The organism is Pseudomonas sp. GT1P32, assembly GCF_054897805.1.
The window spans coordinates 1755001-1982479 of sequence record NZ_CM142704.1 but is presented as its reverse complement, the minus strand read 5'-3'; the positions used below and the strand labels follow the sequence as shown (position 1 = coordinate 1982479).

The window sequence follows — 227479 nt, the reverse complement described above, 5'->3', positions numbered from 1 at the left end:
TTGTCGACCTGAAGTACGTGGACTCTTTCGGCAAGACCGACAAGTGCAATGTCAGTGGTGTGAGTACCGGCCCGACCGGAGGTGACGGCGCTGCGCCGAACGCCTTTAGCGGTAACGAAAACTACGCCTGCTACGCCGGTGGCTACTCGGCCTTTTCCGGTGGTGGTGCAACGACTGAGGACCGTGGCGCCGTTTACCTGACGATGAAAACCACTTTTTGATTCAACACTGATTTGCTCAATGCAAGCAGGAGAATAACAAGATGAAATTCGCAAAAACCGTGTTGGCCGCTTCGCTGGCCATGGTCCTGGCCGCTCAGGCACAGGCCGCTGTTTCAACCCAGGACGCTGCCAAGTTGGGCAGCAGCCTGACCCTGGTGGGCGCCGAAAAGGCCGGGAACGCTGATGGTTCCATCCCCGCCTACGACGGTGGCTTGACCACGCCGCCGGCCAGTTTCAAATCCGGTGACAGCATGCGCCCGGATCCGTATGCCAGTGAAAAACCGTTGCTGGTCATCGACGGCAAAAACGTCGATCAGTACAAGGGTTTGCTCAGTGCCACCACGGTGGAACTGGCCAAGCGTTTCCCGACTTACCGTGTCGACGTATACCCGACCCACCGCACCGTTTCGCTGCCAAAAGCCATCCTCGATAACGGCGTGAAGAATGCCAGCGGCGCCAAGTCCCTCGAAGGCGGTCTGGCCATCGATAACGTGCTGCCGGGCGTGCCGTTCCCGATCCCGCAATCGGGCAGCGAAGCGATGTGGAACTTCCTGCTGCGCTATCAAGGCGTGAGCATCAACTCCAAGTACGACTCCTGGAACGTTGACTCCGCCGGCGTACCGAGCCTGGCCACCACAGGGCTGGCATTCATCTCCTACCCGATCTACGAAAACCTGGCGCAGCCGATCAGCAGCGCCGACGTGTACTACCAGATGAAGCTGTCGTACACCGGCCCTGCACGCCGGGCCGGTGAAGCGGTGATGCTCAAGGACGCCGCCAACCCGCTGCAGCAACCGCGTCGCGCCTGGCAGTACCTGCCGGGTCAGCGTCGGGTCAAACTGGCACCGAACCTGGCCTACGACACGCCTAACCCAGGCACCGCCGGCGCGGGCACCTACGACGATGTTTTCGTGTTCAACGGCGCGCTGGACCGTTACGACTGGAAGCTGGTGGGCAAGCAGGAAATGATTGTGCCGTACAACACCTACAAGCTGACCTACGCCCAGGATCCGAAGTCGCTGACCACCGCCAATCACCTGGCACCGGACTTCGTGCGCTGGGAAAAACACCGCGTCTGGGTGGTGGAGGGCAACCTCAAGGCCGGCTCCCGCCATATTTATCAGAAGCGCCGCTTCTACCTTGATGAAGACAGCTGGACCGCTCTGGCCTCGGATCAATACGACGCTCGTGGTCAGTTGTACCGTGGCTCCTTCGCCTTCCTCAGCCAGAGCTACGACAAGCAGGTCCCGGACTCCACGCCCTTCATGATTTACGACCTGGTCGGTGGTTCCTACAACATCAACGGCGTGGTCGGGCCTTATGGCGGCATCAAGTACATCGATCCGCTTTCCAAGGCCCAATGGTCTTCGGAATCCCTGGCCGGCAGCGGCATTCGCTAAGCCAACCGCAAAAAAGCGCCTACAAGGTCCACCGCTCACAAGGCGGTGGACCGTGCGCCGACGGCGTGGGCGCCAGGTTTTCCGAAGAGGACGCGGTATGTGTTCGTATAAGAATTATTTGCAGGTGGCGTTTGGCGTTGTGCTCGGCCTGTTGCAGGGCGTCACCCTTGCGGCTGATTACGTCGATGTGCTGGACCTGCCCGCCAGGGTCAGTGCCTTGGCCATCAACAGTCCGTTGTCCGGCATGGCTCGCGCCGGTGAGCGCGTGATCGCCGTCGGTCAGCGTGGCCATATTCTGTTTTCCGATGATGCCGGCAAGCACTGGCAGCAGGCAGCGGTGCCGGTCAGTGCCGATCTCACGGCGGTGAATTTTCCGACCACCACCCAAGGTTGGGCGGTGGGTAACGACGGTGTGGTGCTGCACAGCAGCGACGCCGGCGCGACCTGGCAAAAGCAGCTCGACGGCCGCCAGATCGGCGCCTTGCTGGTCAAGCATTACGCGGCATTGGCCAGTGCCGAACCGGGCAATGAACAATGGCCGTTGCTGGTTGCCGAAGGCCAGCGGTTGATCGAGCAGGGCGCAGACAAACCGCTGCTCGACACATGGTTTGCCAACGACAAAGTCGGTTATGTGGTCGGCGTGTTCAACCTGATCTTGCGCACCGAGGACGGTGGCCAGAGCTGGACGCCATTTCAGGACCGCACAGACAACCCGCAAGGTTTCCACCTCAACGCCATCGCTTCCACCGGCGACGCGTTGTACATCGCCGGCGAACAAGGCCTGTTGCTCAAATGGGATGACAACACCCAGCGCTTTACCGCTGTGCCGACGCCGTATCAAGGCAGCTTTTTCGGCGTGCTCGGCAAGCCAGGCGAAGCGCTCGTCTATGGCCTGCGCGGCAACGTCCTGCGCAGCACCGATGGCGGCCAAAACTGGACGGCACTCGATACCGGCCTGCACGTCAGCATCACCGCTGGCCTGATCGATGCCCGTGGCGATTACCGCCTGTTCACCCAGGGTGGGCAGATGCTGGTCAGCCAGGGCACGGGCGCGCAATTGCACCTGCTGCGCCAACCGGTGCCGACCCCGGTCGCCGGCGTTACCCAGTCCGCCGCTGGTGCGTTGGTGGTCGCGGGCAGCCGTGGCGCCCAGACGCTAGCCCTCGAACCCTAAGAGCGAGAACCCAGACATGGGCAATATCAAACAAGACGCCATGCCGGTAATCCGCGACCTGCGGGATTTCGACCAGCACTCCGGCAACCTCCTCGAACGGTGGGTGTTCAACTATCGGCCGCTGTTCATGCTGCTGATGGCACTGGCCACCGTGGTGTTGGGTTTCATGGCCGTGACACGCCTGGAGCTGCGCCCAAGCTTCGAAAAAATGATTCCGCAGAGCCAGCCGTACATCCAGAACTTCCTGGAAAACCGCCAGTCGCTGCGTGGCCTGGGCAACTCGGTGCGCGTGGTGGTCGAGAACACCCAGGGTGATATTTTCGACCCCGCTTACCTCGACGTACTCAAACAGGTCAACGACCAGCTGTTCCTCACCGAAGGCGTCGACCGCGCGTGGATGAAATCCCTGTGGAGCCCGGCGGTGCGCTGGACCGAAGTCACCGAGGATGGTTTCCAGGGTGGCCCGGTGATGCCCGATACCTATTCCGGTCAGCCTGAACAAATCGAGCAACTGCGCCAGAACATCTCCCGCGCCGGTCTGGTCGGCAGCCTGGTGGCCAGCGACTTCAAGTCGAGCATGCTGATCGTGCCGCTGCTGGACAAAGCCGCCGCCGGTGGTCAGCCCATCAACTATCACGCGTTCTCGCAGATGCTCGAAGAGCAGTTGCGCGACAAGATCGAATTCGCCGGCGACAGCACGGCGCGCAAATCCGGGGAAGAGGGCAAGGGCCAATACAAGGTTCGGGTAATCGGCTTCGCCAAACTGATGGGCGACCTGATCGATGGCCTGATTCAGGTGATGATGTTTTTCGGCCTGGCGGTCATCACTTCGCTGGCGATCATCTATGCCTACACCCGTTGTGTGCGCAGCACGTTGCTGGTGGTCGGCTGCTCGCTGATTGCGGTGGTCTGGCAACTGGGTATCGTCGCCTGGCTCGGTTATGCCATCGACCCGTACTCGGTGCTGGTGCCGTTTTTGATCTTCGCCATTGGTGTGTCCCACGCCGCCCAGAAGATGAACGGCATCATGCAGGACATCGCCCGAGGCACTCACAAACTGATCGCCGCGCGCTATACCTTCCGCCGCTTGTTCATCGCCGGCGTCACCGCGTTGCTGGCCGACGCCGTGGGTTTCGCGGTGCTGATGCTGATCGACATTCCGGTGATCCAGGACCTTGCGATCACCGCCAGCATCGGCGTCGCCGTGCTGATCTTCACCTCGCTGTTGCTGATGCCGGTGGCGCTGTCCTATGTCGGTGTTGGCGCCAAGGCTGCCGAACGCGCGCTGAAAATCGACACCCGTGCCGAACACCACAAGGGCTTCGGCAAACTCTGGGACCTGCTCGACCGCTTCACCACCGCCAAGTGGGCGACCGGCGCAGTATTGGTCGCCGTGTTGATGGGCATCGGCGGCTTCATGGTCAGCCTCAACCTGAAGATCGGCGATCTCGAAAGCGGTGCGCCGGAGCTGCGTGCCGACTCGCGCTACAACCGCGACAACGCCTACATCACCCAGCATTACGCGCTGTCCAGCGACCTGTTTGCGGTGATGATCAAGACTGCGCCGGAAGGCTGCCTGAACTACAAGACGCTGGTCCTTGCCGATCGTTTGGCCTGGGAGCTGCAACAGTATCCAGGCGTGCAGGCGACGACCTCGCTGGTCAACGCCGTGCGGCAGATCACTGCCGGCACCTATGAAGGAAACCCCAAGCTCAACAGCATCCAGCGCAACCAGGACGTGCTCAACTACGCCGCGCAGCAGGCCTCGGTCAACTCGCCCGAGCTGTTCAACAACAACTGCTCGCTGATGCCGGTGATCACGTTCCTCAAGGATCACAAGGCTGAAACGCTGGACGCGGTGGTGGCGATTGCCGACAAGTTCGCCAAGGAAAACAGCACCGAAGATCGTCAGTTTCTGTTGGCGGCCGGCAGCGCCGGCATCGAAGCGGCGACCAACATCGTCGTGCGCGAAGCCAATCGCACCATGTTGCTATACGTCTACGCGGCGGTGACGCTGTTTTGCCTGATCACCTTCCGCAGCTGGCGCGCCACGCTGGTGGCGCTGTTGCCGCTGGTGCTGACCTCGATCCTTTGCGAAGCGCTGATGGTCGCCATGGGTATCGGCGTAAAGGTTGCGACTTTGCCGGTGATCGCCCTCGGCGTGGGCATCGGCGTTGACTACGCCTTGTACCTGCTCAGCGTGCAACTGCACTTCCAGCGCCAGGGCTTGCCGCTGTCCCAGGCCTACCGCAATGCGGTGTCCTTCACCGGCCGGGTGGTCGGGCTGGTGGGCATCACCCTGGCGGCTGGCGTGGTGTGTTGGGTCTGGTCGCCGATCAAGTTCCAGGCCGACATGGGCATCCTGCTGACCTTCATGTTCCTGTGGAACATGCTGGGTGCGCTGGTGCTGATTCCTGCCCTGTCTTATTTCCTGTTGCGCGAACGGGCGCTGGCGCCCGGTCCTGTTGCGCAAGCCGACAACACCGAAATCTCTCAACGTCCCGGCATGCCCCATGCCCTGACCACTTCCGAGTAAGCCAACGATGTCTGATTACAAAGCTCCTTTGCGTGACATGCACTTCGTACTCAACGAGGTTTTCCAGGTGTCCCGGTTGTGGGCGAAATTGCCGGGCCTGGCCGAGGTGATCGATGAAGAAACGGTCGCCGCGATCCTCGAAGAGGCCGGCAAGATCAGCGCCGAAGTAATCGCACCGCTGAACCGCAGCAGTGATGAACAAGGCTGCACCTGGAGCAATGGCTCGGTGACGGCACCGGATGGTTTTGCCGCCGCCTACAAGGCTTTTGCCGAAGGTGGCTGGGTGGGCGTAGGTGGCGAACCGCGGTTCGGTGGCATGGGCATGCCCAAGACCATTTCGGCCCAGGTCGAAGAGATGGTCAATTCGGCGAGTCTGTCCTTCGGCCTTTACCCGATGCTGACGGCCGGCGCGTGCCTGTCGATCAATGCTCACGCCAGCGAAGTACTGAAAGCCACCTACTTGCCGAACCTGTACGACGGCACCTGGACCGGCTCGATGTGCCTGACCGAAGCGCATGCCGGCACCGACCTGGGCCTGATTCGCACCCGTGCCGAACCTCAGGCCGACGGCAGTTTCAAGATCAGCGGCAGCAAGATATTCATCACCGGCGGTGAGCACGACCTGACCGAAAACATCATTCACCTGGTACTGGCGCGCTTGCCGGATGCACCGGCGGGACCGAAAGGCATTTCGCTGTTCCTGGTGCCCAAGATGCTGGTCAATGCCGATGGCTCGCTGGGCGAGCGCAACTCGCTGTCCTGCGGTTCCATCGAGCACAAGATGGGCATCAAGGCCTCCGCCACGTGCGTGATGAACTTTGACGGTGCCACCGGCTGGATCGTCGACGCACCGAACAAAGGGTTGGCGGCGATGTTCACCATGATGAATTACGAACGTCTGGGCGTGGGTATTCAGGGCCTGGCGCAAGGCGAGCGCTCGTACCAGAACGCCGTCGAATACGCCCGTGACCGTCTGCAAAGCCGTTCACCGACGGGCGCGCAGAACAAGGACAACGCCGCCGATCCGATCATCGTTCACCCGGATGTACGCCGGATGCTGTTGACGATGAAGGCCTTGAACGAAGGCGGGCGGGCGTTTTCCAGCTACGTGGCCCTGCAACTGGATACCGCCAAGTACAGCGATGACGAGGCCGCCAGCAACCGCGCCCAGGAACTGGTGTCGCTTCTGACCCCTGTGGCCAAGGCGTTCCTCACCGACATGGGGCTGGAAACCACCGTGCATGGCCAGCAGATCTTCGGCGGCCATGGCTACATCCGCGAATGGGGCCAGGAGCAATTGGTTCGCGATGTGCGTATCACCCAGATCTACGAAGGCACCAACGGTATCCAGTCACTGGACCTGGCCGGGCGCAAAATCGTCGGCAGCGGCGGGGCGCTCTACCGGCTGTTCGCTTCGGAAATCCGCAACTTTACCGCCAATGCCTGCGCTGACCTTGGCGAGTTCACCAGACCGTTGAACGCCGCCGTCGACACCCTCGACGAACTGACCGCATGGCTGCTGGACCGAGCCCAGAACAACCCGAATGAAATCGGCGCGGCTTCGGTCGAATACCTGCACGTGTTCGGCTACACCGCGTACGCCTACATGTGGGCGCGAATGGCCAAAGCCGCCATGAGCACGCATTCCAAGGACGCTTTCTATACCAGCAAACTGGCCACTGCGCGCTTCTACTTCGCCCGTCTGCTGCCACGCATCCACTCGTTGAGCGCGTCGGCCAAGGCTGGCAGCGAATGCCTCTATAAATTGGATGCAGAGCAGTTCTGAGCCCACGTAAAAAAGGACCGGGAACCACAACCATGATGGCGACAAAAATAATTCCGCCCGCCGACGGCGCCTACGCCTATCCCTTGCTGATCAAGCAATTGTTGTTGTCCGGCGTGCGCTACGAGCCGGGCCGGGAAATCGTGTATGCCGACAAGCTGCGCTACAGCTACCAGACGCTCAACCAGCGGATTCGCAAGCTGGCCAACGCCTTGACCGCTGCCGGCGTCAAGGCCGGGGACACGGTGGCCCTGCTTGACTGGGATAGCCATCGCTACCTGGAATGTTTCTTTGCCGTGCCGATGATCGGCGCGGTGCTGCACACCGTGAACATCCGTCTTTCGCCGGACCAGGTGCTCTTCACCATGAACCATGCCGAGGACGACCTGGTGCTCGTGCATGACGATTTCCTGCCTCTGCTCGAACAGATTCAGGGACAGCTCAACACCGTCAAAGGTTACTTGCAGCTTACGGACGACACAGCCACTCCCACGTCGCTACCGGTGCTGGGGGAATATGAAAACCTGTTGGCCGGGGCCGAAGACCAGTACGACTTTCCCGATTTCGATGAAAACTCGGTGGCGACCCTTTTCTACACCACGGGCACCACTGGCGACCCTAAAGGCGTGTATTTCACCCACCGCCAATTGGTCTTGCACACCTTGAATGCCGTGGGCACTTTGGGCGTCTACCAGGGGTTGCCGCTGCTGCGCTCCGATGATGTCTACATGCCGATCACACCGATGTTTCATGTGCATGCCTGGGGTGTGCCCTATGTCGCCACCCTGATGGGAATCAAGCAGGTGTACCCTGGCCGCTACGAGCCCAACAGCCTGGTCAGGCTGTATCGAGAGGAGAAGGTCACGTTCTCCCACTGTGTGCCGACCATTCTGCAAATGATCCTGAACTGCGAGGAAGCGCAACGGACTCGTTTTGATGGCTGGAAAATGCTCCTGGGCGGCAGTGCGCTGACCTTGGGCATCGCCAGTGAAGCAAGTGCCAAAGGTATTCAGGTACACAGCGGTTACGGCATGTCGGAAACCTGCCCGTTGCTGTGCCTGACTTACCTGCGTGACGAAGACCTCGCACAATCCACGCAAGCCCAACTGGCTACCCGCATCAAGACTGGAACAACTGTGCCGATGGTCGACCTGAAAATCATCGATGCCAGTGGCAATGACGTTGCCCATGACGGAGAGTCCCTGGGCGAGATCGTGGTGCGCGCGCCTTGGCTGACCCAAGGCTATTTGAAGGAGCCCGAAAAGGGTGCAGAGCTTTGGCACAACGGCTGGCTGCACACCGGCGACATGGCCTCCATCGACCCTTTAGGAGGGGTGGAAATCAAAGATCGAATCAAGGATGTCATCAAGACGGGCGGGGAGTGGATCAGCTCGCTGGAACTGGAAAGCCTGATCAGCGAACACTCGGCCGTCATGTCGGTCGCGGTCGTGGGCATTGCGGACGAGCAATGGGGCGAACGACCGATGGCGCTGGTGGTGTGCGAGCCTGGGCAATATCTCGACCGCAAGATGCTGGAGGTGCACCTGCAAGGGTTTGTCGAGCGTGGCCGTATCAATAAATGGGCGATCCCCAAGCGGTTCAGATTCGTCGCCGAGATCCCTAAAACCAGCGTCGGGAAGATCAACAAGAAGCTCATCCGGGAAAGCGAATCGAGCTGAAAGGCGCGGCGGATGCTACGTCAACCCTGACCACTGATCGCGAGGTCCGCTGTTTCATATCCGTCAAAGGGGATCATGCATCCAGATGCTTGATCCCTTTTTTCGTTTCAGGTCTGTGTAAGCGTCGCGGCGATGTCGTTAACTCTGTCGCACTAGCTCAGGGCAAGTAGCCAGCAGCCTGGACGAGGTGGTTGTCCTGCCCGGCAACGATGAGGTGCATTGGCACATGGGGTTGCTCATCAACAACGGAAGTGACCTCAAACCCACCCACTACCAGCGGCTGTCGTTCACACATTTCGGTCGACTCTCCCGCCAGTTTTTTCGCCATTTTCGCGTGGTTCGCTGCGATTTCGTTGAGAGTTGACACGTTACATCTCCGGGTAAAAGACCCAGCGCATGGCTGGCGTCCATAAGTATTGATTGATTGGCCGCTACGTCAGAATTCCGTCGTTCCGGGGCGGCTACGGCCTCGTTTGCAAAGCCTGCGCCAGATGTTGTTACAATTTCTTGACGGGTGTTTTCAGGCGACGAATGGTGGTCGGTTACTGGTTATGAATCGGGCGTAAACTGGCAGGGCTACTTCATCAAAAGGAGCCGCAATAATGATTGCCGACCGAATGACCGCACAGACGTCCGCGGACAAAGCTGTCTGGGATCAATATTTCTGCGCTGCGCTGATTGCGGAAAGCAATCTGACGGCGCCGGTTGTAGGAGGGGCCACTCATGACGACAGGCAGAATCTGTTGATTGAAAGAGCCAAGGCGCTCGCCGACAAAATGATGGATACGCGCCAGTGAACGGAAACACATGCCTGTTCAATACCTCGGCCCAACCTTTTCAGGTTGGGCTTTTTCATGCCTGTCTCAACCCGACGTGAACCCAGTCCCGAACACCCCCGCGATTTTGTAGGAGCCAGGCTTGCCGGCGAAGGCGTCCGCCAGATCGCCATCGCCAGCAAGCCGGCTCCTACAGGTTTGGCGTGAACCCCCAATCCCCGAGCACACCCGCGATCCGTAGGAGCCGGCTTGCTGGCGATAGCGTCCGCAAGATCGCCATCGCCGGCAAGCCGGGCTCCTACAGGTTTGGCGTGAACCCCAATCCCGAATCCCCCCGCGATTTTGTAGGAGCCGGCTTGCCGGCGATGGCGTCCGCCAGATCGCCATCGCCAGCAAGCCGGCTCCTACAGGTTTGGCGTGAACCCCCAATCCCGGACACCCCCGTGATTTTGTAGGAGCCAGGCTTGCCGGCGAAGGCGTCCGCCAGACCGCCATCGCCAGCAAGCCGGCTCCTACAGGTTTGGCGCGAACCCCAGTCCCGGACACCCCCGCGATTTTGTAGGAGCCAGGCTTGCCGGCGATAGCGTCCGCAAGATCGCCATCGCCGGCAAGCCGGGCTCTTACAGGCTTGGCGTGCCCCGCAAATGTGGGTGAGGTCTTATATTTCTAAAAGATATAAATAGATAATTATATATTCCTTTTAATGTTGTTCCGGGAGGTGCACTTTGGGCGCCTGCACATCCGTTCGGATGCGTTCGACATCACACAGGAAGCCGCATCATGACCATCAAAGCGATCAACGTTCGCAACCAGTTCAAGGGTGTCATCAAGGAAATCGTCGAAGGCGAAGTGGTCTCGGAAATCGATGTGCAAACCGCTTCCGGGATCGTCACCTCGGTGATTACCACCCGCTCGGTGCGTGACCTCGAATTGAGGGTGGGCAGCGAAGTCATCGCCTTCGTCAAATCCACCGAGGTCTCGATTGCCAAGCTCTGAATCGACTTTCAAGAAAACGACAGGCCCTGGCTCGCGCGGATCAGGTCATAGGCCTTGCGCGCGATCAGGTTGGCGGTGTTAGGCCGGATCCACAGGTAGTAAGTGACATCCGGCAGTCGCGGCAATCCATCATTTTCACCCAGCACACGCATGTCCGGGCCGAGCATTTCCATGCTTCGGGGGGTGACCCCCAGCCCCGCGCGCGTCGCCGCTTTAATGCCGATCAGGTTCGACGCCAGATACGCCTGGCGCCAGGGAATGTTCGCGCGTTCCAGTGCTTCCAGCGCATAGCGCCGATAGATGCTTGGCTCATCCACGAGAATCAGCGGCAAGGGTTCGCCGGGGTTGTGCAGGTATTGCGCCGAGCAAATCCACCACACCGGCGAGGTGCGCAAGGCAAAGCCTTCGAGGTTCGGGTCTTCGCGAGTGGAAATCACCATGTCGACCTTGCCCCGGTGCAGATCTTCCATCAGGAACGGACTGCGACCGACGTCGATCTCCAGACGCAAGCGCGGGGCTGAGCGAGCGATGTGGCTGAGGATCGGCGGCAGGATGGTGTCGGCGATGTCATGGGGCGAGCCGATGCGCAATACGCCGCTCAAGCTGCTTTCACGCAGGGAACTCAAGGCTTCGTCGTTGAGCGAGAGCATTTGCCGTGCGTGACGCAGCAACTGCAGTCCGGCTTCCGTCAGTTGTTTTTGCCGCCCGCGTTTCTCGAACAGATTCACCCCGACCTGTTGCTCCAGGCGTTGCATGTGTTGGGTGACCGACGATTGCGTGCGGTCCAGTTGCGCGCCGGCCTCGGCAAAACTGTGGTGATCCACCACCGCAATGAAAGTGCGCAGCAATTCGAGATCAAGCGTGGGCAGGGTCGACATGGACGTTTCCAGGGCTGTTTTTACATCACGAGTTTAAACATAAGCATAAAGAATGTTTATGTGTTTTTGCTGAGAGATTTAGAGATATAGGGTTAATGCTCAGTAAATATTGGGGTTATAGCCAATTCGGTATTCAGGCTTAAACGCCAAGTTATAACGATATTAGATATTTGAATTTCCGTTACGCCAACGCTGTACCTAGGATCCCCCACATCAGGTCGGGGGACGCCGATCATCCATGAGGGGGAAAAACCATGTTGTTCGAGCGCACACCTGTAAAACGAATATTGCCTGTGATGTTGGGCGCCCTGGTCTCACTGGCTGCCAGCACGGCTGCCCAGGCTGACGCGACGCTGGACAAGATCGAGCAGCGTCATGCGCTGGCGGTCGGCGTGCTGTTGTCGGGCGGTCCGTTTGGCGGGATTGATCCGGCCACCCAGAAGCCGCGCGGTTTGAACGTCGAACTCGCTCAGGAACTGGGTCGCCAGTTGGGCGCTGAAGTGGAACTGGTGCCTGTCTTGCCGGCCAACCGCGTGCAGTTTTTGCAGCAGGGCAAAGTCGATTTGCTGATCGCCAATATGGAATGGACGGCGGAACGCGGTGAGATTCTCGGTTTTGTGCCGACGCCGTTTTACCGGGTCGGCGGCACCGCTGCGGTGCTAAAGGACAGCAAGATCAGCCGTTGGGAAGACCTCAAGGGGCAGCCGGTCTGCACCTCGCAAGGCAGCAGCTACGTCAAGCCGCTCACCGAGTTGGGCGTCGAGATCAAGGCCTTCAAGAGCTCGTCGGAATCCTTGCTGGCACTGCGTGGCAATAACTGCGTCGCCGCAGTGCACGACGCCACGCTGGTTAATCCGTTGATCGCCGACAGTGCCGAATGGAAAGACTACCGGGCGATCACCCCGGAACTGAACCCGGCGCCTTCGGTGATCTGGACCCGTCGCGGTGAAAGCGACACCCAGGCCAGGCTCGACCCGATCATCAAGGAACTGCACCGCAGCGGCTGGCTGATCGAGGCGCAGACCCGCAACCACATCACGCCCGCGTCACCGGCGCTGGTCGAGTTGCAAAAGAAGTTTCAGGCCAACGGCGCCTGATTCACCTCATCGTCTTCAATACGCCGGCGCATTGCGCGACGGCTGTTCAAGGTAGTCGCGCATGAATCGCTATTTTTCCGTAAAAAACCTGTCCTCGCTGTGCCTGGCCGGTGCTGTCGTGTTGGGCGCGAACCTGGCTCAAGCCGATGCCACGCTGGACAAGATCGAGCAGCGCCACGCCATCAGTGTCGGGGTGATTCTCAGCGGGCCGCCGTTCGGCACCATCGACCCGAAGACCGGCGAGCACTTGGGCTACAACGTCGAACTGGCCAAAGGCGTTGCCAAGGCCTTGGGTGTCGAAGCCAACACTGTTTCGGTCCTGGCGCCGAACCGCGTGCAGTTTTTGCAGCAGGGCAAGGTCGACATCCTGATCGCCAACATGCAGTTCACCGACGAGCGCGCCGAGATCCTCGATTACGTGCCCACACCTTATGAAGAGGTGGGCGGCGCGGCGTTGATTCGCAAAGGCTCGGGCGTTACCCAATGGGCCGACCTCAAGGGCAAGCCGGTGTGCGTGTCCCAGGGCAGCAACTTCATCAAGCCGTTGCAGGAAACCTACGGTGCCGAGATCAAGGCATTCCGCAGCCAGTCCGAGTCGTTGTTGTCGCTGCGCGGCAATGGCTGCGTGGCGGCGGTGCATGTCAGCCCGACCATGCATGCGTTGTTGAGCGATGCCGAGTGGGCCGGTTATGAAATCCCGCTGCCGGGTGATTTGATCCCCTCCAACTCGGTGATCTGGTTGCGCAAGGGTGAGCAGGATACCCAGGCGAAACTCGACGCCATCGTGCGCGACTGGCACCGCAGTGGCTGGCTGATCGAGCTGGGCGAACGCACCGGCATGGCGCCGTCTCAGGCCCTGCGCGACTTGCACGAAAAATATCGCAACGCTGCGCCACTGGCGGTGCTTCCGTGAGTCTGTTCGCAGACTTGCAGCAACTGCTCGGCGCCGGCCATGTGCAGAGCAGCGAAGAGGCCGCGCCATACCTGACCGATAAACAGGGCCGTTACGTCGGTCAGGTCATTGCCGCCGTGCACCCGGCCAATACCGAAGAAGTCGCGGCAGTGGTCCGCGCCTGCGTGGCCGCCGATACACCCGTGGTGGTGCAGGGCGGCAACACTGGCCTGATGGGCGGCGCCACCCCGGACGCCAGCGGCCGTGCGGTGTTGCTGTTGCTGGATCGCTTGAATCGGGTGCGCGCCGTGGACACCGACAACGACACGCTGACCGTCGAAGCCGGCTGCATTCTGCAAAACGTGCAGGACGCCGCCCGTAAGGCCGGTCGCCTGTTTCCCCTGAGTCTGGGCGCCGAAGGCAGTTGCACCATTGGTGGCAATCTCGGCACCAATGCCGGCGGTACCGCCGTGTTGCGCTACGGCAATACCCGCGAGCTGACGCTGGGGCTGGAAGTGGTGACCGCCGAGGGTGAAATCTGGAATGGCCTGCGCGGTCTGCGCAAGGACAACACCGGTTACGACCTGCGCGACCTGTACATCGGCAGTGAAGGCACCCTCGGCATTATCACCGCCGCCACGCTGAAACTGTTCCCGCTGCCCAAGGCACAAGCCACGGCGTTGCTGGCCTTCGACTCGCTGTCGCAGGCGGTGCAATTCCTGTCCCATGCCCGCGCCGGGTTTGGCGCCAGCCTCACGGCTTTCGAACTGCTCAGTGCCGATTGCCTGGCGCTGCTGCGCGAGCAATTTCCCGAGGGACCGCAACCTTTTCTCGGTGTCAGCCAACCCTGGTTCGCGTTGCTGGAACTCTCGGATAACCACAGCGAAACTCACGCCCGCGATGCCTTTGAAGCGGTGCTTGGCGATGCGTTCGAAAAGGATTTGCTGGCCAATGCGCTGATCGCCGAAAGCCTCGCGCAAAGTGAAGCGCTGTGGCTGTTGCGCGAAAACATGAGCGAGGCGCAGAAACGTGCCGGCCGCAACATGAAGCACGACATCTCGGTGCCGATTTCCCAGGTCGTGGCGTTCGTCAGCCACACCGATGCCCTGTTGCAGGCGCACTTTCCCGGTGTCCGGCATTTCACCTTCGGCCATCTGGGCGACGGCAACCTGCATTACAACGTCGCTCATCCGCTGGATTCGACGGTGGATGCGCACATGGCGAACTACGCGGCGCTCAGCCTGCAGGTTCACGACAGCGCCCATGCCCACGGCGGCTCGATCAGCGCCGAACACGGCATCGGCCAACGCAAGCTGGGCCTGCTGGATCGCTACAAAAGCCCGGTGGAGCTGGATCTGATGCATCGCATCAAGCAAGCGCTGGACCCGAAAAACCTGCTCAACCCGGGCAAGGTCGTGGAGGTGATCCAGCCATGACGCTCAACCTTTCCAAGCGTGTACAGCGTGTGTCCTTGTCGGCCAACGCCGCCGCCAAATCCCGCGCTACCGAGTTGCGCGAAGCCGGTCGTGACATTCTCGACCTGACCACCGGCGAGCCGGATTTCGATACCCCCGAACACATCAAGCAGGCGGCTTATGCCGCCATCGCCGCCGGTGCCACCAAGTACACGCCGACGCCGGGCGTGAAAGCCTTGCGGGTTGCTGTGCAGCGCAAGCTCCAGCGCGAAAACGCTCTGGAGTATTCGCTGCCCTCCATCGTGATTGCCAACGGTGCCAAGCAGATCATTTTCAACGCCTTTGCCGCGACCCTCGACGAGGGCGATGAAGTGTTGGTGCCCACGCCGTACTGGCCTTCGTTTCCGGACAGCGTACGTTTCAACGGTGGCGAGCCAGTGTTTATCGAATGCGGGCTGGAGCAGGGCTGCAAGCTGACAGCCGCGCAACTGGAGCAACACATCGGCGAGCGCACGAGCTGGTTGATCCTCAACGGCCCCGGCAATCCCAGCGGCGCGGTCTACAGCGCGGCCGAGTTGCAGGCGCTCGCCGAGGTGCTGCGCCGTCATCCGCAGGTGTTGATCCTGCTGGATGAACTCTATGAGCACATTCGTTTCGACGGTCAGCCGCCGCAGAGCCTGTTGAATGTCGCGCCGGATCTGCAAGCGCGCTGCCTGTTGGTCGGCGGTGTGTCCAAGACCTACGCGATGACGGGGTGGCGCATCGGTTTCGGTGCCGGGCCACAGCTGCTGACCAGCGCGATGGCCGTCGTGCAGTCGCAATCGACTTCCGGGGCTTCCTCGGTGGGGCAAGCGGCCGCATTGGCGGCCTTTGACGGAGGACTGGATTTCCTGCCCGAGCACGTTGCGGCTTATCAACTGAGAAGGGATGTGTTGGTGAGCACGTTGCGCGACGTAGACGGTCTCGAAGTGCTTGAGCCACAGGGCGGCTTCTTTGTGTTTGTGCGCTGCGCCGGTTTGCTGGGGCGTTATCGTCCTGACGGCGTGCGCCTGAACAGCGACGCCGACGTCGTCGAGTATTTGCTGGAGGAGGGCGTGGCCGGGGTGGCGGGCAGTGCTTATGGATTGTCGCCGTGGTTTCGCCTGTCCATCGCCACCGCGACCGACAGCGTGGCTGAAGCCGGACGCCGCATCGCCTGGGCCTGCGCGCAACTGCGGGGTACGGCATGAGTCACTGGCTGGAGCTTTTCGTCCATTGGGCCGCCGGATTCGGCCTGAACTACAGCTTTCTGCTGGACGCCTACCAACGCGGCACCCTGGTGCAGGGTGCGCTGACCACGGTGCTGTTGTGCCTGTTTACCATCGTCGGCAGTTTGCTCGCCGGCGTGGGATTGGCGGCGATGCTGACGTCGGGCAAACCGTGGCTGGCGAAACCGGCGCGGGTGTTCGTCGAAGTCACCCGCAACACGCCGACGCTGGTGCAACTGTATTGCGCCTTCCTGGTGCTGAACATGTTGCTGACCCAGGCCGTCGGCGCGGCGAACCCGCTGACGCCGTTCGCCTGGGTGGTGATTGTGATTTCGCTGCACAAGGGCGCATTCCATGCCGAAGCCTTGCGTGCCGGCATCGAGGCGGTGCCGAGCGTGACGCTGGAAGCGGCCAGTTCCCTGGCGTTCAACGCTCGGCAGTTGTTGTGGAACGTGCAGCTGCCGCTGGCCTTGCGCTTCGCCTTGCCATCGCTGATCAACAACCTTATCGACCTGGTGAAAATGACCACCGTCGCCTCGGCGATTGCCGTGGGCGATATCACCTACGCGTCGATCATGATCTGGACCCAGAGCGATAACGTGCTGGAACTGATGATCCTGATTCTGAGCTTTTTCGGTCTGCTGAGTTTTATCGTCAATTGTGTGGGGCGCTACCTGGAAGCGCGCCTGAGGATGCCCGGCTATGGCCATTGAATCGTCCGTCACCGCGCCGGTGACCTGGCCACGGCGGCACGTCGGCAAATTGTTGCTGCTGATCTTCATCGTGCTCGGGCTGCTGTGGTTTGCCCCGCAAAGCCCGGTGCTGAAGGCTCTGCTGCAATGGTCGCCAGCCCTGGCCGTGGGCTTCGGGCAAAACATTCTGATCAGTCTGGTCGCCATTGCGCTGGGTTCGGTGCTGGGGTTGCTGGTGGGCGCACTGGCGTTGTCGCCGCTGCGCCTGATGCGTTTCCCGGCACGGATCTGGGTGCAAATTTTCCGCAATGCGCCGTGGCTGGTGCTGATCTATTTCACCACCTATGTGTTCCCGTTCGAGATCAAGATCGGCAGCGCCTACGTCTCGTTCCCCGACTGGGTCAAGGTGACCATTGGCCTGGCCTTGCCGGCAAGTGCCAACGTCGCGGAAATCTTCCGTGGCGCCATTGCTTCGATTCCGAGCACACAGTGGGAAGCGGCCCGTTCGCTGGCGTTCACGCGTGGGCAGATTTTCCGCTCGATCATCCTGCCGCAGTGCTTCAAACGCATGTTGCCGCCGTGGATGAACCTGTATGCGGTGATCACCATGGGCACGGCGCTGGCCTCGCTGGTGGGTGTGCATGACGTGATCGACACCGCGCAGATCGCCAGCAACACCGTAAACATGACCGGCTTCACCGTGGTGATTTACCTGAGCCTGCTGGTGCTGTTCTTCGCTTATTGCTACCCGATTTCCCGTCTCACCCAACGCCTGGAGCGACGTTATGCCTTCTACTGAAACCGTCGCCGAGCCTCTGGTCAGCCTGCGCGATCTGCACCTGTCGTTCGCCAATAATCCGGTGCTCAAAGGCATCGACCTCGACGTTCATCGTGGGCAGGCGGTGTCGATCATCGGCCCCTCCGGTTCCGGCAAGTCGACCATCCTGCGCTGCATCACCGGGTTGTTGCAGCCCCAGCGCGGCAGCATCCGCGTCGGCGCCACCGAGGTGCACACGCTGACGCAGGAAGCCCAGCGCATCGAATTGCGCAAGCGCGTCGGGTTTGTCTTTCAGCAGTACAACCTGTTCCCGCATTTGTCGGTGCTGGAGAACCTGGTGATTGCGCCGCGCAAGGTGTTGGGGCGCAGCCGCATCGAGGCCGAAAAAGAAGCGCGTGCCCTGTTGGCGAAAGTGCGCATGGAGCACAAGGCCGATGCCTATCCGGGGCAACTGTCCGGCGGCCAGCAGCAGCGGGTAGCGATTGCCCGGGCATTGGCGATGCGCCCGGAATTGATCCTGTTCGATGAAGTGACCTCGGCCCTTGACCCGGAAACCGTCGGCGAAGTGCTGACGGTGATTCGCGAGCTGACCGAAGAGGGCATGACCTGCGTGCTGGTCACCCATGAAATGCGCTTCGCCGAAGAGATCAGCGACATCGTCTACTTCACCGAAAACGGCGTGATCGTCGAGCACGGCAGCGCCGCACAGATTTTCCAGCACCCGAGCAGCGAGCGCACCCAGGAATTCCTGCGTCATGCCTTGGGTGATCCGGGACGCCGTCCCGCCGTTGCCAACGATCCGTATCTGCTGACCAACCTGGGTCGCTACAGCCTGTCCGTCTAAAACCGAGGAGCCTGTCCATGAGTACCGAAAACCGTGCCGCCGTCATCGAGGATTTCCTGAAGAAAATCCGCGTCATCAACCAACGTGGCGTCGACCGCGCCGCGCTGGTGGAAATCGTCTCCCTGCTCGAAACCCTGGCCGAGCGCCGGGATCTGTTCAATTTCGACGCGTTTCCCGCGCCAGTGCCGGGGCAGGGCAGCACCGCGTTTCGCTACCGTCTGAATGACGACGGCGACACGCCGACGCTGTACCTGAACTCGTTGTTGCCGGGCAAAAGTACGCTCCCGCACAACCACGAAACCTGGGCGATCATCAGCGCCGTCGAAGGCCAGGAGATCAACTACGTTTACGGTCGCGATGACGAAGGCAGCGAGCCGGGTTTCACCACCTTGCACCTGCAAAAGGAAGTGATCGTGCAACCCGGCACGTCGATTTCGTTTCTCGGTGAAGACCTGCACGGCATTCGCGTTGAAGGCGAGAGTGCAACCTTGCATTTCCATCTCTACGGCTTGCCGCTGGAATCGCTCAACGGTCGTTATGGCGTCGAAGCGGACGGGCGCATTCTCAATTACAACGCCTCGCAAATGGCGCCGTCGATCAAGGCCTACGCATGATCGATTTGTACTACTGGCCGACCGGAAACGGTTTGAAGATCGGCATCCTGCTTGAAGAACTCGGGCTGGATTACCGGGTGGTGCCGATCAACATCCGCGAGGGCGAGCAGAAGCAGGTGGCGTTCCAGCGGATCAGCGCCAATGGGCGGATTCCGGCGATTGTCGACCATGCACCCGAGGGTTTGGGCGAACCGCTGAACCTGTTCGAATCCGGCGCCATTCTCAATTACCTGGCCGACAAGGCTGGGCGTTTTCTGCCGTCGGCCGGCAGCGTCGAGCGGCAGAAAGTCCAGGAATGGCTGTTCTGGCAGGTGGGGCATATCACGCCGTACCTGAGTCAGTTGCAGGTGTTCAAGGAGAAGGCGCCGCAACCGATTCCGTTCGCCCTCGACCTCCTCAGTGCAGAAGCGACGCGGCTGTATCGGGTGCTGGATACGCGTCTGGCTGACGTGCCGTATGTGGCGGGCGAGTACTCCATTGCCGACATGGCGATTTTTCCGTGGATTCAGCCGCAACGTCAGGGCCAGGACCTGGCGGACTTTCCGCACATCCACGCCTGGCGCGAACGTCTCAAGGCACGGCCGGCGATTCAACGTGCGTATGCGAAGGGCCGCGACGTGGCGGCCAATGAGCGCTCTCTGGCGCTTCAATAATTTCTTTTTCAAGCGGGACTTCCATGAGCCAGACCGTAACCCCAGGGCAATTGCAACAGTGGCTGTTCGACGGGCAGGAAATCGCCCTGTTTGATGTGCGCGAACACGGCCAGTATGGCGAGGCCCATCTGTTTTTCGGGGTCAATCTGCCCTACAGCCGACTGGAACTGGAGGTTCGGCGTCTGGCGCCGAATCCTCAGGTGCGGCTGGTGATCTATGACCAGAATGGCGGCGATGTCGCCACGCGTTCTGCCCAGCGTCTTCAGGCGTTGGGGTATGAGCGCGTGCACGTTCTCGAGGGTGGCGCCGATGGCTGGCAGGCTGCCGGTTATCAGCTGTTTGCCGGCGTGCATGTGCCGTCCAAGGCGTTCGGCGAATTGGTGGAGGAGGCCAGCCACACGCCGCATGTCACCGCGCAGCAGTTGGCCGATTGGCAAGCCCGTGGCGAGCCGCTGGTGGTACTGGACGGCCGGCCGTTCGATGAATACCGCAAGATGACCATCCCCGGTTCCGTGTGCTGCCCGAATGGTGAGCTGGGTTATCGCATCCATGATCTGGTGCCGGATGACACCACGCCAATCGTGGTCAATTGCGCCGGTCGGACCCGCAGCATTATCGGCGCGCAAACGCTGATCAACCTGGGGTTGAAGAATCCGGTCTACGCGTTGGAGAACGGTACTCAGGGCTGGTACCTGGAAGATTTTCAGCTGGAACACGGCAGCAGCCGTCGTTATGCCGATGCCGTGTCTGTTACACCCTTGGCCGCACAGCGTGTGGCCGCTGCCAGACTGGCGGAACTGGCCGGGGTGAAAACCGTTATGGCCCAGCAAGTCGCGCAGTGGGCCGAAGAGGTGGGGCGCAGTCTGTTTCTGTGCGACGTGCGCACTGCCGAGGAGTTTGCCGCTGGCAGTCTGACCGGTGCACAACACACGCCGGGCGGGCAGTTGATTCAGTCCACCGACCTGTATGTCGGTGTGCGTCAGGCACGGTTGGTGCTGATCGACAGCGATGGCGTGCGTGCGCCGATTGTCGCCAGTTGGCTGCGGCAGTTGGGGCATGAGGCGTATGTGCTTGAAGGTGGCGTGAGCAGCGGTCTGGCGTTGCCCGAGACCGAAGTTACCGCCTATGAGGCGTTGCCATCAATCTCGGTGCAGGCACTGTCCGACGCGTTGAAGGACGCCGCCGTCGCGCTGATCGATTTGCGTCCGAGCATGACCTTTCGCAAGGGCCATATTGCCGGCTCTCGCTGGTCGATCCGTTCACTGTTGGCGACACACGTAGCGGGCGAGCTGCGTCCTTTGGTGCTGCTGGCCGATGATCCGCGGCTGGCGGCGTTCGCTGCGCAGGAATTGCCCGAAGCCCAGCGCGTGCAAGTGCGACTGCTGGACGGCGGACTCGCTGCGTGGCGTGCGGCGGGTTTCGCGGTGCAAGAAAGTCCGGACACACCGGCCAATGAACAATGCATCGATTTCCTGTTCTTCACCCATGATCGGCACTCCGGCAACAAGGACGCGGCGCGGCAGTACCTGGCCTGGGAAATCGGCTTGCTGGCGCAGATGAGCGACGACGAGATTGCCAGTCTCAAACCGCTGCAGCCTCCAGCAACCGAGGACGCGCGGGTACGCACACGTCTGGTCCATTCGGCACGCACGGAGCAGGGCAGTGGCGGTCGTTCGGTCAACGTGCCGGTCACCCGTCTGAGCACGGTGCTGTTCGACAACCTCGCGCAAATGCGTGACGCCCGTGCCCGCCGTGACACCGAGCGGGTGTTGAGTTACGGCGCGCGCGGCAATCCAACCGCGTTCGCCCTCGAAGACCTGGTCACCGAACTGGAAGGCGGTTATCGCACGCGTCTGTTCGGCACCGGGCTGGCGGCGGTCGCACAGACGTTTCTGGCCTACCTGCGCCCCGGCGATCATGTGCTGATCACCGATGCGGTGTACGCACCGGTGCGGCGTCTGGCCCGGGAGTTTCTTGAACCGTTCGGCATCCAGGTCAGCTACTTCGCACCGGACGGCAGCGACTTGCAGGCGCAACTGCAAGCCAACACCAAAATGGTCTACACCGAAGTCCCGGGTTCCTTGCTGTACGAACTCTGCGACTTGCCGGCCATCGCCGCCCTGTGCAAACCGCGAGGCATTCTGCTGACCGTCGACAACACCTGGGGCTCGGGTTACCTGTACCGACCGCTGACCCTCGGCGCGGACATCTCGATCATGGCGCTGACCAAGTACCTGTGCGGCCACAGCGATGTGGTCATGGGCAGCGTCTGCGTCCGCGAAGATGCCTGGCAACCGCTGGCCTCCATGAGTGACACCTTTGGCGTCACCGTCAGCCCGGATGACGCTTATCTGGTATTGCGCGGCGCACGAACCCTGGCGCCGAGGCTGGAGGTGCATGAGCGCCAGGCGCTGGAAATCGCCCATTGGCTGCAAGCGCAACCGCAGGTGAAACGGGTATTCCATCCGGCCTTGCCCGACCATCCGGGCCACGACTTGTGGCAACGGGACTTCAAGGGCAGCAACGGCTTGCTGTCCTTTGAGCTGAACGAGGCGGACGCCGCTTATGTCGAGCGCTTCATTGACGCGTTACAGCTGTTCGGATTGGGCGCTTCCTGGGGCGGTTTCGAAAGTCTGATCACCGTGGCCGACACCCAGGATCGCCAGAGTGCGGCGGACCGTTCATTGAATCCGGTGCTGCGCTTGCACATCGGACTGGAGGATGTCGAGGCGTTGATTGAGGATCTGCAACGTGGTTTCGCTGCGATATCATGAAGACTCAACGCACGGCTGAGTCTTCAGCACAGCGCCGGATCATCGGCCACCGGAAAGAACCGAATCATGCAAGACCGTACCTATCAACTGCTGGAAGTCGCCAACGGCAAACCGATCAAGCTCTGGACCGAAGGCGTTCCGGTAGAAAACGAAGCCAGGCAGCAATTGATCAACACCGCGAAGATGCCGTTCATCTTCAAGCACTTGGCGGTGATGCCCGACGTGCACCTGGGCAAGGGCTCGACCATCGGCAGTGTGATTCCTACCGTGGGCGCGATCATCCCGGCCGCTGTCGGGGTGGATATTGGCTGCGGCATGATCGCCGCGCGTACGTCGCTGACCGCCACTGATTTGCCGGACAACCTGCATGGCTTGCGTTGCGCGATCGAAAAAGCGGTGCCCCATGGGCGCACCGTTGGTCGAGGCGTGCGGGACAAAGGTGCCTGGGACAGTGTTCCGAAACAGGCCGATCATGCCTGGGCTGCCTTGAACCCACGGTTCAAGGCGATCACCGACAAATACCCGAAACTCGCCAGCACCAACAATCGAGGGCACTTGGGCACGCTGGGCAGCGGCAACCATTTCATTGAGGTGTGCCTGGATGAGGCCAATCGGGTCTGGTTCATGCTGCACAGCGGCTCACGCGGGGTTGGCAACGCCATTGGCTGCCTGTTCATTCAACTGGCCCAGGCCGACATGCGCCAGCACATCGCCAATTTGCCGGACCGTGACCTGGCTTACTTCGAAGAAGGCAGCCGGCATTTTGATGATTACGTTGAAGCCGTCGGTTGGGCCCAGGATTTCGCCAGGCAGAACCGTGCATTGATGATGCAATCGGTGATTCAGGCGGCACGGAAAGTGATCGGCAAGCCGTTCGACGTCGCCCTGGAGGCGGTGAACTGCCACCACAACTACGTGCAGAAAGAACGGCATTTTGGTCAGGAAATCCTGGTCACCCGCAAAGGCGCGGTGTCGGCGCAGAAGGGGGAGCTGGGGATCATTCCGGGATCGATGGGCGCGAAAAGTTTCATCGTTCGCGGGCTCGGCAACGAGCAATCGTTCTGCTCCTGTAGCCACGGCGCTGGCCGCACCATGAGCCGTACCAAAGCGAAAAGCCTGTTCACCGTCGAAGATCAGATCCGCGCCACCGCCCACGTCGAGTGCCGCAAGGATGCGGCGGTGATCGATGAAATACCGATGGCCTACAAAGACATCGACCGCGTGATGCACGCCCAACGCGAGCTGGTGGAAGTGCTGCATACCTTGCGTCAGGTGGTGTGCGTGAAGGGTTAGACGCGACCGCTACCGGTACTTGATCACGATCCCTTTGAGTTTGCGTCCTTCAATGGTTCTTACATCACGAGCCCACAGCGGCCCGTTGACATAAGCGCCCATCGGTTGGATATGGTCGTAGACCACCACCACGGCATCGCCACCGAGCTTGGCTGACTCGTCCCGAAGTTTTCCTTCTACCTGGCTGATCGGGGGGGCGGGATCAACGCTGGCATCGATCAGCACTTCACCCAATCGAATGTGCGGGCGAAGGGGTTCGGTACGCAACACCACGACTTCACTGGCCAGCGTCGGCGCGGGATGCTCGACACCCACATAGGCAGTGGTCTGGGCATCGACCGTGGCGCAACCACTCAACGCCAGCAGGGTTCCGGCGAGTGCTGTCGCCAGCAGCGATATTTTCAAACGGGTGGACCAGAGCGCGTCATGGGCAGGCATGGTGGGTTCCTCCGAAGGTTCTGCTGCGAGGCGGGGTGGCCTGTTGACGGTAGCAGACGGTCCGAGAGTGTCCAGAACGCCCAGCCTTTTCAAGTTGGGCGTTTGCTTGCCGGTAAAGTCACTGATCTTTTTCGCAATTGACCATCCACGACACGCCAAACCGGTCGACCAGCATCCCGAAACGTGCGGCCCAGAAGGTCGCTTCCAGGGGCATTTGCACGTTGCCGTCTTCCGCCAATGCGTTGAAGACCCGTTCTGCCTCGGCAATGCTGTCGACGTTCAGCGAGACTGAACAACCGGCCATGTCATCCGAGGGGCGATCAGGTGTGGTATCCGACCCCATGATCGCCTGATCGCCCACCGACAGGCGGGTATGAATAATCAGGTTGTGCAGGTCCGCCGCAAAGTGCTCGCGCGCCGGGCTTTCACCGAAGGTCATCATGACGTCGAGCTGGCCTTGAAGGGCCTGGGCATAGAAAGTGAACGCGGCTTTACAGTCGCCGTTGAAGATGAGGTAGGGATTGATTTTCATTGTTTGCTCCCGTTGCCAACAGACGGACGTGGGTTTTCCTGTAGGAGCGAGCCTGCTCGCGATGGTTTCCAGAACGCCGCGTTTATCCAGACAGCACGCGTTAGCGTTGGCGCCCATCGTCGGAACGCCGCCCGGATCAAGCTCGCTCCTACAACGGCATCAGCAAAGCGTTAGAGGTGGTGATTGGCAAGAATTGTTTAGATGGTTTTTCTATTGAACCGCAACGGTTTATCGCTCGCCGCCATTAGGCCACTGCGCGTGGCACCGAGGGCCGCAGCAAACGCTCGATGGCCCCACCCACGAGGTTTTCAAGCATTTCGTCCCGCTCGTGTTCATCCAGCGCCTGGTTCGCCAGCCAGCTAGGTGCGCTGTTGAGCAAGTTGGCGATGGCATGCCCGGCGGCCTGTTGCGCCTGTTCACTGAGACGGGGTTTGGTCCCGAGCAGCAACAGCAATTTGCGTTCGTACTGTTCGCGCAACTGCCGAACGCGCGCCTGCTGTTCGTCATTCAGGCAGCCGCTGTCGCGTTCCACCAGACGAAAATGCCAGGGCATTTCCTGATGCAGATTCAAATGCGCGCGGATCAGGCTGTTGAGCCTGTCGCGTTTGGCCGGAGACTTTTGCTCGATGCGCCCCAGGGTTGCCAACAGCTCTTCGTAGAACTCCTCGATCAGGTCGAGCAGCAAGTGCTGTTTGCTGGGGTAATGGTGATACAACGAACCCGGGGAAAGCCCCAGGCACGTCGCGAGCTCACGCATGCCGACCTGACCGAAACCCTTGCTGGCAAACAGCTCCAGCACCTTGTCGCGGTACTCGGCGAAACGTGAGCAACGCTCAGGCATAGGCATGGAAGCCACGCCCCGTTTTGCGTCCCAGATAACCGGCGGCGACCATTTCCTTGAGCAGTGGCGCGGGGCGGTATTTGCTGTCGTTGAAACCGTCGTAGAAGGCTTCAAGAATCGCCAGCACGGTGTCCAGGCCGATCAGGTCGGCCAGTGCCAGCGGGCCGATGGGCTGGTTGCAACCCAGGCGCATCCCGGCGTCGATGTCTTCGGCGCTGGCCAGGCCTTCCTGAAACACCAGGATCGCTTCGTTGATCATCGGCACCAGAATCCGGTTGACCACAAAACCCGGACGGTTACCGGCGGTGATCGCGGTTTTGCCCAGGGTGGTCGCCATGTCCAGCGCCAGGGCGTGGGTTGCGTCGCTGGTTTGCAGGCCTCGAATCACTTCGATCAGGCCCATCACCGGCACCGGATTGAAGAAGTGCAGGCCGATGAAGCGTTCAGGCTGGCTGACGCTGGCGGCAAGCTGGGTGATCGACAGTGACGACGTATTGGAGGCGATCACACACTCGGCGCTGACCTGCGCGGCGATTTGTTGCAGCACGCGCAGTTTCAGGTCGAGGTTTTCGGTGGCGGCTTCGATCACCAGTTGCACGTTGTGCAAGCTACTGTAGTCGGTGCTGGTGCAGATCTTGTCGAGGGCGGCGAGCTTTTGAGCTTCTGTCAGCGTGTCCTTGGCAACTTGCCGATCGAGGTTTTTGCCGACGGTCGCAACAGCCTTTTGCAGTGCGCTCTCGGAGATATCGATCAAGGTCACGTTGAACCCTGCCTGGGCGCAGACTTGTGCAATGCCGTTGCCCATGGTGCCTGCGCCGATCACGCCAATGTTTTGCAGATTCATCTACACGTCCTTCCGGTCAAACCCCGCGATACCTTGGCCGCCACAGCGGCCGAAGGCGTACTATTGGCCGCGAGTCTAGAACCGGCGGGGCGGTTGTCCTATGCCGGAACTGTTCAACGGTGCTGGTGTTTTTTGCCATTCGAGTGATGGGGAGCGAAGCGTTCAGATGCGGGAAAAGGATTCGGTGGCCGCCTACTTTGTGCAGGCGATGATCCATGGGCTGGGGGACAATCCGCAGCGGCGGCGGGCTGCGCTGGAACAGGCAGGTATCGACCCGGCGTTGATCGAACAGCCCGTGTCGCGAGTGCCGGCCAGTGCGTTTGCCGCACTCTGGTTGATCCAGATCCGCGAGCTCGATGACGAGTTCTTCCGGCTCGACTCCCACGGTATGCCGCCGGGCAGCTTCGCCCTGATTTGCCGGGCCCTGATTCAGGAACCCGACCTGCACAAAGCCATGCGCCAGTGCCTGAACAACTTTGCCCTGTTCCTTCGCGATTTTCGCGGCACGCTGACGGTGCGCGGCAAACGTGCAGTCATCAGCCTGGATACCTGCGCGAAAAACGATGATGTTGCGCGTTTTGGCGAAGAGACTTTTCTGGTGCTGATGATCAGCCTGATGTGCTGGCTGGGTGGTCGGCGCATCCCCATCGACCGCGCGGACTTCCGCCATAAGCGCGTGTCCCTCAGCGATGACCGTTTGCTCTGGGGGCCTAACCTGACCTTCGGCGCTGAACGCACCGAAATCGAATTCGCCAGCCACTACCTGCGCTTGCCGGTGGTTCAGGACCTGGCCTCGCTGAAAGTGTTTCTGCGCACTGCGCCGCAATGGCTGGTGATCCGTTTCCGCAACCAGCATGGGCTCGCGTCGCAAGTTCACCAGCGTTTGCGCAACAGCCACTACAGCCAATGGCCGACCTTGCAGGCTTTTGCCCTGGAACAACACCTTAGCCCCAGCACCTTTCGCCGCAAGCTGGAGCGGGAAGGGTGTTCGTATCAGGAAATCAAAGACGAGGTGCGGCGCGGGGTTGCGTTTGAGCAATTGCGGCAGAGCAAGGCCAGCATCGGTGACATTGCCGAACAGTTGGGGTTTCAGGAGCCGAGTGCGTTTCACCGGGCGTTCAAGAAGTGGACGGGGGAGAGTCCAGGGCGATATCGAGCGCGGTTTTTGGAGCACGTGACGTCGGATCTGGATTGAGTTTTTGTCCAGTTTTTCCTTGTTGAATGTAGGAGGATTTTTCGCTTGTAGTCCCGTCTGTAGTCCCGAAATCTCTTGTGACGACAGCGCTTCAGCAGTGGATGACACAGGCTGTAGAGGTGCTGTATTTATTTGCTCCGGGTCGAATTTTTCAATGGATTGGAAAGGGCAATGGACAGCTTGATCAAGGACGTGATCCCGCTACTGCAGTATCTGCTTCCGGGGTTTTTAGCGGCGTGGATTTTTTACTCGCTCACGGCGTTCAAGCGCCCGGACACTTTTGGACAGATTGTCCAGGCACTGATTTTTACGTTTGTGATTCAGTCGCTGGTGGTCGGTTTGGAAGGACTGTTGCTACTGGCGGGAGAACGGTTTTTTTCGATCGGCGTGTGGGACAGGAAATCGGAGGCGTTATGGTCGGCTGTGATTGCGCTGGTGATGGGGTTTCTTTCCTGTCATATCGCTCATGGCGACAGGCTTCATGCGTTACTCAGGAAACTGAAAATAACTGCTAAAAAATCGTTCCCTTGCGAGTGGTACAGTGCTTTTTCATCGAGACCGGGTTTCGTGATATTGCATTTGATCGGAGGGAAACGTCTGTTTGGCTGGCCAGGCGAATGGCCATCGGAGCCTGCTAACGGACAATTCGTTCTGGAGTTCCCTCGCTGGATCGATAGCGACGGCAATCTGTTACCTGGTAGGGCAAAGGCCCTGGTTATTGATGTATCAAGAGTGAGTTGTGTCGAATTCGCAAAACAATAGGGTGATCAAATGTCATGCAAAGCGCCGACTGAAATGCCGCCTGAGCTGAGGCGGATGATGGAAGAGTGGGAAAATGGTGGTCCTCTTCCCCCCGGGCTGGTGTTCCCCATCGGGCCTTCACCTTTTCGAAAAGAAATGACGAAACCACGCAAGCGCAACCGATAAACATGCCAGCGGCCCTTTCCCGCGTCACCTCATTGCTCGATCAGGCCAGACGCGCCTTGCTCCTTGTCTGGGCTACTTCTCGCGGGTTGTTTCTGGGCCTGGTACTGGCGACCCTGATCGCAGGCGTACTCCCCGCATTGGCTGCCTGGCTGGGCCAACGCATCGTCGACGCGGTGGTTTTCGCCATGCAACTGCACGCGCAGCAGGGCAGTGCGCCGTTGTGGCCGGTGGTGCGTTACGTGCTGTTTGAAGCCGGCGTGCTCGCGTTGCTGTCCGGGACCCAGCGGGCGCTGTCGGTTCAGCAATCGCTGTTGCGAGTGCAGTTGGGGCAGAAGGTCAACACGATGATTCTGGAGAAAGCCCAGACGTTGTCGCTGGTGCAGTTCGAGAATTCCGAGTTCTACGACAAGCTGGTGCGGGTCCGGCGCGAAGCGTCGACCCGGCCGTTGGCGCTGGTGATGAAGTCGTTGGGGCTGATCCAGAACCTGATCGTGCTGATCAGTTTCGGCGTGTTGCTGGTGCATTTTTCGCCGTGGGCGCTGGTGTTGTTGGTGGTGGGTGCGTTGCCGGTATTTTTTGCCGAAGCACATTTTTCCGGGGACGCCTTCAGGCTGTTTACCCGTCGTGCGCCGGAGAGTCGGCAGCAGAACTACATCGAGACGCTGCTCTCCCACGAGGGTTACATCAAAGAGGTCAAGCTGTTCGGCTTCGCGCCACTGCTGTTGAAGCGTTATCGCGATACGTTCGCGCGTCTTTACGCTGAAGACCGTCGGCTGACCCTGCGCCGCGATGGCTGGGGTTTTGTCCTGGGCTTACTGGGCACGGGGGCGTTTTATCTGGCCTACGCGTGGGTGGTGGTCGACACCGTCCACGGCAGCATCACCCTCGGCCAGATGACCATGTACCTGGTGCTGTTCAAGCAAGGACAGACCGCAGTGAGCAGCAGCTTGAGCGCCATCAGTGGTCTTTACGAAGATGGACTGTATCTGTCCAGCCTCTATGAATACCTGGCTGAGCCCGTTGTGGCCGACTCCGGCAGCCTGACCGTAGGCGCGCTTCCCGGCGATGGTCTGCGGTTCGAAAACGTCGGGTTCAGCTATCCGGGCGCGAGCCGCGCGGCGCTGGAGGGCATCGATCTGCACCTCGTGCCGGGGCATAGCGTGGCGCTGGTGGGGGAGAACGGTTCGGGCAAGACCACGCTGATCAAGCTGCTGACCCGTCTGTACCGTCCCGATCAGGGGCGCATCCTGCTGGACGGCAGTGACTTGCAGGCGTGGGACGAAGATGCGCTGCGCCGGCGTATCGGCGTGATTTTCCAGGACTATATTCGCTACCAGTTCTCCGTGGGCGAGAACATCGGTGTCGGTGACACCCTGGCGTTCAACGATGAGCAGCGCTGGCAAGCCGCTGCCGCCGAGGGCATGGCCGCGCCTTTCATCGATCGTCTGGATCGCGGCTATGCCACCCAATTGGGCCGCTGGTTCGCCGGCGGCCAGGAACTGTCCGGTGGGCAATGGCAGAAGATTGCCTTGTCCCGTGCCTACATGCGCCGTGACGCCGATATCCTGATTCTGGATGAGCCGACCTCAGCTCTCGACCCGGCGGCGGAAGCGGCGGTGTTCGAGCATTTCAGCGAGCACACCGAAGGCCGCATGACGCTGTTGATTTCCCACCGTTTTTCCAGCGTGCGTAATGCCGACCACATCATCGTGCTGGATCAGGGGGCGATCCTTGAGCGCGGCGATCACGCCAGTCTGGTAGCCGCGGGCGGGCGTTACGCGCAATTGTTCACTTTGCAGGCGCGAGGTTATCGCTAAACGTCAGGAGTCTTGAGAACCGCGAGCCAGTGCCGGCCCGGCCATCTGCGGCGGTTTTGCTTTCATCAGGCCTTCAAGTGCCTGGCGATACTGGGTACCGCTCAAACTCATGCTGTTGTTGTGCGTACCGCCTGGCACCAGCAACAGGCGCTTGGGTTCGTTGGCGGCGTTGAACAACTGCTGGCTGAATCGCGAAGGCATGAATGTATCGGCCAGGCCATGCACGACCAGCAGCGGCATGTCGATGTCGACGATCTTGTCGATGGAATCGAATTTCTGCGACAGCAGCCAGCGCACCGGCAGCCATTTCACCGGCAGGTTACTTTCGGCCACTTGGGCCACGGCATCGCCCAGTGACGTGAACGTGGACTCGATCACCAGACCGCGCACCGGGACGGCGACATGGTTCTTTTTCGCCTGTGCGGCCAGGTCTGACGCGAGGTCGATGGCTACCGCACCGCCGAGGGAATGACCATAGATCAGGCGCTTGCTGGCGTCCGGTTGCATCGTGGTGAAGCGTTCCCAGGCGGCTCGCGCGTCTTCATACACGCTGGCTTCCGACGGCAGATCGCCTTTGCTCTGACCAAACCCGCGGTAGTCGATCGCCAGGACGGAATAGCCCATGGCGCGCAATTGTTCGATGCGAAACGCCTGGCCGGTGAGGTTCCACCGCACACCGTGCAAGTAGAGGATCGCAGGCGCATCACGACGAGCCGCCGGCCACCACCAGGCATGCAGGTTTTGCCCTTCCTTGAAACTGGCGGGCTGGATGTCGAATTCTTGAACGTCCTTCGGCAAACCGCGATACCAGCCCGCCGTGCCCGGCTCGATACGGAACAGCAGCTCGCGCTCGGTGTGCTCAAGCACGCCGCAACTCACCGGCAGGCCGACAATCAGCGCGGCCATGCACAGCAAGGGCAGCCAGCGTCGGCGCAGACGTGTGAGCAGGGAGGAGGGCATCGGATGGTCCGTCGGTAAAAAACTGAAGTCCGGTTTTTAACAGAAGCGTGTCGGCGGGGGGAACATTTTCGACAGCCGCTCACTATCCCCCTGTGGGAGCGAGCCTGCTCGCGAAGGCGGACTCACATTCAACATGGATGCCGGTTGACGTTCCGCTTTCGCGAGCAAGCTCGCTCCTACAGTGATTTGTGTTGCTCAAAATTGCAGATCAATCCACCCGCAACACAATCTTGCCAATGTGCTCGCCACCTTCCATCCGCGCATGCGCCTGTGCCGCCTCGGCCAACGGATAAACCTTGTCGATCATCGGCAGGCAACGCCCGGCAGCGAGCACCGGCCACACGTATTCGCGCAACTGCTCGGCAATCGAGGCTTTTTCTTCCACGGTGCGTGGGCGCAGCAACGAGCCCGTCACGATGGCGCGTTTGCTCATGATCGCCAACAGGTCGACGTCCTTGGCGTGGGCGCCGCCAAGAAAGCCCAGCATCACCAGTCGACCTTCCATGCCCAGCGCCGCGATGTTCGAATTCAGGTACGAGCCGCCCATGATATCGAGGATGACATTGACGCCTTTGCCGGCGGTTTTTTCCTGGATGACCTGGGCGAAATCCTGATCGCGATAGTTGATCGCTTCGGCGCCCAACGTACGGATCGCCGCGCACTTTTCCTCACTGCCCGCCGTGGCGAAGGCCTTGACGCCGAATTCGCGACACAGCATCAAGGCGGTCGTGCCGATGCCGCTGGTGCCGCCATGGATCAATGCGCGCTGACCTTTGCCAACGCCGCCCATGTCAAACAGGTTGGCCCACACGGTGAAGAAGGTTTCCGGGACCGCCGCCGCGTGCACCCAATCCATGCCTTGAGGAATCGGCAGCGTCTGGCCGGCCGGCGCGACGCAGTATTGTGCGTAACCGCCGCCGTTGGTCAGCGCGCAGACATTGTCGCCGACGATAAATTCGCTGACACCTTTGCCGACTGCCACCACTTCACCGGCCACTTCCAGACCCGGAATCGGGCTCATGCCGGGTTTCATCGGGTACTTGCCGGCACGTTGAATCACGTCGGGGCGATTGACCCCGGCAGCGTGCACGCGAATCAGTACTTCGCCCGGACCGACGATGGGCAGCGGTGCCTCGCGCGGCTTCAACACTTCGGGGCCGCCGGGTTCGGTGATTTCGATCAGGGTCATGGTGTGGGGCAGATTCATGTGAGTGTCCTGTCTGGAAATGTTCAGTAAGTGGGACCACATCAAGCCGTCGGTGACTCAGCTCAATACAGGTTGCAGCCGGTCGCGACGATTCAGCAAGCGCATGCCCTGTTCCAGCAGCAGGGCTATGACAATGGCGCCCGCTGCGAGGATGAACAACAGCGCGTGATGCCCACCGCTGGCGTTGAACAACGCCGAATACGCAAACCCGGCAATCGCCTGGAAGGTAGCGAACGATACGGTGGCGCGACTCCAGGCAATCTGCTGTTGATGATGGTTCGGGATCAGTTCGTGAACCCGGGCCAATGCCAGCGGCACGATGCCCGGCGGGAACGAGCCGAGGATCACCGCGAGCAAGGCCAGCGCGGTGAAAGCACTTGAAATCGACAGTAAACCGACCGCAACTGCCTGCACCACCAGTACCAGGCGAATGCTCAGCCGTGCGCCCAGTTTGTCAGCCAGAAAACCGTAACTCACCGGCCCGATAATCGCGCCGAGGCCGTACATCACCCAGATAAGAGCGCCAATGTGTGCGCCAGCCCCGAGCCCGCGGGCAACGTAATCCACCAGAAACACCATGGCGGGCACGAGTCCGGCAGCCATGAACGCGTATTGGGCGAACAACAGGTAAACGTTCGGGTCAGTCGGCATCGTCGAGGGTTCGGCGGACGGTACCGCGGTGGCCGCCTGTGTGGCTGACGGCCAACCGAACCAACTGGCGGCGGTCAGCACCAATGCCAGCGCACCGAGACCAAACCAGGTGTACTGCAAACCCAGGCTCAACAGCGGCGGCACAATCGTCCCCGAGCCGGCGATACCCAAACCGATGCCCAGAAAAATCGCACCACTGGCCAGCCCTCGGCGGGACGCCGGCACATGCGGCAGCACGGTTGCGGCCACCAACACCATGATCGCGCCGCCGGCGACGCCCGACAGCAAGCGCCAGCCGAAGAACCAGCTCACCGACAACGGAAAGCCACACGCGAAAAACGACAGCGTCACCGCCAGCATCATCAGGCGCAGGGCGCTTTTATTGGAGGTCCGACGGGCCAGCGGATGGCCGATCAGCGCACCAATCAGGTAACCCACCAGATTGGCGGCACCGAGGTACACCACATCGCTGGCTGAAAACCAGTGCGCCTGGATCAATGAGGGAATCAACGGCGTGTAGGCGAACCGCGCCAGGCCGATGCTGACCAGACTGGCGCAGAGACCGGCGAAAATCGGCAGCCAGATGGCGCTGCGCGGGGTGGTTGATGTGCTGGGCATGGGAGCCGTCCTCCAGGTTTATCTCTGGTGCCCAGTTTATTCAGATTCGTTGATGCAATAACGCAGCGATTTTGCGTTATGGTGATGCGTATATGCAGCAGTGGAGAATCGTATGAATTGGGATGACGCCAGGGTGTTTTTGGCCGTATGCCGGGAATCGACGTTACGTGGCGCGGCGCGGGTGCTGGGGGTCGATCAGGCCACCGTGGGGAGGCGGATCACGGCATTGGAGAAGTCCTTGAGTGCGACGCTGTTTCTGCGCACTTCGGAGGGATACGCGCTGACAGCTGTCGGTGAAGCGGCGTTGAAAGCCGTGGAGAAAATGGAGCACTCCGCACTGGAGATGCAGCGCCAGATTCAAGGGCTCGACGACCGGCTGACCGGTATCGTTCGGGTCAGCACCACGGACTCCATGGCCATCGACTTCCTGATCCCGGCGATTGCCCGCTTGCATGCACAGCACCCCGACGTGCGCGTGCAACTGGACGCCTCGACGAAGATCCTGAGCCTGTCGAAACGCGAAGCCGACATCGCCGTGCGCAACACCCGGCCAGACAACCCGGACCTGATCGCCCGGCGCATCGCGCGTTGGCCGGTGGGCCTGTTTGCGTCTCGGGATTATGTGGACACCCACGGCGTGCCGGTGCCGGGCTCGGCGTTCGAGGGGCATGATCTGGTGGTGTATCAGCCGTATTTGCAGAGCAACAAAGACATCACGCTGGCCTCGGAACCGTTGGGACGCGGGCGCATCGTTTCGAGCCTGAGCTCCAGTCTGCTGGTGCGCCGGGCGATTGCCGCGGGGATCGGGCTGGGGGAAATTCCGGTGTACATGGGGGAGCGCGACGGGCTGGTCAGGCTATGGCCGGAACGCACACGGCCGGTGCCGTACGACATATGGCTGGTGACGCACGAGGACTTGCGGCATACCGCGAGGGTGCGGGTGGTGATCGATGAGATTGTTGCAGGGTTTGCGGGGACGGGTGAGTAACGGCTGAAAGATCGCCACCTCGCTGCGCTCGACAGCTCCTACAGGTACACGCAAATCCCTGTAGGAGCTGTCGAGCGCAGCGAGGTGGCGATTACTTCACACAGGATTACGGCATTTCAGGCAATTCCTGAGGACGCAGGTCAAACACCAGCACTTCGGCATCCACGCCATTGCTCAGGGTCAGCAACTGTTCATCGCGAACCCGCACGCCATCGCCTTCCTGCAATTGCAGGCCGTTGAGTTCGACACTGCCGCGCGCCACATGCACGTAGGCATAACGATTGGCGGCCAGTTCCAGCGTGGCGCTTTCCTTGCCATCGATCAGGCCCGCATATACCCGCGCATCCTGGCGCACCTTCAGCGAACCGTTTTTCCCCTCGGGGGAGATGATCAGTTGCAGACGCCCGCGTTTCTTCTGTGTGCTGAAATGCTCTTGCTGATAGCGCGGTTTGGCGCCGCTGATATCCGGCACGATCCAGATTTGCAGGAAGTGCACGCCACGGGTCGCTGAGTGGTTGTACTCGCTGTGTGCCACGCCGCTGCCAGCACTCATCAGTTGCACGTCACCGGGGCGGATCACCGAACCGGTGCCCAGGGTGTCTTTGTGTTCCAGGGCGCCTTCAAGCACGTAGGAGAAAATCTCCATGTCGCGGTGCGGGTGCTGGCCAAAGCCTTTGCCGGCCGCGACGCGGTCATCGTTGATCACCAGCAGGTCGGAAAAACCCTGCTCTTTCGGGTTGCGGTAGTTGGCGAAGGAAAAGGTATGGAACGACTTCAACCAACCATGATTGGCCAAGCCGCGATCGGAAGCTTTGCGAAGGGTCAGCATGATGAAATCTCCTGTTGGGACGTTGATTCGTCCGAGTGAGGAGAAGGTTAATGTTTATCCTGTGGTGCAATAAGTAGATGGAAATTGAAATACTGTCCCGTTTGGATTGACAATAATAAGCAGGCTGATCCCGCCGCACTTGGCCATAATGCACAGCACAGTCTTCCTGCCGCGTACACAACTTTGTAGGAGCCGGCTTGCCGGCGATAGCGGTGTGTCAGTCGCTAACAATATCGGCTGATGTACCGCTATCGCCGGCAAGCCGGCTCCTACAGGGTTACGTGCACGGCCAGTCTTCTTTTTTGATTTCAGTGATTTTGAACCCATGAAAACCGTGGCAATGGTGCTGTTCCCTGATTTTCTCCTGCTCGACATGGCCGGGCCCATGGAGGTGTTTTCCATCGCCAATCGTTATCTGGACCCGGCCGAGCGTTACGTGTTGTCGACCATCGGCACCGAGCACGGCGCGTTGCGTGCCTCCAACGGTGTCAGCGTGCAGGCCGATGTGCACATCGATCAGGCGGATCAGGCATATGACCTGTTGCTGGTGCCGGGCGGCCCCGGGGCCTACAACGAAAAACACCCGCCGTTGCTCGGCTGGCTCAAAGGTGCGGTTAAACGCGCCGGACGTTATGGCTCGATCTGCACCGGCGCATTCGTGCTCGGGCATGCCGGTCTGATTGACGGCTACCGTGTCACCACCCACTGGCATTACACCGAACGGCTGATCAAGGGGTTCCCGAAGGCGACGGTGGAGACCGATCAGATCTTTGTTCAGGACCGCAACCTGATCACCTCCGGCGGCGTCACCGCCGGCATTGACCTGGCACTCGCGGTGGTTGCCGAAGACCATGGCAAGAAAGTCGCCCAGGACGTGGCCAAGGTGTTGCTGGTGGTGATGAAACGTCAGGGTGGACAGGCGCAATTCAGTCCATTGATGGCGACGGTGGCCCCTCACGAAACGCCGGTGACGCGCGTGCAGAATTATGTGCTCGACCACCTCGACGAAGCCTTCAGCATTGAGCGCATGGCCGGCCTGGCCACCATGAGTCCACGTCATTTCGCCAGGGTGTTCGCCCGGGAAGTGAACATGACGCCGATGGAATTTCTCCAGAGCGCACGTATCGATTGTGCGAGAAATTTGTTGGAAACCAGTGACTTGCCGCTCAAGACCGTGGCTTTCAAAAGTGGTTTCGGCAGTGTGCGGCACATGCGGTTTCTGTTCAGTGAAAAAATCGGGTTGACCCCCTCCCAGTACCGCGAACAGTTCAGCTAGCGCCTTTTTGTCCGTTGTGCGCACCGTGATGGCTGTGACGCTCCCACCGTGGCCGTTGTTCCGTCACCGAGGCCTGCGAAGATACCCGTGAACTCTTTGTAATGGAGGCGCGAGACTGGCGCGCAATGGAAATGACAATCCGTTGAGCCGCTTAGGGTTTGCGCACGTGGACCTGTATGAACAGCGTCAGTGATTTGAACAACGAAGCGGTGCTGCGATTTGGCCCTTATGCGTTTCACCTGCGGCAACGGCTGATCCTCGACGGAGACCGGCCGCTGCGCATGGGCGGGCGGGCCCTGGATATCTTGCAGGTGCTGGTCCAGCGCGCGGGCAACGTGGTCAGCAAGGACGAACTCATCGCGCTCGTCTGGCCGACTTCGGTGGTCGAGGAGATCAACCTGCGCGTGCACATCGCCGCGTTGCGTCGCGCATTGGGCGACGGGCAGGACGGGCAGCGCTACATCGTCAACATTCCCCAGCGCGGTTATAGCTTTATCGCAGCCGTGCAGCGGGTGCCGGCGAGTACGCTGGCCTCGATCGAAACCATTCAGAAACCTCAACACAACCTGCCCGCGCGATTGTCGCCGGTGATCGGGCGCGATTCGCTGGTCGGCAGTCTGGTCCGGCAATTACCGGTTCGGCGCCTCATGACCCTGACCGGTCCCGGCGGCATCGGCAAGACCACCGTGGCGTTGCGCGTGGCCGAACTGCTCTTGCAGCATTACCAGGATGGGGTCTGGCTGGTGGATCTGGCGGTGATCGATGACCCCGCGCAGGTGGTCGATCATCTGACCCGTGCGCTTGAACTGGACGTTGGAACCACCCTGGAGACATGGGCGCAACGTCATGCGTTATTGGTGCTCGACAACTGCGAGCACCTGCTCGAACGCTGCCGGACACTGGTCGAAGACCTGCTGATGGCGGCGCCACGCCTGTCGATCCTGGTGACCAGTCGCGAGCCGCTCCAGGCGCAGGGGGAAACGGTCCAGCGTTTGCCACCCCTGGCGGTGCCTCCGGCTTCGGCGTTGCACAGTGTGGCCGAAGCGATGGGCTATTCGGCGGTGCAGCTGTTCGTCAGCCGTGCCCGTGCTCGTCAGCAAGGCTTTGTGCTGCGCGAACAAGACCTCAAGGTCGTGCGCGAAATCTGCCGCCGGCTTGATGGTCTGCCCCTGGCCATCGAACTGGCGGCGGCGCAGATTGATGCGTTGGCGCTGGTGGGCCTGCAAGCTCAACTGGACAACTGTTTTCAGCTGCTGACCCAAGGCCGGCGCACCGCCGTGCCCCGGCATCAAACCTTGAAAGCGGCGCTGGACTGGAGCTATGAGCAACTGAGCCCGTTGGAGCAAACCGTGTTGCAGCGCCTGTCGGTGTTCAAGATGGCCTTTACGCTGGATGCAGCGATTGGCGTGATCAGCTGCGCGGCATTGCTGCCTGCCCGCTTGATTGAAGGGGTGGAAAGTCTGGCACTCAAATCGTTGCTATCGCTGGAGCAGGGCAGCGGACTGGCCCGCTACCGTTTCCTCAACACCACCCGCACCTACGCTCTGGAGAAACTCGAGGGCAGCGGTGAATTGCGCACCGTTGAAATGCGTTACGCCCACTACATCAGCCGGGCGCGGTGGGTATCAAGCGGGCAAGTGGCGCTGCAACTCGTCGAGTAACCGGCGGACTTTCGTCAGGTCCGGTGTGGCAAAACCTTCGGTGAACCGGTTGTAGATCGGCGCCAGCAGCGTATGGGCTTGCCGGTGCCGGCCCTGACGCTGCCAAAGCTGTGCGAGCGAGGTAGCGCTGCGCAGTTCCCAGGCCAGGGCGCCCTGATGGTTGGCGACGTTCAAGGCCCTGATCAGAAAGGCCTCGGCCGCGTCGGTGTCCAACGGGCACTCTTGCGCCAGCAGCGCCTCAGCCCTGGCTCGCAGGATTTCCGCCGTGCTCCAGCCCGCCATGCCGGTGTCTGCCCGTTGTAACAAGGCGTCATCGACGAAACCGGTGTCCAGCGTAACCATGATGTCCTTGATCAACCCCTCGCCCGGCAGAAGGGAGGAGCGCAGCTGGGTGTGGTCGATCACCTGTGCGTAGTGCATGGCCCAGGTGTAAAACAGCAGCACCGAGTGCTTTTGCGCTTGTTCCAGCAGCAGTCGCAAGAGTTCGCGCGCGGTGCGGGTGTCGCCGTTGTAGTGGGCGATCAGGCAACCGGCCAGCGCCAGGGTGTAGCAGATGGACGTGCCGTGGTTGATCTGCATCGCGATGTCCAGCGCCTGGCGGGCGGTGCGCCACGCCTGTTCCGGCCGGCCTTGCAGCCAGAGGATACGCGCCAGAATGGTCAGGGCGGCGACGCTCTGGTCGTACTGCACGCCAAAACCGTGGGTGAAACGGTTGAGGTGGCCACTTTGGGCCATGCGCTGAAGCACTTCTTCAGCATTCACCCGCGCCTGCTCCTGATTCCCGGCAAAGTGCAGCGCCAGCACCCGCAAGCGGTGGGTGCTGAGGGACAACACTTCGTCTCCGTGCAACCCCAGCCGGTCGAACTGCTGGCTCTGCTCCAGGGCCATTTGATAGTTGGCACAGCAGAGGTTGACCGCCATGTGCCCGGACACCGCGCGCAATTGACCGGCCACGTCGTTGCAGTGCCTGGCCAGCGTTCTGGCGCTGACGAAGGCCTCGACGGTTTCCGCCGTGCCACCCTGGGTGTGGTAGCAGGCGCTGCCGAGGGCCAGTTTGAGGGCCATTTTCAGCCGAGGGCAGGGCTCGGGCGCGGCATCCAGCAGGGCCAGCGCCTTGCGCACATACACGCCGTGCTCCTTGAGCAGCGACATTTCCTGCCAGAGCGGCGTCGATGTCGCGGCCAGGCGGATCGCCAACGTCTGCGGCCCTTGTGCGTTCAAGCCCCAATCGAGGGCTGCGCGAATATCTTCCAGACTGCGTGCATAACGCTCGATCCATGTTGCCGTCGCGATCAGCTCCCAGTCCTGCTGGGCCTGATGCATCAAGGCCAGGCAACGCTCGGCGTGGCGTTCGCGAGTGCCCGGCAGATCGGCGGCCTGGTCGAGTTTTTCCAGGGCGTAGCTGCGCGTGGTGTCGAGCAGGAGGTAGAACACTTCTTCGTCGCCGACCTCGACGTTCAGCAGCGACTTGGCCACCAGCTGTGTGATCGAGCCAAACACCTCACAGGGTTCGATATGTTCGCCGACGATCACTGCTGCTGCCGACTCCAGGGTGAAGCCGCCTCTGAACACGCTCAGTCGACGCAGGCAGGTTTGCTCACAGGCACTCAGCAGTTCGAAACTCCAGTCCAGCGTGGCGCGCAAGGTTTGATGGCGACCCAAGGTGGTCTGGCAGCCCTGGGTGAGCAGGCGAAAACTGCCTTGCAGTTGTGTGAGCAAGCCGCCCACGCCGAGGCCGCCGACTTGCGCCGCCGCCAGTTCAATCGCCAGTGGAATACCGTCCAGGCGCCGGCAGATTTCAATCGCCAGCGGCAGCTCGTCATCGCTCAGTTCGAAACTGTCGTGGCTGGCCATCGCCCGTTCGACAAACAACTGCAAGGCCGAGAAGCTCAGGGCCTGCGCGCGGTCGAGCACGGCGATGGGCGGCGGGCAGTCCAGTGACTCAAGACGCTGAACGAACTCGCCTTCGGCCCGCAGGCACTCGCGGCTGGTGGCCAGAATGTGCACGTCGGGCGCGGCGCGCAGGATGCTTTCGCTCAACACGGCGATGGCGTCGAGCAGGTGTTCGCAGTTGTCGATCACCAGCAGCATCTGCCGGTCGCGCAAAAATGCGGGAAGGCCGCTCATCGGGTCGGTGTCATGCAACGACAGTTCGAGCAGCGTCGCCAGATGCGCGGTGATCATCGATGGGTCGTTGATCGGCGCCAGGTCCAGCAGACGAATGCCATCGCGGTAGCGCCCGATCAATTGCTCGGCAACGCGCAGGGCCACGGTGGTTTTGCCGATGCCGCCGGGGCCGACCAGCGTGATGAAGCGCTGGCGTGACAACTGGACCACCAGGCTGTCGACGAGGGACTGGCGACCGATCATGCGCGTGCGCCGCACGGGCAGGTTGTGGCCGCTCGGTGCGGGGGCTTCATTCGCCGGATGTTGCTCGATGTGCTCCAAAGAGTGCGGCGCGACAAAGCTGTAGCCGCGCTGGGCCACGGTGACGATGTAACGCTGGCCGTTCTGGCCGTCGCCGAGGGCTTTGCGCAACGCCGCCATGTGCACCCGCAGGTTGATGTCTTCAACAACGCTTTTGGGCCAGACCCCGGCGATCAGTTCCTGTTTGCTGACCACATTTCCGGCGTGTTCCAGAAGGATCAACAGAATGTCCATGGCACGCCGACCCAGGCGCAGGGGCTGGTCGGCCTCCATCACCAGGCGTTGTCCGGGATAGATCCGGTAAGGGCCGAAATGGATGGCCTGTTCGGGGGAAAGGGTCAACGGGTCACTCCTGCTTGCAGCCGTCTGGTACGCGGTTTCCGAGCATATTCGTCAGGTTTGTTCATTCGCGCAATGCGCTGGCCAACTGACTGCTGGGTGTTCACTTGGACTGCCGGTTTGCGATCCTCCCTGTTCTTTGCGTTTTTACTGGGCGCGGCGCTCGTATAGAAGGCGCCGGGGCTTTTGGCGCGCCATGGAAAATTAACAACGTTTAACTCGTGCAGCGTCTGGTCTACGCCCAAAACTGCGACACCGCAACTGCTCAGACTGTAGGAGCCGGCTTGCTGGCGAAAAATTCTGGGTAGTGCCTTGCTCTTGAGGCCGCTATCGCCGGCAAGCCGGCTCCTACAGGAAGGGCGGGGGTAGCAGGCTCGCTCCCACAAAAGGGGCATTTGTTGCAAAGGGATTTATTCGTCATGAGGACGCCGGAATGAGCAACGTGGTGGTGGTCTATCACAGTGGCTACGGGCACACACGGGTCATGGCCGAAGCCGTGGCCCAAGGTGTGGAACGGCATCTGGGCAGTACCTGCCAGCTGATTTCGGTCGAAGACGTGGACCAGCACTGGGACTGTTTGCACAACGCCGACGCGATCATCTTCGGTGCGCCGACCTACATGGGCAGCGCCTCGGCACGCTTCAAGGGGTTTATGGAGGCCACGGCGGCGTTCTACCTGGCTCAGCCCTGGCGCGACAAGCTCGCCGCAGGTTTCACCAATTCCGGCTGCCTGTGCGGCGACAAACTCAACACCTTGCTGCAGATGGCGGTGTTCGCCGCGCAGCATTCGATGATCTGGGTCGGCCTCGACCTGCTGCCGGCACGCTCCGGCACCGGCGTGTTCGACGGGCAACTCAACCGCCTCGGCAGTTCGCTGGGCGCCATGGCGCAGTCGAATGTCGAACAGTCCCCCGAATTCGCACCGCCCCCGGAAGATCGCTGCACCGCCGCGCACCTGGGCGAACGCGTGGCGCGGCTGGCTGAACGCCTGAACCACTCACCGGTTTGAATCACCCCCAACCCTCGATAAGGAGACATCGCATGAGCACGTTCACCACCCGAGACGGCACCGAGATTTACTACAAGGACTGGGGCACCGGCCAACCCATCGTCTTCAGCCACGGTTGGCCGCTGAACGCCGACAGCTGGGAATCGCAGATGATCTTCCTCGCCTCCAAAGGCTACCGGGTGATCGCCCACGACCGCCGTGGCCACGGCCGCTCCAGTCAGCCGTGGACCGGCAACGACATGGACACCTACGCCGATGACCTGGCGCAGTTGATCGAACGGCTCGACCTGAAAGACGCCGTGCTGTTCGGTTTCTCCACCGGCGGTGGCGAAGTGGCGCGTTATATCGGTCGCCACGGCACCGCGCGCGTGGCCAAGGCAGGGCTGATTTCAGCGGTGCCGCCCCTGATGCTCAAGACCGAAGCCAACCCCGGTGGCCTGCCGATCGAAGTGTTCGACGGTATTCGTCAGGCGTCCCTGGTCGACCGTTCGCAGCTGTACATCGACCTCGCCAGCGGTCCGTTCTTCGGCTTCAACAAACCGGACGCCAAACCGTCGCAAGGCATGATCGACTGGTTCTGGATGCAAGGCATGACCTCCGGCCACAAGAACGCTTATGACTGCATCAAGGCGTTCTCCGAAACCGACTTCACCGAAGACCTGAAAAAATTCGACATCCCCACGCTGGTGGTGCACGGCGACGCGGACCAGGTGGTGCCGATCGAGGCCGCCGGCATTGCTTCGGCAAAACTGGTCAAGGGGTCTACGCTGAAGGTCTACCCCGGCGCGCCCCATGGCTTGACTGATACCCACAAGGATCAGCTCAACGCGGATCTGCTGGCGTTCCTCAAGGGTTGATGTGCCCACGGCGCGGGCGTAGATCCGCGCCGTTCTCGCTCCTGATGAGCCGAATCCCTCGAGAACCTGACCATGAAAAAGCTGACCAACGCCACCGGGGCACCGGTGGCCGACAACCTCAATATCCAGACCGCCGGCCCCCGTGGGCCGGCGCTCTTGCAAGACATCTGGTTGCTGGAAAAACTCGCCCACTTCGACCGCGAACTGATCCCGGAACGGCGCATGCACGCCAAGGGTGCGGGCGCCTATGGCACGTTCACCGTCACCCATGACATCACCCGTTATACAAAAGCCAGCATCTTCAGCTCGGTGGGCAAGCAAACGCCGCTGTTCGTGCGCTTTTCCTCGGTGGCCGGCGAACGCGGCGCGGCGGATGCCGAGCGTGATATCCGTGGCTTCGCGGTGAAGTTCTACACCGACGAAGGCAACTGGGACATTGTCGGCAACAACACGCCGGTGTTTTTCTTCCGCGACCCGCTGCGTTTCTCCGACCTCAACCACGTGGTCAAGCGCGACCCGCGCACCGGCCTGCGCAACGCCACCAGCAACTGGGACTTCTGGACCCTGCTGCCCGAGGCGCTGCACCAGGTGACCATCGTGATGAGCGATCGCGGGATTCCCACCAGTTTCCGTCACATGCACGGCTTCGGCAGTCACACCTTCAGCCTGATCGACCGCGACAACAAACGGGTGTGGGTGAAGTTTCATTTTGTCTGCCAGCAAGGCATCGAAAACCTCTCGGACGCCGAGGCCGAAGCGGTGGTCGGCAAGGACCGCGAAAGCAATCTGCGCGACCTTTACGAAGTCATTGAGCAGGGCAACTTCCCGCGCTGGAAATTGTGCATTCAGGTGATGGAGGAAGAACAGGCACTCAACTATCGGCACAACCCGTTCGACTTGACCAAGGTCTGGCCACACGCTGAATTCCCGCTGATTGAAGTGGGCGTCATGGAGCTCAATCGCAACGCCGAAAACCACTTTGCCGAAATCGAACAGGCAGCGTTTTCGCCGGCCAACGTGGTGCCGGGCGTGAGTTTTTCACCGGACCGCATGCTCCAGGCGCGGCTGTTTTCCTATGGCGATGCCCAGCGTTATCGCCTCGGCGTGAACTTCAACCACATCCCGGTCAACGCGCCGCGCTGTCCGGTGCACAGCTACCACCGCGACGGCGCCATGCGCACCGACGGCAACCTCGGCGGTACCGCCAGTTACTTCCCGAACAGTGTCGGTGAATGGCAGGACTCGCCGGAACTGGCCGAGCCGCCGCTGCCGCTGGAAGGCTTTGCCCAGCATTATGATCATCGGTTGGAAGAGGATCATTACGAACAGCCGGGTAACCTGTTCCGACTACTCGATCCGGCGCGCAAGCAGTTGCTGTTCGACAACACCGCACGCGCCATGAACGGCGTGCCGCAGGCGATCCGCCAGCGTCATATCGACAACTGCACCAAGGCTGATCCGGCCTACGGATTTGGCGTGGCCGAGGCGTTGGAGCGGTTGGTGCCGTTAGGGTAAAGGCGGCAGGCTTGCCGGCGATGACGCCCATGAAATCGCCATCGCCAGCAAGCCGGGCTCCTACAGGTTTTGCGTAATATCCAAATCCCGAACACCCCACAAACCCTGTAGGAGCCGGCTTGCTGGCGATGGCGCCCATGAAGTCGCCATCGCCGGCAAGCCGGGCTCCTACAGGTTTGTGTCATCCCCAAATCCCGAACACCCCACAATCCCTGTAGGAGCCGGCTTGCCGGCGATGGCGCCCATGAAATCGCCATCGCCAGCAAGCCGGGCTCCTACAGGTTTTGTGTCGATCATCAATCCCCGAACACCTCGCAATCCCTGTAGGAGCCGGCTTGCTGGCGATGGCGCCCATGAAATCGCCATCGCCGGCAAGCCGGGCTCCTACAGGTTGACGCGTGGAAGCGCGCGCACGGCTCGGCAGCGCCAGGCGAATGGGTTGATGCCTTCGCTGCGGGTGAAGATGTGGCAGAAGTGCGCCTGATCGCAGAAACCGCATTCGAGGCTGATCTGCGTGAGGCTCAGGTCGGTGTTCTGGATCAGTTGCTTGGCCCGGGCGATGCGTTGGTGGCGAATCCAGTCTTGGGGCGAGAGGCCGGTGCTGCACTTGAATGCACGGGAGAAGTGACTGCGCGAGAGGGCGCAGGCGCGTGCCAGTTCGGTCACTTCGACGGTTTCACCGAGGCGTTCGAGGATCAGTTGCTTGACCAGGCTTTCGCGCCACGGGGTCAGGCCGCCGGTGGTTTTCTTTCGCGTTTCAGTGGCAGTCGCGCGGGCGACGTTTTGCTGAGAATGAGCCATGACAAATGTCCGTGTCGGTGAGCTTCATTCTTGGTCGCGGGGCTCTGGCAGGCGAGTTAAACGTTGTTAATTTCGCCGATGCGCAGTGGTGGACAACGGCGCTGACTCAGCACATGGCTGCAATTTTCGCGGTGCCGGGCGAGGCATGATCGACGTCTTGTGGCGGGCCTGTGCATGGCCGCTCTTCTGACTTGATCAAGGGTGACGGCATGAAACATTCTCTGGTTGGCGCGTTGGGCCTCGCGGTGGCGCTGGCGTCCGGAATCTCCTCGGCTCAGGCACCGGCACAGGTCGGCACCCAGGTGCCGGGCTACTTCCGCCTGGCAGTAGGCTACTTTGAGGTGACGGCTCTGTTCGACGGCTACAACGACCTGTCGCCCAAACTGCTCCAGGGCCTGACCCAAAGCCAGATTCGCGCACTGCTGGCCCGTCGCTCGATTGAAACACCGGGGGTGCAGACTGCGTTCAACGCCTTCCTGATCAACACCGGCAAGCAATTGGTCCTGGTGGATACCGGCGCCGGCCAGTGCATCGGTGCGACGGCGGGCATGCTCTCGGACAACATGAAAGCCGCCGGCTACGAGCCTTCGCAGGTCGACACGATTCTGTTGACCCACCTGCACCTGGACCATGTGTGCGGATTGGTCGACGGCCAGCAGAAACCGGTTTTTGCCAACGCCACGGTCTACGCCGCGAAGGCCGAAGCCGATTACTGGCTTGATCCTCAGGCGCTGGCCAAAGCTCCCGAGGGCGCCAAGCCGTATTTCAAAATCGCCCAGGACTCCACTGCACCGTACGTCGCGGCGGGACGTTTCAAGACGTTCGACGCCGGCCAGTCGCCTGTGCCGGGGGTCGAGGCCACGCTGGAAGCCGGGCACACGCCGGGCAGCACGACGTACCGCTTCACCTCTCATGGGCAGAGCATTTTGTTCATGGGCGATCTGGTGCATAACCTCGCGGTGCAGTTCTTGCACCCGGAAGTCTCGATTGGTTTTGACGTCAACAGCCAGCAAGCGATCAAAAGCCGCGCCAAGGTGTTCAGCGATGCTGCCGCCAGCAAAACCTGGGTGACGGCAGCGCACTTGCCGTTTCCGGGCATCGGCCACATCGCCGCAGAGGGCAAGCATTTTCAATGGGTTCCGGTGGAATACGGTCCTTATAAACGTGCGGCGAAAGTGCCGCTGATCGAGTAAAGTCCGACGCATTCACAAGGGAGCCGTGCCTATGAACCGTAACGATCTGCGCCGCGTCGACATGAACCTGTTGGTGATTTTCGAGGCCTTGATGTTCGAAAAAAACCTGACCCGGGTGGCTGAAAAACTGTTCATGGGCCAACCGGCGGTGAGTGCGGCGCTGGGGCGGTTACGGGATCTGTTTGACGATCCGTTGCTGTTGCGTAATGGCCGCGGCATGGAGCCGACAACGCGGGCGCTGGCGATTCTGAAGGAATTGCAGCCAGCGATGGATGTGATTTCCGGGGCGGTCAGCCGAGCTAAAGAATTCGATCCGGCGAGCAGCTGCGATGTGTTCCGCATTGGTTTGTCGGACGACGCCGAATTCGGTTTGTTCCCGCCGTTGTTGCGGCAACTGCAAGAAGAGGCGCCGGGGATTGTTGTGGTGGTGCGGCGTGCGAACTATTTGCTGATGCCGGCATTGCTGGCCTCAGGAGAAATCTCTGTGGGGGTGAGTTACACCACGGATTTGCCCGCGAATGCGAAGTGCAAGAAATTGCGCGACATCCCCTGCAAGGTGCTGCGCGGGGACAAGCGACCGGGGACGCTGACGCTCGACGAATATTGCGAACGACCGCATGCGATGGTGTCGTTCTCTGGCGACCTGAGCGGCAATATCGATCTGGATCTGGCCAAGGTTGGCCGCAGTCGTCGGGTGGTGTTGGGCGTTCCGCAGTTCAGTGGGTTGCGTGCATTGCTTGCCGGCACGGAGATGATTGCAACCGTGCCGGATTATGCGGCGTGTGCGCTGGTTGAAGGGTGTGCGTTGCGGGCTGAGGATCCACCGTTTCCCATTGATGCTGCGCAGCTTTCGATGGCTTGGAGTGGGGTGCACGACAATGATCCGGCGGAGCGGTGGTTGCGGTCTCGGATCAGTGAGTTTATGTCGAGGCCTTTGCCTGTATCGGGTTGAACGTGGCGGCCTTCGGGCCGACCAGGTTCTTGTTGTCGGTGTACATATCCATTTCTGCGGTAACGGCCACTTAGGGTTTCGCCCTTACGGCGACTCACTTTTTTTTCAAACGCCAAAAAAAAGTAAGCAAAAAAAGGCTCGCCCCGAGCGTCCGGCCCCTCGCTAAGGCTCGGCGTTCCCTCGCTCCGGTCCTGCTCCGTGGGCCCGCCGCCATCGGCCATCCCTGGCCGGGGGCGGCTAGCCCGGCATCCATGCCGGGCTGCCCACTGCGCAGAACCTCCACTCGGCCTCCCGAAGGGGCGGGTAGATCAAAATCAAAAGCTGCAGGCGAGCTAACGCTCGGCCTGATGAGTGGTGAAGGGCGCGGGTGCGTTGCTTTGCTCTTCGTAGGAGCGATGCTTGCTCGCGAAGGCAGCCTGAGAGCCGATCCTTCACTCACGAATGTACCCAACCCTCTGTAGGAGCCGGCTTGCCGGCGATGGCGTCCGGTCAGTCACGCACTCATTGCCTGACCCACCGCCATCGCCGGCAAGCCGGCTCCTACAGGGGACCGCGTTAGCTTTTGATTTTTACCACTCATCAGGTCGAGCGTTAGCTCGCCTTCAGCTTTTGATCTGAGCGCCCCCTCGAGAGGCCGAGCGCAGGTTCTGCGCAGTGGGCAACCCGGCATGGATGCCGGGTTAGCCGCCCCCGGCCATGGATGGCCGATGGCGGCGGGCCCACGGAGCAGGACCGGAGCGAGGGCATGGCGAGCATTAGCGAGCCACCGAACGAAAGGGGCAAGAGCGCTTGGTTACTTGCCGCTTCTGCAAGTGACTCGCCGTAAGGGCGAAACCAATAGCAGCCGTTACCGCGGGAATGGATATGTACATCAATAGAAGATAGGTCGGCTATCAGGCCGCCATCGCCGGCAAGCCGGCTCCTACAGGGGGGCGATGGCTGGCGATCCTGATCGGCTCACAAAAAGAGCACGTACATTCAATTTTCCCCGCCCCCACACCGGCACTATCAAATGAGGTCCCGGCGCTTTGACGCCGATGGTTTTTCATTTGTGCAGGTAGTCCATGAACGCTTCGCAATGGGATGAACGGGCCCAGGATATCGGGCTGTTTTTTTTGCGGGTCAGCGGTGGTTTGTTTCTGCTGTGGGTGCACGGTTTGCCCAAGCTGCTTAACTACAGTGCTCAACTGCAAGTCATCGAAGACCCTTTCCACCTGGGCGCGAATGTCACGCTGATGTTGGCGATTTTTGCCGAGGTGCTGTGCCCGCTGCTGATCATTGCCGGGGTGTTGGTGCGCCTGGCGTGCCTGCCGATTTTGTCTGTGTTGTGGATTGCACTGCTGGTTGTGCACCCGCAATGGAGCCTCGAGGAAGGGCAGTTCGGCTGGCTGCTGTTGATTCTGTTCACCAGCCTCTTTATCGCCGGGCCGGGACGGCTGGCGCTCAATGTCCGACTCGCCGGAGCTTTGCGTTATGTCTGAATCCAATCGTTTCGAGGAAGTCGTGACCCTGGTCATCAAGCACCGGGTCAAAGCCGGTTTTGAAGTGCCCTACGAAGCCTGGTTGCGCAACATCGTCAGTATCGCCGGGCAGCAGGATGGGCACTTGGGGGTGGATGTGATGCGCGGCAAGAGCGCCGGCCTCGACATGTACACCTGCGTGCTGCGCTTTTGCTCCACCGACGCGATGCAGCACTGGCTCGATTCGCCACAACGGCTGGAACTGGTCAATGAAGCCACGCCGATGCTCGCCGATGGCGACCAGACCGAGGTCAACCCGGTCAAAGAATTCTGGTTCGCGCCGCCGGCTGAAACCGGTTCGCCGCCGCCGCGCTGGAAGCAGGCCGTGGTGACGTTGCTGGTGATTCTGCCGCACACCTTGCTGGTGCCGCTGCTCTGGGGCCCGCTGTTGCGGCTTAACGCGTTCCTGTCCAGTTACGTGGTCGCCACGTTCCTGATCACGCTGACCATCGTCGTTTCGGTGGTGTACCTGTTCATGCCGATGGCGACGCGTTTGTTCGCGCCTTGGCTGTCCCCCTCCACTCAGCCCAAGGAAACGCGATGAACGCCGACCTGATTTTGTTCAATGGCCAATTTCATACCGTTGACCGTGAAAACCCACGCGCCAGTGCCGTCGCCATCAGCGATGGCCGTTTCGTCGCGGTCGGCACTGACGCCGAAGCCATGGCCCTGCGCGGTTCCGGCACCCAAGTCATCGACCTCAAGGGCCGCTGCGTCATCCCCGGCCTTAACGACTCGCACTTGCACCTGATCCGTGGCGGTTTGAACTACAACCTCGAACTGCGCTGGGAAGGTGTGCCGTCGCTGGCCGACGCCCTGCGCATGCTCAAGGATCAGGCTGACCGCACGCCAACGCCGCAGTGGGTGCGCGTGGTCGGTGGCTGGAACGAATTCCAGTTCGCCGAAAAGCGCATGCCAACCCTGGAAGAGCTCAACCAAGCGGCACCGGATACGCCGGTATTTGTCCTGCATCTATATGACCGCGCTCTGCTCAACCGCGCCGCGTTGCGCGTGGCTGGTTACACCCGCAACACGCCGAACCCGCCGGGTGGCGAGATTGTGCGCGATGCCAACGGTGAGCCGACCGGCATGCTGGTCGCACGCCCGAACGCGATGATTTTGTACTCGACCCTGGCCAAGGGGCCGAAGTTGCCGCTGGAGTATCAGGTCAACTCGACCCGCCAGTTCATGCGCGAACTCAACCGTCTCGGCCTGACCAGCGCCATCGATGCCGGCGGCGGTTTCCAGAATTATCCGGACGATTACCAGGTGATCGAGCAGTTGGCCAAGGACCAGCAACTGACCATCCGCATCGCCTACAACCTGTTCACCCAGAAACCCAAGGAAGAGCTGACCGACTTCAAGAACTGGACCAGCAGCGTGACCCTGCATCAGGGCGATGACTTCCTGCGACACAACGGCGCCGGGGAAATGCTGGTGTTCTCGGCGGCGGATTTCGAGGACTTCCTCGAGCCGCGCCCGGACCTGCCGAAAACCATGGAAGACGAGCTGGAGCCGGTGGTCCGCCACTTGGTCGAGCAGCGTTGGCCGTTCCGTTTGCACGCGACCTACAACGAATCCATCAGCCGCATGCTCGACGTGTTCGAGAAGGTCAACCGCGACATCCCGTTCAATGGTTTGCCGTGGTTTTTCGACCACGCCGAAACCATCACGCCGCAGAACATCGAACGGGTGAGGGCGCTGGGTGGCGGTATCGCAATTCAGGATCGCATGGCGTTTCAGGGCGAGTATTTCGTCGAGCGTTACGGCGCCAAGGCTGCCGAAGCGACGCCGCCGATCAAGCGCATGCTGGCCGAAGGTGTGCCGGTTGGCGCAGGCACCGACGCGACGCGGGTGTCCAGCTACAACCCATGGACTTCGCTGTACTGGATGGTTAGCGGTCGCACCGTCGGTGGCCTGGAGCTGCACGCCGAGGGGCTGTCCCGGCAGACCGCGCTGGAACTGTTCACCCACGGCAGCGCCTGGTTCTCTTCCGAGCAGGGCAAGAAAGGCATGATCAAAGTCGGCCAACTGGCTGACGTCGCGGCACTGAGCGCGGACTTTTTCAGCGTTGACGAAGAAGCGATCAAGTGGATCGAGTCGGTGTTGACCGTGGTCGGCGGCAAGGTGGTGTACGCCGCCGGTGATTTCGAAAAACTCGGCCCGGCCAGTGTGCCGGTGCTGCCGGACTGGTCGCCGGTGGTCAAGGTGCCGGGTCACTGGCGCCCGACGTCGCCGATGCAGGCGCAGGTTCACCATTGCAGCGGGCCGTGCGGCGTGCATTCCCACAGTCATGAAAAGGCGCGGTTGTCGAACGCGCCGGTCAGCGATTTCGCCGGTTTCTGGGGCGCCTTCGGCTGCTCGTGCTTCGCGTTCTGACGATCACAAAAAAGCGCCGACCCGCGTGTCGGCGCCTTATGTAATACCCATCCATCGAGGAGTTTCACATGAGCAACGTTCCGTACAAACGCCTGAACAAAGACGATGCCGTTGTCCTGTTGGTCGATCACCAGACCGGTCTGATTTCGCTGGTTCAGGATTTCTCGCCGAACGAATTCAAGAACAACGTGCTGGCCCTGGGCGACGTGGCCAAGTTCTTCAAACTGCCGACCATCCTCACCACCAGCTTCGAAAACGGCCCGAACGGCCCAATGGTGCCGGAATTGAAAGAGCAGTTCCCGGACGCGCCGTACATCCCGCGTCCAGGCCAGATCAACGCCTGGGACAACGAAGATTTCGTCAAGGCCGTCAAAGCCACCGGCCGCAAGCAGCTGATCATCGCGGGTGTGGTGACTGACGTTTGCGTGACCTTCCCGACGCTGTCGGCGCTGGCCGAAGGGTTTGAAGTGTTTGTGGTGACCGATGCTTCCGGTACGTTCAACGAAACCGTGCAACAAGCCGCGTGGGCTCGGATGGCGGCGGCCGGTGCTCAACTGGTGAACTGGTTCTCCGTGGCGTGCGAGCTGCAGGGCGACTGGCGCAACGACATGGAAGGCCTGGCGAACCTGCTGTCGCCGCGTATTCCCAACTATCGCAACCTGATGAACAGCTACTCGGTGCTGACTTCGAAATAAGTCCGCCGCCAAAAAAATGCCCGCGATCTGCGGGCATTTTTTTTGTTTTTCGTAGGAGCCGGCTTGCCGGCGATGGCGATCTCACGGGCGCTATCGCCGGCAAGCCGGGCTCCTACAAGTCTGTTGCAGTTATACAGATTGGCGTTTTTGTAGCCAGCTGAGAAAACCACCTTTCTTGATCGGCACCGGTTTGGCCAGCAGCGCCAACCGACTGTTCTGCTGCCGCACCGCCTGCAACTTGTTCAACGCCCGACCCACTTCAACCTGTTGTTCCATGCAGCTGCGGGTCAGGGATTTGTCGATCCGATAGATGATGCACGAGGTCAACGCGGTGAACGTAGCCTGCGACGGTGTGTCGGTGAGGATGCTCTGTTCACCCATCACCTCGCTCGGCCCCATGCGCCCGGCTTCGGTTTGCCCGGCGCCGTCCGGTACTGTCGCGCTGACCACGCCTGTGGCGATGACCATCAGGCTGTCCGGCACTTCACCCAATTCCAGCACCACCTGGCCAGCCGCGTACTGCTGCGCGACCATCGAACGGGCCATCCGGTCGCGTTCGTCTTCGCTCAGGGAACGGAAGACTTTCACCTCGTCCAGCAAGGACCGCGCGCGGGTTGTCGGTTCGATCACGCCGTCGAGCTGCCGGGAAATACCCGCCGCTTCGAGGTGCCGATGGGCCAGGTCGAACAGTTGATTGCGCACTTCGCTTTTCTTGCCCAGCTCAGCGATAAACCCGCTGGCGACGTATTCGGACATGGTTTCGCCAGCCTCTTTCAGCACGGCTTTCGGCGCCGGGTTGAGCAGCAGACTGCTGCTGCCTTGCAGCGTGCGATCCAGTGCATCCAGCACTCGACGCGGACGGATGTGGTTGGGCACCTGGATGCTGATCGACACGCCATGCATGTTGCCGGGGCGGCTCAGGTTGACGATCTTGGCTTTGGCCGCCACCGAGTTCGGCACCACCGCCGTACTGCCCGCACTGGTCAGCAGGTGAGTGGCGCGCCAATCGATGTCGAGCACCTTACCCTCAACGCCGTCGATCACGATCCAGTCATCCACCTGATACGGCTTGGTGGTATTGAGCACGATCCCGGAAAACACGTCGCTCAGGGTGCTTTGCAACGCCAGGCCGACGACGATTGCCACCACCCCGGACGTCGCCAGCAAACCTTTCACCGGCAACTCCAGCACGTAACCAGCTGCGGCGACGATGGCGACCAGGAACACCAGTGCGCCGATGACATCCTGCAGCAACCGACCGCTGTGCCCGATGCGTCGCATCAGCACTAGGCCGATGACTTCGGTGAGCACACGTGCGGCGTACAACCACCAGAGAATCCCCAGCGCCGTGGCGCCCAGTTGCGCCACGCGGTCGTCTGCCAACAGCGGCGCCTGCAACGGGCTGACGCCGGCGTTGATGATGAGCGCGCTGAACATCAGAAACAGCGCCAGGCGCACACCGACCCGCGTGACGCGATGCTTGAACGGCGCTAGGTGCCAGAGCACGGCGTCGATGACCAGCAACAGCGCACTCCAGGACAGCAGATGACCGTAGATGAGGGACATGGAAGAGCTCCGGAAGACTGATTTTTTTGTAGGAGCCGGCTTGCCGGCGATGGCGATCTCAAACCCTGCATCGCTCTCACGGACGCCATCGCCGGCAAGCCGGCTCCTACAATTTGACCTGCGTAAACCCGATCCCTTGTAGGAGCCAGGCTTGCCGGCGAAGGCGTACTTGAAGGCGCCTTCGCGAGCAAGCTTCGCTCCTACAGTTGAACTGTGCGACCCCGATCCCTTGTAGGAGCCAGGCTTGCCGGCGAAGGCGTACTTGAGAGCGCCTTCGCCGGCAAACGGAGCGCCGCCCGGCCGCTCCTACAGAAAAGCCCCTCGCACGATGACCGTGGGAGGGGCGAGGGGACTCAGTTCAGATGAGTCTTGAGCTCCAGCGCGGCCTGACGCACCGCTGCTTTCACTTCCGGAATCTGGCTCAGTGGATTGAGCAAACCGAAGTCGTGAATCATCCCGTTGTAACGCACCGCCGTGACCGGCACACCGGCCGCATCGAGGTGGCGGGCATAGGCTTCGCCTTCGTCACGCAGCACGTCGAACTCGGCGGTCTGCACCAGCGCTGCCGGCAAACCCTTGAGCTGTTCGGCGCTGGCCTGCAACGGCGAGGCATGGATCTGCGCACGCTCGGCCTGGTCGGTGGTGTAGTTGTCCCAGAACCAATTCATCATGCCTTTGGTGAGGAAGTGGCCTTCGGCAAATTGCTGGTACGAGCCGGTGTCGAACTGCGCGTTGGTCACTGGCCACATCAACAACTGGAAGCGCAGCGCCGGGGCTTTCTGTTCCTTGGCCATCAACGCCACGACCGCCGCCATGTTGCCACCGACGCTGTTTCCGGCCACCGCGAGACGCTTGCCGTCGACGCCGATGTCCTTGCCATGCTCGGCCACCCAGCGGGTCGCGGCGTAGGCCTGGTTGATCGCGGTCGGGTAGTGCGCTTCCGGCGATGGCGTGTAATCGACATACACCGCGACGGCACCGGAGCCGACCACCAGGTCATGAATCAAGCGTTGGTGAGTCGGGTAATCGCCCAGCACCCAGCCGCCACCGTGGAAGAACATGAACACCGGCAACTCACCTTTGACCTTGGCCGGGCGCACGATTTTCAGGTTAATGGTTTGACCATCGACCTTGATTGCACGATCGCTGACGTCCACACCCGACAGATCAACCTTGACCGAGTTTTGCGCACCGGTCAGCACCGCACGGGCATCTTTCGGGCTCAGTTGCTCAAGCGGCTTGCCACCACCGGCGGCGAGGGCTTCGAGGAAGGCTTGAGTGTTGTGTTCAACGCCTGGGCTGCCAGCGGCAAAGGCGTTGCCGACGGAGAGGGCGAGGAGGGAAGCGGTCAGGGTTTTCTTGACGAGGTTCATGAGTAAATCCTTTTTAATGAATTAGAGATTGGTTACCTAAGGGTCAGGTTGCTGCTGCGCTGGGACTCAGGCCTCAGCAACACCGTGGACACAGATTAATAGGGTGCTCGAAAGGGAAAAAGCGGCTATAAAGCGTTTAACTGTCAACCGGAAAGTGACAATGAACCCGTTCGAAGATATGCGTATTTTTTGCCAGGTCATGGACTCCGGCAGCTTCACCTCAGCCGCCGATCAATTGGGCCTGTCCAAGCAGTTCGTCAGCCGTCGCTTGATGCAACTTGAAGAACGCCTGGGCGTACGCTTGCTCAACCGCTCCACGCGGCGCCTGGACGTCACCCCGCTGGGCCAGAGTTATTACGAGTCGGCGTTGCGCTTGCTCAGCGAAGTCGAGCAGGTGGAACAGGGCATCGCCGGCCAGACCACCGAACCGCGCGGCACCATTCGCGTGAGTGCGCCGTTGTCGTTTGCAGTGGCGCATTTGGGGTGTTTGCTGCCGGTGTTCTTGCAGCGTTATCGCGATGTCACGGTGGAAGTGGATTTGAGCGACCGCCCGGTGGATCTGATCAGCGAGGGTTACGACCTGGCGTTGCGCATCGGCATCCTCGAAGACTCGACGCTGATCGCCCGCCGCATCGCTTCGATCCAGCGGGTGTATTGCGCCAGCCCGGCTTACCTGGCGGAGCGCGGAACACCGGGTAAACCCGAGGACCTGCACACGCACGACTGCCTGCCGTATGGCCACGGCCGCCAGGTGCAATGGCGTTTTGAAGGGCAGGGCAAGCCACTGGCGGTCAACGTGACCGGGCGGATGCGGGTCAACAACGGTGAGTTGCTCAGGGATGCGGCCATTGCCGGGATGGGGATCACGTACCTGCCGACCTTCATTGTCGGGGCCGCGTTGAAGGATGGGCGGCTGGTGCCGGTGCTGGATGAGTTTCGCCCGCAGCCGCTGACGTTGTCGGCGGTGTACCCGCAGCATCGCCAGAGTTCGCGACCGGTGCAGGCGTTGATCGAGTTTCTGCGTGAGCGGCTGGATCAGGCTGAAGAAATTTTATAGAGCACAGCACATTTCCAATGTGGGAGCGAGCCTGCTCGCGAAGGCAGAGTGTCAGACGACATCAATGTTGAATTACAAAATGCTTTCGCGAGCAGGCTCGCTCCCACAGGGATTTGTGGCGAACCTTTGTTCAGCAGTGATCAGGACCTATTGTCATCACCCGGCTCGCCACCGACGTGCACGCCGTGGTCGTCACCCGGTTCACCGCCGACATGAACGCCGTGGTCATCGCCGACTTCACCGGCATGATGAACGCCGTGGTCGTCACCGATTTCACCGGCGTGATGAACCCCACGGTTGTGGCCGACTTCACCGGCGTTATGAACGCCGTGATCGTCTCCCGGTTCGGCATGGGTGCCGCTGCGACCGGATGAGGCTGTGTTGCCGGAATGTCCCGAGTCATGGTCGCTGCCACTGTGACCGCTGCCGCTATTGCCGCCGCTGCCGCTTCCACCGTTACCGCTGCCGCCATTGCCGCCACTGCCGCTTCCGCCGTGGCCGCCGCCATTGCCGCCGCCACCACCACCGTTTCCGCCACCACCACCGCCGCCAGAGCCACCGCCGCCGCCACCACCAGAGCCTCCACCACCCCCACCATCCTTGGCCTGAGCACTAGATACGCCGGAGAGGCTGTCCGGAATCAATACGGTAGACGCCGACAAAACCGCGCCAATAGCTACTGCTAGTAAAAGCTTGTTGATGTGCATGTCGTTCTCCGTTTTCTTATTCAGGTTGGAACGTTGATGAACAATGCAACTTGCTGCTCAATTCAGTGGGAGAACACTGCAACGTTCCGGTTTATTCAGTTGCAACGTCGATGAACGATGAACGGTACGACTCGACCCTGTCCCGGGGTCAGTGAATGCTCGAGGCCAGTTCGAATATCGGGATGTACATCAGGATCACGATGACCCCGATCAACAGGCCGATGAAGGTCATGAGCAAGGGTTCGAACAAACGTACGAACCATTCGATCCATCGGCTGATTTCTTCGTCGTAGAAATCCGCGCTGCGTTCCATCATTTGTCCGAGGTTGCCGGACTGCTCGCCGGCACGCAGCAAGCGCAGGGACACTGGCGTCACGAGGTGATTGAGCTCCAGCGCCGTCGACAGCGATTGCCCTTCGCGTACCCGCTCGCAGGCCTGGTCCAGGCGCACGCGGGAGGCAGCGGTGAGCAGGCCGCGGACCATGCCCATGGCGGTGACGAGAGGGATGCCGCCCTGCAGCAGAATCCCCAGCGAGCGATAGAAGCGCGCCAGTTCGTACATGAAGATGCGTTGATGGACTGCCGGGAGTTTTTCGATCACGCGGTCCACGCCCCGACGAAAGGCCGGTTGGCGCTGGAGGAAGGCGAGGGCGACGACGACCGCCGCCAACGTGCCGAAGAATTCGCCCTGGTGAGCATGCAGGAACATCCCGCTGTTCATCAGCACTTGTGACAGCCACGGCAGGTTATTGCCCAGCCCTTCGAACACCAGGCTGAAGCGCGGCACTACATAACCCATCAAAAACAGGACCACGCCACCTCCCACCACCAGCAACAGCATGGGGTAGATCGAAGCGCTGACGATCTTCTGTCGAACCTCGTCCATGCGCTGGCGATAGCTGACATAGCGGCCCAGCGCTTCGCCCACCGCGCCGGTCTTCTCGCTGGACTGCACCAGCGCCACATAGAGCGGGGGGAAAACCGCCGACAACTGACCCAATGCCTGGGAGAACGATTTGCCCTCATAAAGCAGGCGCACCAGCTCACTCAAGGTTTTGCGGGCCTGTGGCGCGGTTTCTTTTTCCGCCAGGCTTTCCAGCGCATCGATCAACGGCAGGCCGGCGTTGAGCAGGGTGGTCAGCTCCTGGCTGAACAACACCAGGTTGAACGTCTCGCGCTTTTGCAGTCGCAACGCCCGCCAGTGCTTTTCGGCTTGCAGGCTGACGACCCGCAGGCCCTGGTCTTCGACAATGCGTCGGGCTTCGCTGTCCCCTTGGGCCTCGACCGTCATCGAGACCACGCCGGCCTTGCCGACGGCCTTGAGATGAAAGCGCATGCTCGCCTCCCGTTACTGCCAACTGGTGATTTCGGCGTTTTCGCCTTCGCCGCCGGGTTGACCGTCCTTGCCCATGGACAGCAGGTCGTATTCACCGTTTTCACCGGGGTAGCGGTAGGTGTAATTGCGGCCCCACGGATCCTGCGGCAGTTTTTTCTGCAGGTAGGGGCCGGTCCAGCGGGTTTCATCACTGGGCGCGGTGACCAGCGCCTGCAAACCCTGTTCGGTCGACGGGTAATGGCCGACCTCCAGGCGGTACAAATCCAGCGCTTTGCCCAGGCCTTCGATTTGCGCCTTGGCCACCTTCACTTCGGAGCGGCCGAGTTGGGCGAAATACTTCGGCGCGACGATGCCGGCCAACAGCCCCAGCACCACCAGCACCACCAACAGTTCGAGCAAGGTGAACCCACGCTGAGCTCGCGGTGAGCCATTACGCGGGGCACAACACAGACGATGATTCATGATGACCTCACACAGTCGGCAAAAGGGTCGCCACAGAGGCTCATGCAATTGCCATGCTCACCCCGGACATCCTGCCGCAACCCCTGAATTACTGGCCTTCGCGCTTACGGCACAGTGCTTGCGTATGGCTGGTTCACTACCGGTCATTGGGGCAATAGCCCCATTTTTCGGGGCCGGTCAGGGGAGACAGAATAATGAAAACACTCACCACTGGACTGCTCGGCTGCATGCTGCTGGCAGGCACAGCTCAGGCCGATGTATTCGTTTCCGTGGACAGCAAGGGCAGCTACGTTTTGTCCAATGTCCACCGCCCCGGTCGCACCTACGAACGGGTGATTCACGAGCCTGAATCGTCGCAGGTCAGCCTCGATCAACAGCCGCAGATGATTGCCCGGCAACCCTATGCCGAGCTGGTTTCGGCGGCCGCCACGGCCAATCAATTACCGGCGGCGCTGTTGCATGCGGTGATCCAGGCCGAGTCCCACTACGACTCCAGCGCGACTTCATCGAAGGGGGCCGGCGGGCTGATGCAATTGATGCCCGATACCGCCCGGGAAATGGGTGTGACCAACGTCTATGACCCCAAGGCCAACATTCAGGGCGGGGCCAAATACCTCAAGCGCCTGATGACCCTGTTCGACAACGACATCGCGCTTGCCGTGGCGGCCTACAACGCCGGGCCGCAAGCGGTGCTGAGCCGTGGCGGGGTGATCCCGCCGTTCGCCGAAACCCGCCGTTATGTGCCGAGCGTGCTGCGCCAATACCGCCGCTTGCAAGGCCTGGCCGTGGATGCGCCGCTGTGATGGGTGATGGCCCCACATGTGGGGCAACGCATTCATCTGTAGGAGCCGGTTTGCTGGCGAAGGCATTTTCACAATCACCACCTGCCCACAAGTCGGATCGTCAGCAAGCCGGCTCCTACAGGTGTGGGCGTTCTGGCGGAATCAACGGGCAACCCGAATGGTGGGGATTGGGTGGGGAATATCCCCCGACTTATCAAGTCGTTTACGTAGCTGGCTGAAAAATAACAAAAAAATTTATGGCATGCGGATTGCTCCAGGGGATTTGTCGAGAATCATTCCCGTGAGTACCCAAAGCGAGGCCCGTGATCATGACCGGCATACCCCACGCTCATCACTTGGTTAACTTGCTGCTATTTTTTGCACCTCTGTTTGGCATCGAGCTGGCCGAAGCCGCCATACGTTGCGAACGAAATCTGGTGGCGAACGTCGTGGCGCTGGATCAACCACTGATGTTCAACCGCCTCGGCGCGCAAAACGTCAACGGCATGATGTTCGCCCTGCGTCGTGATGTGGTCGACGATCACAATGTGTCCCTGGCCTACGGTGGCGCAGCGGTGCCGGGCAAGGTTTCGCTGCGGCCCGACAAGCGTCCGCGTCCATTGGTGTTGCGCGTTGCCGCCGGTGACTGCCTGACCATCAATCTGCAGAACCTGCTGGCCTATCAGGCCAACCCCGGCAGCCACGACAGCGGCGAGGAAGAAGAGGGGGAGATCGAGGGCGAGGTAGAAATCGGCAACGCGGAGCAGTTCAAGGTTGATGAGCAGGTCACCGACCGTCACGTCGGCTTTCAGGTCAACGGTCTGCAGGCGGTCAACAGCATTGACGACATCTCGGCCTACACCGGACGCAACCCCAATACGCTGGTCGCCCCCGGCGCGACCCGTTCCTACACTTTGTATGCCGAGCGTGAAGGGGCGTTTGCCGCCAGCAGTCGCGGTGCAACGTTCGGTGGTGAAGGCGATGCGGGCAACGTCGCCAACGGCCTGTTCGGCGAAGTGGTGGTGGTGCCCAAGGGCGGCCGCACCTATCGCAACACCGTGACCGAAGAAGAAATGCGCCTCGCCAGCACCGGCCGCACGCCGGCCGGTCAACCGATTGTCGATTACCAGGCACGCTACCCGCAGCGTGAACCGTGGATTCGTGAAGGCAAGGCCGGCACGCCGATCATCAACATGGTCGACGGCAACGAAATCATCTCCAGCGAGAGCGATGCGATCGTCATGGGCAGCAACGCCGACGGCAGCTTCCCGCCGTCGACCTATCCGCTGGAAGCCATCGGCAAACGCAACCCGGCGTTGCCTAACCGGCTGGAACCGTTCCGCGATTTCGCCTCGCAATTCCAGGATGAAACCGCCGCGACCCAGGCATTCCCCGCGTACTGGGAAGACCCGGTCATGGCCCACGTGCTGGAGCCGACCCGCGATTCGTTCATGATCAACTACGGCTCCGGCGGCATGGGCGCCGAAGTGGTCGCCAACCGATTAGGCGTCGGGCCGATGCACGATTGCCTGTCCTGCGCCTATGAAGAATTCTTCCTCAGTTCGCACACCGTCGGCGACGTGGCGATGCTGGTGGACGTGCCGGCCAACGCCGGTCTGGAAAGCATCCGCCCGGGCGAAACACCGCGCGCCGATCAGGTCGGGGTCAAGGCGACCATGGCGCTGTATCCGTCCGAGCCGTCCAACGTCAACCACAGCTACATCGGTGACTTCGTCAAATTCCGCAACACCCACAACGGCCACGAACAACACATCTTCCACCTGCACGGACACCAGTGGCTGTTCAACCCCAACGACGACAACTCCGACTACGTGGATGCCCAAGGCATCGGGCCGGGCGCCGGTTACACCTATGAAATCGCCAACGGCGGTTCGGGCAACCGCAATCGCGTCGCCGGTGATGCGATCTATCACTGCCACTTCTATCCGCACTTCGCCCAAGGCATGTGGAGCATGTGGCGGGTGCACGACGTGTTTGAAGAAGGCACCCGACTCGAGGTGTCCCAGCAGGGCGCCGACGGTTATCACAGCGAACCTTATGCACTGCGCAACGGTAAACCGGCCGCTGGCGCCCGGGCCTTGCCCGATGGCGAGATCATTGCCGGCACGCCGATTCCAGCGGTCGTGCCGCTCCCGGGCAAAGCCATGGCGCCGATGCCGGGCAAAGTCGCGGTCGTGCCGAAAATCGGCGAGACCCTGGTGGCTGGCAATGACGACGGTGAGCATACCGGTGGCGCCCGGGCCATTGGCTCCCTGGCGCTGGTCGACCGCAGCAACGCCAACCGCAACGCCGACGGCAGCCTGAAAAACCCTGGTTATCCGTTCTGGATCGGCGGCATGGAAAGCTCGGTCGGCCAACGTCCACCGACCCCACCGCTGGACATGCTCGACGCCGCCAAGGCTCAGGCCTTGAAAACCAGCGGCAATGCCTTGTGGGCCAACCTCGATCCGGCGCAGTCCGGTGGCTGGGACGGCGGTTTGGGACGCCACTCCCTGGACGGTTTCTCTGCCGGTGGCGAGGCGAATACCGTGACCACCTCGCTGGATTTCTCCAAGGAAGTGACCCGCGCCAAAGCGCTTTACCTGCCGGAAGAGGGCACCGAAGTCGAACAGGCGGCCATGGCCTTCCACGCGAAAAAAGACCACCCGAGCTTCGCCGTGCTGCCCGGCAATCAAATCGTCGCACGCGCCTTCCGCACTAACGGCGCACTGCCAGTCGCCGGTGCGCCTTTCTACGAACCGTGCATGGACGACCGGCAAAAACGCCTGACCAGCAGCGCCGGCATGGGCGAGTTTGCCAGCGGCGAACGGCTCGACGGCATGTCCTTCAGCGGGTCTTCAACCTTTACGGCTGACCGGCCAAGGATCTACAAAGCGGCGAACATCCAGTTCGACGCGGTCTACAACAAGGTCGGCTACCACTTCCCGCAAGCGCGCATTCTGGCCCTGTGGGAAGACGCCTGGCCGGTGATCACCAAGCAGCGTCCGCCAGAGCCTTTGGTGATGCGCATGAACACCCTCGACTGCGTGCAATACCAGCAAACCAACCTCGTGCCGGCCACCTATGAAATGGACGACTATCAGGTGCGCACGCCGACTGACGTGATCGGCCAGCACATTCACTTGCCGAAATGGGACCTGACGGCGGCGGACGGTTCGGCCAACGGCTGGAACTACGAAGACGGCGTACTTTCCCCCGGTGCGGTGCAAGAACGCATCCACGCCATCCGCGAGTTCAACCAATGCCAAGGCACCGACCCGCGTGACGGCACACCGGCCTGCCCGAAAGCGAAAAACCACCCGTACTTCGGCCAGTTTGGCCGGGCCGACTGGGTCGGGGCGCGCACCGCGATGCAGCGCTGGTTTGCCGATCCGGTGGTGAACAGCAAAGGCGTCGACCGTGGCCTGGGGACCATTTTCACCCACGATCACCTCGGGCCATCGACTCACCAGCAGATTGGTCTGTACGCCACCGTGCTGGCTGAGCCGGCCGGTTCCACCTGGTTCCATGCCGAAACCGGCGAGCCGTTGTACAGCGGCGCGCGCCAGGATGGCGGGCCGACTTCGTGGCAAGCCGTGGTGTCCACCGGCGACCTGGACGGCGACGGCAAGAACGACAGCTTCCGTGAGTTCTTCCTCGAATACAGCGACTTCCAGCATGCCTATGAAGCCGGTGTGTACGTGGGCGCGGGTCCCAATGGTGTGCCGAATCCACAAGCGTTCCCGGCCACTGCGGACAGTTTCCGCTACGCGATCAATCCGCCGGTGCGCAACAACGCCAGCACCCTGTTGGACGGCATCGTCGAAGTGCAGGGCGGTATGGTCCCCGGTTGCCCGAGCCGGCCGTGCCCACAAGCGATCTCGGTCGATGACCCCGGCATGTTCGTGGTCAACTACCGCAACGAACCGCTGGCCCTGCGGGTGTACGATCCGTACAAGGTCGGCCCGGACGGCAAGCGCGGCATGCAGGCCGACGGCCTCGGCGGCGATCTGGCGTACGCCATGCAAAGCCGCACCGACCGTGCGATCCCGGCGATGAACCAGGCGCCGAACCTGGTCACCGCCGCCACCGGCCCGACTGGCGGCACCACCTTGTTCCCGCCGCACATCAACCGTGGCGGCGCGGAACCGGGTGATCCGTTCACGCCGATGCTGCGTACCTACACCGGTGACAACGTGCGGCTGCGGGTGCATGCCGGCGGCCACGAAGAAGAGCACAACGTGACCCTGCACGGCGTGAAGTGGCTGCAAAGCGGTTCCGGTTACGGCAACAGCTCCAACTCGGGTTGGCGCTCGTCGCAAATGATCGGGATCTCCGAGCAGATGGGCTTCATTGCGCCGGTCTCGATGCTGTCCAGCTCGGCGGCGACCACGGGTGATTACCTGTACTCGATGGACGCCTCCCTCGAAGGTTACTGGAGCGGGATCTGGGGCGTGATGCGCAACTACACGGCCCAGCGCAGCGATCTGTTCGCGCTGCCGAACAACCCGAAACCGGCGGGTATGCGCAACACCGTGGCGTTCGACGGTACCTGCCCACGGATCAGCGCCAACCCGAACGGCATCGGCACCCGGCCGACCGTGCAACGCAACTATGAAGTGGTCGCGGCACTGGCCAACGACATTCTCGGCAATCCGCTGAACCTGGTCCTTGGCGATCCGGCGGGTATCGGCCAACACGTCGGCGGGCCGTTGAAACCGGCGGGCGGCACCTTGGTGTACAACTCGCGAGTGGTCAATATCCCGCAGGTCACGGTGACCGATCCGGAAGATGGCGAAACCATCACCATCGGCGGGCAAAGCGGTCCGCTGCATGACCCGACCGCGATCATTTACGTACGCAAGTCTGACCTCGATACGGTCACCGGCAAGCTCAAGCCCGGTGTGCCTGTCGAACCGCTGGTGCTGCGCGCGACGGCGGGGGACTGCATCAACATCACCCTGGAAAACCGTCTGCCCATGGTCATGCCGGACTTGACCCAGACGGCGGTGATGCAAGGCGTCGTCAAACGTGATCGCAACAGTGGGCAGGGCTCGACCACCTTCAGCAACAACCTGATGCGGCCGTCCAGCCACGTGGGCCTGCACGCGCAATTGCTGGCGTACGACATCACCAAATCCGACGGCACCAACGTCGGCGCCAACCCGATCCAGACCGTGCCACCGCGGGTTGGCAACAGCGGCGCCTACCCGACCCGTACTTATCAGTACTACGCCGGGCACCTGGAGCGTGAAGGCAAACCGATCACTCAACTGGGCCGCAGCGTCGACAACATCAACGCCACGGCCGTGGAGTTCGGCGGGTTGAATTTCACCCCGGCGGACGTGATCAAGCAACCGCAGAAAGGCCTGGGTGGCGCGATGAGCATCCTGCCGGTCGGTGCTACCTGGGTGGACGACGCGCGCAAAGTCACGGCGACGGTCACCGCACCGGGGCAGACCCCTTACCGCGACTTTGCGATGGTCTGGCAGAAAGCCTTGAACATTCGCTGGGCCAATGGCCGGCCGGTGGAAGGCATCGCTGCCGAAGGCTTCGGTGTGCCGACCGATCCGCAGGACAACTCGAGCATGGCCATCAACTACAAGGCCGAGCCGATATGGTTCCGCTTCGGCCTGGCGCCGGATGCGCCGTTCGGTCACGCCGACGGCGCGGGTTACGGCGACGTGCCCAACGCGCACATGGCGTACAGCAATGCGCTGGTGGGCGGCGATCCGCAGACGCCGGTGCTGTATGTGAAACCGGGGCAACCGTTCCGCACGCACATCCTGATGCCATCCGGGGGTAGCCGCGGCACGACCTTCCAGCTGGACGGTCACGTCTGGTCGGTCAATCCGTTCCAGTCGGAGAAGAGTGACACCGCAGGTTATCCGATGAGCACGCCTGGCGTGGGTTCGGTGCGGTTCGGGTTCAACCCGATGTCGATGTACATCGGCGCCCACGAAAGCATCCTGCCGGCGGCTCACTTCAGCTTCATGCACCCGAGCGCCGGGGGCAGCAACGCGATACCGGGCGACTACCTGTTCCGCGATTACGGCGCCTACGGCAATACCGCCGGGCTCTGGGGCTTGTTACGAGTGACCAACGAACCCGAACCGGCGCCGACACCGTAGACGTTGTGCGACACCAGCCCTGTAGGAGCGAAGCTTGCTCGCGAAGGGGACACCTCGGTTGTGGGTGGTATGGCGGATGACGCCTTCGCGGGCAAGCCTCGCTCCTACAAGGGATCGGGTTTACAGGGTTCGAATTGTAGGAGCTGGCTTGCCTGCGATGGCGGCCGTGAGATTGATGCAAGGCGTAAGGGCCTCATCGCCAGCAAGCTGGCTCCTACAAGGGATTGGGTTCACACAGGGCAAATTGTAGGAGCTGGCTTGCCAGCGATGGCGGCCGTGAGATTGATGCAAGGCGTGAGGGCCTCATCGCCAGCAAGCTGGCTCCTACAAGGGATTGGGTTCACACAGGGCAAATTGTAGGGGCTGCGATGCGGCGGCCCGACTTGCCAGCGATGGCGGCCGCAAGACAGGCGCAGATCTGTAAGGGGAGAGGGTGACATGAACAGGACCACTGCAATTGCCGGTTGTTCGCTGGTTGTCGGACTGGCGCTGATCTGGCTGGGCGTCTGGCGCACGACTCCGCCCGACATGCTCAGCGAGATAGCGCTACCGGACACCTGGAGCGGTCAGACGCTGGAGCGTGACGGCGTGTCCGTAGCCCTGCAAATGCGGCCACTGGCCGAGGACGGTGTGCTGCGCGAAGGCGAGTTTGCCGACGTGCTCTTCCGGGTCAGTGACAGCGCTTCGGGCCAGCCCCTTTCCGGCGTCAATCCCGGTGCCTGGCTGGACCCGGAAACCGTTGCCGCCGACCTGGCTCAGGGTCGTGACCGGAGCTGCAAATCCAGGGTCGGGGTATTCCTGAAATCGAGCATCGGCGCACGGCCGCTGCTCGACCTGAACAGCTATTTCCTGCTGGTGATGAACCGTGATGCCAGCGTCTCCGTGGTCGACCCGTCGGTCTCGGTGGGCGGCATCACCAGCACCATGGCCCGCATCGACCTCAAGCGGCCGCCGATGGATTGGGTCACACCGAAGGACAACAAACGCGTATTCATCTCCATGCCCACCGCCGGCGAAGTGGCGGTGATCGACAGCGAGCAATTCAAGTTGATCGCCTCGGTGGCCGCCGGCAGCCACCCGGTGCGCGTAGCGTTGCAACCGGACGAGCGCCTGCTGTGGGTCGGCAACAATGCGCCGAAGGCCGAAGCGTCCGGGGTCACCGTGATCGACAGCCAAAGCCTGAAGCCGCTCAAACACCTGGCCACCGGCGCCGGGCATCACGAAATCACCTTCAGCAAAGACAGCCGGTTTGCCTTCGTCACCAACCGCGACGACGGCACGCTGAGCATCATCGACATCGCCAGCCTGACCCTCAGCAAGCAACTCAAGACCGGCTCGCATCCTTTGGCGGTGGCGTACTCGCCGCTGTCCCAGGCGGTGTATGTCGCCGACGGCAAGGACGGCACCGTGACCGTGGTCGATACCGCCAGCCTCGACGTGCGCCGGGTGATCAGGATGAAACAGGGCCTGGGCCCGATGGGCTTCAGCGCCGACGGACGATTTGGCATCGTCCTCAACACCCTGGAAAACCAGGTGGCCGTGATCGACGCCGCCACCGATTCGCTGGTCCATGAACTGGACGTGTCCGCCGAACCTTATCAACTGGTGTTCACCAAGGCTTACGCCTATGTGCGCGGACTGGCGTCGCCCAAGGTGACGATGATCAACCTGTCGTCGCTCGGTGAAGGGCGCCAGCCGATCAGCCAGGGTTTCGAAGCCGGGCCCCAGGCACCACGGCTGGCCGGTGATTTGCCGCTGGCGTCGAGCCTCGCGGTGTCGCGGGACGACAACGCGGTGTTCGTGGTCAACCCGGTGGACAACACCACCTATTTCTACGCCGAAGGCATGAACGCACCGATGTCCGGTTACCCCAATCGCGGGCAAGTGGCGCGGGCGGCGATGGTCATCGACCGCAGCCTGCGCGAAGTCGAGCCGGGGCTGTACAGCGCGCGGGTCAAACTGCCGCCGGCAGGGCGTTTCGACGTGGCGTTCCTGCTCAATCAGCCGAACATCATCCATTGCTTCACGGCGCTGGTTGAGCCGGATACCCGCATAGCTAGACACCCCGGCGTGCCGAAAGTCGAATTCATGCTCGACAAAGCCACCGCCGCCCTCGGCAGTCCGTACACCGTGCGCTTTCGCATCGTTGAGGGCCAACAGAAAGCCCAGCGTAGCGGCGTGAAAGACGTACAGGTGCGCTACTTCCGCGCCCCGACTTCGCGGGCTCAGGAAGTCGCGGCCCTTGAGGTTGGTAACGGAATCTACGAAGCCCCAGTGACGCTCGACCAGAACGGCGCCTGGTACCTGCACGTGCGTGCGGCGTCCCTTGGCGCGAGTTTCGATGACAAGACCTTTGCCAGCGTCCGGGTCCTGCCCGGCGATGCCCGTTGAAGAGGAAATTGACATGAACCGATTCGCACACCGTGGACTGCTGACGTTCTGCCTGTTGACCGTCGGCGTGGGGCAAGCCCTGGCGCACTCGGCGGATGAACACGCCGGGCACGACATGTCGGCCAAAGGCGCCCGTTCGGAAAGCGCCCAGGTCAAGTTCGCCGACGTCGCGCTGGTGGACCAGAACGGCAAACCGGTGCGTCTGGAAAAGGATCTGGTGACCAACAAAATCGTGGTCATGAGCTTCATTTACACCAGTTGCACCACGGTGTGCCCGGTGGTGTCCTCGATCATGGGCAAAGTGCAGAAACAGCTGGGCGCGCGGGTGGGCACCGAGGTGCAACTGGTATCGATCAGCATCGACCCGCAGCGCGATGACGCCGAACGCCTGAACGACTATGCCCGCAACTTCCAGAACGGTCCGGGCTGGAGCTGGCTGACCGGCAGTGCGCAATCGATCGACGCCACCCTCAAAGGCCTCGGCACGTTCAGCGGCGACTTCAAGAACCACCAGCCGCTGATCCTCGTCGGCGACGGCAACAGCCGCCACTGGACGCGCTATTACGGTTTCACCGACCCGACGGTACTGACCCGTGAAGTGGAGAAACTCAGCGGCCAGCGCAACTCCCACGCCAAACACACCGCCATTGCCATGGAGCAGCAACCATGAGAGTCATCGACTGGGTTGCGTTGAGCCTGTGCTTCTGGATTTTCAGCTCGTTGGCCTTCGCTCACGAAGGGCATGAAGAACCCGCTCCGGTCGTGGCCACCGCGCAACCGGCGAGCGGCACGCGCGATGCAAAAACCTGGTTCACCGACACGCCGTTGCAGGACCAGAACGGCGAGACCCTGCGCTTCTACAGCGACGCGCTGCACAACCGCGTGGTGCTGTTGAACGTGATTTTCACCAGTTGTACGGATGCCTGCCCGCTGATCACCCGCAAACTCAAGGAAGTGCGTGCGTTGCTGGGCGACAAAGCAGACGGCATTACCTTTATCTCCCTTACCAGTGATCCGCTGCGGGATACCCCGGCGGTACTCAAGGCTTACACCTTGAAGCAGGGCGTCAATGGGCCCCACTGGCTTTTTCTCACTGGCGACAAGGCGCAAATGGATCTGGTGCTGGGGCGCATCGGCCAGATCGTGCCGACCCCCGAGCAACATTCAACGCAACTGATTGTGGGTGACGTGGCCAACAAACGCTGGAGCAAAATCCGCCCCGATGCCCCGGCCGCCGCCATTGCCCAGCGCTTGCAATTGCTGACAATGCCCGTGGCCGGCCGCTGAGCCCGCACCATGAAAATCTCCCTGATCCTCGGCCTGTTCCTGATCGGTAACCTTCATTGCGCCGCCGATACGTTGCCCTTGAGCCCTGAAGAAAGTGCCGGCAAACGGCTGTACCGCGAGGGTGTGTCGGGCAGCGGTGAACCGATCATGGCGAGTATCGGGGCGACGGGCATGTTGCTGTCGGCCACCAGCCTGCCGTGCGCCAACTGCCACGGCGCCGATGGCCTGGGCCGGCCCGAGGGCGGGGTGCGTCCACCCGACCTGAGCTGGTCGCGGCTGACCAGCACCTATGGCCAACGGCACGTCAATGGCCGCAACTACCCGGCGTACACCGAACGCACCCTGGCGCGGGCGATCCAGGGGGGGCGCGATTCCGCCAACAATCGCCTCGACCCGGCGATGCCGCGGTTCGTGCTATCGATGAAGGATCAGCGCAACCTCACGGCCTACCTCAAACGCCTGGCCGATGAGCGCGACCCCGGCCTGACGCCTGACAGCCTGCACCTGGGCACTTTGTTGCCGAGTCAGGGGCCGTTGGCGGAGGAGGGCGCGACGGTGGCAGCGGTACTCAACGGCAGCGTGGCGCGAATCAACAAGGCGGGGGGGATTCATGGCCGGCAGTTGCGCCTGACCATCCTCGACCCGGGGCCGGACCTTGCCAGTGCCGTGCGGGCGCTGGATCAGTTGATCTATCAGGAGCAGGTGTTTGCCCTGATCGCGCCACTGGCACCGGCACTCGACACGCAACTGGTTTTGCGTCTGGAGCGGGCGGGCATTCCGTTGATCGGTCCCCTCTCGTTGCAAGGCACGGCGCAGAGCAGTCGACAGATTTTTGAACCGATGCCGGGGGTGCGCGAGCAACTGATCGCCCTGGCCGATTACGCCACCGGGAGTTTGCGCGTGCTCCAGGGCCCGACGCTGATTACCTACACGGAGGATCCTGGTCAACGACTGGCGGCTCAGACCCTGCGTCAGTATCTGCAAGATCACGCCTGGCAAAATGTCAGCCTGCAGGCCTACGACTCGGCAAAGGACCAACTGCCGCTGGGCTCGCGCTCATTGTTTTACCTGGGCTGCGGTAGCGATTTCAGCCTGCTCGCCGAAAGGTTGCAGAGGGCGGGGCAGGTTCCTTACCTGTTCGCCATGGCGAATCAGGTGGCGGGTGACCTTTTGCGGGTGCCCAGTGGTTTTTCCCGGCGGTTGTTCTTGTCCTATCCGTTCGTGCCTAGCGACTGGACCCTGGCCGGACGCCTGGCCCTGATCCAGTTGCGCGAACAGCAGGGGCTCGGTGGCCAGCACGCGGTGCTGCAAGTCGGCGCGTTCAGTTCGATGCTGCTGCTCAGCGAAGGCATGAAGCAGGCCGGGCGCGACGCCAGCCGCGAGAAGCTGATCTATGCGCTGGAGGGCCTGCATGACTTTGATACCGGGCTGACCCCGCGCCTCAGCTTCGGGCCGGGCCGGCGGTTGGGTTTGAACGGCGCGCATATCGTCACCGTGGATTTGCCCGACCAGCGCTTCTACCTGGTCGCCCCTTACAAGCCCATTACCGCGAAACCCTGACCGGAGGCCTCGATCATGACGCTCAAGACGCTGTTGACCCTGCTGACCCTATGGCTGCCCGTGGCGTTCGGCAGCAATGGGCCGGTCGCCGCGCGGGTCAATGGCGAGGAGATTTCCCAGTTCCGCCTCGAACGCTATTTTGCCGAGTACCTGGAGGACCAGGGCCGGGCGCTGGGCAGCATTCGTAATCCCAAGGCGTACAAGCAACTTCGGCAAAAGGCTTTGGACGCATTGATCGACCGCGAGTTGCTGTGGCAGGAAGCGGTCAAGCGTGGGGTGGTGATCAGCGATGCCACCGTGCAACGCCAGGTTGAACAGACCCGCCAGGCCATTGGCGGTGCCGAAAGATTCGCCCGGCGCCTGGAAGACGCGGGTTTTGACGAGGCCGGTTTTGTCGAATACACCCGCCGTGAACTCGCGGCTCAGCAGGTGTTTGCCGAGCTGACCAGCGTCGAGGGGCCGGATGAAAAACAGGTCCGCGCGTTCTATGAAGAACACCGCGCACAGATGAGCGAGCCCGAAGCAGTGCAGGCACGGCACATCCTGATCAAGGTTGCCCAGGACGCCGATGTCGCCACAGTCGAAGCGGCACGGCTACGCTTGGTGCAAATGCAGGCGAAAATCAGCCAGGGTGCGGACTTTGCCAGCGTGGCCCGGACCGGTTCCGAAGATGCTTCGGCGAGCGAGGGCGGAGAACTGGGCTATTTTCCACGTGGACGCATGCTGCCAGCGTTTGAAGCGGCAGCCTTTGCCCTGGTGCCGGGCGCGGTGAGTGAACCGGTTCGCACAGCACTGGGCTGGCACTTGATTCAGGTTCAGAACCACAGGGAGGTGACCGATGTCACAGAGGTGCAAGGGCTTGAGATGGTCAGGGCGTACCTGGACCGACAGCAACAGGCTCAGGTTCGTCTGCAGGTTCTGGCGCAACTGCGATCGCGCAATCGAATCGAACGTATTGACGATGAATGAAGGTTCCCCCCCAATAGTGGGGAAAAGCTTCAGGGCAATTCCGTGTGCGCCCCCGCCTTTGGGGGGCGGTGTATCTGGGCGGAAAGGCTTTTTTATGAAAATCAAACACATGCAGGGGTGAAATACCCGGCGCTCAGCCTGGCATGAAGTGTGCGTTAGCCTCGTTAAGGCGAGCACTCTGCCAGGTTCGGAAATCGGATCTGCGGTTTCAAGGAGTCCACCTTGTTAAACAAAGTACTGGTTGTCGAAGACGAACAGCTTCTTGCACAAAACCTCAAGGATTACCTTGAGGCGCAAGCACTGGACGTCCGGATTGCACATGACGGTGCGGCGGCTATCGGCGAAGCCGAGCAGTTTGCACCCGATGTGATGGTGTTCGATTACCGCTTGCCCGATATGGAAGGCTTTGAGGTGCTCGATGCCATCCGCCGGAACAGGAGCTGTCATTTTGTGCTGATTACCGGGCACCCGACCGCTGAAGTCTGTGAGCGGGCCCGGCAGGTGGGAGTCAGCCATATCCTGTTCAAACCGTTTCCAATGGCGGAACTGGCCCGTGCAATCTGTGACCTTCTGGGGATGGAGCGCGAACCCAAAGCAGGCGTGCGCACATCCGAAGGTTTTGTCGAACGACGCCAGAGCAGGACCGAGAGTTTCCCGCTGCAGTTGTACGACGGCAGTTGGGTGCTGGCGGATCGTCGACGCAACCCATCGACGTCCCTGGCACCAGACGACGAACAATTGCTCACCGGGGAGTAGTGGCGCGACCAGCCGTTGCGGTAACTGCCGTAATTGCTCGCCGCGTCGACAGGGCCCAAAGCCCCCGGCGTTGGAGAGCAAGCCATGGACCGTCTATCCCTTGCCGTCGAACCGGCGCAGCAGTTGGAGTGTGTACCGTCTCGCTTTTCCAGTGAGCAACTGGCCCAGGCCCGATCACTGGCCGCCAGTTCCGGCGAGCGGATGCTCGAAGCCCTCGGGGTGTTGTGCGAACTGGCCCCCATGCCCTTCATCCAGTGCCTCGGCGCAACCCTGCATTATCCGGTGCTCGACACCGACAACCTGTTCAAGTCCACCCCGGTGTTCGACCGGGTCACCCTGGCCCAATGCCTCAAACGCGAATTCATCCTGCTGCGCCACGACGAGGAGATCATCGGGGTGTTCGCCGACCCGTTCGACACGTCGCGCCTGGCCTGGATCGATGACTGCCTGCATGGTGCGCCCCTGTATCTGGTGCATGCCGACGACCTGAAAGCCTATCTGGCACGTCACGAAGAGAGTTTCCATGCGGTGGAATCGCTCAACGCCCAGGCCGACGCCAACATTGAAATCGACACCCTGCAAAGCCTGTCCCTGACCAGCATCAGCGAAGACGCCAGCGTCGTCGTCAAACTGGTCAACTCGACCCTGTACGACGCCTTGAAAATGCACGCCAGCGATATCCATCTGGGCACCACCGGCAGCGGCCTGGTGATCAAGTACCGCATCGACGGCGTGCTCAACAACATCAGCAAGATCCAGGGCAGCGAGTTCGCCGAGCAGGTGATTTCCAGGGTCAAGGTCATGGCCGAACTGGACATCGGCGAGAAACGCGTGCCCCAGGACGGTCGCTTCAAGATCGGCATCAGTGGTCGGCAGATCGACTTCCGGGTCTCGATCATGCCGAGCATCTTCGGTGAAGACGCGGTGCTGCGGGTGCTCGACAAACAGGACCTGGCGGACAAGGTCTGCGGCGTGCAATTGCAGGCGCTGGGCTTTGAAGACGAAACCTTGCGCCAACTGCGCAGGCTGGCCGCCGAACCCTACGGCATGGTGCTGGTGACCGGCCCCACCGGCAGCGGCAAGACCACCACGCTGTACGCGATGATCACCGAGATCAACCACGGCGTGGACAAGATCATCACCATTGAAGACCCGGTGGAATATCAGTTGCCGGGCGTACTGCAAATCCCTGTGAATGAAAAGAAAGGCCTGACTTTCGCTCGCGGTCTGCGCTCGATCCTGCGTCATGACCCGGACAAAATCATGGTCGGGGAAATCCGTGACCCCGACACCGCGCAGATCGCCGTGCAATCGGCGCTCACCGGCCACCTGGTGTTCACCACGATCCACGCCAACAACGTGTTCGACGTCATCGGCCGGTTCACCCAGATGGAAATCGACCCCTACAGCCTCGTCTCGGCGCTCAATGCCGTGCTGGCGCAGCGCTTGATCCGCCTGGTCTGCACCAGTTGCAGCGCGCCGAGCACCCCGACCGATGACGAACTGCTCGCTTCGGGGCTCGACCCCCACAACGTCGATCACTTCCACTTCGTTCACGGCAAGGGCTGCGGGCATTGCCGGGGCACCGGTTATCGCGGACGCACGGCGATCGCCGAGCTGCTGCACCTGGACGACGAGCTGCGGCAGATGATCGTCGAGCGCCAACCGATTTCGAAAATCAAGGCCCATGCGTGCAAACGTGGCTTGCGTCTGCTGCGCGAGTCGGCGCTGGAACTGGTTCAGGAAGGGCGCACCACGCTCGAGGAGATCAATCGTGTCACTTTTGTCTCGTGATCGTTTTATCGCCGTACTCGGCGCCAGTGGGGTCGGCCTCGGCCAGCGCCGTGGCAGCGAAACCCTGTGGCTGGGCAGCGTCGGTTTTATCGACGAAGGCTTCCACGCCTGGGCGGTGGCGCTGGACACCCTCGATCATCTGCTGGCCGATCACACCCACGCCGGTGCCGAGTTGAGCGTGGTGATTTCCGGGCATTTCAGCCGTTTCTGTCTGGTGCCCTGGAGCGAACAGATCAGCAGCCCTGACGAATTGCTCGGGTTTGCCCGGCTGTGCTTCGAAGACCTTTACGGCGTGCCGACGCAACCCTGGAGCCTGGTGCTCTCGGCGGAACCGGCCGGCTACGACCGGATTGCCAGCGCATTGCCGCAGGATTTGCTGACGCGTCTGCGCACCCTGGTCAGCGCCCGGGGCCTGCGCCTGCGTTCGGTGCAGCCGTACCTGATGACGGCGTTCAACCACTTCGATAAAAGCCTCGATGCCGGCGACTTCCTGTTCGTGGTCGCCGAGCCGGTACGCAGCGTGTTGCTGTTGGCCCGGGAAGGCCGCTGGGCCTCGGTGCGTTCGGTGGGCACCAGCGACAGCGACGCTGCACTGGCCGCGTTGATCGGTCGTGAAAGCCAATTGCAGGCCTCCACCAGCGAGCGGCCACTGAACGTTTACCTGCATGCGCCCGCGCGTATCGACGTGCAACCCGACATTCCCGGTGTGCACTTGCGCACCCTTGAAGAAGACCGGACAACCGTACGCGATGGCCTGTACGTCATGTCCCGGGCGGTGGCCTGACATGCGCGCCCTGATGCTCGACTTTCAGCCGCGTCGCCGCTCGGGTCCCCTGGGCTGGAGCCTGCTGGCCGTGGGCGTGGTGTTGAGCCTGAGTTGCGTGCTGGTTCAGCAACACCTCAGTGATCAGACCGCGCAACAACAGGGTCATCTGCAAACCGCCCAGCGCGTCCTCACCGGCGACGACGGCGGCAAGGTCAGCCTGAATCCGGCGCAAATCCGCGAGCAGGCACAGAACCTCGCCGAGATGCGCAAGGTCTCGCAGCAACTGCGCCGGCCGTGGGAACGCCTGTTCGCCATGCTCGAAGCCATGCCCCGGGGCGACATCGCCTTGCTGACCCTGACCCCCGATGCGCGCAAAGGTCAGGTGCGGATCAGCGCCGAGGCGAAAGACCTCGACGCCATGCTCGACTTCCACCGCAACCTCGAGGCCAGCGACGAGCTGTCCGATGTGTCGCTGCTGAGCCACGAAATCGTGGCCAACGTGCCGGAGCACCCGGTGCAGTTCAACCTGTCGGCTACCTGGGAGATTGGCGATGCAAATCCCTAGATTGATCGTCCATGAATACCTGCAAGGCCTGGGCATTCCCGGTCTGGCAGGGCTGGCGCTGCTGGCGTTGGCGTCGGTCTATGGCCTGGCGGGCTTGATGCCGGACTGGCAGTCGCTGCAACAGCTCAGCCAACAGACCCGCGAAGCCGGTGAATACCTGGCCAAGGTTGAAGACGGTAGCGTCGCTGCGCCGGTGGTGCCACAACGTCAGCTCGACGACTTCCGCAGCAAGCTGCCTTCGCAGCCGCAAGCCACGGTGGCCATCGACAAGATCTACGCGTTGGCGGCCCAGGAACACATCACCCTGGCACGGGGTGAATATGCCTTGGGCATCGACCCCAAGACCCATCTGGCGCGCTATCAGATTCTGCTGCCGGTGCGTGGCAGCTACCCGCAACTGCGGCGCTTCCTGCATGCCTTGCTCGGTCAGTTGCCGGCGGTGGTGGTGGAGGACGTGGAGTTCCAGCGTAAAAAGATCGCCGACACCGACCTGACCGGGCGGATCCGCATGACCCTTTATCTGTCGAGGTCATGATGAATACCAAACGGGTAGCGGGGTGGGTGGGGTTCTTCGGCGTAGCGGCGGGGCTGGCCTGGTTGCCCGATTACTGGATGCCGGCAGACGACGGCGACACGTCCGTCGCCGTCGTGGCCACGGCGGCCAGCAGTAAAACCCGCGGTGCTCTGCCTGCCGCGCCAGCCGCCGGCAAAACTGTTGTGATCAAGGACTTGAGCCCGGCGGGCGACCTGTTCGCCGCCCGCAGCTGGAAGGCTGAACCGACGCTAGCCAGCGTCACTGAGCAACCCGTCAACGTGACCCCGGTGGTGACCGTCCCCAGTGCACCGCCAATGCCTTTCCAGTTTGTCGGGCGCATGGACGATCGTTCAGACCAGCAAGTGTTTTTGCTGAGTGGAGAAAAAATATACGTCGTACGCAAAGGGGATGTGATCGACGAAAACTGGCGGATCGAGGGCATTTCCGACGTGGAACTGAGCTTTGTCTACCTGCCTTTGCAATTGTCCCAGACTTTGTCTGTGGGGAGCACGCCATGAATAGATCCCGTTTGCTGATGAGCCTTTGCTGTGCGTGTGCCGGGCTGGTGGCGTGCAGTTCCGCGCAGGTCGCCAACAAGGAAGCTTCCGAGTTGATCGAGCAGGGCCAATACGAGGCCGGCCTGGCGCGTATTGAAGAAGGGCTGCGGGAAAACCCTCGCGATACCGAACTGCACCTGGCCCTGAACACCGCCCACGCCAAGGCGATTACCGCGCTGCTGACCGAGGCTGACACTGACCGTTCACGCCGGGACTTCGCCGCGGCGCGCGTCAGCTACAACCGGGTGCTGACCATCGAGCCAAACAACCGGCGCGCCCAGGATGCGATGCGCCAGCTCGACTACATGCGCAGCCTGGATGAAAAACTCGAGCTGGCCCGTGGCGACTTGCGTCGCGGCGACATCTATGGGGCCGATCGTCAGGTCAAACAGATCCTCGAACTGGACCCGAAAAATGAAGGCGCCCTGGAACTGCAAAGCAACATCCGTCTGGTCCAGAGCCGCAACGTCATCCAGTACCCACAACTGCGCACACGCCTGGAACGGCCCGTGACCCTTGAGTTTCGCGACGCCAACCTGAAGACCATTTTCGAAGTGCTGTCCCAGGTCGCCGGGTTGAACTTCATCTTCGACAAGGACCTGCGCCCGGACATGAAAGCCACCATCTTCGTGCGCGACGTGCGCATCGAAGACGCCGTGGAACTGCTGCTGCAACAGAACCAGCTGCATCAGAAAGTGGTGAACGAAAACACCTTGCTGATCTACCCGGACTCACCGCAAAAGCTCAAGGATTACCAGGAACTGGTGATGCGCACCTTCTACCTGACCAGCATCGATGCCAACACCGCGCTGAACATGATCAAAACCATGCTCAAGACCCGCGACGTGTTTGTCGATGAGCGCCTCAACACACTGACCATGCGCGACACCGAAGACGCTGTCCGCATGGCGGAAAAACTCCTGCAATCGCAAGACCAGTCCAACCCTGAAGTGGTGCTGGAAGTGGAGGTGATGGAGGTTGCCACCCAACGGATCCTCGACCTCGGCCTGCAATGGCCGAACACCTTCGGCGTGGTCAACGGCGACGGTTCGCCGGTGCAGATTCTCAATCAACTGAAAGGCATCGACTCCAGCCGGATCACCATCTCGCCTTCGCCGCAAGCCAAGATCAATGCGCAGGACAACGACATCAACACCTTGGCCAGCCCGGTGATTCGTGTCAGCAACCGCGAGCAGGCGCGCATCCACATTGGTCAGCGCGTGCCGATCATCAGCGCCACGTCGGTGCCGTCGACCCAAGGCCCGGTGATCACCGAAAGCGTCACCTACCTGGACGTCGGTCTGAAACTGGAAGTGCAGCCAACCGTGCACCTGAACAACGAAGTGGCGATCAAGATCGCCCTGGAAGTGAGTAACGCCACGCCATTGGAACCGACCCGCCAGGGCACGATCCCGGTGCAGGTCGATACCCGTAACGCCCAGACCACCCTGCGCCTGCATGACGGCGAAACCCAGATTCTCGCCGGCCTGATGCGCAACGACCATGGCGCTACCGGCAACAAGATTCCGGGGCTTGGCGACATTCCTGGCCTGGGCCGGTTGTTCGGCAGCAACAAGGACAACGTCAGCAAATCGGAACTGGTGCTGTCGATCACGCCACGGATCGTGCGCAACCTGCCGTACCAGAGCCCGTCGGACATGGAGTTCCCGACCGGCACCGAAACCAGCATGCACATTCAGGCACCGGACCGGCGGATGGACCCACCGATTCAGAACGAGCACATCGATCGGCCGGTGGCGGCCTCAACCACTCAAGTGTTTATCGAGAAGCCTTGATCATGAACGCCTCGCAACGCGGTTTTACCCTGATTGAAGTCGTGGTGACGCTGGCCCTGGTCGGCTTGCTGGCCGGCATGGCCGCGCCGCTGACCGAGACTGTGGTGCGCCGGGGCAAAGAGCAGGAACTGCGCACCGCGCTTTACCAGATTCGCGATGCCATCGACGAGTACAAACGCGCATTCGACGCCGGCTACATCGAGAAGTCCCTGAACAGCAGCGGCTATCCGCCGAACCTGAAAGTGCTGGTGGACGGCGTGCGCGATGTGCGCAGCGCCAAGGGGGCCAAGTTTTATTTTCTGCGGCGCGTGCCCCATGACCCGCTGAAGCCGGTCAAGCGTGACGACGACGGCGGCTGGGGCTTGCGCTCCTATGACAGCACGGCTGAAAACCCGCGTGAGGGCCAAGACGTCTTTGACGTTTATTCCCAGGCGCGTGGCAAAGGGCTTAACGGCATCGCCTACCGGGAGTGGTGAGCTTATGCGTCGGGAAAAGGGGTTTACCCTGCTGGAACTGATGGTGGTCATGGCAATCATCGCAACCCTGATGACCATCGCCTTGCCACGTTATTTCAACAGCCTCGAGGCCTCGAAAGAGACCACGCTGCGCCAGAGCCTGTCGGTGATGCGCGAAGCCCTGGATCACTACTACGGCGATACCGGGCGTTATCCCGATTCCCTTGAACAACTGGTGGAGCAACGCTACCTGCGCAACCCGCCGATGGACCCGATTGCCGAACGCAAGGACCTCTGGGTCATGGTCGCACCACCGGATGGCGTACCGGGCGGGGTCGCCGACATCAAAAGCGGGGCCACAGGGAGGGCGCGTGATGGCAGCCTTTATTCCGAGTGGTAAGCCTTCGAACGAGGGTGGTTTCACTTACCTGGGGGTGCTGTTCCTGATCATGCTGATGGGCATGGGCCTGGCGAGTGCCGGCGAGTTGTGGTCGACCGCTTCGCGCCGTGATCGTGAGCGCCAGTTGCTCTGGGTCGGCACGCAATACGCCCAGGCATTGCGCAGCTACTACCGCAGTTCACCAGGCTTGGCGCAATACCCGAAGGAGTTGGAAGACCTGTTGCAGGACGAGCGTTTTCCCAGCGCCAAACACCATATCCGGCAGCTGTACCCAGACCCGATCGGCGGCGAATGGAGTTTGATGCGCGGTTTTGACGGCCGCATCACCGGCATCAACAGCGCCTCTACGGACAAGCCGCTCAAGCAGGCGGACTTCCCCTCTCAGTGGTCGGATTTTACCGGCATGGCGAGTTACAAGGACTGGCAGTTCGTGGCCGAGAAAGCCTTTCTCGATGGCACATCGGGACCTCCCAAGGGCCAGTCAAACTCGCCCGAAGCGTTGCAGCCATGAACCGATTCTGCGTGGCCGTGATCCTGATGCTGGCGTCTGCTGCCGCCACGGCCGGCGAAGAGGACGAAATGATGGGGTTCATCGTCGACGACACGATCTCGCACATCGGTCACGACTTTTACTACTCGTTCAGTGAACGCCTGCGCGCCACCAGCCCGATGGATTTCAACCTGGTGGTACGCGAACGACCTTCGGCGCGGTGGGGCGCCCTGGTCACTGTGGAATATCAGCAGCGTCTGGTTTACCGGCGTTTTTTGCCACCGAACACCGTGGAACTCAAGGAAGAGGCCTATGACGCCGCCGACCGGGTCCGCGGGCAGATTGTCCAGCGCAAGCTGGAAGCCTTGTTGCAGGACACAACGGACCTTGAGAGGGACGAACTATGAAAACCACAACGTTCTCGCAGCACCGCCTGTTTTCAAGGGCCGGTATCTGGTTGGTCGGGCTCGGCAGTTGTGGCCTGGTCCAGGCCACCGAGCTGGTCTACACGCCCATCAACCCCTCGTTTGGCGGCAACCCGCTGAACGGGACCTGGCTGCTCAACAACGCCCAGGCGCAAAACGATTACGACGATCCTGATCTGAAAAAACGCACCGCCGCGGCCGGTACTTCGGCGCTGGAGCGGTTCACCAGTCAGTTGCAGTCGCGGTTGCTCGGGCAGTTGCTGGACAACATTTCGGCAGGCAACACCGGGAGCCTGACCACCGACGCTTTTATCGTCAACGTGATCGACGACTCCGGCCAATTGACCATCGTCGTGACCGACCGAGCGACCGGTGAAGTCTCCGAAATTCAGGTGAGCGGCCTGGCCCCTTGAAGGGATCCGGGTTGATGGGGAGGGAAGGATATGAAAAGAATAATGGTGCTAGGGCTGATGTTGGCGGCGTTACAGGGGTGCAGTCTGCGCGAGCCGATCGGGGCTGAGCAGGACACCGAAACCCCGACGCTGACCCCGAGGGCTTCGACCTACTACGACTTGATCAACATGCCACGACCCAAGGGCCGGTTGATGGCGGTGGTGTACGGTTTCCGCGACCAGACCGGGCAATACAAACCGACCCCGGCCAGTTCGTTTTCCACCAGCGTCACTCAAGGCGCGGCGAGCATGCTGATGGATGCGTTGCAGGCCAGTGGCTGGTTTGTGGTGCTGGAGCGGGAGGGGCTGCAGAACCTGCTGACCGAGCGCAAGATCATCCGCGCCTCGCAGAAAAAACCGAACACGCCGGTGAATATCCAGGGTGAACTGCCGCCGTTGCAAGCGGCGAACATGATGCTTGAGGGCGGGATCATTGCGTACGACACCAATGTGAAAAGCGGCGGGGAAGGGGCGCGTTACCTGGGTATCGATATTTCCCGGGAGTATCGGGTGGATCAGGTCACGGTGAACCTGCGGGCGGTGGATGTGCGCAGTGGGCAGGTGCTGGCCAATGTGATGACCAGCAAGACGATTTACTCCGTGGGCCGTAGCGCCGGGGTGTTCAAGTTTATCGAGTTCAAGAAGTTGCTTGAGGCGGAGGTTGGCTACACCACCAACGAGCCGGCGCAGTTGTGTGTGTTGTCGGCGATCGAGGCGGCGGTGGGGCATCTTCTGGCCCAGGGGATAGAACGGCGTTTGTGGCAGGTGGCGGGGGATAATTCGCCTGAGAGCGGTGAGACGCTTGACCGGTATCTGACCCAGAACAAGGTGCCTGAAGAGGAGTGACCGAGGCGGCCTTCGGGCCGACCTGGTGGTGTTTTTGATGCGGACCTTGGCGGCCTTATAGCCGACCAATTTCTTGCAGATGTACCCCGTTCAAACTGTGGGAGTGAGCCTGCTCGCGAAGGCGGCCCGACAACCAAACTGTTCTCCCAGATGTACCCAAAACCCTGTGGGAGCGGGCTTGCCCGCGAAGGCGGCCTGACAGCTGACCAGTATTTTGTTGACTGAGTACATATCCATTTCTGCGGTAACGGCCACTTACGGTTTCGCCCTTACGGCGAGTCACTTTTGACAAACGCCTCAAAAGTAACCAAAAAGTCTTGCCCCAGCGTCCGGCCCCTCGCTAAGGCTCGGCGTTCCCTCGCTCCGGTCCTGCTCCGTGGGCCCGCCGCCATCGGCCATCCCTGGCCGGGGGCGGCTAACCCGGCATCCATGCCGGGTTGCCCACTGCGCAGAACCTCCACTCGGCCTCCCGAAGGGGCGGGCAGATCAAAATCAAAAGCAGAAGGCGAGCTAACGCTCGGCCTGATGAGTGGTGAAAAGCGGGTGGACGCCGGACTGCTTTTGTAGGCGCCGGCTTGCTGCGAGCGGCGTTCCGACGATGGCGTCCTTCCAGCCAACCCTTCACCCACGAATGTCCCCAACCCCCTGTAGGAGCCGGCTTGCCGGCGATGGCGTCCGTCCAGCCGATACATACGTTGACTGACCCACCGCTATCGCCAGCAAGCCGGCTCCTACAGGGATCGGCGTACGCTTTCGCTTCTCACCACTCATCAGGCCGAGCGTTAGCTCGCCTTCAGCTTTTGATCTGAGCGCCCCCTCGAGAGGCCGAGCGCAGGTTCTGCGCAGTGGGTAACCCGGCATGGATGCCGGGTTAGCCGCGCACGGCCATGGATGGCCGATCGCGGCGGGCCCACGGAGCAGGACCGGAGCGAGGGCATGGCGAGCCTTAGCGAGCCACCGAACGAAAGGGGCAAGAGCCCTTGGTTACTTGGGGCTCTTCCAAGTGACTCGCCGTAAGGGCGAAACCATTAGCAGCCGTTACCGCAGAAATGGATATGTACACCCGAGAGAAAATGGTCGGCTGTCAGGCCGCCATCGCCAGCAAGCCAGCTCCTACAGAAAGAGCAGGCCACAAAAAAACCGCGCCCCCCTCAAGAGCCGCGGTTTTTTATACCCCCGCAATTACTGCTGCAACACCGTCGCCTGGTTATCCATACCCACCTGTTGAATGGTCGCCATCTGCGTCATGCCGCTCTGATCAACATTGGCAATGTTCCCGATCCCGCCCTGGGTCACATATGCCACGTTCATGCTGTCGGCCTGTTTCAGAGTGATCTTGTTATCGTTGCCCCACTGGCTGGTAGAGGCCTGGTTGCCGGTGCCGGACTGGTCGAATTCGGCGCGGTTGTTCATGCCGTTGCTGCTGCCCTCGACCAGGTTGGCGGTGCCGCGCTGGTCGGCGATGAGCATGTTGTCGGTGCCGTTCTGATCGAAGTACAGCTCGTTGTAGTTCTCCGCCTGGCTGACGATGGTTTGGTTACCCATGCCGGTCTGGCTGGTGGTCATGACGTGGCCGACGCCGTCCTGGGTGAAGTTGGCAATGTTTTCCTTGCCGTTCTGAGTGATGGTTGCGCTCTGGTTGCTGCCGAACTGGCCACCTTTTTGCGGACCTTTCCAGTTGCTGGCGTAGACCTTGTTGTCGCTACCCACCGACGTCGCGGTGAGCGAATGGCCTTCGCCGGTCTGGTAGGTGAAGTGCACGTTGCCCGTGCCCGTCTGGTACAACGCCAGGGTCGAGCCGGTGGACTCGAACTGGTCGGCGTAGATCGCGTTGAGGTTGCCGACCTGGAAGACCTGAGCGGTGTTGTTTTCGCCGAAGCTCTGGTCGACCACGGTTTCGTTGGTCTCGCCCATCTGGTCGACGGTGGCCATGCTGCCCGTTTGCCCGTCTTGCCAGATTTCGGTGCCGTTGCCGTCGCCGCTCTGGTTGATGCTCAGGTTGCCGCCGTCGCCGTTGCGCTGGTCGCCGTAGGCATAGTTGTTGGCGCCGCTCTGGTTGATGTCGATCTGGCCGCCCATGTGGTTGATCTGTTCGGCGGTGGCGTAGTTGGTGGTGCCGTACTGGATGATCACCGCCATGTTGCCGATGCCGGGCTGGATCTGTTCGATGTTGGCTTCGTTGCTGTCGCCGTACTGGAAGGTTTGACCGGAAGAACCCTCCTGGCTGTCCTGATAGACGAACGAAAAGTTACCGCTGCCTTCCTGTTGTTGCAGCACTTCGCCGCCGCCCGCACCGACCGACTGGCTGGCATGGCTGGTGTTGAAGCTGCCGGTCTGTTTCTGGGTGATGGTGCTGTTGTCTTCATACAATTGCTCGGCGTAACCGGCGTTGTATTCACCGACCTGGTTCTGGTCGATGGTGCTGGTGGCCGAGTCCTGCACCGCAGCCGCATCGTTGCCCTCGCCGAGTTGCTGCTGGGTGGCAGTGCTGTAGGGGGCCTTGGTCTGTTTCACATTGGCGATGTTGGCGGTGCCGACCTGGTCCTGGGTGGAAATGCTGTCGTTGGCCAGCGCCTGGGCACTGGCAATGACCAGTATCGCGGCGGTGAGGGGCGTCAGTTTGAACATGATGAAACCTCCATGTGGTGCGGTGCTTTAGCGGTATTGTTTGACTGAAACGCTCATGCCGTTTCCCGATTGGGTCACGGCGCTGGAAAGTCCCGTGCCGGCCTGGTCGATGCTGGCGTCGTTGTTATTGCCGTTCTGGGCTATCTGCGCGCGGTTCTGGCTGCCGGTCTGCGTGATCGAGGCCGAGTTGCCGGAACCTTGTTGAGTGATCATTGCCATCAGGTCGCTGCCTTGTTGCAGGATGTACGCTTCCTGATTGCTCCCCGACTGGACGATGGTGCCGAGCAGCGACTGGCCGTTCTGTTGCAGCAGCGCCACGTTGGCCTGGCCGTTCTGGTCGATCAGCGCGTGCTGGCCAATCGGCGGTGGCAACTCGCCGAGGTCGGTGCCGGGGCCCAGGTCATCGTTCTCCATCAGATCGTCGGCGCGCACGCCCGCGCTGCTGCAGAGCAGAAGCAGGCAGAGCAGGGCAGCGGTCGACGTTTTCATGAGACTGTCCTTTCGCAAGAGGCCAGCCCCATCGGCCACGTGACCGATGGGGCGAAGGCTCAGTTGGAGGTCACCGTCACGGTGCGCACGGTGCCTTGGGACGAGGTGATGGTGGCCGTCGGGTTCGCCGACGGAATCACCGTGGTGGTGTTGTTCACCGTCAGCCGCCAGCGACCGGTCACCGGCACCGTGGCGGTGCCCAGGGTTGCCAACCCCGTCGGGGTGCTCACCCGGATGGTGACGATGTTGCCGGTGGTCACCGATGAGGTGCCCGCGAAGTCCCAGGTGAAGCGGTTGTTGGAGCGTGCCGACACCGTTGCCGTGGTCACCGTGAAGGTTTCTGCCGGTGGCCGTGGCGAGACTTGCACGGTGACCGTCGCCGGTGCCGTCGACTGGGCGCCGAAGCTGTCCCGGGCGAAGTAGGTGAAGGTCGTGGTGAACGCCGTGGTGAAGGTGGCCGGTGGGGTGTATGTGATCACCGTGCCGTTGCTGCTGACGCTGCCGCGACCGTTCGGTGGTTGCGTGAAGCTGGCGACCGCCAGCGGCACGTTGCCTTCCGGATCGGTGTCGTTGGCCAGCACACTGATCGGTATCGCCACGCCCAGGGTCGCGACGCTGTCGGCGACGGCCACCGGTGGCCGGTTAGGTGCCACGGTGATGGTCACGGTCGCCGGAGTGGCCGAGGCCAGGCCTTTGATGTCTTGCGCCTTGTAGGTGAAGGTCGTGGTCATCGGCACAGTGACTACGGGCGGCGGTGTGTAGACCACGGCGGTCGTGCCGCTCATCGCCACGGTGCCTTGCCCGGCGGCCGGTGAGGTCAGCGCGACGATGCTCAATGGCGTGTTGCCGTCCGGGTCGCTGTCGTTGGCCAGCAGGTTGAGGGTGATCGGCACCCCGAAGCTGGTGCTGCCAGTGTCGGCAACGGCCAGCGGCGCCTGGTTTTCACCGCTGTTCGGTTGTGTGCCGACCACCACCACAGGTTCGGTGTCGTTGCCGCCGGCGGCGGATTTGATCGTGACACTGGCCGGTGGCTGCGACAGATCGGCAACGGTCAGGCGTTGCAAGGTGCCGGTTTTCGTCAGCCGTCCGAAGCCCTGGGCGACCATGTCCGGCACCACGACTTCGTCTGACGAGGTGGCTTCGATCAACAGGCTGTGATTGCTCCAGTTGTAGCGTGCGGTCTGGATTTTCACGATGTCGGTGACTTTGCTCGACACCGCCGTCGGCCGGCTGGTGCCACTCGGGTCGGTCGCGGTGACCACCACCACCGGAGGAACCGTGCTGCCTGTCAGACGATGGCCGAAGAACTGGCCGGTGTTGTTGCCGAGCATGGTGACCAGGCAAGGCGATTTCGGTGGTCCGGGCACCAGAGGCACGGTTTCACGGAAGCACAGGTTCGAACTGATGGTCGATTTGCCGAAGACTTCTACCCGGGTACTGCTCGTGCCCGGACCTGTCGAGAGGCGGCGGTAAGTGGCGCGGCCAATTTCCACAGGCGTTTGCGCCCGGCTGTCGAGGATTTTGCCGGACACGGTAAAGAGGTTGGTCTGAATGGTCCCGGCCGGACCCTGGACACGCAGGAAGTTGTTGTTGAGCGGGCTGCCGGTGACCGCTTCGCTGAGGTTCGGATCACCCACGAATGTCTCGATGGAGCCGGTGTCCGGATTCACTTCGGTGTACGGACCGTTGACGCTGCGCAGAAATGGCCCGATCTCCCCGTTGAGCGCCCCTGCGAAGTTGCCCGGTGCGCCGATGCCGATGTCGCGGGTGATGTTGATCGCCCGGCGGCCCGGTGTGGTGACGTTGACTGTTTCCACGCCATACGGGTGAGTGATGGTGTAGGTGCCCGCGACAGGTATGTTCACCCGCAGGCGAATCCGCGCGAAGCTGGCCTGATCGCCGTCGACAGGGTTTTCCGCAGTGAATGCCGCTTCGACCCCGGCCACGTAGGCATCCACGCCATAGCCTCCGACATCGTTGATGCTGGTCTCGGCGAGGAACCAGAACGCTTCCGGTGGCCAGTTATCCGGGAACACCATCGGCAGGGTGTCGTCGAAGATGCCAGGCTCCGGATTCAGGATGCACATATAGGCGGGGGCGCCAGGAGCACCCGGTGCCCGCGTGCTGGTAGCCCGTGACTGGCACAGTTCCAGCGACAGCAAATTGCTGTCCTGATACCACATGGGGAATTTCCCCGTGGCGAAAGTGTAGGGGCCGGTATCGACGGCAGTGAGTTGCGCGAACGCACTGCCGGACAGCGAAAGAGTCAGCCCGAGCGCCTTGAGCGCGAAGCGTGGCCACTTGTTCATGATGCCTCCTGATGCAGATCTGGGCATGAGAGCGTTCATTGCACGATGACCACTTCTTCGGTATCGGTGCCGCCATTGGATGACGTCACCTGAACCTTGGCCGGTGGAATCGGCGAGATGCCGGTCGACAGGGTTTTCTCTGCGCCGCTGCCACTGAGGGCGCCGATGGCGACACCCGTGCCGGAGGTGACGGTGAGTATCGGTGGCGATGTTTCATCGCTGGTCGAGGCCACTACCGTGATCTGTCCGCTGCTAAGGCTGTACTCGGCCCGTGAAATCACCACCAGGTCGGTCAGCGGCATGGACAAGGAGGTCGGCGTGCTGCTGGGGATGGCCAGATGGTTATCGGCCGTCACCAGCAAGCTGCTCGGCAACGTCGGGTTGGTGGCTGACTGGGCGTACCACTGACCTGTGGTGTTGGCCTCGGTCAGGTTCAGCACCGGGGTGTTGCTGTCCAGTTTCACCGTGGCCGGTGGTGGCGGGGCCATGACGAAAATATCCTGCTGGGCCACCGGGGCGCTGGCGCCGGCCTTGCGCGAATAGGTACTGCGTTCGGCAATGATCGGAGTGGGGCGAACGAGCGTCGATAACTTGCCGGAAATGGCCATTACCGTCGTGCGCAAGTCCAGCCCGCCAGGCCCTTCAATGCGGATGTAGTTGGTATTGAAAGGGCTGCCGGTGAAGGCCTCTTCCAGGTTCGGATCGCCCACGAACGTGTCGGCGGAACCGGTGACCGGGTTGGTCTCGGTGTAAGGGCCTTTGAGGCTGCGCAGGAAGGGGCCGATGTCAGCTTTGAGCGCACCGTCGTAGGTTTTCGGCGAGCCGATGCCGATGTCCCGGGTCATGTTGATCGCGCGGCGCCCGGGGGTATCGACGTTGAAGACATCGACGCCGTAAGGGTGGGTGATGACATAGGTGCCTGCGGTGGGTACGTCGACCCGAATACGGATACGGCCAAAACTGATCTGATCGCCTTCCAGCGGGTCGCCACCACTGAACGCGGCTTCAACGGCGCTGACATAGGTCAGGTCAATGCCCCGTGCGGCGTCGACGATGGATCCGTCGCCGGTGAACCAGAACGCCTCGTCGGGGAAGTTGGTCGGGAAAACGATGGGTTGAGTGTCGTCGAAAATACCGGGGTTCGGATTCAAAAGGCACATGTAGGCCGGTGCGCCTGGCGCAACCGGAGCCCTGGAGCTGACTGCCTTCGACAGGCACAAGTCGAGGGTTCGACCGTGGGTGTCCTGATACCAGGAAGCGAAGTTACCGTTGGCGGGAACATAGGGGCCGGTGTCGACAGCAAACAGCGCTGCCTGGGCGACGCCTTGGGCCAGAGCGGACACGACCAGGGCGATCGTGGTTTTGGACAGTAAAGGGTGCATGAGTATTCCCTCTATCAGAGACCTGCCCCTTGGGGGGGTGGGTCAGTTGACGGGGGAGTCGGCAACTTCCGTACCAATCGTTGGAAACGGCCGGCAGAGGTCCGGCGCTAGGGCATGTAGCGCCTTGGTGACGTTTGGTTGTCGATCGAGCGGGCGGGCCACTGTCCCCAGCATTGGGGGTAGGTGGGGATGCCGGGGAGGGCGGGACGCGTAGGAGCAAGCTTGCTCGCGATGGTCGTTAACGAAGACGCGTGTTTTCTGGAAAAACGCAGCGATCGTGAATCCATCGCGAGCAAGCCCGCGCCTAAAGAAAGCCGGACGCCGTTACTACTCGGTGGGGGCTAATTGATCAAGCGCCCGATTCACCGCCAACTCGCCCAGCATGATGACTTGCGCAATCCCCAGCAGGGAGTTGCGGCATGTCCCGTCCAGTTGATCCGCCAGATCCGTCGCCATGACATTGGCCGATGCCAGGGATTCACAAGCATGGGCCAGCAGGGTTTCGGTATCGAGCTCCGGGTTGACGATAAACAGGGTGGTGAGTGTTCGCGGAGTGGCTTTGACGTGAGCGGTCTGGGCGGCAGGGTTGAAGTAGAAATCGAGGGCGCGATTGACAGCCTCGCGATGTGCTTCTGAATCGGGATTGTCTTGCGGCGATGCCGGATCGGTGTCCGGTGGATTGGGCGTTACTTTGAACATTACAGGTACTCCTAATTAAAAAAGGAGCCTTCACCCTCGCTACCAAACGATGGGTGGCGGCCATACGCGGGTTGGTAGACCGGTAATTAGGAACCCGGCGCCCCCGAGGGAGCCCTGCGCATGGCCACCATAAAACAGAGACTAAAAAGGTCTGCTAACAGTGACGCAATACGCCTAATTGAACCGGGCTACCAAACCCCATCGCTGTATTTTTTCAGCGACCGGAAAACGATAGAGCCCCGGCACAAGGCGCACAAGCCGGCGGATTCTGGCGCAAGCGTAGGCAATGGCGCAAGGCGTTGTAGCCTGCGCGAAGTAACACGGAGTGTTTTTAAACACGCGTCGTTAAACATGAGTAAACATTGCTAAAAATAGCGGAAGCGTCGGATATCTCTTCAGGGTTGGCTGCCCCGCGACGCCCCTGCACGGAACCTATTTTTGACTGAGCGCCGCTATCGATACGCCCGAAGCAACGAAGGTCAGTCCTGCCCCAACGTTCAGGCCATTTATCAGCCGTGGCCTCTGGCGCAAAAAGCCGGACAGTGCAGTGGCAAATACGCCCATCAGTGCGAATCCCACTGCTGTAAGTACGGCGAACCAGATGCCGTACACCAGCATCTGCACACTCACCGAGCCGCGTTGTGGGTCGACGAACTGCGGGATGAACGCAAGGACAAAAAAACCGGGCTTCGGATTGAGTGCTGCCGAGAGGAATCCCGTGAGGAAAATGCTCGGCAGTGATTGCCGGGTCGCAGGCTGGAAGCTGATCAGGCTACGAGAACGCAGGACTTTTATGCCAAGCCACAGTAAATAACCGGCGCCGATAAGCTTGACGACCCAGAAGGCAACGGCGGACGTCTGCAAAAGCAACGTCAGTCCCAGCGAAGCGGTTGCCACATGGAAGAGAATTCCCGCCCCGGAGGCCATGCCCGAGACGATCGCGGCAATCCTGCCCTGACTGAGTCCACGGCCTACGGCCAACAGATTGTCCGGGCCTGGTGCGAGTACCAACAGCAAGCACGCGGCCGTGTAGGCAAGCCAGACGTTGATCGGAAACATGGCATTCTCCTTTAGCCTCATCGAGGCATCCATCCTCACGTAGCGCCAGACTGTGCTCGTGCCAGGGCGCAAAGTCAAAGCCACGGCATTTGTGGTTGCCGAACGGTCACGTTGTGTATCGATTGATGGATCCAATAGAGATCGTCGCGCCAGCACCCAATAACGGGCAAATGCCTGACCGTGGGCTATAACCAATGGGGGGAATCGCCGGGAAGTACGCCCATGAACATGCCCACACAAACGCTCCAGTCCGAAGAGGGCGATGTGCGCTTGAGCTCGCGAAAGCAACCGTTCAATCTGCTGCGCTGGTTTTCCCTGATCAGCATGGCGGTGATTGGTACGGTGGCGGTGGCGCTGGGGGCTGTGTCCACGCGATTTGTGATTACCGAAAGCGTGCAGCGCGATGCATTGCTGACCTCGCAGTTCATTCAGGCGATTGCCTTGACCGAGGTGCACCACGTATTGATTCCCAATGTGCGCAGCATGGGCGAGCTGCTGGACCCGCGCAAAGACAAGGATTTCCCTGACGTCGACCCGATGGCCCGTGCCAATGCCCGGGGCGAATTTCTCGACCACATCGAGCACTTGCCTGACGTGATCCTTGCCAACATCTACGCCCCCGACCGCATGGTGATCTGGTCGACCAACCCGGCATTGATGGGCACCACGATCCATGCCGACGAAGACCTTGAGCACGCATTCGCCTCCAGGACGCCGGTGTCGGCCAGTTATCACAACGTCGACAAGACACGCATGGAGCAAAAGTTCGTCACGCCGCCGGAATTCATCTTCATCGAAAACTACATTCCGCTGTTCGATGTCGACGGCAAGAAAGTCACGGCGATGGTCGAGATCTACAAGGAACCCGAGGACCTGATCAGCCGCATGGAGCGCGGTCTGGTGTTGATCTGGCTGGCCACTGCGCTGGGCGGCGGGCTGATTTATCTGGGGTTGTACTGGATCGTGCGGCGCGCGGCGATCCTGTTGGCGGCGCAGCAGAAACAATTGATCACCAACGAAACCTTTGTCGCCCTGGGCGAGATGTCGTCGGCGGTGGCCCACAGTTTGCGTAACCCGTTGGCGACCATTCGCTCCAGTGCCGAACTGGCGCTGGAATTCGACAGTGGCCCGGCGCACCAAAACATCAACGACATCATCGGTCAGGTCGATCGCATGTCGACGTGGGTCAGGGAATTGCTGCAATCCTTGCGCCCGCTCACCGATGAACCGGAGCCGGTGAACCTGGTGGCGGCGTTGCACGACAGCCTCATGGCCTTCGAGCAGCAAATCGCCAAGGCCTGCATTCATGTGGTATTCGAGCCGAAGGACACGCCCATGGTCCTGAGCCAGCAGATGCAGTTGTCGCAGATACTCAACAGTCTGCTGGCCAACGCGCTGGAGGCCATGGACCAGGGCGGCACGCTCACCGTCATTCTGGAGCCGACGGATGCCCGAGACGTCAGCGTGGTGGTGAGCGATACCGGCAAAGGCATGAGCGAGGAGCAGCGCAGCTTGGCGTTCCGGCCGTTTTTCACCACCAAGCAAGGCGGGCTCGGCGTCGGCCTCGTACTGGTCAAGCGGATCATGGAGCGCTGCGGCGGTACGGTGAGCCTGGACAGTCGCGAGGGCGAGGGCACAAGTGTTCGCCTGTCGTTCCAACGCAGTCCCTGAAATGGGGATGAACTTTCCCCGGTAGCGGGTGTCATTCCCCAGTCGTTTTTCGGGATATGGCACATTGATGTTGATAAGCCATTGTTTCAGCGCGCATTAGTGCGTTTGTATAAGGTTGTTACAAGTCTGGCGAGCTCCTTGCAAAACCCCCATTACCCCCTTCACAACTTCGAGGCGGCTGGTGATGGACAGAAAAGCGCAGCACCCTTGCAAGAGGTTTGGTCTCCTGACGCCCCTGAGCGTCCTTCTGGCAATGACGTTCGGCACAACGAGCTTGCGCGCCAGCCCGATCGACGACGAAAGCCAGCCCGGACCGTCCGACCCCTCAGCGTACTACGACGAACCGGCTGACAGAGCAGGCGCCTTGAACGCTATTTTGACCATGCCCCCGGCCAACGTTGATTCCTTCGACTTGCCGGCTGGCGTCAAAGGCAACCGAAACACCCCGCTCCAGGAAAACATCCTGCCGCCGGCGGCACAGACCAGCTTCAATTACCCCACCAATGGCAAACCCAGTCCGTTGTACGGTGCTCTGCCGTTCACTCAGCAACTGGTGCTGTTCGAAGAGTTCGGTCCGGAAAAACTCGACCCCACCACCCCGGCGGCGCAGTTGCCGTTTCCACCGGCGGCGATGGGCCCGCTGCCGCAACAGGACCCTACCAGCGCCGCTCGCAGCGTCCCGCCGAGTGCGGCGCTCGACGCTTTCATGCGGCAACCCGGACTGACCCCGTTTCCCAGTCAGTATTCCAACGTGGTCGACCGCAATCCTTGGCAGAAGCAGATCGAATATTTCCTCAACCGCCGTATCGGCTCGTCGGCTGAAGGCCGTCCACCAGGAAAAGGCTGGTCGCACCAGCGCTGGAACGAGTTTTACCCGCAGACGGCCTACAAGACTGTGCAAACCGGCGCACGGTTGAACACCGGGTTGCGTGACAGTCGTCAGATGCACCGCTATGCCGTGGGCGAATTTGGCCCCGGTGGCCTCTACCACAACGTAGCGGGTGTACCGGCGACCGATGGCACTGCCAAGGGCGTCGATGCGCGTTTTCACCCGAAAATGCCGGTGCAGAACCACAAATCGGTCTGGACCTTCGACGGCACCTTGCCGCCCAAATTGCTCATGGTGCGTTACGGACAACCCGTGTTGATGCGCCATTACAACGGTTTGCCGATCGACCCGGCGGCGAACATGGGTTTTGGTCTGCACACCCTCAGCACCCACGAACACAACGGTCACCAACCGGCGGAAAGCGACGGCTATGCCAACGCATTTTTCTTCCCCGGGCAATTCTACGACTACCGCTGGCCGATCCAGTTGGCCGGCTACGACAGCATCAACACCAAGGCTGAGGACCCGCGTGCAGCTTTTCCGTGCTCGCCGGGCGAAACCCTGTGGACCAACGACCTCATCCCCAGCCGCAAGACCTGCGACAACGGCACGATCAAGATCCGCGGCGACTGGCGCGAAACCATGAGCACCCATTGGTTTCACGACCACATGCTCGATTTCACCGCGCAGAACGTCTACAAGGGCAACGCGGCGATGATGAACTACTACAGCGCCCTGGACCGTGGCAATGAAGCGGTGAATGACGGCGTCAACCTGCGTTTACCCAGTGGCAACGCCTTGCCTTGGGGCAACCGCGACTACGACGTCAACCTGCTGTTCGCCGATAAAGCGTGGGATAAAAACGGTCAACTGTGGTTCAACCCGTTCAATACCAACGGCTTCCTCGGTGATCAGGTGCTGGTCAACTGGCAGTGGAAACCGACCCTGGATGTGCGCGCCCGCAGCTATCGGTTCCGCATGCTCAATGGCTCGGTGTCGCGCTACTTCAAACTGGCGCTGGTGCGCGAGATCAAGGGCACCGGCGGCGAGTTCCCAGGGCCTGCCGGGTCGGGCGTGTCGTATGCCCGCGTGCCGTTCCACATGATTGCCAACGACGGCAATATCATGGAACACGCCGTGCCGTTCGACGGCAGCATGGACTTGGATGCCGACGGCGATACTAAAAATCACAACGCGATCTTGCCAACCATGGGCATCGCCGAGCGTTTCGATATCGTCGTCAACTTCTCGAAAAACGGGATCAAGGTGGGCGACAAGCTGTTCTTCGTCAACCTGCTGGTGCACGAAGACGGCAAGGGCCCGGAAGAGCCCGTCTCCCTGGCTGACGTACTGTCCGAGAAGTACAAGGCCGTCATCAAGCAAACCAGCAAGGGACCGAAGTGGGAGGATGGTGATCCGGCGGTAGGCAAAGTGTTGCAACTCAACGTCAAGGCCTACACCGGTCAGGACCTGGCTATGGACCCGGCCGCTTATGAACCGGCCAAACCGGGCAAGCCTGAAGGCATGGTGATGATCCCGCTGAAAATTCACCGCGATAATCCGGCCGACAAGGCGCTGCTAGCCAAGGCTCGTCACCGCACCTTCACCTTCGGTCGCTCCGACGGCACCGATCTGGCGCCATGGACAATCAAGACCGACGGCGGTTTCGGTTTCAGCATGGACCCTCGTCGCCTGAACGCCTCGACCAAACTGGCCTCCGGCCCGACCGATGCCGGCGTCACGGGCTTTGGCACGCTGGAAGTGTGGAACATCAAGCTCGGCGGCGAGGGCTGGAGCCACCCGGTACACGTGCACTTCGAGGAGGGGATCATCCTCAGTCGCGGCGGCAAGGCACCACCGGAATGGGAAAAATGGGCGCGCAAGGACGTGTACCGCATCGGTTCGGAAAAGGACGGCCTGGACAGCGTCGAGATGGCGATCAACTTCCGCGAATTCGCCGGGACGTACATGGAGCACTGCCACAACACTCAACATGAGGACAACTCCATGTTGCTGCGTTGGGACATTGAGAAACCGGGGCAACTGCAATTGATGCCGGTTCCGCTGCCGAGCTGGGATGGCGTGCGCTACGTGAACTCTGCTGCACTGCCAACCTTCCGCACCGGTGACGGCGTCGGCCCACAAGTGGTGGTCAAACCATGATCCGCAGGGGAGCCGACATGACACTGCACACGCCGCGCTCCCGCGCTCTGGGCATGCACCTGATTCTGGTACTGGTGACGTTTCTGCTGGCCAGTCAGGTGCTGCTCGCTCATGAAGGTGCACTGTCGCCGTCGCCGACGGAATCGGCGACACCCTGGGGCGGCAATTACTTCCCCAACACCTTGCTGACCGACCAGGACGGTCGGCAGGTGCGTTTTTTCGATGACCTGATCAAAGACAAAGTGGTGGTGATCAACTTCATCTTCACTACGTGCAGTGATTCCTGTCCGCTGGAAACCGCGCGCCTGCGCCAGGTACAACAGTTGCTGGGACCCCGGGTCGGTCAGGACATTTTTTTCTACTCGATCAGTATCGACCCGTTGAGCGATACACCCGAAGTGCTCAAAGCCTACGCGCAGCGCTTCAAAGTCGGACCAGGCTGGCAGTTCCTCACCGGCGAATTCGAGGCCGTCACCGACCTGCGCAAAAAGCTCGGGCTGTTCATCGAGGGCGTCGACAACGGTCGCAGCAAGGACCACAACCTGAGCCTGATCGTCGGCAACCAGGGCACCGGTCGCTGGATGAAAGCTTCACCGTTCGAGAACCCATGGATCCTCGCCGATCAGTTGGCCAATACCTTGCAAAACTGGAAGCAACCCAGTGTTGAGGAAAGTTATGCCGATGCGCCCGAGATCCGCCCGCCGAGCAACGGCGAAGAGTTGTTTCGCACCCGTTGTGCGTCGTGCCACAGCCTGGGGCCGCAAGACGGGCAGGGCATCAGCATGCGCGCCATCGGCCCGGACCTGATCGGCGTAACCCGTGTGCGCGATCCCGCCTGGCTCAATCGCTGGATCCGCGAACCGGATCGCATGCTGGCCGAAAAAGACCCGATTGCGCTGGAACTGTTTCAACGCTTCGACAAAATCCCGATGCCAAACCTGCGCCTGGATGAGAAAACCGCGCAGTCCATCATTGATTTTTTGCAGGAGGAAACCGATCGTCAGCAATCGTTGCAGGCGGCGCAGGTGCCATAGCGGCTTATTACTATCATTGAGCCGCCGACTCGATCAATGACACCTACACTGATCCGAAACGCCACTGAATAGGCTTCATGCCAGTACCGAATTCAGGACTCACCATGCAGATACTCGAACAACACAAGCTACCTGCACCGTCGAACCTGCCAGCGGGGGAATGCACGAGCTGGCGTGGCGAATTCAATCTGCTGCGCTGGTTTTCCTTTGCCAGCTTTTTGATCATTGCCGCCGTGGCGGCGGGGCTGGGGTACATTTCCACCCGTTTCGTGGTGGAGGAGAGCATCGAGCGCGATTCCATGCTGACCGCGCAATTTATCCAGGCCATCGGTGCGGCCGAAATCCGCCACGCATCGATTTCCCCGGAAAGAACCATGGGCGAAATGCTCGATTCTCGCCTGGATAACGCCCATCCCGACGTGAACCCGGGCGCACGTGCTGCTGCGCGCATCGAGTTTCTCGATCATGTGGCAAACCTGCCGGACCTGCTGTTGGCCACGGTGTATGCCCAGGATCGCACGGTGGTCTGGTCGACCAACCCGGAGCTGATCGGCGTACGCATCGAAGATGACGATGAGCTGGACGAATCTTTCGAAATGAAGGAGCCCGTTTCCACCAGCTACCACAAAGTCAATGAAGAACGTCCCGAACAAAAACTGCTGCACGAGCCCCAGTACCTGTTCGTTGAAAACTACATCCCGATGTTCAACGCCGACAAAAGCAAAGTCATAGCCATGGTCGAGGTCTACAAGGAGCCTATTGATCTGGTTGAACGTATCCAGCGCGGTTTCAAGGCCATCTGGCTGGCCACCGTACTCGGTGGTGCCGCCATCTACTTCGGGCTGTTCTGGATTGTGCGACGTGCGGCGAAGTTGATCGAGAGTCAGCAGAAACAGCTGATCGCCAACGAAACCTTCGTCGCGCTGGGGGAAATGTCTTCGGCCGTGGCCCACAGTTTGCGCAACCCGCTGGCGAACATTCGCTCCAGCGCCGAACTGGCCCAGGAAATCGCCAGTCAGAGCGCGCAGAAGAACATCGGCGACATCATCAGCCAGGTCGATCGCATGTCACGTTGGGTTCGCGAGTTGCTGGTGTCGTTGCGGCCGGTAAATGACGATTACGAAACCGTGGACCTGGTGTTGGCCATCGACGACACCCTGAGTGCCTTCGACGCGCTGATCAAGCGCTCCAGTGTCGAAGTCCGTTTCACGCCGCAGGTTTGCCCACCGGTCGTCAGCCAACAGGTGCTGCTCACGCAAATTCTCAATAGCCTGTTTGCCAATGCCCTGGAAGCCATGCCCAAGGGCGGCGTGTTGAGCATCGATATCGAGTCGCCGCAGTCCGGACACTTGCGCATGACCCTGAGCGATACCGGCAAGGGCATGACCAAACAGCAGCAACAAATGGTTTTCAAACCGTTTTTCACCACCAAACAAGGCGGGTTGGGCGTGGGCCTGGCCCTGGTCAAAAGAATAATGGAGCGTTTTGAAGGTTCGGTCGAACTGACCAGCCGAGAGCAGGAAGGAACCCGCGTTTGTCTGAATTTCAAAGTGGCAACGGGAGGGGAATATGGGGTACAGCATTCTGCTGGTCGAGGATGACGAAATCCTCGCAGGGAATCTTCAGACCTACCTGGAGCGCAAAGACTTCGAGGTGACGGTCTGCCACTCGGCTGAAGATGCGCTGAAGCAAATGAACACGTTTGCCCCGGACGTCGTACTGACCGACAACTCGCTGCCGGGCATGAGCGGTCACGATCTGATCCAGAAGCTGCGCATCAGCGCGCCGGACCTGAAAGTGATCATGATGACCGGCTACGGCAATGTCGAAGACGCCGTGGTGGCGATGAAAGAAGGCGCGTTCCATTACGTCACCAAACCGGTGGCGCTGCCGGAACTCAAGCTGTTGCTGGACAAAGCCCTGGCCACCGAGCGGATGGAGCGCACGTTGTCGTTCTATCAGGAACGCGAAGCGCAGAAGTCGGGGGTGCAGGCGTTGATCGGCGAATCGGGGCCCATGGTCTATCTGAAAAACACCATCGGCCAGTTGCTCGACGCCGAGCGCCGGATGGCCAACGCCGACTTGCCGCCGGTGCTGGTGGAAGGCGAGACGGGCACCGGCAAGGAACTGGTGGCCCGCGCGCTGCATTTCGACGGCCCGCGCAGCAAGGGCCCGTTCATTGAATTCAACTGCGCGTCGATTCCCTCCAACCTGGTGGAGTCGGAGCTGTTCGGTCACGAGAAGGGCGCATTCACCGACGCCAAGGACCGTCGCGTCGGCCTTGTGGAAGCGGCGGATGGCGGCACCTTGTTTCTCGATGAAGTCGGGGAAATGGACCTGCTGCTGCAAGCCAAACTTCTGAAACTGCTGGAAGACCGGACCATTCGCCGGGTCGGTTCGGTGAAGGAGCGCAAGGTCGATTTGCGGGTGATCAGCGCAACCAATTGCAACCTCGAACAAATGGTCCAGCAGGGCAAGTTCCGCCGCGACCTGTTCTTCCGTCTGCGCATCATTTCGATCAAGGTGCCGCGCCTGTATACCCGTGGCGAAGACATCCTGTTGCTGGCCCGGCACTTCCTCGCTATCCACGGCAAACGCTACGGCAAACCGAACCTGCATTTCAGCGATCAGGCCGAAGACTTGCTCTTGAGCTATAGCTGGCCGGGCAACGTGCGCGAGTTGCGCAACATGCTCGAACAAACTGTGCTGCTGGCCCAGTACGACACCATCGCCGCGCATCAGTTGAACGTCTGCCTGAGCTTGGTGGACGAACCGATGGCGATGCCCGAGGCGCCCCACAGCGAACCGCGCCCGGCCTATATCGGCAGCGAATCAATGAACCTGCCGGAGGTCGAGCGCGACATGGTGCGCAAGATGCTCGACAAGACCGACTGGAACGTCACCAAGTCCGCGCGACTGCTGGGTTTGAGCCGCGACATGCTGCGTTACCGGATCGAAAAACTCGGCCTCGCCCGCCCGGACAAGCGTCAGTGGTAGACGGGCGTCTCCTGGCCCTGGCGGCTGAGGCAGGCCAGCAGGCAGGTCGGGTCGACGACTTCTTCGTTGACGTAGACGCCGCGCTCCACGTCATAGGAGCGGATGAACACCCGGACGGTGGCATCCGCGACTGTCGGCAACCGTGAATCGGAGAACACGTGCTCGCTGGAGATCGGGATGAAATCCTGCGGCGCCGTGGGAATGTACGAGCGCGGCGGCACCGTGCTCAGCGTCGGCGGAACGGGGTGGGCGAACGGCTGGTTTTCGCCGTAATAGTTGAACTCGCTGCTGTACCCGGACGGCGGCGTCAGGTCGTCATCCGCGTGAACACCCGTGGTGGCGGTCAGGCAGAAGATAAGCAACAGCGTCAAATTGGTGTGTTTCATGGCAGCACCTGCGAAATCGGTTGTCCCGCAATTCCCCAAGGCCATTAACTATAGCTGCCGCACGGGGGCGTTGTCGGCTTACAACATTCCAACAAACACCACATGGGTTTTTCAAAAGCGCTGATCTAGACTCGGGCCGGTCTGATAAACCCGAGTTCTGGAGCGTGCAATGGAAATGCTGACCAAAGAAAAAGCCATCGCCAGCAACCGCGATGCGTGGAATGACTCCGCCCGACACCACAAAGACAATCCCGAATGGCCGTCACTGTTGAAGGCCGTGGCACTGGGTGATTTCTGCTGCATCGACGACACGTTGCGCGGTGTGCTGGAGCAGGTCGGGGTCGACGGCAAGGACGTGGTGCAACTGGGCTGCAACAACGGTCGCGAAAGTCTTTCACTGTTTGCACTGGGTGCCCGCAGCGTCGTCGGCGTTGACCAGTCCGCAGCGTTTCTCGATCAGGCGCGGGAACTGGCTTCCCGCTCGCCGCACGCGCCTGAATTCGTCGAGTCTGATATTCATCACCTGCCGAGTGAACTGCACCACCGGTTCGATGTGGCCCTGATCACCATCGGCGTATTGGGCTGGATGCCGGACATTGGCGAATTCTTCCGCCACGTCGCCCGCACCCTCAAGCCCGGCGGGGCGTTGGTGGTGTACGAGACCCACCCGTTCCTGGAAATGTTCGACCCCGAATCAGACGATCCCTTTCACCCGGTCACTTCGTACTTCCGCCGCGAACCTTTCGTGCAGGACAAGCCGATCGTCTACGAAGGCAAGGTCGAACAGCAGGCCGCGACGTCCTACTGGTTCGTCCACACCCTCAGCGAGATGTTCACCGGCGCCATCGAAGCGGGGTTGCAGATCAGCCACTTCAAGGAATATCCGCACTCCAATCGGGAGGAGATTTATGATCAGTATCAGCAACGAGAGGCGCAGTTGCCGATGTGTTTTACGTGGGTGGGGGTGAAGCGCTGAGACCGGGTCAAAAGAAACTCTCAGAGAACCGAGTGATTTACCGGGTGACCGGGTTGTGCGCAGAGATCAATTCCAAGCGCATGAATAACTTTTAAAACCGTGTCAAAACGTGGTTTTGCGCCGGGAGCGAAGGCCTTGTACAGGCTTTCGCGACCCATACCGGAATCCTTGGCGATCTGTGTCATTCCACGGGCTTTTACAACGTATCCGATAGCCCGAAGAAATTCCTCGTTGTCACCGTCTGCCAGCACCTGGGAAAGGTACTCACTGATGGCTTCGTCACTGTCCAGCAACGCCGCCATATCGAATGTAGTCAAAGTTTGGCTCATGGTTAAACCTCCTTTGCCAATTTTTTTGCCCGCTTGATGTCAGCGGTTTGCGAGGATTTGTCACCACCGGCAAGCAGTACAATGACAACGTTGTTTCGCATGGTGAAGTAGACCCGATAGCCGGCACCGACGTCCACGCGCATTTCGGAAACACCATCACCTACGGGCTTGATATCCCCAAGATTACCCGCAGATGCCCGATCAATGCGACGAGCGATAGCTACCTTCGCCCGTAAGTCACGAATCGAAGCATGCCATTGCGCGAAGTTTGTGGTTTGTTGAATAAGATAATTCATTGCTCGAAATGTATCCATTTGGATACAGGTGAACAGTCAGGCAGTTCCTTGCTCTGATGTGTTTTTTCCTTGAAGTTTGTGGGACGTTTAACCGTCATCGATGGTCGCCGTGGTATCCACGGTGCATCGACTAGGTTGCGCCGCATCCCCCAACGGACAAAACCCGCGCTGGCCCGCTATCCTTTGCCCCACGCCCCTCAAACAGGTTCACCCATGCTTTCGGTCCAAGGCGTTTTCAAAAGCTACGCCACTCCGCAAGGTCCGCTGTCGGTGCTGCAAGGTGTCGACCTGACGCTGAAACCCGGCAGCAGCCTGGCGCTGATGGGCGAGTCGGGCAGCGGCAAAAGCACCTTGCTGCACTTGATCGCCGGGCTGGACAAGGTCGATAGCGGCAGCATCCGCAGTGGTGAACATCAGCTTGAACGGATGAGTGAAGGGCAACTGGCGAACTGGCGACGCACCGAAATCGGCCTGGTGTTCCAGCAGTTCAACCTGATCGGCAGTTTGCGCGTGGAGGACAATCTGGCGTTCCAGGCGCGGCTGGCGGGGCGGCATGATGCGCGCTGGCAGGCACATCTGGTCAAGCGCCTGGGCCTGGGCGATGTGCTGCGGCGTTATCCGGAGCAGTTGTCCGGCGGCCAGCAACAGCGAGTCGCGTTGGGCCGGGCGCTGGCGTCGCAACCTAAGCTTTTGCTGGCCGACGAGCCCACCGGCAGCCTCGATGAAGCCACCAGCGATGAGGTGCTGAAGTTGTTGCTGGAACTGCTCGACGACAGTCCGACGACGTTGTTGATGGTCACCCACAGCCCGAGAGTGGCCGCGCGCCTGGCTGAAAAAGTGGTGCTGCACCGTGGCCGTCTGGCTGACGCGGACGAGCACTGAGGTGCGGGTCTTTCGCGAGACGTTGCGGGCGCTGCTCAGCCATTGGCGGCAGCACCCGGTGCAGTTTTTCAGTGTGCTGACCGGGCTGTGGCTGGCCACCAGCCTGCTGACCGGCGTGCAGGCGCTCAACAGTCAGGCGCGGGAAAGCTACGCGCGGGCCAGTCAGTTGATCGGCGGTGAACCGCAGGCCAGCCTCAGCGCACCCGGTGGCGGGACTTTTCCTCAGGCCTTGTTTGTCGAACTGCGCCGCGCCGGTTGGCCGGTGTCTCCGGTGCTGCAAGGGCGGGTGACGCTCAAGGGCCATGAAGACCAGCGCTTGCAACTGATGGGCATCGAGCCGGTGTCGCTGCCGGCCGGTTCGGCGGTGGCCGGACGGGCATTGGACATCGAGCAAATCGTCGGGTTTTTCAGTCCGCCGGGCAGCACCTGGATTTCGCCGCAGACGTTGCAAGCGTTGGGCATGCGCGAAGGCGAGCAGCCACTGACGTTGAACGGGGCGGTATTGCCGCCGCTGCATGTTCAAACCGACATGGCCCCCGGTGTGTTGCTGGTGGATATCGGCTTCGCCCAGCAGATTCTGGGGCTGCCAGAGCAACTGTCACGTCTGCTGCTGCCCAAGGACTTCACCGCGACCTTGCCGGATCAGTTCAAAGATCAGCTCCAACTCAAAAGCAGCGGCGAAGAAAACAACCTCTCGCGCCTCACCGAAAGTTTTCACCTGAACCTCGATGCCTTGGGTTTTCTGTCTTTCGTGGTCGGTCTGTTCATCGTTCACGCGGCCATCGGGCTGGCGCTGGAACAACGCCGAGGGCTGCTGCGAACCTTGCGTGCCTGTGGTGTCAGCGCACGGATGTTGATCGCTTGCCTCGCCGTTGAACTGGGCGGCCTGGCACTGATCGGCGGCCTCGCCGGCGTTGCCAGCGGCTACCTGCTGGCCAGCGTGCTGCTGCCGGATGTCGCCGCCAGTTTGCGCGGTTTGTACGGTGCCGAAGTGGCGGGGCAGTTGAGCCTCAGTCCATGGTGGTGGCTCAGTGGCGTGGGGCTCAGCCTGTTCGGCGCGTTGCTGGCCGGTGCCAACAGTTTGTTACGGGCGGCGCGTCTGCCGTTGCTGGCCCTGGCCGATCCGCAAGCCTGGCATCAGGCTCACGCACGCTGGTTGCGGCGCCAGGCGTGGGTCGCGGCGATTGCCGGCGTGATCGCGTTGCTGGCGCTGATTCGGGGCGACAGCCTCGCCAGTGGATTTGTGCTGATGGCGGCGTTGTTGATCGGTGCCGCACTGGCGCTGCCGGTGGTACTCAACAGCGTGCTGAACCTGACGCTGCATCGCAGCCGTTCGGTGCTCGGCCAATGGTTTCTCGCCGATTGCCGCCAGCAACTGCCGGCCCTGAGCCTGGCGCTGATGGCGCTGCTGTTGGCATTGGCGGCGAACATCGGCGCCGGCAGCATGACCGCCGGTTTCCGCCAGACCTTCAGCGACTGGCTCGAACAACGCCTGACTGCCGAGTTGTACGTGAACCCGCAAAATCCGGCCCAGGCCAGAGAACTGCAGAGCTGGCTCCAACAGCAACCCTCACTCAGCGCGGTGCTGCCCAACTGGCAGGTGTCGATCCAGTTGCAAGGCTGGCCGGCGGACGTGTTCGGCGTGATCGATCACCCGACCTATCGCCAGCACTGGCCGCTGTTGGAGGCCTTGGGCGACAACCCGTGGGACCGACTGGCCAAGGACGACGCCTTGATGCTCAGCGAACAACTGGCGCGGCGGTTGAAAGTGCATCTGGGCGACCACCTGACGATTCCCACACCGGCGGGACCCTGGTCGCCGCGAATCGTCGGGATCTACGCCGACTACGGCAACCCCAAGGGCCACCTCTTGGTCAACGTCAACCACCTGCTGCGCGGCTGGCCGCAACTGACGCCGAACCGTTTCAACCTGCGCATCGAGCCGCCGTTGATTGCACCGTTCCTGCAAACCCTGCAAGCGCGTTTCGCTCTCGATGACAGTCGCATCGTCGATCAGGCCCGGCTCAAGGGCTGGTCCACGCAAGTGTTCGAACGCACCTTCGCCGCCACTGCCGCACTGAACAGCCTGACCCTCGCTGTCGCGGGCGTGGCGCTGTTCATCAGCCTGCTGACCCAGAGCCAGAGCCGCCTCGGACAACTCGCGCCCCTGTGGGCGCTGGGCGTGACGCGTCGACAATTGATGCTGCTCAACCTCGGGCAAACCTGGCTGCTGGCGGTGCTGACGCTGGTGTTGGCGTTGCCGTTGGGCATCGCGCTGGCGTGGTGCCTGGACATGGTGATCAACGTTCAGGCGTTCGGCTGGCGCCTGCCGTTGCGGGTCTTTCCGTTGCAGCTGTTGCAGTTGATGGGGCTGGCGTTGCTCGCGACTTTGCTGGCGTCGGCGTGGCCGCTGTACGCGCTGTATCGCTCGCAACCGGCGGACCTGCTGAGGACGTTTGCTCATGAGGATTAAGCTCGGCGCATTGTTGCTGGCACTTTTTTTAAGCGGCTGCGATGACACTGCGCCGGTTGAAAAAGGCTTCGCCGGACTCGGGGGCGAAGCCGTCGCGTTCACACCGGTGGTGCCCGGCCGGGTGTTCAGCTTCCCGACGGATCACGGTCCCCACGATGGTTTTCGGATCGAGTGGTGGTACGTCACGGCTAACCTCAAGGACGATCAGGGCCGCGAGTTCGGCGTGCAATGGACGTTGTTTCGCAGTGCGTTGAAAGCCGCGCCCGAGGTGGCGGGTTGGGGCAATCAGGTGATCTGGTTGGGGCATGCTGCGGTGACCTCTGCCACGGTCCATCATGCTGCCGAGCGTTATTCCCGGGGCGGCGTTGGGCAGGCGGGTGTGAGTCTTGACCCGTTCAATGCGTGGATCGACGACTGGCGGTTCAGTAGCCAGGGCGCCGATTCTCTGGCGGAGCTTCAACTCAGTGCCCGCGACAAGGCGTTCAGCTACCAGCTGCGGCTGACGTCCACGCGTCCACTGGTGCTTCAGGGCGACAAAGGTTTCAGTCAGAAATCCGAACAGGGCCAGGCGTCGTACTACTACAGCCAGCCGTTTTTCCAGGCCAGCGGCACGTTGGATATCGACGGCAAGGCCTATCAGGTCAGCGGTCCAGCCTGGCTTGACCGCGAGTGGAGTAGCCAGCCACTGACCGCCAATCAGACAGGGTGGGACTGGTTTTCCCTGCACCTGGACAGCGGCGAACAGGTCATGCTGTACCGCATGCGGCAGAAAAACGGCGAGCCGTATCTCACCGGCACCTGGATCGACGCGCAGGGCCAGACTCAGTTATTGCACGCCGCCGACATCATCCTCACGCCACAAGACACCGCGACAGTCGCCGGTCGTTCGATGCCGGTGCGCTGGTCGATCAAAATCCCCGCCAAACACCTCGACATCACCCTCGATGCCCTCAATCGCAATGCCTGGATGAATTTGCGCATTCCGTACTGGGAAGGCCCCGTGCGCCTGAGCGGCAGTCACGCGGGGCAGGGCTATCTGGAAATGACCGGGTATTGAGTCGCAGCTCTCGACAGCGCGTGCCTCGAAATACTCCGTCGTACCGCGTCCACCCGTGCAAGAGACGGCGGACAATCGCTGAACAGCGTCTATGCTCAGTGGCACAGCCGGCGCTGAACCTCGATTCAGAGCCGTCTGCTGCCATCCACCACAGGGAATGTCCCGCTTATGAAACTTCATGCTCTGACTAAAGCCATCACCCTCGCCACCGTGCTGTCCACTGTCAGCTTCAGCGCCGTGGCGGCGGACATTCCGTTGTCTGCCGTCGTTGAAGCCGATCAAGTCACGACCAAAGTCCTGGCCGTAGACGCCGCTAACCATCAAGTCGTCCTTGAAGGTGCTGAAGGCCGTGAGGTCAATCTACAACTGAGCGACAAGGCCAAGAATCTGGGTAACCTGAAGGTCGGTGATAAGGTCACTGTCGAAGTGATCCGCTCGGTTGCCGCGTACCTCGACACCGATGTCGACAAAGGCCTGCCGGGCGCTACCGAACACACCGGCGAAATCCGCGCCACCAAAGACAACCCCAACCCTGGGGGTGAAGCCTTCCGTCAGGTGCAGGTACAACTGCAAATCACCAAAATTGATTTGGCGAAAAATCAGGTGACCTTCAAGGGGCCCCGAGGACACTCGAAAACCGTCAACGTTGAAAAACCTGAAGTTCAGAAAAAACTGAAAGACTTGAAAGTAGGGCAGAGCGTCGTCGTGACTTACACCGATATCTTGAAAGTGACCACTCAACACTAAAGTTGAGTCTTGGCTCTACAGCTTGATCATTCCTGTACAGTTTCTTGTATAGGAATGATCAGATTTAATGGTCTAACTGGTGGGTTTAAAAGTTGTCGTTTAATATTGCAATCGACATTTTGTTAAACATTGTGTACACAAATTTCATGTTTATGCACACGGACATATCTGCCAACTTCTATTAAAATGCTTCCCGTTCGCCCAGTGTCAGGGCTCTTTACCAGTGCATGGATTGCCGAGGCCATTACACTGGGCGAACACCTTCTTCAAGTGCAATATGCACTGCATAAATCCGATAGGATGGTCAGCATTTCTTGTAAAGGATAAAAACGGCAGCCGCCGTTCTGACACGGATGAAACCTCTCTCCCTTTATCACCCGGCCCTCTACTGGCTGCGCGTGTGGCAAAAAAGACTGTTCCGCCAACTGGCGTGGCGCTTCTCCCGCAAACGTTACGCTCGCCCGAAAGACACCTTTGAGCGCTTGCCGTATCGATACCTCAAACACACCTCCAAACTGATCCGCAAACTCGGCGACTCCGATGTGCAGCTGCAACACAACAAAGTCGTGAACCTGAAATTGGCCGTGGCTTCGATAGACTGCGTGGTCATTGGCCCGGGTGAATACTTTTCCTTCTGCCGTCTGGTCGGCCGACCGACCCGAAAGCGAGGTTACGTCGAAGGCATGGAACTGTCCTTTGGTGAAGCACGCAGCGGCGTCGGTGGCGGGATTTGCCAACTAAGCAACCTGATCCACTGGATGGCGATTCACTCCCCGCTGCTGGTGGTCGAACGATCGAATCACAGCTTAGACCCATTTCCTGACGAGGGGCGCGTGCTGCCATTCGGTTCCGGGGCGGCGATCTTTTACAACTACATCGACCTGGTGTTGCACAACCCGACGGATCGGCACTTTCAGTTGAAGTTGAAAGTGGCTGAGCAGCAGTTGGAAGGGGAGTTGTTGTGTGATCAGATCCGGGCGTTTCGGTATCACGTTTATCAACGGGAACACCGGTTTGTGCGTGAAGGCGGGCGGGTGTTTCGGGAGAATGAAATCTGGCGGGAGGTGAGGAGCAAGGGGCAGGAGAGTCAGGTGTTGGAGAGTGCGCGGCTTTATAAGAATCGGGTGGTGGTCAAGTATGAGGTTGAAGAGAGTTTATTGGCTGAGCGTGCATAAAAAACGGGCGATCATTTGATCGCCCGTTTTTCTTAACTTGTTTTTTGCATCGGGTGCTTACTGGCGTCGAAATACTCCATAAAGCTCTGGCCCTGAGCAAAGGCTTTTTCAATCCTGGCGCTCTGCGCAACCAACTCGGCACTTGGCGTTGCCCATTGCTCTGGGGGCAGTGGTTTCGACCAGTCTGCAATCGAGTCCGGCAGCGCTTTCATACTGTAGCCATGGTCCCACTCTGCAACCCAGTAAGGGAAACGCCACCAAGTGATGACATGGGACAAATACCACCAGCCAACGCCAAGCGCCGAGCGCTCGTTGTGTTGGTATTCCTCATGCATATCGGCACGCTCTTGATCGAAGGTATGGCGGCCTTCGTAAGGCGCCTTGCCGGGGCAGTACAGCGGTCCTTTTTCCATGTAAACGCGGATCGCTTCCCACTCGCCCAAGCCATGGATGGGTGTTGCCACGCCTTGGTTTACAAAATGGACTTTGTCGGCCTTGGGGTCGTCGAAGGCCATGCCGAAGGTGTAAGTGCTGATGATGCCTTCGCCGGTTGAACCGGTACTGACTGAGAGCCAGGCGACCAGTTCTTCCCATTGCTGGATGACGGGTACGTCGGAGTTGTTGGGGAAAAAGCAGACTTCGCGGCGTTGGCGGTTGAAGCGGATGGGGCGGGTCTTGGATTTATTGAGGGTGGTACTGATCACCGCATACAGTCCTAAAACCGCTGCGCCTGCCGCTCCCCAAGCGCCGATGGCAGCACCCATGGGAAAAAACTCTTTGAAAATGTATATAAATGCTCGGTCGTAGGGATCACCGATACTCATCAAGCCTGCGATAAAAGGTCCTACTATCAAACTTACAATCAACAAGAGCATTACACTTGCGATCATCACTCTGGCTTGGAAAGCCTTATTGAAGTTGCTACTACCGACATCGAGATAAGTATCGTTGACGTCGAGAAAGCTTCCACCCAAATCCATTGGCGTCTGCCCGGTAGGAATGGGTAGTGGTGAAAAGAACAATGCCTCGCCAGTGGCAAAACGTCGGGTCTCACCAGCGACAGGGCGCTGATTGTTCAAGTCCCGCCAATCACCGGGCTGTTTGATCTCTACGCTCATAATGCCGAACTTTCCGCTGATTCTTTTGCCTCGGTTTTGCTGAGGTTGGCCTTGAAGTACGTCATGAAGTCCTGTCCTTGAGAAAAGGCCTTTTCGATCTTTGCGCTTTGCTCGTTTAAAGCTGGGCTCGGTTTGGCCCATTGCTCAGACGGCAAAGGTTTAGACCACTCAGCAATGGATTCAGGTAGAGACTTCATACTGAAACGGTGGTCCCACTCTGCTACCCAGTACGGAAAACGCCACCAGGTGATCAGGTGTGTCAGGTACCACCAGCCAACGCCTAAAGCGGAACGCTCGTTGTGCTGGTATTCCTCGTGCACGTCTTGTCGTTCTTTATCGAAGGTGTGACGGCCTTCGTAGGGGGCTTTGCCAGGGCAGAAGTCTGGACCTTTTTCCATGTAGACCCGTATGGCTTCCCATTTGCCCAAGCCATGAGCAGAAGTCATTACGCCTTGTCTCACAAAGTGCACTACGTCAGTTCTGGAATCGTCGAACGCCATACCAAAGGTATAGGCGCTTGCTACTCCCACTCCAGTAACCCCTGTACTGATTGAGAGCCAAGATACTGTCTCTTCCCATGGTTGAATGACGGGAACGTCAGAACCGTCGGGGAAGAAGCAGGCTTCACGGCGTTGGCGGTTGAATCGAATAGGGCGGGTGCGCGACTTCGCTCTGGTAGTGCTCAAGATAACGTAAGAACCCAGCAGCGCAGCTGTTCCTCCGCCCCAAATACTAAAGGTCAAACCGAAATGGAACATGCCTGCTGCCCTGTCCCAAAAGGACTCGGAAAATGGATTTCCCCAGGTAGTAGATCCTGCAAGCAAAGGCAGCACAATCAGGCATGAGAGGATGAACATCATACCGAGCCCGATCATTGCCCTAGCTTGGAAAGCCTTGCCGAAATTACTACTGCCCACGTCAAGGAATGTCTCGTTGACTTCAACGAAGCTTCCGCCGAGATCCATGGGAATTTGCCCGGTAGGCACCGGCAGTGGCGACAAAAATAGAGCCTCTCCAGTAGCAAAACGACGAGTTTCACCGACGACAGGACGCTGCTGTTGTGTATCGAACTCGTCGTACTGCGCAGAGATGGGTGTCATTCGGAAAACCATAAAGGGTGTTCGGCCTAGGACGCATCCACTGTGGGCTCTTTAGCCGATTCGGAAAATTTCACCTTGAAGTAATCCAGCAGGTTTTGCCCTTTGGCAAAGGCCTTCCGGATTTCAGCGCTTTCCTCGAGCAACGCTTCGCTCGGCATAGCGTGTTGGTCAGGGGGGAGAGGTCTTGACCATTCCAGGACTTCTTTAGGAAAACCTGCTTTTGGCCGACTGTTCACCCAACCAGATATGTAGCACGGTATTGTCCAGCCGCTAAAAAATTGTATTGTCAAAAAGCCCCAGATGTAACGTAGAAATGAGTAATCTGCTCGGTAACTACGACGACACAGATGGAAGAATTCGACGGAACCTTCCTCTAGTTCGTCCGATTGATCTGGGGGGAGGGCAGACATACCTTCCTCCATATAGGCACGAATTGCCTCCCACTCAGAAACGGCAAGGCTCAAATTACTGCTGGGTATAACGGACCACAATACATTTCCGGTGCCGGCATCCCGCAGGCCAATCATCAGTTTGTATTCTGGCATCACTGCATATTGGGTAATGAGTTTTCCCACTGAGACACAGGCTATAACATCTTCCCAAGGTACAAATCGTGGTTTATGGCCCTTTTGAGGTACAAATACGACTTCGCGGCGCTGCCTGTTAAAGCGAACAGGTGGGTGTGCTGAAACTTGTCGAGCGGCTTGATGGAAGAAATAAATATAGGTAAGTGCGATAGCGCCAATAATCAACCAAAGTACAGGGTTGAAAAAAAAGCTGAGCCAGCCACTCAAAAATGGCTCTGCGTTTCTCCTAAGGTAAGAGGCGAAAGCAGAGAAAAAAAATAGCAAAGTCACAATGAGCATTATCGCGCCGATGCCAATTCTAGCCATAAATTCAAAATTACCTTGCCCGACAGCAAAGTCTAGAAAGGTTTCATTAGTGTTACGGTGCAGTTGGCGCGCACTGAAAAGCGGCAGACCTGTAGGGACGGGCCTAGGTGATAGGTAGACAATCTCTGTGCCGGATTCACTTTCAAAGTCTCCGGCATGAGGTAGTCGGCCGTATTTATGCTTCAAGGACGCGGCTCATCGTTTTCATTCAGTTATTTATCGATTCTTCTGTCTTGTTTGCGTTTAGATTTGCCTTGAAGTAAGTCATGAAATCTTGTCCCTGAGTAAAAGCCTTCTCGATCTTGGCGCTTTGCTCTTTTAGAGCTTGACTCGGCTTGGCCCACTGCTCAGGCGGTAGAGATTTTGACCATTCAGCAATGGAATTAGGTAGGGACTTCATGCTGTAGCGGTGGTCCCATTCCGCTACCCAGTACGGAAAGCGCCACAGGGTGATTAGATGGGAAAAGTACCACCAGCCAACTCCAAGCACGGAGCGGTCGCCTTCGCGGTATTCCTGACTAATGGTTTCACGTTGTTGATCGAATGTGTGTCGACCTTCATATGGCGCCTTGCCAGGGCAAAATTTCGGCCCTTTTTCCATGTAGATACGTATTGCTTCCCACTTGCTTAATGCATGGGTCGGAGTCATAACTTGTTGGTTCACAAAGTACACTTTATTACGTTTTTGGTCGTCGAATGCCATTCCAAAAGTGTAATTACTCATGACGCCTACACCTGTAACACCCGTGCTGACGGAAAGCCATGAGACCATTTCTTCCCATGGCTGGATGACCTGCTCGTCGGACCCGTTGGGAAAGAAGCAAACCTCACGTCGTTGTCGATGGAAGCGGATTGGACGGCTTCGAGTTTTATTAAAAGTACTACTGAGAATTACGTAAATCCCCATAGCTGAAAAACCCAATGCCCCCCACATAGCAAATTCCAATCCTGGAAAGAAAAACTCTAAAAAATTATCTGAAAAGCTTCGGCCATAAGGATCCCCAAAAGCTGTTAGGCCAATGATAAGGGGGCCGATTACAATGCATGTGATTATAAAAGCCATGACGAGTCCAATCATGGCTTGTGTTTGAAATGCCTTGTTGAAATTACTGCTTCCTATGTCGAGATAAGATTCATTGATTTCTATAAAGCTTCCATCTAAGTCCATAGGGGTGTCGCCAGTAGGGACGGGGAGTGGAGCCAAAAATACGGCCTCGCCCGTCGCAAACTTACGCACTTCTCCGGCTGTCGGTCTTTGAAGTTTTATATTGATTTCGTCGAAGGTGTCATTGTCAGGTGCTGGCATCAGATTAACCGGATATTTGAGATTGGGTGGATGTATTTAAATAATCATGGGTTATGAGTGCCCAAGGAGAATTTTCGTTACGAGTCCGCAAAATCGATGTCGGGGGTATTTCCTTATCATTGCCGGCGTTCAATGTCAGTGTCTCGAATTTTTTCTCTCGTATAACATCTGAGCTTGGAAGTGGTCGATAGCGAAGCTTAATAGCAAGACCGCCTTGGGCATTTGCTTCATGCTGAAATATTTCCAAACCTAACTCTAGTGGTGCATCTTGGTCGCTGATGAGGTTTAGCTGATATAGCATTGGCTCAGTCCAGGCCTCCCAGTCGTTTCGCTGTAGATTATTCATCCAATAGGCGGAAATTCCAAGACCTGCGGCATCTAACTCTCGAGCCGTCATGCTTGGAATGCTAAGCACAGCCATCGATTGATTACTGATTTTTCGTAATGTGACTTTGGGGGCGCCAGTAATGTCCGCTAAGAGTAGGCGCTCCTCATCTAAGCTGTTATTGTTGCTTTTTTTTCCCCAAGCACCTTTTTGTAGCCAGTTATCTAATTCAGTTTTGTTGTTGCGGTTATAGATCCATTCCCCGCCCAACTGCAAACCTGTCAGCACTAAACCGATTAAGTTTGCCCTTGCTGCGATGCTCAATACCCTTGCTCCTGCAGTTGCCCAAGCCACCGCTCTAGCTTCATTAAGTGTAGTAGTTGCTTTAAATAGACTATGAGCTGTCTGAGTCGTTGCCCAACCGTTTACCACAACTTGTCCAGAATCACCAGCCAAAGTCATGCTTGCACCTGCCAGCTTGGCACTATCGCCAGTTCTCAATGCTTCAGTCCATCTTGCAATCGAACCTTTTTCTCCTGAAAGGCTAAGTACAGCTGCTGCTGTGCTAAATCCATAGCCTCCAAGCCCCAGGAAACCAGTCAGCTTGCCAAGGCGCGCGGCATACTTAATTTTTCCTGCAACACTAGTGTAATTGTTTACCGCGACCGAAAGGCTGGTACTTGCTATACCCTGAAGCGCTGCAAATCCTCCCCCGACGGTGGAAAATAGGGCATTAAAGAATGATATGACGTCTGATCTATCCCTGGTTTCTTTTCTTCTTACTTCTCCGAGAACTACAATAAAATTAATCGCCTGCATAACAAAGGCCGCAGAAGCGAACAAGTCGCCGCCAGCGGATTTGTAGACATCTGCGCTCAGGCCTTTGTATTGCTTTCTCAGTCGGCTATCTTCAGCCATTCGGTGAAATTCAGTTACTTGTGAACTATTTAGACCGGCTATTTTTATTCCGGTCTTTCCTGGTGCTTCTCCAATCGGACTCATAGCTTGCGCTACTTTTGACTCCAATGGTGCTACTGACTGTTGTATCGCTTTTCGTTGAGAAACTAGCGAGCGATGACTACCTTTGGGAGCTCTCCCTTTTCGTTCGCTTGCTAAAGTTTGTTTGATTTTGTTTTTTAGAGTTGACATCTCTTGACGAAGCTCCGAGAGCTTTTCCATGTCGGCTTCGAAGCGTCGAATTTGATCGGCGGAAGCAAAGGATAGTGTGATTCCACCTTGATTAAATGCTCGGAATATATCAATCCAAGCAGCGCCGGGAATCCGTCGAAGGAATTTGGCGGGGTCAATGCTGCGTCCGTTACCAAGGCCCTGCATGGCCTCTTCCATTGCATCTGCAAGTTTCAATTGCTTCGCTGGGTCATAGGCAGTGTTACGGAGTTGATCAAAGGTAATGCCGTCAGGACCCAGATTCATAGTTGCAGCTAGTTTGCTGCCTACTAGTTCTTTGTATTCTTCTATGGTTTTTTGTGCTGCTTTAAAGTCTTTGTTTGCTTTCCAGCCATCGCGTGCATATTTGAAAAGTGATGCTAGTTTGGCTTGGAAGTCTTTTCGATCAGATAGGCTAAGTGTGAAGAAGGTAGGAACGGTAAAGCCAGGCTCTTTTTCTATTAGGTCTGCAATTGCTTTGGTCGCTTTGTCGGTTCGACAAATATCTTTCATGCATGCATATTCAGCACTCAAGGAGCTTTCCAATTGGTTGCTGAAGTTTGGGTCATAATACCAGGCGGAACGATAGAATCGACCTTCGCAAACTAGCTTGATTCGATCGTCGGTGATTAGGTCCAGACGATTATTCCAACGATTGAGTTGAGCCCTTTGTTGTTTAAGGAATGCTTCCATTGCAGGGCGGTCAATCAGGTCATTGATGCCTTGTTGCCCCATCTTGGCGCCATTAAGTGCATCATCAGCATTATCTTCGATTGATTCAATCAGATCCTCGTAACGAGGATACAGGGGGCCAAGATTTGTGCGCATCCGCATTTTTGCAGTGGCGATAGCACTTTTATGAGTACCTACACCAGACCATTGTGTTTGGTTTTTTACATTCACGTAGTCGACGATGTTTTGTCGCTGCTCAGGGCTTGTCTCGTCATTAAGCTTTGCGAAGCGAGGATCTGCTTTTGCGGCATTGGAGAGATTTGCGGTCGTAACGGTGTACAACGATTCGATGTAGCAACCAAACACATATTTCTTTTGATTGGCTTCAGCGTCACTCCAATCACTGATCCAGCCAGTTACCAAATCCTGATGCTCGGCAAGGTCACGCAGAACACCTAAATCGTCTTGCACAACCAGGTACAGGTGATCACGCTCGTTTTCCGCTTTCACTTGTTTTTTCAGCGCGCCCAGCTGAGTTTTCTTGAAGTGCGACGCTTGTTCCCAGAGATAGTCTTTGCTTTCCTCTGGTTTAGCCCCTGCAGCTGCCGGTGATTTACTCGGCTGCTCCGCAACCTCCGCAATCCACTTCTCCGCCTGACTCGGCGTTAGCAGATTAGCCGCGCCTTTCTCCGGATCAGCCTTGGTCAGGTCCACTGCCTGCATGAAGTATTCACGCTCGGACTTGTGCTTGATGACCTGCGCGCATTTGGCGGCGGTCCATTGCACTTCGGAGTAGTTGACGTAGAGCTTGCTCAAGCGCGGGAAGACCAGCACGGCTTCGCCTACGTTGCTTTCGCGTTTGTTGGCGGTGATCTCGCCTTTTTCCCACAACAGCTGGGTCACGATGCCGTTCTGGATGCGGTATTCGTGCATGACGGCTTGAGGTTTTTTGTCGACGATGACGTAGAGCCAGCCGTCGCGGATCAAGCGAATGCCCAGTGGACGGGAAGTGGTTTTGTATGGCATCGCCAATGCACTGGATGGGTCGAGCCGTTCGACGAGGCCATAACGCAGCGGGATGAGCTGGATCTTGGCCTTCATCAGGGGGCAGCCACCCAGGGAACATTTGCCGTCGTCCTGGCTTTTTGCAACGTTGTTCGGGCTTTTGCCGGCCGATGTTGGCGTGGTCATCCTTGATTCCTGTGCAGGGTTTCGGCCCGTTCCTGGGCAATATCAGCGACTCGTTCGAGTCTCTGAGCGGGCGTTTGTTCCGACGGGGTCTTGAGTATCGCATCCAGGTCCGGATGCTCCTCCAGCGCTCGCTCGCCGAGGAACCCGTGAATGTTGGCGTAGAGGGTGATGTCGAGTTCGGTGTTGAAGCCGCGATCGTAGGAGGTCGAGGCCAGTGCGTGCAGGTGTTCCCAGCGGTGCAGCGGCATCGATTGTGCCTGATAGGACGGGAAGTATTCGTGCATGTGCTGGTCGAGACGCAGGACGATGCTGCGGAAATTCACTTCATCCAGTTGGCTGAGTTGCTCGTCGCTCAAGCGATAGCGTTTGCTGTGGTTCGGCTCAGGGGCTTTGCCCGGTCGCTGGTTGATGTGCCAGCAACCCAATGCCGCGTCGGCGGCGACGATCTGCGAGCAGGGGCCGAACAGGGTAGGGTCCTTGATGCTCTCGGCGTGATCGAGCAATGCGTGGGCCACGGCAGGGTCGGCAACGCGCAGCAGGACTTCTTCACCCTGAGGGTGCATGACGCTGGTCAGCCAGCGGAAGTGCTCGACCATTTGTGTCCAGGGTTGATCGCTGAACACCAGGTAGCCCCACTCTTGGCGGGGCTCGGCGAGAAACTTCGCGAGGATGGGATTGCTCTGTGCATTGATCTGAACCAGGCACGGCGAGACGTCGCCCAATTCCGCCCACTGGGTGCCGAGGTAGAGTGGCTCGAACACCGGGTCATCCGACCATTGATAAAGGTGCTGGGGCAGTTTCTCGACGCTGACGCCATCCAGCAACAATCCGACGTTGCCATTCCACGGCAGGCCTTGGGGCAATCCGTTTTCCAGGGACCATTCGGACTTAAGCATTTTGCGCCTCCAGTTTGGCCTTCTCGCAAATCGCGCAGATCGGCTTCTTCTGCATCAACGCTTGTCGCTGCGCGGGCACCAGCAATTGCCCGGCCTTGTCCGCATCCGCCTGTTTCAACGGCCCCGGCAATATCGGCGCCGCCCCCGTCCCGCTGCCCGGTCCGCCACCGGAGTTCATGTTGATCGCCGGCCCGCTCATGGTGACGCCGCCTGCATCGATCTTGATGAAGCTGCCGCCGCCGATCAGGGTCAGTTCGCTGCCGGCTTCGAGCACGATTTTCATGCCGCTGCTCAGGTGGATTTCCTGGCCCGCGTCGATGAATTGGCCGGTGCCGATCTTGATGTGCTGGTTCACGCCCACGGTCAGGTGGTCGTTGGCGCGGGTTTCGACTTTGCGGTCTTCATAAACGGTGTGGTGTTCTTCGGCCTTGAATTCGCTGTAGCTGTTCTTCTCCACGGTGTCGTGGCGTTCGTTGCCGACGCGGATCTTCTGGTCGTGTTCGACGTTTTCATCCCAGTCGCGCTGGGCGTGGAGGAAGATCTGTTCCTGACCTTTCTTGTCTTCGATGCGCAGTTCGTTGAAGCCTGCGCCGCCGGGCGAGCTCAGGGTTTTGAAGGTGGTGCGGGTCTTGTTCGCCGGCAGGGCGTACGGGACGACGTTTTCCTTGTGGTACAGGCAGCCGCTGATCAGCGGCTGGTCGGGGTCGCCTTCGAGGAACGTGACGAGCACTTCCATGCCGATGCGCGGGATGGCGATGCCGCCGTAGTGGGCGCCGGCCCAGGCGGAGGAGACGCGCAGCCAGCAGCTGGTCTTGTCGTCGGCCTGACCTTCGCGGTCCCAGTGGAATTGCACTTTGACGCGGCCGTACTGATCGCAGTGGATTTCTTCACCTTTTGGCCCGGTGACCACGGCGCTCTGGCTGCCGAGAATGCGCGGTTTTTTCTGCGTCAGCGGCGGGCGGTTCGGCACGTCCCACGGGGTGGCCTGGAAGCGGTTGCGATAACCCTGATGGAAGTCGTCTTTCAGGTTGGTCGTGTTGCTGGTGACCGACTCTTCCAGCACTTGCGGCTGTTTGCCTTCGTGCAGGACTTCGGTCAGCAGCCACAGGTCGTTCCATTTGGCTTTCGGGTGTTGGGTCAGGGCCAGGAAATGGCCGCTGACCAGCAACGGCTGATCGCTTTTGCCTTCGGCCAGCTGGAAGTCGCTGCGGTGACGTTCGAGGGCACGTTTGGCCAGGTGCTTGCCGCGTTCGCGGTCGATGAAGCGGCCGGGGTAATCGTAGTCTTCGAGGTCGGGCAGGGCGTCGCCACGGTGTTCGCTTTCGAGGGTGATGCGCGGTTTTTCGAAGTCGTAGTCGCGGCGGGTGATGCGGCTGGTGCGGGTTTCCAGGCGTAGATCGAAGCGCTTGATCACCGGGTCGCTGGCGACCATGCCGGAGTCTTGCTGATAGGCGACGGGCGCGAGTTTCGGGAACACCGTCTGGTCATCGCCGAACACCAGTTTGTGGGCCGTGGCGCTGTGCTCGAAGTGGTAGTGGATACCTTCTTCCTCGCACAGGCGCTGGACGAATTGCAGGTCCGATTCATCGTACTGAACGCAGTAGATGCGCTCGGGATAAATCGCCCCGACTTTGAATTGGTAGGCATTGCTCTGGATGCCGTGCTCTTCGAGAACCAGGCCGATGATTTTCGGTACGGTGAGGTTCTGGAAGATGCGCTGGTTGATGCGGTGCGCGAGGTAGGACAGTTGCGGGCGCAGGGTCACCGCGTAGCGGGTCAGGCGTTTGCCGGAATCACCCTGGGCGGCGCGATAGATCTGGCCATGGATGCCGCTGCCGTCGGGCGAGAGCTGCAAAAAGGCCGGCTTGTGCAGCAGGCTTTCGAGGTCCAGGGACGGCTTTTCACTGACCAGTTCCACCTCAAACACAAACGGCTGGCTGATGGCTTCCCGACCTTGCAGGGATAAAACCTGGAAGTCGCTGGAAAGACCTTCGATGGTCAGGGCAAAGTGAGTCTGATTGGCCGGCGCGAACATCCCTTGTTCCTCGTGCTGTGGAGCGGCGTTCGTCGACAACCGCAAAGCGGATCAACGCACGCGAAATTCTGGAGGGGCGTAAACAACATCGACCAGCAGAGCTGGCCGATGCTTGTAACGATCAGCCGTAATTAAACGACTGGAGCACGCCAGTCATCGGAACCCGAAGTACCGGATACTTCGTGGGTCCAGGTGATTTTGCGGTAGGTGAACTGCACTTCTTCCAGGTGGGTGAAGTGCGAGTTGCCTGGATCCTGGCAGTTGTGCATTTTGTTATTGATGGCGACGATGATCGCGTCTTCCAGTTTGGTGGTGTAGTAGTGCTCTTGAGTACCTTGAGCCGAAGTACGGAACCACTGGATAACGATTTCGCTCATGCGCTCGCCGGAGGTCAGAGCCGCTTGCAGCAGTGGCGAAGCCTTGTCGTAGACCTTGGTGATCACGACTGGCTTGTGTACGCGCTGACCGGTCGGTTGGCCGGATTGCGGATCACGCGGGATGATCACGTCGTGGCTGAAAGCCTGAACCATGACCTGGTCTTCGTGGCCTTCCTGGTAGGTGTTGCCAACGGAGTCGGCAGTGAAGGCGCCGGCAGTGATCAGGCCTTGTTTTTCGCCAGTGACGGACATGTACGCTGGTGTTGCCATGGATGCTCTCCTTGCTGAATAAATAAAGGTGCCCGGGAGGCGGTATCGCCCGGTGGGTGCATGACTGTTATCAAGGTCCGTGCCACAAACGATAAAAGTTATATAAAACAAAGCTTTGAGAGGGTTTGGCTACTGTTTTTGAAACGCCGCGCAAGGATCTACGCGTAATGTGCGCAAGAACTTGCGCAGCACTGCGCAACTTCTTGCGCACTCGGCTGGAGGCCCTGATTGGCTGGGTGTCCAGCAGTGAAACTGGGCGAGTCGGCCGTTCAATTGCGCAACTTCTTGCGCATCAAGGCGGTTAGCCATCACTGAGAGAACCCGTGTAACACGTGCAACGAACAGCGCAGCGAGGTGGTCAAAACTGCGCTGAGATAACCGTACATTTCCCACATTCAAGGAGCGCGACATGAAAATCCTGATGGTTTTGACGTCCCACGATCAATTGGGCAATACCGGTAAGAAAACCGGCTTCTGGCTGGAGGAATTCGCGGCACCGTATTTCGCTTTCAAAGACGCCGGCGCTCAGTTGACGCTGGTTTCGCCCAAGGGTGGCCAGCCACCACTGGACCCCAAAAGCGATGAGCCCGATGCGCAGACCGCCGCGACGGAGCGTTTCCGCAAGGATTCCGCAGCCCAGTCCGCATTGGCGTCCACTGCGTTGCTCGGCAGCGTGCGAGCCGAAGATTACGATGCGGTTTTCTATCCGGGCGGGCATGGCCCGTTGTGGGATCTGGCTGAAGACAAGGTTTCGATCGCATTGATCGAGGCGTTTTACAAGGCGGGTAAACCCGTCGCTTTGGTCTGCCATGCGCCGGGCGTGTTGCGTCACGTCAAGGGCGCGGATGGCCAACCGCTGGTCAAAGGCAAGCGTGTGACTGGCTTCACCAACTCCGAGGAGGAGGCGGTGCAACTGACTAATGTGGTGCCGTTTCTGGTGGAGGACATGCTCCAGGAGAAGGGCGGGATTTATTCCAAGGGGGATGACTGGGCGAGTTATGTGGTGGCCGATGGTCTGCTGCTGACCGGGCAGAATCCGGCGTCGTCCGAGGCGGCGGCTGAAGCGCTGCTGGCGAAGCTGAAATAACCACGAACCTTGTAGGAGCCGGCTTGCCGGCGATAAGGCCCTAAAGAGCAATACAAATCCAAGGGCCCCATCGCCGGCAAGCCGGCTCCTACATGGGTTGATTAACGGAGCGTTGCGAAGCATTCCTCGATCGAACGCCGTTGCGTCTCGGCATACAACCCCAACTCATCGATGGTCGATCGACCCAGGGCTTGCTCGAAGGCTTGCCGGTTCGAATGCTCGCCGTAGTGGGTTTGCGCGGCATCCCCCAGGTTCGACTGAAAAATCCCCGCCGCGCTGACTGGCAGGAAATCTTCGTAAACCAGCGGTTCAACCCGCAAATAGCCGCCGCTGAGCAGATCTTCCAGCGACGAGGATTTAAGCGCCTGCGCTCCCACGCCTTTCTCCGTCACGAAATAGCGAAAGTACGCCAGTTCCTGAAGGCGCATGCCCTCGACGGTGTCAGGGAATTCGCTGAAATGCTGCGTCATCAGCGCGTTATAGCGTGCGGCGTTGCCTTCGTTGGGGAAGTCCCCGAGTTCGTCGCGAGCAGCATTGAGCAAACGGTCATAAAGCGCCCGCCCTTTAGGTGTGAGCGCCGCGCCGCGCTGCTCGATTTCACCGAAACGGGCGCTGTGGCTGCCGCGACTTTCGGCCTGATCGGTGAAGGCGACAGGCTCGTCCAGCGCCTTGAAACTGGTCTGGCGCAACAGGATCGGGCACTGCCGGCGGGGCGGGCCTTCGATCACCGCTTTAGGGGTGATGCCGTGCGCCGGCATTTGCGCCTGCACGATGTCGATGTCCAGCGTGCGCGGCGTCAGGTGGTTGATGTGCGGGCCCTTGAACGCCACCACGTCGGCGATAAGGCGATGCTGGGCGCTGAGTTTCTGGTACTGCTCGGCGGTGACCGTCGCGCTGTGGTGCCAGCGGAAGGTTTCCAGCGCTTGCTCGACGAAGTCCTGGGCCTCGGGCTCGGTGAGGCCACCTTCGGTTTCGGCACGATCAATGAGGTTCAATGCTTTTGGCGTGAAGATCGAGCGCTTATTCAGCACCGATTGCGCAAAGGCGCGCAGCTCCAGGTCTTCGATCAATTCCAGACGCAGCAACGAGGTGAACACTCGAAACGGGCTGACCTGCAGTGCGGCTTCATGCACCGCGCGGAACGCCGTGGAATGCACCGGCACGCCGGCCGGGGTCAGGTCGTAATAGCCGACCGGTTGCATGCCCATCACCGCAAACAGCCGGGCGAGGGTGGCCAGTTCAGCGGCGGTGCCGACGCGGATGGCGCCATGACGCTCCAGGTCCAGACGCTGGATTTCACCGGTGCTGTTCAACTGTCGGGCGATCTGCGGGTCGCTCTCCAGTACATGGCGGTTGGTCTGTTCCACCAGTTCCATCAGCGCGCCGTACAGCGGCACTTCTTCGCGGTACATGTCGGACATCGCTTTGGAGAAGCGTTGGCGGATCAGGTCAGGGCTGACAAAGCTCGGGTGGCTCATGAAAAAATTCCTGGCGCGGTGACGTAAAGGATGCGGAAAAGATCGCAGCCTTCAGCGCCGCCGACAAACGAAGAATCTTACGGACTTCATTCTTCCAAGGACTGCTTGCTCAATGCATCCTCTGGTCTTGAGGGCTTTCCGAGCGCTGGGATGCCAAAAACTCCCGATATAGCCGCGCCGTGCTTCCTGGCTCTTCGACCATCGGCATATGGCCGATGCCGTCCCAGATTTCTACACGCAGATCCTCGATGCCTTTGCTCCAGATCGCCACGCTGCTCACATCGATCAAGCGGTCCTTGCGCCCCCACAGCAGCAGCGCCGGGCACTTGATGTCGGGCAGTTTTGGCTCCATCGGCGGGCTGGCGCGAAAGTCGCTGAAGATTTCTGCCAACTCATCGCGGGACTGTTCATAACGCTGGGCGATGGCGTCCAGCACCACGCCGGGCACCCACGGTGGTTCGGCCATGGTCATGGCGTAGAAGCGCTGGAATTCTTCTCGGGAGTGAATCAGGAACGGGTTGTGCCCCTTGGCCAAGTGGCGTTCCAGGTCACTGATTTCGGGGGCGGTGACACCGGCCGGGTCGATCAGGGCAACCGACGCGATGCGCTCCGGGTAGGTGGCCGCGAGCCAGGCCGCCATGTAACCGCCCATCGAGTTGCCGATCACGTGGACCTTCTCGACGCCGCAGACGTCGAGCAACTGGATCATTCGTTTGGCCTGCAAGGGAATGTCATAACCGCCGCCGGCCTTGAAGCCGGTTTCGCCATGCCCCGCGATGTCGGGAATGATCACCCGGTAGGTGCCGACAAAGTGCCGGGCAAAACGCAGCCAGATGTTCTTGTCGGCGCTGTAGCCGTGGAGCATCAGCACACTGCTTGACGCTTCATAAGGCCCGCCTTGCCAGGTCGAGACGGTCATTTCGGCGATGGGCACGACGATTTTGTGCAGCCGATACAGCTTGGCTTCGGCCGCCATGTTCAAGTCATAGAGCCAATAACCGATGGCCGGGTAGCTTAACCAGCTCCAGGCCGCGAAAACCGCGATAGCGACAACCAACAAAAGCATCAGGCGTCTCCCTTCTCTCTGATCAGGACAGCATGTGATCGGCGGGTTTCAGTGCCCGGGTCAATCGGTGGTAGCTGAAACTGAACCCCGGAAACATGGCAATCACATGACCGCTCTTGCTTTGATACCAACTGTGGCAGCCTCCTGACTTCCAGACAGTGCGTTCCATCTCTCGGTGGATCATTTCAGTGTAGGTACGTTCTGCCTCGGGGCGTACTTCGATGCTGCGCAAACCCTGTTCTTTTAACGTGCGAATGCAGTCGAGGATGTAATTCATCTGCGATTCGATGATGAACAGCGCCGACGTGTGGCCGATGCCGGTGTTGGGACCGGTGACGATAAACAGGTTGGGGAAGTCCGGCAGGCTGGTGCCGAGGTAGGCGCGAGGGTAGGTCGCCCAGAAATCCCTGAGTTGCTTGCCGTTTTTTCCGCTGACCGGGTAGGAAATGACCCCGTCAGTGGCGTCGTAACCGGTGGACCAGACGATCAGGTCCACGTCGATGTGCTGCCCGTCCTGCATGACGATGCCGGTTTCGTCGATGGCGGCAATGCCTTGCTCGCGGCTGTGCAAGGTCACGTTGTCGCGGCCGAGTGCGGGGTACAGGGTGCTTGAAACAATGACCCGTTTGCAGCCGATGGCGTAGTCCGGTGTCAGTTTTCGTCTGAGTTCAGGGTCGGGCACTTGTCGTTTGAGGAAGCGCAGGGCGTGTTGCTGGACCATGCGGATGGCCGGTTTCGAATATTTGAAGGCAATCACCCTGGTTTCGAATTGCCAGTAGATCATCCAGCGCAGCAACTTGTAGGCGGGTTTGAGGCCGAGCAACCAGCGCTGGAAAGGCCCAAAAGTGCGGTCGCCCCGTGGCAGCACCCAGTGCGGTGTGCGCTGGAATACATGCAAATGCGCGACGTCCGGAGCAATCGCCGGAATCACCTGGGCCGCGCTGGCGCCACTGCCAACGATGGCGACGCGTTTATGCCGATAGTCGTAGGCGTGATCCCAATGGTTGGTATGAAAAGTCTTGCCCTGAAAGCGCTCCTGGCCCTCGAAGCGTGGGACGACGGGCTGGCTCAGCGGCCCTGTGGCGTTGATCAGGAACTGCGCGTAGAACGTGCCTTTGCTGGCGGTGTGCACTGCCCAGCGTTTGGCGTCGTCGTCCCATTCGATGCGTTCGACGTTCGCCTCCAGTTCCACCCTGTCGCGCAGGCCGAATTGCTCCACCACGTGCTGCGTGTAGCGATGCAATTCGGCTTGTTCGGCGAACATTTGCGTCCAGCGATAGGGCGCAAAGGACAGCGAGTACAGCGGCGAGGGCACATCGACGGCGGCGCCGGGGTAAGTGTTCTGGCACCAGGTGCCGCCGAAGAAGTCCCGACGTTCCAACAGACGAAAATCATCGATGCCGGCCTTGAGCAAATTGATCGCCGCGCACTGGCCGCCGAAACCGCTGCCGATGATCAACACTTGGAAAGTCTGCATGGGCCTCCTTTTTTCTCGTTATTTGTCTCTTCAGGTATAGCCAAACATTCGGGGCTCGCCTCCTGTCTATACCGCGGTATTCAGACTGCTGGCCGGTGATGGCTATTTGACGTTGCCCTGTTAGACTTCGAGCACACCCGCAACCCCAGGTGTGATCAGGTTCCGTTCAGCGGTACAGAGGCCTTATGGGAAAAACGGGAGGAAAAGGACTTTCACTGGCCAGGAGGCTCTATGCATCGCGAAGCCTGGGGCTAGCCGCGGGACTGGTGTGTGTGGCCGCCGCGATGTACCCGCTTGATCCGCCATTGTGGGTCTGGGCGATGATGCTCTTCAACGGAATCTTCTGGCCACACGTGGCCTACCAATGGGCGCGTCGGGCGACGGTTCCCTACCACGCGGAACACCGTAACCTGCTGGTCGACGCCTTTCTCGGCGGCTTCTGGGTCGCCGCCATGCAATTCAACCCGCTGCCCAGCGCAACCACCATTGCCATGATGGCGATGAACAATGTGGCCATTGGCGGTTTGCGATTCCTGCTGGTGGGCACGGTTGCGCAACTTCTGGGCGTTTGCGTCGGATACTTTCTGTTTGCGCCAGCCTTCATTCCTGAAACCAGTCAACTGCAGCTGTACGCCTGTTTACCTTTGCTGTGTCTGTATCCGTTGGCGCTGGGCTGGATCTGCTTTCGCCAGGCCACCACGCTTGGCCGGCAAAAGCGCGAATTGCTCGCCCTGAGTCGTACCGATAGCCTCACCGGCCTGCTCAACCATGGTGCCTGGAAGGACCAGTTGGAAGTCGAATTCCAGCGCTGTAAACGCCAGAATCGGGGTGGGGCTATTGCGTTGATCGACATCGATCACTTCAAAGCCATCAACGACACCTATGGGCATGTCGCCGGGGATATCGTCTTGCGTCAATTGAGCAAGGTGCTCAAACAGAACCTTCGGGCGACTGACGTGGCCGGCCGCTACGGCGGTGACGAGTTCTGTGTGATTCTCCCGGACGTTGCGCTCGACAGCGCCGCGGCGGCCATGGATGCCCTGCGGGATCGTTTCGCCACCCTCGGTTATGAACAGAACCCGGCGCTGAAGGTCAGCCTGAGCATCGGCCTGGCCGCTTTCACCCCGGCGCACACAGACGCGACGCTCTGGCTCAACGACGCCGATCAGGCGCTCTACCAGGCCAAGACCACCGGCCGCAATCGGGTCATCTGTAGCGGCGACGGCGAACCCCGTCACGAACTGTTCGACCCGGTCTGAAAGCCCGCACAAATACCTTGTAGGAGTCGCGATGCGGCGACCCGACTTGCCGGCGAAGAGGCCGTCAGCTCTTCATTGGCAGTTGCACCGCCATCGCTGGCAAGCCAGCTCCTACAGGGTTTTGCACCGTCCTTGCCGGCGATGGCGTCAGAACGGCTCACACCGCAATTACTCTTTAACGCTCATGAACTCTTCTGCCCAACGGATGTATTCCTCAGGCTGCGTATAGGTATGCGTCAGTTCCGTAGCGCTCAAGTCCGAGGTCTGAGTGAGGATCTGCCGCTGCTCGCGCAGGCTGTCGTAAGTCGCCTTGATCGCCGCAAAGTAAGCGCCATGACCGTCGATGGTGACCCGCACGCCCAGCTCTGCCAGACGTTTGTCGTCGCGCAGCAGCGGGTTGCCGTAGGTGACCAGCATCAGTGGCACGCTCAGGTGTTCGGCGATCTGTTCGAGGTGGTCGAAGTCACGCACGCCCACCATGCAAATCCCGTCCGCACCGGCCTTCTGGTACTGCTGGGTTCGGCTGATGATTTCCTGCACCGGCAGGATGCCCGCGTGGGTGCGGGCGATGATGGCCATTTCCGAGTCGACCCGGGCTTCCAGCGCTGCGCGGATTTTGCCGACACCTTCGGCGACGCCGATCAGGTCGGTGGACTTGCGGCCGAATTGCGCCGGCAGCAGGGTGTCTTCGATGGTCAGGGCGGCGATGCCGGCACGTTCGAGCTCGACGATGGTGCGCATCACGTTAAGGGCGTTGCCGTAGCCGTGGTCGGCGTCGGCGATCACCGGCAATTGGGCGACACGGCCGATGCGAGTGGCCTGCTCGGCGAACTCACTGAGGGTGATCAGGGCAAAGTCGGGTGCGCCCAGCACCTGTAGCGACGCGACGGAACCACCCAGGATCCCCACTTCAAAACCCAGGTCCGCGGCAATGCGTGCCGACATCGGGTCGAAAACCGACGCGGTGTGATAGCAGGTCTTGGAAGCGAACAGTTCACGGAAGTTACGGCGCAAATCTTGATGTGAAAGCCTGGACATATGAGTTCCACCAATGGAATGGAAGGGCTTGAGCAAAAGTGTCAACGCCGAAAAAACAAAAGGCTATCACGCAAAGGGGGGAAGAATGATGACGAATTTGCAGAGCGGGCCTGATCGAAACCGCCATTGAGAGGCGTGAGGTTGCTTCAAGCCGCCGCAGCCTGTTGCTGTTGATTGAGCAGCGGCACTGCGCGTACCGAGTTGCCGGGTTGCAGTTGCAAGCGTTTGGCGGTGAGGCGGTCGACGATCAGGCTGTTGCCCACCCGCCTGGCGGGGGCGGCGGTGATGCGGCAGTTTTCCAGTCGGCGGTTGTGGATCAGCCAGACCGGCGCCTGGTCGTCTGGCGTGCCGATGGCCAGCGATAGCGTCTGGCTGTCGCGCACCGTGCGGATTTTCGACAGCGGTGCTTCGATGACCGGGCCGGCGTCGAAGATGTCGATGTAGCCCTTGTGCGAGAAACCTTCGGCGGTGAGGATTTTCAATGCCGGTTCGGTGTTCGGGTGAGCCTTGCCGATCACGGCCTGGGCCTGTTCGGTGAGCAGGCAGGTATACAGCGGTTGGCGTGGCATCAGTTCGGCAATGAACGATTTGCTGCCCAGCCCCGACAAGTGATCGGCATGGTTGAAATCCATCTTGAAGAAGTGCCGGCCCAGGCTGTCCCAGAATGGCGAGCAGCCTTGCTCGTCGGCGCTGCCACGCAACTCGGCGATGAGCTTCTCGCCGAACAGGTGCGCAAACTCGGCAGCAAACAGCAAGCGCGCCAACGACAACAATCGACCATTGCTGCCGTGGCGTTGATCGTGACGCAGGAACAGGGAGCAAATCTCCGATTGCCCGGTCATTTCGTTGTTCAGGAACAGTGTCGGGATTTGCCGCCGGATGCCCAGGTCCGGTGACGCACTGACTGTCAGCCCCACTCGATAGTTGTACCAGGGCTCACGCAGGCCAACGGCCCCCGTCAGGGCGCTGACACCCACCACTTGCTGATCGTCGTCTTCGAGCACGAACAGGTAGTCGGCATCGGCGCGTTCAACCTGCTCCGCGAAAGTCCGTTGCGCCCAACGCACCCGGTGCGCCAGGCGGTCCTCGCTGGCGGGCAGGGTGGTAAACCCGGGGCCGGCCTGCCGGACCAGCGCCAACAGGGCGGGCAGGTCGGTGATCTGGACCGGACGGACAATCATGATGCAGCTCCTTCTACGCGCAGGCTCGAGCGCTGTCGTTGAGCACCGGACGCGAGGATGCTCACAGCGCGATCACCCGGATCGGGCTGCCGTCGGTGACATTCAGTGCCTCGCACATCTCGGCGCTGAGGACCACGGGTTGCCCGGCGGTGTAGTCCAGATCAGCGACGATGGCGCGATAGTTTCGCAGTGAATCGTTGCTCACCAGGTAGCGTCCGCGGGCATCGATGGTCGAGCCCGGTGTGGCGGTGCCATTCTGGCTTTGCGCGATAGAGCGGATGTTGGCGAGACGTGCATACAGGGTTGGGCCGCCGTCGAACAGGTCGATGTAGCTGTTGGTCTCGAACCCCTCGCGTTCGAGGATATCGAAGGCCTCCTGGCCATCGGGGTGAATACGGCCGATGCAGTCCCGCGCGGCTTGGGGCAGCATCGGCACGTAGATCGGATATTGCGGCATCAGTTCGGCAAGAAATGTCCGGCTCTCCAGCCCGCAAAGCCGCTCGGCCTCGGTGTAGGGCAGGTCGAAGAAGTGTTTGCCCAGTGCATCCCAGAACGGCGACCGTCCTTCTTCATCGCTGAAGCCGACGATTTCGGTGATGACTGCTTCGGCAAAGCGCGGCAGGTGCGCGGCGATGAACATCAGGCGCGCCCGTGACAGCAATTCGGAGGACGGTGTGCGCACCAGTGCCGCATCGATGTGAAACCCGCGCAGCAAGGTATGGCCACTGAGGTCGTGGCACAACGAAAGCGCCGGCACGCCGTGCTCGATGTTCAGCTCCCGCGAGGCGCTGGTGAAATGCCGGTTGCGCAAGCTGTAGAAGGGCTCGCCGAAACCGGCAGTGGCGAGGATTTCCGAACACCCCGCGAGGCGCCGGGTGGTCAGGTCCTCCAGCACGAAGAAGTAGTTTTCCGGGCCATGCTGTTGCACGTTTTTATCGAACGAGGTGCAGGAGTCGAGAATCCGCTCGCGCAAGCGTTCGGTGTCGTCCGGCAGGGACGTCACGCCGACCAGGCTTTCTTGCGCCAGTCGCTGCAACTGGGGCAGGTCGGTTAACTCCACTGGGCGTAAGACCAGCATGGATGCACTCCTGTATCAAAGGGTTCGGCGGTTGGCACGAACCTGACTATCACTGTCGGTTTCCACGCATTGAATCGGCGGTCGCTTGATGCTGTTTGCCAGGCGCCACTCTTTTTCTTTTCCAGTCAGTCGCTGCTTGCCGCAGGCAGCGCCATGCTGACACTGTCGGTCGGGTTTTGGGTGCGGAGGCGGTGGTGCATATTGCTGGAAGCGGGCATCCGGGCTCCTGCTGGATGAGAGTGTTGTTTACATTAGCCGTTGCAGCAGTATTTATGGAACGTTCGCTCCATGTCTAGTGAATTTTTACGCGGTCATTTCGGGCCCCAAAATGGGGCGAAATGCCCGTATGTCGGGGGCTACACCAAAGTCGATCAGCCTTGTAGGTCCTCGCTGACAGGGGTGTCGGAGATAGCTGTTTTTCAAGAGTGACAAGCGTTGGCAAGGGGTAAAACGAAACGCCCCCAATCATGTTTCTTACGGCACAATTGCACGATTGTTGTCGGCGTGACGCCGTTTTCCTTTCCTTTTACCGAGTGATCCTTCGTGCAGGCGACCCGTTTGACCCTGATGTGCCACGCTCGAACCGTCGCACAGAAATTGGCGCGTTTTCCTACGGATGAGCCGGTGGAGATGGATTGGCAATCGGCAAGAGGTTCGTTGGGTTCCCGACTCAAGAAGGCATCGCGCCTGTTCTGCGGTCCGGAATTGCGGACCCGGCAAACCGCCGGGTTGTTCGCCGATGACGTGGAGATTGTCGAGGCGCTGAGGGATTGTGATTTCGGACTGTGGAAAGGCGCGCGGATCGACGACCTGCAGCGTTCCGAACCCGAGACCTTGCAGGCCTGGCTCGATGATCCGCGTTCGGCGCCTCACGGTGGCGAGTCGGTAGCGCAGCTCGGCGAGCGGGTGGCCGCCTGGCTGAAAACCCTGGAGGCAACACCGGGGCACAGCGTTGCCATCACTCACCCTTTTGTCATTCGCGCGGCGTTGACCCATGTGCTGCAAAGTCCCGCGTTCAATCTGATCGATGTCGAACCGTTGTCAGCCATCGAATTGCGGTTCAATGGTCGCTGGCGCTTACGTGTGTTGGGCACAGACCTTGAGGGAGCGTGTTGATGAAAAAACTGATGGTCATCGGCATCGGTGCCGGCAACCCCGACTACATCACGATGCAGGCCGTGAAGGCTCTGAACCTCGTCGATGTGTTTTTCCTCATGGACAAGGGCCAGAGCAAAGACAAACTGATCGACCTGCGCCGTGAGATTTGCCAGCGCTACATCACTGATCACACCTACCGTTTCGTTGAAGCCCACAGCCCGGAGCGCGAGCGCGGAGAGGTGGACTACAAGGCCAGTGTGGAAGACCTGAACCTTGCCAAGCAGATGACCTTCGAACGGCTGATCAATGAGGAAATGTCCGACGGCCAGTGTGGCGGATTTCTGGTGTGGGGTGATCCGGCGTTGTATGACAGCACCATTCGGATCTTGCAGGCGATTCTGGCGTCCGGCCGCTGCGTCTTCGAGTTCGACGTGATCCCCGGTATCACCAGCGTTCAGGCATTGGCAGCCCAGCATAAAGTGCCGCTGAACCGGATTGGGCGCTCATTCGAAATCACGACGGGCCGCCGGCTGGCGGCAGGGCAGGTGAGTGATGCCGACAGCCTGGTGGTGATGCTCGACGCGGAAGATTCCTACCATCAGGTGGCTGATCAGGAGACAGAGATTTACTGGGGGGCTTACCTGGGGACGCCGGATGAAATCCTCATCAGCGGCAAGCTCAAGGACGTGGCGGATGAGATCGAACGAGTGCGCAAGGCGGCGCGGCTGGCCAATGGGTGGATTATGGATACGTACCTTTTGCGTAAGCCATGAAGCCGTCTTCGCGGGCAAGCCTCGCTCCTACAAGGAATACATGATCTTTGTAGGAGCGAGGCTTGCCCGCGAAGGGGCCCTCAGACTCACCTCAAATCTTCGCTTCAATCTCCCGCCCAAACCGCTCCCGATACACCGACGGCGGCACGCCGACCACGTTGCGAAACGCCACCCGGAAACTTTCCACCGAGCGATAACCACACTGCTCGGCAATCTGGTCGGTGTTTCTGCTCGTGCTCTCCAGCAATTCACGCGCCCGCGCCAGGCGTTCATGCTGCAACCACGCTTTGGGCGGCATGCCCGTGGCTTCGGTAAACCGACGCAGGAATGTCCGTTCACTCATGGCTGCCTCGCTGGCCAGGTCGCAGACCTCCAGCGGTTCATGCAAACGCTCCCGAACCCACTGCATCACGCGGGAAAGATCGCTGCGCGGCGTAGGACTGACCGGCGTCGGAATGAACTGGGCCTGGCCACCGGTGCGTTGCGGCGACATCACCAGCCGCCGCGCCACCGAGTTGGCCACCTGGGTGCCGAAATCCCGTGCCACCAGATGCAGGCACGCATCGATACCAGCAGCACTGCCTGCCGAAGTGATCAGTTGGCCCGAGTCGACGTAGAGCACGTCAGGGTCCACCAGGATGTTCGGGAAGCGCGCCGCCAGTTCCGAGGTGTAGCGCCAATGCGTGGTGGCACCGTGACCGTCTAGCAAACCGGTCGCTGCCAGGACGAACACGCCCGAGCAGATCGACAGCAACCGCGCCCCTCGCGCATGGGCCTGACGCAGGGCGGTGATCAACGCTTCGGGCACCGCAGCGTTGCGATCACGCCAACCGGGAATGATGATGGTTCGGGCGTCGCCGAGCAGTTCCATGCCGCCATCGGCCAACACCTGAATGCCGCCCATGGCGCGCATCGGGCCCTGATCCACGGCGACGATCCGGTGTTCGTACCACGGGAAATCGAACTCCGGGCGCGCCAGGCCGAAGATCTCCACGGCGATGCCGAATTCGAAGGTGCAGAGGCCGTCGTAGGCCAGAATCGCGACTAATCCAGGGCTGGGCTGCATTTGGCGGAAAGTTCCCGGTAGGTGTCTTGTGCGCCACTTTAGCCGCAAGCGCACGGCGGATAAAGTCTTCTCACACCCACCCAAACGTTGGAGTACCGCTCATGACCAGCCTGGTCCGCAACATTCCCGCCGCCCCATCGGCCATTGCCCTGATGCATTTCAGCAACCGTCTGACCTTTGAGACCGATTGTTCCGACGTCCACGGCAGCCAGCAGGCAGGTGATGTGGATTTCGTGCTGGTGGACGTTCGCGGTCCGCTGGCGTTCGAGCGTGGCCATGTGCCGGGCGCGATCAATCTTCCGGGACGACTGCTGACTGCTGAAGGGTTGGCTGGCTATGCCAAATCCACGCTGTTCGTGGTGTATTGCGCCGGGCCGCATTGCAACGGTGCCAACAAGGCCGCGGTGAAACTGGCGGCGCTGGGTTACCCGGTCAAGGAGATGATCGGCGGAGTGACCGGGTGGCTGGATGAAGGGTTTGAGTTGAGCACTGAGGTGCAACGGCCAGCCACAATCGCAATCGGATGCGAATGCTGAAAAACGCACTTCCGACATGAAACGCATTCCTCTGTAGGAGCTGGCTTGCCAGCGATGGCGGTGGGTCAGTTGGCACATTTATCACCTGAACGGACGCCATCGCCAGCAAGCTGGCTCCTACAAACTTGGGGTGTTCTTGCGATCTTTGGCTACCGCCCACCACTCATCCAGCGCCACCTGCAACCAGTCAAAAACGGCGGCATGGGCGGCGTTGTCCGGTGCTCCCCGTGGCAGCGGCGATTCCTCGGCAAAGTGTGCATTGAGCGTTGCCACCGATTCGGCATCCCACTCCGGATGAAACTGCAAACCCACCCGCGCAGGCCCTGCGCGATACATCTGCTGCTCGCACTGATCGCTGCTGGCCAGTAGCTGCGCGCCGGGCGGCAAGTCGATGGCGTCTTCGTGCCATTCCAGCACCTTCAATACCTGGCCATCGGCAAAGCGCACTGGCGTCCAGCCGGTTTCGGTCCGATCCATTCGCCGCACATTTCCGCCCAGACTCAGCGCCAACAACTGCGCCCCCAGACAAATCGCAAACACCGCCGCGCCCTGTTCCAGGCTGCGCGCCAGCCACTGACGTTCAGCCTCCAGCCACGCGGGGCCGGCGTTGGACTCATAGGGCCCGCCCAATAAAACCGCCGGTTCCGCGCTGACTGGCGGCAATTGACCGAGGTCGGCACGGTAGACGTTCAGCGACAATCCCCGGGAGGCAGCCCAGTCGGCAATTGCACCCGGTCCTTCGGCGGGGTGGTGCTGGATCAGGTTCAAGGTGCGAATCTCATCGTTCATTCAGCTCGCCTTTTCTATAAGTATTTGTCGCATATGCACAATTTACGCGCCTGAAGCCGCTCTAGACTGCCCGCCACTTCGGTTTTCTCCAACAAAAAAGCGCTGACCGAACGCTACCAATCGAACGCTGCCAATAAAAGCCTCCGCCCACAGGAGTTATAAATGAAGAAGCTAGTGATGTTCGGTGCCATGGCACTGTCGATGTTGTCCCTGACCGCTGTGGCCGATGACGCCAAGCCGATCCGCATCGGTATCGAAGCCGGTTACCCGCCATTCTCGATGAAAACCCCAGACGGCAAACTCACCGGTTTCGACGTCGATATCGGCGACGCGCTGTGCGAGCAGGCGAAACTGAAATGTACTTGGGTCGAGCAAGAGTTCGACGGCCTGATCCCGGCCCTGAAGGTCAAGAAAATCGACGCGATCCTGTCGTCCATGACCATCACCGACGACCGCAAGAAAAACGTCGATTTCACCATCAAGTACTACCACACCCCGGCGCGCTTCGTGATGAAGGAAGGCACCGACGTCAAAGATCCGCTGACCGAGCTCAAGGGCAAGAAAGTCGGTGTACTGCGCGCCAGTACTCATGACCGCTTCGCCACTGAAGTGCTGCAACCGGCCGGTATTGTCCTGGTGCGTTACGGCTCCCAGCAGGAAGCCAACCTGGACATGGTCTCCGGTCGCCTCGACGCGATGCTGGCCGACTCGGTCAACCTCGACGACGGTTTCCTGAAAACCGACGCGGGCAAGGGCTTCGCTTTTGTGGGTCCAACCTACGAAGACGCCAAGTACTTCGGCGGCGGCGCCGGTATCGCTGTGCGCAAGGGTGATCAAGAGCTGGCGGACAAATTCAACACCGCCATCACTGAAATCCGTGCCAACGGCAAGTACAAGCAAGTGCAGGACAAGTACTTCAATTTTGATGTTTACGGCGAGTAATCCAGCCGTATAAGAAAGTGGCAACCGTGAAGGCGGTTGCCACTTTTTTTATGTGCCGGTGTTTTTTTTGCCAACATATTTCCCTGTAGGAGCTGGCTTGCCAGCGATGACGGCCGCACATTCAACATCAATGTGACTGTTGGATCGCCTTCGCCGGCAAGCCAGCTCCTACAGGTTTCGTGATCCTGAGCGTCGGTTTCGACAGGAGTTTTTATGCAACGCATCGACCACCCATTGCCCTGGAGCCACCTGGGCTCCGAACGCACCCTCAGCGTATTTCGTTACGGCAGGGGCTCGCGCAAGGTCTACATCCAGGCCAGCCTGCACGCGGACGAGCTGCCGGGCATGCGCACGGCGTGGGAGCTGAAAAAACGCCTGGCCGAACTCGAAGCCCAAGGTCAGTTGCAAGGCGTGATCGAGTTGGTTCCCGTGGCCAATCCCATCGGCCTGGACCAGCACCTGCAAGGCAGTCACATGGGCCGTTTCGAACTCGGCAGTGGCAAGAATTTCAACCGCTCGTTCGTTGAACTGAGCGCGCCGGTCGGTGAGCTGATCGGCGATCAGTTAGGCGCCGATGCCCAGGCCAACATCGCGTTGATTCGTCAGGCTATGGGCCAGGTTCTCGACGGTTTGCCTGCACCGAAGTCGCAGCTGGAAGCTATGCATCGCTTGCTGCTGCGCCATGCTTGCGATGCCGATATCACCCTCGATCTGCATTGCGATTTCGAAGCGGCGATTCATATTTATGCGCTGCCGCAACACTGGTCGCAATTGAAGTCCCTGGCGGCTCGACTGAAGGCGGGCGTTGCGCTGCTGTGTGAGGATTCCGGTGGCAGTTCTTTCGATGAATCCTGTTCTTCGCCATGGTTGCGCCTGGCCAGGGCATTCCCCGAGGCGGCGATTCCACCGGCCAACCTGGCGACAACGCTGGAGCTGGGCAGCATGGGCGATACCCGGGTCGATCAGGCTCAGGCCCATTGCGAGGCCATTCTCGGCTTCCTTGCCGAACAGGGTTTTATCAAAGGCACCTGGCCGGCGGCACCGAGTGAATGTTGTGAAGGCATGCCGTTTGAAGGCACGGAATATCTGTTTGCGCCGCATCATGGCGTGGTCAGTTTCCTGCGCGATGCGGGTGAATGGGTCGAGAAAGGCGATGCGCTGTTTGAAGTGGTCGACCCGTTGAGCGACCGGGTGACCACCGTGCGCGCCGGCACCAGTGGCGTGTTGTTCGCGATTGATCGCGGGCGGTATACGCAACCGGGGACGTGGCAGGCGAAAGTCGCGGGGCGCGAGGCGATCCGGGCCGGAAAACTGATCAACGACTAACCGAGAAGGTTTCGGTGCTGCATAGGGCCTCTTCGCGAGCAGGCTCGCTCCCACAGTTGAAATGCATTCCCCTGTGGGAGCGAGCCTGCTCGCGAAGAGGCCATATGCAGCACCAAAATCCCCCGGCTGAGTTCACAGTGTTAGGCTCAACCCCGAATCCTGCGCTCTGTGAAGGAAGGTTTATGTTGAAGGTTCTCGCTCTGCTGACACTCCTGGCGTCCGCCGTCGTCCACGCTGAAACCCCGCTGCACACCGATCTGCCGCTCAAATACCTGGAACAGGCCAACCCCGAATCGGTCAATCAACCCCTGGTGATTTTCCTCCACGGCTATGGCAGTAACGAACAGGACCTGTTCGGCATCAAGGATGAATTACCTGCCCGATACAACTACCTGTCGGTGCGTGCACCGATCGTAATGGAAGAGGGCAGCTATCAGTGGTTTCGCAAGAAGGGAGAAGGTGCCTACAACGGCGAGACGGACGATCTGAAGGCCGGCGGCCAAGTTTTGCTGGATTTCGTCGCACAGGCCGCGAAGAAATATCACACGGAGCAGAGCAAGGTTTACCTGGTGGGCTTCAGTCAGGGCGCGATCATGTCTTACGAGGTCGCGTTGCGTCATCCCGAGGCCGTGGGCGGGATCGCGGCGTTGAGCGGGCGAATCTTGCCGGTGCTCAAGTCCGAGCTCAAACCCGATGAAAAACTTCAGAAACTGGCGATTTTCATCGGGCATGGCACGGCGGACAAACGCCTTCCCTTCAACGACGGCACCGAGGCGAACAGCCTGTTGCAGAGCCTGTCACTCAAGCCTGAATTTCATGCCTACCCAGGCGTTGGCCACAACATCAGTGCCGCCGAAATGCAGGATTTGAGCGCCTGGTTGCAGCGCCTCAACCCCTGAGCCTTACTTGCCGCTGACGATCTGTTTAACCAGCGCTTCGTGGCCGGCATTGTCGCTGAGACGGGAAATCACCTGAACCAGCGCCATGCGCGTGCCCGAGGCGGCCATCAGCGTGGTATCGAGGGTCTTGCCGCCGCCCTGGGTGGCGATGCTGTCGATCTGCCGCAGACCGAGGCCGGTGCCTTTCTGGGTCAGGCTTTTCTCACTGAGCTTGGTGAAATCCGGCAGTGCCTTGGCTTGTTGAGTGGCGAAGTCGGACGCCGTGGCGTCGAGGAACTCACCGTCGTTGTCCTTGGCGTTGACGCCACCAGGAATGGTGTTTTCAGCGGCAATCACCACGGTTTTCGTGGTTTCGTTGGTGTACATGGTGCCACTTGCACCGGTCGCGTCCGCCGGAAGCGGATTGGCAACGAAGCCCTTGGGCAGGGTGAATTTGAATTTTCCACCCAGCATCGAGACGTTCTGCGCTGGCGCTGCCTCTTTAGCCGCCTGTGCATTCAAAGCCCCCAGGCTGGCAGCCACTGCCAGCAGCAGGACAACGGCTTTTTTACTCAACAGTGACATTCAAAATCTCCAGGGTGGTCTCGCGGTGGGGGGCGATCATCCCATGGAGGTCGTGACGCATTCCAGTGTGGGCTAACGGGCGGTCGGGTTCTGGTGAGCAAACAACTTTTGAACCTCGCGTTTACGGCGAATCAACGTATTTACGAAGGCTTGTTTAACCGCGCTCAGCGTTACTTCATGAAAGCTACAACACCTTGCGTCGTTGCCTACAGGTACGTAAGAATCCGCCGGCTTGTGCGCTTTTGGGGTGGGTTCTATTGTTTTCCGGTCGCTGAAAACACAGTGATCGGGTTTGGTAGCCCGTCGCCCACATAACGCATAGCGTCACCTGATGCTGATCCTTCTTCGGCATTTTTTATGGTGGCCATGCGCAGGGCGCCTTCGGGCGCGCCGGGTTTTCCATGTGGGCCGGTCTACCAACCTTCGTATGGCCGCCACCCTTCGTTTGGTAGCGAGGGTGATGGCTCCAATACCCCATATGGAGCTCCATCTATGCCCAAACCAACACCCAATTCCCCAAACCCGGACCTGTCCGCTCCAGCCCAAAGCGCTGACCAAGAGAAGCTCGAAGAGACCATCAAACTCGCCCTCGACTTTTACGCCAATCCTGCCGCGCACATTGCACTGATCAACGCCACGCCAAGGCAACTCCACAGCATGTTCAGCGTCAACCCGGAACTCGATGTCCAGACCCTGCTCAGCCATGCGTGCGAGTCGCTGGCATCGGCCAATGTCATGGCCATGGATTTGGCGGATCATATGGAGGGGACCCGTCGCAATTCGCTGTTGGGCATTGCGCAAGTCATCATGCTTGGCGAGCTGGCGGTGAACCAGGCACTGGATAAACTCGACGCCGCCGAGTAATAGGGATGCCCGTGGTGAGAGGCTGGCCCTCACCACGGGATTTATGCCGTTACACGTCCCGGCGCGCCGGATAGCTCTCGATCACGTCCAGAAACTCGATCCGACGGTCGCTGGCCAACAGCTCCGGCAACAGTTTTTCGTAGTCCTGGCGATACGGCTTGCTCAGGTGACGCGTGATGAAGTCTTCCTTGCTGCAGTTCCAGGTTTCGTAGAGCACCAGAGTGTTCGGCTCGTCCTGCAACTGGTGGACCCAGGTGTTGACGAAGTCCGGCTCGGCCGACATCTGGTGCACCACGTCCAGCAGGCGCTCCTTTGTTTCGGCGAAGCGTTCCGGTTTGGCTGGCAGGTAAACGATAAACGCGACTTGATCACTCATTTCATCACCTTCGCATGCGGGGAATGGATTACTGCGCCTGGTTTTGCGGGAACAGATTGCGACGGGTTTCTTCGTCGAATTCCGCTTTCAGTACCAGCTTCTCTTTGAGGCCGTGAGCACGTACGGCCGCCGGGCGAGCGCTGATTTCATCGAACAGGCGCTTGACGTTCGGGTACGCCGCCAAACCGTTTTCGCCGAGGATGTACGGCGCGTAATTGGCCCAGCCCCACAGCGCCATGTCGGCGATGCTGTAGGTGTCGCCGGCCAGGTATTGATGGTCGGCCAGGCGCTGATCGAGCACGCGGTAATGACGCTCGACTTCCTTGAGGTAACGGTTTTTTGCGTAGGCCAGGTCTTCCGGGGCGTGGTGCAGGAAGTGCACCGCCTGACCCGAGAACGGCGACAGGCCGGTGGCGATGAACATCAACCAAGACAGCAGTTCGGCCTGGCCGGCAACGGAGGTCGGCAGGAAGCGCTGATGTTTTTGCGCGAGGTGCAACAGGATCGCCTGGGAGTCGAACACGGTGGCGTCGCCATCGACCAGCGCTGGCACTTTGGCGTTCGGGTTGATCGCCAGAAAGGCTGGCTGGTGTTGCTCGCCCTTGAAGGTGTCGACGCCGATCAATTCGTACGGCGTTTGCAGTTCTTCGAGCAGCAGGGCGACTTTCATCGGGTTAGGCGAAGGGTGGAAAAAGAATTTCATGGTGTAGGCCTCAGTCAGTGGTTGGTCAGGAACTGAGGCTGATAATGGGCGAAACCCGTTCGATTGACGTACGGGGTTGTTGTTCTACTCGTTCGAAATAGTTGAACGGGTTGCGGGCTTTGCCACCGGTTTGGCCAACAGGCGCCGGGTGACGCCGAGCATGGCCACGGACACTGCGACGCCCAGGCCAAAGGCCTTCAGGCCCATGCCCGGCAAGGTCAGCGCCAGGACCAGGCAGAACGCGCTGAACGAATACATGCCGGTGGCCGTGGCGCGCAACAAGGCGGCGGTAAACGCCGGGCCACGGGTTTGCTGGGAAAACACCGCCATCACGCTGCCCAGCACCGGGAACACCGCGAGCAGGCCGCTCCAGCGTTCGCCGACGGTGCTGGCGAGCCAGGTGACCGCGAGAGTGAGAAGGGCGCCGGCAATCATGCGCAGCAGCAATTTGTCGGACTTCGGTGCCGGGCCGGAGACGATCGGCTGCACCTTGGGAAACAGGTAAGGCGCCGCCAGCAACGCGGTCGCGGCGGCGATCACCGAGAACACCAGGGACGGTGGAATCACCGACAGCACCACCGCCGCTGTCGCCCAGACCAGCAGCGAAACCGTCAGCGCCCAAGGCCATCCCGCGCGTTGGGCGACCTGTGCGTAGGTTACGCAGAAGGCAATCATCGCGAACATCGCGGATAACGCGGCGGTCGCCGATTGCGCGGCAAACACTTCGCCTTGTTCGATAGCGAGGAAAAACAGAATCGGCCCGACTACCACCGGCAACCCCGACAGCCAACCGGCAACGCTCGGGCCCCAGCGTTTGCCCGCGAGGGAGATCAGTAAGAGAAACCCGGGAATGACCAGCAGTTTGAGCAGCAGCACGTAGGCGCCTCCGACCTGAGTGAAGCGGCAACGTTAGCATTGCGACAATTGGATTGCTCTAGAGATTCAAGGTTTTTGTATACAAAGTTGAAAGCTTGTACGGCAACACTTTATGCGTATAAGTAACAGAATCCATACGCGCTGAATCGAGCCGATGATGACCCGACCACGATCACCTCTGCGTCATACCCTGTGGCTGTTGGTATTGCTGGGCAACCACGCGTTGGCCAATTGGCAGGAGTCTTTGCCTGGCGCCCAAATCGTTGGTACCGGCGAGTTCCGGATGTTCGGTTTCGATATCTACAACGCTCGTCTGTGGAGCGCCGCGCAGCCATTTGCGAGCGACCAGCCGTTCGCCCTGGAGCTGATTTATCACCGCAGGATTTCCCGGGACGATCTGGTCCAGGCCAGCGTCGAAGAAATCAAACGACTGTCGGGCGCATCGGTGAGTGCCGGGCAACTCGCGGCATGGCAGGCGCAGATGCAGCAGGCGTTTGTCGATGTGCAGGCCGGGACCCGACTCATCGGGGTTTACTTGCCGGGGCAGGGCGCACGTTTTTTTGTCGGCCCGCAGTTGCAGTACGAGGTGACGGACCCGGTGTTCGCCCGGGCGTTTTTTGATATCTGGCTCGACCCGCGCACGAGCAATCCCGAGTTGCGGGAGCAGTTGTTGGGCATTGCAAAACCCTGAACATCACCCGCCGTTGCTTTTGCTCTTGTAGGAGCAAGCTTGCTCGCGATGGCAACACCGCGGTGTTCCAGACATTGCGCGTTATCGTTCATCGCGAGCAGGCTCACTCCTACAAGAGCAAAGGCAACTGCGGCGATCTTTGCGTTTTGTCGGTACACCGAAAAGCGCGAAACGTCTAAGCTGCGCCCTCCCGCCTGTTTTCTGGAATGTCTGCGTGAAATTCAGTTTGCCCAAAGTCGCCACTGCGCCGTTTTGTCCGCCGGAAGTGGCGGGCAGCGTTGCCGTTGACCCTCGCGCGTCGTTTTTCAAACGTGCCCTGCGTTTCGCCGGCCCGGGCTTGCTGGTGTCCATCGGCTACATGGACCCGGGCAACTGGGCCACCGCCATCGAGGCCGGTTCGCGGTTTGGATACAGCCTGTTGTTTGTGGTGTTGCTGGCGAGTCTGGCGGGGATGGTGGTGCAGTGTTTGTGCTCGCGTCTGGGCATCGCCACCGGGCGCGATCTGGCGCAGTTGTCCCGCGAGCGCTACAGCACGCGGACCGCACGGACCCAATGGGTGCTGGCGGAAATCTCGATCATCGCCACCGACCTCGCCGAAGTGCTCGGCTGTGCGCTGGCGTTCCATCTGCTGTTGGGCTGTTCGCTGAGTGTCGGCATCGCCCTCACGGCGTTCGACACGCTGCTGGTGCTGGCCCTGCAGAACCGTGGCTTCCGCCGACTGGAAGCGATCATGCTGGTGCTGGTGAGCACCATCGGTGTGTGTTTTTTCGTTGAATTGTTGTTGATCAAGCCTTACTGGCCGGACGTTGCACGGGGTTTCACGCCGTCACTGTCGGCGATCGGCGAGGCGGCGCCGCTGTACCTGGCCATCGGGATTCTCGGGGCCACGGTCATGCCACATAACTTGTACCTGCACACCTCGATCGTACAGACCCGGATGATCGGCAAGGACCTGGCCAGCAAGCAGGACGCGGTGAAACTGGCGCGCATCGACACCATCGGTTCCCTGGCGCTGGCACTGCTGGTGAACGCGGCGATCCTGATCCTCGCGGCCGCGGCCTTCCACAAGACCGGACACACTGACGTGGTGGACATTCAGGACGCCTATCACTTGCTCGACCCGCTGGTGGGCGGCGCGTTGGCCAGCGTGCTGTTCGGCGTCGCGTTGCTGGCGTCCGGTCAAAGTTCGACGTTCACCGGCACCATCGCCGGACAAGTGATCATGGAGGGTTACCTCAACCTGCGGATTCCCTGCTGGCAACGGCGCTTGATTACCCGGGGGCTGGCGTTGATCCCGGCGTTTATCGGTGTGTGGCTGATGGGGGATAACGCGATTGGCAAGCTGCTGGTGTTGAGTCAGGTGGTGCTGAGTTTGCAGTTGCCGTTTGCGTTGTATCCGTTGATTCGCATGACCAACGATCACAAGTTGATGGGGCCGTTTGTGAATCGATTGCCGACGAGGGTGTTGGCGTGGGGGTTGTTTGCGGTGATCAGTGGGGCGAATAGTTGGTTGATCTTCCAGTTTTTTGGGTGACGGGGCTGGCCTCATCGCCGGCAAGCCGGCTCCTACAGGGTTCACCATTTTCTGTAGGAGCCGGCTTGCCGGCGATGAACGATGACGCGGTCTATCGCTGGAATGCCTCAACCACAAAATCAATGAACACCCGGGTCTTGGCCGGCATCAGCGTCCGGCTCGGGTAATACAGCGAGATCGGCCCCGCATCGGCGTGCCAGTCCGGCAGCAGGCGCACCAGTTCCCCGCGCTCGATGTTCGCTGCCACATCCGGCAATACCAGCAGCGTCACCCCCAGGCCCAGGAGCGCTGCCTCACGCATGGCGGCAGGATCGTTGAGCACGATGTTTTCGTTCAGACCGGCGCTCTCTTCATGGCCCGCTCGATCGTGCATCACCCATTGACGAATCCGCCCGGTGCGAATGCCGCGCATCACAATGCCGGTGTGTCCGATCAGGTCGGCCGGCGTGCGCGGCAGCGTGCGTCCTGCCAGATAGGCCGGTGAGGCCACTGCGACGATATCTGCCGCCGCCAATGTCCGTGAGATGACTCCAGGCGTGAGTTCGAAGCCGCCGCCGATGGCCGCGTCATAACCTTCAGCAATCAAGTCCACCTGGCGATTTTCGAAGTGCCACTCTGGTCGAATCAGCGGATAACGCGCCAGGAACTGCGGCAACAACGGCAACACATGACCGATGCCAAACGTCGGCGCCAGGCTGACTTTGAGCACACCGGCCGGCTCCCCGCGATCGCTGCTCACGGCACTGATCGCCGCTTGCAACGCCTCCAGGTTGCCGCCGATGCTGGCCAGAAATCCCTCACCGGCTTCAGTGAGCGACAGCTTGCGGGTCGAACGCTGGAACAACCGCACACCCATATTGCGCTCCAGCATCGCCACGTTGCGGCTGACCGCGGCGGGTGTCAGCGCCAGCAAACGTGCCGCGGCGGAAAAGCTGCCCGTTTCAGCGCTGCGTACAAAAGATTCGAGGTTGGCGAGGGTTTCCACGTCTGGCACCTGCTATGAATACTTGAAAATCATTCAAGTCATTACCCGCTAATCAAGAGCTAATGGCAAGCGCAGTATTCACGCCAACGACAACCCCTTGGAGTGAATCACCATGAGTACTATCGGCATCATCGGCGCTGGCGCCATTGGTTCAGCGTTTGCCAGAGCCTTGTCCCGTCAGGGCATCGAAGTCGTCATCGCCAACAGTCGTGGCCCGGAGACCTTGGCCGCCCTGGTGGCGGAACTCGGCCCGACGGCGCGCGCCGGCACCCGTGAAGAAGCGGCCGCCCAGCCGATCGTTCTGGTGGCGGTCAACTGGTCGAAATTGCCGACGGCACTTGCTGGTTTGCCCGACTTTGGCGGGCGGATCGTGATCGACGCCAATAACTCGATCGAGGCGCCGTCGTTCAATGCGGTGGATTTGCAGGGCCGTACGTCTAGCGAAGTGTTCGCCGAATGGGTGCCGGGGGCGCGGGTGGTGAAGGCGTTCAATCATCTGGTAGCGCGTTTGCTGGAGAGTGACCCGGCGGCGGAGGGCGGTCGGCGGGTGCTGTTTGTGTCGGGCGATGATGCCGAGGCGAAAGCTCAGGTGGTTGCGTTGACCGAACGCTTGGGCTTCTTCGGGATTGATCTTGGGGAGTTGAGTGTCGGCGCGCGGTTGGCGCAGTTTCCGGGTGGGCCGCTGCCAGTGTTGAACCTCGTGAAGTTCGCCTGACACGGTTTGCGGCAATGAACGCAAATCCTGTAGGAGCCGGCTTGCTGCGGGCGGCGTTCCGACGATAACGGTGTGTCAGGCAACATATTCGTTGATGATGCAGCGCTATCGCCAGCAAGCCGGCTCCTACAGGGGTGTTGCCGGATGGCGCGGATCTTCGTGGGTCCCCGCGCCGTCCGTTGAACGCGTTAAGCCCGTTCGATCGCCAGTGCCACGCCCTGACCACCACCGATGCACAGGGTGGCGAGGCCTTTCTTGGCGTCGCGCTTGATCATTTCATGCAGCAAAGTCACCAGCACGCGGCAGCCCGAAGCACCGATCGGGTGACCCAGCGCAATGGCGCCGCCGTTGACGTTGACCTTGTTCAAGTCCCATTCCAGGTCCTTGGCCACCGCCAGGGATTGTGCGGCGAAGGCTTCGTTGGCTTCGATCAGGTCCAGTTGGTCGATGGACCAGCCGGCTTTGCTCAGGCAACGGCGAGTGGCCGACACCGGGCCGATGCCCATGATCGCCGGGTCCACGCCCGCGTTGGCGTAAGCAGCAATTTTCGCCAACACCGGCAGGCCCAGGGCCTTGGCTTTGTCTGCGCTCATCAGGATCACGGCAGCGGCGCCGTCGTTCAGCGACGAGGCGTTACCGGCGGTCACCGAGCCGTCCTTCTTGAAGGCCGGTTTCAGTTTGCCCAGAGCTTCGGCGGTGGTGCCGGCGCGAGGCTGTTCATCGGTGGCGAAGGACAGCGGATCGCCCTTGCGCTGTGGAATCAGGATCGGCGTGATTTCATCGGCAAAACGCCCGGCTTCGATGGCGGCCGTGGCTTTCTGCTGCGAGGCCGCAGCGAAGGCGTCCTGTTGCTCACGAGTCAGGCTGTACTTTTCAGCCAGGTTTTCGGCGGTGATGCCCATGTGGTAATCGTTGAACGCATCCCACAGACCGTCGCTGATCATGGTGTCGACGATTTGCGCGTGACCCATGCGCAGACCGGTGCGCGCACCGGGCATGACGTAGTTGGACAGGCTCATGTTTTCCTGGCCGCCGGCAATGATCACCTCGGCGTCGCCGCAGCGAATCGCCTGAGTGGCCAGGTGCAGGGCCTTGAGGCCCGAGCCGCAGACCTTGTTCAAGGTCATGGCCGGCACGGTGAACGGCAGGCCCGCCTTGATCGCGGACTGACGTGCAGGGTTTTGCCCGGCGCCGGCGGTCAACACCTGGCCCATGATCACTTCATCGACTTCAGCCGGGTTCAAGCCGGTTTGCGTCAGCAACTGACGGATCACCGCAGCACCGAGGTCTACGGCGGACACATTGGCCAGCGAGCCCTGGAAGCTGCCGATGGCAGTACGGGTGGCGGCGACAATGACGACTTCTTGCATGGAATGATTCCTCACTGGGCAGCGAACTGCATTTCCGGAACGTGGTCCGGCACGATCAGTTTACCGGCGGTCTTGGCGACGATCTCTTCGACGCTGACGCCCGGTGCACGCTCTTTGAGAATGAACGCGCCGTTTTCGATTTCAAGATACGCCAGGTCAGTCAGTACGCGCTTGATGCAACCAGCGCCGGTCAGCGGCAGGCTGCATTGGGACAACAGCTTGGACTCACCGTCCTTGGACGCGTGGGTCATGATGACGATGATGTTGTCTGCGCCGGCCACCAGATCCATCGCGCCGCCCATGCCCTTCACCAGCTTGCCAGGGATCATCCACGAGGCGATGTTGCCTTGCACGTCGACTTCAAAGGCGCCCAGCACGGTCAGGTCGACATGACCCCCGCGAATCATCGCGAAGGACTCGGCCGAGGAAAAGATCGACGCGCCGATACGCGCGGTCACGGTTTGCTTGCCGGCGTTGATCATGTCGGCATCGATGGTTTCTTCAGTAGGAAAAGGACCCATGCCGAGCAGGCCGTTTTCCGACTGCAGCATGACTTCCATGCCTTCGGGAATGTAGTTGGCGACGAGGGTCGGAATGCCGATGCCCAGGTTTACGTAGAAGCCGTCCTGCATTTCGCGGGCGACGCGTTGAGCCATTTGTTCGCGGGAAAGTGCCATTGTTGTTATTCCTTCATTCGGTCCGGGGGCAGGGGATCACTTACGCACGGTGCGCTGTTCGATGCGCTTCTCGAACGTGCCGCAAATGACCCGGTCGACGTAGATGCCAGGGGTGTGGATCTGCGCCGGGTCCAGCTCGCCGGGTTCGACGATTTCTTCGACTTCGACCACGGTGATCTTGCCGGCGGTAGCGGCCAGCGGGTTGAAGTTCTGGGCGGTGTGGCGATAGATGACGTTGCCGAAATGGTCGGCTTTCCAGCCTTTGACGATGGCGAAGTCACCGGTGATGGATTCTTCCATCAGGTACTTGCGACCGTGGAATTCACGCACTTCCTTGCCTTCGGCGACCGGGGTGCCGACGCCGGTAGCCGTGAAGAATGCCGGGATGCCGGCGCCGCCCGCGCGCATTTTTTCGGCGAGGGTGCCTTGGGGGGTCAGGATGACTTCGATTTCGCCTTTCAGCAGTTGCTCTTCGAACAGCTTGTTCTCGCCGACATAGGAGGCGACCACTTTGCTGATCTGGCGATCTGTCAGCAGCACGCCAAGACCGAAACCGTCGACGCCGCAGTTGTTGGAAACCACGGTCAGGTCACGGGTGCCTTTGCGCTTGATCTCGGCGATCAGGTTTTCCGGAATGCCGCACAGGCCGAAGCCGCCAGCAATCACGGTCATGCCGTCTTCAAGACCTGCCAGAGCTTCCTCGTAGGAACTCACGCGCTTGTCGAAACCTGCCATATGCACCTCTTTTATTCTTTGTGGGCGGCTGGCTAGCCGTATGGGATGGAGTGTCTCGCTGGAGGATTTATTTGTTAAGTTGATTTTTAAGGTTGATTGATAGATAAAACTCACCAATTAATCCTGTAGGAGCATGGCTTGCCCGCGATGACGATCTCCTGGACGCCATCGCGGGCAAGCCATGCTCCTACAGAAAGCACCTGCGCTCATTACTGGAGCAGTTAGCCTATGACAGTCAAGCAGATCCGCGCCTTTCTGGCGGTGGCCCAGAGTCTGAGTTTTGCCGTCGCCTGCGAACGGTTGCACCTGTCGCAATCGGCGTTGAGCCTGACCATCAAGGCCCTGGAAGAAGGCCTTGGCGGACGCCTGTTCACCCGCAACACGCGCAACGTGGCGCTGACGCCCGAGGGTGAATCCCTGGTGCCGTTGGCCCGCCGATTGATCGCCGACTGGGACAATGCCGAGGACGAACTGCGCCAGCGTTTTACCCTGCAACGTGGGCGCGTGACGCTGGCGGCGATGCCGTCGTTTGCCGGCAACCTGCTGCCGCCGATCCTCAAGACGTTCCGCGCGCGCTATCCCAAGGTCAACGTCACGGTGAATGACGTGATCAACGAACAGGTGCTGGAAATGGTGCGCGATCGCCAGGTCGAGTTGGGCGTAGCGTTTGAACCGACGCAAAGTTCGTCGCTGCAATTCACGCCGTTGTACCGGGACCGGTTTGTGGCGGTGGTGCCGTTCGATTCGCCTTTTTCAGAGCGCGAAGACATTGATTGGCAGACGTTGCTTGAAGAGCCTTTCATTACCTTGCAGCGACCGTCGACGGTGCGGGTGATGCTGGAGGAGCACTTGCAAACGCGGGGGATGAAGTTGCCGGTGGAGTTTGAAAGCCATCAGTTGGCGACAGTCGGGAGAATGGTCGCCAGCGGCCTGGGGGTGAGCGCGGTGCCGGCGTTGTGTGCCGGGCAGATGCGCGAGTTGGGCGCGCGGTGCATTACCCTGCGTGACCCGGTGGTGGAACGGGCGATCGGGGTGTTGACCAAGCCTGGGGTGGAGTTGTCGGCGGCGGCGCAGGCGTTGTTCGATATTCTCAAGGAAGAAAATTTCGACCAACGCCTTGCCCTGTGAAACCGCTCGGTTCTACTTTTTAGCGGCCGACAACGGTGGGGTTCGCGGCGGGATCATGCGCTTGGTCCCCGTCGACTCGAATGCCGACGCAAAGCGTAGCAGCGTCGAATCGTCGTAGGCGCGACCGGCAAACGTCAGCCCGACGGGCATGCCGATGTCCGGCATCACGCCCATCGGGACGGTGACCGTTGGCACACCCAAATGCCGGATGGCGAGGTTGCCGTTGGCCACCCAGATGCCGTTGCTCCAGGCGATGTCCGCAGAGGCCGGGTCGACATCGGCATTCGCCGGCGCAACGTCGGCCACCGTCGGGAACAGCACCGCATCGAGTCCCAGCCGATCCATCCAGTCTTCCAGGTCGATTCGACGGGTTTTTTCCAGGCCGCGCAAGCCATCAGGCACTGTGGAGATCTGATCCCACGGGGTGATGCCGCGCTCGGCCATCCGCACGTATTCGTCCATGCCGGCGACCAGGTCGCCCTCGCGGTTGGGCAAGGTTCCCGGGTCGTGCGGGAAAATCAGCGGCCCGTCGACATCGACCAGACGGTTCAATTTAGGGTCGCCGTTGGCCTGCAGGAAATCATCGAATGCCCAGGCCGTCAGGTCCCACAACTCATGATGCAGGAACTCTTTCGACACCAGGCCTCGGGTAAACACCGTCGGCGCCCCCGGACGATCACCCTCGCAATTGGAGACCAGCGGGAAGTCGACTTCAATCACTTCGGCGCCCGCCGCTTCAAGTGCCTTGCGGGCCTCTTCCCAGAGCCCGATCACCGATGGCCGCGTGTTGATGCGCTGCCCCGTCGGCCCGCCGATACCCGGTGCGTCGCTCGTGCCCGCGTCGGGATCGGCGTTGATGTACATGCGCGGAACGCCGAGGCGTTTGCCGGCGAGTGCATCGGTGTTCGCCGCAAGTTCGGCATAGGACGCCGGGCGCACCGAGGCGACGCTCGGAATCGGCACCCAGGGTTGCATCCGCCACAGATCGCCGCGGGTGTCGGGATCTTCCGCCACCACCACGTCGAGCACTTCAAGCAGGTCGGCCATGGTTCTGGCGAAGGGCACGACGACGTCCATGGTCGGCGTCAGCGGCCAGTTGCCGCGCACCGAGATCACCCCGCGCGACGGCGTGTAGGCGCACAAACCGTTGTTCGAGGCCGGACCGCGACCGCTCGACCAGGTTTCTTCCGCGAGACCGAAGGCCGCGAAACTGGCGGCGGTCGCCGTCCCGGCGCCATTCGACGAACCCGAGGCGAAAGGGGCGGTGAGGTAGTCAGCGTTGTACGGGCTTTCGGCACGGCCGTAGACTCCGCGCTGCATGCCGCCGTTCGCCATCGGCGGCATGTTGGTTTTGCCCAGGCAGATCGCACCCGTGGCGCGAAGCCGTTCGATGGTGAACGCATCGCGCCAGGCAATCAGGTGGGCGAAAGCGGGGCTGCCAGAGGCGGCGGTCAGCCCTTTGACCAGATAACTGTCTTTGGCGGTATAGGGAATGCCATCGAGCGGCCCCAGCGTTTGACCTTTGGCCCGACGGGCATCGGACGCCCGCGCTTCATTGAGCGCCTCGGGATTGCGCACCACCACGGCGTTGAGTGCGGTGGCGGTGTCTGGGCCATCGTAGGCATCGATACGGGCCAGGTAAGCCTGCACCAGCTCGACGGCGGTGGTCTGCCCGGATTCGAGCGCCGCGCGCAGTTCGGCAATGGACACTTCAGTGACTTCGATCATGCGCTTACCACCGGCTGCTGAGGGGTGACGGGTTGAATGTTTCCATCACGCGGGAGCGTTGGCTCAGGGGCATCACTTTTCTCAAAATGGGTTCTCATATCCGTTCTCGTTGCACTGCATTACGCGACAGCGTGCTATTTAACACCAAGTTGGGCCAGATAGAGTTGTCGATACGCGTCAACCAGTTGATCCAGGGTGAAAGCGCGATTGCGGCCACTGGGGTTGGGCAAGACCCAGACCGAGGCGTTACCGAACGTTTGCGACTGAAGCCCCCAGGCCACGTTGCGCTGGCCGGATAACGCGCCATAGGCGGCCTTGCCGAGAAAAGCCACACAGCGTGGCGCATAGTGCGCGATCTTCTGTTCAAACTGCGTAGCGGCGGCGATGAATTCATCCACCGACAACTGATCCGCGCGCGCCGTTGGTCGCTCCACCACGGCCGTTAAACCACAGTGATACTGCACGATTGTCCGGTCATCTTCCGGGCGAACTTCCTCCGGCGTAAAGCCGGCCAGATGAAGGGTGCGCCAGAAGCGATTGCTGCGGCCCGCAAAATGATGCCCTTGGGCGGCGGCCATCATGCCGGGGTTAATGCCGCAAAAAACCACCGCCAGATGCTTTGCCAGCCTGTCTTCGAGTCTGTTGCCCGTCATGACGTCGCTCAAGCGCAGATCACGTTGATCGCATTGCGTGCGATCTCGGTCAGTTCAGCCCGGGATTTGCCCGCCCGCGCACGGATGGAAATGCTGTGCAGCAGGGAGGAGGCGAGCACGGCGAGGGCCGCAGCGTCGACATCGTCCTTGAGCTCTCCTTTATCAATGGCCACGCGCAGACGCGCTTCGAGGTCGGCATCCAGTCGGCTGAGTCGATCCGACAGTACATCGCGAATTTCCGGATCTTCGACGGCTTCGGTGGTTGCCGTGCCAATCGCAAAGCAACCACGGGGTTGGCCGTCACCCGAGAAGTAAATCGACAACTGCCCCTCGTAAAACTGCATCAACGCCTGGCGCAAAGTCAGCTCTTCGCTCGTCAGCGCCTCGTGCATGGCGGCGGCGGCGAACTCCCAATATTGCTCAAGCGCTTTGATATAGAGCGCGTGCTTGTCGCCGAATGCGGCATACAGGCTCGGCCGGTTCATCCCGGCTGCGCTGGCGATGCTGTCCAGAGACGCACCGGAATAGCCGGTGTTCCAAAACACACCGAGCGCTTGTTGCAAGGCAGTCTGCGGGTCATAGGCGCGAGGACGGCCGCGTCCTTTGCCCTCGGTAGTTTTATTTTGTGCCATGTCGTACAAAATCCTTGAGTCTGGGGGTGGCGTGGCTATATTCTTACACTATCGCACAAAATTAAGGAACCAGAAATTCCTTGCTTGCGGGTTTGTTGTAGCGGAGCTCGATCGGGGTATTGCGGCTACGAAACAGGTGCGGCGGAGCGATCCTCCCGAGCGCACACGGTAAGGCGCTGTTCCAGTGGGTGTTAGCCCGATTTCCCGGTTAAAGGTGTATTCGATCATGACTAAACAGTTCGATCTCTCAGCGACACAGACCCTCGGGCATCCTGGCCCGAACCCGGCTGACGCGCCCGTGAAAAAACCGTTCAAAGCGAAAATGCGGCCCTTGCTGATGGTCGGTGTGCCGCTGCTTTTCGCCGCGTTTGGCTACGCACGCTATCAGGCGGGCGAGCCCTTTGTTTCGACCGACAACGCCTACGCCCGGGTGGCCAAGGCCTCGATCAACGCACGCGTTTCCGGACAGGTCGTCGAGATTGCGGTTCAGGACAATCAGCCTGTGCACAAAGGCCAGGTGCTGTTCCGCATCAACCCGGAGCCGTTTCAGATCGCGGTCAACCGTGCAGAAGCACAGTTGAGCGTCGCGCGGCTGCGTATCGATGGGCTCAAGGCCAGTTACCGGCAGCAGCAGGCCGAGTTGCAGTCCGCCAGAGAGTCCGCGGATTTCGACCAGAAAGAGTTTGCCCGCAAGAAAACACTGGTCGCCTCCGAGTTTGTCTCGCGGGCCGTTTACGAGCGGGCGGACACCGACCTGAAAGTGGCACGGCAGCGCATTGCGTCGATCGAACAACAGATCGCCAGCACCGTCGTTGCGCTCAGCGGCAACCCGAACATCGACGCGGACAGTCACCCGACGGTGCGCGAGGCCAGGGCTCAACTGGACGAGGCGCAACTCTACCTCGGGTATGCGACGGTGTACGCGCCGGACGATGGCATTGTCGCCAAGGTCGACGACTTGCAGGTGGGCAACTTCGTCAACAACGGCGCGCCGGCGTTTGCGCTGCTGTCCGATCGCGAGATCTGGATCGAGGCCAACTTCCGCGAGACGCAGGTCACCCATATGCGCCCCGGGCAGGCAGCGACCATCAGCATCGATACCTATCCCAATCACGTGTTCAAGGCCCACGTCACCAGCATGAGCCCGGGGGCCGGCTCGGACTTCGCCCTGCTGCCGCCGGAGAACGCGACCGGCAATTGGGTCAAGGTGGTGCAGCGCGTTCCGGTGCGCCTCGAACTCGATGAGGCGGATCCTGCCCTCGCGCTGTTCTCGGGCACCAGCGCCACGGTCAAGGTCGATACCGGCTATCGCACGCCGTGGTGGCATCCGCTCAAAGCATTGCTGACTGCGGGTGGCGCCTGATGAACAGCCAACAGAGTGGAAAACCGGCGAGAGAGGGCGCGCATGCGCTTAGGTTCGCGGCGCTGCTGGCGACGTACATGCAGTCGGCGAACCTGCCTGTGCCGAACGCGGTACTCAGGTTGATTCAGGGCAGCCTGTCGATGACCGACGACCAGGCGGGCTGGATCTTCACCTCGTACCTCGCTGCGAGCGCCATCACCCTGCCGGTCGCGCAATGGCTCGCCGGGCGTTATGGCTTGAAGCGTGTTTATCTGACCGCGCTGGCCTTTTTTGCCCTTGGCTTGCTGCTTGCGACGCTGGCCACGACGCCGCTGGAATTCGTCGGTGCGCGGATCATCCAGGGGCTCGCGAGTGGCGTGCTTGCGCCGTTGTCGATGGCGATTTCGATGGAGACCCTGGCCCTCGAGAAGCGTGCGAAGTTTGGCGCGACGTGGACCGCCATCGTGTTGTTCGGCATCGTCAGCGGGCCGAGCATCGGTGGCTGGATCGGCGAACATTTCGGCTGGCGGCCGATCTTCTACATCAGCCTGCCGTTGTCGGCGTACATCTTCCTGGTGATGGCGCTTTTGCTGAAGGAGAAGAAGGCCGAGCAGCGGCCGTCATTCGACTTCTTTGGCTTTGGCACTTTCACGTTGGGTTTGATCAGCCTGCAAATGCTGCTCGACCGTGGTGAACGCCTGGACTGGTTTACCTCGACCGAGATCTGTCTGGAAGCGTTGGGCTGTGCACTGGGGTTCTATCTGTTCGCGGTGCATGTGCTGACGGCGAAGGTGCATTTTCTCAACAAGCGTTTGTTCGACGACCGCAATTTTGTGCTGTCGACGGTCATCTTTTTCGCCGTGGGTTTCGTGCTGCTGTCGACCATGGCGCTGACCTCGCCGATGCTCGACGAAATTCTCGGCTACCCGCCGGACACCACGGGGTTCCTGACGATCCCGCGTGGCGTCGGACTGGTCGGCGCGTTCCTGCTGATGGGCCGTGTTCCCGAGCGCTTTGACCGCCGCGGGTTCGTGGCGGCAGGTGTCGCCCTGGTGGTCTATGCCAACTGGCTGATGCTCGGTTATTCGCCGTTGATGGACGAGTGGCCGGTGGCGGTGGCCGGTGCGGTTCAGGGCATTGGCATCGGCGTCTTGATGCCGTCGCTGACCAAGGTTGCGTTCAGCACGCTCGACCCCGCGTTGCGCCCGGAAGGCACCGGTTTGTTCAACCTGTCACGGGTGTACGGCAGCACTTTGGGCGTTGCGATTGTGCAGTTGTTTTTCTTCAACAACACGCAAGCGATGCACACGGCGCTGGTCAGCAACCTGACGCCTTATCGCGCGGCTGCGCTTTCCGTGCCGACGTCCCTGCAAGCCCTGGAAGGGCTCAACGAAATGATCACGGGCCAGGCGGCTTTTATCGCGCTGATCGGTCAATTCAAGATTTTGCTGGTGGTGATGCTGGTGGTGAGTCCACTGGTGGTCTTTCTTCGCAAGCCGGCTGCGGCCAACTAGTTTTCGTGGAGTGTGCCAAATGAAATCTCATGCGCTCGCAATCAACAGACAGACGTTCAAAACCACGTTCGGCGCGGCGGCAGTGTTGGTGTTCCTGACCGCCTGTACCGTCGGCCCTGACTACCAAATGCCTGCGCCGAGCCAGTCGCAGCACTACGATCAACAGGCCGAACAGCGTCTCGGTCAGCGTGGCAACAAGCAGATTGACCTGGGCCAGAAGGTCCGCGGTGACTGGTGGACGGCGTTCCGTTCGCAGAAGCTCGACACGGTGGTGCGTCGGGCCATTGCGGGCAATCTTGAACTGGTGGCGGCGGATGCAACCATCCGCCAGGCGGCGTCCTCGGTGACCGCGGCGGAAGGTGCGTTGTACCCGCAAGTCGATTTTGGCGCCCAAGCGGGCCGTCAACGGGTTCATAACGCCAAAGAGCCGGCCGTCTCCAACTTCTATGCGATCGGGCCACGGGTCGGTTTTGACCTGGATGCGTTCGGCGGCAACAAGCGCTTGGTGGAGCAACAGGAAGCGTTTGCCGATCTGCAAAAGCATCGCTACGAAGCGGCGTACCTGACCCTGACCGGTAATGTCGCCAGTCAGGCGTTGCTGGTGGCGTCTGCGAATGCGCAGATGCAGGCCGTCGAAAAACTGCTGGCCAACGACGCGAAAAACCTCGACCTCGTGCGCATGGCCCACGCCAATGGCAGCACCACGCAGATCGATGTTTCGCTGGCCGAAACCCGGCTCGCTCAAGACCGCACGTTGTTGCCGCCTCTGGCTCAGCAGCGCGATTCGGCACGCCACGCGCTGTCGATTCTGACGGGCAAAGGCCCGGGCGACTGGATCGCGCCGGACTTCGACCTGGCCGAGTTTGCATTGCCGGCCAACGTGCCTGTCAGCTTGCCTTCTGAAATGGCCCACGACCGGCCGGATGTGCGCCAGGCAGAAGCAGAACTGCACATGGCCAGCGCTGCCGTCGGCGTCGCAACCGCGAACCTCTATCCCCACGTCACGTTGTCCGCGTCGCTGGCACAGGCCGCTTCGGGCAATGGCGGTGCCGCTCTCTGGGGCTTCGCGGCAGGGCTGGCGGGGCCGATCTTTGATGGTGGAACGCTCAAGGCTGAACGTCAGGCTGCCATCGATGGCTACAACGCGACACTCGCCGGTTACCAGCAAACCGTGATCAGTTCGTTCGGCCAGGTCGCCGACACGCTGCAAGCCATCAACCATGACGCCGAGGAAAACCTTGCGCAGGAAGACGCTTTGCGCGCGGCCGACACCAGTTTGCGCTTGAACCAGCAAGCCTACGCGCAAGGCGAGAACAGCATTCTCCAGGTGCTGGAAGCGGAGCGCGCTTATCAGCAGGCGTTGCTGGGGCGGATCCAGATCAAGACGGCGCAATACCTCGACACGGTGCGCCTGTACGTGGCGCTCGGCGGTAATTCCGTTGGCGCATTCGAGCAACGGGTGGCCACACGCGAAGCACAGAACCCTGCGTATCAATAGCGGCTGCGGCCCCGACAATTGGAGTAAAGACATGTCTTACGAAGCCTTTCACGATGCACTTCGCGATCAACGTTTTGCGCTCAACCATGGCGCGGGTGAAATGCCGGCGGTTGGGTTCGGCACGCTGTTTCGTGATCTCACGGTCACCACGCAAGCGGTCAAGGAGGCCCTGCACGCAGGCTTTCGTCATTTCGATTGTGCAGAACGCTATCGAAATGAAGAACAGGTCGGCATTGCCTTGCAAGAGGTGATGGCGAGCGGAACAATCCGCCGCGAAGACCTGTTCATCACCACCAAACTGTGGAACACCAACCACCGCCCCGAGCGGGTTCAACCGGCGTTCGAGGCCAGTTGCCGACGGCTGCAAGTGGACTACATCGACTGCTACCTGATCCATACGCCGTTTGCCTTTCAACCCGGTGAGAACCAGGACCCGAGGGACGAGCAAGGCAACGTCATCTACGATTCAGGGGTCACGTTGATCGAGACATGGCGGGCACTTGAGCGTCTGGTGGATGAAGGTCGGTGCAAGTCCATCGGCTTGTCGGACATCACGTTGCCGGCGTTGCAAGCGATTGTCGCCGAGGCGCGGATCAAGCCCGCCGTCGTGCAGGTCGAGTCCCATCCTTATTTGCCGGAATGGGAACTGCTTGAGTTTTGTCAGCAACATGGAATTATCGTCCTGGCGTTTGCACCACTCGGCCATGGCATGGAGCCCAATGTGCTGGAGGATTCGGTGATTACCGGGATCGCCCGGCGCGTGCAGAAGACCCCGGCGCAAGTGGCGCTGGCCTGGTCGGTGCAGCGGGGCGTGGCGTTTCTGACCACGTCGGCGACACCGAGCCACATCCGGGAAAACTTCGATCTGTCCACGCTGCCACACCGGGCGATGCTTGAAATCAAGGAAGAGATCACCACTCGGATACGGTTCAATTCGGTGGTGGAAACCGGTGTTCCCGGTTTTATTCCACGCAAGAAGTAGCCCGATACGCGAAGGGCGGCCTGCCGTAAGGTCGCCCTTTTTTATCCAGACCCTTGAGGCCTAGCGATGGACATTTTCCAGACCATGCGTTTTTTTGTGGCTGTCGCCCAAACCGGCAGCTTTACGGCGGCGGCGCAGATGCTGGACACCACCACGACCAACATTTCCAAAGCGGTGACCAGTCTGGAGGCCCGGCTTCAAACACGCCTGATCAACCGGACCACGCGACGCCTGGCATTGACCGAAGCCGGTGTGCGCTACTTGCAGCGCTGCGAGAAAATTCTTGAAGAGGTGCGTGAAGCCGATGAGGAAGCAGGAACCGCTCACATCACGCCGGTGGGCCGGCTGAAGATTCACGCGATGTCCGCCATCGGCAACCATTACGTGATCGATGCGATTGCCAAGTACCGAGAGACTCACCCCTCGGTGATGTTTGATCTGACCCTGACCAATCGGCTGCCCGATTTGCTGGAGGAGGGGTATGACATGTCGATCGTGTTAGCGCGGGACCTGCCCGATTCCGGGTTTGTCGCTCAAAGGCTGGGCATCACTTACAGCATCCTCTGCGCTTCGCCGGCGTACTTGAAGAAACGCGGACACCCTGATTCTCCAGGGGCGCTTGGCGCACATGATTGTCTGCGGATTGTGAATACGGTCATGCCGGTTGAAAACTGGGCATTCGAGGGGCCGGACGGCGTGGAGACGGTGAACATTCCGGTCTCTCCCTTTCACGTCAATACCGCCGATGCGATGACGGTCGCGATAAAGAATGGAATGGGGATCGGTATTCAACCTATTGCGTCTGCCGTGGACGGACTAAAAGCCGGCACGTTAGTGCGCGTGTTGCCGGATTATCATTTCGAGGAATTCAACTTGTTTGCCATCTACCCGTCACGAAAGTTCGTGGATGCGAAGATCAGGACATGGGTGGAGTTTCTGAAAGACTACATTCCGGGTCTGTTGGCCTCCGATGAGGACATTGTCGGTTCGCCAGCAAAACCCTGACAGGCGCGGCAGGCATGGAGTGTCGACCCTCCATCGTCCGCACGCTACTCAACCGTTCGAGCAGCCTGTGCCCATGACTTGATATTGCAGGGTATGCCGCTGACCGTGAGAGTCTTCATAAATCATTTGGGCCGGCACTGGCGCGCATTCGTTTGCAATGTCCGACACCGTAATGATCTTCTGAATATCAAGCTTCATTCCGTAGGTGTAACTTTCAACCGGTATCTGGCTGGTTTCTGCATTGGCATGACTTTCGTCTGCAAAGGCCTGTGCGGTCAAACTTCCAAGAGCAAGGAACAGCGCAGCTTTTAAAACGTTCATGGTATTCACCTTGGCATCGACTATTTCGGGGTTGTTACCTGGCGAGCAAGTTGCTGACAACTTCAATGGCTCGTTGGGTAGAGTCGATGCTAGGTGTTTATGGCTTAGCCATATATTGGTCGACCGGACAAACACTGTTGTCGGATTTCGCATGAATCCTGAATCGGCAGGCTCAGGCCGCCTGATTTCTCCCCGACCACTTCGCTTGATAGCGCCATGTTTTCGCTCTTGAGTTTTCAGCGGTTTTCAGACTCAAATGGTCCTTTTCAGGACGGTGACGATATGGAACATCGGTGTGAAGTAGCAGTGCTCGGACTCGGCGCGATGGGCGCCGCGACGGTGTATCAACTGGCGAAATCCGGGGTCAGGGTCATCGGCGTCGACCGACACCATCCTCCCCACACGCAGGGCTCCAGCCATGGGGACACGCGCATCACTCGGCTCTCGGTCGGCGAAGGTGCGGCGTACGTGCCCATTGTCCGCAACTCGCATCGGATCTGGCGTGAACTCGAAGCGCTGTCCGGCGAGTCGCTGTTCGAGCAGTGCGGCGTGCTGGTGTTGAGCTCCAGCCCCGGCTATGACGCCGACGATGCCAACGACTTCACGAACCGCACCCTTCAACTGGCGAACACTTACGGCATCGAGCATGACGTGTTGTCCGCCGAACAGATTCGCCAACGATTCCCACAGTTTTCCCAGGTGCTGGACACTGCCGTCGGCTACTTCGAACCGAGTGGCGGTTACGTCCGGCCGGAACGCTGCATCGCGGTGCAATTGCAGCTCGCCGAGGAACACGGCGCCACGTTGTTCAAGGGCGAAACCGTCATGCATATCCGCTCGGACGAGCAGGGTGTCACCCTCACCACCGACCAGCGCACGATCCGCGCCGACAAAGTCGTGGTCAGTGCCGGCATGTGGTCCCGGGATTTGTTGGGACAGCCGTTCGACCGTTTGTTGCGGGTGTGTCGGCAGAAACTGTTCTGGTTTGAACAGGAAGAACACGCCCGGTTTGCCGAGGTGTCACCGACGTTCATCCTTAGCCACGGCCCGGCGCAGTCCTTCTATGGCTTCCCGCCGTTACCGGGCGAGGGCAGCGTGAAAGTCGCGACGGAGCAATACACTGAAGAATCCTCGCCAGACACGCTGGACCGCACCGTCAGCGCCGCCGAGGAAAGCGACATGTTCGAACGTCAGGTGCGGGGCCGGATCGCAGGCGTGACTTCGCGTGTGCTCAAGTCGGCGGTGTGCGCGTACACCGTCACGCCGGATTCGCACTTCATCATCGACGAGCATCCGTCGCTGAAAAACACCCTGGTGGTGTCGGCCTGTTCGGGACATGGTTTCAAACATTCCGCAGCATTGGGCGAGGCGGTGGCGCAGTGGTGCGTGCGTGGCAGCAGTGACCTGGACCTGTCTGCGTTTTCGTTGAAGCGGTTTGCCTGACTTGCCGATCCCGAACACCCCGCGATCCGTAGGAGCCAGGCTTGCCGGCGAAGGCGTCCGTGAAATCGCCATCGCCAGCAAGCCGGGCTCCTACAGGTTTGGGGTGAACCCAAGATCCCGGCCACCCTGCGATCCGTAGGAGCCAGGCTTGCCGGCGAAGGCGCCCGTGAAATCGCCATCGCCAGCAAGCCGGCTCCTACAGGTTTTGTGTGAACCCCTAATCCCGGACATCCCCCCAATCCGTAGGAGCCGGCTTGCTGGCGATGGCGTCCGTGAAATCGCCATCGCCGGCAAGCCGGCTCCTACAGGTTTTGTGTGAGCCCCTAATCCCGGACACTCCGCGATCCGTAGGAGCCGGCTTGCTGGCGATGGCGCCCGTGAAATCGCCATCGCCGGCAAGCCGGGCTCCTACAGGTTTGGTGTGAACCCACAATCCCGAACATCCCGCGATCCGTAGGAGCCGGCTTGCCGGCGATGGCGCCCGTGAAATTGCCATCGCCAGCAAGCCGGGCTCCTACAGGTTTGGTGTGAACCTAAAATCCCGAACATCCCCCAATCCGTAGGAGCCAGGCTTGCCGGCGAAGGCGTCCGTGAAGTCGCCATCGCCGGCAAGCCGGGCTCCTACAGGTTTGGGGTGAACCCAAGATCCCGGACACCCCACGATCGTAGGCGCCAGGTTTGCCGTGGAGGGTGGATTGATACTAATTGGCCATCATTTCCGGTAAAGTGTGCGCCGCCCGAGAGACGGATCCCGGGCGTTTACCCAAGGAGTCATTCAGTGAATCACCTCAGCAAAGTTGTTGCCGTTACCCTGTTCGGCCTGGTTCTGGCGGGTTGCACCGGCGCCCCGATGAAGACTCAGCAATACGACGCCAGCCAATACACGGTGGTTGGCCACAGTGAAGCGAGCGCCACGGGCCTGATGCTGTTTGGCGTTATCCCGATTCGCCAGAACAGCCGTTTTGTTCGCGCGCAAGACGCTGCGATCAAAGCCAAGGGCGGCGATGCACTGATCAACACCCAAGTGCAGGAAAACTGGTTCTGGGCCTGGGTCCTGAGCGGTTACACCACCAAGGTTTCCGGTGATGTGATCAAGCTGAAAAACGTTCAGTAAGTGATCGCCAGCGCAGCCTGCCGCAATGGCAGGCCGCGCTTGTCGTCCCGGTCAGATCAGGTTGATCACGACATCGATGTTGCCACGGGTCGCCTTCGAATACGGGCAGGTCTGGTGCGCGGCATCCACCACCGACCGTGCGACGGCAGGGTCCAGGCCGGGAAGGCTGACGTTGAGGCGCGCTTGCAGGAAAAAGGCGTTTTCGGTCTTGCCCAGGTCTATTTCGGTATCGACAGACACGTCTGTCGGCAAGGTCACTTTCAACGCGATGGCTGCCTTGCCCATGGCGCCGATGAAGCAGGCCGACCAACCAGCGCCCAGCAGTTGTTCAGGGTTGGTGCCGCTGCCGGAAGAACCAGGGGCGCTAAGCTTGACGTCCAGACGGCCATCGTCGCTTCGCGACTCGCCATTGCGGCCTCCGGTTGTGTGGGTCTTGCCGGTGTAAAGCACGGTGTCGATTTGATTGATCATGGCGGTTCCTGCTGAGATGAGTGGGCTCTTCAATGTCTGCGTCTATCGGAGCGTGTCTGACTGTCCGATGTGGCCCACTTTTTCACTTCCATGTAATGCGGATGTGTCCTGAACCGGCGCTTGTGTATCGCCGTGTAAGATCACCCCGCAAAAATACACACTGATACAAATCGAGCACCAGGAACCCCTTTAGGAGCGAGACCGGCTCGCTCCTACAGATAAAGCCTTCACGCCTGCTTGTTCAGCGCCGCCTCCGCCGCCGCGATTTCCGCCTGGCGCTTGATGATCAGGTCACCCATCGGCGGCCCCTGAAAGCGCCGCGCTTCAAAACCGAACCAGACGATGGCCGTCAGCACCAGGAAGCCGATGGTGATGTACAGCGCCCAATCGTTCGGTGGCTGGATGCCGATGACGAAGATCACCACCATCGAGAGCACCGAGAGCACGGCGAACAAGGAGTAAAAAGCGTGCCCCATGTTCCACGGCCCCATGGTTGGCCACTTCGACGTTCCGTAGGCGAACAGGCCCAGCACGATGGGAATGATGAAAGAGAAAAACAGGAAGATCACCGTGCAGGAGACCACGATGGTGTAGACCGGCGTTGCCCCGATCGAGATCACCGACGAGCCCCAGTCGAACAAGACCGCCAGGGTCGCGCCGGTCCAGATGGCTGCCACCGGGCTGCGATATTTCGTCGAGACCGAGGCCAGGGCTTTCGAGCAGGGCAGGCCACCGTCACGGGAGAACGCGAAGATCATGCGTGACACCGAGGTCACGGTCGCCAGCCCGCAGAGAAACTGCGAGATGAAAATCGCCACGTACAGCGCGAGTTTGATGTTCGGGCTCACCTGGGCGTTCATGGCCCAGAAGAACACGTTCCAGCCTTGTTTCGCCGCTTCGTCCATGCTCGGCAGGAGCAACACGAACGAACAAAGCATCACCCAACCGAACAGCAACGACCAGACCACCGACATGACCATGCCGCGCGGCACCGACATCGCGGCATTGCGGGTCTCTTCGGAGGTGTGCGCCGAGGCGTCATAACCGGTGATGGTGTAGATCGGCAACAGCAGGCCGAGCATGAACACCCAGCTGTTCGACACCTGTGGCCAGACACTGCCGCCGGCTTCACCGGAATAGTTGCCGAAAGTCCACAACCGGGCGAACTCATAGCTGGGCGCGGAAATCAGGCAGACGATGGTCAGCGCGAGCGCCGTGGCGAAAATCAGGTAGCCCGAGAAGTCGGTGAGTTTCGCGGTCAGGCCGATGCCCAGATGGTTACACAAGGCCTGGATGCCGGTCAGGATCGCCAGGAAAATCACCCTCACCGTGGTGGTGTCTTCCATTCCCAGCGCCGGTCCGAAGGCACCGAAAAAGAAGTAATAGGTGCCGACGTTGATCGCGCCGAGCACCGTGACCAGTCCCAGCAGATTGAACCAGGCCGTCAGCCAGCCAGTGAAGCGATTCCCGAGAATCGAGCCCCAGTGATAGAGACCGCCAGCAGTGGGGTAGGCCGAAGAAATCTGCGCCATGGCCAGCGCGAAAACCCCGGAGATCAGGCAGCCGATGGGCCAGCCGATGCCAATCGCCGCACCCCCTGCACCCGAAGTGCCCTGGGCCAGTGAATTGATGCCACCCGAGAGGATGCAGATGATCGAAAAGGAAATCGCGAAGTTGGAGAAAACCCCCATTCGTCGCGAGAGTTGCTGGGCATAGCCCATGTTGTGCAACGCCTTGACGTCATCGTCATGCGTGTCGGTGCCGGGCTGGCTTGCTGGGTTCATGCTGTGTACCCCATCAGGTTTTGATTCAATCCATTGGCGTGTGCGCAATGGGCTGGCCTTCAACACCTTGTCGTACTGCTCCTTTTTCCAACCGATACTGCTCTGGATCTAAACGCGGCCGTGATAAGCCGCGTCGAAAATGCTGGCCACACCGATCTTGGTCAATGGCAGGGGATTGCCGCTGGCCGAGGGATCAACAATCGCCATGTCCGCGATCAGGTCGGCCTGCCGGTCATCCACGCCCAACTCAACCAGCGTGTGCGGCACGCCGATGTCTTTGCGCAGCTTGAGCACGAAGGCCAGAAAACTGTCGAAGCCGGGGGAGGGCAGGCGCAGATAAGCCGCGAGGCGGATGATGCGTTCCTCGATGGCCGGGCGGTTGAACTGCAACACATACGGCATGAACGTGGCATTGGTCATGCCGTGATGGGTGTCGTACAGCGCGCCCACCGGATGCGAGAGCGCGTGCATTCCACCGAGGCCTTTCTGGAACGCGGTGGCGCCCATCGCGGCGGCGGCGAGCATGTGCGCGCGCGCCTCAAGGTCCGAAGGTGTATGGACGGCGCGCACCAGGGCATTGGCCACCAGGCGCATGCCTTCCACCGCAATGCCGTCGGCCAGCGGGTGAAAACCGGGAGCGCAATACGCCTCCAGGCAATGGGCGAACGCATCCATGCCAGTGCCGGCGGTGACTTTTGCCGGCATGCCGACGGTGAGTGCCGGATCACTGATGACCACGCGCGGCATCATTTTCGGGTGGAAGATGATGCGTTTGGTGTGCGTGCGCTCGTCGATGATCACCGCCGCACGACCGACTTCGGAACCGGTTCCCGCCGTGGTCGGCACGGCAATCACCGGGGCGATGTGGCTGTCGTCGGCTCGGGTCCAATAGTCGCCGATATCTTCAAAATCCCACACCGGTCGGGTCTGGCCGCTCATGAACGCGATGAGCTTGCCCATGTCCAGGCCGCTGCCACCGCCGAAGGCAACCACGCCATCGTGCTGGCCGGTGCGCCAGGCTTCGAGCCCACCGGCCAGGTTGGCCTCGACCGGATTGGGCTTGAGGTCACAAAACAGCGCGACGCCAAGGCCGGCGGCGCGCAACGCATCCACCGCCGCCGTGGTGATCGCCGCGCGCCCCAGGCCGCTGTCGGTGACCAGCAACGGGCGTTGGATACCCTGGCTGCGGCAGACCTCGGCGAGCTCGGCGATGCGCCCGACACCGAAGCGAATGCTGGTGGGGTAGTTCCAGTTTCCAGTCAGGTTCATGACCTACACCTCGTGGCGCAGATGAAAGGATTTGGCGCGGGTCAGGTGCTCGTAACCCAGGCGCGACAGGGTGACGCCGCGCCCGCTGTTCTTGACCCCGGTCCAGGCCAGCGCCGGGTCGAGGTAATCGCAGCGGTTCATGAAGACGGTGCCGGTGGCGATCTCGTTGCCGAGGCGTTCGGCGGCGGCGAGGTCCTCGGTCCAGATCGACGCGCTGAGTCCGAACTCACTGTCGTTCATCAAGGCGATGGCTTCGTCGTCGCCAGTCACCGGCATGATGCCGACCACAGGGCCGAAGCTTTCGTCGCGCATCACCGACATTTCATGAGTGACGTCCACCAGTACCTGCGGCGCCAGGTAAGCGCTGCCCGGTACGTCGGCGGGAAACGCCTTCGGATCGATCAACGCTTTGGCGCCCTCGGCCAACGCGTCGGCAATCTGTCCGCGAACAAAATCAGCGGCGGCCGGCGAGACCATTGGACCCAGCGTGGTGGCTTCGTCCAGCGGGTTGCCCAACACGTACTGGCGAGTCAAATCGGCGAAGCGCTCGACGAAGGCGGGATAGATTTTCTCGTCCACATAGATGCGCTCGACCGCGCAGCAGCTTTGCCCGGAGTTGAAGAAGCTGCCGTCCACCAGGTTTTCCACGGCGTGTTCGAGATTGGCGTCGGCGCGAACGTAGGCCGGGTCTTTGCCGCCGAGCTCCAGGCCCATGCCGATGAAATCCGTGATGGCTGCTTGTTGGACTTGCAGGCCAGCGTCCACCGAACCCGTGAAGTTCACCTGTTGTACGTCTCCGGTGACGATGGCTACTGCGGTACTGGCATGACTGAGCAGCAGGTTCTGGAACAACCCTTCAGGCAGATTGGCCCGGCGAAAAGCTTCAGCGAAACGCTCGCCGACCAGCAGGGTTTGCGAGGCGTGTTTGAGGATGACGCTGTTGCCCGCCATCAACGCCGGAATAATCGTGTTGACGGCGGTCAGGTAGGGGTAGTTCCACGGGGCGATCACGAGCACCGTACCTAGCGGCTCGCGTTTGATGTAACGCCGAAAACCCGCGACCGGTGCGGGCTCAACGGCGGCAAGCGCTTCGGGCGCAATAGCGATCATGTGCCGGGCACGCTCTTCGAAACCGCGCAGCTCGCCAGCGCCATAACGCACCGGTCGACCCATTTGCCAGGCCAGCTCCGGCACGATTTCATCTTTCATGGCGAGCATCGCGTCCACAGCGGCACTGCAAAAAGCTGCACGCTCGCTCAGTGGTCGGCGCTTCCAATGCGCCTGGGCAGTTGCAGCCGCCCCAAGCGCCTGAAGGAGCCGGGCCGTATCTATTTGTTGGCGCTCGACGTACACCCGGCCATCGACCGGAGAAATAAGCTGAATCTTCGCAGTCATGGTGTGCTCAATAGCGCTCGAAGCCGCGCTGCAGTTCCCAGTCAGTGATCCGCCGGTCGTACTCTTTCTGCTCCCACTCGGCGGTGTGCACGTAGTGATCGACCACCTCATCGCCGAACGCCTCGCGCAACATGCTCGACCCCTTGAGGGCGGAGCAGGCATCGCGCAGGGTTTTCGATACTTCCGGCAAATGCTCATCGAGGTAGGCATCGCCCTCGAACGGCGCCGCGAGTTCAAGCTTCTCGTCGATCCCGGCCAGGCCCGCTGCGATCAGCGCGGCGAAGGCCAGATATGGGTTGAGGTCGGCGCCGCCGATGCGGCATTCGATGCGGATGGATTTGCTGCCTTCGGCACACAAACGAAAGCCGGCGGTGCGATTGTCGCGGCTCCATACCGCCCGCGTCGGCGCGAAAGTGCCGGCCTGGAAGCGCTTGTACGAGTTGATGTAGGGCGCCAGAAAGCAGGTGATGTCGTTGGCGTACTTGAGCTGCCCGGCGACCCAGGCGCGCATCAGTTTCGACATGCCGAACTCGGCTTTGGCGTCGAAGAACAACGGCTTCTTGGCGTTCTTGTCCCACAGCGAATTATGGATATGGCTGCTGGACCCGGCGGCGTCATAGCGCCACTTGGCCATGAACGTGATCGCCTTGCCTTGCAGCTGCGCGATCTCTTTGCAGGCGTGCTTGATGATGACGTGGTGGTCGGCCATGGTCAGGGCATCGGCATAACGAATGTTGATTTCTTCCTGGCCGGGGCCCCATTCACCCTTGGAGTTTTCCACGGGAATGCCGGACGCTTGCAGATGCTTGCGAATCGCCCGCAGCACCGGTTCCTCGCGGGTGGTCTGGAGGATGTTGTAATCCTCGATGTAATGCCCGGCGGTTTTCGGTTGGTGGTAGTTGCGCTGGTGGATCGCTTCGTAGCTCTCATCGAACAGGTAGAACTCGAGCTCCGAAGCGAACATGCCGGTGTAGCCCCGTTCGCGCAGGCGCTCGACCTGTTTTTTCAGAATCGCCCGCGGGCTGTGGGGCAAGTCCTTTCGATGGTGATGATCGAGCACATCGCAGAGCACCAGCGCCGTGCATTCCAGCCAGGGCACGCGCCGCAGCGTGGACATGTCCGGTTTGAGGACGAAGTCGCCATAGCCTTTGCTCCAACTGGCTGCGGCGTAACCCGGCACCGGTTCCATGTCGATGTCGTCGGCCAGCAGGTAATTGCAGCAGTGGGTTTCTTCGTGGCCGCTGTCGATAAAAAATTCGACCTGGAAGCGCTTGCCGACCAGGCGTCCCTGCATGTCGACCATGCAGACCAATACGGTGTCGATTTCGCCAGCGGCAGCCGCGCGCTTGAGTGCATCAAAGCTGAGGAGGGGCTCGGTCATCACGTCAATCCTGCGTGAAAGGGTTGGGCCTGTCTGAGGTAGCTGTTGCAGACGCTCTCCAGAACAACCAAAACCCTGCAGAATCGAGCATCGTGAGCAATGAGCTGATCCAAGCTTAGCTTACTGTTGAAAACTGCAAGTCCTTATGAGCCGCTAAATTCACAGCTTGTAGCCAATCTGCCGCAACAGGTTTTTGCGCCACAGAATGTCTTCGTCGTCTTCAATATCCTTGGCGCAGAAGCCATCGACCACACCCAGAATCGCTCGTCCCTGTGCTGTCTCGGCGAGCACCACTTCAGTGGGATTGGCGGTTGCGCAAAAGATCCGGCACACCTCTGGAACCGTCTTGACCGTGTTCAATATGTTCAGCGGGTAGAAGCCGTCGCCCAGGAAGATGATGAAGCTGTGCCCGGCGCCGATGGCTTGGGCATTGCTCTGGGCCAGTTTGATCATGGCGGGATCGGTGCCGGACCAGCGCACCAGGCATTTGCCCGAGGCTTCGCAAAAAGCCACGCCGAAGCGGATGCCCGGCACTGCGTTGATCAACGCTTCGTGAATGTCCTCGACGGATTTGATGAAGTGGGTCTGGCCCAGAATGAAATTCGTGTCTTGCGGCTTGTCGATTTTCTGCGTGATGAGTTGCATCTCGAACACCTCCTTTCACGACGGTGTTGCCAGGGGCTGGCAACCGTTCAAGTCTCACGATTCATTTTAGGAGATTCGCGCCCAGGCCGACGCTTGGGCGACCGGTGCACGTCGGGCGGCGGTAATCGGGTAAGGTAGGCGCGAAAATGCACCGGGTGCGCCGATTGACTTCACTGGAACCGAACATGATGAAAGCTGTATCCCTCACCTTCGTCCTTTCACTGACCGCGGGGGCATTTTGCACGCCGGCGGCAGCGGCAGGGGATGCTGAAGCCGGGGCGAAACTGTTCACGCGGATCTGCGGCGGCTGCCATCAAGTGGGCGAGTCGGCGCGGGGCGGCTTCGGCCCGCAACTCAACGGCATTTTCGGCCGTCCTTCGGGAAGCGTGGCGGATTACCAGTACTCCGACGCGATGAAATCCGCCGGCATTGTCTGGACGCGCGAGACACTGACGGCTTACCTCGAAGCGCCGAAGAAAGTGGTGCCTGGCACCCGGATGATTTTCTGGGGGCTCAGCGATCCGGAGAAGATCGAGGATGTGCTGGCGTACTTGCAGACGTTTCAGCCGAAGTAAGGCTTTCCGACTTTCGACAGGGATAGATTGATGCAGCGAACGACCTCGCGATTGGTATTAAGACCGCCTCGCGCCGAAGACCTGGCCAGCCTGTTCGCCATCTACGGTGACCCCGCGACGAATCAATTCAACCCGGCCGGGCCGCTGACCCGTATTGAACAGGCGCAAGCGCAACTGCATGAATGGCTGCGCCACTGGGAAACTCACGGATATGGGTGGTGGGCGCTTTCAACCCGTGCCGCCCCGAATGAGGTTATCGGTTTCGGTGGCATTGCCTTGCGCAATTACGGGGATGTCGAACGGCTAAACCTCGGCTACCGGTTTGCCGTGCCCGCCTGGGGTCAAGGCTACGCGAGCGAGTTGAGCCGGGCAGCGCTTGAATATGGATTCGATGAGCTGCACGTGCCGCAAGTGTTTGCGCTGGTCCGGCCGGCGCATGTCGCCTCGATACGCGTGCTGGAAAAGATCGGCATGCAGCGATTCGGTGTGCTGGATGACGTACCGGGTCAGGCGCCGAGTGTGGTTTACCAAATCAGTGGCCGGTAACACGGTCGTCAGTTGGTGATGCACAAATCCCCGGTGGCACGGATCAGTGCCTGCCCATGCAGGCCATCCTTGATCAGCGCCGACCGTTCTTTGGCCAGCCACTGGGCGCAGTTCGGATCTTTGCGATAGGGCGCGAAATCGGCGTAGTGCTGCAACAGGCGATTTTGCAACTCATCCAGCTGCGGCCGGATTTGATTGGCAAGGTCCGGCCGTGGCACATCAGGCGCGTTGCCTGCCGCTTGCCATTGCGCGAGCAGTCCGTATTGCACCAGTTTGCTGGCTTCTATCTGCGCCGCGAGCAACTCGGCGACCTCGTCCGGGTCGAGTTTGCGCGAAACCGCTTGTTTCCTTGCATTGTCGATGACTTGTGCTTCCCGGGCGCTGTCATGGATCGGTTTGTGGCTGTCCCATTTGGTCAGCGCCACCAGATCAGCAATGTTCAGGCGTTCGTTTATCGTCACCAGCAGCGGTTGCAAACTGGCGGGCGCCGGGGAGGGCGTGCCGGCTTGTGCGCCGCAAGCGAGTAAACCGGACAGGGCGCAGGTCAGCAGCAGGCGTGGGGAGCAAAACATGGGCAAACCTCATTGGATACGGGACTCGCAATCAGGAGCTATGTATCACAGGTGTGCCAGCGGCATTAAGGGGGAGCTGATTTTATTTGTGCATGAAAAAGCCCGGCGGGTGAGGCCGGGCTTCTTTTTGAGTACCGCGGTAGGGCAATTCATTCATACGGCGCGGTTTTCGATCAGACGGTCGGAGCCACCTTCGGCAACGCGGTTTTCGATCAGACGGTCGGAACCACCTTCGGCGACGCGGTTTTCAATCAGACGGTCGGAACCACCTTCGGCCACACGATTCTCGATCAAACGATCCGAACCACCCTCAGCCACACGACTTTCAATCAACCGATCCGAACCGCCTTCAGCGACAACCGGGTGAGCAGAAGAAGCGGCGAAAGCGTTAACTGCAAAAACCGAGAAAGCGATGCTGAGGAAGAGTTGGCGTTTCATGATGGTGTGCTCCGGGATGTAGTTGTTTGGTATGGAGCTGATGTTACGCCGCACAATTTTTAAGAGAACTTCATTGAGTTGATGGTGACTATCGACGTCGGCAATGGTTTGCCGTTGATGCGAAAGGGCGTCTGGGCGCATGCCTGCTCAGTACCGCATCCCCTTGTAGGAGCCGGCTTGCTGCGGGCGGCGTTCCGACGATGGTGTGTCAGCTAAGGAAATGTCGACTGACACACCATCGCCAGCAAGCTGGCTCCTACAGGGGGTGCAGGTGAGAAATGTCCTCAAAGTTCCATAGCGCCAGCCTGTCGTCGGCTGCACCGCCCGGCCGGAACAGCCGGGGTATGCTGGATCTCCCGAACTATCGACGGTCTCCGGCAAGTCAGGCCGTGAGGCATTTCCTGCGAGGTTCCAGGCTCTGATCGAGAGGGTAAACCGATGCACGACTATTACGACTTGGGCACCTACAGCCGCCCCGTAACGACTCGTTCACCACAGGCTCAGCTTTGGTTCGACCGCGGATTGTTATGGTGCTACGGCTACAACCACGATGAATCCATCCGCTGTTTCCGCAAGGCGATCGAACACGACCACGATTGCGCGATGGCCTACTGGGGAATCGCCTATGCCAGCGGCCCCAACTACAACAAGCGCTGGGACGCGTTTATCGAACAGGAGTTGAAAGACGCGGTCGCCCAGGCCCGATTGGCGACGCTTACTGCGCTGGCGCATTGCGACGGTGCAAAACCGGTGGAACAAGCGCTGATCCGGGCGCTTGAGCAACGCTATCAGGCCGACGCTGCCGACAGTGTTGAACAACTATTCACCTGGAACGATGCCTACGCGGCGTCGATGCGCGATGTCTATAAAGCCTTTCCCGACGATCCCGATGTGGCGGCGCTGTTTGCCGAAGCCTTGATTGACCGCACACCCTGGCTGCTGTGGGATCTGAAAACCGGTGAACCCGCGCCGGGCGCCGACACCCTCGAAGCGCTGGCTGTGCTGGAGCAGGCGCTGGGCGGTGCGCCGCACCCCGGCGTGCTGCACATGTACGTGCACACCCTGGAAATGTCACCCCATCCCGAACGAGCGTTGCGCGCCGCCGATGTTCTGCGCGACCTAGTGCCGGACGCCGGGCACCTGCGCCACATGCCGTCGCACATCGACGTGCTCTGCGGCGATTACCGTGGGGCCATGAACACCAATAGCCAAGCGATCCTGGTCGACCGCAAATTCCTGGAGCGGGAAGGGCCGCTCAACTTTTACACCCTGTATCGATGCCACAACTACCACTTCAAACTCTACTCGGCGATGTTCCTCGGGCAATACCAACCAGCGCTGGACGCCGCCATCGAGCTGATGTCGACCATCAAGGAAGAACTGCTGCGCGTCGAGCAACCGCCCATGGCCGACTGGCTGGAAAGCTTCGTGTCAATGAAGGTCCATGTGCAGATCCGCTTCGGCAAATGGCAGGACATCCTCGCCACTCCATTGCCCAATGACCAGGAACTGTACTGCGTGACCACCGCGATGTTGCATTACGCCAGAGGCGTGGCGCACGCGGCCAGCGGGCATATCGCCGGCGCGGAAGCCGAACAACGTCTGTTCATCAATGCCCTGACCTGCGTACCGCCAACGCGCTACCTCTTCAACAATCAATGCACCGACATCCTGGCGGTGGCCGGCGCCATGCTGCACGGGGAAATCGAGTACCGCAAAGGCAACTACGACAGCGCATTCGTTCACCTGCGCGAGGCGCAGTCACTGGACGACAACTTGCCATACGACGAACCTTGGGGCTGGATGCAACCGGTGCGACACGCGCTGGGTGCGCTGCTGCTGGAACAGGGCCGGGTGGAAGAAGCCTTGCAGGCCTATCGGGCCGATCTGGGTCTGGACGACACGCTGAGCCGCGCGTCCTGGCATCTGGACAATGTCTGGAGCCTCCACGGTTATGTGGAATGCCTGAAACGCTTGGGGCGGGACGCTGAAGCCGCTGCTGCCCGGACCCGCCTCGACCTGGCCATGGCGCGGGCCGATGTGGAAATCACTGCCTCCTGTTTTTGCCGTGTCGGGGCGCGCTGCTGTCAGGGCTGAGCCCTCTGAAAACGGGCGTCACGACGCCCGTTTTCAGGCATCGAGAAACGCGTCGATCATCGGCGCCAGCCATTCGCTGCGCGTGGTCACCTGCATGTGATCGGTGCCGGGGAGCACGGCAAGCTGCGCGTGTGCCAGGCGCCGGAACATCTGCACGGCATGTTCGGGACGGATGACGTCGGCGTCGCCGACCACTACCAACGTCGGCGCGGTGATGCGGCGGATATTGTCGTCGGGGATGTCCTTGAAATCGCGCATGCGCCGGGCTGCCTTGTCATGCATCAGCCGCAGATTGCCGGGCTGCGGCGCGACCTTGAGATACGCCTCCTGCAACTCTGGCGGCATGTTCTCCAGCGTGGCGTTGGCCATCGCTTCCCAGAGCCATGGATAGGCACCGTCACGATTGACCAGCGCCGACGCCGCCACGATTTTGCGCACGACGTCCGGATGCCTGATCGCCACCTGCAAGGCGATGGTGCCGCCATTGCTGAAACCGAACAGGTCCGCTCGCCCGATGTGCAGATACGCGAGCAAGGCCGCCGTGTCGTCCGCGGATTGCTCGAAGCTGAACGGACGGTCGACGATGTCCGCTGTGTGCCCATAACCCTGTTGTTCAATGGCAATGACCTGACGCTCAGCCGCCAGTACCGGCAGGATCTGACCGAATGAGGTTTCAAGGGTGTCGCCGCCGCCATGCAGCAGGACGAGGGGCGGTCGCGTGGGGTGCGCCGCGCCGTGAATCTCGAAATAGATCCGCAGGCCGTTGACGGGGGCGTAGCCGGTTTTGCGCTGATTCATGGCGGGTTCTCCGCGTATTTGAGGGTTTGCTGGCTGGCGAGTGGATATCTGCACGAAGGTGATTATGCTTCATGAAACCTTGCAGTGATGTGAGGCGGTCAGCCTGTTGCCAGGCTTTGTGCATTCCGTAGTCCGATAACTTCAGCCCCAGGGCCTGGGTGCGACGATGCTAGTGAGGTGCTCCGGCCTACAACAAGAGCAAGACGGAGAAGACTCATGGCCGCAATCGACAACACCACCACGGGCAGTGCGCCCCACCACGGGATCACCAAGGAGGAGCGCAAGGTCATCTTCGCCTCGTCCCTGGGCACCGTGTTCGAATGGTACGACTTCTACCTTTACGGCTCCCTCGCCGCGATCATCGCCAAGCACTTCTTTGCCGGCGTCAACGAGACAACCGCCTTCATCTTCGCGCTGCTCGCGTTCGCTGCGGGGTTTGCCGTGCGGCCTTTCGGCGCGATTGTGTTTGGGCGACTGGGTGACATGATCGGACGCAAGCACACCTTCCTGATCACCATTGTCATTATGGGTATCTCCACCGCCATCGTCGGGTTTCTGCCCGGCTACGCGACCATCGGTGTCGCGGCGCCGGTCATCCTGATTACCTTGAGACTGTTGCAAGGCCTGGCGTTAGGCGGTGAGTACGGCGGGGCGGCGACCTACGTCGCGGAGCATGCGCCGAAGGGCAAGCGCGGCTATTTCACTTCGTGGATTCAAACCACCGCGACCCTCGGTCTGTTCCTGTCGCTGCTGGTGATCCTCGCCTGCCGCACGATCCTCGGTACTGAAGCGTTCGAGGCCTGGGGCTGGCGGATTCCGTTCCTGCTGTCGATCCTGCTGCTGATCGTCTCGGTGTACATTCGCCTGCAACTCAGCGAGTCACCGGTGTTCCTGAAAATGAAGGCTGAAGGCAAGTCGTCCAAAGCGCCGCTGACCGAATCCTTCGCCCGTTGGGACAACCTGAAAATTGTGATCATGGCGCTGCTCGGCGGTACTGCCGGCCAGGCTGTTGTCTGGTACACCGGGCAGTTCTATGCGTTGTTCTTCCTCCTGCAAATGCTCAAGATCGACCCGCAGACCGCCAACCTGCTGATCGCCGGTTCGCTGCTGATCGGCACGCCGTTCTTCGTGATATTCGGCAGCCTGTCCGATCGCATCGGCCGCAAAGGCATCATCATGGCCGGCTGCATTCTGGCGGCGGTGACTTACTTCCCGATCTTCCATGCGTTGACCCAGTACGGTAACCCCGACGTGTTCGCGGCGCAGGCGAAAAACCCGGTCACGGTGGTCGCTGATCCAGACCAGTGTTCGTTCCAGTTCGACCCGGTGGGCAAAGCCAAATTCACCAGTTCCTGTGACCTTGCCAAGACGGTACTGGCGAAGAAAGCCATCCCCTACATCAACGAAAAAGCCGCGCCGGGCACTGTCGCGCAGGTTCGCATTGGCGGCAAAGTGGTCGAGAGCTTCGAGGGCACCGGCATGCCGGCCGCCGACTTCAAGACCCGCAACGATGCCTTCGTCGCCACCCTTGGCACCGCGCTCAAGGACGCCGGTTACCCTGAGAAGGCTGACCCTGCGAAGACCAATTACCCGATGGTTTTGTTGCTGCTGACCATCCTGGTGATCTACGTGACCATGGTCTATGGCCCGATCGCAGCGTGGCTGGTGGAACTGTTCCCGGCACGTATCCGCTACACCTCGATGTCGCTGCCGTATCACATTGGCAATGGCTGGTTTGGTGGCTTCCTGCCGACGGTTGCGTTCGCCATGGTCGCGGCCACGGGGGATATCTACTACGGGCTTTGGTATCCGATCGTGATTGCGGTGATGACGGCTATTCTTGGGACGTTCTTTCTGCCGGAAACCAAGGATCGTGAGATTCATCACACCTAGGGTAGGGAAGGTTTTTGGGATTGGGTGGGGGCATATCCGTTGCTGCGGTGATGGCTGCTGGCGGTTTCGCCCTTACGGCGAGTCACTTGGAGAAGCGCCAAGTAACCAAGCGCTTCTGCCCCTTTCGTTCGGTGCCTCGCTAATGCTCGGCATGCCCTCGCTCCGGTCCTGCTCCGTGGGCCCGCCGCCATCGGCCATCCCTGGCCGGGGGCTGCTAACCCGGCATCCATGCCGGGTTGCCCACTGCGCAGAACCTCCACTCGGCCTCTCGAGGGGGCGCTCAGATCAAAAGCTGAAGGCGAGCTAACGCTCGGCCTGATGAGTGGTGAGAAGCGAAAGCAAACGCGATTCCCTGTAGGAGCCGGCTTGCTGGCGATGGCGGTGGGTCAGTCGACGCATTTATAGCCTGAAAGGACGCCATCGCCAGCAAGCTGGCTCCTACAAGGGAAATGCAGATGTGTTTGGATAAATACGATCAACTGTAGGAGCCGGCTTGCTGCGGGCGGCGTTCCGACGATAGCGGTGGGTCAGTCGACGCATTTATAGCCTGAAAGGACGCCATCGCCAGCAAGCTGGCTCCTACAAGGGAAATGCAGATGTGTTTGGATAAATACGATCAACTGTAGGAGCCGGCTTGCTGCGGGCGGCGTTCCGACGATAGCGGTGGGCCAGTCAACACATCTATCGCCTGAAAGGACGCCATCGCCAGCAAGCCGGCTCCTACAGGGAATCGGTGTACATGTCCGGAGTGGGTGAGCGCAGCAGAGAAGGACAACGCGTCCCCCCAAAGAGCCAGGTCGGCTTTCAGGCCGCCTCGGCGGCTGTGGCGGTAGTCGCCCCCTCGAGAGGCCGAGCGCAGGTTCTGCGCAGTGGGCAACCCGGCATGGATGCCGGGTTAGCCGCCCCCGGCCATGGATGGCCGATGGCGGCGGGCCCACGGAGCAGGACCGGAGCGAGGGCATGGCGAGCCTTAGCGAGCCACCGAACGAAAGGGGCAAGAGCCCTTGGTTACTTGGGGCTTTTCCAAGTGACTCGCTGTAAGAGCGAAACCGCCAGCCGCCGTTACCGCAGAAACGGATATACACCCAAGCGAAGTGACCCGCACCACAATCACTCAGGCAACCCAGCCATCCGCAGCCCCTGCGCGAAACGAGCAAGATCCTCTGGTCGCTGAATAGGCAGCCATTCTTTCAAATTGGAAACACGCAATGCAGGATCCAGCTCGCGCAAGCGCTGCATCGCCTGTTTCGCCTTATCCATCCGTCCCCTCAGCGCATGACTGGCCGCCAGCAGCGCGACCGGAGGCAACAGGGTAGGCAGGTTGCGCAATGCCTTTTCCGCCCAGTCCGTCGCACAGTCGTAGCGCCCGGCAACGAAGTGCGCGAGCGCCATGCCCACCTGCATCCTGAACATCTCCGGGTCCAGCGGGCTCAAGCGAACCGCATGGGTCAAAAATTCGATGGCGGCGTCTGTTTCACCGCGCAGTGCACGCAAAATACCGCCCAAAAACCAGGCGGGAGCAAGGTTCGGATTGAGCAGGCGCGCCCTGTCTAACAGGGCAATGCCGCCATCGACATCACCGCTGAGATGGGCCAGAGCATGCCCGCTTCGCGTCAATGCCACCGCATCGTCCCGACCGAGTGCCATGGCCAGGCGCGCAAGCCGCGCACCTTCGGCGATCTCTCGAGGTCGATCCGTCATCCAGCCATTCAACTTGCGCCAGAAATGACACCACGCCGCCATGCCATAGGCCGATGCAAACTCCGGATCGAGTTCGATGGCCTTGTAGAACAACGGCAGCGCGTCCTCGAGGGCTTCCCGTGTGCCGTTGTGCAGTTTCGCCATTCCGCGCAGGTAATAGTCGTAGGCGCAGAGGCTTTCAGTCGGCTTGCGCTTGGCCCGTTCGATTTCCGCCCGTTCGAGCTGTGGCGCGATGGCACCGACGACGCTTTCAGTGATTTGATCCTGCAACTCGAAGATGTCGTCGAGCGTGCCTTCGAAGCGCTCCGCCCAGAGATGGGTTCCGGTCGTTGCATCGATCAGTTGCCCGGTGATGCGCACCCTGTCACCGGACCTGCGCACGCTGCCTTCCAGTACATAACGCACGCCGAGCTCCTGGCTGACACCCTTGACGTCCACCGCGCGGCCTTTGTACGTGAAGCTCGAATTGCGCGCGATCACGAACAGCCAACGGATCCGCGACAGGGCGGCGATGATGTCCTCAACCATGCCGTCGGCGAAATAATCCTGCTCCGGGTCGCCGCTGAGGTTCTGGAAGGGCAGGACAGTGATCGAGGGTTTGTCCGGTAACACGAGGGGCTCATTCCGGTCGGCGGGCATGCCTGCGTCGATACCGTGTTCGTCAGGTTGCCGGGCCTCGGCGGTCTCGCCTGCCTCGACCTGGCCAATGAAGCGGTAACCCTTGCGCGGCACCGTGCGAACCAGGCGCTGTTCCTCACCGGTATCGCCGATGGCCTTGCGCACCGCATTGATGTGGCTGGTGATCGTCGATTCCGAAACCACCCGGCCGCTCCACACCGCCTTGAGCAATTCATCCTTGCTGACGACGCGATCGCGCTGGCTGACCAGCTGCAGCAATAAATCGAAGACCTGTGGCCCGATGGGCACGACTTGCCCGCGCAAGGTGAGTTCCCGGCGTTCTTGATCGAGCACGTAGTCTTCAAACACGAATGGCAAGGTGAATATCCCCTGGTCGAGCGGGTAGTGAGTACGAGCAGTCGATAATACGGCAGCGCGTAACCGGCTGCACCGTCGAGCCGGGGTGACATTCAAACGGCGGTTTTTTTTGGACGAAAAATCAAGCGCGAGCGAAGGTAAATCCAAGGCCTGCGCAAGGACTTCGCTTACGCACGCGGGCACTCTTTGCTCACACCGACAGCAATGGTTGCCGTCGTGAAGCGGAGAGTACCCATGAAGATCGTCGTCATTGGAGGCACTGGCCTCATCGGATCGAAACTTGTGAACAACCTCCGCGAGCGCGGCCATGACGTGCTCGCAGCCGCCCCTAGTACGGGCATAAACAGCATCACCCGCGAAGGTCTGGCCGAAGCGATGGATGGCGCTGAAATCGTCGTCGACGTGGCGAACGCACCGTCGTGGGAAGACCAGGCTGTCCTCGATTTCTTTGAAACGTCGACCCGCAATCTGCTGGCAGCTGAAGCGGCTGCCGGGGTTCGCCATCACGTTGCCCTGTCGATTGTCGGTACTGAACGGCTGCCCGAGGCCGGCTACTTCCGGGCCAAGGTCGCGCAGGAAAGCCTTATCAAGGCCTCCGGAGTTCCTTACACCCTGTTGCGTGCCACGCAGTTCTTCGAGTTTGTCGGCGGCATTGTCCAGTCGTTCACCGTCGGCGAGCAGATTTGCGTTTCGCCAGCGCTGATCCAGCCGATAGCGTCCGACGACGTGGTGGCGGCGCTGGTCGATGTCGTGCTGGCAGCACCGGTCAATGGCACAGTCGAAGTCGCGGGCCCGGAAGCCATGCCGCTCGACGAACTGTCCAGGCGCTTTCTGCGGGCAACCGGGGACACCCGCAAAGTCGTACCGGACGTGCACGCACGCTACTTCGGCGCGGTGCTCGACGACCAATCGCTGACCCCCGGCAAGAACCCACGCCTGGGCGCGATTCGCTTCGAGGACTGGCTCGCCCGGTCCTGACGCCGGGATTCGCCCTCATCAAACAGACGCATAAGGAGATTTGCCATGTTCACCCGATATCTTCTGGCCGCTGCTTTCGCAGCGCTCTCGATCACCGCGTCGGCCGCCGACAAGCCCGCGGGCAAGGTGACGGTCGTGTTCGACCGGCCCATTCCCAATATCCCCGGCAAGAGCATGAAGGGCGTGGTTGTCGAATATGGGCCTGGCGCCGCGTCGCCGGCCCACACCCATCCGAAAACGGCCTTCATTTATGCAACGGTCCTGGAGGGCTCGTTTCGCATCAAAGTCAAAGGCGAGCCGGAAAAGATCTACAACGTCGGCGAAAACTTCGTAGAAGAACCGGGCTCCGTGCACGAAGTCAGCGCCAACGCCAGCGATACCCAACCTGCGCGTTTGCTGGCGGTGTTCGTCCTCGATTCCGATGAAAAGGTGCTCGTCACGCCGATCGGCAAGTGACTTCACACTCGCGCTGATCGACGCGCGATAGCCGGGCGGCAGGCCACTGCCGCCCTTGGGCTGCTACAGGTTTATGGGCATTGAACAGGTAATGAGAACAATGAACTCTCTCCAGGACAAGGCCGCCATAGCCGCTGACGCAAGCGCCGAAATCCCTGTCGCCGCGCCGCGTCGCAGCAAGAAAAAAGTGATCGGCCGATTGCTGTGCGTCGCCGCCGTTCTGGTCCTGGCTGCCGGAGGGGCCATGGCTGTTTTCAGCGGCACGACTTCCACCGATAACGCTTATGTGCGCGGCGACGTGACCTCGCTCGCCGCCAAAGTGGCCGGGTACATCACGTCGGTAGAGGTCGAGGACAACCAGGCCGTCCGGGCGGGTGATGTCCTGTTTCGCATTGATGATCGAGACTACCGCGCACGGCTGGCGCAAGCCGTGGCGAATGTCAGTGCGGCCCAGGCTCGCCTGAGTCATGTCGATGCCCAGACCCAGCTTCAGCGTGCCCTGATTCGCCAGGCCGAAGCCCAGCGACGCTCAGCCGCCGCCGAGATGAATCTGGCGACCAAGACCCATGATCGCAACCGCAAACTGATCGTCAGCAACGCGGTCAGCCACGCCCTGGTCGATGAAACCGCCGCTGCACAATCCAGAGCCGAGGCGACGGTATCGGCAGCCTCGGCATCGGTCGAGGCGCAACAACAAAACATCGCCGTGCTGGTCACCGAGCGCGAAGCAGCCGTTGCGGCGGTGAATCAGGCGCAGGCGGCGCGGGATCTCGCCCAGATCGATTTCGACAGCACCGTGGTCCGTGCGCCTGTCGATGGCGTTATCGGTAACCGCCAGGTCCGAGTCGGTCGGTATGTGACGACGGGCGTGTCGTTGCTCGATATCGTGCCGGTCCATGATGTGTGGGTCGTGGCGAACTTCAAGGAAACCCAACTCGAGCATATTCGCCCCGGTCAACGCGTGCGCATCACAGTTGACGGCTATCCGAACGAGGCACTTGAAGGCGTGGTCGACAGCTTTGCACCGGGCAGTGGTTCGGCATTCAGTTTGCTGCCCACGGATAACGCGACCGGTAATTTTGTTCGTGTCGTTCAGCGAGTGCCGGTGAAAATCCTGTTGGCCCACAACCCGTTGCCGGGCCGCATCGTGCCGGGCCTGTCTGCGCGGGTCGAGATTGCGCAAGGAAGTGGCTCGTGAGCACGGTGGCCACCGCCACGCCGGGCAATGCCAGCGTGACGAATGGCCTCCTGCTCATGGCGGGCATCCTGCTTGCCGCGCTGACGGAAGCGCTCGCCGGCACCGTCCTGTCGCTTGGGCGCAGCGACATCATCGGCGATACCTATGCAACGCCCGATGAGTTCGCCTGGCTGGATATCGGCTACACCGCGTTCAAGCTGATCGGGTTCATGACGGCCCCTTGGTTGATGAGCCGTTTCTGTCCACGTCAGGTTCTCCTCGTCGCGACGCTGCTCATGGGCCTGGCGTGCGCCATTGCTGCCATGACGGCTCGGCTGGATCTGCTGGTAGCGCTTCGAATTATTCAGGGCTTCGCCGGCGGCACGCTGCTGGTCGGCGGACAGGTGATCATCTTTCGCGCCTGGCCGCGATCACATCAACCCATCCTTCAGGCGCTGTTCGCCATGGGCGCGGTTGTCGCGCCCGCCACCCTCGCGCCGGCCCTTCAAGGGTGGTTGATCGATAGCCAGTCCTGGACCTGGATTTTCTTCAGCATTGTTCCGCTTGCCCTGGCGGCCAGTGGACTTTTGCTGACCGCCGACGCCCCGATGCCGACCAAGACACGGCATCGTCCGTTTGACGGGGTCGGTTTCTGCCTGATCTGCGTCACCTTGTTGTGTTTTACCTATGTGCTCAGCCAGGGCAGCCGATGGGACTGGTTTGAAGAACCACGCATCCTGTGGCTGACCGTGATAGGTGCTGCCGCGCTGCTGGGATTTCTTGGCCAGCAAGTGTTGACCAAAGGCCAGGGCGTGCTCGATTTCACCCTGTTCAAATCGAGCGATTTTACCTTCGCCTTTATCGTCAGTTTTGTCGCCGGTGCGGCCTTGTTCGGCAGTGCGTTCCTGATTCCGGCGTTTGCACTTTCAGTTCTCGCGTTCACACCCACCGATGCCGGCCAGCTACTGTTGCCCAGTGGCGCCTTTTTTATCGGGGCGTTGCTCATTTCGGCCTGGCTCATGCAGGCTCGCCGCGTTCCGCCGTTCGCCACCGTGCCCTTCGGCATCCTGATGATCATGGTTGCGATGTGGATGCTGTCCGGTTCCACCCGTGAAAGCGGCGCCGACGACATGATGGCGGCCATCCTGTTGCGCGGGTTGGGTCTTGGTTTTCTGTTTCTGTCGATCACCCTGATCGCGTTCAGTGACCTCAACAGGCGCAACCTCGCCAGCGGCATAGGGCTTTTCAATACGGGGCGCCAGTTGGGGGGCCTGATGGGCGTCGCAGGGCTTCAGACGCTGATCGAGCATAACGTTGTCGCCAACTCGGTGGTCCTTGGCGCCAGCGTCACTCCGGGCGGGGGCGCGGTCATCGAACGGCTGACCACCACAGCCGCGATGTTGTCGACCAAAGGAATGGATGCAGTGGCCGCCGGCCGGGCGGCGATGAGCCTTCTTGGCCGTACCGTCACAGGTCAGTCCACTGTGATTGCCTTCGACAGCGCATTTGTTGCAGTGACGCTGCTTTTTGCAGTCGCCGCGCCAGTGCTGGTCGGCATCAAAATCGGGTTGGGGCAATACGCGAAGCGGCGTGCTGCGGCGTCACCTCAATGAAGGAAGCTCATTTGTTTGACGCAAGAAAAAGCCCGGCTGATTAGGCCGGGCTTCTCGTTGAGTACCGCGATAGAGCCATTCATTCATACAGCGCGGCTTTCGATCAGACGGTCGGAACCACCTTCGGCAACGCGGTTTTCAATCAGACGGTCAGAGCCACCTTCGGCGACGCGGTTTTCAATCAGACGGTCGGAACCACCTTCGGCAACGCGGTTTTCAATCAGACGGTCAGAGCCACCTTCGGCGACGCGGTTTTCAATCAGACGGTCGGAACCACCTTCGGCAACGCGGTTTTCAATCAGACGGTCAGAGCCACCTTCGGCCACACGATTTTCGATCAAACGATCCGAACCACCCTCAGCCACACGGCTTTCAATCAACCGATCCGAGCCGCCTTCAGCGACAACCGGGTGAGCGGACGAAGCGGCAAAAGCGTTAACTGCAAAAACCGAGAAAGCGATGCTGAGGAAGAGTTGGCGTTTCATGGTGGTGTGCTCCGGGGTGTAGTTGTTTGGTTGGAGCCGATGTTACGCCGCACAATTTTTAAGAGAACTTCATTGAATTAATGGTGACCATTGACGAAAGCAATAGATGGATAAAGGTCCATGTTGTCCGAGTGGTGGCATCTGGCTACGCGTTGCTTGATTGGATCCACAGTGGCACCCTCAGCGCCCGTTGCACCAAGGAGCCAGGTGATCAAGGAATGAGTGGATACGTACCCAACCCCCCGAAAAACTTCCGATACGACGAAGCCAAACCTGTCGATATCCACGCCAGACGCTGGGCCGAGTATGAGAAATACGGCAAGGCACCGGCGGCTGCGAAAGAGAAAGTCCGCGTCGCATTGCGCATCGGCGTGTTCTTCGACGGGACGTTGAACAATGCGAGTAACTCGGCTTCAGGATTGCTGTGTGGTGCCCATCATCCGATTCTGCCTGCGGATGTAGATGCGAGCTGCAAGCCGTATATGGCGGATCCGGAGGGGAGTTATGGGAATGATGTGAGTAATGTTTTCAAACTATACGAGCTCTACCCGATATCGGAAGTAGCCGGAAGCGATGCGTCATCCAAACTCGTACAGCGCAGCCTCTACGTTGATGGGATCGGCACCGATGCGGCCGCCGAAGACAGCTTGGGGGCCGCGGCGACTGGGCGAGGAGATGCAGGCGTAGCAGGGAAGGTACAAAAAGCGTTTGTCGCCATGAAAGCACTGATCAAGGAAGCGATAGATCGTAATCCTGACGGCGAGATTGCATCGCTCACATTCGACACCTTTGGGTTCAGTCGAGGCGCCGCCGCTGCCCGACATTTCGCCAACGAAATCGTACGTTGCAAACTGGGACCTTTAGGTGAAGTGCTTCGCAGCAACTCCAAGGGCTTCAGCTCCAGTTTCGATGCCCAGTACAACAGCGAAATCATCATGGGATTCATCGGCCTGTTTGATACCGTGCCCTCGGTCGCTGGGGTCACAAACTTAGGTAATATTCAAAGCCCCGTGGCGCCGGGGATCAAGCTCTACCTTGACCGCAAGTACTTTACCGATGTCATTCAATTGACTGCACGGGACGAGCGTCGGGCCAACTTTGCGTTAAGCACGGTCATTCCTGCGCACACCGAAATATCCGTTCCCGGCGTGCATTCGGATGTCGGTGGGGGGTACCGGGAAGAAGTGGAAGAGTGCGTGTTGGTCAGCCCCATGCAGGCCCTTACGATGCACCAGGGAACCGATATCCGAACCACTTCGATTTATCGTGATGCCCAGCAGCAGAAAGCGAGTTGGATAGCCAATGGCTGGCCAGAAGCAATGCTGGAAATCGTGACTCCGAAACCGACCCCACTTCCGAGAGTAGATCAGGCATCGGGGGACAAACAGGTGCGCGCGTACGCAGGGTTGCAGCTCAAGCGCCCGGTCAGTGGCAAGCTGTCGGTGGTGTATCTGCACTTGATGCATAAATTGGCGAGGGAGAAGGGTGTGCAGTTTGGTGTGATCGACGAAAACGATCCCGCTAACAGCTTGCCTTCTGAACTACAGCCTTTTTGCGACAGGGTTCTTTCCGGAAACTACGAGCCTACGGCTGAAGAAGAAAAAATATTGAAGCTCAAATACGTTCACATGTCTGCCAACTGGAGTAATCCGGTAGGCGCGAGTCGGGAGCGAGGTGTGACCATTCGCTATACCAACGCGCCGACTGAAAGTGGAGTACGTGTGCGCCATCCTCATGTGCCGGACTCTAGCTGGAGAGTGTTTTGATGCGAGCTTTGGTTTTATTACTTGGCCTGTGTTTGGTGGCTGGGTGTCAGTCTTCGGATACGCTCTCAAAAAGCGAGCTCACCAGAAAATGGTGGAGTCTTAGCTTCAATCAGCCGAATTACATGAAGGTTTGGGTCGAAGACAGTCAGGTCGAAGACATCAACGGCAAATTGTTGCGCCGAACAGGTGGCGGAACGGCGGCGGGAAACGAGCCGGAAGACGGTATGGAGTCCGCTCGGGGGTGGGGGCAAATTACCGGAGGAATTCGGGAAGTCGTAGGGGCCGATTTGCCAAAGCGTATCTATGTTCGCTGGCAGTCTGTGGTGGAGTCAAAAACCTATCGGGTCTGGATCGATATACCTGAAGAAGCTCGGCAAATCATGCGGGCGACAGTGAACGAGCCTTGCCCGACGACACCAGGCGAACCTGCCGGTACGATTGCGTTGGTCTACGTCGGCCTGGCACCAGGAGGGATCGCACAGGTTTGGGTCTCGGACAAATGCATGAAGGCCGTAAAAGTTGCACGCGCCCAAGCCGAGGTTGAACCTCTGGGGCCGCATCTTGGAAAGTCCGGCGGCAATTACTATCCCCAGTCCGAGGCGTCCAAACGCTATGTCGAAAAATACGGCATCCCGTACGGCAGTTGGTAACCCCCCACACAAACAAAAACGGGCGCCTATCAAGGCGCCCGTTTTCATTTCGGCATAACGCAATCAAGCCTCACTAATCTGACTGACACTCGTCACCTGCCCATTCCAGACCATCTCGTAATGCGCCGCCTGAATCACCGATAAAACCGGTTTCGGCGTCATCAGCGCCCAGCAATTACTGCCGTGCATTCGCACCGAGTGGTAACGAAGCCCAGGGCAACCCGCCTCTTTGACTGACCTCCCTAAACGACGGGAGTGCGTGTAATCGTCCGGATCATAAACAGGGTCCGTCATAGAAAGGGACGTCGCATCTTTCATCCCGGCCTCCACAAAAGAGCAGGACAACCCGCGGAAGACGAACCGCTCGTAGTTGAGGCTCGGGACGTTCGACCAATACAGGCTCTGATGATGCTTCACTTCAGCCAGTGCCGTTTCCAGGGTATCCGCCAGATACAACACCCCAAAACTGCCGTCGCTGAACCGCGAGCCTGCCGGGTTGACGTGGGTAAAGGGGGCCGTCGCATAAGAGCAGCCAGGAATGCCAAACGGGATTTCACTGCGGCGAATCAGCTCAAGGCGACCCACTTCGTTTTTCAGTCTCGGGTTGGTGAGCTCCTGGATCTGATACAGCACTTCAAACTCGTCCGCGTCCGCCACGTCATCAAACAACGCCACCGGGGGGAACTTGGAATTGACCAGTCGATAGGCCTGCAATGGCTCGCCGGCAAGTGCTGCCAGTTCGCTCAGCCTCACCATTGCGCGCCCCGCAGCACGTCGATGCGCCGGAAGGTCTCATACAAGGAAATCATATCGCCCTGAGCCATGATCTCGAGCGGGGAGCGGCCGTTGAAAAATTCGTTGTCGTTGGCCATCGACGGGAAACCGTAGACGTTTTCCGGGTTATCGAACACCAGGCGCAGCGCCGCGTGGATGTTGAGCACGAAACTGATGCGCTGCATCTGGTCCGCGTCCAGCGCCACGGCCCAGTCGGGGTCGCGTTGGCGGGCGCGAGTGTAGGTGCTGCGGGAGATGCGCAGGATACGGCAGGCCTGATCGCTGGAGGCGCGCCATTTATCGAGGATGCCGACAGCGGCGCGCAGGCCGGTTACGCACTGGCTTTTGGTGAAGGCTTGTTGCTGGAGGGCAACGGCCATGTTCATGACCTCAAGTTGAATCTGTAGATTCAAAATTAGGTAAAAAGCATCTGTAGAGCAAGTTCGTTGCGACCAGTGGTGGCTGCTATCGTAATAAGCCTTCCGGTCGCTCGAATTCAGAGGAGGTGCACCATGGAATCTTTCACCGGCGGTTGCCTGTGCGGCAACGTGCGAATTGTGGCATCCGGGCGGCCATACCGGGTTGGCCTCTGTCACTGTCTCGATTGTCGCAAGCATCATGGCGCGTTGTTTCACGCCTCCGCGATATTCCCCGAGAGTGCGGTGACGATCACCGGCGAAACACGCGACTACGCAGGACGGTTTTTCTGTCCGCGCTGCGGCTCCTCGGTTTTCGCCCGCTCCGATGACGAAGTCGAAGTGAACCTGGGATCGCTGGATGCTCCTGACCAACTGACGCCCACCTATGAAAGCTGGATCACCCGTCGCGAGCGTTGGCTGCCGCCGTTTCCGTTGACCCGACGCTACGAACACGACCGCGAAGGCACGGGGCGTTATGAAGGGTAGCCCCGAAACCTGTAGGAGCCGGCTTGCTGGCGATAGCGGTGGGTCAGACGACGGCGTTGCTGACTGACAGTCCGCCATCGCCAGCAAGCTGGCTCCTACAGGGGTTGTGTTCTTCGGCAGGCATCAGCGTTGGGAATGCCACCGACCAGACATCCGGGAACCTGTAGGAGCTGGCTTGCCAGCGATGAGGCCCATGAAATCAATGCAATATTCAAGGCCCAATCGCCAGCAAGCTGGCTCCTACAGGATCGGCGGTGTCAGGAAGTCAGTGATTGCAGCTTTTTCATAATCCCGACGCTCGGATCTGTATTTTTGGCTGAGCCGGATTTTTCGTTGTCAGATCCGTCCGTCACGATACCCGCGAGGATTTCAGCCAGGTTGTGGAAGTGCCCGGTCTTTTTCTCGGCGGGGTCCAGGCTCGAACTCTGATTCAGCGCCGCTTCCAGAGACAAATGCTGGGACAGCCACTCAGGCTTGGCTTTCTCTTCGGGGCTCATGTTGTCCATGAAATCCAGGGCGGCGCGGGCCCGACCGTAAGGGTCGTTGATAAACGGGTCTTTCCAGTTTTTTTGCTGGTCCGCCGGGCCACTGTAGTAACCGGTGGCGAGGCGCGCCTGCTGGCGCATCAAGGCTTGTGCCGAGGCTTGTTCCTCTGCGGTGAAGGTCCCGCCCTGATTGGTGGCGACGGCGTTCAGCGAACGTCGATCCAGATCGCCCATCAGCGCATTCCGGTCTTCATCGCTGCCGGTGTAGGGTTTGCCGCTGGCGGTCATCAGCGCGTATTTGTCATTCATGCGCTTGCGGGCATCGGTGGCCACTTCGGCAAACGTCTTGTCCTTGGAACTGGAGACCGCGCCAGGCTTGGAGGCACCGAGGACGAGAGCGTCTGCGTTCATTCCCGAACGCACCGGGAAGAACGGCGCGTTGCCGGCGATCGAATTGCTGTAGGCGGTGGAGGTGCTGGACAGGCTCACCGAATCGTCTTTCGGTGTCTTGGCCGGATCATCCTGAGCCACGCGTTGTTGCGCAGCCGCCGCAGCCTTCGCCTCGACGGCAGAGGTGTAGGCCGACATCGCCGCATTCGTTGAAGTCGAAGTTGAAGCAGTAATCATTGTTCTTCCTTGACGAGAGAGGCTCGCAAATGGCCGCATTGGATCGCTTTGTATCGGACAAGATACGCAGTATTTGTGAACCTATCACTCATACAGGCGTATCAACACAACTGGCGAGTCAGCGGGTAGGTGACAGCTCGTCGTTGGCCAGGGTCCGGTCCACCAGGCGGAGGCTGTTGCGTCCGCCACGCTTGGATTCGTAAAGCGCGGCGTCGCCTTGCTCGATCAAGGCGGCCAGGCTCGCCGGCGGCTGGTCGAACAGGTTGGCGCCGATGCTCAAAGTGACCGGTTCAGGCGTGGTGAATGCCTGTGCGGCGGCCTGGTGAAACCGGTCCCGCAGCGCGTTGCCCAACCCGACGACTCGCTCACTCGATGCGTCATTCAGCAGGATGACAAACTCGTCACCGCCCAGCCGGGCCGCCAGTGCACCGCCGGGCAAAACCGCGCGAATCATCTCGCTCAGCGAAACCAGCAGTCGATCACCGGCCGTGTGGCCGTAGAGGTCGTTGACCAGTTTGAAGTTGTCGATGTCGATCAGCAGCAGTGCGCCTGGTCGCGTGCCCGAGACGTTCTCCAACAGGCGCGGTGCCCGCACTTCGAGGGCGCGGCGGTTGTACAGGGCGGTCAACGGATCGCGTGCCGCCAGCCGTTCAATCCGTTTCTCTCGCCGGTAGCGCTCGGTGCCGGTCATCGAGAGCGCGATCAGCATGATCGCCATCGCGCCCTCAACCAGCGAAATCTGGATGATCTCGCCACGAAAGGCCGCCAGATCGATCAGCGTGCCTGGCACGACCACCGATATCGCCTTGGCCAGATAGAACAGCCCGTGGGTCAGCAGCACATAACGCAGTTGCACCGCGCCCACGCTCAAAGACTTGCCATGAGGGCGCAAGAGGAAGCTGGCCCTGAGCGTCGGCAGGGCGACCAGCAGCGAATTGGCCACCAGCATGAGCTTCGACCACGACGCTTCGTCCGGCAGCAACAGCATGGCAAACCAGGCTGCAAAAATCAGGTACCAGGCGCGAGACAGGCGCACCTGCGTAAAACGCGCGACGCCCAACAGGAACAGAAAGTGCGCCATCACCAACAGGCCGTTGGCGAACCAGATACCGATCAACAACAGGCCGCTGATGCGCAGCAAGGCGAGGGTCGAACCCACGGTGATCGTGGCAAATCCTGCGCTCCAGAACAGCAGCGAGGGTTCGCGAATGCTGCGCCACTCGATCGTCAGATACAACGCGGCGGCCGCTGCGAGGGCGATAGAGAGTGTCAACATCGTTGGAGGGTCGAGCGCCATAGCCGGACGGGTCTGCCTGATCTGCGGGAGAGGGCTGTGATTGTAGCGTTCAAGACTATTTTTCGCAGGGCTCGTCATCCGTATATCGCACTGTCGATTTCCCGGCGTCTCGTTCGACTACGGTTAAGGAATGCGCCTGATCGTCGGTGTTTCCTGCAAGAGCGCTGTCACGAAGACCAACCGGGAGAGGACCATGCGCACGCTCACTGTTGCCGCTTTCATCAGTCTTGATGGCGTTATTCAAGCACCCGGCGGGCCCGAAGAGGATCCCGACGGCGATTTCTGTTTCGGTGGCTGGATCGTGCCTTACGCCGACGAAGCCTCCGGCCAGGCCATCAACGAGCTGTTCGCGCAGCCGTTCGAGTTGCTGCTGGGGCGCCGCACCTACGACATTTTCGCGGCGTATTGGCCCGACAAAAATGGCCATCCCATCGGCGACCTGTTCAACCGCGTGGCCAAGCATGTCGCCACGCATCGGCCCGATACGCTCGACTGGCATAACAGCCATGCACTGAAAGGCAACCTTGCCGACGCGATACGTGTGCTCAAGCAGCAGGACGGCGCCCGTTTGTTGACCCAGGGCAGCAGTGATCTGGTGCGTCAATTGCTGGCCGCCGGGTTGGTCGACGAGCTGCGGCTGATGACGTTTCCCGTGGTCCTGGGGCGTGGCAAGCGCCTGTTCGGCGACGATGCACTGGCGTCGGCGTTCACCCTGGTGCACTCGATCACCACGCCAGCGGGTGTATTGATCAGCCGCTACGAACGCAGCGGCGGAGTACGTACGGGAACGTTCGAAGACGTTGACTAGGAAAAACCGCCACCTTCTTTTGGAGAACAAAAATGGTCAGCAAAAACACGATTTGCCTGTGGTATGACGGCACCGCGCTGGACGCCGCGACGTTCTACGCCGAAACATTTCCGGACAGTGCGGTGAACGCTGTCCACCGCGCCCCCGGCGACTATCCGGCGGGCAAGAAGGGCGACGTCCTGACGGTGGAATTCACGGTGATGGGCATCCCGTGTCTCGGGCTGAATGGCGGGCCGTCGATCAAGCACAACGAGGCCTTCTCGTTTCAGGTGGCGACCGACGATCAGGCCGAGACGGACCGCTTGTGGAACGCGATAGTGGGGAACGGCGGCGAAGAAAACGTCTGCGGCTGGTGCCGGGACAAGTGGGGTTTGTTCTGGCAGATCACCCCTCGGGTGCTGACGGCGGCGATCACTGATCCCGATCCCGCCGCGGCCAAGCGTGCATTTGAGGCGATGATGCAGATGGGCAAGATCGACGTCGCGGCGATTGAAGCGGCGCTCAGGGGTTAGCCGGGTTAAACAAACCACGAGGGTGAGTTTCACCCTCGTGCCACCGCCGGCACCTCTGTTTGCTTCTCACCCGATGAAACATCGTGCAGGGAGATCTTCGAAGTCTCCGGCAACGCCAGGCCGCCAACCAATGCCAACACGGCAATGGCAATCAGATAGAACGCCGGCGAGAGATTGCTGCCGGTGGTACTGATCAGCCAGGTCGCCATCAGCGGCGCGGTGCCACCGAACAGGGTGTAGGCCATGTTGTAGGTGATCGCCGATGCGGTGTAGCGAGTGCGCGTCGGGAAGGTTTCCGAGAGCAGGGCGGCGGTCACCACGTTACACAACACGGCGCCAATCGCCAGGAGCATGACGCCAACGATGGAGGCTGCGAACGAGCCGGAACTGGCCATCATGAACGATGGATACACCGCCACGATCAACAGCGCACAGGCCGTCATCACCGTCATGCGTCGCCCGACCCGGTCCGAATACAAACCGGCCAACGGGCACATCAGTGCGGCGAAGATCAGTGCAATCAGCGACACCAGCAACGCCGTTGCGCGACTCAGGCCGCCCGCGACCTGCAAGTAAGTCGCGAAGTAGGTGGTGAACATGTAGAACGACAGGGCCGTCAACGAGATGAACGCACCCAGGCAGCAGATGGCCGAGCCATGGTTGCGCAGGGTCTCCTTGAGCGGGGAGTGCGCGACGGCATGTTGCTGGGTTACGGCCTGGAACGCCGGGGTTTCATCCAGCTTCCAGCGCAGGTAAAGACCGACCAGGCCCAGAGGCGCGGCAATCAGGAACGGCAGGCGCCAGCCCCAGCTGCCCATGGCTTCGGCCGACAATGATGCTTCAAGTGCGAAAGCCACCACGGCTGCCGATGCAAACGCGGCAAAGGTCGACACCGGAATGAAGCTGCCATACCACGCTCTTTTATCGCTGGGCGCGTGCTCCATCAGGTACGCGCAGGCACCGGCATATTCGCCCCCGGCGGAAAAACCCTGGGCGCAGCGGATCAGGCTCAACAGCACAGGCGCCATGACACCGATCGCGGCATACGTGGGCAACAAACCGATCAGGGTCGTCGCGCCCGCCATCAGCAAAATGGTCATCGCCAGGGTGCGCTTGCGACCGATCCGGTCACCGAGCATGCCGAAGAAAATCCCGCCCAGAGGCCGAAACGCAAAGGCCACGGCGAATACCGCAAAGGTTTTCAGCAGCGCAACGCTGGCATCGCCGCTGGGGAAAAACTGCTGTGCGATGGTCGTCGCCAGAAAGCCGTAGACGGCAAAGTCAAACCACTCGACGAAATTGCCGATGCCGGCGGCGACAATCACTTTTCTCAGGGTTTGCGGGCTGACCTGCTCTGTCGCGGCGCTTGTCATGCTGAACCTCGATGTCTCATGGGTTTAGCGTTCGATTATCGCGGCAGCCGCTGAAACGTCTCAGCTCAAAAGTGTCGTCGACATAGTCAGGACCGACTCAAGAGCACACCCAGGCCTCAGCGCAAACTCCACGACACGCCGACATACGCTGCCATACCTTCGCCCGGCGTCGAACGGGCCGCGTCCAGACCTTTGTCGTCGTAGCCCGGCGTGACGGTGGCGGCGTAGTGCTTGTTGGTCAAGTTGCGCAGGTCCAGCCAGGTCTGCCAGTCGCCCTTGGGGGCGTTGTAACCCACAGTCGCGCCGAACAGCGCGTAAGGATCGGCGTAGTAGCTGTTGGCGTAATCGACCGCCGTTTTCGACACCCACTGCGTATTGAGTCCGGCGAAGAAACCCTGGGGCCAGTCGTAGCGCAGTTCGCCCTGGTAGTAGTGCATCGGCAGGCCCGGCAGGCGGTTGTCGCCGAAGCGGTCGTCGTCGCGGTAGTGGAAGTCGCTGAAGGTGTAGCTCTGGCGCAAGCTCAGTTGGCCGCCATCGCCGGACGACCACAGGTTGCTTTGCAGGCTGGCTTCCACGCCCTGGTGCACGGTCGGGCTGGCGTTGAGTTCGTAAGGCGTCACGGCATTGGCATCCGGTAATACCGAGAGCAATTCGTGCTGCACCTGAGCGTAATACCAGGCCAGGCTCCATTGACCGATTCTGCTGTCGCCGCGGCCGCCGAGTTCCAGGGTGGTCGCGGTCTGGTTCTGCAGTTTGATCGGGTCGCGCTGGGCACCTGTGGCGACACCGCTACCTGCCGGGAAGCGAATGTTGGAGCTGTAGATCAGCGACCACGGGTGCGGCGCTTCGACCGAGCGGCTGAGATTGCCAAACAGCTGCAAGTCAGGTGTGAGTTGATAGCGCAGGCCGACGCGTGGTGCGTAGTCCCAGTCGTTGAGGCTGGTTTTGCCGCCACCTTCCGGGAAGGTCACGGCGCTTTCGCGGCGGGTGTAAATGGCTGCGAGGCCGGTGGTCAGCCACAGGTCGTCGGCGATCTCCAGGTCATTGCCCATATGCAAAACCGTGTCCGAACCCTGGTAGGTGAAGTTGCGAATGGGCGTGTCCGGCGCATAGCCGGCGGTGTTGCCGGTGGGGATGCGCACTGATTCGCTGGCGCCGGCATTGGGCAGGTGCTTCGTCACGCGCAGGCCCAGCGTGCTATGGCTTTCCAGACCCCAGAGGGTGTCGCGACGCTTGTAGTCGAAGGTGCCGCTGACGTCTGTGTACGCCACCTTCAAGCGGTTGGGACCCTCACGCAAATCCATCGGGTAGTCGTGGTAGACAAGACCGGTCTGGATACTCGAATCGTCATCGATGTAGTAGGTGGTCTTGTTGCCGAAGAAGGTGCTTCCCGGTTGTTCGCGACGATCATCCCGCGTCACGTAAGCAGGGTTGGCCGCCCGTGGGTTGTGCTCAATCGAGTGCTTGGTCACCCGCCCGGCGAGGTCGTTGTCGGTCTGGCGATAGCGCAGGTAGAAACGTGTTTCCAGCTTCGGGTTGAAGCGATAGCCGAAGTTGGCAATGACGCCCTGGCTCTCGCTGGCCGTGTGATCCTGATAGCCGTCGGCGCGAGCATCGGTCGTGGACACGTAGTAGTCGAAATCCCCCAGCACTTGCCCGGAACTGACCTGGCGCTGCTGATAACCGTGACTGCCCATGGCGTAGCGCACCTGCAACAGCGGTGCATCGTAGCCGGTGTGACTGATGTAATCGATGGCCCCGCCCAAGGCCAGCGCGCCCCTGTCGAAACCGTTGGCGCCGCGCAGCACTTCCACATGATCGAGCCACAGCGGCTCCAGCAACTCGTAGGGCGTGCCGCCCGGGCCGGTCAGCGGCAGACCGTCGAGCATGGCGTACAGACCCGAGGCATGGGCGCCCGGTGCACGGTTGATCCCCGAGCCACGGATCGAAATCTTTACCCCTTCATTGCCCGCAGACTGGGCATAGACCCCCGGCTGATAGGCCAGCACATCCTGGTTGCTGGCCACGCGGCCCTGAAGGGGGCGGCGCATATCGACCACATTGGTGCCGCCGGGCACTTGGGCAAGCCGGGCCTCGGCATCCTCGATCGTCTGCTCTTCGCCGCGCTGCTCCTCAGCCTGAATCAGTACCTGTCCGAGCTCCAGACCTTTGGCCTCCTCGGCCATGGCCGGACAGGCAAGCGCCAGCCCCAGCAGCGTAGCGGGTAGGGATTTGGGCGAGGGCATCGAGAGAACTCCAGACAGATAGAAACGGGCAGTGAGAACTGCGACGTATGAACTAACGAGTGGAACACATGGCAATTTTGCTTTTTTGCCAGGTCAACGTTCATCCGCTTCGGTGCAGCCATCCTGACCATGCGCCGACAGGCTGCCGCACAAGAGAAGTGCGCCTATCCACGAATGCCTGCTGCGGTGGCTTTCCTGTTCGCGATCACGTCATTTTTGCTCGGCGATCAATCCTGAAAGGACTTCACAGCGCCGCTGGAGAGTGGCGGCAACGCCACTCTCGTTCGCCAATCTGTGCAGTATTGGCGTGGGGCAAAGATGATCATGGCCGTTCCGGAGAAGCGACTGACGATGAGCCCCAGCGCAATCATTTGCATTGGTGCAGGACAGGCCTTTGCCCCTGTGATGAGAGAGGCGGGCAATGGGACGCACACGATCCAGCGGGGATTTCAGGATTGTCGATGAACACGTAATGCTGGCTTAATTCATGTCCGGTGTTATCGCCTGCGTCGAAACCTGATGACAGGTTGCTGACGACTCAAGCCCATCGTAAGAGCCATTTGCAGCGACTACACTCCAGCCCATGAAACGCTATCTGCGGTATTGCATCATTTTCATGATCAGCCTGGCGCTTCCCCTCAGCGGGATGGCGGGCGTTCAGGCACCGACAGAACCGTGCCCCATGAAGACGATGGGCATGGCGATGATGGACGGCATGGGGATGGACTGCTGCAGCGACATGAAAAGCCCCACCGAGCACGGCAAGCCTTGCAAACCAGGCCAGGAATGCAAGACGGGCGGCATGCTGCAAGTCTCGATTATCAAGCCTCCCGTCACCGTATTCAGCCCAGTAGCGCTTTCCTTCTTTAGCGATTCCCTTCCAGTGCAAACCCCGTCCGGGGTATGGCGACCGCCCCGCGTTTGATTCCTGTCCCACATCGAACCTCATTCCGCATTAGCGGGATGACCTGGCTGTGCGCATGTCTTTTGACGCGCGCAGTTGATGATCACAGGAATCGTAGACATGAACTCCAAGTGCTATTGCACAGGCTGGCCCCTCGTGGTCGGCCTGGCGGCAAGCGTACTGGCATTGCCGAGCCTCGCTGCCGCACTGACACTCGATGAAGCGTTGCGGCTGGCCGAAAACAATGCGCCGTCACTGACCGCACAAGACGCCAGGATTCAGGCTGCCAGCAGCGCAGCCATCCCGGCGGGTGAACTACCTGATCCCAAGCTGCTTCTGGGAGTGCAGAACTACCCCATCGGCGGTGCGGATCGCTGGAGCCTCGACCAGGATTTCATGACCATGCAAATGGTCGGGGTCCGGCAGGAGATGCCGAACAGCGACAAACGCAAAGCCCGTATCGAGGTCGCCGATGCGGCTGTTGATCGCGCCGCCGCCGAGCGTCGGGTCGAACGTCTGAAGGTCCGGCAGTCCACCGCACTGGCCTGGATCAGCAGCTATTCAATCGAGCGTAAAGATGCGTTGTTCCAGGACTTCTACAAAGAAAACCGCCTGCTGAGCGATACCGTCCGGGCCCGGATTGCTGGCGGCCGCGCCCAGCCTGCCGATGCGGTGACACCCAAACAGGAAGCCGCTCAGTTGGCAGAGCAGCAGGACGATCTGATTCTGCAGCGAGCCCAGGCCCGGGCCGCCCTCAAACGCTGGATTGGCTCAGCCGCCAACGACAAGCCTGCGGGCAGCTTGCCTGAATGGCCCGTCGACTCTTCAAGCTACTCCCATCAACTGCAACACCATCCGGAGCTGGCAGCGTTTGCGCCGATGACCCGCGAAGCGCAAGCCAGGGTTCGTGAAGCCGAGTCGGAGAAGCAATCGGATTGGAGTTGGGAGCTTGACTATCAGCATCGCGGCCGACAGTTCGGCGACATGGTCAGCGTGCAGTTTTCCTGGGATCTGCCGTTGTTTCCTGACGCTCGCCAAAACCCAAAAATCGCCGCCAGACACGCTGAACTCAACCAGCTTGAGGCCGAGCGCGAAGCCTTGTCACGCGAGCACACCCAGCAACTGGAAAACGAACTGGCTGACTACGAGCGCCTGAATCGTGCCGTGCACCGAAACCAGGAAAGCCTGTTGCCGCTGGCCATGGAAAAGGTCGAACTCAGCATGGCCAGCTACCGGGCCGGCAAAGGCGATTTAGACACCGTTGTGACCGCCCGACGTGAACTCATCGAAGTTCGACTCAAGCAGATCGACGTGGAAGAGCAGCGCGCGCTGACCAGTGCGCGTTTGTATTTTGCTTACGGGGAGGCCAGCCAATGAAACTTGAAAAATGGAACGGGGCATTGCTGGTGAGCCTTTCGCTGGCATTGGGTGTTGCCGGTGGTTACGGGTTCGCTCACCAGCGTATGAGCGCAGCGCCAAATGCCGTGGCGGAGCAAGACATCAATGCTGCGCACGAACGCAAAGCTCTGTATTGGTACGACCCAATGTACCCGCAGCAAAAGTTCGACAAACCGGGTAAGTCACCCTTCATGGACATGCAACTGGTTCCCCAATACGCCAGCGGCGCAGGAGAGCGGGCCACTGTCAGTATCGACCCGGGGCTGACCCAGAATCTCGGATTGCGTTTTGCGACTGTCACCCGTGGAACCTTTCACTCCAGCCTCGACGTGACAGGCGTCCTGGCGCTCAACGAACGTGATGTTGCGGTGATTCAGGCACGCACCGCTGGCTTTGTGGAGCGAGTCTATGCCCATGCTCCCGGAGATGTGCTGAATGCCAACGCAGCGTTGGCGGATATTCTGGTGCCGGAATGGGCTGCGGCTCAGACAGAGTTCCTTGCCTTGAAGCGTAACGGCGACGCGGAGCTGCTGACTGCGGCCCGCCAGCGACTGCAGCTCACCGGAATGCCGGCAGCGCTGATCACTCAGATAGAGCGTAGCGGTAAGGTTCAGCCGTACCTGACGCTGACCAGTCCCATCGCCGGCGTGCTGCAAACGTTGGATGTACGCACGGGCATGACCGTGGCGACGGGCGACACGCTGGCACGCGTCAATGGCTTGAGCAGTGTCTGGCTGGCCGTGGCCGTTCCAGAGTCGCAGACCGGATCGATTACAGTGGGGCAGACGGTCGAAGCACGGCTGCCAGCCTTCCCGGGGACCGTGCTCAACGGCGAGGTCAGCGCTATTTTGCCCGAGACCAGTGCGGACAGTCGCACCCTGCGTGTGCGGGTGGAACTGCCCAATCCGGACGGACGCCTCAGGCCGGGTTTGACGGCACAGGTGCGCCTGAACCGTTCGAGCGAACACAGTGTGTTGTGGGTGCCGAGCGAGGCGGTGATTCGTACGGGGCGACGGGCCTTGGTGATGCTCGCCGAAGACACTGGCCACTACCGCCCGGTAGAGGTGCAACCCGGACAGGAAAGTGATGGCAAGACGGCCATTTTGAAAGGTCTGGAAGAAGGCTGGAAGGTGGTTACGTCTGGACAGTTCCTGCTGGACTCGGAGGCCAGTCTCAAGGGCATTGTTGCCAGCACTGAGGACGAGTCGCCACCCGGCGAAGCTGCCTCTGGTATGCATGAGGCGGATGGGGACAAATCGGGGAGCCAGCCATGATTGCGGCCCTGATTCGTTGGTCAGTCGCCAACCGGTTCCTGGTGTTACTGGCGACACTGTTCGTCACAGCGTGGGGCATTTGGTCAGTGCAGAGCACACCCATCGATGCGCTGCCGGATCTCTCGGATGTTCAGGTGATTATCCGCACACCCTTTGCGGGGCAAGCGCCGCAGATTGTCGAGAACCAGGTGACCTATCCGTTGGCCACCACCATGCTCTCAGTGCCGGGAGCCAAGACGGTGCGTGGTTATTCCTTTTTCGGTGACAGCTTCGTTTACGTGCTGTTCGAAGACGGCACTGACGTGTACTGGGCCCGTTCGCGGGTGCTGGAATACCTGAGTCAGATACAAAGTCGGTTGCCGGCCAGCGCCAAACCGGCGTTGGGGCCGGATGCAACGGGGGTGGGCTGGATCTATCAGTACGCACTGGTGGATCGCAGCGGTGGACACGACCTGGCGCAACTGCGCGCGCTTCAAGACTGGTTCCTCAAGTTTGAACTCAAGACCCTGCCCAACGTTGCGGAAGTGGCCACGGTGGGGGGAATGGTCAAGCAATACCAGGTGCAACTCGATCCGCTGAAACTGGCCAGCCTCGGCATCACTCAGACAGAGGTCACCGAGGCTATCGGCAAGGCCAATCAGGAAACGGGTGGCGCGGTACTGGAGATGGCGGAGACCGAATTCATCGTGCGCGCTTCCGGTTATCTGAAGACGCTCAACGACTTTCGGGCGATCCCGCTCAAGTTGGGGGCGGATGGTGTGCCGGTGACCCTTGGCGATGTCGCCACTATTCAGTTGGGGCCGGAAATGCGGCGGGGCATTACCGAACTCGACGGTGAGGGCGAAACCGTTGGTGGCGTGGTGATTTTGCGCAGCGGCAAGAACGCTCGCGAGACCATTGCGGCGGTCAAGACCAAGCTCGACGAACTGAAAAGCAGTTTGCCGGCCGGAGTGGAAATCGTCACCACCTACGACCGCAGCAAGCTGATCGACCGCGCGGTGGAAAACCTCAGCCACAAGTTGATCGAAGAGTTCATTGTCGTCGCGCTGGTTTGCGGGATCTTCCTTTGGCACTTGCGCTCATCACTGGTGGCGATCATCTCCCTGCCGGTGGGCGTGCTGATGGCCTTCATCATCATGCGTTACCAAGGAATCAACGCCAACATCATGTCCTTGGGCGGGATTGCCATCGCCATCGGCGCCATGGTCGATGCTGCCGTGGTGATGATCGAGAATGCCCACAAGAAGATTGAGGCCTGGCACGCGGCCAATCCGGGGGAGGAGCTTAAGGGCGAGCGTCATTGGCACGTCATGACCGAAGCAGCGGCAGAGGTCGGCCCGGCGCTGTTCTTCTGTTTGTTGATCATCACGTTATCGTTCATTCCGGTGTTCACCCTGGAAGCTCAGGAGGGGCGACTGTTCGGCCCGTTGGCGTTCACCAAAACCTATGCGATGGCCGCGGCGGCGGGGTTGTCGGTGACCTTGGTGCCCGTGCTGATGGGGTACTGGATTCGCGGGCGAATTCCCGGTGAGCAACAAAACCCGTTGAACCGCTGGTTGATCAGGATCTACCAGCCGGCCCTGGAGGCGGTGCTGCGCCGTCCGAAAGTCACCCTGCTGGTGGCGCTGCTGGTGTTTGTCAGTGCGCTATGGCCAATGTCGCGCCTGGGCGGTGAGTTTCTCCCGCCTTTGGACGAAGGCGATCTGCTCTATATGCCTTCCGCTCTCCCGGGGTTGTCGGCACAGAAAGCTGCGCAGCTGCTGCAACAGACCGACCGCCTGATCAAGACGGTGCCCGAAGTCGAGCACGTGTTCGGCAAAGCGGGGCGTGCCGAAACGGCCACCGACCCGGCACCGCTGGAAATGTTCGAAACCACCATTCAATTCAAGCCGCACGAGCAATGGCGCCCAGGCATGACCCAGGAAAAACTGGTGGAAGAACTGGATCGCGTGGTTCGGGTTCCAGGGCTGACCAACATCTGGATACCGCCGATTCGCAACCGTATCGACATGCTTGCCACCGGAATCAAAAGTCCGATCGGAGTGAAAGTCGCCGGCACCCAATTGACGGACATCGATGCTGTCACCCAGGCAGTCGAGCGGGTGGCCAAAGGCGTACCCGGTGTCAGTTCAGCGCTGGCCGAACGCTTGACCGGTGGCCGCTATATCGACGTGGATATCGACCGCAAGGCAGCCGCTCGCTACGGGCTGAATATCGCTGATGTGCAGTCCATCGTGGCCGGCGCTATCGGTGGTGAAAATGTCGGGGAGACTATTGAAGGGCTCGCACGTTTCCCGATCAACGTACGTTACCCACGGGGGTGGCGTGACTCGCTTGGCGCCCTGGAGCAAATGCCGATCTACACGCCGTCAGGCATCCAGATCACCCTGGGGACAGTGGCCAACGTCAAAATCAGCGACGGCCCGGCGATGCTCAAAAGTGAAAACGCGAGGCCTTCAGGCTGGGTGTATATCGATGTGCGTGGGCGGGACATTGCCTCGGTGGTCGCTGATTTGCGCCATGCCGTAAACGATCAGGTCAAGTTGCAGCCTGGCATGAGCCTGAGCTACTCAGGGCAGTTCGAGTTTCTCGACAGAGCCAATGCACGACTCAAACTGGTGGTGCCAGCCACTCTGTTGATCATCTTCGTGCTGCTCTACCTGACGTTTGCGCGCTTCGATGAGGCGTTGCTGATCATGGCCACGTTGCCATTCGCGCTGACTGGCGGGGCATGGTTCCTCTATCTGTTGGGATTCAACCTGTCGGTCGCCACCGGTGTTGGCTTTATCGCCCTGGCCGGTGTTTCTGCCGAGTTTGGCGTGATCATGCTGCTCTATCTGAAAAACGCCTGGGCAGAACGTGAAGACCTCGGCGACAGCACTGAGCGCGGGCTGGTTGCGGCGATTCGTGAAGGCGCTGTGCAGCGTGTTCGACCCAAGGCCATGACCGTGGCCGTGATCATTGCCGGCCTGTTACCCATCCTGTTGGGCAGCGGAACCGGCAGTGAAGTGATGAGCCGCATTGCCGCGCCCATGGTCGGCGGCATGATCACGGCTCCCTTGCTTTCCCTGTTTGTCATTCCGGCAGCCTATCGCCTGATGCGCCGCCGACATCTCGTCATTGAATCCACTCACCATAAAGGAAACGTCGTATGAAACTGACCCATATTGCAGTGGCAGGAACCTTGGTTGCGTTGTCTTTCTTGGCTCGTGCAGAAGACATGCCGGGTATGAAAATGGACGGTATGGAGGGCATGCAGACAAAAGAGACAAAGCAGGCGCCCGTCGCTAATGCCAATGGAACGATCAAGGCTATCGATGCTGCCAGACACACGGTGACCATCTCCCACGGTGCAGTACCCGCCGTGCAATGGCCGCCGATGACCATGGCCTTTTCCGTGACGGATGATCAGCTCGCCGGGCTATCGGCCGGAGACCGTGTCTCGTTTGTTTTTCAGGTCGAGGGTGGCCGCGCGACGATTGTTTCAATCAAAAAGTAAGACAGCGGTGGTGTAAGTGGCCGGCACATTTTGTGTGCCGGTCGTAAGGACAGCTATCGGTGCGGGGCGACTCTCACCCCGCATCGATACGCTGCCGAAAAACAGCTGACTTCAAGACGCGCGCGACTCACGTGTTGCGCTGCTCAAACCCATAGCCGTTACACCGATGCGCGAGAACACCAGCCACACAAACAACAACACACTGCAACCAACAAGAATGGACGCGACGCCAATCAACGGCTCGATGGCCGCAAAGCCCTTGAGCCGCAGTGCCAGTGCGCCGAGCATCACCGGGACGCCAATGTTGTACATCCAGAACTGTGCCGCAGCCGCGCGCCCTTCGGTGATTGACGGGTGCGCTGTGCCGATGATGCCGAACAGGGCCATCGACACCCATCCCAACAGATTGACATGAGCATGTACCGCGAAAAGCGAGTGGTCGCCGGAAGCGCCCATCGCCACGCCCAGCACCACGCCAATGGCGAAGTAGAGGGCAGCGAGCCGAAACCAGGTCCGTGAACGGGGGTTGTGATTCATGGCATTCACCTCATGCGCCCAGAGGCGCGCTCAGTTGCTGAAATATAACGGGCGACCTCTTGTCGGTTGGTTGTCGCGTGCCTATTATGAGACTCAAGTCTCATGAATAGACAGAGTCTCATATATTCCATGTCGATCCAGAAGTCAACTCCGTCTGAACCCGGCGGTGATCCGCAAGGCCGCGCCAACCAGAAACTGCGAACGCGTCAGGCGCTGATCGATGCCGCCATCGCCTTGCGCGACGAGGGCCAAAACCCGACGGTGGCACAAGTGGCCGAGCGCGCGATGGTCTCGCGCGCCACGGCCTATCGCTACTTTCCCTCGACCGAGGCATTGATCAGCGAGACGGCGGCGGATCGTGAAATGAAGCCGCTGGAGAGCTTCTGGCGACCGGGAGACGATCCGGTCAAGGGCATCGGCCTGGCGGCGAACGCGTTGAACAAACTCTTGATCGACGACGAGATCGGCCTGCACGTGATGGAACGCTCGTTCATGTCGGTGTGGCTCGACAGCGAGACCCACGAGCCGTTGCGGCCGGGCCGGCGCATGAGCTACATCGAGCCGATCGTCGACTCGCTGAAGGACGTGCTCTCGCCCCGCGCACGCAAACGACTGAAGCAGGCGCTGTCGATCGTCATCGGCACCGAGGCGTTGATCGCCGTGCGCGATATCAGTGGCGCGAGCGTCGAAGAATCACTCGACACCGCCGCGTGGGCGGCGAGGGCGCTGGTTCGTCAGGCGTTGGCGGAGAATGAAGAGGCTCGGCGCAAGCGCAACTCCATGTAGACCGGGTTGCGGGTTTCTTCTGCGCGACACTGAATTGTCTATGTTTGCTCAGGTAATGTGGGTGGCGGCTTTTGGCCGATAGCGAGCAAGAGTCATTCCGCAGAATAGCGATGCCAGATCCTTTTTATAGTTGAACAAAAAACGGGCGCGTTCAGCGCCCGTTTTCATTCACTCTTTCGTCTGCGCCCGCAATCGCCGACCAATCACATCCATCAAGTCACAGCCGTCGCGCAACGGAATGGCAAGCAGTTTGGAGAAGTCCGACAACACCACCGTGTCGCAACCAATCTCGGCGCGAAAGGCGATGTTCTCCAGCACCTGAGTAACTGCGCGAATTCGGTAGTCAGCGGCGGCTTGCAATACGTCGAGTGGAGCTTCGGTGTCGATGAGCAGGGAAGCCGGAACCAGGTCGATTCCAGTGAGGGGCATGTATCGATTCATTTGAAGATCTCTGTTTGATTGGCTCAAAGGCCGTCACTCAGTCGTCGCCAAACGATTGGGTGGCAGCTGTGCGCAGGTTGGCGAACCGGCACAGAGAACACCGGCAGACCCGAAGGTCTCCCGCGCACAGCCGCCATTACAGCGGCTTTGCGGGTGCGACGACCCCTGCAATAAAGCCTAGAGCCCTCGCATTCTCTGTAGTCAGGTCGCCAAACCCGAATCGCCATTTTGGGCGACGGGGCGGACTATAAGCTTCATCGGAATGGCGGGCAAGGTGAGGAGTTCCGAGGTTTGTGTAGGAATTTTTATAGCGTCCTAGGAACGTTATGCCTCTTCCGTTGGCGACTGTTATCGGCCAAATGCGGACACTAACGCCCCAATAACCGGCAGCTGGAACGTAGCATAAGCTGTCCGGCGGCACAGGCAGAAAACGACCCGAAACCGAGATTTAGTGGTAGAACACTTGAACCTGCCCTTCCGTTTAAACGTCCAGGGGGATAGCGCGAATAATGTCGGGCCGATAACAGCATCGGCTGGTCTAGTAAATGAATCGAATGGGTGGCTAGGGGCTAGTAAGCAAGTCTGAGCTTCTACAACTGACGTCACCGGGCGATACTTTCATCTAGCGACCCGAATAGGACATCGGGTTCATATCTATATCGAAAAAATGGTTGTGATAGATGTCACGCCCGTCCCTCAAGCGATACATTGCGGTCACGCGAATACCTCTTTGGCCATTTATCGGGTAAACGCCGTCGATGCTTTCCACGTTCGGGTGGGTACTGAGCTCATTGCACTTTCGCTCAAGGGCCTCGTAGTTCTCGCCAAGTACAACACGCAGTTCCTTCTCGGAGGAGTATGCCTGGAGTGGGTCAAACTTCCCCGCTCCTGTGCGTTCGCACTCGCGCCAAGGTGTGCTCTTCTTGATACAGCAAAACTCAACTTCGTATCCGCGCACGGATCCTTCCTGGATCTCCACAGGACGATTCTTCATCGCATCAACGATTGCCGCCTTCGCTTCCGGTTCAATGCGCGGCCCCAGATAGATGCGTTTCAGCGCGGGATCGGTGTACAGCTTGCGGCCCTCCCTCCCGGCAAGATATCTCCACTCCTTCTCGTGCTGCCATTCCTCCCGCTTCTGGGATAATCGACTGTTGATCACTTCCATCGGATCAGAGATAGCTAGCAGTTCGAACGTCACAGGAGTAGGGGCACTGGAGTCGTATATTACCGGTACTAACGAGTGTTCGGGCAGATCAGAGATTGCCAATTCTTGCGGATCGAACTCCAGGCACATACCTCCGAAATTGCTGGCGTAATACGCCCACATCGGGTAGTCCAAGTGGGTCCCTGACATGGAGATTAAGCCTGAGCTTCGTGCTGTCACGACAGCCTTTTTGAGAGTCTCGTTCGCTTGGGAAAGGAACTTAGCAGGCAACAGAACCGCCATAGGATCGTCCAAGCCAGGGACTTCGAACAGCGCCTCCATGGGATCATTCATCTGATCAAAGCGTGGAGCATAAAGGTAGCTACCACAGATTGCTTCGAGCTCTCGTTTCACTAGCTCGATATCGCCCAGTGGACGATATCTATACAACGTTGCTGGAGGGGCTTTTCTATTATTTGAGTTCAAAGACAGGCACCGATTGTGGGGATGAGGGGGTAGAGGCGATTATCGAATTTTTTAAGAGCCCGTTACAAAACTAAACCACCGCTTTTGCAAACGGAAACTACGATGATCAGCTTCCCGCCTCAATGCAAGATTCGCCGACGATTCGGCTTATTAATAGGCTGATCGTGGCTGCTTAGCGCCTATCGTTGTGGTAGGCGTTAGAGATTGAATGGTACTTCCGTGCGCTCCGAGTAAACCGCCCTGATTTATAGAGATCGAATGACTGCCTCTGGCCGACTAGTACCTGTCATGACGCGCATACCTCCTAGCCGGTGCACGAATTAGCAAGCCTAAAACAAACGTGCGTTAATCCTGAGGCTGTTTAAAATAGTCGAAGTATACTTCTAAATTGTCCTCTTTCACGTGAAATAACGCAGCTGCAATTGCTTTGGCCTCCCCAGGTTTTTCATCTAAAAAATCATTGGCAAGTTTTTTGAATTTTGGAATTGTGCCGAAAGACGCATTGCGCATGTCCACTGCTGCGAACGCTCCCCAATTCGCAGCCTGGATTATATTGATGATTAACTTAAATGCTTCGATAGGTGAAAATGAATCGCCCATTGATTTTTCAATATCGGATACATTTCTTGTAAAACTATTAGCTGTATGGAAGTCGCTTGAGCCCGCTCTATTAAAAAATTTAGTTAGTAGTAAGGCTTTTGCGGTTTCAAATTTGTATGCGTGGCCGCAGAAATAAGCGCTATAAGTGAACTTTTCAAGAAATGCATCAAATTCGCCGCCAAGTTTTTCGATAACAAAAGCATGGGCATTTTCAGTGAGTAGAGAAATGAAAAGTGTTGCTGGGTGAGAGAATCGGGTATGTTCAACAGTAAGCTCTACAGCGGCAATTTGTTCTGCTACCAAAACTGATACTCTATGATAAGTTACTTCGTCCAAATCCGAAAATAGCTTTCCATTAGAGCATAGCAACGAAAAAATCGCATTTTTATATGCTTTGTTAGAAATTTTCTTTTCGATGACGTATTTTTTTAGTGCCGAAATCGCTGTAGGATCTCCCGTTCGAGCCATGCCAGTGAGGAAGAATCGTGAATTTTTCGATGTTTCAGTATCGGCCTCTTGCGTTTTGTCTAACACCTTTGAGATTAAGTACGGATAAACCTCAAAATGAATATTTTCCAACTCTTTTTTGACAACTTTGGTAATAATATCAATGTTTGTTGATGGAAACATATTTGCGTTACTTAATGAGGCTAATATCTCATCCGCAAGCTGGGTGGTAGATAGTATAGGGCGGGATAAGAACCGAGATACTGCCTCGTGATAAACAAAACGAGCCTCCTCTGCGGAAGCATGATGACCCGACGGGTGCGCAGCCTTATTCCTCAGCTTACGAAGCATTTCAAGGAATTCAGCATCAAGAGTTGAAAATAGCAGGTTAGACTTAAGCTGATCAATCAAATATGTTTCAAAAACATCTTGATCTGCACGTTTTTGCGAGGCTGTATCAAATATAGTTTTAGCTTTTTTATTGACCCTTCCAAGCTCTCCAAGCTTATCTATAATATCGTCGAACAATGCTATGAACGTAAGAACTACCGAGGCTCGATAAGCTCCCGCCATGTAGCAAGCTAGTGACTCGCTCATGTAGTCCCTAATATCTTCGTTTTTTATGGAAGATACCAATTCTTCCATGTCTGTTAAATGCGCCATACACACCTCCATATAAAACTAGTTGCTGGGAAATAGAGACCACTCTCTAATTTTGGCGAACCATTTCTAAGTCAAACAAAAATATGGGTTACCCATGACCGATCCAAGAGCGCCAGCATTATGCCTTCATAGGGTAGTGATTTGCCAATCGCGGTTCATGATGCAAACCGTCTCGATGTAGTTGCCCAAGATGACCGGCTCCGGCAGATTGCTTCCCAGTGCGACGGGCAGCTATGGGGCGACAGCGGTCTGTCAGAAAGGGCAAAAAACAACCCAAAGCAGCCCATAGGTGGGTTAATCCTCGTTACCCCGTGAATGGCATCTCCAAGGTCTTTGCGATCCGAGCTAAAACTGTTATGCATTTCTCAGAAACAACGAGCGTTGGTTCTTTAATCATGTAAAGCAGGTGTTCGAACGCTACTCCAGCCTCGTTGTGATCTACATAATCCAGAACAATCTCACTCCCATTCTCTAATCCTGCCTGGGCTAATGCATGGTCCTCCGGTACAGGGCCGAGTCGCTCGTATGCTATGGACATCAGCGTCGAGATTTCCTCAAGTGCCTCTACGAAATCGGCCCTCAAGTCGTTGTTAAAATGGTGCATGACAAACACTCCTTCGATTACGGTGACCCGCCGCGCATAGTTGCCTTCACAATTCCAGGCATCCGTTGCGATCGCTTTGCGGACCCGTGCGCGGAACTGTTCAGCGTCAGGTTCAACCCGCAGCCGGGCTCCCAGAACAGCGTGTCGAGTTGCACCACGGGCAGGCTCAGACGCTTGCCGAGGGCGCGGGTAGATTCGCCGCTACCGGCATTGCCCAGAATGACAATCCATTGCATGAGGACTTCCTGTCGCGAAAAAAGCCGACAATTGTGCAGGTTCAGGATGGCCAGTTAAAGGCAGATGGGTGGGACGACCGCATCACGGGACTGAATGCTGGATTTCCTGCAACTAGCGATATGTCTGAGCCAGTTGGCTGTCCGGCGCAAAGCGCAACGCATATTCCTTGGGGCTGATACCCAGGCGTCTTACAAATGCTTTGCGCAACACATCGACGCTGTTGTAACCGCATCGACGTGCAATTTCCTCCATTGAACGTCCACCCAGCTCAAAGGCCCGACAGGCTGCTTCGAGGCGAATGTCTTCAACGTACTTCGCCGGCGTGGTCTTCAAATCCCGTTGAAACGTCCGTATCAACGTCCTGACACTGGTCGACATCTGGTCTGCCAGTCTCTCGACCGTAAGGTCTGTGTGCAGATGCTCACTGATCCAGAGGCACAGTTCATCCAGACTTGAACCCGGCGCACGCTGCGATTGAAGCGTGACGCTGAACTGCGCTTGTCCACCGGGACGCCGCAGGAACAGGACCATATTTTTCGCAATCTCCATCGCGACGTGATCCCCCAAGTCTTCGCTGACCAGCGCGAGCGCGAGATCGATTCCCGCTGATATTCCTGCCGATGTATACACGTTGCCGTCTTTCACCCAGATAGGGTTCGCGTCGACCTGAATCTGCGGATAGCGCTCCGCCAACTCGCGCGCCATCTGCCAATGGGTGGTTGCCCGGCGACCATTCAGAAGCCCGGTCTCAGCCAGGGCAAACGCTGCGACACAGATCGAGCACACGCGCCGCACGTTTCCGGAACGCGTCCGTATCCACTCGATAGCCTCCTCGTGCAGGCGGCCCACTGACTGGCGGCCCGCAGCGACAATCAACGTATCAATTGGCGTGTTCCCACGACGCTCTTGCTCAAGGGTTTTATGCGCCGTGAGGTTAATGCCTGTGCTGCTTTCCAGGTGCACATCGTTGCCCGATGAAACCAAGTCAATCTTGTAGGGAAGGGGGGCGCCGTCGTGCAGGTTATTGGCGAAGGCAAAGACCTCCGCAGGGCCGATCACATCGAGCGCATCTACCGGGGGCAACCCCAGAATTACCACTCGTTTTTGCGTTTGCCCGGGGAGCAAATGGCGGGTGTGCGTTTGTTTTTTCACCGTTGCGCTCCACGAGTGACCGAAAATTATTTTGGCACGAATCAACGGAAAATAGTCAATTTGGACAACTCAGAATCATTAGATTGGAGCGAGGTCAACCTCACCCACGGGAAGCAAAATGAACACACCGGTTACTGTCGGCGGCATCATCGCCCCGGATTCCGAACTCACCCGCAAGGCGGCTTCGCTCGTTGATCGGGTCCACTCCAGGGCGCTCCTGAATCACGTGCATCGCACTTGGTGGTTCGCCGATTTCCTCGGTAAGCAGCGTGGGCTGAAATACGACCGGGAAACCGTTTACCTCGCTGCGCTGTTGCATGACCTGGGCCTCACCAGCGAGTTCTGCGCCGAGCAACGCTTTGAAGTCGATGGCGCCGACGCGGCCAGCCGATTCCTGCTATCGAACGGTTACCCGCAAGCGAAAGCGGAGCTCGTCTGGGATGCGATCGCTCTTCACTCCAGCGCCGGCATTGCGGACCGCAAGCAGCCGGAAATCGCCCTGATCTACATGGGCGCTCATGTCGATGTCATGGGCCTGTTCATAGAAGAAATCACGCCGTCACTGATTGACGACACGCTCGCGCTCTATCCCCGCGTCGGCATGAAGGCCGCGTTTACTCAAGCGGTGGCCGAAGTTGCCAGGAAAAAACCGCACACAGCCATTGGTACCGGGCTGGGGGACGTTGGACGTCGCCACATACATGGATTCGATTGCCCGAACGTGTGCGACCTGATCGAAAACGCCCCCTTCGATAGCTGAGAGGCAGCACTGCGCAGTGTTTGCGGTTACCAGGCTCTTCGGCCCGTCGAGCGGTCGCGGAAGTCACTGGACATCAGGAGCGTAAGCTCTAATTACTTGAGAGGAACACCGTCATGAACGAAGCAGAAATTCTGGTCAGCGGCGCAACCGGGCGTACGGGTGGGGCTGCCATCGATGAGTTGCTCAAGATGGGCAAGCGCGTGCGAGCTTACGTGCGCACGGACGATGAGAGGGCTGCGGCTCTGCGCGAGCGCGGCGTTGAATTTGCCATTGGTGATTTCACCGATATCGATGCTATCCGTGCGGCGATAGAGGGCATCCGTTCGGCCTATTTCCTTTATCCGCTGGCACCGGGAATCATTGACGGTGCAGCCTATTTTGCCCAGGCAGCGAAGGAGGCCGGGGTACAGGCCATCGTGAACATGTCGCAGATCTCCGCGCGGCGCGAGTCCAAGAGTCATTTGGCACAGGATCACTGGATCTCCGAGCGCGTTTTCGACTGGTCGGGCGTACCAACAACGCATCTGCGCCCCACATTCTTCGCGGACTGGCTCGTCTACCCTCACTTCGCCAAAGAGATCTGGGCCAGGAAAAAAATCGAGTTCCCCTTCGAGAATGGCCGCCACGCGCCCATCGCAACTGACGACCAAGGACGGGTGATCGCCCACATCCTGGCCAACCCAGCGGGGCACGAGGGGAAGATTTACAGCCTCCATGGCCCGGTCGAAATGAACCACACCGAGATCGCGGCTGCCATGAGCGAGGTGCTGGGTGTGGAAATCCAGTACGCGCCGACCTCGATCGAGGCGTTCCAGCTCAAGATGGAGCAGGAATACCAGTTTCCGCCAGCCTTGGTACAACACCTGGTCGAAGTCGCTCAGAACTACCGGGAAGGCATCTTCGCGGGTGTGAACGACGTAGTGGAGAAGGTCACTGGCACGCCCGCGTTGTCTGTGCAGGCTTTCATCGAAAAAAACCGGGACGTCTATGCGTGACGACTCGCAGCGTCGGCCCTGGCTTGTGTGACAGTCGGCGCGCTTTGGCGGATGACTGAACTGAGCCCGCAAGGAGGAAGAAATACGTCATGAACGCCCTACTGGAATTACACGGTGCGCCCACAGGCAATTGCATCCGGGCAGCCATCGCCCTCGAAGAAGCGGGGCTGGCGTACACGGTTCGACTGGTGGATCTTTCAAAAGGCCAGCAAACCGGGGCGGATCATCGGTCCCTGAATCCGGCCGGAAAAGTCCCGGTATTGGTCGAACGAAAGGGCGATAAGCCTCCCTTCGTGCTCACTCAGTCGAACGCGATCATTTTCTACGCTGCCGAAAAGGCTCCAGAACGGCTCTTGCCCAGTGCCGCTGGCCACAGAGCTACGGTGTATGAGCGATTCTTCTTCTTTTTGACCGATGTCATCGCACCGGGCCATTCGGCGTTCTTCCTTCGCGGCCAGGGTCTGCACGACGGCTCTGCGCGGCTGGTCGAGCGCATGCTTTCGTCAATTGAGTTGGCTGAACAGTTCGTTAGTGCTGACGCTTATATGGCGGGAAGCTGTTTCTCCATCGCGGATATCGCGGCCTACAGCATCATGTCGTCAGTGGAAGCAAACATCCCGTGGGGGCGTTTGCCCAAGCTTCGCCGCTGGTATGAAAGGGTAGGTGTTCGACCCAGCGTGGTTAGCGGATTTCAGGCATTCAATCTGCGGTGAACCGGCAAAAAAGGCCGATAGATCTGCCTTGTCGCTCGGAGACTTGTTCCCTCGTCCAGGAAGTACTGGCTCTGTTCACGATCCTGATCTGTTTTACCGCCCACTACCACACTCCGACAGCAATCTCCCTGATTCGGCAACACATGCTCACTGACGGTTGTGAAAATTCAGTCTAATTTGAATCCTGTCTCTCCCAAACTTCCTTAGTGGTCAGTAGTCCGGGATGACGTTTCTCGTACCCTTTGAAAGTCGAGAGCTTGATTGCAGTAACTAGCTGGTTAGCTCACTGGAGCACATCACAATGGAACCTCTGATAGGAATTTTTACTCCCATCGCACCTAGCTTTACCGCAGCCGTTACAGATCTTGCGTTTTTAATCTGCCTGATGCTCGCGATAGTGTTTTGTTTTGTGCTCGGTTCCAGTCCTACAGAAAACGAGGGGCGAAAACGATGCTTTCTGCTGTTTATTGGACTTATAGGTGGATGTATCGCTGCAGTGCTGGCAGTTCCATTCGATCCGGTGGACGGCGCACTGTATTTGCCTATCAGCAATGCCTTGGGCCTTGTATTAACCGGCTACCTGGTCAGCAAGGTGGGGCCTTACGCTAAAAGTGTTTTCAAGCCGTCGCCGGGCAACACTCTTGATTGGACGAAGGTAGGGTACTTAACCTTTTGTCTAATCGGTGCCGCGTTAAGCGCCATAGTCATCGTAGTTAATCGCACTGAGTGGATTGCTCAGGCCGTACGCTGTGACCCGGATTTCTATGCCCGCTCCTTGCCCAAGAAAATGCGGGATCATATGCCCCGAGATCAAAAAACCTGCGAGCGACTAAATATTGGCGCAAGCAAGAAATCCCAAATACTTTCAATTCCTGTTTATAAAAGCCTCAACATTCTCCCCTATAACATGGCTTACATACACACGTTGCCTTGGCTGACCCTGGAGTCTGACCGGTGCGTGTACAACCTGAAGTTCATGGGTACGTCAGGACTATGGCTTGAATGCAAAACAGCCGATACCGATACCACTTCGGGCAACTCTGACAAAACAACAAAACCTGATAGCAGTGAGCATGCCAGATGAAAATCAACCTACTCGCCCGCTAGTGGCCGAAAACAGTCCTTTGATGCATGTCTGCTCCTGACCGAAAACTACCTCTGGCTATCATGCTTGATCGGCCCCCGTACCTCATAAATACCCGTCAGCGACAAATATCATCTGCCACTTTCCTGGCCTGCTCAGTCGCAGCCTCACGAGCACAGAAATCAACGTCTTCCCCCAGGATGGTCTTCTCCACAATCACCGAATGCACATCGGTCACGCCGATGAATTGCAGCCAGGCTTCCACGTAGGGCTTCTGGAAGTCGAAGCGTTCCGCCGGCGTGATCGACTGCGCTGAAAAATCCAGGCCGCGGGCGTACGCCACCACGGCGATTTTGTTGTGCAGCATGCCTTCCAGACCGCGTTCCGGATCGAAGCTGAACAGGATGTCTTTCTGCGATACCAGGTCGATGAAGTGCTTGAGCTTGTACGGGATGCTGAAATTCCAAAGTGGCACGGACATCACGAGTACATCCGCGCGATGCAGGTGCGCAGCCAGATCCTTCAAGGTGTTCCAGGCCTCCTGTTGCGCCGGGGTCAAGGCAGTGCCGTTGAGTCCTGCGTATTTGGCTTCCATTGCCAGCTCATCGAATTCCGGCAGCGCCATGTTCCAGAGGTCGAGCGTGACGATCTCGGTGTCCGGAGTGTTTTCTCGATAACGCGCAATAAAGCTGCGGGCGACTTCAAGGGACGCCGAGCGTTGCTTGCGTGGAGAACATTCAATATGGAGCAGAGTCGTCATGGCATGCCTCGAGTGGTGGGGTAGGGAGGCATTGCAACATAGTTATATTTGAAATATAAATCGTAAATTAATAGTCGATTAATCACGTAGAAAACTATGTTCGATTCGCTGCTACTCAAAACATTTGTCGCTGTGGTCGACGAGGAAGGCTTCAGCCGTGCAGCGCAAAAGCTGCACCTGACTCAGTCTGCGGTCAGCGGCCATGTGCGGCGATTGGAAGAACAGATTGGTAAGCCGCTGTTGACGCGTACCACTCGCTCCCAACAGCTGACGCCCGATGGCGAGCGCTTGCTCTCTTATGCACGCACGATCCTTGTGCTGAACCGTGATGCCTGGGCAGAACTGACGCGCACACCATTTCACGGGCGGCTGCGGATCGGAGTATCCGAGGATTTTGTCGAATCTCGTCTACTGCGCGCTTTTCAGGAATTCGCGGCGCAGTACCCAGGGATGGAGATCGATGTGCAGGTGAGCATTCCCGGTACGTTGCTGGCGCAGATGAAGCAAGGGCATCTGGAATTGGTCATCGGTTCTCTGTGCGAAACCAGCGAAGCGGGGAAATTGCTGTGGCAAGAGCCGCTGGTGTGGGCCTGGTCGGCGCAACCCGTCACCCGGTTACCGACGCCGTTGCCGCTGGCCCTGTTCCCCGAGCCGTGCCCTTATCGCGAGGTTGCGTTGAAGCGACTGGCTCAGGCGGGGATCGCCCAACGCACGGCGATGTTATGCAGCAGCACGGCTGGGTTGCGGGCGGCGGCGCTTGCAGGCTTCGCGGTTGCGCCCATGACACTCAGTCAGTTGGGGCAAGGGTTGGTGGTTCTTGGGGCTGAACACGGGTTACCGGAGTTGCCGGATGCAGAGTTTCGGCTGTTTACTTCGCCTGACGCGGATCAGGCGATGGTGGCGGCGGTTACTCGGCTCATCGTGGAGTATTGCTCCACGCGCAGGGTTTAACGGTCATTTCAAAGGCCAGATATTGAATGCGCTTGGTCGACAACCTTCATTGGTTGCGGACGGTCAGACTTCACTTGGGAAGCACTGAGCGAACACCCGACTCGTACCTCGTCGAGGTTTTCAGCCTGATTTCTACAGCCTAGTGTTACTGGCGGATTGATCCCCTGACGTTCGCACTAGCGACGATAGTAGCGGTCATCGTCCTCGTAGCGGTGCCGCATGGCCCGATCCTGGTGACGCTCCCAATAACGATGGCGTTCGGCTTCTTCCCGGCGGGCTTGCTCTCTACGCCACTTTTCTCTACGCCAGTCGTCTCGGCGCCAATCGTCTCTGCGATCATGCCAACGGTCGTCATGCCAGTATCGGTCATCATGGGCAAGCAACGACCCTGGCTGCTTGCCGGCCATACTGGCCACGGTCGGCCAAGGGCTGCCGCCAGCCTGAACCGGAGCCTGAACGGCCGCCACTTCAGTTGCGAAAACAGGGGTTGAGGTCTTCATCTGTGTTGCTGATGCCGAGCCCACTGCCGCGAACGCGAACAGGCCGAAGAGCACCATCCGTAGGTCATGGAGTTTCATGAGCGAAGACAACCTCTGAATTGACATGTTGATGTGTAGCCATCTGGCTGCGGGAAGCCTGCGGGTTAGCGCTTACCGAGCGAATGTGCCTGTCCACATAGACCTGTAAACAAGGAAAAGTTCTAGAGCGCCGCTGTTTAAATAGCCAACGACCTCAGTGTTCGGCCCCTTTGAGATTTGCCTGTGCCCACCTTCGTAATCAGTACTGAGCGTATCCATTACAATTTTTTGAGTGTATTGGTTGTTTGGTTTTACGATGGACCACAAGATTTCTCTGGTCTGAGGCTCAAATGCATATCGCTATCCTTACCTTTGAAGGCTTCAACGAACTTGATTCGCTCATCTCGTTCGGCATCCTCAACCGGGTTCAACAGCCTGGTTGGCGAGTGTCTATCGCCAGCCCCACAGACAAGGTGCTGTCGATGAACGGCCTGATGATCGAGGCACAGGTGTCGTTGGAGGACGCATGCGGTGCGGACGCCGTGCTGGTGGGCAGTGGGAGAATGACTCGGGATGTCGTCGCGAATGCCGTTCTGATGTCTCGCCTGAAGCTTGATCCTGCGCGCCAGCTCCTGGGCGCCCAGTGCTCGGGCACGCTCATACTTGCAAAACTGGGCCTGCTGGACGACGTTCCGGCCTGCACGGATCTGATCACCAAACCATGGGTTGAAGAGGCCGGTGTGGCGGTACTCAATCAACCGTTCGTGGCCAAGGGCAATGTCGCAACGGCTGGCGGGTGCTTGTCGTCGCAGTATCTTGCCGCTTGGTTCATCTCACGTCTTGCAGGTGTGGAGGCCGCACGCAGTGCACTTCATTATGTTGCCCCAGTGGGGGAGAAGGAGATTTACATAACACGTGCCATGGCGAATATTTCGCAGTTTCTTTAAGACGAGCAATGGTCGCTAATGGCGATAGCAACCAGTCGTTCGTCGCCGTAGGTTTTTTCTCATAACCCCTGCCGGGCCTGCGCGGATTAACTACCGGGATAGCGAAAGTCACCCTCCCTCTATTGAAGAGTGGCATGAACCCTTTCTCGTTACTGCTCAAGCATCAAGCTACGCCAAGTGATCATCGGCTTTTCTACAGGTGCGACTTCCGGTTGCAACTGCTCCTGTGTCTGCCTGTTGTGCGCTGGTGGCTCCTCTGGTTCAGGCGCTGGAGTCTGATACTTGGCGGCATGCACGTTATCTACTGACATTTTTCGTAGTGCGTTTATTTGATTGTTACGGTGACTTTGCCCCTTGATCTGCCCTGCTCGACGTACCGCAACGCCTCTGCAGTCGATTCAAAAGGGAAGGAACGATCGATGACCGGTTTGATGACGCCAGCCTCGATAAGCGAGGTGATTTTTTGCAGTTGTATCCCGTTGGCACGCATAAACAAAAATACATAGCTCACCCCATGTTTGCGGGCTTTTCTGCGAATACCGCTGCTCAGCAGACGCATGACTTGCCCCAGCACCCAGGACAAGCCTTGCTCTTGGGCAAATTGCGCGGTCGGCGGCCCCGAAAGGGAAATGAGTTGTCCGCCAGGCTTGAGAACCTTGATCGATTTCTCCAGTACATCGGCGCCGAGGCTGTTCAACACCACGTCGAAATCGCGCAACTCGTTTGCAAAATCCTGCTGTTTGTAATCGATGACCACATCCGCCCCGAGCGCTTTCACCCATTCGACATTCGCCGTGCTGGTGGTGGTCGCAACGAAGGCGCCGAGGTGTTTGGCGAGCTGGATGGCGAGTGTGCCGACACCGCCGGATCCGGCATGAATCAACACCTTCTGGCCTTTTTTCACCTGGGCGGTCTCAACCAGCGCCTGCCAGGCCGTCAAGACGGCTAAGGGGATGGAAGCCGCTTCGGCCATGTCGAGATTCGAGGGTTTCAGCGCAAGCGCGTTTTCGTTCACGGCGATCAGTTCAGCAAACGTCCCGATCCGTGCCTCGGGAGGACGTGCATAGACTTCGTCTCCTGGCTTGAATCGTTTCACCGCCGAACCCGTGCGAACGACCACTCCGGCCAGGTCATTGCCCAATATCAATGGAAATGTATAGGGCAGGATCAGTTTGAATTCCCCCGTTTTGATCTTCGAGTCCAACGGGTTCACGCTCGTTGCATGCACCTGGATCAGAACGTCATGCACACCGACCGCAGGGTCGGGCACTTCGCCAATCATTCCGTTCTGCTTGCCGTAGCGGTCGATAAAAAATGCCTTCATGTTGCAGCTGCTCTTGTCGGTGGAATGAGAATGGGGCGCGGCCCCGACAACGTTGATGCGATTAGCTGTGCAGGCTGTCAGGAGTCGAGGAACGCCAAAGCCCTGGCCACGAAATCGGTATGGTGCTGGAAAATGCTGCCGTGCCCGGCGTCCGGGTAAATGATGAGTTGCGCGTTGGGGATTCGCTTTGCCAGATCAATCGAGTTCACGGTAGGCACCATGATGTCGTTATCCCCGTTGGCTATCAGGGTCAGCATCGACAGGCGACTGAGATCTTGCGGCGCTTGCTTGCCCCACGCAGTAATGGCTTTGAACTGCCGTAAAAATGCGCCGGGTGTCGGGCCTTTGCCCCGGTTTTTCTGGCGTTCTTTCAAGCGTTGCAAATACTCGGACGCGGCACGTTGGCCGTTGGCCGTGGTAGTAAAGAACAGGTAGAACTTGGGGTCTCGCAGCGTCAGCAAACCTTTGATCATCAATGGCCAGGTCACCGAACCGACGCTGTCGATACCTGTGCCACCGGCCGGTCCGGTTCCGGTGAGGATCAATCTGCGCACTCGTTCGGGTGCTTTCAGGGCGATGTCTTGAGCGACGAAGCCGCCGAGTGAAAAGCCAAGCAGGTCAACCTTGTCAAAACCCAGCGCACGAATCAGGCCGATTGCATCGTCAGCCATCTCACCGACGGTCAATGGCGCGGCGCCGCCCGAGCCACCGATACCGCGGTAATCAGTCGTGATGACACGCCGGTTTTTTGCCAGGCTGTCGATGATCCTGGGGTCAAAGTTATCCAACACTGCCCCCCAATGGTTGAACATGACCAGCGGTACACCCGTCCTGGGTCCTAGGTCACGATAGGCGAAAGGTATCCCGCCAATCAGAACCGACTGGTTCGCCGCGCTGATAAATGACGACTGCGAACCCGGGTGATTGCTTGTCGCTATAAGGGTCATGTTTAGTCCGTCCGATTGCGGGGCGAGGCCGAGCTGCTCGACATGGGTCAGACTTGAGTCAAATAGCGTTGCGCCACGGCCGACTGCCTGATCTGCGACAAAAGACCCTGACGCGCGGTTTGCAGGGCATCCCAGCGCTCGCCTTCATGCAACGGAGGAATGGTCACCGGTTCGCGACGGTCGAAGCCAACCAGTGCGGCATCGACCAGATCACCCACTTCCATGATTTCGCTCAAGGTGTTGATGTCGATACCGGCGCGATCCCAAATCTCCGTGCGGGTGGCGGCGGGCAGTACGGCTTGCACATAAACACCCAGAGGCGAAAGTTCCAGGCTTAGGCCTTGGGAAAGAAATAGCACAAACGCCTTGGTCGCCCCATAGACCGACATGCCGAACTCAGGCGCCAGACCCACCACCGAACCGATGTTGATGATCGCGCCTTCACCTGCTTTGGCCAGGCGTGGCGCGATGGCGCTGGCGAGCCGCACCAGCGCGGTGGTGTTGAGGGCCACCAGTTGCGCAACGCTGTCGGTGCTTTGCTCGATGAAGTTGCCGGACTGCGCGGCGCCGGCATTGTTGACGAGGATGCCGATACGCGCGTCATCCCGCAGGCGCGCTTCGACGGTGTGCAGGTCGCTGAGTTGAGTCAGGTCCGCCTGAAGCACTTCAACGGCGACGTTGTGTGCGCCACGCAACTTTGTGGCGAGCGTTTCCAGGCGCGAGTGGTCGCGGGCGACCAACACCAGATCATGCCCGCGTTGGGCGAAACGCTCGGCGTAAACCGCGCCGATGCCAGTGGAAGCGCCAGTGATGAGAACGGTAGGGCGAGTAGTCATGATGTCAGCTCTTTGTCAGGAACATGGATTGGGATTGATGCACGAATAAAACCAGGCTCGATGAGCCAATGCCTAGTTCGCGGCAACGCTTGATTCGGCAAGCGTCGGGTAGTCGATGTATCCCGCCGCACCGCCGCCGTAGAGCGTGGAGGGGTCGAAGGCGGACAACGGCGCACCGGTCTTGAGTCGCTCCACCAGATCAGGGTTGCCGATAAAAGGGCGGCCAAAGGCGATCAGGTCGGCCTTGTCATGCGTAAGGCGTGCCGTGGCCAGGTCCAGGTCATAGCCGTTGTTGGCGATGTAAGTGTTCTTGAAGCGCTGGCGCAAGGCGTCGAAATCAAAGGGCGCCACGTCGCGTGGCCCACCGGTCGCGCCTTCGACGACGTGCAGATAAACGATGTCCAGAGCATTGAGTTGGTCGACGATGTAATCGAACTGAGCCTGTGGATCGCTGCTCGATACACCATTGGCCGGCGAGACAGGCGAAAGGCGAATGCCCGTGCGATCAGCACCAATCTCGGCGGTCACCGCGGCCGTCACTTCCAACAGCAGCCGCGCACGGTTTGCGATCGAGCCGCCGTAGGCATCAGTACGCAGGTTGGCGCCGTCCTTGATGAACTGATCCAGCAAATAGCCGTTTGCACCGTGGATCTCCACGCCGTCGAAGCCTGCCGCAATGGCGTTTGCCGCCGCTTGGCGGAAGTCGTTGACGATGCCCGGCAGTTCGTCAGCCTCCAGCGCTCGCGGCTCGGAAACGTCCTCGAAGCGATTGTTGACGAACACCTTGGTCGCGGGACGAAGCGCGGAAGGGGCTACCGGCGCCGCGCCTTGTTGTTGCAGATCCACGTGGGAAACACGGCCCACATGCCACAGCTGCAGGAAAATTCTCCCGCCCTTGGCGTGCACGGCATCGGTCACCTTGCGCCATCCCTCTATCTGCGGCTGCGTGTAAATGCCCGGGGTATCCTGATAGCCCTGTCCCTGCTGCGAGATCTGCGAGGCTTCGGAAATGAGCAAGCCCGCGCTGGCCCGCTGGCTGTAATAGGCAGCAGCAAACTCACTCGGCACAAAGCCTTTGCCTGCGCGATTGCGCGTCAGTGGAGCGAGAACCGCGCGGTTCGACAGCGTCAGGGCGCCAAGCGTGTAGGGGGTAAACAGATTCAGGTCGCTCATGGGTGTTTGTTCCGTGCCTGTTGGTAAATGGTCATATCGCTTGCGATTAGGATGATGATCGAAATCTAAGCTGTCAACGATTTTGATTATGATCGGCATCTATGTATCATTGGCCGATGAATTTCAGCGGTAGAGAGGTATCGAACATGCGAGTGTCCAAGGCCCAGGCTCTGGCGAATCGGGAGCACATCGTCGAAACGGCCTCAGTCGTGTTTCGCGAGCGCGGTTTTGACGGTGTCGGCGTGGCCGACCTGATGGGCGCCGCCGGTTTCACCCATGGCGGTTTCTACAAACATTTCGGTTCGAAGGCTGACCTGATGGCCGAAGCCTCGGCCAACAGTCTTGCGCAGTCACTGGTCGGCGCCGAAGCGTTGAGCGTGAAGGATTTCATCGATGTGTATGTGTCCAGGGATCATCGCGACGGGCGCGCCACGGGTTGCACCATGGCGGCGTTGTGCGGTGACGCGGCGCGTCAGTCGGGCGATTTGAAGTCGGCATTCGCTGAAGGCATCGAGCGCACGTTGCAAACGTTCAGCAAAAAATACCCGACCGGGCCGGATGCGGCACCGGGTGAGGCGAGGGTGAAAATGATCGACCTGCTGGCGCGCGCGGTCGGTGCGATCATGTTATCGCGCGCCTGTCCTGACGACTCGGCGTTGGCCGATGAAATTCTGGCGGTGTGTCACGCGCAAATGACCGCATCATTATCTATTCAATCGTAGATTCAGTCGTAAAGGGGATAGGTGGATGTCGCACAAAGCGTGCTGACTCGCTCTCATTTCGTCGTTGGATGACACGTACGAACGTCCGCTATTGGCTGTGCAGCCAGTCGTTCGTCGCCGTAGGTTTTCTCTTGTAACCCCTGCCGGGCGTACGCGGATCAACTACCGGGATAGCGAAAAGAACCCTCTATTAAAGGCAGATTTCAGGCGTTGCAGCCAAGCTATCGAGAAAGGCGCCAATCTGCCGGGAACCGCGCAAGTGCACCACAGGAATGTGTGGGCCGATGGTCATGCGCACCGCCTCGATTCCTGGACGGTAGCCACGATCAAAATTCCACACGAAGTTCAGAAACGTCAGGAACGCCCGGTCGAGCTTCTCTGTACAGCCGGCCGCAAGGTCAGGGCGAGGGCGGTTCATGACGCTGCGCCTGATCACCCGGGTGAAACAGGTGAGCCGCGAAGTGTCGAGCCAGATGATCAGGTCGGTGCGGGGCAGGCGAAGGTCGAAGGTTCGCCGCGCATAGTTGCCTTCACAAATCCAGGCATCGGGTGTGAGCGCTTTGTGGACCCGTGCGCGGAACTGCTCGGCGTCGGGTTCGACCCAGCCGGGTTCCCAGAACAGCGTGTCGAGGTGCACCACGGGCAGGTTCAGGCGCTTGCCGAGGGCGCGGGCGAGGGTAGATTTGCCGCTACCGGCATTGCCCAGAATGACAATCCGTTGCATGGGGAGACTTCCTGTCGCGAAAAAAGCCGGTAATTGTGCAGGTTCTGGATCGCCAGTAAAAGACTGATGGGTGGGTTGACCGCACCACGGGACTATTCTGGCTATTCCTGCTACCGCGCCCATTGACTCTCCCGTTACGGGCACACCCTATGCTGAAAGTTCCACTTTCAGGATGTAGTGATGATGAGCAAACGAGTACTGGTGATCCTGGGACACCCCTCAACCGACAGTTTCTGTGGTGCGTTGACCGAGCGTTATGTCGAGGCAGCAAGAAGTGCCGGGCATGATGTGCGTTTGTTACGACTGGATGCACTGAACTTCGATCCGGTGTTGCACGATGGCTACAAACACACTCAGCAACTGGAACCCGATCTGCTCAAGGCCCAGGCCGATATCACTTGGGCTGAGCACCTGGCATTTGTCTATCCGATTTGGTGGGGGGGCATTCCGGCCTTGATGAAAGGCTTTTTCGACCGGATACTCTTGCCCGGTTTTGCCTTCAAGTATCGCGAAGGTAAAGCCTTTCCCGACAAGCTTTTAAAGGGGCGGACGGCTCACCTGCTGGTTACGATGGATACTCCACCGTGGTACTTCAAATGGGTTTATCGCATGCCTGGCCTGCACCAGATGCGCAAGACCACGCTGGAGTTCTGTGGCATCAAACCGTTGAAGACTCTGACGTTTGGGCCGCTTCTCGGTTCCAGACCCAACCAGCGGGAAGCCTGGCTCAAGCAAGCCCAGGATATCGCCAGCCACTGATACACACGGTATGCAGCATCGCCTTGCAACAGGCGATGTCAGCTTCATCCTTTCCAGTGCTCTGCCATTTGACACCCTCGGGTTCCCGACTCCGTATAGCTATGTAAAGATGCGGCGCACCACTGCGCGCGCCCATTCTTGTGCGATAAAAAGGACTTTTCATGTATATCGGCAAAGCAGCCCGGTTGTCGGGCACGACAGTTAAAACCATTCGCCACTATGAAGACATTGGCTTGCTGCCGCCGCCCCAACGCGAAGGCAAGTATCGGGTTTATAGCCAGCAAAGCGTTGAACTGCTGACGTTCATCAAATGCGCTCAGCAATTGGGCTTCAAACTCAAGGAAATGCAGGCGATCCTCCAGGATCACCGGGGCCAGGAGCTGCCCTGGGATTTGGCGAATAAGGCGATCACCGACAAAAAACTGGAGCTGATGACCCAGATTCAAGGGTTGCAGAAGGTCTATGCGGGGCTGGTGGAATTTGAAACCAGCCTCCAGGACCCCCAGTATCATTGCCAGTTTGAACATCTCGCCAAAACCGCTTGAGCGAACTTGTTACATCGCGGCCCGGATGTGGCCAGTAAAAGGCGGCTTCGACGAGCGACGTCTATTGAGCGATTTCGATGCGGTCGCTTCAGGCTGTCCGGTTCAGCACCAGCAAACGTACCGCCAGCGCCGTCATTACGACAGCGAAGCCATAAGCACCCAAGCGGCTGGAGATTTTGCTTCCACGCAGACGCCCATGTAGTTGCCCGGCACAGACGCTGAGCAGGGAATGAAAGATCAAAGCGATCAGCGCAAGCAACACACCTAACACCATCAGTTGCGCAGTGACGCTGCTGGTTCCAAGGGTGACGAATTGCGGCAGGAATACCATGAAGAACAACAGCGCCTTGGGATTCAACAGGCTGTTGAGGGTCGCCCGGATGAAGATCTTGCGCCGCGATGCCAATGCAGGTTGAGCATCAGCCTCCGTTGGTGGGGTACTCAATGCCTTCCACGCCAGCCACATCAGATAGCAAGCCCCGGCCCACCGCAGCAAATCAAATGCCGGCGCCCAACTCATCACCAATGCACCGAGCCCCGCGCTGACCATGGCGGTCATCAGCACGTCGGCCAGGGTTATTCCCAATGCGGCGGCGAAACCGGCACGCCAGCCATGGGCAACGGCATGGCTGGTGACGATGGCCATGTTCGGGCCAGGCACGATTAGCAACAGCAGGGCGGCGACTGTGAACAGGTAAAGGTTGGTGGCGTCCGGCATAGCGCAAACTTCCCTGGATGAGAAACAAGGCTAACCGTTGTCATTGGGTTGAAGCAGATACAGTGGGGATGGATTTGATAGCAACAGTCAGGTGTGGGGCGCCCGGTTGGCTTGAACCGCAAGCGGGTGTATCGAGCGCCCTGTGCTACATCAGTATCGTCAGTCGGTTTTAGTGCTCGCTAAAAAGTACGCAACCAAAGCGTTGGCATGGCCATGGCCCATGCCGTGTTCAGTTTTGAGCAAGGCCACCATCTCCATATGCTTCTTGCCGTTGACTGTCTTGAGCAGGTTCAACCAGTGGGTGATTGGCTGCCCATACTTTTTTTCAATAGAGGGAAAATACGACGCTGGTCCTTTTACTTTTGAATCGTCAGTCATGACGCAAACTCCTTTTTTGCTTGAGAACTATCGGGAGACGTTACCCAGAGAGAACCACGACTACGATTACGGTAAATCCTGCGTCTTTCCGGATTCGACAGCAGTATAGAAAGTCATTCGATGAAGGCCCATCAGCCGGTCCAGGTGTGTGGCGCTAAAGCCACGTATTCATCACCCGCCGATCCAGTTCTTCCCAGTCCGCCATGCCCAGCACCCGCGTGGTGTTCAACCCGCGCAAATAACCGCGCAACTGGTTGGCGGTGTCCCGCGCAAGTTCCGGGTCGGGCGCGTGTTCGGCCAACAATACGGTTTCGTACTGGATCAGGTATTCGGCCACCCGGTCGCGGAAATCGGGCAAAACGGCATCGCGGATCAGGTCAAAAGTTCTCAAGGATAGGTCCTCATCATTTTTTTCAGTGGTGATTCAGAGTGTGTACCCATCTTCACGGCGCGCAACTATTGCTAGAGGTAATAGTGACCATTACGAAACGCAAGTTCTGCTTTGTTGGCAATAGGCGGAAAATCACCTCCATCGAACACGCACCGTGACGCAGTCCCGCTGCTTGATGAACCGAAGCTTTTATTTTCTGGATAAGACCGATGCGCTTTTTATTTGTACCTGCCATGGCGTTTGGCTCTTTGTTGCTCGCCGGTTGCGCCTCCGCGCCGAACGACCCGACCCTGACCTTGCAGACCAGCAAGACCCCTGCCCAATACGCCGATTGCGTCGTACCGAAATTGCAGGGCAGTGCGTTGAACCCGACCGTCTCGCAAACCCAGCGCAGCTACCGGATCGTGGTGCCGAGCAAAGTCTCCGCCGACAACGTGCTGGAAGCCTACAAGGCGGGGAATGGCGGCAAGGTGTTCATCTACGAGCGGCACTTGCTGGCTTCGAACCTGCTGCCTTCAAGTTTTGAACGCGCCGCACAGGATTGCATCTGACCCCGGCCCGTAACGCTTTCTACAGAGCTCCTTTGGTTGGCCGCAACCAACCAATTTTTTACCCCGCAGCCCATTTGGTTGCGGGGCTTTTTTTTGTTCTTCACAAAATCCCGGGGACAGAAACAAGAACGGCGAAATACTAGCTCCCGCAAATTCGACGTCGTTTAGCTGAACTGGATATGGGGTAAGCGCAAAACCTGTAGGAGCCGGCTTGCTGGCGATGGTCGTTAACGATAACGCGTAAGAGCTGGTTAAACGCGGGGTACTTGAGTCCATCGCCAGCAAGCCGGCTCCTACAGGGGAACGCGTACACCATCAAACAACGAGGTCGAGCGTTAGCTCGCCTCGCGGCCTGAATCTTGAGACGTTTCCGGGACTTTTATTGACCCTTCATTCACTCGTCTGAATCGAAAGGCCAAACCGACGCTCCTGATTTGCCCCTGGTTGCCGAGATGTCTGTTCAATCACGAAGCCACAGCGTTCGAGTACTTTTGCCGAGCCGATATTGTCGACGTAAACGTTGGCAACCAGTTGATTGAGCTTCCAGTGCAACTGCGCTTGCTCGATCAAATGCCTCACCGCCCGCGTTGCCAGTCCTTTTGCGCAAGCACTTTGTGCAATCCGATAGCCGACTTCTGCCGACCGGGCGGACGTGTCGATGTCTTTCAGGTTCGCTCGGCCCACTATTTTTTCGTCAGCGTCTACGATGACAAATGGGTGCCAGGTGCCGGCGGCATAATCAGATAAATAGGCTGCAATGTGCTCGGTGACACCCTGCACCGTATAAAAAGCGGCACCGCGCGCGTCAATGTGGCGCTCGAACCACTCGCGATTGTCCCTTTCAAACGTCAGCAACGCCTCAGCATCAGTGTTTTGCAGGGTACGAATTGTGACGGGCTCCATTGGGACGCTCCTTTTCCTGATGGATCTATTTGGATAAGGGGGCAGAGGCACACTTATCAGTCGTTGGCCGAGTTGGCGCCCATACAGAATGACCTGTTGAGGAAGCCACTCACAATTCGAAAAAACCTATTGAATAAAAACTCTATAAACGGGAAGCTCACTGGCGCATTGCTATTAACCAGTAAGTGAGTATCGCCAGTTTCTGGCTCAGGGAGCGCTGATGAGTTTTCGTCCTTTGACCGACTTCCCGCGGCAATCGAACGATTGCGACGTTGTCGCCTCTCAGCTTAAAGGGAATTCGGATACTGTCGACATGGCATGCGCTGGTAACGAGGATACGATCGAGCACTTGCTGGACTCAGCGCGCAACTGGGCGCACACCACCGCCTGGGTCGTTTACCGTGCCGGTGAACAGATGCATTTGGTCGGGCAGGGCGACCCACAGGCGCAGTGGCCGTCAAGTGTTGCGAATGAACAGTTCGATACCTTTTGCCAGGCCCGGCACTTGCACCGCTGGCCGACCGGCAGCGGGGAAAGTGTACTGGGTTGGCTACTTGCGCCAGTCGCCGAGGCCGCGGAACCGGCGCTCGCCGGGTTTGCCCAGCGCCTGGGCATTCAGGTGCAGACCAATACCCTGGCCCGTGCGCAGATTACTCAGCGTGTGCTGTATGAAATTACCTACCTGGCCAGTTCGACCCGTGACCGTTCAGTGTTCCTGGTGGGGGTTCACCAGTTGCTGGCGAGCCTGATCGACGCCGAGAACTTCTATCTCGCGCTGTATGACCCGCACAGCGGCAAGATCGACTACCCGTATTACGTCGACATCATTGACGTTGATGCCGTGGAGTCCTCGCACTACGAATACCTTGACCCTTCGCATCTTTCGTTGACCGGCCAGGTATTGACCACTGGCCAGCCGTTGCTGATCGACGCCGCCGGCATCCTCGCGGCTCAGGCCGAAGACCGTTTTTACTGCGTGGGTGATCGTCCCGAATTCTGGATGGGCGCACCGTTGAAAAATGCCTCGGATGAGGTGTTTGGCATGCTTGCCATGCAGGTCTACGACGTTTCTCGTACCTACAGCGCCGAGGACCGCGCGCTGTTTCTGGTGGTGGCCCGCCACGTGGCCATGGCGCTGGCCGGATTCTGCACCGCGAGGATCTGGAAGCGACGGTGATGCGTCGCACCCTGGAGCTTTCAGCGCTCAATGACGCCTTGAGGCAGGAAGTGGCAGAGCGCGAGCGCGCCGAACATCTGCAGAGCGCGCTGTTCCAGATCGCTGAACTCTCCAGCCAGCCTGGCGACATGGCCGAGTTGTTTGAAACCTTGCATGGCATCGTCGGTGATCTGCTGTTCGCGCGGAACTTCTATATTGCGCTGTTCGACGACGCGACCAGTGAAGTGACCTTTCCGTATTTTGTCGATGAGCGACAGACCACTTGCCCGGTAGCCCGGCGAGGGCGCCGGGGCTTGACCGAATACGTTATCCGTCAGCGTCGACCTTGCCTGATTGACGTCGACGAGGCTGAGCGATTGTCAGTGCACGGCGAAATTGAACTGGCCGAGGAGTATGTCCGATCCCACTCCTGGCTGGGCATTCCATTGTTCGATGGCGATGTGGTGCGTGGCGTGCTCGCGGTGCAAAGCTATACCTCGCAAGTGCGCTATACCCTGCGCGACCAGGAACTGCTGACGTTCGTGTCCCGGCACATCGATACAGCGTTGTCGCGCCGTACGGCCGCCGAAGCGATCCATGCTGCCAACCTCAAGCTGGAAGCCCGTGTTCAGAACCGCACCCGCGAGCTCGATCACGCCAATGCCAAGTTGCAACACGAAAACTCCCACGATGCGCTGACCGGGCTACCGAATCGTACCTACCTGCAACAGCGCCTCAATCTGGCTTGGTCGCAGTTCGGCAGCGAAGGCGGGCACCTGGCGGTGATGTTCATCGACCTCGACCGTTTCAAGATGGTTAACGACAGCCTCGGCCACCATTTTGGCGACTTGCTGTTGATGCAGGCCGCCCACCGTTTGCGTGGTTGTCTGCGCGACAGCGACATGCTTGCGCGCCTGGGGGGCGATGAGTTTTCCGTGCTGGCTCCGGAGGCGCCGCTGGACGTGGTGATCGATATCGCCGAACGGATTCTGGTGGCGTTTGACCTGCCGTTCTTGATCAATGGCTATGAAGTGTTTTCGTCCTGCAGTATCGGAATTGTCAGCGCCGACAGTCAGTTCCATCAGGAACCCGCCGACTTGCTGCGCGATGCCGATGCGGCGATGTACCGGGTCAAGAGTGCCGGGCGCGACAGCTACGCGGTGTTCAATCAGGAAGTGCGCCGTGAGGTCTCGGACCAGGTTGAGCGGGAAGGGGCCTTGCGCAACGCGCTCAAACGTACCGACGAACTGTTGCCGTATTTCCAGCCGATTGTCAGCGTCGAAAGCGGCGAACTGTTGGCCCTTGAAGCACTGATCCGCTGGCATCAGCCGGGCGGCCGGGTGATCGCGCCGGGCGAGTTTCTGCCGGATGTCGAGGGTCTGCGCCTGATTGGTCGACTGGACCTGTACATGCTGACCAGCATCGCCGCGATCCTTGCACAACCCGAACACGCCAACTGGCCTCCGGTGCACGTCAATTGCTCCAGCTACAGCATGACGCGCCCGGACTTCGCCAATGATGTGCTTGCACTGTTGGCGCGATACGGGGTCGAGCCCTCGCGGATCTGCCTGGAGTTGACCGAAGGTGCACTGGTGGCGGAGCCGGCGATTGCCCGACTGACCATGCAGCAATTGGCCGACAACGGCATGTCGGTGGTGCTCGATGACTTCGGTGCCGGGTTTTCATCCCTGAGCTACGTGCATCAGTACCGCTTCAGCGGCTTGAAGATCGACAAATCGTTCATCCTCGAACTGACCGCCAGCCCTCGCAGTCGCGCGATCGTCCGGGCGATTGTGCGGATGGCCGAATCGCTGGACCTCAGCGTTGTGGCCGAAGGTGTCGAGGATGAAGCGACGCTGGTCTTGCTACGCGAAATGGGCGCAGGGCAGGCTCAGGGTTATTATTTTGCGAAGCCGATGGGGTTAGAGGCGTTGTTGGCGAGTTCGTTGATGAGTCGTTAGGGGGTCGATTTGTGCATTTCGGTGGTGCTTGAGATAAATGGATCAGCCCTCAGAGGGCGTGATTGAATCTTGAGCGGATTCAGCTGCCAGTTTCAATCGGTCAGCTTTACTGATGTATTTAGACTTGTTTTGCGGTGCCAATTTGGCGCTGGCCTTCTTGGCGTGTGCCTTTAATAGCTGCTTTATTTTTTTCTGACGATTCATGTATTACTACTCGGCATTGTGAATGCTTGAATGATGGCAGAGGTTTGCGCACGAAGCCTAGGGGTGAGACAGGGGCTTGCACCGCAATCAAACCCAATCTGATGGTTTGCGGACGATCACATTTGCGCGAAGCAGGCATACAAAACCTGCGACAGCGGCGGTGTCGCGAGGTCAATCGCAAGGGCGCGTTATTTGATCTGCACGATGACCGGACCTTCCGTTACGATCGGCGGGGACGCGTGGATATTTGATGCATTTTTCTTGATCCACTCGCTTGCGACTTTCAAGCTCGCATCGCTGCCGGCCTTGTCCGTGCAAACCGTCACCGACGTACCACCATCACCCGTATTCAGCAGCGTGTAGCTTACGAGGCCTGGTACTGTCCGCAAGGTAGCTTCAACGTCGGTTCTGCGCTCTTCCAAACGCTCGAAAAGCTGCTTTGCTCCAGTACCCAAGTAGGTTCTTATCACCGCATACATAGTCGTCTCCTTTGGGAGCACCGTTTTGATGTCTATCCAGATCCGCTGATGGCCGCTATCTCTCAGGTTTCAAATCACCCCGATTAATTAAGCTTAGCCACACGCCGGCGACTGGCGAAATGCAACGACCACCGGCCGCTTCTGGCCGATTGCTGCGCCGCGGTCAGGATATTTCCGTGAAACTCAATCGAGTCAATTGGCAGGTGCCCATGATCACAGGGCGCTGGCATCGTTTTCGTGTTCGTCTGCAAATGCCATGAGCACCTCCAGATCGAGCACATCCAATTTTATCTGGGCAATAAAAGCGGAGAAGGCCAGGTTGGCGGCGAGTAGACGTAAATCGCAGGCCCAGGCCGGTAGATGGATGGGGCCCTGGAGCCAGCCAGATTCAAATAGAGGAGCCAGGCGTACGGTATCGGCCAGACTGAGGCGTCCGGCAAACAAATGCCCCACCAGTTCCGGTCGATTGTCGCGGATCGCGATGCGCAATAGGGTATGGACGCCCAGCAAACCTGTCAGGTAGGCGGCATCCTTGGTAAACGCCGAGCCTCCACGCAGGTCGGCGCCACGGAAGACCCGCTGGGTTGAGCGGAAGGACTCCTCTTGTGACTGGCCTGCGGCGAGAAACCCCTCGAATACCTGTATGAAATCGGCACCGTCCAGCGCCTGCTGGACCGCAAGCACGCGCAGGGCCAGGCGGCGCAGGCGGTTGATGTCCATGCTGCCAGTGAACAGTTCTGCCAGGGTGGCAATGCCTTCCTGAGTTTGGGTCGTGCGTGGAGCCCCCAAACCCAGACTTTTGAGGTTGGGCTGGAGCGCGCCATTTTGTGCGGTAGCAACATGCACGAACGCCTCATGCTGCAATAACTGATTCTTGTCCAGCTCAGAGAACAGGGCACCGGTACGCAGGCGTATGCGGCTTGCCCCGGCGATGGCCTTGGCAGCCA

Annotated in this window: 207 protein-coding genes and 2 pseudogenes (2 of these 209 running past the window's edge); 117 read left to right on the top strand and 92 right to left on the bottom strand. The window is 59.8% G+C overall.

Translation table 11 applies throughout. The features are described 5' to 3' along the window. The 6 genes from ACYZUC_RS08930 to ACYZUC_RS08905 form a co-directional block, all read left to right on the top strand. On the top strand, positions 1 to 221 hold the 3' portion of the coding sequence (locus ACYZUC_RS08930) for a DUF1302 domain-containing protein (protein ID WP_192226495.1). 1783 nt of this gene lie to the left of the window's left edge; the window shows 221 of its 2004 coding nt (coding positions 1784-2004); its start codon lies off the left edge, out of view; its stop codon occupies positions 219 to 221. Positions 222 to 262: 41 nt separating this feature from the next. After that, positions 263 to 1621, top strand: a complete 1359-nt coding sequence (locus tag ACYZUC_RS08925) for a DUF1329 domain-containing protein (protein ID WP_461995159.1) — start codon at positions 263 to 265, stop codon at positions 1619 to 1621. Between the two features lie 97 nt (positions 1622 to 1718). Further along, entirely contained in the window at positions 1719 to 2795 is a 1077-nt protein-coding gene (locus ACYZUC_RS08920; RefSeq protein WP_461995157.1) for a WD40/YVTN/BNR-like repeat-containing protein, read from the top strand. A 16-nt stretch (positions 2796 to 2811) separates the two neighbouring features. Beyond that, entirely contained in the window at positions 2812 to 5331 is a 2520-nt protein-coding gene (locus ACYZUC_RS08915; protein ID WP_461995155.1) for an efflux RND transporter permease subunit, read from the top strand. A 7-nt stretch (positions 5332 to 5338) separates the two neighbouring features. Continuing rightward, a complete protein-coding gene (locus ACYZUC_RS08910) occupies positions 5339 to 7117 on the top strand; it encodes an acyl-CoA dehydrogenase C-terminal domain-containing protein (RefSeq protein ID WP_461995153.1) in 1779 nt (592 codons plus the stop codon). Positions 7118 to 7149: 32 nt separating this feature from the next. Continuing rightward, on the top strand, positions 7150 to 8793 hold the full coding sequence (locus ACYZUC_RS08905) for a fatty acid--CoA ligase (RefSeq protein ID WP_461995151.1): 1644 nt from the start codon (positions 7150 to 7152) through the stop codon (positions 8791 to 8793). 157 nt (positions 8794 to 8950) lie between these two features. Here ACYZUC_RS08905 and ACYZUC_RS08900 read toward each other — a convergent pair whose 3' ends face one another. Then, positions 8951 to 9160 carry a hypothetical protein gene (locus ACYZUC_RS08900; RefSeq protein ID WP_008032820.1) on the bottom strand — a complete coding sequence of 70 codons (210 nt, stop codon included), beginning with the start codon at positions 9158 to 9160 and terminating at the stop codon, positions 8951 to 8953. 235 nt (positions 9161 to 9395) lie between these two features. On the opposite strand from ACYZUC_RS08900, the gene ACYZUC_RS08895 reads away from it, so the two are divergent. Continuing rightward, on the top strand, positions 9396 to 9590 hold the full coding sequence (locus ACYZUC_RS08895) for a hypothetical protein (protein ID WP_414910787.1): 195 nt from the start codon (positions 9396 to 9398) through the stop codon (positions 9588 to 9590). A gap of 759 nt (positions 9591 to 10349) precedes the next feature. Further along, entirely contained in the window at positions 10350 to 10565 is a 216-nt protein-coding gene (locus ACYZUC_RS08890; RefSeq protein WP_008032823.1) for a TOBE domain-containing protein, read from the top strand. 8 nt (positions 10566 to 10573) lie between these two features. Here the strand turns inward: ACYZUC_RS08890 and ACYZUC_RS08885 are convergent, their stop codons facing one another. After that, positions 10574 to 11443 carry a LysR substrate-binding domain-containing protein gene (locus tag ACYZUC_RS08885; RefSeq protein WP_008032824.1) on the bottom strand — a complete coding sequence of 290 codons (870 nt, stop codon included), beginning with the start codon at positions 11441 to 11443 and terminating at the stop codon, positions 10574 to 10576. A gap of 254 nt (positions 11444 to 11697) precedes the next feature. On the opposite strand from ACYZUC_RS08885, the gene ACYZUC_RS08880 reads away from it, so the two are divergent. The 11 genes from ACYZUC_RS08880 to ACYZUC_RS08830 all read left to right on the top strand — a co-directional run bounded on the left by ACYZUC_RS08880 (position 11698) and on the right by ACYZUC_RS08830 (position 23742). After that, positions 11698 to 12540 carry a transporter substrate-binding domain-containing protein gene (locus ACYZUC_RS08880; protein WP_461995148.1) on the top strand — a complete coding sequence of 281 codons (843 nt, stop codon included), beginning with the start codon at positions 11698 to 11700 and terminating at the stop codon, positions 12538 to 12540. 61 nt (positions 12541 to 12601) lie between these two features. Beyond that, on the top strand, positions 12602 to 13453 hold the full coding sequence (locus ACYZUC_RS08875) for a transporter substrate-binding domain-containing protein (RefSeq protein WP_461995146.1): 852 nt from the start codon (positions 12602 to 12604) through the stop codon (positions 13451 to 13453). Beyond that, a complete protein-coding gene (locus ACYZUC_RS08870; RefSeq protein WP_461995144.1) occupies positions 13450 to 14868 on the top strand; it encodes an FAD-binding oxidoreductase in 1419 nt (472 codons plus the stop codon). Before ACYZUC_RS08875 ends, ACYZUC_RS08870 begins: the two co-directional genes overlap by 4 nt. Continuing rightward, a complete protein-coding gene (locus ACYZUC_RS08865) occupies positions 14865 to 16076 on the top strand; it encodes an aminotransferase class I/II-fold pyridoxal phosphate-dependent enzyme (protein ID WP_461995143.1) in 1212 nt (403 codons plus the stop codon). Before ACYZUC_RS08870 ends, ACYZUC_RS08865 begins: the two co-directional genes overlap by 4 nt. Continuing rightward, a complete protein-coding gene (locus ACYZUC_RS08860; protein ID WP_461995141.1) occupies positions 16073 to 16807 on the top strand; it encodes an amino acid ABC transporter permease in 735 nt (244 codons plus the stop codon). The genes ACYZUC_RS08865 and ACYZUC_RS08860 overlap by 4 nt, the downstream gene beginning before the upstream one ends. Beyond that, positions 16797 to 17585, top strand: a complete 789-nt coding sequence (locus ACYZUC_RS08855; protein WP_461995139.1) for an amino acid ABC transporter permease — start codon at positions 16797 to 16799, stop codon at positions 17583 to 17585. The genes ACYZUC_RS08860 and ACYZUC_RS08855 overlap by 11 nt, the downstream gene beginning before the upstream one ends. After that, positions 17572 to 18408 carry an amino acid ABC transporter ATP-binding protein gene (locus ACYZUC_RS08850; RefSeq protein ID WP_461995138.1) on the top strand — a complete coding sequence of 279 codons (837 nt, stop codon included), beginning with the start codon at positions 17572 to 17574 and terminating at the stop codon, positions 18406 to 18408. The genes ACYZUC_RS08855 and ACYZUC_RS08850 overlap by 14 nt, the downstream gene beginning before the upstream one ends. A 17-nt stretch (positions 18409 to 18425) precedes the next feature. Next, positions 18426 to 19022 (top strand): cysteine dioxygenase family protein, encoded by a 597-nt coding sequence (locus ACYZUC_RS08845; protein ID WP_461995136.1) that lies wholly within the window; start codon positions 18426 to 18428, stop codon positions 19020 to 19022. After that, complete coding sequence (locus ACYZUC_RS08840; protein WP_461995134.1) at positions 19019 to 19675, top strand: glutathione binding-like protein; 657 nt, start codon at positions 19019 to 19021, stop codon at positions 19673 to 19675. Before ACYZUC_RS08845 ends, ACYZUC_RS08840 begins: the two co-directional genes overlap by 4 nt. Positions 19676 to 19698: 23 nt before the next feature. Then, the gene (gene metC / locus ACYZUC_RS08835) at positions 19699 to 22449 is read left to right on the top strand and encodes a cystathionine beta-lyase (RefSeq protein WP_461995133.1); all 2751 of its coding nucleotides are present in this window, start codon (positions 19699 to 19701) and stop codon (positions 22447 to 22449) included. A gap of 66 nt (positions 22450 to 22515) precedes the next feature. After that, entirely contained in the window at positions 22516 to 23742 is a 1227-nt protein-coding gene (locus tag ACYZUC_RS08830) for an RtcB family protein (RefSeq protein WP_461995131.1), read from the top strand. Positions 23743 to 23751: 9 nt separating this feature from the next. Here ACYZUC_RS08830 and ACYZUC_RS08825 read toward each other — a convergent pair whose 3' ends face one another. The 4 genes from ACYZUC_RS08825 to ACYZUC_RS08810 form a co-directional block, all read right to left on the bottom strand. Next, complete coding sequence (locus tag ACYZUC_RS08825) at positions 23752 to 24180, bottom strand: hypothetical protein (RefSeq protein WP_461995130.1); 429 nt, start codon at positions 24178 to 24180, stop codon at positions 23752 to 23754. Between the two features lie 118 nt (positions 24181 to 24298). Further along, a complete protein-coding gene (locus ACYZUC_RS08820) occupies positions 24299 to 24712 on the bottom strand; it encodes a VOC family protein (protein WP_461995128.1) in 414 nt (137 codons plus the stop codon). A 244-nt stretch (positions 24713 to 24956) separates the two neighbouring features. After that, a complete protein-coding gene (locus ACYZUC_RS08815; protein WP_461995126.1) occupies positions 24957 to 25559 on the bottom strand; it encodes a TetR/AcrR family transcriptional regulator in 603 nt (200 codons plus the stop codon). Continuing rightward, positions 25546 to 26397 (bottom strand): 3-hydroxybutyryl-CoA dehydrogenase, encoded by an 852-nt coding sequence (locus tag ACYZUC_RS08810; protein WP_461995124.1) that lies wholly within the window; start codon positions 26395 to 26397, stop codon positions 25546 to 25548. The genes ACYZUC_RS08815 and ACYZUC_RS08810 overlap by 14 nt, the downstream gene beginning before the upstream one ends. Before the next feature lie 166 nt (positions 26398 to 26563). Between ACYZUC_RS08810 and ACYZUC_RS08805 the strand changes: the two genes are divergently transcribed. The 3 genes from ACYZUC_RS08805 (at position 26564) to ACYZUC_RS08795 (ending at position 30336) form a co-directional block, all read left to right on the top strand. Next, entirely contained in the window at positions 26564 to 27592 is a 1029-nt protein-coding gene (locus tag ACYZUC_RS08805; RefSeq protein ID WP_008041167.1) for an AraC family transcriptional regulator, read from the top strand. Positions 27593 to 27763: 171 nt separating this feature from the next. Beyond that, the gene (locus tag ACYZUC_RS08800; RefSeq protein ID WP_461995122.1) at positions 27764 to 28354 is read left to right on the top strand and encodes a DUF6338 family protein; all 591 of its coding nucleotides are present in this window, start codon (positions 27764 to 27766) and stop codon (positions 28352 to 28354) included. 167 nt (positions 28355 to 28521) lie between these two features. Next, positions 28522 to 30336 carry an ABC transporter ATP-binding protein gene (locus ACYZUC_RS08795; protein WP_461995120.1) on the top strand — a complete coding sequence of 605 codons (1815 nt, stop codon included), beginning with the start codon at positions 28522 to 28524 and terminating at the stop codon, positions 30334 to 30336. Between the two features lie 3 nt (positions 30337 to 30339). Here the strand turns inward: ACYZUC_RS08795 and ACYZUC_RS08790 are convergent, their stop codons facing one another. The 3 genes from ACYZUC_RS08790 to ACYZUC_RS08780 all read right to left on the bottom strand — a co-directional run bounded on the left by ACYZUC_RS08790 (position 30340) and on the right by ACYZUC_RS08780 (position 33772). Further along, positions 30340 to 31296, bottom strand: coding sequence for an alpha/beta hydrolase (locus ACYZUC_RS08790; protein WP_461995118.1), 957 nt, complete (start codon positions 31294 to 31296; stop codon positions 30340 to 30342). A 208-nt stretch (positions 31297 to 31504) separates the two neighbouring features. Continuing rightward, positions 31505 to 32503, bottom strand: a complete 999-nt coding sequence (locus tag ACYZUC_RS08785; RefSeq protein ID WP_461995116.1) for an NAD(P)H-quinone oxidoreductase — start codon at positions 32501 to 32503, stop codon at positions 31505 to 31507. Between the two features lie 57 nt (positions 32504 to 32560). Beyond that, positions 32561 to 33772, bottom strand: coding sequence for a YbfB/YjiJ family MFS transporter (locus tag ACYZUC_RS08780; RefSeq protein WP_461995114.1), 1212 nt, complete (start codon positions 33770 to 33772; stop codon positions 32561 to 32563). A gap of 112 nt (positions 33773 to 33884) precedes the next feature. On the opposite strand from ACYZUC_RS08780, the gene ACYZUC_RS08775 reads away from it, so the two are divergent. After that, positions 33885 to 34760, top strand: a complete 876-nt coding sequence (locus ACYZUC_RS08775) for a LysR family transcriptional regulator (protein ID WP_461995112.1) — start codon at positions 33885 to 33887, stop codon at positions 34758 to 34760. 106 nt (positions 34761 to 34866) lie between these two features. Here the strand turns inward: ACYZUC_RS08775 and ACYZUC_RS08770 are convergent, their stop codons facing one another. Continuing rightward, a complete protein-coding gene (locus ACYZUC_RS08770; RefSeq protein WP_461995110.1) occupies positions 34867 to 35589 on the bottom strand; it encodes a pirin family protein in 723 nt (240 codons plus the stop codon). A gap of 325 nt (positions 35590 to 35914) precedes the next feature. Between ACYZUC_RS08770 and ACYZUC_RS08765 the strand changes: the two genes are divergently transcribed. Continuing rightward, the gene (locus tag ACYZUC_RS08765) at positions 35915 to 36865 is read left to right on the top strand and encodes a GlxA family transcriptional regulator (protein ID WP_461995109.1); all 951 of its coding nucleotides are present in this window, start codon (positions 35915 to 35917) and stop codon (positions 36863 to 36865) included. A 176-nt stretch (positions 36866 to 37041) separates the two neighbouring features. Further along, positions 37042 to 38526: an ATP-binding protein gene (locus ACYZUC_RS08760; protein ID WP_461995107.1), complete on the top strand. Its 1485-nt coding sequence runs from the start codon at positions 37042 to 37044 to the stop codon at positions 38524 to 38526. Here ACYZUC_RS08760 and ACYZUC_RS08755 read toward each other — a convergent pair. Beyond that, positions 38491 to 41295, bottom strand: a complete 2805-nt coding sequence (locus tag ACYZUC_RS08755; protein WP_461995105.1) for an ATP-binding protein — start codon at positions 41293 to 41295, stop codon at positions 38491 to 38493. The two genes, ACYZUC_RS08760 and ACYZUC_RS08755, sit on opposite strands and share 36 nt — an antisense overlap. 430 nt (positions 41296 to 41725) lie before the next feature. On the opposite strand from ACYZUC_RS08755, the gene ACYZUC_RS08750 reads away from it, so the two are divergent. The 3 genes from ACYZUC_RS08750 (at position 41726) to ACYZUC_RS08740 (ending at position 44673) form a co-directional block, all read left to right on the top strand. After that, entirely contained in the window at positions 41726 to 42301 is a 576-nt protein-coding gene (locus ACYZUC_RS08750) for a flavodoxin family protein (protein WP_461995104.1), read from the top strand. Positions 42302 to 42333: 32 nt separating this feature from the next. Continuing rightward, complete coding sequence (locus tag ACYZUC_RS08745) at positions 42334 to 43158, top strand: alpha/beta fold hydrolase (protein WP_461995103.1); 825 nt, start codon at positions 42334 to 42336, stop codon at positions 43156 to 43158. A 72-nt stretch (positions 43159 to 43230) separates the two neighbouring features. After that, complete coding sequence (locus ACYZUC_RS08740) at positions 43231 to 44673, top strand: catalase (RefSeq protein WP_461995102.1); 1443 nt, start codon at positions 43231 to 43233, stop codon at positions 44671 to 44673. A 384-nt stretch (positions 44674 to 45057) separates the two neighbouring features. Here the strand turns inward: ACYZUC_RS08740 and ACYZUC_RS08735 are convergent, their stop codons facing one another. Continuing rightward, the gene (locus tag ACYZUC_RS08735) at positions 45058 to 45474 is read right to left on the bottom strand and encodes a helix-turn-helix domain-containing protein (RefSeq protein WP_008041154.1); all 417 of its coding nucleotides are present in this window, start codon (positions 45472 to 45474) and stop codon (positions 45058 to 45060) included. A 5-nt stretch (positions 45475 to 45479) separates the two neighbouring features. Here ACYZUC_RS08735 and ACYZUC_RS08730 point away from each other — a divergent pair, with 5 nt between their 5' ends. The 7 genes from ACYZUC_RS08730 (at position 45480) to ycaC (ending at position 52213) form a co-directional block, all read left to right on the top strand. Beyond that, positions 45480 to 45623 (top strand): hypothetical protein, encoded by a 144-nt coding sequence (locus tag ACYZUC_RS08730; protein WP_192418307.1) that lies wholly within the window; start codon positions 45480 to 45482, stop codon positions 45621 to 45623. A 60-nt stretch (positions 45624 to 45683) separates the two neighbouring features. Then, positions 45684 to 46667, top strand: coding sequence for an MBL fold metallo-hydrolase (locus ACYZUC_RS08725; RefSeq protein ID WP_461995100.1), 984 nt, complete (start codon positions 45684 to 45686; stop codon positions 46665 to 46667). A 31-nt stretch (positions 46668 to 46698) separates the two neighbouring features. Further along, positions 46699 to 47619 carry a LysR family transcriptional regulator gene (locus ACYZUC_RS08720; RefSeq protein WP_280163564.1) on the top strand — a complete coding sequence of 307 codons (921 nt, stop codon included), beginning with the start codon at positions 46699 to 46701 and terminating at the stop codon, positions 47617 to 47619. Positions 47620 to 48683: 1064 nt separating this feature from the next. Continuing rightward, on the top strand, positions 48684 to 49100 hold the full coding sequence (locus tag ACYZUC_RS08715; protein ID WP_461995098.1) for a DoxX family protein: 417 nt from the start codon (positions 48684 to 48686) through the stop codon (positions 49098 to 49100). Continuing rightward, positions 49093 to 49683 (top strand): antibiotic biosynthesis monooxygenase, encoded by a 591-nt coding sequence (locus ACYZUC_RS08710; protein WP_461995096.1) that lies wholly within the window; start codon positions 49093 to 49095, stop codon positions 49681 to 49683. The genes ACYZUC_RS08715 and ACYZUC_RS08710 overlap by 8 nt, the downstream gene beginning before the upstream one ends. Beyond that, positions 49680 to 51518, top strand: a complete 1839-nt coding sequence (locus ACYZUC_RS08705) for an amidohydrolase (RefSeq protein ID WP_461995094.1) — start codon at positions 49680 to 49682, stop codon at positions 51516 to 51518. The genes ACYZUC_RS08710 and ACYZUC_RS08705 overlap by 4 nt, the downstream gene beginning before the upstream one ends. 68 nt (positions 51519 to 51586) lie before the next feature. Beyond that, positions 51587 to 52213 carry an isochorismate family cysteine hydrolase YcaC gene (gene ycaC, locus ACYZUC_RS08700; RefSeq protein WP_008032694.1) on the top strand — a complete coding sequence of 209 codons (627 nt, stop codon included), beginning with the start codon at positions 51587 to 51589 and terminating at the stop codon, positions 52211 to 52213. A 129-nt stretch (positions 52214 to 52342) separates the two neighbouring features. Here ycaC and ACYZUC_RS08695 read toward each other — a convergent pair whose 3' ends face one another. After that, complete coding sequence (locus tag ACYZUC_RS08695) at positions 52343 to 53779, bottom strand: mechanosensitive ion channel domain-containing protein (protein WP_461995091.1); 1437 nt, start codon at positions 53777 to 53779, stop codon at positions 52343 to 52345. 353 nt (positions 53780 to 54132) lie between these two features. Then, the gene (locus ACYZUC_RS08690) at positions 54133 to 55152 is read right to left on the bottom strand and encodes an alpha/beta hydrolase (RefSeq protein ID WP_008032696.1); all 1020 of its coding nucleotides are present in this window, start codon (positions 55150 to 55152) and stop codon (positions 54133 to 54135) included. Between the two features lie 160 nt (positions 55153 to 55312). Here ACYZUC_RS08690 and ACYZUC_RS08685 point away from each other — a divergent pair, with 160 nt between their 5' ends. Beyond that, a complete protein-coding gene (locus ACYZUC_RS08685) occupies positions 55313 to 56209 on the top strand; it encodes a LysR family transcriptional regulator (protein WP_461995089.1) in 897 nt (298 codons plus the stop codon). Positions 56210 to 56349: 140 nt separating this feature from the next. On the opposite strand, the gene ACYZUC_RS08680 is transcribed toward ACYZUC_RS08685, so the two are convergent. The 3 genes from ACYZUC_RS08680 to gspG form a co-directional block, all read right to left on the bottom strand. Then, a complete protein-coding gene (locus ACYZUC_RS08680; protein WP_461995087.1) occupies positions 56350 to 56916 on the bottom strand; it encodes a hypothetical protein in 567 nt (188 codons plus the stop codon). Between the two features lie 148 nt (positions 56917 to 57064). Beyond that, positions 57065 to 58252, bottom strand: a complete 1188-nt coding sequence (locus ACYZUC_RS08675) for a type II secretion system F family protein (protein WP_461995085.1) — start codon at positions 58250 to 58252, stop codon at positions 57065 to 57067. Positions 58253 to 58264: 12 nt separating this feature from the next. Then, entirely contained in the window at positions 58265 to 58714 is a 450-nt protein-coding gene (gene gspG, locus ACYZUC_RS08670) for a type II secretion system major pseudopilin GspG (protein ID WP_461995083.1), read from the bottom strand. A 194-nt stretch (positions 58715 to 58908) separates the two neighbouring features. Between gspG and ACYZUC_RS08665 the strand changes: the two genes are divergently transcribed. The 20 genes from ACYZUC_RS08665 (at position 58909) to ACYZUC_RS08570 (ending at position 81671) form a co-directional block, all read left to right on the top strand. Further along, complete coding sequence (locus tag ACYZUC_RS08665) at positions 58909 to 59517, top strand: lytic transglycosylase domain-containing protein (RefSeq protein ID WP_461995081.1); 609 nt, start codon at positions 58909 to 58911, stop codon at positions 59515 to 59517. A gap of 308 nt (positions 59518 to 59825) precedes the next feature. After that, entirely contained in the window at positions 59826 to 65627 is a 5802-nt protein-coding gene (gene mnxG, locus ACYZUC_RS08660) for a manganese-oxidizing multicopper oxidase MnxG (RefSeq protein ID WP_461995079.1), read from the top strand. Positions 65628 to 66065: 438 nt separating this feature from the next. Then, the gene (locus ACYZUC_RS08655) at positions 66066 to 68018 is read left to right on the top strand and encodes a cytochrome D1 domain-containing protein (protein WP_461995077.1); all 1953 of its coding nucleotides are present in this window, start codon (positions 66066 to 66068) and stop codon (positions 68016 to 68018) included. 13 nt (positions 68019 to 68031) lie between these two features. Then, positions 68032 to 68688: an SCO family protein gene (locus ACYZUC_RS08650; RefSeq protein WP_461995076.1), complete on the top strand. Its 657-nt coding sequence runs from the start codon at positions 68032 to 68034 to the stop codon at positions 68686 to 68688. Continuing rightward, positions 68685 to 69305: an SCO family protein gene (locus ACYZUC_RS08645; RefSeq protein ID WP_461995074.1), complete on the top strand. Its 621-nt coding sequence runs from the start codon at positions 68685 to 68687 to the stop codon at positions 69303 to 69305. Before ACYZUC_RS08650 ends, ACYZUC_RS08645 begins: the two co-directional genes overlap by 4 nt. Positions 69306 to 69314: 9 nt before the next feature. Continuing rightward, complete coding sequence (locus ACYZUC_RS08640; protein WP_461995072.1) at positions 69315 to 70865, top strand: cytochrome c/ABC transporter substrate-binding protein; 1551 nt, start codon at positions 69315 to 69317, stop codon at positions 70863 to 70865. Between the two features lie 15 nt (positions 70866 to 70880). Next, complete coding sequence (locus tag ACYZUC_RS08635) at positions 70881 to 71834, top strand: peptidylprolyl isomerase (RefSeq protein ID WP_461995071.1); 954 nt, start codon at positions 70881 to 70883, stop codon at positions 71832 to 71834. Positions 71835 to 72056: 222 nt separating this feature from the next. Then, positions 72057 to 72590, top strand: a complete 534-nt coding sequence (locus ACYZUC_RS08630) for a response regulator (RefSeq protein ID WP_461995069.1) — start codon at positions 72057 to 72059, stop codon at positions 72588 to 72590. Between the two features lie 84 nt (positions 72591 to 72674). Beyond that, the gene (locus tag ACYZUC_RS08625; RefSeq protein ID WP_461995067.1) at positions 72675 to 74384 is read left to right on the top strand and encodes a GspE/PulE family protein; all 1710 of its coding nucleotides are present in this window, start codon (positions 72675 to 72677) and stop codon (positions 74382 to 74384) included. Further along, a complete protein-coding gene (locus ACYZUC_RS08620; RefSeq protein WP_461995065.1) occupies positions 74365 to 75168 on the top strand; it encodes a hypothetical protein in 804 nt (267 codons plus the stop codon). The genes ACYZUC_RS08625 and ACYZUC_RS08620 overlap by 20 nt, the downstream gene beginning before the upstream one ends. A gap of 1 nt (position 75169) precedes the next feature. Next, a complete protein-coding gene (locus tag ACYZUC_RS08615; RefSeq protein WP_461995064.1) occupies positions 75170 to 75715 on the top strand; it encodes a PilN domain-containing protein in 546 nt (181 codons plus the stop codon). Then, on the top strand, positions 75702 to 76250 hold the full coding sequence (locus tag ACYZUC_RS08610) for a GspMb/PilO family protein (RefSeq protein ID WP_461995062.1): 549 nt from the start codon (positions 75702 to 75704) through the stop codon (positions 76248 to 76250). The genes ACYZUC_RS08615 and ACYZUC_RS08610 overlap by 14 nt, the downstream gene beginning before the upstream one ends. Then, positions 76250 to 76768, top strand: coding sequence for a hypothetical protein (locus ACYZUC_RS08605; protein WP_461996687.1), 519 nt, complete (start codon positions 76250 to 76252; stop codon positions 76766 to 76768). Before ACYZUC_RS08610 ends, ACYZUC_RS08605 begins: the two co-directional genes overlap by 1 nt. After that, positions 76765 to 78603, top strand: coding sequence for a secretin N-terminal domain-containing protein (locus tag ACYZUC_RS08600; protein ID WP_461995060.1), 1839 nt, complete (start codon positions 76765 to 76767; stop codon positions 78601 to 78603). The genes ACYZUC_RS08605 and ACYZUC_RS08600 overlap by 4 nt, the downstream gene beginning before the upstream one ends. A 2-nt stretch (positions 78604 to 78605) precedes the next feature. Beyond that, positions 78606 to 79079: a type II secretion system protein gene (locus tag ACYZUC_RS08595; protein WP_461995058.1), complete on the top strand. Its 474-nt coding sequence runs from the start codon at positions 78606 to 78608 to the stop codon at positions 79077 to 79079. Between the two features lie 4 nt (positions 79080 to 79083). After that, positions 79084 to 79458 (top strand): type II secretion system protein, encoded by a 375-nt coding sequence (locus tag ACYZUC_RS08590; protein ID WP_008034019.1) that lies wholly within the window; start codon positions 79084 to 79086, stop codon positions 79456 to 79458. Next, entirely contained in the window at positions 79433 to 79969 is a 537-nt protein-coding gene (locus ACYZUC_RS08585) for a type II secretion system protein (RefSeq protein ID WP_461995056.1), read from the top strand. The genes ACYZUC_RS08590 and ACYZUC_RS08585 overlap by 26 nt, the downstream gene beginning before the upstream one ends. Then, on the top strand, positions 79966 to 80355 hold the full coding sequence (gene csgE / locus ACYZUC_RS08580) for a curli production assembly/transport protein CsgE (RefSeq protein WP_461995054.1): 390 nt from the start codon (positions 79966 to 79968) through the stop codon (positions 80353 to 80355). The genes ACYZUC_RS08585 and csgE overlap by 4 nt, the downstream gene beginning before the upstream one ends. Then, on the top strand, positions 80352 to 80786 hold the full coding sequence (locus tag ACYZUC_RS08575) for a curli assembly protein CsgF (RefSeq protein WP_461995052.1): 435 nt from the start codon (positions 80352 to 80354) through the stop codon (positions 80784 to 80786). Before csgE ends, ACYZUC_RS08575 begins: the two co-directional genes overlap by 4 nt. A 30-nt stretch (positions 80787 to 80816) precedes the next feature. After that, on the top strand, positions 80817 to 81671 hold the full coding sequence (locus tag ACYZUC_RS08570; protein WP_461995050.1) for a CsgG/HfaB family protein: 855 nt from the start codon (positions 80817 to 80819) through the stop codon (positions 81669 to 81671). Between the two features lie 1182 nt (positions 81672 to 82853). Here ACYZUC_RS08570 and ACYZUC_RS08565 read toward each other — a convergent pair. The 6 genes from ACYZUC_RS08565 to ACYZUC_RS08540 all read right to left on the bottom strand — a co-directional run bounded on the left by ACYZUC_RS08565 (position 82854) and on the right by ACYZUC_RS08540 (position 90237). Then, positions 82854 to 84299, bottom strand: coding sequence for a curlin (locus tag ACYZUC_RS08565; protein ID WP_461995048.1), 1446 nt, complete (start codon positions 84297 to 84299; stop codon positions 82854 to 82856). Between the two features lie 27 nt (positions 84300 to 84326). Continuing rightward, positions 84327 to 84788, bottom strand: coding sequence for a curlin (locus tag ACYZUC_RS08560; protein WP_008034167.1), 462 nt, complete (start codon positions 84786 to 84788; stop codon positions 84327 to 84329). 59 nt (positions 84789 to 84847) lie between these two features. Beyond that, the gene (locus tag ACYZUC_RS08555; RefSeq protein WP_461995046.1) at positions 84848 to 87097 is read right to left on the bottom strand and encodes an Ig-like domain-containing protein; all 2250 of its coding nucleotides are present in this window, start codon (positions 87095 to 87097) and stop codon (positions 84848 to 84850) included. A gap of 35 nt (positions 87098 to 87132) precedes the next feature. After that, the gene (locus tag ACYZUC_RS08550; protein WP_461995044.1) at positions 87133 to 88479 is read right to left on the bottom strand and encodes a hypothetical protein; all 1347 of its coding nucleotides are present in this window, start codon (positions 88477 to 88479) and stop codon (positions 87133 to 87135) included. Between the two features lie 327 nt (positions 88480 to 88806). Continuing rightward, positions 88807 to 89178 carry a DUF6124 family protein gene (locus ACYZUC_RS08545; protein ID WP_461995042.1) on the bottom strand — a complete coding sequence of 124 codons (372 nt, stop codon included), beginning with the start codon at positions 89176 to 89178 and terminating at the stop codon, positions 88807 to 88809. A gap of 432 nt (positions 89179 to 89610) precedes the next feature. Continuing rightward, positions 89611 to 90237 carry a LysE family translocator gene (locus ACYZUC_RS08540; protein WP_461995040.1) on the bottom strand — a complete coding sequence of 209 codons (627 nt, stop codon included), beginning with the start codon at positions 90235 to 90237 and terminating at the stop codon, positions 89611 to 89613. A 222-nt stretch (positions 90238 to 90459) separates the two neighbouring features. On the opposite strand from ACYZUC_RS08540, the gene ACYZUC_RS08535 reads away from it, so the two are divergent. The 5 genes from ACYZUC_RS08535 to ACYZUC_RS08515 all read left to right on the top strand — a co-directional run bounded on the left by ACYZUC_RS08535 (position 90460) and on the right by ACYZUC_RS08515 (position 98931). Further along, entirely contained in the window at positions 90460 to 91908 is a 1449-nt protein-coding gene (locus ACYZUC_RS08535) for a sensor histidine kinase (protein WP_461995038.1), read from the top strand. Positions 91909 to 92092: 184 nt separating this feature from the next. After that, complete coding sequence (locus tag ACYZUC_RS08530) at positions 92093 to 94900, top strand: multicopper oxidase domain-containing protein (protein ID WP_461995036.1); 2808 nt, start codon at positions 92093 to 92095, stop codon at positions 94898 to 94900. A gap of 17 nt (positions 94901 to 94917) precedes the next feature. Then, on the top strand, positions 94918 to 95934 hold the full coding sequence (locus ACYZUC_RS08525; protein WP_461995035.1) for an SCO family protein: 1017 nt from the start codon (positions 94918 to 94920) through the stop codon (positions 95932 to 95934). A 104-nt stretch (positions 95935 to 96038) separates the two neighbouring features. Then, positions 96039 to 97535: a sensor histidine kinase gene (locus ACYZUC_RS08520; RefSeq protein WP_461995034.1), complete on the top strand. Its 1497-nt coding sequence runs from the start codon at positions 96039 to 96041 to the stop codon at positions 97533 to 97535. Further along, on the top strand, positions 97504 to 98931 hold the full coding sequence (locus tag ACYZUC_RS08515; RefSeq protein ID WP_461995033.1) for a sigma-54-dependent transcriptional regulator: 1428 nt from the start codon (positions 97504 to 97506) through the stop codon (positions 98929 to 98931). The genes ACYZUC_RS08520 and ACYZUC_RS08515 overlap by 32 nt, the downstream gene beginning before the upstream one ends. On the opposite strand, the gene ACYZUC_RS08510 is transcribed toward ACYZUC_RS08515, so the two are convergent. After that, positions 98922 to 99317: a hypothetical protein gene (locus ACYZUC_RS08510; RefSeq protein WP_461995031.1), complete on the bottom strand. Its 396-nt coding sequence runs from the start codon at positions 99315 to 99317 to the stop codon at positions 98922 to 98924. The two genes, ACYZUC_RS08515 and ACYZUC_RS08510, sit on opposite strands and share 10 nt — an antisense overlap. 169 nt (positions 99318 to 99486) lie before the next feature. Here ACYZUC_RS08510 and ACYZUC_RS08505 point away from each other — a divergent pair, with 169 nt between their 5' ends. Next, entirely contained in the window at positions 99487 to 100293 is an 807-nt protein-coding gene (locus tag ACYZUC_RS08505; protein ID WP_461995029.1) for a class I SAM-dependent methyltransferase, read from the top strand. Between the two features lie 20 nt (positions 100294 to 100313). On the opposite strand, the gene ACYZUC_RS08500 is transcribed toward ACYZUC_RS08505, so the two are convergent. Both ACYZUC_RS08500 and ACYZUC_RS08495 read right to left on the bottom strand, forming a co-directional pair. Then, positions 100314 to 100622 carry an addiction module antidote protein gene (locus tag ACYZUC_RS08500; protein ID WP_253402759.1) on the bottom strand — a complete coding sequence of 103 codons (309 nt, stop codon included), beginning with the start codon at positions 100620 to 100622 and terminating at the stop codon, positions 100314 to 100316. 2 nt (positions 100623 to 100624) lie between these two features. Next, the gene (locus ACYZUC_RS08495) at positions 100625 to 100918 is read right to left on the bottom strand and encodes a type II toxin-antitoxin system RelE/ParE family toxin (protein WP_253402761.1); all 294 of its coding nucleotides are present in this window, start codon (positions 100916 to 100918) and stop codon (positions 100625 to 100627) included. A gap of 213 nt (positions 100919 to 101131) precedes the next feature. Between ACYZUC_RS08495 and ACYZUC_RS08490 the strand changes: the two genes are divergently transcribed. The 5 genes from ACYZUC_RS08490 (at position 101132) to ACYZUC_RS08470 (ending at position 107252) form a co-directional block, all read left to right on the top strand. Beyond that, the gene (locus ACYZUC_RS08490; protein ID WP_461995027.1) at positions 101132 to 101800 is read left to right on the top strand and encodes an ABC transporter ATP-binding protein; all 669 of its coding nucleotides are present in this window, start codon (positions 101132 to 101134) and stop codon (positions 101798 to 101800) included. Between the two features lies 1 nt (position 101801). Then, positions 101802 to 104273 carry an ABC transporter permease gene (locus tag ACYZUC_RS08485; protein ID WP_461996686.1) on the top strand — a complete coding sequence of 824 codons (2472 nt, stop codon included), beginning with the start codon at positions 101802 to 101804 and terminating at the stop codon, positions 104271 to 104273. After that, positions 104263 to 105330: a lipocalin-like domain-containing protein gene (locus ACYZUC_RS08480; protein ID WP_461995025.1), complete on the top strand. Its 1068-nt coding sequence runs from the start codon at positions 104263 to 104265 to the stop codon at positions 105328 to 105330. Before ACYZUC_RS08485 ends, ACYZUC_RS08480 begins: the two co-directional genes overlap by 11 nt. Positions 105331 to 105498: 168 nt before the next feature. Continuing rightward, complete coding sequence (locus ACYZUC_RS08475; protein WP_461995023.1) at positions 105499 to 106077, top strand: hypothetical protein; 579 nt, start codon at positions 105499 to 105501, stop codon at positions 106075 to 106077. Positions 106078 to 106430: 353 nt separating this feature from the next. After that, entirely contained in the window at positions 106431 to 107252 is an 822-nt protein-coding gene (locus ACYZUC_RS08470; RefSeq protein ID WP_461995021.1) for a VanW family protein, read from the top strand. A 32-nt stretch (positions 107253 to 107284) separates the two neighbouring features. Here the strand turns inward: ACYZUC_RS08470 and ACYZUC_RS08465 are convergent, their stop codons facing one another. The 8 genes from ACYZUC_RS08465 to ACYZUC_RS08430 form a co-directional block, all read right to left on the bottom strand. Beyond that, entirely contained in the window at positions 107285 to 108370 is a 1086-nt protein-coding gene (locus tag ACYZUC_RS08465; RefSeq protein WP_461995019.1) for a DUF6708 domain-containing protein, read from the bottom strand. Then, positions 108367 to 109470, bottom strand: a complete 1104-nt coding sequence (locus ACYZUC_RS08460) for a DUF6708 domain-containing protein (RefSeq protein WP_461995017.1) — start codon at positions 109468 to 109470, stop codon at positions 108367 to 108369. The genes ACYZUC_RS08465 and ACYZUC_RS08460 overlap by 4 nt, the downstream gene beginning before the upstream one ends. Before the next feature lie 26 nt (positions 109471 to 109496). Beyond that, positions 109497 to 110549, bottom strand: coding sequence for a DUF6708 domain-containing protein (locus ACYZUC_RS08455; RefSeq protein ID WP_461995015.1), 1053 nt, complete (start codon positions 110547 to 110549; stop codon positions 109497 to 109499). 22 nt (positions 110550 to 110571) lie between these two features. After that, on the bottom strand, positions 110572 to 111669 hold the full coding sequence (locus tag ACYZUC_RS08450; protein WP_461995014.1) for a DUF6708 domain-containing protein: 1098 nt from the start codon (positions 111667 to 111669) through the stop codon (positions 110572 to 110574). 4 nt (positions 111670 to 111673) lie between these two features. Further along, positions 111674 to 115024: a toxin VasX gene (locus ACYZUC_RS08445; protein ID WP_461995012.1), complete on the bottom strand. Its 3351-nt coding sequence runs from the start codon at positions 115022 to 115024 to the stop codon at positions 111674 to 111676. Then, positions 115021 to 115920, bottom strand: a complete 900-nt coding sequence (locus ACYZUC_RS08440) for a DUF4123 domain-containing protein (protein ID WP_461995010.1) — start codon at positions 115918 to 115920, stop codon at positions 115021 to 115023. Before ACYZUC_RS08440 ends, ACYZUC_RS08445 begins: the two co-directional genes overlap by 4 nt. Then, positions 115913 to 117955 (bottom strand): type VI secretion system Vgr family protein, encoded by a 2043-nt coding sequence (locus ACYZUC_RS08435; protein WP_461995008.1) that lies wholly within the window; start codon positions 117953 to 117955, stop codon positions 115913 to 115915. Before ACYZUC_RS08435 ends, ACYZUC_RS08440 begins: the two co-directional genes overlap by 8 nt. Before the next feature lie 131 nt (positions 117956 to 118086). Further along, complete coding sequence (locus ACYZUC_RS08430; RefSeq protein WP_007919523.1) at positions 118087 to 118602, bottom strand: Hcp family type VI secretion system effector; 516 nt, start codon at positions 118600 to 118602, stop codon at positions 118087 to 118089. Positions 118603 to 119011: 409 nt separating this feature from the next. Here ACYZUC_RS08430 and ACYZUC_RS08425 point away from each other — a divergent pair, with 409 nt between their 5' ends. Beyond that, positions 119012 to 119689, top strand: coding sequence for a type 1 glutamine amidotransferase domain-containing protein (locus ACYZUC_RS08425; RefSeq protein ID WP_461995005.1), 678 nt, complete (start codon positions 119012 to 119014; stop codon positions 119687 to 119689). Between the two features lie 101 nt (positions 119690 to 119790). On the opposite strand, the gene hglS is transcribed toward ACYZUC_RS08425, so the two are convergent. The 3 genes from hglS to ACYZUC_RS08410 form a co-directional block, all read right to left on the bottom strand. Continuing rightward, positions 119791 to 121167 (bottom strand): 2-oxoadipate dioxygenase/decarboxylase HglS, encoded by a 1377-nt coding sequence (hglS, locus tag ACYZUC_RS08420; RefSeq protein WP_461995003.1) that lies wholly within the window; start codon positions 121165 to 121167, stop codon positions 119791 to 119793. A 109-nt stretch (positions 121168 to 121276) separates the two neighbouring features. Beyond that, complete coding sequence (locus ACYZUC_RS08415; protein WP_461995001.1) at positions 121277 to 122233, bottom strand: alpha/beta fold hydrolase; 957 nt, start codon at positions 122231 to 122233, stop codon at positions 121277 to 121279. Positions 122234 to 122255: 22 nt separating this feature from the next. Next, positions 122256 to 123710, bottom strand: a complete 1455-nt coding sequence (locus tag ACYZUC_RS08410) for a flavin-containing monooxygenase (protein ID WP_226299076.1) — start codon at positions 123708 to 123710, stop codon at positions 122256 to 122258. Positions 123711 to 123895: 185 nt separating this feature from the next. On the opposite strand from ACYZUC_RS08410, the gene ACYZUC_RS08405 reads away from it, so the two are divergent. Then, positions 123896 to 124969, top strand: a complete 1074-nt coding sequence (locus ACYZUC_RS08405) for a diguanylate cyclase (protein WP_461994999.1) — start codon at positions 123896 to 123898, stop codon at positions 124967 to 124969. A gap of 168 nt (positions 124970 to 125137) precedes the next feature. Here ACYZUC_RS08405 and ACYZUC_RS08400 read toward each other — a convergent pair whose 3' ends face one another. From ACYZUC_RS08400 to ACYZUC_RS08390, 3 genes are all read right to left on the bottom strand, one after another. Beyond that, on the bottom strand, positions 125138 to 126007 hold the full coding sequence (locus ACYZUC_RS08400) for an isocitrate lyase/PEP mutase family protein (protein ID WP_008026744.1): 870 nt from the start codon (positions 126005 to 126007) through the stop codon (positions 125138 to 125140). A gap of 146 nt (positions 126008 to 126153) precedes the next feature. Beyond that, on the bottom strand, positions 126154 to 127188 hold the full coding sequence (astA, locus tag ACYZUC_RS08395) for an arginine N-succinyltransferase (protein WP_461994997.1): 1035 nt from the start codon (positions 127186 to 127188) through the stop codon (positions 126154 to 126156). Positions 127189 to 127249: 61 nt separating this feature from the next. Next, positions 127250 to 128266, bottom strand: coding sequence for an arginine N-succinyltransferase (locus ACYZUC_RS08390; protein ID WP_461994995.1), 1017 nt, complete (start codon positions 128264 to 128266; stop codon positions 127250 to 127252). Positions 128267 to 128809: 543 nt separating this feature from the next. Here ACYZUC_RS08390 and ACYZUC_RS08385 point away from each other — a divergent pair. Then, positions 128810 to 129382 carry a histidine phosphatase family protein gene (locus ACYZUC_RS08385; RefSeq protein WP_461994993.1) on the top strand — a complete coding sequence of 191 codons (573 nt, stop codon included), beginning with the start codon at positions 128810 to 128812 and terminating at the stop codon, positions 129380 to 129382. Continuing rightward, positions 129382 to 130137: a precorrin-6A synthase (deacetylating) gene (gene cobF / locus ACYZUC_RS08380; protein WP_223415183.1), complete on the top strand. Its 756-nt coding sequence runs from the start codon at positions 129382 to 129384 to the stop codon at positions 130135 to 130137. The genes ACYZUC_RS08385 and cobF overlap by 1 nt, the downstream gene beginning before the upstream one ends. Before the next feature lie 91 nt (positions 130138 to 130228). Here the strand turns inward: cobF and ftrA are convergent, their stop codons facing one another. After that, positions 130229 to 131203: a transcriptional regulator FtrA gene (gene ftrA / locus ACYZUC_RS08375; protein WP_461994991.1), complete on the bottom strand. Its 975-nt coding sequence runs from the start codon at positions 131201 to 131203 to the stop codon at positions 130229 to 130231. A 101-nt stretch (positions 131204 to 131304) separates the two neighbouring features. On the opposite strand from ftrA, the gene ACYZUC_RS08370 reads away from it, so the two are divergent. Continuing rightward, positions 131305 to 131739: a rhodanese-like domain-containing protein gene (locus ACYZUC_RS08370; RefSeq protein WP_461994989.1), complete on the top strand. Its 435-nt coding sequence runs from the start codon at positions 131305 to 131307 to the stop codon at positions 131737 to 131739. 117 nt (positions 131740 to 131856) lie between these two features. Here ACYZUC_RS08370 and ACYZUC_RS08365 read toward each other — a convergent pair whose 3' ends face one another. After that, the gene (locus ACYZUC_RS08365) at positions 131857 to 132516 is read right to left on the bottom strand and encodes a type 1 glutamine amidotransferase (protein ID WP_461996685.1); all 660 of its coding nucleotides are present in this window, start codon (positions 132514 to 132516) and stop codon (positions 131857 to 131859) included. Between the two features lie 174 nt (positions 132517 to 132690). Between ACYZUC_RS08365 and ACYZUC_RS08360 the strand changes: the two genes are divergently transcribed. The 3 genes from ACYZUC_RS08360 (at position 132691) to ACYZUC_RS08350 (ending at position 135695) form a co-directional block, all read left to right on the top strand. Further along, positions 132691 to 133470, top strand: coding sequence for an ABC transporter substrate-binding protein (locus ACYZUC_RS08360; protein ID WP_461994988.1), 780 nt, complete (start codon positions 132691 to 132693; stop codon positions 133468 to 133470). A gap of 213 nt (positions 133471 to 133683) precedes the next feature. Then, the gene (locus tag ACYZUC_RS08355; protein ID WP_461994986.1) at positions 133684 to 134796 is read left to right on the top strand and encodes a succinylglutamate desuccinylase/aspartoacylase family protein; all 1113 of its coding nucleotides are present in this window, start codon (positions 133684 to 133686) and stop codon (positions 134794 to 134796) included. A 182-nt stretch (positions 134797 to 134978) separates the two neighbouring features. Next, on the top strand, positions 134979 to 135695 hold the full coding sequence (locus ACYZUC_RS08350; protein ID WP_461994984.1) for an alpha/beta hydrolase: 717 nt from the start codon (positions 134979 to 134981) through the stop codon (positions 135693 to 135695). A 3-nt stretch (positions 135696 to 135698) separates the two neighbouring features. Here ACYZUC_RS08350 and ACYZUC_RS08345 read toward each other — a convergent pair whose 3' ends face one another. Beyond that, positions 135699 to 136259 carry a DcrB/PsbP domain-containing protein gene (locus ACYZUC_RS08345; RefSeq protein ID WP_461994982.1) on the bottom strand — a complete coding sequence of 187 codons (561 nt, stop codon included), beginning with the start codon at positions 136257 to 136259 and terminating at the stop codon, positions 135699 to 135701. 492 nt (positions 136260 to 136751) lie between these two features. On the opposite strand from ACYZUC_RS08345, the gene ACYZUC_RS08340 reads away from it, so the two are divergent. Continuing rightward, positions 136752 to 137123, top strand: a complete 372-nt coding sequence (locus ACYZUC_RS08340) for a DUF6124 family protein (RefSeq protein ID WP_461994980.1) — start codon at positions 136752 to 136754, stop codon at positions 137121 to 137123. 49 nt (positions 137124 to 137172) lie between these two features. On the opposite strand, the gene ACYZUC_RS08335 is transcribed toward ACYZUC_RS08340, so the two are convergent. The 3 genes from ACYZUC_RS08335 to ACYZUC_RS08325 form a co-directional block, all read right to left on the bottom strand. After that, the gene (locus tag ACYZUC_RS08335; protein ID WP_461994978.1) at positions 137173 to 137499 is read right to left on the bottom strand and encodes a putative quinol monooxygenase; all 327 of its coding nucleotides are present in this window, start codon (positions 137497 to 137499) and stop codon (positions 137173 to 137175) included. 28 nt (positions 137500 to 137527) lie between these two features. Then, positions 137528 to 138202, bottom strand: a complete 675-nt coding sequence (locus ACYZUC_RS08330; protein ID WP_008026724.1) for a glutathione S-transferase family protein — start codon at positions 138200 to 138202, stop codon at positions 137528 to 137530. An 84-nt stretch (positions 138203 to 138286) separates the two neighbouring features. Next, positions 138287 to 139078 (bottom strand): hypothetical protein, encoded by a 792-nt coding sequence (locus tag ACYZUC_RS08325; RefSeq protein WP_461994976.1) that lies wholly within the window; start codon positions 139076 to 139078, stop codon positions 138287 to 138289. 157 nt (positions 139079 to 139235) lie between these two features. Between ACYZUC_RS08325 and ACYZUC_RS08320 the strand changes: the two genes are divergently transcribed. Further along, on the top strand, positions 139236 to 139769 hold the full coding sequence (locus tag ACYZUC_RS08320) for a chalcone isomerase family protein (RefSeq protein ID WP_461994975.1): 534 nt from the start codon (positions 139236 to 139238) through the stop codon (positions 139767 to 139769). Between the two features lie 214 nt (positions 139770 to 139983). Beyond that, entirely contained in the window at positions 139984 to 141303 is a 1320-nt protein-coding gene (locus ACYZUC_RS08315) for an Nramp family divalent metal transporter (protein WP_461994974.1), read from the top strand. A 91-nt stretch (positions 141304 to 141394) separates the two neighbouring features. Here the strand turns inward: ACYZUC_RS08315 and ACYZUC_RS08310 are convergent, their stop codons facing one another. Continuing rightward, positions 141395 to 142288, bottom strand: a complete 894-nt coding sequence (locus ACYZUC_RS08310; protein ID WP_223554498.1) for a LysR family transcriptional regulator — start codon at positions 142286 to 142288, stop codon at positions 141395 to 141397. A 112-nt stretch (positions 142289 to 142400) separates the two neighbouring features. Between ACYZUC_RS08310 and ACYZUC_RS08305 the strand changes: the two genes are divergently transcribed. Next, on the top strand, positions 142401 to 143003 hold the full coding sequence (locus ACYZUC_RS08305) for an NADPH-dependent F420 reductase (RefSeq protein ID WP_461994973.1): 603 nt from the start codon (positions 142401 to 142403) through the stop codon (positions 143001 to 143003). 188 nt (positions 143004 to 143191) lie between these two features. Here ACYZUC_RS08305 and ACYZUC_RS08300 read toward each other — a convergent pair whose 3' ends face one another. The 3 genes from ACYZUC_RS08300 to ACYZUC_RS08290 are packed head-to-tail and all read right to left on the bottom strand — an operon-like array spanning position 143192 to position 145785. Continuing rightward, entirely contained in the window at positions 143192 to 144373 is a 1182-nt protein-coding gene (locus tag ACYZUC_RS08300) for an acetyl-CoA C-acetyltransferase (protein WP_207286150.1), read from the bottom strand. An 11-nt stretch (positions 144374 to 144384) separates the two neighbouring features. Continuing rightward, positions 144385 to 145050, bottom strand: a complete 666-nt coding sequence (locus tag ACYZUC_RS08295) for a CoA transferase subunit B (RefSeq protein ID WP_057399619.1) — start codon at positions 145048 to 145050, stop codon at positions 144385 to 144387. 36 nt (positions 145051 to 145086) lie between these two features. Then, entirely contained in the window at positions 145087 to 145785 is a 699-nt protein-coding gene (locus tag ACYZUC_RS08290; RefSeq protein WP_218436408.1) for a CoA transferase subunit A, read from the bottom strand. Between the two features lie 228 nt (positions 145786 to 146013). Here ACYZUC_RS08290 and ACYZUC_RS08285 point away from each other — a divergent pair, with 228 nt between their 5' ends. Then, the gene (locus ACYZUC_RS08285; protein WP_461994971.1) at positions 146014 to 146913 is read left to right on the top strand and encodes a LysR substrate-binding domain-containing protein; all 900 of its coding nucleotides are present in this window, start codon (positions 146014 to 146016) and stop codon (positions 146911 to 146913) included. A 12-nt stretch (positions 146914 to 146925) separates the two neighbouring features. On the opposite strand, the gene ACYZUC_RS08280 is transcribed toward ACYZUC_RS08285, so the two are convergent. From ACYZUC_RS08280 to ACYZUC_RS08270, 3 genes are all read right to left on the bottom strand, one after another. Then, positions 146926 to 148641 carry an amidase gene (locus ACYZUC_RS08280; RefSeq protein ID WP_461994969.1) on the bottom strand — a complete coding sequence of 572 codons (1716 nt, stop codon included), beginning with the start codon at positions 148639 to 148641 and terminating at the stop codon, positions 146926 to 146928. 134 nt (positions 148642 to 148775) lie between these two features. Then, the gene (mug, locus tag ACYZUC_RS08275) at positions 148776 to 149294 is read right to left on the bottom strand and encodes a G/U mismatch-specific DNA glycosylase (protein ID WP_461996684.1); all 519 of its coding nucleotides are present in this window, start codon (positions 149292 to 149294) and stop codon (positions 148776 to 148778) included. Between the two features lie 8 nt (positions 149295 to 149302). Beyond that, the gene (locus ACYZUC_RS08270) at positions 149303 to 149926 is read right to left on the bottom strand and encodes a TetR/AcrR family transcriptional regulator (RefSeq protein ID WP_461994967.1); all 624 of its coding nucleotides are present in this window, start codon (positions 149924 to 149926) and stop codon (positions 149303 to 149305) included. Between the two features lie 226 nt (positions 149927 to 150152). Here ACYZUC_RS08270 and ACYZUC_RS08265 point away from each other — a divergent pair, with 226 nt between their 5' ends. The 5 genes from ACYZUC_RS08265 to ACYZUC_RS08245 all read left to right on the top strand — a co-directional run bounded on the left by ACYZUC_RS08265 (position 150153) and on the right by ACYZUC_RS08245 (position 156267). After that, on the top strand, positions 150153 to 151289 hold the full coding sequence (locus ACYZUC_RS08265) for an HlyD family secretion protein (RefSeq protein ID WP_461994966.1): 1137 nt from the start codon (positions 150153 to 150155) through the stop codon (positions 151287 to 151289). Continuing rightward, complete coding sequence (locus ACYZUC_RS08260) at positions 151289 to 152782, top strand: DHA2 family efflux MFS transporter permease subunit (RefSeq protein ID WP_461994965.1); 1494 nt, start codon at positions 151289 to 151291, stop codon at positions 152780 to 152782. Before ACYZUC_RS08265 ends, ACYZUC_RS08260 begins: the two co-directional genes overlap by 1 nt. A 19-nt stretch (positions 152783 to 152801) precedes the next feature. Further along, positions 152802 to 154280, top strand: a complete 1479-nt coding sequence (locus tag ACYZUC_RS08255; RefSeq protein WP_461994963.1) for an efflux transporter outer membrane subunit — start codon at positions 152802 to 152804, stop codon at positions 154278 to 154280. 31 nt (positions 154281 to 154311) lie between these two features. Then, a complete protein-coding gene (locus tag ACYZUC_RS08250; protein ID WP_461994961.1) occupies positions 154312 to 155262 on the top strand; it encodes an aldo/keto reductase in 951 nt (316 codons plus the stop codon). Positions 155263 to 155328: 66 nt separating this feature from the next. Continuing rightward, positions 155329 to 156267, top strand: a complete 939-nt coding sequence (locus tag ACYZUC_RS08245; RefSeq protein WP_461994959.1) for a LysR family transcriptional regulator — start codon at positions 155329 to 155331, stop codon at positions 156265 to 156267. Positions 156268 to 156315: 48 nt separating this feature from the next. Here ACYZUC_RS08245 and ACYZUC_RS08240 read toward each other — a convergent pair whose 3' ends face one another. Continuing rightward, entirely contained in the window at positions 156316 to 156588 is a 273-nt protein-coding gene (locus ACYZUC_RS08240; RefSeq protein ID WP_461994957.1) for a DUF2790 domain-containing protein, read from the bottom strand. 282 nt (positions 156589 to 156870) lie between these two features. Here ACYZUC_RS08240 and solA point away from each other — a divergent pair, with 282 nt between their 5' ends. Then, positions 156871 to 158031, top strand: a complete 1161-nt coding sequence (gene solA, locus ACYZUC_RS08235; protein WP_461994955.1) for an N-methyl-L-tryptophan oxidase — start codon at positions 156871 to 156873, stop codon at positions 158029 to 158031. Positions 158032 to 158809: 778 nt separating this feature from the next. After that, positions 158810 to 159145, top strand: coding sequence for a hypothetical protein (locus tag ACYZUC_RS08230; RefSeq protein WP_008033343.1), 336 nt, complete (start codon positions 158810 to 158812; stop codon positions 159143 to 159145). Between the two features lie 51 nt (positions 159146 to 159196). On the opposite strand, the gene ACYZUC_RS08225 is transcribed toward ACYZUC_RS08230, so the two are convergent. From ACYZUC_RS08225 to ACYZUC_RS08200, 6 genes are all read right to left on the bottom strand, one after another. After that, positions 159197 to 159616, bottom strand: coding sequence for an organic hydroperoxide resistance protein (locus ACYZUC_RS08225; RefSeq protein WP_461994953.1), 420 nt, complete (start codon positions 159614 to 159616; stop codon positions 159197 to 159199). A gap of 227 nt (positions 159617 to 159843) precedes the next feature. Beyond that, a complete protein-coding gene (locus tag ACYZUC_RS08220; RefSeq protein ID WP_461994951.1) occupies positions 159844 to 161400 on the bottom strand; it encodes an amino acid permease in 1557 nt (518 codons plus the stop codon). Between the two features lie 108 nt (positions 161401 to 161508). Further along, positions 161509 to 162669 carry an iron-containing alcohol dehydrogenase gene (locus tag ACYZUC_RS08215; protein ID WP_461994949.1) on the bottom strand — a complete coding sequence of 387 codons (1161 nt, stop codon included), beginning with the start codon at positions 162667 to 162669 and terminating at the stop codon, positions 161509 to 161511. Positions 162670 to 162672: 3 nt separating this feature from the next. Next, entirely contained in the window at positions 162673 to 164064 is a 1392-nt protein-coding gene (locus ACYZUC_RS08210) for an aldehyde dehydrogenase family protein (protein WP_461994948.1), read from the bottom strand. Between the two features lie 7 nt (positions 164065 to 164071). Then, on the bottom strand, positions 164072 to 165445 hold the full coding sequence (locus tag ACYZUC_RS08205; RefSeq protein WP_461994946.1) for a glutamine synthetase family protein: 1374 nt from the start codon (positions 165443 to 165445) through the stop codon (positions 164072 to 164074). 159 nt (positions 165446 to 165604) lie between these two features. Beyond that, a complete protein-coding gene (locus ACYZUC_RS08200) occupies positions 165605 to 166090 on the bottom strand; it encodes an adenosine-specific kinase (RefSeq protein WP_461994944.1) in 486 nt (161 codons plus the stop codon). A 185-nt stretch (positions 166091 to 166275) separates the two neighbouring features. On the opposite strand from ACYZUC_RS08200, the gene ACYZUC_RS08195 reads away from it, so the two are divergent. Both ACYZUC_RS08195 and ACYZUC_RS08190 read left to right on the top strand, forming a co-directional pair. After that, positions 166276 to 166665 (top strand): c-type cytochrome, encoded by a 390-nt coding sequence (locus tag ACYZUC_RS08195; RefSeq protein ID WP_461994942.1) that lies wholly within the window; start codon positions 166276 to 166278, stop codon positions 166663 to 166665. A 30-nt stretch (positions 166666 to 166695) separates the two neighbouring features. Continuing rightward, positions 166696 to 167211 carry a GNAT family N-acetyltransferase gene (locus ACYZUC_RS08190; RefSeq protein WP_461994940.1) on the top strand — a complete coding sequence of 172 codons (516 nt, stop codon included), beginning with the start codon at positions 166696 to 166698 and terminating at the stop codon, positions 167209 to 167211. A gap of 8 nt (positions 167212 to 167219) precedes the next feature. Here ACYZUC_RS08190 and ACYZUC_RS08185 read toward each other — a convergent pair whose 3' ends face one another. Both ACYZUC_RS08185 and ACYZUC_RS08180 read right to left on the bottom strand, forming a co-directional pair. Next, the gene (locus ACYZUC_RS08185; protein WP_461994938.1) at positions 167220 to 167783 is read right to left on the bottom strand and encodes a chorismate mutase; all 564 of its coding nucleotides are present in this window, start codon (positions 167781 to 167783) and stop codon (positions 167220 to 167222) included. Between the two features lie 153 nt (positions 167784 to 167936). After that, a complete protein-coding gene (locus ACYZUC_RS08180; RefSeq protein WP_461994936.1) occupies positions 167937 to 168221 on the bottom strand; it encodes a hypothetical protein in 285 nt (94 codons plus the stop codon). Positions 168222 to 168659: 438 nt separating this feature from the next. Here ACYZUC_RS08180 and ACYZUC_RS08175 point away from each other — a divergent pair, with 438 nt between their 5' ends. Then, positions 168660 to 170318, top strand: a complete 1659-nt coding sequence (locus ACYZUC_RS08175; RefSeq protein ID WP_461994934.1) for a tetratricopeptide repeat protein — start codon at positions 168660 to 168662, stop codon at positions 170316 to 170318. A gap of 33 nt (positions 170319 to 170351) precedes the next feature. Here ACYZUC_RS08175 and ACYZUC_RS08170 read toward each other — a convergent pair whose 3' ends face one another. Further along, the gene (locus tag ACYZUC_RS08170) at positions 170352 to 171116 is read right to left on the bottom strand and encodes an alpha/beta fold hydrolase (RefSeq protein WP_461994932.1); all 765 of its coding nucleotides are present in this window, start codon (positions 171114 to 171116) and stop codon (positions 170352 to 170354) included. Between the two features lie 216 nt (positions 171117 to 171332). Between ACYZUC_RS08170 and ACYZUC_RS08165 the strand changes: the two genes are divergently transcribed. Beyond that, the gene (locus ACYZUC_RS08165; protein ID WP_461994930.1) at positions 171333 to 173009 is read left to right on the top strand and encodes an MFS transporter; all 1677 of its coding nucleotides are present in this window, start codon (positions 171333 to 171335) and stop codon (positions 173007 to 173009) included. A gap of 1110 nt (positions 173010 to 174119) precedes the next feature. On the opposite strand, the gene ACYZUC_RS08160 is transcribed toward ACYZUC_RS08165, so the two are convergent. Beyond that, positions 174120 to 175706: a winged helix-turn-helix domain-containing protein gene (locus ACYZUC_RS08160; protein ID WP_461994928.1), complete on the bottom strand. Its 1587-nt coding sequence runs from the start codon at positions 175704 to 175706 to the stop codon at positions 174120 to 174122. 234 nt (positions 175707 to 175940) lie between these two features. On the opposite strand from ACYZUC_RS08160, the gene ACYZUC_RS08155 reads away from it, so the two are divergent. The 4 genes from ACYZUC_RS08155 (at position 175941) to ACYZUC_RS08140 (ending at position 179930) form a co-directional block, all read left to right on the top strand. Beyond that, complete coding sequence (locus ACYZUC_RS08155; protein WP_461994926.1) at positions 175941 to 176684, top strand: SDR family oxidoreductase; 744 nt, start codon at positions 175941 to 175943, stop codon at positions 176682 to 176684. 45 nt (positions 176685 to 176729) lie between these two features. Beyond that, a complete protein-coding gene (locus ACYZUC_RS08150; RefSeq protein ID WP_461994925.1) occupies positions 176730 to 177140 on the top strand; it encodes a cupin domain-containing protein in 411 nt (136 codons plus the stop codon). Positions 177141 to 177240: 100 nt separating this feature from the next. Beyond that, complete coding sequence (locus ACYZUC_RS08145; protein ID WP_461994923.1) at positions 177241 to 178338, top strand: HlyD family secretion protein; 1098 nt, start codon at positions 177241 to 177243, stop codon at positions 178336 to 178338. Next, positions 178335 to 179930, top strand: a complete 1596-nt coding sequence (locus tag ACYZUC_RS08140; protein WP_461994921.1) for a DHA2 family efflux MFS transporter permease subunit — start codon at positions 178335 to 178337, stop codon at positions 179928 to 179930. The genes ACYZUC_RS08145 and ACYZUC_RS08140 overlap by 4 nt, the downstream gene beginning before the upstream one ends. 83 nt (positions 179931 to 180013) lie before the next feature. On the opposite strand, the gene ACYZUC_RS08135 is transcribed toward ACYZUC_RS08140, so the two are convergent. Further along, on the bottom strand, positions 180014 to 180415 hold the full coding sequence (locus ACYZUC_RS08135) for a hypothetical protein (protein WP_008030819.1): 402 nt from the start codon (positions 180413 to 180415) through the stop codon (positions 180014 to 180016). A gap of 218 nt (positions 180416 to 180633) precedes the next feature. On the opposite strand from ACYZUC_RS08135, the gene ACYZUC_RS08130 reads away from it, so the two are divergent. Together ACYZUC_RS08130 and ACYZUC_RS08125 are read left to right on the top strand one after the other, a co-directional pair. Beyond that, positions 180634 to 182181, top strand: a complete 1548-nt coding sequence (locus tag ACYZUC_RS08130; protein ID WP_461994919.1) for a phospholipase effector Tle1 domain-containing protein — start codon at positions 180634 to 180636, stop codon at positions 182179 to 182181. Beyond that, the gene (locus ACYZUC_RS08125; RefSeq protein ID WP_461994917.1) at positions 182181 to 182831 is read left to right on the top strand and encodes a DUF2931 family protein; all 651 of its coding nucleotides are present in this window, start codon (positions 182181 to 182183) and stop codon (positions 182829 to 182831) included. Before ACYZUC_RS08130 ends, ACYZUC_RS08125 begins: the two co-directional genes overlap by 1 nt. 63 nt (positions 182832 to 182894) lie before the next feature. Here ACYZUC_RS08125 and ACYZUC_RS08120 read toward each other — a convergent pair whose 3' ends face one another. Together ACYZUC_RS08120 and ACYZUC_RS08115 are read right to left on the bottom strand one after the other, a co-directional pair. Beyond that, positions 182895 to 183587 carry an RES family NAD+ phosphorylase gene (locus ACYZUC_RS08120; protein WP_461994916.1) on the bottom strand — a complete coding sequence of 231 codons (693 nt, stop codon included), beginning with the start codon at positions 183585 to 183587 and terminating at the stop codon, positions 182895 to 182897. Then, entirely contained in the window at positions 183581 to 183985 is a 405-nt protein-coding gene (locus tag ACYZUC_RS08115; protein WP_008037849.1) for an antitoxin Xre-like helix-turn-helix domain-containing protein, read from the bottom strand. The genes ACYZUC_RS08120 and ACYZUC_RS08115 overlap by 7 nt, the downstream gene beginning before the upstream one ends. A gap of 132 nt (positions 183986 to 184117) precedes the next feature. On the opposite strand from ACYZUC_RS08115, the gene ACYZUC_RS08110 reads away from it, so the two are divergent. Further along, a complete protein-coding gene (locus ACYZUC_RS08110; RefSeq protein WP_461994915.1) occupies positions 184118 to 184510 on the top strand; it encodes a GFA family protein in 393 nt (130 codons plus the stop codon). A 257-nt stretch (positions 184511 to 184767) separates the two neighbouring features. Here ACYZUC_RS08110 and ACYZUC_RS08105 read toward each other — a convergent pair whose 3' ends face one another. Together ACYZUC_RS08105 and ACYZUC_RS08100 are read right to left on the bottom strand one after the other, a co-directional pair. Then, positions 184768 to 185622: a hypothetical protein gene (locus ACYZUC_RS08105; protein WP_461994913.1), complete on the bottom strand. Its 855-nt coding sequence runs from the start codon at positions 185620 to 185622 to the stop codon at positions 184768 to 184770. 118 nt (positions 185623 to 185740) lie between these two features. After that, a complete protein-coding gene (locus ACYZUC_RS08100; protein WP_461994911.1) occupies positions 185741 to 186919 on the bottom strand; it encodes a GGDEF domain-containing protein in 1179 nt (392 codons plus the stop codon). A 193-nt stretch (positions 186920 to 187112) separates the two neighbouring features. On the opposite strand from ACYZUC_RS08100, the gene ACYZUC_RS08095 reads away from it, so the two are divergent. Next, the gene (locus ACYZUC_RS08095) at positions 187113 to 187727 is read left to right on the top strand and encodes a dihydrofolate reductase family protein (protein ID WP_461994909.1); all 615 of its coding nucleotides are present in this window, start codon (positions 187113 to 187115) and stop codon (positions 187725 to 187727) included. Positions 187728 to 187759: 32 nt separating this feature from the next. After that, positions 187760 to 188239, top strand: coding sequence for a VOC family protein (locus tag ACYZUC_RS08090; protein ID WP_008035586.1), 480 nt, complete (start codon positions 187760 to 187762; stop codon positions 188237 to 188239). 29 nt (positions 188240 to 188268) lie between these two features. Here ACYZUC_RS08090 and ACYZUC_RS08085 read toward each other — a convergent pair whose 3' ends face one another. Both ACYZUC_RS08085 and ACYZUC_RS08080 read right to left on the bottom strand, forming a co-directional pair. Further along, a complete protein-coding gene (locus ACYZUC_RS08085; protein WP_461994908.1) occupies positions 188269 to 189612 on the bottom strand; it encodes an MFS transporter in 1344 nt (447 codons plus the stop codon). Positions 189613 to 189728: 116 nt separating this feature from the next. Next, positions 189729 to 191858: a TonB-dependent receptor family protein gene (locus ACYZUC_RS08080; protein WP_461994906.1), complete on the bottom strand. Its 2130-nt coding sequence runs from the start codon at positions 191856 to 191858 to the stop codon at positions 189729 to 189731. 583 nt (positions 191859 to 192441) lie between these two features. Here ACYZUC_RS08080 and ACYZUC_RS08075 point away from each other — a divergent pair. The 5 genes from ACYZUC_RS08075 (at position 192442) to ACYZUC_RS08055 (ending at position 198933) form a co-directional block, all read left to right on the top strand. Further along, entirely contained in the window at positions 192442 to 192783 is a 342-nt protein-coding gene (locus ACYZUC_RS08075) for a hypothetical protein (protein ID WP_461994905.1), read from the top strand. 99 nt (positions 192784 to 192882) lie between these two features. After that, the gene (locus ACYZUC_RS08070) at positions 192883 to 194139 is read left to right on the top strand and encodes a TolC family protein (RefSeq protein ID WP_461994904.1); all 1257 of its coding nucleotides are present in this window, start codon (positions 192883 to 192885) and stop codon (positions 194137 to 194139) included. Beyond that, positions 194136 to 195434: an efflux RND transporter periplasmic adaptor subunit gene (locus tag ACYZUC_RS08065; RefSeq protein WP_461994902.1), complete on the top strand. Its 1299-nt coding sequence runs from the start codon at positions 194136 to 194138 to the stop codon at positions 195432 to 195434. Before ACYZUC_RS08070 ends, ACYZUC_RS08065 begins: the two co-directional genes overlap by 4 nt. Continuing rightward, positions 195431 to 198589, top strand: a complete 3159-nt coding sequence (locus ACYZUC_RS08060) for an efflux RND transporter permease subunit (protein ID WP_461994900.1) — start codon at positions 195431 to 195433, stop codon at positions 198587 to 198589. The genes ACYZUC_RS08065 and ACYZUC_RS08060 overlap by 4 nt, the downstream gene beginning before the upstream one ends. Then, positions 198586 to 198933, top strand: coding sequence for a copper-binding protein (locus ACYZUC_RS08055; RefSeq protein WP_461994899.1), 348 nt, complete (start codon positions 198586 to 198588; stop codon positions 198931 to 198933). Before ACYZUC_RS08060 ends, ACYZUC_RS08055 begins: the two co-directional genes overlap by 4 nt. A gap of 111 nt (positions 198934 to 199044) precedes the next feature. On the opposite strand, the gene ACYZUC_RS08050 is transcribed toward ACYZUC_RS08055, so the two are convergent. After that, a complete protein-coding gene (locus tag ACYZUC_RS08050; RefSeq protein WP_461994898.1) occupies positions 199045 to 199470 on the bottom strand; it encodes a hypothetical protein in 426 nt (141 codons plus the stop codon). 129 nt (positions 199471 to 199599) lie between these two features. Here ACYZUC_RS08050 and ACYZUC_RS08045 point away from each other — a divergent pair, with 129 nt between their 5' ends. After that, a complete protein-coding gene (locus ACYZUC_RS08045; RefSeq protein ID WP_461994897.1) occupies positions 199600 to 200256 on the top strand; it encodes a TetR/AcrR family transcriptional regulator in 657 nt (218 codons plus the stop codon). Between the two features lie 168 nt (positions 200257 to 200424). Here ACYZUC_RS08045 and ACYZUC_RS08040 read toward each other — a convergent pair whose 3' ends face one another. The 6 genes and pseudogenes from ACYZUC_RS08040 to ACYZUC_RS08015 all read right to left on the bottom strand — a co-directional run bounded on the left by ACYZUC_RS08040 (position 200425) and on the right by ACYZUC_RS08015 (position 206033). Next, positions 200425 to 200697: a hypothetical protein gene (locus tag ACYZUC_RS08040; protein WP_223451898.1), complete on the bottom strand. Its 273-nt coding sequence runs from the start codon at positions 200695 to 200697 to the stop codon at positions 200425 to 200427. 622 nt (positions 200698 to 201319) lie between these two features. Continuing rightward, the gene (locus tag ACYZUC_RS08035) at positions 201320 to 202186 is read right to left on the bottom strand and encodes a DUF2971 domain-containing protein (protein ID WP_461994895.1); all 867 of its coding nucleotides are present in this window, start codon (positions 202184 to 202186) and stop codon (positions 201320 to 201322) included. Between the two features lie 489 nt (positions 202187 to 202675). Further along, positions 202676 to 204040, bottom strand: coding sequence for a hypothetical protein (locus ACYZUC_RS08030; RefSeq protein WP_461994893.1), 1365 nt, complete (start codon positions 204038 to 204040; stop codon positions 202676 to 202678). 304 nt (positions 204041 to 204344) lie between these two features. Then, positions 204345 to 204644 (bottom strand): MafI family immunity protein, encoded by a 300-nt coding sequence (locus ACYZUC_RS08025; RefSeq protein ID WP_461996683.1) that lies wholly within the window; start codon positions 204642 to 204644, stop codon positions 204345 to 204347. Positions 204645 to 204671: 27 nt separating this feature from the next. After that, a pseudogene (locus tag ACYZUC_RS08020) lies at positions 204672 to 204880 on the bottom strand (P-loop NTPase family protein); the annotation flags it as partial. A gap of 112 nt (positions 204881 to 204992) precedes the next feature. Beyond that, entirely contained in the window at positions 204993 to 206033 is a 1041-nt protein-coding gene (locus ACYZUC_RS08015; protein WP_461994891.1) for a GlxA family transcriptional regulator, read from the bottom strand. Between the two features lie 118 nt (positions 206034 to 206151). Here ACYZUC_RS08015 and ACYZUC_RS08010 point away from each other — a divergent pair, with 118 nt between their 5' ends. The 4 genes from ACYZUC_RS08010 to ACYZUC_RS07995 all read left to right on the top strand — a co-directional run bounded on the left by ACYZUC_RS08010 (position 206152) and on the right by ACYZUC_RS07995 (position 209585). Further along, on the top strand, positions 206152 to 206793 hold the full coding sequence (locus ACYZUC_RS08010) for an HD domain-containing protein (protein WP_461994889.1): 642 nt from the start codon (positions 206152 to 206154) through the stop codon (positions 206791 to 206793). Positions 206794 to 206906: 113 nt separating this feature from the next. Further along, a complete protein-coding gene (locus tag ACYZUC_RS08005) occupies positions 206907 to 207788 on the top strand; it encodes an NmrA family NAD(P)-binding protein (RefSeq protein WP_461994887.1) in 882 nt (293 codons plus the stop codon). A gap of 89 nt (positions 207789 to 207877) precedes the next feature. Continuing rightward, positions 207878 to 208501 (top strand): glutathione S-transferase family protein, encoded by a 624-nt coding sequence (locus ACYZUC_RS08000; RefSeq protein WP_461994885.1) that lies wholly within the window; start codon positions 207878 to 207880, stop codon positions 208499 to 208501. A 301-nt stretch (positions 208502 to 208802) separates the two neighbouring features. After that, complete coding sequence (locus tag ACYZUC_RS07995) at positions 208803 to 209585, top strand: hypothetical protein (RefSeq protein WP_461994884.1); 783 nt, start codon at positions 208803 to 208805, stop codon at positions 209583 to 209585. Between the two features lie 118 nt (positions 209586 to 209703). On the opposite strand, the gene ACYZUC_RS07990 is transcribed toward ACYZUC_RS07995, so the two are convergent. Beyond that, complete coding sequence (locus ACYZUC_RS07990; protein ID WP_461994882.1) at positions 209704 to 210345, bottom strand: FMN-dependent NADH-azoreductase; 642 nt, start codon at positions 210343 to 210345, stop codon at positions 209704 to 209706. Positions 210346 to 210441: 96 nt separating this feature from the next. On the opposite strand from ACYZUC_RS07990, the gene ACYZUC_RS07985 reads away from it, so the two are divergent. After that, on the top strand, positions 210442 to 211296 hold the full coding sequence (locus tag ACYZUC_RS07985) for a LysR substrate-binding domain-containing protein (RefSeq protein ID WP_461994880.1): 855 nt from the start codon (positions 210442 to 210444) through the stop codon (positions 211294 to 211296). A 176-nt stretch (positions 211297 to 211472) separates the two neighbouring features. Here ACYZUC_RS07985 and ACYZUC_RS07980 read toward each other — a convergent pair whose 3' ends face one another. Continuing rightward, entirely contained in the window at positions 211473 to 211874 is a 402-nt protein-coding gene (locus ACYZUC_RS07980) for a hypothetical protein (RefSeq protein ID WP_461994878.1), read from the bottom strand. Between the two features lie 290 nt (positions 211875 to 212164). On the opposite strand from ACYZUC_RS07980, the gene ACYZUC_RS07975 reads away from it, so the two are divergent. Further along, positions 212165 to 212761, top strand: a complete 597-nt coding sequence (locus tag ACYZUC_RS07975) for a DJ-1/PfpI family protein (protein WP_461994876.1) — start codon at positions 212165 to 212167, stop codon at positions 212759 to 212761. Between the two features lie 325 nt (positions 212762 to 213086). Here ACYZUC_RS07975 and ACYZUC_RS07970 read toward each other — a convergent pair whose 3' ends face one another. The 4 genes from ACYZUC_RS07970 to ACYZUC_RS07955 form a co-directional block, all read right to left on the bottom strand. Next, complete coding sequence (locus tag ACYZUC_RS07970) at positions 213087 to 214085, bottom strand: NADP-dependent oxidoreductase (RefSeq protein ID WP_461994874.1); 999 nt, start codon at positions 214083 to 214085, stop codon at positions 213087 to 213089. A gap of 77 nt (positions 214086 to 214162) precedes the next feature. Then, positions 214163 to 215032, bottom strand: a complete 870-nt coding sequence (locus tag ACYZUC_RS07965; protein WP_461994872.1) for an alpha/beta fold hydrolase — start codon at positions 215030 to 215032, stop codon at positions 214163 to 214165. Between the two features lie 47 nt (positions 215033 to 215079). Further along, positions 215080 to 215868 carry an SDR family NAD(P)-dependent oxidoreductase gene (locus tag ACYZUC_RS07960; protein WP_461994870.1) on the bottom strand — a complete coding sequence of 263 codons (789 nt, stop codon included), beginning with the start codon at positions 215866 to 215868 and terminating at the stop codon, positions 215080 to 215082. Between the two features lie 72 nt (positions 215869 to 215940). Beyond that, positions 215941 to 217041, bottom strand: coding sequence for an alkene reductase (locus ACYZUC_RS07955; RefSeq protein WP_461996682.1), 1101 nt, complete (start codon positions 217039 to 217041; stop codon positions 215941 to 215943). Between the two features lie 146 nt (positions 217042 to 217187). Here ACYZUC_RS07955 and ACYZUC_RS07950 point away from each other — a divergent pair, with 146 nt between their 5' ends. Next, positions 217188 to 217763: a TetR/AcrR family transcriptional regulator gene (locus tag ACYZUC_RS07950; protein ID WP_461994868.1), complete on the top strand. Its 576-nt coding sequence runs from the start codon at positions 217188 to 217190 to the stop codon at positions 217761 to 217763. 190 nt (positions 217764 to 217953) lie between these two features. Here the strand turns inward: ACYZUC_RS07950 and ACYZUC_RS07945 are convergent, their stop codons facing one another. Further along, positions 217954 to 218487, bottom strand: coding sequence for a P-loop NTPase family protein (locus ACYZUC_RS07945; protein WP_461994866.1), 534 nt, complete (start codon positions 218485 to 218487; stop codon positions 217954 to 217956). A 180-nt stretch (positions 218488 to 218667) separates the two neighbouring features. Here ACYZUC_RS07945 and ACYZUC_RS07940 point away from each other — a divergent pair, with 180 nt between their 5' ends. Beyond that, positions 218668 to 219246 carry an NAD(P)H-dependent oxidoreductase gene (locus ACYZUC_RS07940; RefSeq protein ID WP_461994864.1) on the top strand — a complete coding sequence of 193 codons (579 nt, stop codon included), beginning with the start codon at positions 218668 to 218670 and terminating at the stop codon, positions 219244 to 219246. A 161-nt stretch (positions 219247 to 219407) separates the two neighbouring features. Next, positions 219408 to 219791 (top strand): MerR family transcriptional regulator, encoded by a 384-nt coding sequence (locus ACYZUC_RS07935; protein ID WP_461994862.1) that lies wholly within the window; start codon positions 219408 to 219410, stop codon positions 219789 to 219791. An 88-nt stretch (positions 219792 to 219879) separates the two neighbouring features. Here the strand turns inward: ACYZUC_RS07935 and ACYZUC_RS07930 are convergent, their stop codons facing one another. From ACYZUC_RS07930 to ACYZUC_RS07920, 3 genes are all read right to left on the bottom strand, one after another. Continuing rightward, a complete protein-coding gene (locus ACYZUC_RS07930; protein ID WP_461994860.1) occupies positions 219880 to 220509 on the bottom strand; it encodes a LysE family translocator in 630 nt (209 codons plus the stop codon). A gap of 159 nt (positions 220510 to 220668) precedes the next feature. Beyond that, a complete protein-coding gene (locus ACYZUC_RS07925; protein WP_461994858.1) occupies positions 220669 to 220887 on the bottom strand; it encodes a DUF4287 domain-containing protein in 219 nt (72 codons plus the stop codon). Positions 220888 to 221041: 154 nt separating this feature from the next. After that, positions 221042 to 221278 carry a hypothetical protein gene (locus tag ACYZUC_RS07920; RefSeq protein WP_461994857.1) on the bottom strand — a complete coding sequence of 79 codons (237 nt, stop codon included), beginning with the start codon at positions 221276 to 221278 and terminating at the stop codon, positions 221042 to 221044. A gap of 209 nt (positions 221279 to 221487) precedes the next feature. On the opposite strand from ACYZUC_RS07920, the gene ACYZUC_RS07915 reads away from it, so the two are divergent. Continuing rightward, a complete protein-coding gene (locus tag ACYZUC_RS07915; protein WP_461994855.1) occupies positions 221488 to 221829 on the top strand; it encodes a hypothetical protein in 342 nt (113 codons plus the stop codon). A gap of 390 nt (positions 221830 to 222219) precedes the next feature. Here ACYZUC_RS07915 and ACYZUC_RS07910 read toward each other — a convergent pair whose 3' ends face one another. Next, positions 222220 to 222732 (bottom strand): GNAT family N-acetyltransferase, encoded by a 513-nt coding sequence (locus ACYZUC_RS07910; protein WP_461994853.1) that lies wholly within the window; start codon positions 222730 to 222732, stop codon positions 222220 to 222222. Positions 222733 to 222952: 220 nt separating this feature from the next. On the opposite strand from ACYZUC_RS07910, the pseudogene ACYZUC_RS07905 reads away from it, so the two are divergent. After that, positions 222953 to 225849, top strand: a pseudogene (locus tag ACYZUC_RS07905) (sensor domain-containing phosphodiesterase). 42 nt (positions 225850 to 225891) lie between these two features. Here ACYZUC_RS07905 and ACYZUC_RS07900 read toward each other — a convergent pair. The 3 genes from ACYZUC_RS07900 to ACYZUC_RS07890 form a co-directional block, all read right to left on the bottom strand. After that, on the bottom strand, positions 225892 to 226053 hold the full coding sequence (locus ACYZUC_RS07900) for a DUF2986 domain-containing protein (protein WP_008035506.1): 162 nt from the start codon (positions 226051 to 226053) through the stop codon (positions 225892 to 225894). A gap of 188 nt (positions 226054 to 226241) precedes the next feature. Then, on the bottom strand, positions 226242 to 226532 hold the full coding sequence (locus ACYZUC_RS07895) for a hypothetical protein (protein ID WP_461994851.1): 291 nt from the start codon (positions 226530 to 226532) through the stop codon (positions 226242 to 226244). A gap of 213 nt (positions 226533 to 226745) precedes the next feature. Continuing rightward, positions 226746 to 227479: the 3' portion of a flavohemoglobin expression-modulating QEGLA motif protein gene (locus ACYZUC_RS07890; RefSeq protein ID WP_461994849.1), read on the bottom strand. It continues 544 nt past the right edge of the window; only the last 734 of its 1278 coding nucleotides appear in the window; its start codon lies beyond the right edge, outside the window; it ends in the stop codon at positions 226746 to 226748.

What these genes read in the sequence shown, in the direction of transcription:
- ACYZUC_RS08925 (WP_461995159.1), top strand. Translation starts at nt 263, where the DNA reads ATGAAATTCGCAAAAACCGTGTTGGCCGCTTCGCTGGCCATGGTCCTG.
- ACYZUC_RS08920 (WP_461995157.1), top strand. Translation starts at nt 1,719, where the DNA reads ATGTGTTCGTATAAGAATTATTTGCAGGTGGCGTTTGGCGTTGTGCTC.
- ACYZUC_RS08915 (WP_461995155.1), top strand. Translation starts at nt 2,812, where the DNA reads ATGGGCAATATCAAACAAGACGCCATGCCGGTAATCCGCGACCTGCGG.
- ACYZUC_RS08910 (WP_461995153.1), top strand. Translation starts at nt 5,339, where the DNA reads ATGTCTGATTACAAAGCTCCTTTGCGTGACATGCACTTCGTACTCAAC.
- ACYZUC_RS08905 (WP_461995151.1), top strand. Translation starts at nt 7,150, where the DNA reads ATGATGGCGACAAAAATAATTCCGCCCGCCGACGGCGCCTACGCCTAT.
- ACYZUC_RS08895 (WP_414910787.1), top strand. Translation starts at nt 9,396, where the DNA reads ATGATTGCCGACCGAATGACCGCACAGACGTCCGCGGACAAAGCTGTC.
- ACYZUC_RS08890 (WP_008032823.1), top strand. Translation starts at nt 10,350, where the DNA reads ATGACCATCAAAGCGATCAACGTTCGCAACCAGTTCAAGGGTGTCATC.
- ACYZUC_RS08885 (WP_008032824.1), bottom strand. Translation starts at nt 11,443, where the DNA reads ATGTCGACCCTGCCCACGCTTGATCTCGAATTGCTGCGCACTTTCATT.
- ACYZUC_RS08880 (WP_461995148.1), top strand. Translation starts at nt 11,698, where the DNA reads ATGTTGTTCGAGCGCACACCTGTAAAACGAATATTGCCTGTGATGTTG.
- ACYZUC_RS08875 (WP_461995146.1), top strand. Translation starts at nt 12,602, where the DNA reads ATGAATCGCTATTTTTCCGTAAAAAACCTGTCCTCGCTGTGCCTGGCC.
- ACYZUC_RS08865 (WP_461995143.1), top strand. Translation starts at nt 14,865, where the DNA reads ATGACGCTCAACCTTTCCAAGCGTGTACAGCGTGTGTCCTTGTCGGCC.
- ACYZUC_RS08860 (WP_461995141.1), top strand. Translation starts at nt 16,073, where the DNA reads ATGAGTCACTGGCTGGAGCTTTTCGTCCATTGGGCCGCCGGATTCGGC.
- ACYZUC_RS08855 (WP_461995139.1), top strand. Translation starts at nt 16,797, where the DNA reads ATGGCCATTGAATCGTCCGTCACCGCGCCGGTGACCTGGCCACGGCGG.
- ACYZUC_RS08850 (WP_461995138.1), top strand. Translation starts at nt 17,572, where the DNA reads ATGCCTTCTACTGAAACCGTCGCCGAGCCTCTGGTCAGCCTGCGCGAT.
- ACYZUC_RS08845 (WP_461995136.1), top strand. Translation starts at nt 18,426, where the DNA reads ATGAGTACCGAAAACCGTGCCGCCGTCATCGAGGATTTCCTGAAGAAA.
- ACYZUC_RS08840 (WP_461995134.1), top strand. Translation starts at nt 19,019, where the DNA reads ATGATCGATTTGTACTACTGGCCGACCGGAAACGGTTTGAAGATCGGC.
- metC (WP_461995133.1), top strand. Translation starts at nt 19,699, where the DNA reads ATGAGCCAGACCGTAACCCCAGGGCAATTGCAACAGTGGCTGTTCGAC.
- ACYZUC_RS08830 (WP_461995131.1), top strand. Translation starts at nt 22,516, where the DNA reads ATGCAAGACCGTACCTATCAACTGCTGGAAGTCGCCAACGGCAAACCG.
- ACYZUC_RS08825 (WP_461995130.1), bottom strand. Translation starts at nt 24,180, where the DNA reads ATGCCTGCCCATGACGCGCTCTGGTCCACCCGTTTGAAAATATCGCTG.
- ACYZUC_RS08820 (WP_461995128.1), bottom strand. Translation starts at nt 24,712, where the DNA reads ATGAAAATCAATCCCTACCTCATCTTCAACGGCGACTGTAAAGCCGCG.
- ACYZUC_RS08815 (WP_461995126.1), bottom strand. Translation starts at nt 25,559, where the DNA reads ATGCCTATGCCTGAGCGTTGCTCACGTTTCGCCGAGTACCGCGACAAG.
- ACYZUC_RS08810 (WP_461995124.1), bottom strand. Translation starts at nt 26,397, where the DNA reads ATGAATCTGCAAAACATTGGCGTGATCGGCGCAGGCACCATGGGCAAC.
- ACYZUC_RS08805 (WP_008041167.1), top strand. Translation starts at nt 26,564, where the DNA reads ATGCGGGAAAAGGATTCGGTGGCCGCCTACTTTGTGCAGGCGATGATC.
- ACYZUC_RS08800 (WP_461995122.1), top strand. Translation starts at nt 27,764, where the DNA reads ATGGACAGCTTGATCAAGGACGTGATCCCGCTACTGCAGTATCTGCTT.
- ACYZUC_RS08795 (WP_461995120.1), top strand. Translation starts at nt 28,522, where the DNA reads ATGCCAGCGGCCCTTTCCCGCGTCACCTCATTGCTCGATCAGGCCAGA.
- ACYZUC_RS08790 (WP_461995118.1), bottom strand. Translation starts at nt 31,296, where the DNA reads ATGCCCTCCTCCCTGCTCACACGTCTGCGCCGACGCTGGCTGCCCTTG.
- ACYZUC_RS08785 (WP_461995116.1), bottom strand. Translation starts at nt 32,503, where the DNA reads ATGAATCTGCCCCACACCATGACCCTGATCGAAATCACCGAACCCGGC.
- ACYZUC_RS08780 (WP_461995114.1), bottom strand. Translation starts at nt 33,772, where the DNA reads ATGCCCAGCACATCAACCACCCCGCGCAGCGCCATCTGGCTGCCGATT.
- ACYZUC_RS08775 (WP_461995112.1), top strand. Translation starts at nt 33,885, where the DNA reads ATGAATTGGGATGACGCCAGGGTGTTTTTGGCCGTATGCCGGGAATCG.
- ACYZUC_RS08770 (WP_461995110.1), bottom strand. Translation starts at nt 35,589, where the DNA reads ATGCTGACCCTTCGCAAAGCTTCCGATCGCGGCTTGGCCAATCATGGT.
- ACYZUC_RS08765 (WP_461995109.1), top strand. Translation starts at nt 35,915, where the DNA reads ATGAAAACCGTGGCAATGGTGCTGTTCCCTGATTTTCTCCTGCTCGAC.
- ACYZUC_RS08760 (WP_461995107.1), top strand. Translation starts at nt 37,042, where the DNA reads ATGAACAGCGTCAGTGATTTGAACAACGAAGCGGTGCTGCGATTTGGC.
- ACYZUC_RS08750 (WP_461995104.1), top strand. Translation starts at nt 41,726, where the DNA reads ATGAGCAACGTGGTGGTGGTCTATCACAGTGGCTACGGGCACACACGG.
- ACYZUC_RS08745 (WP_461995103.1), top strand. Translation starts at nt 42,334, where the DNA reads ATGAGCACGTTCACCACCCGAGACGGCACCGAGATTTACTACAAGGAC.
- ACYZUC_RS08740 (WP_461995102.1), top strand. Translation starts at nt 43,231, where the DNA reads ATGAAAAAGCTGACCAACGCCACCGGGGCACCGGTGGCCGACAACCTC.
- ACYZUC_RS08735 (WP_008041154.1), bottom strand. Translation starts at nt 45,474, where the DNA reads ATGGCTCATTCTCAGCAAAACGTCGCCCGCGCGACTGCCACTGAAACG.
- ACYZUC_RS08730 (WP_192418307.1), top strand. Translation starts at nt 45,480, where the DNA reads ATGTCCGTGTCGGTGAGCTTCATTCTTGGTCGCGGGGCTCTGGCAGGC.
- ACYZUC_RS08725 (WP_461995100.1), top strand. Translation starts at nt 45,684, where the DNA reads ATGAAACATTCTCTGGTTGGCGCGTTGGGCCTCGCGGTGGCGCTGGCG.
- ACYZUC_RS08720 (WP_280163564.1), top strand. Translation starts at nt 46,699, where the DNA reads ATGAACCGTAACGATCTGCGCCGCGTCGACATGAACCTGTTGGTGATT.
- ACYZUC_RS08715 (WP_461995098.1), top strand. Translation starts at nt 48,684, where the DNA reads ATGAACGCTTCGCAATGGGATGAACGGGCCCAGGATATCGGGCTGTTT.
- ACYZUC_RS08710 (WP_461995096.1), top strand. Translation starts at nt 49,093, where the DNA reads ATGTCTGAATCCAATCGTTTCGAGGAAGTCGTGACCCTGGTCATCAAG.
- ACYZUC_RS08705 (WP_461995094.1), top strand. Translation starts at nt 49,680, where the DNA reads ATGAACGCCGACCTGATTTTGTTCAATGGCCAATTTCATACCGTTGAC.
- ycaC (WP_008032694.1), top strand. Translation starts at nt 51,587, where the DNA reads ATGAGCAACGTTCCGTACAAACGCCTGAACAAAGACGATGCCGTTGTC.
- ACYZUC_RS08695 (WP_461995091.1), bottom strand. Translation starts at nt 53,779, where the DNA reads ATGTCCCTCATCTACGGTCATCTGCTGTCCTGGAGTGCGCTGTTGCTG.
- ACYZUC_RS08690 (WP_008032696.1), bottom strand. Translation starts at nt 55,152, where the DNA reads ATGAACCTCGTCAAGAAAACCCTGACCGCTTCCCTCCTCGCCCTCTCC.
- ACYZUC_RS08685 (WP_461995089.1), top strand. Translation starts at nt 55,313, where the DNA reads ATGAACCCGTTCGAAGATATGCGTATTTTTTGCCAGGTCATGGACTCC.
- ACYZUC_RS08680 (WP_461995087.1), bottom strand. Translation starts at nt 56,916, where the DNA reads ATGCACATCAACAAGCTTTTACTAGCAGTAGCTATTGGCGCGGTTTTG.
- ACYZUC_RS08675 (WP_461995085.1), bottom strand. Translation starts at nt 58,252, where the DNA reads ATGCGCTTTCATCTCAAGGCCGTCGGCAAGGCCGGCGTGGTCTCGATG.
- gspG (WP_461995083.1), bottom strand. Translation starts at nt 58,714, where the DNA reads ATGAATCATCGTCTGTGTTGTGCCCCGCGTAATGGCTCACCGCGAGCT.
- ACYZUC_RS08665 (WP_461995081.1), top strand. Translation starts at nt 58,909, where the DNA reads ATGAAAACACTCACCACTGGACTGCTCGGCTGCATGCTGCTGGCAGGC.
- mnxG (WP_461995079.1), top strand. Translation starts at nt 59,826, where the DNA reads ATGACCGGCATACCCCACGCTCATCACTTGGTTAACTTGCTGCTATTT.
- ACYZUC_RS08655 (WP_461995077.1), top strand. Translation starts at nt 66,066, where the DNA reads ATGAACAGGACCACTGCAATTGCCGGTTGTTCGCTGGTTGTCGGACTG.
- ACYZUC_RS08650 (WP_461995076.1), top strand. Translation starts at nt 68,032, where the DNA reads ATGAACCGATTCGCACACCGTGGACTGCTGACGTTCTGCCTGTTGACC.
- ACYZUC_RS08645 (WP_461995074.1), top strand. Translation starts at nt 68,685, where the DNA reads ATGAGAGTCATCGACTGGGTTGCGTTGAGCCTGTGCTTCTGGATTTTC.
- ACYZUC_RS08640 (WP_461995072.1), top strand. Translation starts at nt 69,315, where the DNA reads ATGAAAATCTCCCTGATCCTCGGCCTGTTCCTGATCGGTAACCTTCAT.
- ACYZUC_RS08635 (WP_461995071.1), top strand. Translation starts at nt 70,881, where the DNA reads ATGACGCTCAAGACGCTGTTGACCCTGCTGACCCTATGGCTGCCCGTG.
- ACYZUC_RS08625 (WP_461995067.1), top strand. Translation starts at nt 72,675, where the DNA reads ATGGACCGTCTATCCCTTGCCGTCGAACCGGCGCAGCAGTTGGAGTGT.
- ACYZUC_RS08615 (WP_461995064.1), top strand. Translation starts at nt 75,170, where the DNA reads ATGCGCGCCCTGATGCTCGACTTTCAGCCGCGTCGCCGCTCGGGTCCC.
- ACYZUC_RS08610 (WP_461995062.1), top strand. Translation starts at nt 75,702, where the DNA reads ATGCAAATCCCTAGATTGATCGTCCATGAATACCTGCAAGGCCTGGGC.
- ACYZUC_RS08605 (WP_461996687.1), top strand. Translation starts at nt 76,250, where the DNA reads ATGAATACCAAACGGGTAGCGGGGTGGGTGGGGTTCTTCGGCGTAGCG.
- ACYZUC_RS08600 (WP_461995060.1), top strand. Translation starts at nt 76,765, where the DNA reads ATGAATAGATCCCGTTTGCTGATGAGCCTTTGCTGTGCGTGTGCCGGG.
- ACYZUC_RS08595 (WP_461995058.1), top strand. Translation starts at nt 78,606, where the DNA reads ATGAACGCCTCGCAACGCGGTTTTACCCTGATTGAAGTCGTGGTGACG.
- ACYZUC_RS08590 (WP_008034019.1), top strand. Translation starts at nt 79,084, where the DNA reads ATGCGTCGGGAAAAGGGGTTTACCCTGCTGGAACTGATGGTGGTCATG.
- ACYZUC_RS08585 (WP_461995056.1), top strand. Translation starts at nt 79,433, where the DNA reads ATGGCAGCCTTTATTCCGAGTGGTAAGCCTTCGAACGAGGGTGGTTTC.
- csgE (WP_461995054.1), top strand. Translation starts at nt 79,966, where the DNA reads ATGAACCGATTCTGCGTGGCCGTGATCCTGATGCTGGCGTCTGCTGCC.
- ACYZUC_RS08575 (WP_461995052.1), top strand. Translation starts at nt 80,352, where the DNA reads ATGAAAACCACAACGTTCTCGCAGCACCGCCTGTTTTCAAGGGCCGGT.
- ACYZUC_RS08570 (WP_461995050.1), top strand. Translation starts at nt 80,817, where the DNA reads ATGAAAAGAATAATGGTGCTAGGGCTGATGTTGGCGGCGTTACAGGGG.
- ACYZUC_RS08565 (WP_461995048.1), bottom strand. Translation starts at nt 84,299, where the DNA reads ATGTTCAAACTGACGCCCCTCACCGCCGCGATACTGGTCATTGCCAGT.
- ACYZUC_RS08560 (WP_008034167.1), bottom strand. Translation starts at nt 84,788, where the DNA reads ATGAAAACGTCGACCGCTGCCCTGCTCTGCCTGCTTCTGCTCTGCAGC.
- ACYZUC_RS08555 (WP_461995046.1), bottom strand. Translation starts at nt 87,097, where the DNA reads ATGAACAAGTGGCCACGCTTCGCGCTCAAGGCGCTCGGGCTGACTCTT.
- ACYZUC_RS08550 (WP_461995044.1), bottom strand. Translation starts at nt 88,479, where the DNA reads ATGCACCCTTTACTGTCCAAAACCACGATCGCCCTGGTCGTGTCCGCT.
- ACYZUC_RS08545 (WP_461995042.1), bottom strand. Translation starts at nt 89,178, where the DNA reads ATGTTCAAAGTAACGCCCAATCCACCGGACACCGATCCGGCATCGCCG.
- ACYZUC_RS08540 (WP_461995040.1), bottom strand. Translation starts at nt 90,237, where the DNA reads ATGTTTCCGATCAACGTCTGGCTTGCCTACACGGCCGCGTGCTTGCTG.
- ACYZUC_RS08535 (WP_461995038.1), top strand. Translation starts at nt 90,460, where the DNA reads ATGAACATGCCCACACAAACGCTCCAGTCCGAAGAGGGCGATGTGCGC.
- ACYZUC_RS08530 (WP_461995036.1), top strand. Translation starts at nt 92,093, where the DNA reads ATGGACAGAAAAGCGCAGCACCCTTGCAAGAGGTTTGGTCTCCTGACG.
- ACYZUC_RS08525 (WP_461995035.1), top strand. Translation starts at nt 94,918, where the DNA reads ATGACACTGCACACGCCGCGCTCCCGCGCTCTGGGCATGCACCTGATT.
- ACYZUC_RS08520 (WP_461995034.1), top strand. Translation starts at nt 96,039, where the DNA reads ATGCAGATACTCGAACAACACAAGCTACCTGCACCGTCGAACCTGCCA.
- ACYZUC_RS08515 (WP_461995033.1), top strand. Translation starts at nt 97,504, where the DNA reads ATGGGGTACAGCATTCTGCTGGTCGAGGATGACGAAATCCTCGCAGGG.
- ACYZUC_RS08510 (WP_461995031.1), bottom strand. Translation starts at nt 99,317, where the DNA reads ATGAAACACACCAATTTGACGCTGTTGCTTATCTTCTGCCTGACCGCC.
- ACYZUC_RS08505 (WP_461995029.1), top strand. Translation starts at nt 99,487, where the DNA reads ATGGAAATGCTGACCAAAGAAAAAGCCATCGCCAGCAACCGCGATGCG.
- ACYZUC_RS08500 (WP_253402759.1), bottom strand. Translation starts at nt 100,622, where the DNA reads ATGAGCCAAACTTTGACTACATTCGATATGGCGGCGTTGCTGGACAGT.
- ACYZUC_RS08495 (WP_253402761.1), bottom strand. Translation starts at nt 100,918, where the DNA reads ATGAATTATCTTATTCAACAAACCACAAACTTCGCGCAATGGCATGCT.
- ACYZUC_RS08490 (WP_461995027.1), top strand. Translation starts at nt 101,132, where the DNA reads ATGCTTTCGGTCCAAGGCGTTTTCAAAAGCTACGCCACTCCGCAAGGT.
- ACYZUC_RS08480 (WP_461995025.1), top strand. Translation starts at nt 104,263, where the DNA reads ATGAGGATTAAGCTCGGCGCATTGTTGCTGGCACTTTTTTTAAGCGGC.
- ACYZUC_RS08475 (WP_461995023.1), top strand. Translation starts at nt 105,499, where the DNA reads ATGAAACTTCATGCTCTGACTAAAGCCATCACCCTCGCCACCGTGCTG.
- ACYZUC_RS08470 (WP_461995021.1), top strand. Translation starts at nt 106,431, where the DNA reads ATGAAACCTCTCTCCCTTTATCACCCGGCCCTCTACTGGCTGCGCGTG.
- ACYZUC_RS08465 (WP_461995019.1), bottom strand. Translation starts at nt 108,370, where the DNA reads ATGAGCGTAGAGATCAAACAGCCCGGTGATTGGCGGGACTTGAACAAT.
- ACYZUC_RS08460 (WP_461995017.1), bottom strand. Translation starts at nt 109,470, where the DNA reads ATGACACCCATCTCTGCGCAGTACGACGAGTTCGATACACAACAGCAG.
- ACYZUC_RS08450 (WP_461995014.1), bottom strand. Translation starts at nt 111,669, where the DNA reads ATGCCAGCACCTGACAATGACACCTTCGACGAAATCAATATAAAACTT.
- ACYZUC_RS08445 (WP_461995012.1), bottom strand. Translation starts at nt 115,024, where the DNA reads ATGACCACGCCAACATCGGCCGGCAAAAGCCCGAACAACGTTGCAAAA.
- ACYZUC_RS08440 (WP_461995010.1), bottom strand. Translation starts at nt 115,920, where the DNA reads ATGCTTAAGTCCGAATGGTCCCTGGAAAACGGATTGCCCCAAGGCCTG.
- ACYZUC_RS08435 (WP_461995008.1), bottom strand. Translation starts at nt 117,955, where the DNA reads ATGTTCGCGCCGGCCAATCAGACTCACTTTGCCCTGACCATCGAAGGT.
- ACYZUC_RS08430 (WP_007919523.1), bottom strand. Translation starts at nt 118,602, where the DNA reads ATGGCAACACCAGCGTACATGTCCGTCACTGGCGAAAAACAAGGCCTG.
- ACYZUC_RS08425 (WP_461995005.1), top strand. Translation starts at nt 119,012, where the DNA reads ATGAAAATCCTGATGGTTTTGACGTCCCACGATCAATTGGGCAATACC.
- hglS (WP_461995003.1), bottom strand. Translation starts at nt 121,167, where the DNA reads ATGAGCCACCCGAGCTTTGTCAGCCCTGACCTGATCCGCCAACGCTTC.
- ACYZUC_RS08415 (WP_461995001.1), bottom strand. Translation starts at nt 122,233, where the DNA reads ATGCTTTTGTTGGTTGTCGCTATCGCGGTTTTCGCGGCCTGGAGCTGG.
- ACYZUC_RS08410 (WP_226299076.1), bottom strand. Translation starts at nt 123,710, where the DNA reads ATGCAGACTTTCCAAGTGTTGATCATCGGCAGCGGTTTCGGCGGCCAG.
- ACYZUC_RS08405 (WP_461994999.1), top strand. Translation starts at nt 123,896, where the DNA reads ATGGGAAAAACGGGAGGAAAAGGACTTTCACTGGCCAGGAGGCTCTAT.
- ACYZUC_RS08400 (WP_008026744.1), bottom strand. Translation starts at nt 126,007, where the DNA reads ATGTCCAGGCTTTCACATCAAGATTTGCGCCGTAACTTCCGTGAACTG.
- astA (WP_461994997.1), bottom strand. Translation starts at nt 127,188, where the DNA reads ATGATTGTCCGTCCGGTCCAGATCACCGACCTGCCCGCCCTGTTGGCG.
- ACYZUC_RS08390 (WP_461994995.1), bottom strand. Translation starts at nt 128,266, where the DNA reads ATGCTGGTCTTACGCCCAGTGGAGTTAACCGACCTGCCCCAGTTGCAG.
- cobF (WP_223415183.1), top strand. Translation starts at nt 129,382, where the DNA reads ATGAAAAAACTGATGGTCATCGGCATCGGTGCCGGCAACCCCGACTAC.
- ftrA (WP_461994991.1), bottom strand. Translation starts at nt 131,203, where the DNA reads ATGCAGCCCAGCCCTGGATTAGTCGCGATTCTGGCCTACGACGGCCTC.
- ACYZUC_RS08370 (WP_461994989.1), top strand. Translation starts at nt 131,305, where the DNA reads ATGACCAGCCTGGTCCGCAACATTCCCGCCGCCCCATCGGCCATTGCC.
- ACYZUC_RS08360 (WP_461994988.1), top strand. Translation starts at nt 132,691, where the DNA reads ATGAAGAAGCTAGTGATGTTCGGTGCCATGGCACTGTCGATGTTGTCC.
- ACYZUC_RS08355 (WP_461994986.1), top strand. Translation starts at nt 133,684, where the DNA reads ATGCAACGCATCGACCACCCATTGCCCTGGAGCCACCTGGGCTCCGAA.
- ACYZUC_RS08350 (WP_461994984.1), top strand. Translation starts at nt 134,979, where the DNA reads ATGTTGAAGGTTCTCGCTCTGCTGACACTCCTGGCGTCCGCCGTCGTC.
- ACYZUC_RS08345 (WP_461994982.1), bottom strand. Translation starts at nt 136,259, where the DNA reads ATGTCACTGTTGAGTAAAAAAGCCGTTGTCCTGCTGCTGGCAGTGGCT.
- ACYZUC_RS08340 (WP_461994980.1), top strand. Translation starts at nt 136,752, where the DNA reads ATGCCCAAACCAACACCCAATTCCCCAAACCCGGACCTGTCCGCTCCA.
- ACYZUC_RS08335 (WP_461994978.1), bottom strand. Translation starts at nt 137,499, where the DNA reads ATGAGTGATCAAGTCGCGTTTATCGTTTACCTGCCAGCCAAACCGGAA.
- ACYZUC_RS08330 (WP_008026724.1), bottom strand. Translation starts at nt 138,202, where the DNA reads ATGAAATTCTTTTTCCACCCTTCGCCTAACCCGATGAAAGTCGCCCTG.
- ACYZUC_RS08320 (WP_461994975.1), top strand. Translation starts at nt 139,236, where the DNA reads ATGACCCGACCACGATCACCTCTGCGTCATACCCTGTGGCTGTTGGTA.
- ACYZUC_RS08305 (WP_461994973.1), top strand. Translation starts at nt 142,401, where the DNA reads ATGAGTACTATCGGCATCATCGGCGCTGGCGCCATTGGTTCAGCGTTT.
- ACYZUC_RS08300 (WP_207286150.1), bottom strand. Translation starts at nt 144,373, where the DNA reads ATGCAAGAAGTCGTCATTGTCGCCGCCACCCGTACTGCCATCGGCAGC.
- ACYZUC_RS08295 (WP_057399619.1), bottom strand. Translation starts at nt 145,050, where the DNA reads ATGGCACTTTCCCGCGAACAAATGGCTCAACGCGTCGCCCGCGAAATG.
- ACYZUC_RS08290 (WP_218436408.1), bottom strand. Translation starts at nt 145,785, where the DNA reads ATGGCAGGTTTCGACAAGCGCGTGAGTTCCTACGAGGAAGCTCTGGCA.
- ACYZUC_RS08285 (WP_461994971.1), top strand. Translation starts at nt 146,014, where the DNA reads ATGACAGTCAAGCAGATCCGCGCCTTTCTGGCGGTGGCCCAGAGTCTG.
- ACYZUC_RS08280 (WP_461994969.1), bottom strand. Translation starts at nt 148,641, where the DNA reads ATGATCGAAGTCACTGAAGTGTCCATTGCCGAACTGCGCGCGGCGCTC.
- mug (WP_461996684.1), bottom strand. Translation starts at nt 149,294, where the DNA reads ATGACGGGCAACAGACTCGAAGACAGGCTGGCAAAGCATCTGGCGGTG.
- ACYZUC_RS08270 (WP_461994967.1), bottom strand. Translation starts at nt 149,926, where the DNA reads ATGGCACAAAATAAAACTACCGAGGGCAAAGGACGCGGCCGTCCTCGC.
- ACYZUC_RS08265 (WP_461994966.1), top strand. Translation starts at nt 150,153, where the DNA reads ATGACTAAACAGTTCGATCTCTCAGCGACACAGACCCTCGGGCATCCT.
- ACYZUC_RS08260 (WP_461994965.1), top strand. Translation starts at nt 151,289, where the DNA reads ATGAACAGCCAACAGAGTGGAAAACCGGCGAGAGAGGGCGCGCATGCG.
- ACYZUC_RS08255 (WP_461994963.1), top strand. Translation starts at nt 152,802, where the DNA reads ATGAAATCTCATGCGCTCGCAATCAACAGACAGACGTTCAAAACCACG.
- ACYZUC_RS08250 (WP_461994961.1), top strand. Translation starts at nt 154,312, where the DNA reads ATGTCTTACGAAGCCTTTCACGATGCACTTCGCGATCAACGTTTTGCG.
- ACYZUC_RS08245 (WP_461994959.1), top strand. Translation starts at nt 155,329, where the DNA reads ATGGACATTTTCCAGACCATGCGTTTTTTTGTGGCTGTCGCCCAAACC.
- ACYZUC_RS08240 (WP_461994957.1), bottom strand. Translation starts at nt 156,588, where the DNA reads ATGAACGTTTTAAAAGCTGCGCTGTTCCTTGCTCTTGGAAGTTTGACC.
- solA (WP_461994955.1), top strand. Translation starts at nt 156,871, where the DNA reads ATGGAACATCGGTGTGAAGTAGCAGTGCTCGGACTCGGCGCGATGGGC.
- ACYZUC_RS08225 (WP_461994953.1), bottom strand. Translation starts at nt 159,616, where the DNA reads ATGATCAATCAAATCGACACCGTGCTTTACACCGGCAAGACCCACACA.
- ACYZUC_RS08220 (WP_461994951.1), bottom strand. Translation starts at nt 161,400, where the DNA reads ATGAACCCAGCAAGCCAGCCCGGCACCGACACGCATGACGATGACGTC.
- ACYZUC_RS08215 (WP_461994949.1), bottom strand. Translation starts at nt 162,669, where the DNA reads ATGAACCTGACTGGAAACTGGAACTACCCCACCAGCATTCGCTTCGGT.
- ACYZUC_RS08210 (WP_461994948.1), bottom strand. Translation starts at nt 164,064, where the DNA reads ATGACTGCGAAGATTCAGCTTATTTCTCCGGTCGATGGCCGGGTGTAC.
- ACYZUC_RS08205 (WP_461994946.1), bottom strand. Translation starts at nt 165,445, where the DNA reads ATGACCGAGCCCCTCCTCAGCTTTGATGCACTCAAGCGCGCGGCTGCC.
- ACYZUC_RS08200 (WP_461994944.1), bottom strand. Translation starts at nt 166,090, where the DNA reads ATGCAACTCATCACGCAGAAAATCGACAAGCCGCAAGACACGAATTTC.
- ACYZUC_RS08195 (WP_461994942.1), top strand. Translation starts at nt 166,276, where the DNA reads ATGATGAAAGCTGTATCCCTCACCTTCGTCCTTTCACTGACCGCGGGG.
- ACYZUC_RS08190 (WP_461994940.1), top strand. Translation starts at nt 166,696, where the DNA reads ATGCAGCGAACGACCTCGCGATTGGTATTAAGACCGCCTCGCGCCGAA.
- ACYZUC_RS08185 (WP_461994938.1), bottom strand. Translation starts at nt 167,783, where the DNA reads ATGTTTTGCTCCCCACGCCTGCTGCTGACCTGCGCCCTGTCCGGTTTA.
- ACYZUC_RS08180 (WP_461994936.1), bottom strand. Translation starts at nt 168,221, where the DNA reads ATGAAACGCCAACTCTTCCTCAGCATCGCTTTCTCGGTTTTTGCAGTT.
- ACYZUC_RS08175 (WP_461994934.1), top strand. Translation starts at nt 168,660, where the DNA reads ATGCACGACTATTACGACTTGGGCACCTACAGCCGCCCCGTAACGACT.
- ACYZUC_RS08170 (WP_461994932.1), bottom strand. Translation starts at nt 171,116, where the DNA reads ATGAATCAGCGCAAAACCGGCTACGCCCCCGTCAACGGCCTGCGGATC.
- ACYZUC_RS08165 (WP_461994930.1), top strand. Translation starts at nt 171,333, where the DNA reads ATGGCCGCAATCGACAACACCACCACGGGCAGTGCGCCCCACCACGGG.
- ACYZUC_RS08155 (WP_461994926.1), top strand. Translation starts at nt 175,941, where the DNA reads ATGAAGATCGTCGTCATTGGAGGCACTGGCCTCATCGGATCGAAACTT.
- ACYZUC_RS08150 (WP_461994925.1), top strand. Translation starts at nt 176,730, where the DNA reads ATGTTCACCCGATATCTTCTGGCCGCTGCTTTCGCAGCGCTCTCGATC.
- ACYZUC_RS08145 (WP_461994923.1), top strand. Translation starts at nt 177,241, where the DNA reads ATGAACTCTCTCCAGGACAAGGCCGCCATAGCCGCTGACGCAAGCGCC.
- ACYZUC_RS08135 (WP_008030819.1), bottom strand. Translation starts at nt 180,415, where the DNA reads ATGAAACGCCAACTCTTCCTCAGCATCGCTTTCTCGGTTTTTGCAGTT.
- ACYZUC_RS08130 (WP_461994919.1), top strand. Translation starts at nt 180,634, where the DNA reads ATGAGTGGATACGTACCCAACCCCCCGAAAAACTTCCGATACGACGAA.
- ACYZUC_RS08125 (WP_461994917.1), top strand. Translation starts at nt 182,181, where the DNA reads ATGCGAGCTTTGGTTTTATTACTTGGCCTGTGTTTGGTGGCTGGGTGT.
- ACYZUC_RS08120 (WP_461994916.1), bottom strand. Translation starts at nt 183,587, where the DNA reads ATGGTGAGGCTGAGCGAACTGGCAGCACTTGCCGGCGAGCCATTGCAG.
- ACYZUC_RS08115 (WP_008037849.1), bottom strand. Translation starts at nt 183,985, where the DNA reads ATGGCCGTTGCCCTCCAGCAACAAGCCTTCACCAAAAGCCAGTGCGTA.
- ACYZUC_RS08110 (WP_461994915.1), top strand. Translation starts at nt 184,118, where the DNA reads ATGGAATCTTTCACCGGCGGTTGCCTGTGCGGCAACGTGCGAATTGTG.
- ACYZUC_RS08105 (WP_461994913.1), bottom strand. Translation starts at nt 185,622, where the DNA reads ATGATTACTGCTTCAACTTCGACTTCAACGAATGCGGCGATGTCGGCC.
- ACYZUC_RS08100 (WP_461994911.1), bottom strand. Translation starts at nt 186,919, where the DNA reads ATGGCGCTCGACCCTCCAACGATGTTGACACTCTCTATCGCCCTCGCA.
- ACYZUC_RS08095 (WP_461994909.1), top strand. Translation starts at nt 187,113, where the DNA reads ATGCGCACGCTCACTGTTGCCGCTTTCATCAGTCTTGATGGCGTTATT.
- ACYZUC_RS08090 (WP_008035586.1), top strand. Translation starts at nt 187,760, where the DNA reads ATGGTCAGCAAAAACACGATTTGCCTGTGGTATGACGGCACCGCGCTG.
- ACYZUC_RS08085 (WP_461994908.1), bottom strand. Translation starts at nt 189,612, where the DNA reads ATGACAAGCGCCGCGACAGAGCAGGTCAGCCCGCAAACCCTGAGAAAA.
- ACYZUC_RS08080 (WP_461994906.1), bottom strand. Translation starts at nt 191,858, where the DNA reads ATGCCCTCGCCCAAATCCCTACCCGCTACGCTGCTGGGGCTGGCGCTT.
- ACYZUC_RS08075 (WP_461994905.1), top strand. Translation starts at nt 192,442, where the DNA reads ATGAAACGCTATCTGCGGTATTGCATCATTTTCATGATCAGCCTGGCG.
- ACYZUC_RS08070 (WP_461994904.1), top strand. Translation starts at nt 192,883, where the DNA reads ATGAACTCCAAGTGCTATTGCACAGGCTGGCCCCTCGTGGTCGGCCTG.
- ACYZUC_RS08065 (WP_461994902.1), top strand. Translation starts at nt 194,136, where the DNA reads ATGAAACTTGAAAAATGGAACGGGGCATTGCTGGTGAGCCTTTCGCTG.
- ACYZUC_RS08060 (WP_461994900.1), top strand. Translation starts at nt 195,431, where the DNA reads ATGATTGCGGCCCTGATTCGTTGGTCAGTCGCCAACCGGTTCCTGGTG.
- ACYZUC_RS08055 (WP_461994899.1), top strand. Translation starts at nt 198,586, where the DNA reads ATGAAACTGACCCATATTGCAGTGGCAGGAACCTTGGTTGCGTTGTCT.
- ACYZUC_RS08050 (WP_461994898.1), bottom strand. Translation starts at nt 199,470, where the DNA reads ATGAATCACAACCCCCGTTCACGGACCTGGTTTCGGCTCGCTGCCCTC.
- ACYZUC_RS08045 (WP_461994897.1), top strand. Translation starts at nt 199,600, where the DNA reads ATGTCGATCCAGAAGTCAACTCCGTCTGAACCCGGCGGTGATCCGCAA.
- ACYZUC_RS08040 (WP_223451898.1), bottom strand. Translation starts at nt 200,697, where the DNA reads ATGAATCGATACATGCCCCTCACTGGAATCGACCTGGTTCCGGCTTCC.
- ACYZUC_RS08035 (WP_461994895.1), bottom strand. Translation starts at nt 202,186, where the DNA reads ATGGAGGCGCTGTTCGAAGTCCCTGGCTTGGACGATCCTATGGCGGTT.
- ACYZUC_RS08030 (WP_461994893.1), bottom strand. Translation starts at nt 204,040, where the DNA reads ATGGCGCATTTAACAGACATGGAAGAATTGGTATCTTCCATAAAAAAC.
- ACYZUC_RS08025 (WP_461996683.1), bottom strand. Translation starts at nt 204,644, where the DNA reads ATGCACCATTTTAACAACGACTTGAGGGCCGATTTCGTAGAGGCACTT.
- ACYZUC_RS08010 (WP_461994889.1), top strand. Translation starts at nt 206,152, where the DNA reads ATGAACACACCGGTTACTGTCGGCGGCATCATCGCCCCGGATTCCGAA.
- ACYZUC_RS08005 (WP_461994887.1), top strand. Translation starts at nt 206,907, where the DNA reads ATGAACGAAGCAGAAATTCTGGTCAGCGGCGCAACCGGGCGTACGGGT.
- ACYZUC_RS08000 (WP_461994885.1), top strand. Translation starts at nt 207,878, where the DNA reads ATGAACGCCCTACTGGAATTACACGGTGCGCCCACAGGCAATTGCATC.
- ACYZUC_RS07995 (WP_461994884.1), top strand. Translation starts at nt 208,803, where the DNA reads ATGGAACCTCTGATAGGAATTTTTACTCCCATCGCACCTAGCTTTACC.
- ACYZUC_RS07990 (WP_461994882.1), bottom strand. Translation starts at nt 210,345, where the DNA reads ATGACGACTCTGCTCCATATTGAATGTTCTCCACGCAAGCAACGCTCG.
- ACYZUC_RS07985 (WP_461994880.1), top strand. Translation starts at nt 210,442, where the DNA reads ATGTTCGATTCGCTGCTACTCAAAACATTTGTCGCTGTGGTCGACGAG.
- ACYZUC_RS07980 (WP_461994878.1), bottom strand. Translation starts at nt 211,874, where the DNA reads ATGAAACTCCATGACCTACGGATGGTGCTCTTCGGCCTGTTCGCGTTC.
- ACYZUC_RS07975 (WP_461994876.1), top strand. Translation starts at nt 212,165, where the DNA reads ATGCATATCGCTATCCTTACCTTTGAAGGCTTCAACGAACTTGATTCG.
- ACYZUC_RS07970 (WP_461994874.1), bottom strand. Translation starts at nt 214,085, where the DNA reads ATGAAGGCATTTTTTATCGACCGCTACGGCAAGCAGAACGGAATGATT.
- ACYZUC_RS07965 (WP_461994872.1), bottom strand. Translation starts at nt 215,032, where the DNA reads ATGACCCTTATAGCGACAAGCAATCACCCGGGTTCGCAGTCGTCATTT.
- ACYZUC_RS07960 (WP_461994870.1), bottom strand. Translation starts at nt 215,868, where the DNA reads ATGACTACTCGCCCTACCGTTCTCATCACTGGCGCTTCCACTGGCATC.
- ACYZUC_RS07955 (WP_461996682.1), bottom strand. Translation starts at nt 217,041, where the DNA reads ATGAGCGACCTGAATCTGTTTACCCCCTACACGCTTGGCGCCCTGACG.
- ACYZUC_RS07950 (WP_461994868.1), top strand. Translation starts at nt 217,188, where the DNA reads ATGCGAGTGTCCAAGGCCCAGGCTCTGGCGAATCGGGAGCACATCGTC.
- ACYZUC_RS07945 (WP_461994866.1), bottom strand. Translation starts at nt 218,487, where the DNA reads ATGCAACGGATTGTCATTCTGGGCAATGCCGGTAGCGGCAAATCTACC.
- ACYZUC_RS07940 (WP_461994864.1), top strand. Translation starts at nt 218,668, where the DNA reads ATGATGAGCAAACGAGTACTGGTGATCCTGGGACACCCCTCAACCGAC.
- ACYZUC_RS07935 (WP_461994862.1), top strand. Translation starts at nt 219,408, where the DNA reads ATGTATATCGGCAAAGCAGCCCGGTTGTCGGGCACGACAGTTAAAACC.
- ACYZUC_RS07930 (WP_461994860.1), bottom strand. Translation starts at nt 220,509, where the DNA reads ATGCCGGACGCCACCAACCTTTACCTGTTCACAGTCGCCGCCCTGCTG.
- ACYZUC_RS07925 (WP_461994858.1), bottom strand. Translation starts at nt 220,887, where the DNA reads ATGACTGACGATTCAAAAGTAAAAGGACCAGCGTCGTATTTTCCCTCT.
- ACYZUC_RS07915 (WP_461994855.1), top strand. Translation starts at nt 221,488, where the DNA reads ATGCGCTTTTTATTTGTACCTGCCATGGCGTTTGGCTCTTTGTTGCTC.
- ACYZUC_RS07910 (WP_461994853.1), bottom strand. Translation starts at nt 222,732, where the DNA reads ATGGAGCCCGTCACAATTCGTACCCTGCAAAACACTGATGCTGAGGCG.
- ACYZUC_RS07900 (WP_008035506.1), bottom strand. Translation starts at nt 226,053, where the DNA reads ATGAATCGTCAGAAAAAAATAAAGCAGCTATTAAAGGCACACGCCAAG.
- ACYZUC_RS07895 (WP_461994851.1), bottom strand. Translation starts at nt 226,532, where the DNA reads ATGTATGCGGTGATAAGAACCTACTTGGGTACTGGAGCAAAGCAGCTT.